This window comes from Algoriphagus sp. oki45 (genome assembly GCF_036245605.1).
Taxonomy (GTDB): domain Bacteria; phylum Bacteroidota; class Bacteroidia; order Cytophagales; family Cyclobacteriaceae; genus Algoriphagus.
Genome location: NZ_BTPC01000004.1, coordinates 1 through 230,686 on the forward strand (window position 1 = coordinate 1; position 230,686 = coordinate 230,686).

Annotated in this window: 194 protein-coding genes, 1 tRNA gene and 2 pseudogenes (1 of these 197 cut by a window edge); 59 read left to right on the forward strand and 138 right to left on the reverse strand. The window is 42.2% G+C overall.

Features of this window, described 5'->3' with window-relative positions:
* Window positions 1-64: 64 nt before the first annotated feature.
* The 5 genes and pseudogenes from AAA942_RS16030 to AAA942_RS16050 all read right to left on the reverse strand — a co-directional run.
* Window positions 65-268 (reverse strand): annotated as a pseudogene (locus tag AAA942_RS16030) (DUF6443 domain-containing protein); the annotation flags it as partial.
* Window positions 269-748: 480 nt separating this feature from the next.
* Window positions 749-1,036 (reverse strand): hypothetical protein, encoded by a 288-nt coding sequence (locus tag AAA942_RS16035; RefSeq protein ID WP_338221308.1) that lies wholly within the window; start codon window positions 1,034-1,036, stop codon window positions 749-751.
* Window positions 1,037-1,113: 77 nt separating this feature from the next.
* On the reverse strand, window positions 1,114-1,791 hold the full coding sequence (locus AAA942_RS16040; protein ID WP_338221309.1) for a hypothetical protein: 678 nt from the start codon (window positions 1,789-1,791) through the stop codon (window positions 1,114-1,116).
* A gap of 617 nt (window positions 1,792-2,408) precedes the next feature.
* Window positions 2,409-2,969, reverse strand: coding sequence for a hypothetical protein (locus tag AAA942_RS16045; RefSeq protein WP_338221310.1), 561 nt, complete (start codon window positions 2,967-2,969; stop codon window positions 2,409-2,411).
* Window positions 2,948-6,187 carry an RHS repeat-associated core domain-containing protein gene (locus AAA942_RS16050; RefSeq protein WP_338221311.1) on the reverse strand — a complete coding sequence of 1,080 codons (3,240 nt, stop codon included), beginning with the start codon at window positions 6,185-6,187 and terminating at the stop codon, window positions 2,948-2,950. The genes AAA942_RS16045 and AAA942_RS16050 overlap by 22 nt, the downstream gene beginning before the upstream one ends.
* Between AAA942_RS16050 and AAA942_RS16055 the strand changes: the two genes are divergently transcribed.
* On the forward strand, window positions 6,175-6,495 hold the full coding sequence (locus tag AAA942_RS16055) for a pentapeptide repeat-containing protein (protein WP_338221312.1): 321 nt from the start codon (window positions 6,175-6,177) through the stop codon (window positions 6,493-6,495). The two genes, AAA942_RS16050 and AAA942_RS16055, sit on opposite strands and share 13 nt — an antisense overlap.
* A gap of 165 nt (window positions 6,496-6,660) precedes the next feature.
* Here AAA942_RS16055 and AAA942_RS16060 read toward each other — a convergent pair.
* From AAA942_RS16060 to AAA942_RS16075, 4 genes are all read right to left on the reverse strand, one after another.
* Window positions 6,661-6,735: transfer RNA gene (locus AAA942_RS16060), tRNA-Pro, on the reverse strand.
* 95 nt (window positions 6,736-6,830) lie between these two features.
* Window positions 6,831-7,079 carry a hypothetical protein gene (locus AAA942_RS16065; RefSeq protein ID WP_338221313.1) on the reverse strand — a complete coding sequence of 83 codons (249 nt, stop codon included), beginning with the start codon at window positions 7,077-7,079 and terminating at the stop codon, window positions 6,831-6,833.
* A gap of 105 nt (window positions 7,080-7,184) precedes the next feature.
* Window positions 7,185-7,556, reverse strand: a complete 372-nt coding sequence (locus AAA942_RS16070) for a DUF4174 domain-containing protein (RefSeq protein ID WP_338221314.1) — start codon at window positions 7,554-7,556, stop codon at window positions 7,185-7,187.
* 122 nt (window positions 7,557-7,678) lie between these two features.
* On the reverse strand, window positions 7,679-7,963 hold the full coding sequence (locus AAA942_RS16075) for a hypothetical protein (protein WP_338221315.1): 285 nt from the start codon (window positions 7,961-7,963) through the stop codon (window positions 7,679-7,681).
* A 155-nt stretch (window positions 7,964-8,118) separates the two neighbouring features.
* Between AAA942_RS16075 and AAA942_RS16080 the strand changes: the two genes are divergently transcribed.
* From AAA942_RS16080 to AAA942_RS16180, 21 genes are all read left to right on the forward strand, one after another.
* A complete protein-coding gene (locus tag AAA942_RS16080) occupies window positions 8,119-8,970 on the forward strand; it encodes an SdiA-regulated domain-containing protein (RefSeq protein WP_338221316.1) in 852 nt (283 codons plus the stop codon).
* A gap of 137 nt (window positions 8,971-9,107) precedes the next feature.
* Entirely contained in the window at window positions 9,108-11,324 is a 2,217-nt protein-coding gene (locus AAA942_RS16085; protein ID WP_338221317.1) for a sodium-translocating pyrophosphatase, read from the forward strand.
* 721 nt (window positions 11,325-12,045) lie between these two features.
* Window positions 12,046-15,132 carry a SusC/RagA family TonB-linked outer membrane protein gene (locus AAA942_RS16090; protein WP_338221318.1) on the forward strand — a complete coding sequence of 1,029 codons (3,087 nt, stop codon included), beginning with the start codon at window positions 12,046-12,048 and terminating at the stop codon, window positions 15,130-15,132.
* A 20-nt stretch (window positions 15,133-15,152) separates the two neighbouring features.
* Window positions 15,153-16,565 carry a SusD/RagB family nutrient-binding outer membrane lipoprotein gene (locus AAA942_RS16095; RefSeq protein WP_338221319.1) on the forward strand — a complete coding sequence of 471 codons (1,413 nt, stop codon included), beginning with the start codon at window positions 15,153-15,155 and terminating at the stop codon, window positions 16,563-16,565.
* A gap of 62 nt (window positions 16,566-16,627) precedes the next feature.
* The gene (locus AAA942_RS16100; RefSeq protein ID WP_338221320.1) at window positions 16,628-17,926 is read left to right on the forward strand and encodes a D-alanyl-D-alanine carboxypeptidase/D-alanyl-D-alanine-endopeptidase; all 1,299 of its coding nucleotides are present in this window, start codon (window positions 16,628-16,630) and stop codon (window positions 17,924-17,926) included.
* Between the two features lies 1 nt (window position 17,927).
* Window positions 17,928-18,956, forward strand: coding sequence for a PDDEXK nuclease domain-containing protein (locus tag AAA942_RS16105; protein ID WP_338221321.1), 1,029 nt, complete (start codon window positions 17,928-17,930; stop codon window positions 18,954-18,956).
* A 3-nt stretch (window positions 18,957-18,959) separates the two neighbouring features.
* Window positions 18,960-21,026, forward strand: a complete 2,067-nt coding sequence (locus AAA942_RS16110) for a S9 family peptidase (RefSeq protein ID WP_338221322.1) — start codon at window positions 18,960-18,962, stop codon at window positions 21,024-21,026.
* 2 nt (window positions 21,027-21,028) lie between these two features.
* Window positions 21,029-21,454: a DUF1801 domain-containing protein gene (locus AAA942_RS16115; RefSeq protein WP_338221323.1), complete on the forward strand. Its 426-nt coding sequence runs from the start codon at window positions 21,029-21,031 to the stop codon at window positions 21,452-21,454.
* Window positions 21,451-22,200 (forward strand): DUF1835 domain-containing protein, encoded by a 750-nt coding sequence (locus AAA942_RS16120; RefSeq protein ID WP_338221324.1) that lies wholly within the window; start codon window positions 21,451-21,453, stop codon window positions 22,198-22,200. Before AAA942_RS16115 ends, AAA942_RS16120 begins: the two co-directional genes overlap by 4 nt.
* A gap of 43 nt (window positions 22,201-22,243) precedes the next feature.
* A complete protein-coding gene (locus AAA942_RS16125) occupies window positions 22,244-23,227 on the forward strand; it encodes a GSCFA domain-containing protein (protein WP_338221325.1) in 984 nt (327 codons plus the stop codon).
* A gap of 89 nt (window positions 23,228-23,316) precedes the next feature.
* The gene (locus AAA942_RS16130) at window positions 23,317-25,344 is read left to right on the forward strand and encodes a thioredoxin domain-containing protein (protein ID WP_338221326.1); all 2,028 of its coding nucleotides are present in this window, start codon (window positions 23,317-23,319) and stop codon (window positions 25,342-25,344) included.
* 4 nt (window positions 25,345-25,348) lie between these two features.
* Window positions 25,349-27,868, forward strand: coding sequence for a replication restart helicase PriA (priA, locus tag AAA942_RS16135; protein ID WP_338221327.1), 2,520 nt, complete (start codon window positions 25,349-25,351; stop codon window positions 27,866-27,868).
* A 71-nt stretch (window positions 27,869-27,939) separates the two neighbouring features.
* Entirely contained in the window at window positions 27,940-28,275 is a 336-nt protein-coding gene (locus AAA942_RS16140; protein WP_338221328.1) for an L-rhamnose mutarotase, read from the forward strand.
* Between the two features lie 76 nt (window positions 28,276-28,351).
* Entirely contained in the window at window positions 28,352-29,269 is a 918-nt protein-coding gene (locus AAA942_RS16145) for an alpha/beta hydrolase (protein ID WP_338221329.1), read from the forward strand.
* 218 nt (window positions 29,270-29,487) lie between these two features.
* Entirely contained in the window at window positions 29,488-30,186 is a 699-nt protein-coding gene (locus tag AAA942_RS16150) for an HAD family hydrolase (protein WP_338221330.1), read from the forward strand.
* A 361-nt stretch (window positions 30,187-30,547) separates the two neighbouring features.
* The gene (locus AAA942_RS16155) at window positions 30,548-31,324 is read left to right on the forward strand and encodes a glucose 1-dehydrogenase (protein ID WP_338221331.1); all 777 of its coding nucleotides are present in this window, start codon (window positions 30,548-30,550) and stop codon (window positions 31,322-31,324) included.
* A 27-nt stretch (window positions 31,325-31,351) separates the two neighbouring features.
* Window positions 31,352-32,155, forward strand: a complete 804-nt coding sequence (locus tag AAA942_RS16160) for an SDR family oxidoreductase (protein WP_338221332.1) — start codon at window positions 31,352-31,354, stop codon at window positions 32,153-32,155.
* A gap of 109 nt (window positions 32,156-32,264) precedes the next feature.
* Window positions 32,265-34,001: a hypothetical protein gene (locus AAA942_RS16165; protein ID WP_338221333.1), complete on the forward strand. Its 1,737-nt coding sequence runs from the start codon at window positions 32,265-32,267 to the stop codon at window positions 33,999-34,001.
* 10 nt (window positions 34,002-34,011) lie between these two features.
* The gene (locus AAA942_RS16170; RefSeq protein ID WP_338221334.1) at window positions 34,012-34,467 is read left to right on the forward strand and encodes a hypothetical protein; all 456 of its coding nucleotides are present in this window, start codon (window positions 34,012-34,014) and stop codon (window positions 34,465-34,467) included.
* Complete coding sequence (locus tag AAA942_RS16175; RefSeq protein WP_338221335.1) at window positions 34,464-35,168, forward strand: outer membrane beta-barrel protein; 705 nt, start codon at window positions 34,464-34,466, stop codon at window positions 35,166-35,168. The genes AAA942_RS16170 and AAA942_RS16175 overlap by 4 nt, the downstream gene beginning before the upstream one ends.
* The gene (locus tag AAA942_RS16180; RefSeq protein WP_338221336.1) at window positions 35,165-36,229 is read left to right on the forward strand and encodes a PCMD domain-containing protein; all 1,065 of its coding nucleotides are present in this window, start codon (window positions 35,165-35,167) and stop codon (window positions 36,227-36,229) included. Before AAA942_RS16175 ends, AAA942_RS16180 begins: the two co-directional genes overlap by 4 nt.
* A 19-nt stretch (window positions 36,230-36,248) precedes the next feature.
* Here the strand turns inward: AAA942_RS16180 and AAA942_RS16185 are convergent, their stop codons facing one another.
* The 14 genes from AAA942_RS16185 to AAA942_RS16245 all read right to left on the reverse strand — a co-directional run bounded on the left by AAA942_RS16185 (window position 36,249) and on the right by AAA942_RS16245 (window position 49,849).
* Window positions 36,249-36,923, reverse strand: coding sequence for a hypothetical protein (locus tag AAA942_RS16185; protein WP_338221337.1), 675 nt, complete (start codon window positions 36,921-36,923; stop codon window positions 36,249-36,251).
* Window positions 36,924-37,231: 308 nt separating this feature from the next.
* Window positions 37,232-38,884: an FAD-dependent oxidoreductase gene (locus AAA942_RS16190; RefSeq protein WP_338221338.1), complete on the reverse strand. Its 1,653-nt coding sequence runs from the start codon at window positions 38,882-38,884 to the stop codon at window positions 37,232-37,234.
* Between the two features lie 262 nt (window positions 38,885-39,146).
* Window positions 39,147-40,148 (reverse strand): PmoA family protein, encoded by a 1,002-nt coding sequence (locus AAA942_RS16195; RefSeq protein ID WP_445083350.1) that lies wholly within the window; start codon window positions 40,146-40,148, stop codon window positions 39,147-39,149.
* Entirely contained in the window at window positions 40,145-40,264 is a 120-nt protein-coding gene (locus AAA942_RS20350) for a KxYKxGKxW signal peptide domain-containing protein (protein WP_445083351.1), read from the reverse strand. The genes AAA942_RS16195 and AAA942_RS20350 overlap by 4 nt, the downstream gene beginning before the upstream one ends.
* Window positions 40,215-41,576, reverse strand: a complete 1,362-nt coding sequence (locus tag AAA942_RS16200; RefSeq protein ID WP_338221633.1) for a Gfo/Idh/MocA family oxidoreductase — start codon at window positions 41,574-41,576, stop codon at window positions 40,215-40,217. Before AAA942_RS16200 ends, AAA942_RS20350 begins: the two co-directional genes overlap by 50 nt.
* A gap of 219 nt (window positions 41,577-41,795) precedes the next feature.
* The gene (locus tag AAA942_RS16205; RefSeq protein WP_338221340.1) at window positions 41,796-42,674 is read right to left on the reverse strand and encodes a sugar phosphate isomerase/epimerase family protein; all 879 of its coding nucleotides are present in this window, start codon (window positions 42,672-42,674) and stop codon (window positions 41,796-41,798) included.
* Between the two features lie 155 nt (window positions 42,675-42,829).
* Window positions 42,830-43,369: a dihydrofolate reductase family protein gene (locus AAA942_RS16210; RefSeq protein ID WP_338221341.1), complete on the reverse strand. Its 540-nt coding sequence runs from the start codon at window positions 43,367-43,369 to the stop codon at window positions 42,830-42,832.
* 66 nt (window positions 43,370-43,435) lie between these two features.
* On the reverse strand, window positions 43,436-43,978 hold the full coding sequence (locus tag AAA942_RS16215) for a hypothetical protein (RefSeq protein WP_338221342.1): 543 nt from the start codon (window positions 43,976-43,978) through the stop codon (window positions 43,436-43,438).
* Window positions 43,979-44,049: 71 nt separating this feature from the next.
* A complete protein-coding gene (locus tag AAA942_RS16220) occupies window positions 44,050-44,844 on the reverse strand; it encodes a cation transporter (RefSeq protein ID WP_338221343.1) in 795 nt (264 codons plus the stop codon).
* A gap of 95 nt (window positions 44,845-44,939) precedes the next feature.
* Window positions 44,940-45,776, reverse strand: coding sequence for a maleylpyruvate isomerase N-terminal domain-containing protein (locus AAA942_RS16225; protein WP_338221344.1), 837 nt, complete (start codon window positions 45,774-45,776; stop codon window positions 44,940-44,942).
* Between the two features lie 76 nt (window positions 45,777-45,852).
* Entirely contained in the window at window positions 45,853-48,012 is a 2,160-nt protein-coding gene (locus AAA942_RS16230) for a S9 family peptidase (RefSeq protein WP_338221345.1), read from the reverse strand.
* Window positions 48,013-48,266: 254 nt separating this feature from the next.
* Window positions 48,267-48,788 carry a helix-turn-helix domain-containing protein gene (locus AAA942_RS16235; protein ID WP_338221346.1) on the reverse strand — a complete coding sequence of 174 codons (522 nt, stop codon included), beginning with the start codon at window positions 48,786-48,788 and terminating at the stop codon, window positions 48,267-48,269.
* Window positions 48,785-49,021, reverse strand: coding sequence for a DUF4160 domain-containing protein (locus AAA942_RS16240; protein ID WP_338221347.1), 237 nt, complete (start codon window positions 49,019-49,021; stop codon window positions 48,785-48,787). Before AAA942_RS16240 ends, AAA942_RS16235 begins: the two co-directional genes overlap by 4 nt.
* Window positions 49,022-49,225: 204 nt before the next feature.
* The gene (locus AAA942_RS16245; protein WP_338221348.1) at window positions 49,226-49,849 is read right to left on the reverse strand and encodes a hypothetical protein; all 624 of its coding nucleotides are present in this window, start codon (window positions 49,847-49,849) and stop codon (window positions 49,226-49,228) included.
* Between the two features lie 233 nt (window positions 49,850-50,082).
* Here AAA942_RS16245 and AAA942_RS16250 point away from each other — a divergent pair, with 233 nt between their 5' ends.
* Window positions 50,083-50,466 (forward strand): single-stranded DNA-binding protein, encoded by a 384-nt coding sequence (locus AAA942_RS16250; RefSeq protein ID WP_338221349.1) that lies wholly within the window; start codon window positions 50,083-50,085, stop codon window positions 50,464-50,466.
* Window positions 50,467-50,525: 59 nt separating this feature from the next.
* Here the strand turns inward: AAA942_RS16250 and AAA942_RS16255 are convergent, their stop codons facing one another.
* From AAA942_RS16255 to AAA942_RS16275, 5 genes are all read right to left on the reverse strand, one after another.
* Window positions 50,526-51,500 carry a metallophosphoesterase family protein gene (locus AAA942_RS16255; RefSeq protein WP_338221350.1) on the reverse strand — a complete coding sequence of 325 codons (975 nt, stop codon included), beginning with the start codon at window positions 51,498-51,500 and terminating at the stop codon, window positions 50,526-50,528.
* Window positions 51,501-51,503: 3 nt separating this feature from the next.
* Window positions 51,504-51,923: a hypothetical protein gene (locus AAA942_RS16260; protein WP_338221351.1), complete on the reverse strand. Its 420-nt coding sequence runs from the start codon at window positions 51,921-51,923 to the stop codon at window positions 51,504-51,506.
* A gap of 3 nt (window positions 51,924-51,926) precedes the next feature.
* A complete protein-coding gene (locus tag AAA942_RS16265; protein WP_338221352.1) occupies window positions 51,927-53,672 on the reverse strand; it encodes an ABC transporter ATP-binding protein in 1,746 nt (581 codons plus the stop codon).
* Window positions 53,673-53,806: 134 nt separating this feature from the next.
* Window positions 53,807-54,205 (reverse strand): DUF1573 domain-containing protein, encoded by a 399-nt coding sequence (locus AAA942_RS16270; protein ID WP_338221353.1) that lies wholly within the window; start codon window positions 54,203-54,205, stop codon window positions 53,807-53,809.
* A 184-nt stretch (window positions 54,206-54,389) separates the two neighbouring features.
* Entirely contained in the window at window positions 54,390-55,832 is a 1,443-nt protein-coding gene (locus AAA942_RS16275; protein ID WP_338221354.1) for an ATP-dependent DNA helicase, read from the reverse strand.
* Between the two features lie 15 nt (window positions 55,833-55,847).
* Between AAA942_RS16275 and AAA942_RS16280 the strand changes: the two genes are divergently transcribed.
* From AAA942_RS16280 to coaD, 4 genes are read left to right on the forward strand one after another with little or no spacing between them, the layout of a single operon-like run.
* Complete coding sequence (locus AAA942_RS16280; RefSeq protein ID WP_338221355.1) at window positions 55,848-56,357, forward strand: NUDIX hydrolase; 510 nt, start codon at window positions 55,848-55,850, stop codon at window positions 56,355-56,357.
* Between the two features lie 50 nt (window positions 56,358-56,407).
* Entirely contained in the window at window positions 56,408-56,992 is a 585-nt protein-coding gene (locus AAA942_RS16285) for a hypothetical protein (RefSeq protein ID WP_338221356.1), read from the forward strand.
* Window positions 56,993-57,003: 11 nt separating this feature from the next.
* Entirely contained in the window at window positions 57,004-57,822 is an 819-nt protein-coding gene (locus AAA942_RS16290; RefSeq protein WP_338221357.1) for a DUF3822 family protein, read from the forward strand.
* Window positions 57,823-57,824: 2 nt separating this feature from the next.
* On the forward strand, window positions 57,825-58,280 hold the full coding sequence (gene coaD / locus AAA942_RS16295; RefSeq protein ID WP_338221358.1) for a pantetheine-phosphate adenylyltransferase: 456 nt from the start codon (window positions 57,825-57,827) through the stop codon (window positions 58,278-58,280).
* On the opposite strand, the gene AAA942_RS16300 is transcribed toward coaD, so the two are convergent.
* A complete protein-coding gene (locus tag AAA942_RS16300; RefSeq protein WP_338221359.1) occupies window positions 58,268-58,954 on the reverse strand; it encodes an NUDIX hydrolase in 687 nt (228 codons plus the stop codon). The genes coaD and AAA942_RS16300 overlap by 13 nt on opposite strands.
* Before the next feature lie 97 nt (window positions 58,955-59,051).
* On the opposite strand from AAA942_RS16300, the gene pyrE reads away from it, so the two are divergent.
* Entirely contained in the window at window positions 59,052-59,696 is a 645-nt protein-coding gene (gene pyrE / locus AAA942_RS16305; RefSeq protein ID WP_338221360.1) for an orotate phosphoribosyltransferase, read from the forward strand.
* A gap of 24 nt (window positions 59,697-59,720) precedes the next feature.
* Here the strand turns inward: pyrE and AAA942_RS16310 are convergent, their stop codons facing one another.
* From AAA942_RS16310 to AAA942_RS16340, 7 genes are all read right to left on the reverse strand, one after another.
* Window positions 59,721-60,920: a hypothetical protein gene (locus tag AAA942_RS16310; RefSeq protein ID WP_338221361.1), complete on the reverse strand. Its 1,200-nt coding sequence runs from the start codon at window positions 60,918-60,920 to the stop codon at window positions 59,721-59,723.
* Between the two features lie 2 nt (window positions 60,921-60,922).
* Window positions 60,923-61,753 (reverse strand): type 1 glutamine amidotransferase, encoded by an 831-nt coding sequence (locus tag AAA942_RS16315; RefSeq protein WP_338221362.1) that lies wholly within the window; start codon window positions 61,751-61,753, stop codon window positions 60,923-60,925.
* Between the two features lie 39 nt (window positions 61,754-61,792).
* Window positions 61,793-62,911 carry a carboxylate-amine ligase gene (locus tag AAA942_RS16320; RefSeq protein WP_338221363.1) on the reverse strand — a complete coding sequence of 373 codons (1,119 nt, stop codon included), beginning with the start codon at window positions 62,909-62,911 and terminating at the stop codon, window positions 61,793-61,795.
* Window positions 62,912-62,923: 12 nt separating this feature from the next.
* A complete protein-coding gene (locus AAA942_RS16325; protein ID WP_338221364.1) occupies window positions 62,924-63,880 on the reverse strand; it encodes an ATP-grasp domain-containing protein in 957 nt (318 codons plus the stop codon).
* Window positions 63,881-63,914: 34 nt separating this feature from the next.
* On the reverse strand, window positions 63,915-64,628 hold the full coding sequence (locus AAA942_RS16330) for an esterase (protein ID WP_338221365.1): 714 nt from the start codon (window positions 64,626-64,628) through the stop codon (window positions 63,915-63,917).
* Window positions 64,629-64,737: 109 nt separating this feature from the next.
* Window positions 64,738-65,094 (reverse strand): hypothetical protein, encoded by a 357-nt coding sequence (locus tag AAA942_RS16335; RefSeq protein WP_338221366.1) that lies wholly within the window; start codon window positions 65,092-65,094, stop codon window positions 64,738-64,740.
* A gap of 353 nt (window positions 65,095-65,447) precedes the next feature.
* A complete protein-coding gene (locus tag AAA942_RS16340) occupies window positions 65,448-65,969 on the reverse strand; it encodes a gamma carbonic anhydrase family protein (protein ID WP_338221367.1) in 522 nt (173 codons plus the stop codon).
* A 118-nt stretch (window positions 65,970-66,087) separates the two neighbouring features.
* Between AAA942_RS16340 and AAA942_RS16345 the strand changes: the two genes are divergently transcribed.
* Together AAA942_RS16345 and dinB are read left to right on the forward strand one after the other, a co-directional pair.
* Window positions 66,088-66,807, forward strand: a complete 720-nt coding sequence (locus AAA942_RS16345) for a YceI family protein (protein WP_338221368.1) — start codon at window positions 66,088-66,090, stop codon at window positions 66,805-66,807.
* 84 nt (window positions 66,808-66,891) lie between these two features.
* Window positions 66,892-67,986 (forward strand): DNA polymerase IV, encoded by a 1,095-nt coding sequence (gene dinB / locus AAA942_RS16350; RefSeq protein ID WP_338221369.1) that lies wholly within the window; start codon window positions 66,892-66,894, stop codon window positions 67,984-67,986.
* Between the two features lie 94 nt (window positions 67,987-68,080).
* On the opposite strand, the gene AAA942_RS16355 is transcribed toward dinB, so the two are convergent.
* Window positions 68,081-68,293 carry a hypothetical protein gene (locus tag AAA942_RS16355; RefSeq protein ID WP_338221370.1) on the reverse strand — a complete coding sequence of 71 codons (213 nt, stop codon included), beginning with the start codon at window positions 68,291-68,293 and terminating at the stop codon, window positions 68,081-68,083.
* Window positions 68,294-68,303: 10 nt separating this feature from the next.
* Entirely contained in the window at window positions 68,304-68,540 is a 237-nt protein-coding gene (locus AAA942_RS16360; protein ID WP_338221371.1) for a hypothetical protein, read from the reverse strand.
* A gap of 209 nt (window positions 68,541-68,749) precedes the next feature.
* Here AAA942_RS16360 and miaB point away from each other — a divergent pair, with 209 nt between their 5' ends.
* The 6 genes from miaB (at window position 68,750) to AAA942_RS16390 (ending at window position 74,285) form a co-directional block, all read left to right on the forward strand.
* Window positions 68,750-70,225: a tRNA (N6-isopentenyl adenosine(37)-C2)-methylthiotransferase MiaB gene (miaB, locus tag AAA942_RS16365; protein ID WP_338221372.1), complete on the forward strand. Its 1,476-nt coding sequence runs from the start codon at window positions 68,750-68,752 to the stop codon at window positions 70,223-70,225.
* Complete coding sequence (locus AAA942_RS16370) at window positions 70,222-71,511, forward strand: sigma-54 interaction domain-containing protein (RefSeq protein ID WP_338221373.1); 1,290 nt, start codon at window positions 70,222-70,224, stop codon at window positions 71,509-71,511. The genes miaB and AAA942_RS16370 overlap by 4 nt, the downstream gene beginning before the upstream one ends.
* Window positions 71,498-72,031: an LptE family protein gene (gene lptE, locus AAA942_RS16375; RefSeq protein ID WP_338221374.1), complete on the forward strand. Its 534-nt coding sequence runs from the start codon at window positions 71,498-71,500 to the stop codon at window positions 72,029-72,031. Before AAA942_RS16370 ends, lptE begins: the two co-directional genes overlap by 14 nt.
* Window positions 72,032-72,060: 29 nt before the next feature.
* Complete coding sequence (locus AAA942_RS16380) at window positions 72,061-72,810, forward strand: hypothetical protein (RefSeq protein WP_338221375.1); 750 nt, start codon at window positions 72,061-72,063, stop codon at window positions 72,808-72,810.
* A 4-nt stretch (window positions 72,811-72,814) separates the two neighbouring features.
* Window positions 72,815-73,168, forward strand: a complete 354-nt coding sequence (secG, locus tag AAA942_RS16385) for a preprotein translocase subunit SecG (RefSeq protein WP_338221376.1) — start codon at window positions 72,815-72,817, stop codon at window positions 73,166-73,168.
* 160 nt (window positions 73,169-73,328) lie between these two features.
* Complete coding sequence (locus AAA942_RS16390; RefSeq protein WP_338221377.1) at window positions 73,329-74,285, forward strand: sterol desaturase family protein; 957 nt, start codon at window positions 73,329-73,331, stop codon at window positions 74,283-74,285.
* A gap of 10 nt (window positions 74,286-74,295) precedes the next feature.
* Here the strand turns inward: AAA942_RS16390 and AAA942_RS16395 are convergent, their stop codons facing one another.
* Window positions 74,296-75,006 (reverse strand): hypothetical protein, encoded by a 711-nt coding sequence (locus tag AAA942_RS16395; RefSeq protein ID WP_338221378.1) that lies wholly within the window; start codon window positions 75,004-75,006, stop codon window positions 74,296-74,298.
* Window positions 75,007-75,232: 226 nt separating this feature from the next.
* Here AAA942_RS16395 and AAA942_RS16400 point away from each other — a divergent pair, with 226 nt between their 5' ends.
* From AAA942_RS16400 to AAA942_RS16415, 4 genes are all read left to right on the forward strand, one after another.
* Window positions 75,233-75,511, forward strand: coding sequence for a co-chaperone GroES (locus AAA942_RS16400; protein ID WP_338221379.1), 279 nt, complete (start codon window positions 75,233-75,235; stop codon window positions 75,509-75,511).
* 34 nt (window positions 75,512-75,545) lie between these two features.
* Window positions 75,546-77,174, forward strand: coding sequence for a chaperonin GroEL (groL, locus tag AAA942_RS16405; RefSeq protein WP_338221380.1), 1,629 nt, complete (start codon window positions 75,546-75,548; stop codon window positions 77,172-77,174).
* A gap of 159 nt (window positions 77,175-77,333) precedes the next feature.
* Window positions 77,334-77,711: a response regulator gene (locus AAA942_RS16410; protein WP_338221381.1), complete on the forward strand. Its 378-nt coding sequence runs from the start codon at window positions 77,334-77,336 to the stop codon at window positions 77,709-77,711.
* Window positions 77,712-77,905: 194 nt separating this feature from the next.
* Entirely contained in the window at window positions 77,906-81,256 is a 3,351-nt protein-coding gene (locus AAA942_RS16415) for a T9SS type A sorting domain-containing protein (RefSeq protein ID WP_338221382.1), read from the forward strand.
* Here AAA942_RS16415 and AAA942_RS16420 read toward each other — a convergent pair whose 3' ends face one another.
* The 8 genes from AAA942_RS16420 to AAA942_RS16455 all read right to left on the reverse strand — a co-directional run bounded on the left by AAA942_RS16420 (window position 81,257) and on the right by AAA942_RS16455 (window position 89,744).
* Window positions 81,257-82,378 (reverse strand): serine hydrolase domain-containing protein, encoded by a 1,122-nt coding sequence (locus AAA942_RS16420; protein WP_338221383.1) that lies wholly within the window; start codon window positions 82,376-82,378, stop codon window positions 81,257-81,259.
* A 2-nt stretch (window positions 82,379-82,380) separates the two neighbouring features.
* Entirely contained in the window at window positions 82,381-83,889 is a 1,509-nt protein-coding gene (locus AAA942_RS16425) for a S10 family peptidase (RefSeq protein ID WP_338221384.1), read from the reverse strand.
* A 338-nt stretch (window positions 83,890-84,227) separates the two neighbouring features.
* Window positions 84,228-84,638 (reverse strand): GNAT family N-acetyltransferase, encoded by a 411-nt coding sequence (locus AAA942_RS16430; RefSeq protein WP_338221385.1) that lies wholly within the window; start codon window positions 84,636-84,638, stop codon window positions 84,228-84,230.
* A 271-nt stretch (window positions 84,639-84,909) separates the two neighbouring features.
* On the reverse strand, window positions 84,910-85,191 hold the full coding sequence (locus tag AAA942_RS16435; RefSeq protein ID WP_338221386.1) for a GNAT family N-acetyltransferase: 282 nt from the start codon (window positions 85,189-85,191) through the stop codon (window positions 84,910-84,912).
* A gap of 56 nt (window positions 85,192-85,247) precedes the next feature.
* Entirely contained in the window at window positions 85,248-85,667 is a 420-nt protein-coding gene (locus AAA942_RS16440; RefSeq protein WP_338221387.1) for a VOC family protein, read from the reverse strand.
* A 4-nt stretch (window positions 85,668-85,671) separates the two neighbouring features.
* Window positions 85,672-86,397, reverse strand: a complete 726-nt coding sequence (kdsB, locus tag AAA942_RS16445; RefSeq protein ID WP_338221388.1) for a 3-deoxy-manno-octulosonate cytidylyltransferase — start codon at window positions 86,395-86,397, stop codon at window positions 85,672-85,674.
* A gap of 53 nt (window positions 86,398-86,450) precedes the next feature.
* Window positions 86,451-88,913, reverse strand: a complete 2,463-nt coding sequence (locus tag AAA942_RS16450; protein WP_338221389.1) for a GumC family protein — start codon at window positions 88,911-88,913, stop codon at window positions 86,451-86,453.
* Window positions 88,914-88,916: 3 nt separating this feature from the next.
* A complete protein-coding gene (locus tag AAA942_RS16455) occupies window positions 88,917-89,744 on the reverse strand; it encodes a polysaccharide biosynthesis/export family protein (RefSeq protein WP_338221390.1) in 828 nt (275 codons plus the stop codon).
* Between the two features lie 243 nt (window positions 89,745-89,987).
* Here AAA942_RS16455 and AAA942_RS16460 point away from each other — a divergent pair, with 243 nt between their 5' ends.
* Together AAA942_RS16460 and AAA942_RS16465 are read left to right on the forward strand one after the other, a co-directional pair.
* On the forward strand, window positions 89,988-90,923 hold the full coding sequence (locus tag AAA942_RS16460) for a GNAT family N-acetyltransferase (RefSeq protein WP_338221391.1): 936 nt from the start codon (window positions 89,988-89,990) through the stop codon (window positions 90,921-90,923).
* Between the two features lie 176 nt (window positions 90,924-91,099).
* A complete protein-coding gene (locus AAA942_RS16465; protein ID WP_338221392.1) occupies window positions 91,100-92,080 on the forward strand; it encodes a polysaccharide deacetylase family protein in 981 nt (326 codons plus the stop codon).
* Window positions 92,081-92,268: 188 nt separating this feature from the next.
* Here AAA942_RS16465 and AAA942_RS16470 read toward each other — a convergent pair whose 3' ends face one another.
* The 4 genes from AAA942_RS16470 to AAA942_RS16485 form a co-directional block, all read right to left on the reverse strand.
* Window positions 92,269-93,438 (reverse strand): glycosyltransferase, encoded by a 1,170-nt coding sequence (locus tag AAA942_RS16470; RefSeq protein WP_338221393.1) that lies wholly within the window; start codon window positions 93,436-93,438, stop codon window positions 92,269-92,271.
* Between the two features lie 439 nt (window positions 93,439-93,877).
* Window positions 93,878-94,846, reverse strand: coding sequence for a PorP/SprF family type IX secretion system membrane protein (locus AAA942_RS16475; protein ID WP_338221394.1), 969 nt, complete (start codon window positions 94,844-94,846; stop codon window positions 93,878-93,880).
* A 66-nt stretch (window positions 94,847-94,912) separates the two neighbouring features.
* Window positions 94,913-105,013: an FG-GAP-like repeat-containing protein gene (locus AAA942_RS16480; protein WP_338221395.1), complete on the reverse strand. Its 10,101-nt coding sequence runs from the start codon at window positions 105,011-105,013 to the stop codon at window positions 94,913-94,915.
* Between the two features lie 1,632 nt (window positions 105,014-106,645).
* The gene (locus AAA942_RS16485; RefSeq protein WP_338221396.1) at window positions 106,646-107,770 is read right to left on the reverse strand and encodes an ATP-binding protein; all 1,125 of its coding nucleotides are present in this window, start codon (window positions 107,768-107,770) and stop codon (window positions 106,646-106,648) included.
* An 896-nt stretch (window positions 107,771-108,666) separates the two neighbouring features.
* Between AAA942_RS16485 and AAA942_RS16490 the strand changes: the two genes are divergently transcribed.
* Entirely contained in the window at window positions 108,667-108,840 is a 174-nt protein-coding gene (locus AAA942_RS16490) for a hypothetical protein (RefSeq protein ID WP_338221397.1), read from the forward strand.
* Between the two features lie 121 nt (window positions 108,841-108,961).
* On the opposite strand, the gene AAA942_RS16495 is transcribed toward AAA942_RS16490, so the two are convergent.
* From AAA942_RS16495 to AAA942_RS16715, 46 genes and pseudogenes are all read right to left on the reverse strand, one after another.
* Entirely contained in the window at window positions 108,962-109,213 is a 252-nt protein-coding gene (locus AAA942_RS16495; protein ID WP_338221398.1) for a hypothetical protein, read from the reverse strand.
* An 8-nt stretch (window positions 109,214-109,221) separates the two neighbouring features.
* On the reverse strand, window positions 109,222-109,473 hold the full coding sequence (locus AAA942_RS16500) for a hypothetical protein (RefSeq protein ID WP_338221399.1): 252 nt from the start codon (window positions 109,471-109,473) through the stop codon (window positions 109,222-109,224).
* The gene (locus AAA942_RS16505) at window positions 109,449-109,877 is read right to left on the reverse strand and encodes a DUF5675 family protein (RefSeq protein WP_338221400.1); all 429 of its coding nucleotides are present in this window, start codon (window positions 109,875-109,877) and stop codon (window positions 109,449-109,451) included. The genes AAA942_RS16500 and AAA942_RS16505 overlap by 25 nt, the downstream gene beginning before the upstream one ends.
* Window positions 109,877-110,626 carry a hypothetical protein gene (locus AAA942_RS16510; protein ID WP_338221401.1) on the reverse strand — a complete coding sequence of 250 codons (750 nt, stop codon included), beginning with the start codon at window positions 110,624-110,626 and terminating at the stop codon, window positions 109,877-109,879. The genes AAA942_RS16505 and AAA942_RS16510 overlap by 1 nt, the downstream gene beginning before the upstream one ends.
* 810 nt (window positions 110,627-111,436) lie before the next feature.
* The gene (locus tag AAA942_RS16515) at window positions 111,437-112,081 is read right to left on the reverse strand and encodes a DUF6266 family protein (protein WP_338221402.1); all 645 of its coding nucleotides are present in this window, start codon (window positions 112,079-112,081) and stop codon (window positions 111,437-111,439) included.
* 234 nt (window positions 112,082-112,315) lie between these two features.
* On the reverse strand, window positions 112,316-112,510 hold the full coding sequence (locus AAA942_RS16520; protein WP_338221403.1) for a hypothetical protein: 195 nt from the start codon (window positions 112,508-112,510) through the stop codon (window positions 112,316-112,318).
* 43 nt (window positions 112,511-112,553) lie between these two features.
* A complete protein-coding gene (locus tag AAA942_RS16525) occupies window positions 112,554-113,207 on the reverse strand; it encodes a Crp/Fnr family transcriptional regulator (protein WP_338221404.1) in 654 nt (217 codons plus the stop codon).
* 893 nt (window positions 113,208-114,100) lie between these two features.
* Window positions 114,101-115,318 carry a hypothetical protein gene (locus AAA942_RS16530; protein ID WP_338221405.1) on the reverse strand — a complete coding sequence of 406 codons (1,218 nt, stop codon included), beginning with the start codon at window positions 115,316-115,318 and terminating at the stop codon, window positions 114,101-114,103.
* A gap of 501 nt (window positions 115,319-115,819) precedes the next feature.
* Entirely contained in the window at window positions 115,820-117,025 is a 1,206-nt protein-coding gene (locus AAA942_RS16535; protein ID WP_338221406.1) for a glycosyltransferase, read from the reverse strand.
* Window positions 117,006-118,109, reverse strand: coding sequence for a glycosyltransferase family 4 protein (locus AAA942_RS16540; RefSeq protein ID WP_338221407.1), 1,104 nt, complete (start codon window positions 118,107-118,109; stop codon window positions 117,006-117,008). The genes AAA942_RS16535 and AAA942_RS16540 overlap by 20 nt, the downstream gene beginning before the upstream one ends.
* Window positions 118,110-118,119: 10 nt before the next feature.
* Window positions 118,120-118,680, reverse strand: a complete 561-nt coding sequence (locus tag AAA942_RS16545) for a hypothetical protein (RefSeq protein WP_338221408.1) — start codon at window positions 118,678-118,680, stop codon at window positions 118,120-118,122.
* A 334-nt stretch (window positions 118,681-119,014) separates the two neighbouring features.
* Window positions 119,015-120,139 (reverse strand): glycosyltransferase, encoded by a 1,125-nt coding sequence (locus tag AAA942_RS16550; RefSeq protein ID WP_338221409.1) that lies wholly within the window; start codon window positions 120,137-120,139, stop codon window positions 119,015-119,017.
* 2 nt (window positions 120,140-120,141) lie between these two features.
* Window positions 120,142-121,026, reverse strand: a complete 885-nt coding sequence (locus AAA942_RS16555; protein ID WP_338221410.1) for a hypothetical protein — start codon at window positions 121,024-121,026, stop codon at window positions 120,142-120,144.
* A 3-nt stretch (window positions 121,027-121,029) separates the two neighbouring features.
* Complete coding sequence (locus AAA942_RS16560; protein ID WP_338221411.1) at window positions 121,030-121,938, reverse strand: glycosyltransferase; 909 nt, start codon at window positions 121,936-121,938, stop codon at window positions 121,030-121,032.
* Window positions 121,908-123,038, reverse strand: coding sequence for a glycosyltransferase (locus tag AAA942_RS16565; RefSeq protein ID WP_338221412.1), 1,131 nt, complete (start codon window positions 123,036-123,038; stop codon window positions 121,908-121,910). The genes AAA942_RS16560 and AAA942_RS16565 overlap by 31 nt, the downstream gene beginning before the upstream one ends.
* Window positions 123,035-124,045, reverse strand: coding sequence for a glycosyltransferase (locus AAA942_RS16570; RefSeq protein ID WP_338221413.1), 1,011 nt, complete (start codon window positions 124,043-124,045; stop codon window positions 123,035-123,037). Before AAA942_RS16570 ends, AAA942_RS16565 begins: the two co-directional genes overlap by 4 nt.
* Complete coding sequence (locus AAA942_RS16575) at window positions 124,045-124,896, reverse strand: glycosyltransferase (protein WP_338221414.1); 852 nt, start codon at window positions 124,894-124,896, stop codon at window positions 124,045-124,047. The genes AAA942_RS16570 and AAA942_RS16575 overlap by 1 nt, the downstream gene beginning before the upstream one ends.
* A complete protein-coding gene (locus AAA942_RS16580; RefSeq protein WP_338221415.1) occupies window positions 124,883-125,746 on the reverse strand; it encodes a glycosyltransferase family 2 protein in 864 nt (287 codons plus the stop codon). The genes AAA942_RS16575 and AAA942_RS16580 overlap by 14 nt, the downstream gene beginning before the upstream one ends.
* The gene (locus tag AAA942_RS16585; RefSeq protein ID WP_338221416.1) at window positions 125,739-126,659 is read right to left on the reverse strand and encodes a glycosyltransferase family 2 protein; all 921 of its coding nucleotides are present in this window, start codon (window positions 126,657-126,659) and stop codon (window positions 125,739-125,741) included. The genes AAA942_RS16580 and AAA942_RS16585 overlap by 8 nt, the downstream gene beginning before the upstream one ends.
* Before the next feature lie 3 nt (window positions 126,660-126,662).
* Entirely contained in the window at window positions 126,663-127,403 is a 741-nt protein-coding gene (locus AAA942_RS16590) for a class I SAM-dependent methyltransferase (RefSeq protein ID WP_338221417.1), read from the reverse strand.
* Window positions 127,391-127,906 (reverse strand): Wzt carbohydrate-binding domain-containing protein, encoded by a 516-nt coding sequence (locus tag AAA942_RS20355; protein WP_445083353.1) that lies wholly within the window; start codon window positions 127,904-127,906, stop codon window positions 127,391-127,393. Before AAA942_RS20355 ends, AAA942_RS16590 begins: the two co-directional genes overlap by 13 nt.
* Window positions 127,906-128,635, reverse strand: a pseudogene (locus AAA942_RS20360) (ABC transporter ATP-binding protein); the annotation flags it as partial. The gene AAA942_RS20355 and the pseudogene AAA942_RS20360, both read right to left, overlap by 1 nt.
* A complete protein-coding gene (locus tag AAA942_RS16600) occupies window positions 128,628-129,428 on the reverse strand; it encodes a glycosyltransferase (RefSeq protein WP_338221419.1) in 801 nt (266 codons plus the stop codon). The gene AAA942_RS16600 and the pseudogene AAA942_RS20360, both read right to left, overlap by 8 nt.
* Window positions 129,421-130,065 carry an FkbM family methyltransferase gene (locus AAA942_RS16605; protein ID WP_338221420.1) on the reverse strand — a complete coding sequence of 215 codons (645 nt, stop codon included), beginning with the start codon at window positions 130,063-130,065 and terminating at the stop codon, window positions 129,421-129,423. Before AAA942_RS16605 ends, AAA942_RS16600 begins: the two co-directional genes overlap by 8 nt.
* 65 nt (window positions 130,066-130,130) lie before the next feature.
* A complete protein-coding gene (locus tag AAA942_RS16610) occupies window positions 130,131-131,072 on the reverse strand; it encodes a glycosyltransferase family 10 domain-containing protein (protein ID WP_338221421.1) in 942 nt (313 codons plus the stop codon).
* Window positions 131,069-131,683 carry an acetyltransferase gene (locus AAA942_RS16615; RefSeq protein ID WP_338221422.1) on the reverse strand — a complete coding sequence of 205 codons (615 nt, stop codon included), beginning with the start codon at window positions 131,681-131,683 and terminating at the stop codon, window positions 131,069-131,071. The genes AAA942_RS16610 and AAA942_RS16615 overlap by 4 nt, the downstream gene beginning before the upstream one ends.
* The gene (locus AAA942_RS16620) at window positions 131,680-132,765 is read right to left on the reverse strand and encodes a DegT/DnrJ/EryC1/StrS family aminotransferase (protein WP_338221423.1); all 1,086 of its coding nucleotides are present in this window, start codon (window positions 132,763-132,765) and stop codon (window positions 131,680-131,682) included. Before AAA942_RS16620 ends, AAA942_RS16615 begins: the two co-directional genes overlap by 4 nt.
* Before the next feature lie 179 nt (window positions 132,766-132,944).
* Window positions 132,945-133,886, reverse strand: coding sequence for a UDP-glucuronic acid decarboxylase family protein (locus AAA942_RS16625; RefSeq protein WP_338221424.1), 942 nt, complete (start codon window positions 133,884-133,886; stop codon window positions 132,945-132,947).
* A 432-nt stretch (window positions 133,887-134,318) separates the two neighbouring features.
* Window positions 134,319-134,654 (reverse strand): HepT-like ribonuclease domain-containing protein, encoded by a 336-nt coding sequence (locus tag AAA942_RS16630; protein ID WP_338221425.1) that lies wholly within the window; start codon window positions 134,652-134,654, stop codon window positions 134,319-134,321.
* Window positions 134,644-134,934 (reverse strand): nucleotidyltransferase family protein, encoded by a 291-nt coding sequence (locus tag AAA942_RS16635; RefSeq protein ID WP_338221426.1) that lies wholly within the window; start codon window positions 134,932-134,934, stop codon window positions 134,644-134,646. The genes AAA942_RS16630 and AAA942_RS16635 overlap by 11 nt, the downstream gene beginning before the upstream one ends.
* Window positions 134,935-135,655: 721 nt before the next feature.
* Window positions 135,656-136,099: a hypothetical protein gene (locus AAA942_RS16640; protein WP_338221427.1), complete on the reverse strand. Its 444-nt coding sequence runs from the start codon at window positions 136,097-136,099 to the stop codon at window positions 135,656-135,658.
* Window positions 136,100-136,883: 784 nt separating this feature from the next.
* A complete protein-coding gene (locus AAA942_RS16645) occupies window positions 136,884-137,240 on the reverse strand; it encodes a HepT-like ribonuclease domain-containing protein (RefSeq protein WP_338221428.1) in 357 nt (118 codons plus the stop codon).
* The gene (locus tag AAA942_RS16650) at window positions 137,230-137,607 is read right to left on the reverse strand and encodes a nucleotidyltransferase family protein (protein ID WP_338221429.1); all 378 of its coding nucleotides are present in this window, start codon (window positions 137,605-137,607) and stop codon (window positions 137,230-137,232) included. The genes AAA942_RS16645 and AAA942_RS16650 overlap by 11 nt, the downstream gene beginning before the upstream one ends.
* A 60-nt stretch (window positions 137,608-137,667) precedes the next feature.
* On the reverse strand, window positions 137,668-137,946 hold the full coding sequence (locus AAA942_RS16655; RefSeq protein WP_338221430.1) for an AAA family ATPase: 279 nt from the start codon (window positions 137,944-137,946) through the stop codon (window positions 137,668-137,670).
* 518 nt (window positions 137,947-138,464) lie between these two features.
* Complete coding sequence (locus AAA942_RS16660; protein WP_338221634.1) at window positions 138,465-139,241, reverse strand: ABC transporter permease; 777 nt, start codon at window positions 139,239-139,241, stop codon at window positions 138,465-138,467.
* A 216-nt stretch (window positions 139,242-139,457) separates the two neighbouring features.
* Window positions 139,458-139,844 (reverse strand): four helix bundle protein, encoded by a 387-nt coding sequence (locus AAA942_RS16665; protein ID WP_338221431.1) that lies wholly within the window; start codon window positions 139,842-139,844, stop codon window positions 139,458-139,460.
* A gap of 785 nt (window positions 139,845-140,629) precedes the next feature.
* Window positions 140,630-141,136: a winged helix-turn-helix domain-containing protein gene (locus AAA942_RS16670; protein ID WP_338221432.1), complete on the reverse strand. Its 507-nt coding sequence runs from the start codon at window positions 141,134-141,136 to the stop codon at window positions 140,630-140,632.
* Window positions 141,137-141,679: 543 nt separating this feature from the next.
* Complete coding sequence (locus tag AAA942_RS16675) at window positions 141,680-142,675, reverse strand: DUF6056 family protein (RefSeq protein ID WP_445083352.1); 996 nt, start codon at window positions 142,673-142,675, stop codon at window positions 141,680-141,682.
* Window positions 142,676-143,704: 1,029 nt separating this feature from the next.
* Complete coding sequence (locus AAA942_RS16680; RefSeq protein WP_338221434.1) at window positions 143,705-144,871, reverse strand: hypothetical protein; 1,167 nt, start codon at window positions 144,869-144,871, stop codon at window positions 143,705-143,707.
* Window positions 144,868-146,439, reverse strand: coding sequence for a hypothetical protein (locus AAA942_RS16685; RefSeq protein WP_338221435.1), 1,572 nt, complete (start codon window positions 146,437-146,439; stop codon window positions 144,868-144,870). The genes AAA942_RS16680 and AAA942_RS16685 overlap by 4 nt, the downstream gene beginning before the upstream one ends.
* Window positions 146,436-147,899 (reverse strand): hypothetical protein, encoded by a 1,464-nt coding sequence (locus AAA942_RS16690; protein ID WP_338221436.1) that lies wholly within the window; start codon window positions 147,897-147,899, stop codon window positions 146,436-146,438. Before AAA942_RS16690 ends, AAA942_RS16685 begins: the two co-directional genes overlap by 4 nt.
* A 304-nt stretch (window positions 147,900-148,203) precedes the next feature.
* Window positions 148,204-149,187 (reverse strand): glycosyltransferase family 2 protein, encoded by a 984-nt coding sequence (locus AAA942_RS16695; protein WP_338221635.1) that lies wholly within the window; start codon window positions 149,185-149,187, stop codon window positions 148,204-148,206.
* 357 nt (window positions 149,188-149,544) lie between these two features.
* On the reverse strand, window positions 149,545-151,992 hold the full coding sequence (locus tag AAA942_RS16700) for a leucine-rich repeat domain-containing protein (protein ID WP_338221437.1): 2,448 nt from the start codon (window positions 151,990-151,992) through the stop codon (window positions 149,545-149,547).
* Window positions 151,979-152,818, reverse strand: coding sequence for a hypothetical protein (locus tag AAA942_RS16705; protein ID WP_338221438.1), 840 nt, complete (start codon window positions 152,816-152,818; stop codon window positions 151,979-151,981). Before AAA942_RS16705 ends, AAA942_RS16700 begins: the two co-directional genes overlap by 14 nt.
* Complete coding sequence (locus AAA942_RS16710) at window positions 152,815-153,390, reverse strand: hypothetical protein (RefSeq protein ID WP_338221439.1); 576 nt, start codon at window positions 153,388-153,390, stop codon at window positions 152,815-152,817. The genes AAA942_RS16705 and AAA942_RS16710 overlap by 4 nt, the downstream gene beginning before the upstream one ends.
* A 23-nt stretch (window positions 153,391-153,413) precedes the next feature.
* On the reverse strand, window positions 153,414-153,884 hold the full coding sequence (locus AAA942_RS16715; protein ID WP_338221440.1) for a nucleoid-structuring protein H-NS: 471 nt from the start codon (window positions 153,882-153,884) through the stop codon (window positions 153,414-153,416).
* Window positions 153,885-154,831: 947 nt separating this feature from the next.
* Between AAA942_RS16715 and AAA942_RS16720 the strand changes: the two genes are divergently transcribed.
* Both AAA942_RS16720 and AAA942_RS16725 read left to right on the forward strand, forming a co-directional pair.
* A complete protein-coding gene (locus AAA942_RS16720; protein WP_338221441.1) occupies window positions 154,832-155,983 on the forward strand; it encodes an MraY family glycosyltransferase in 1,152 nt (383 codons plus the stop codon).
* A gap of 39 nt (window positions 155,984-156,022) precedes the next feature.
* The gene (locus AAA942_RS16725) at window positions 156,023-157,651 is read left to right on the forward strand and encodes a glucosamine inositolphosphorylceramide transferase family protein (protein ID WP_338221442.1); all 1,629 of its coding nucleotides are present in this window, start codon (window positions 156,023-156,025) and stop codon (window positions 157,649-157,651) included.
* A 73-nt stretch (window positions 157,652-157,724) separates the two neighbouring features.
* Here AAA942_RS16725 and AAA942_RS16730 read toward each other — a convergent pair whose 3' ends face one another.
* From AAA942_RS16730 to AAA942_RS16910, 37 genes are all read right to left on the reverse strand, one after another.
* Window positions 157,725-158,942, reverse strand: coding sequence for a glycosyltransferase (locus AAA942_RS16730; protein WP_338221443.1), 1,218 nt, complete (start codon window positions 158,940-158,942; stop codon window positions 157,725-157,727).
* Complete coding sequence (locus AAA942_RS16735; RefSeq protein ID WP_338221444.1) at window positions 158,932-160,119, reverse strand: glycosyltransferase family 4 protein; 1,188 nt, start codon at window positions 160,117-160,119, stop codon at window positions 158,932-158,934. Before AAA942_RS16735 ends, AAA942_RS16730 begins: the two co-directional genes overlap by 11 nt.
* The gene (locus tag AAA942_RS16740) at window positions 160,116-161,480 is read right to left on the reverse strand and encodes an oligosaccharide flippase family protein (RefSeq protein WP_338221445.1); all 1,365 of its coding nucleotides are present in this window, start codon (window positions 161,478-161,480) and stop codon (window positions 160,116-160,118) included. The genes AAA942_RS16735 and AAA942_RS16740 overlap by 4 nt, the downstream gene beginning before the upstream one ends.
* 206 nt (window positions 161,481-161,686) lie before the next feature.
* Window positions 161,687-162,409, reverse strand: coding sequence for a WecB/TagA/CpsF family glycosyltransferase (locus AAA942_RS16745; RefSeq protein WP_338221446.1), 723 nt, complete (start codon window positions 162,407-162,409; stop codon window positions 161,687-161,689).
* Between the two features lie 18 nt (window positions 162,410-162,427).
* A complete protein-coding gene (locus tag AAA942_RS16750) occupies window positions 162,428-163,279 on the reverse strand; it encodes a glycosyltransferase family 4 protein (RefSeq protein WP_338221447.1) in 852 nt (283 codons plus the stop codon).
* 486 nt (window positions 163,280-163,765) lie between these two features.
* Entirely contained in the window at window positions 163,766-164,962 is a 1,197-nt protein-coding gene (locus AAA942_RS16755) for a glycosyltransferase family 4 protein (RefSeq protein WP_338221448.1), read from the reverse strand.
* Between the two features lie 9 nt (window positions 164,963-164,971).
* Complete coding sequence (locus AAA942_RS16760) at window positions 164,972-166,117, reverse strand: glycosyltransferase family 4 protein (RefSeq protein WP_338221449.1); 1,146 nt, start codon at window positions 166,115-166,117, stop codon at window positions 164,972-164,974.
* Complete coding sequence (locus tag AAA942_RS16765) at window positions 166,118-167,053, reverse strand: glycosyltransferase family 2 protein (RefSeq protein ID WP_338221450.1); 936 nt, start codon at window positions 167,051-167,053, stop codon at window positions 166,118-166,120.
* 2 nt (window positions 167,054-167,055) lie between these two features.
* Window positions 167,056-168,279: an O-antigen ligase family protein gene (locus AAA942_RS16770; protein WP_338221451.1), complete on the reverse strand. Its 1,224-nt coding sequence runs from the start codon at window positions 168,277-168,279 to the stop codon at window positions 167,056-167,058.
* Window positions 168,280-168,404: 125 nt separating this feature from the next.
* Window positions 168,405-169,547 (reverse strand): glycosyltransferase family 4 protein, encoded by a 1,143-nt coding sequence (locus tag AAA942_RS16775; RefSeq protein ID WP_338221452.1) that lies wholly within the window; start codon window positions 169,545-169,547, stop codon window positions 168,405-168,407.
* Window positions 169,534-170,772 (reverse strand): glycosyltransferase, encoded by a 1,239-nt coding sequence (locus tag AAA942_RS16780; protein WP_338221453.1) that lies wholly within the window; start codon window positions 170,770-170,772, stop codon window positions 169,534-169,536. The genes AAA942_RS16775 and AAA942_RS16780 overlap by 14 nt, the downstream gene beginning before the upstream one ends.
* 35 nt (window positions 170,773-170,807) lie before the next feature.
* Window positions 170,808-173,243, reverse strand: coding sequence for a GumC family protein (locus AAA942_RS16785; protein WP_338221454.1), 2,436 nt, complete (start codon window positions 173,241-173,243; stop codon window positions 170,808-170,810).
* Between the two features lie 4 nt (window positions 173,244-173,247).
* Window positions 173,248-174,090 (reverse strand): polysaccharide biosynthesis/export family protein, encoded by an 843-nt coding sequence (locus tag AAA942_RS16790; RefSeq protein ID WP_338221455.1) that lies wholly within the window; start codon window positions 174,088-174,090, stop codon window positions 173,248-173,250.
* Between the two features lie 35 nt (window positions 174,091-174,125).
* On the reverse strand, window positions 174,126-182,774 hold the full coding sequence (locus AAA942_RS16795; RefSeq protein ID WP_338221456.1) for a PKD domain-containing protein: 8,649 nt from the start codon (window positions 182,772-182,774) through the stop codon (window positions 174,126-174,128).
* Window positions 182,775-183,214: 440 nt separating this feature from the next.
* Window positions 183,215-185,002, reverse strand: a complete 1,788-nt coding sequence (locus AAA942_RS16800; RefSeq protein WP_338221457.1) for a capsule assembly Wzi family protein — start codon at window positions 185,000-185,002, stop codon at window positions 183,215-183,217.
* A 61-nt stretch (window positions 185,003-185,063) separates the two neighbouring features.
* Window positions 185,064-186,155: a DUF1972 domain-containing protein gene (locus AAA942_RS16805; protein ID WP_338221458.1), complete on the reverse strand. Its 1,092-nt coding sequence runs from the start codon at window positions 186,153-186,155 to the stop codon at window positions 185,064-185,066.
* Entirely contained in the window at window positions 186,148-187,737 is a 1,590-nt protein-coding gene (locus AAA942_RS16810; protein ID WP_338221459.1) for a DUF4091 domain-containing protein, read from the reverse strand. The genes AAA942_RS16805 and AAA942_RS16810 overlap by 8 nt, the downstream gene beginning before the upstream one ends.
* Window positions 187,734-188,807, reverse strand: a complete 1,074-nt coding sequence (locus AAA942_RS16815) for a glycosyltransferase family 4 protein (protein ID WP_338221460.1) — start codon at window positions 188,805-188,807, stop codon at window positions 187,734-187,736. Before AAA942_RS16815 ends, AAA942_RS16810 begins: the two co-directional genes overlap by 4 nt.
* A complete protein-coding gene (locus tag AAA942_RS16820; RefSeq protein ID WP_338221461.1) occupies window positions 188,770-189,933 on the reverse strand; it encodes a hypothetical protein in 1,164 nt (387 codons plus the stop codon). The genes AAA942_RS16815 and AAA942_RS16820 overlap by 38 nt, the downstream gene beginning before the upstream one ends.
* Entirely contained in the window at window positions 189,926-191,209 is a 1,284-nt protein-coding gene (locus tag AAA942_RS16825; RefSeq protein ID WP_338221462.1) for a glycosyltransferase, read from the reverse strand. The genes AAA942_RS16820 and AAA942_RS16825 overlap by 8 nt, the downstream gene beginning before the upstream one ends.
* Window positions 191,210-191,213: 4 nt before the next feature.
* Window positions 191,214-192,452 (reverse strand): glycosyltransferase, encoded by a 1,239-nt coding sequence (locus tag AAA942_RS16830; RefSeq protein ID WP_338221463.1) that lies wholly within the window; start codon window positions 192,450-192,452, stop codon window positions 191,214-191,216.
* Window positions 192,453-192,461: 9 nt separating this feature from the next.
* Window positions 192,462-193,529, reverse strand: a complete 1,068-nt coding sequence (locus AAA942_RS16835) for a glycosyltransferase (RefSeq protein ID WP_338221464.1) — start codon at window positions 193,527-193,529, stop codon at window positions 192,462-192,464.
* A gap of 37 nt (window positions 193,530-193,566) precedes the next feature.
* The gene (locus tag AAA942_RS16840) at window positions 193,567-195,030 is read right to left on the reverse strand and encodes a lipopolysaccharide biosynthesis protein (RefSeq protein ID WP_338221465.1); all 1,464 of its coding nucleotides are present in this window, start codon (window positions 195,028-195,030) and stop codon (window positions 193,567-193,569) included.
* Window positions 195,030-196,175, reverse strand: coding sequence for a TDP-N-acetylfucosamine:lipid II N-acetylfucosaminyltransferase (locus tag AAA942_RS16845; protein ID WP_338221466.1), 1,146 nt, complete (start codon window positions 196,173-196,175; stop codon window positions 195,030-195,032). Before AAA942_RS16845 ends, AAA942_RS16840 begins: the two co-directional genes overlap by 1 nt.
* Window positions 196,162-197,316, reverse strand: coding sequence for a dTDP-4-amino-4,6-dideoxygalactose transaminase (rffA, locus tag AAA942_RS16850; RefSeq protein WP_338221467.1), 1,155 nt, complete (start codon window positions 197,314-197,316; stop codon window positions 196,162-196,164). The genes AAA942_RS16845 and rffA overlap by 14 nt, the downstream gene beginning before the upstream one ends.
* A complete protein-coding gene (locus tag AAA942_RS16855) occupies window positions 197,316-198,104 on the reverse strand; it encodes an acyltransferase (protein WP_338221468.1) in 789 nt (262 codons plus the stop codon). The genes rffA and AAA942_RS16855 overlap by 1 nt, the downstream gene beginning before the upstream one ends.
* Window positions 198,105-198,106: 2 nt before the next feature.
* A complete protein-coding gene (locus AAA942_RS16860; RefSeq protein ID WP_338221469.1) occupies window positions 198,107-199,069 on the reverse strand; it encodes a Gfo/Idh/MocA family protein in 963 nt (320 codons plus the stop codon).
* Window positions 199,070-199,254: 185 nt separating this feature from the next.
* Window positions 199,255-199,830: an acyltransferase gene (locus AAA942_RS16865; protein WP_338221470.1), complete on the reverse strand. Its 576-nt coding sequence runs from the start codon at window positions 199,828-199,830 to the stop codon at window positions 199,255-199,257.
* Window positions 199,831-199,885: 55 nt separating this feature from the next.
* Complete coding sequence (locus AAA942_RS16870) at window positions 199,886-201,010, reverse strand: DegT/DnrJ/EryC1/StrS family aminotransferase (RefSeq protein WP_338221471.1); 1,125 nt, start codon at window positions 201,008-201,010, stop codon at window positions 199,886-199,888.
* A complete protein-coding gene (locus tag AAA942_RS16875) occupies window positions 201,010-202,122 on the reverse strand; it encodes a GNVR domain-containing protein (protein ID WP_338221472.1) in 1,113 nt (370 codons plus the stop codon). Before AAA942_RS16875 ends, AAA942_RS16870 begins: the two co-directional genes overlap by 1 nt.
* A gap of 4 nt (window positions 202,123-202,126) precedes the next feature.
* Window positions 202,127-202,744 (reverse strand): DapH/DapD/GlmU-related protein, encoded by a 618-nt coding sequence (locus tag AAA942_RS16880; protein WP_338221473.1) that lies wholly within the window; start codon window positions 202,742-202,744, stop codon window positions 202,127-202,129.
* Window positions 202,745-202,778: 34 nt separating this feature from the next.
* Complete coding sequence (locus tag AAA942_RS16885; protein WP_338221474.1) at window positions 202,779-204,098, reverse strand: UDP-glucose dehydrogenase family protein; 1,320 nt, start codon at window positions 204,096-204,098, stop codon at window positions 202,779-202,781.
* A 3-nt stretch (window positions 204,099-204,101) separates the two neighbouring features.
* Window positions 204,102-206,714, reverse strand: coding sequence for a polysaccharide biosynthesis/export family protein (locus AAA942_RS16890; RefSeq protein ID WP_338221475.1), 2,613 nt, complete (start codon window positions 206,712-206,714; stop codon window positions 204,102-204,104).
* Window positions 206,715-206,861: 147 nt separating this feature from the next.
* Window positions 206,862-207,380, reverse strand: coding sequence for a DeoR family transcriptional regulator (locus tag AAA942_RS16895; protein ID WP_338221476.1), 519 nt, complete (start codon window positions 207,378-207,380; stop codon window positions 206,862-206,864).
* 138 nt (window positions 207,381-207,518) lie between these two features.
* Complete coding sequence (locus AAA942_RS16900; protein WP_338221477.1) at window positions 207,519-207,881, reverse strand: hypothetical protein; 363 nt, start codon at window positions 207,879-207,881, stop codon at window positions 207,519-207,521.
* Between the two features lie 15 nt (window positions 207,882-207,896).
* Window positions 207,897-210,311 carry a penicillin acylase family protein gene (locus AAA942_RS16905; protein WP_338221478.1) on the reverse strand — a complete coding sequence of 805 codons (2,415 nt, stop codon included), beginning with the start codon at window positions 210,309-210,311 and terminating at the stop codon, window positions 207,897-207,899.
* A gap of 125 nt (window positions 210,312-210,436) precedes the next feature.
* Entirely contained in the window at window positions 210,437-211,003 is a 567-nt protein-coding gene (locus AAA942_RS16910) for a DUF2911 domain-containing protein (RefSeq protein WP_338221479.1), read from the reverse strand.
* 260 nt (window positions 211,004-211,263) lie between these two features.
* On the opposite strand from AAA942_RS16910, the gene AAA942_RS16915 reads away from it, so the two are divergent.
* Entirely contained in the window at window positions 211,264-212,307 is a 1,044-nt protein-coding gene (locus tag AAA942_RS16915; protein WP_338221480.1) for an endonuclease/exonuclease/phosphatase family protein, read from the forward strand.
* Here the strand turns inward: AAA942_RS16915 and AAA942_RS16920 are convergent.
* Complete coding sequence (locus AAA942_RS16920; protein WP_338221481.1) at window positions 212,272-214,560, reverse strand: efflux RND transporter permease subunit; 2,289 nt, start codon at window positions 214,558-214,560, stop codon at window positions 212,272-212,274. The genes AAA942_RS16915 and AAA942_RS16920 overlap by 36 nt on opposite strands.
* 124 nt (window positions 214,561-214,684) lie before the next feature.
* On the opposite strand from AAA942_RS16920, the gene AAA942_RS16925 reads away from it, so the two are divergent.
* Both AAA942_RS16925 and AAA942_RS16930 read left to right on the forward strand, forming a co-directional pair.
* Window positions 214,685-215,479: a thymidylate synthase gene (locus AAA942_RS16925; RefSeq protein WP_338221482.1), complete on the forward strand. Its 795-nt coding sequence runs from the start codon at window positions 214,685-214,687 to the stop codon at window positions 215,477-215,479.
* Window positions 215,480-215,566: 87 nt separating this feature from the next.
* Window positions 215,567-215,950, forward strand: a complete 384-nt coding sequence (locus AAA942_RS16930) for a nuclear transport factor 2 family protein (protein WP_338221483.1) — start codon at window positions 215,567-215,569, stop codon at window positions 215,948-215,950.
* Window positions 215,951-215,987: 37 nt separating this feature from the next.
* Here the strand turns inward: AAA942_RS16930 and AAA942_RS16935 are convergent, their stop codons facing one another.
* The 3 genes from AAA942_RS16935 to AAA942_RS16945 form a co-directional block, all read right to left on the reverse strand.
* A complete protein-coding gene (locus tag AAA942_RS16935; RefSeq protein WP_338221484.1) occupies window positions 215,988-218,798 on the reverse strand; it encodes a S9 family peptidase in 2,811 nt (936 codons plus the stop codon).
* A gap of 9 nt (window positions 218,799-218,807) precedes the next feature.
* A complete protein-coding gene (locus tag AAA942_RS16940) occupies window positions 218,808-220,730 on the reverse strand; it encodes a M14 family metallopeptidase (RefSeq protein WP_338221485.1) in 1,923 nt (640 codons plus the stop codon).
* Between the two features lie 147 nt (window positions 220,731-220,877).
* Complete coding sequence (locus AAA942_RS16945) at window positions 220,878-221,405, reverse strand: hypothetical protein (protein ID WP_338221486.1); 528 nt, start codon at window positions 221,403-221,405, stop codon at window positions 220,878-220,880.
* Window positions 221,406-221,777: 372 nt separating this feature from the next.
* Here AAA942_RS16945 and AAA942_RS16950 point away from each other — a divergent pair, with 372 nt between their 5' ends.
* The 11 genes from AAA942_RS16950 to AAA942_RS17000 all read left to right on the forward strand — a co-directional run.
* Window positions 221,778-222,251 (forward strand): Lrp/AsnC ligand binding domain-containing protein, encoded by a 474-nt coding sequence (locus tag AAA942_RS16950; protein ID WP_338221487.1) that lies wholly within the window; start codon window positions 221,778-221,780, stop codon window positions 222,249-222,251.
* A gap of 241 nt (window positions 222,252-222,492) precedes the next feature.
* Window positions 222,493-223,938 (forward strand): Fe-S cluster assembly protein SufB, encoded by a 1,446-nt coding sequence (sufB, locus tag AAA942_RS16955; protein WP_338221488.1) that lies wholly within the window; start codon window positions 222,493-222,495, stop codon window positions 223,936-223,938.
* A 35-nt stretch (window positions 223,939-223,973) separates the two neighbouring features.
* On the forward strand, window positions 223,974-224,363 hold the full coding sequence (locus AAA942_RS16960; RefSeq protein WP_338221489.1) for a four helix bundle protein: 390 nt from the start codon (window positions 223,974-223,976) through the stop codon (window positions 224,361-224,363).
* A gap of 48 nt (window positions 224,364-224,411) precedes the next feature.
* Complete coding sequence (gene sufC, locus AAA942_RS16965; protein WP_338221490.1) at window positions 224,412-225,176, forward strand: Fe-S cluster assembly ATPase SufC; 765 nt, start codon at window positions 224,412-224,414, stop codon at window positions 225,174-225,176.
* Window positions 225,177-225,194: 18 nt separating this feature from the next.
* Window positions 225,195-226,463: a Fe-S cluster assembly protein SufD gene (gene sufD / locus AAA942_RS16970; RefSeq protein WP_338221491.1), complete on the forward strand. Its 1,269-nt coding sequence runs from the start codon at window positions 225,195-225,197 to the stop codon at window positions 226,461-226,463.
* Between the two features lie 4 nt (window positions 226,464-226,467).
* The gene (locus AAA942_RS16975) at window positions 226,468-227,691 is read left to right on the forward strand and encodes a cysteine desulfurase (RefSeq protein ID WP_338221492.1); all 1,224 of its coding nucleotides are present in this window, start codon (window positions 226,468-226,470) and stop codon (window positions 227,689-227,691) included.
* The gene (locus tag AAA942_RS16980; protein ID WP_338221493.1) at window positions 227,688-228,116 is read left to right on the forward strand and encodes a SufE family protein; all 429 of its coding nucleotides are present in this window, start codon (window positions 227,688-227,690) and stop codon (window positions 228,114-228,116) included. The genes AAA942_RS16975 and AAA942_RS16980 overlap by 4 nt, the downstream gene beginning before the upstream one ends.
* Before the next feature lies 1 nt (window position 228,117).
* A complete protein-coding gene (locus AAA942_RS16985; protein ID WP_338221494.1) occupies window positions 228,118-228,459 on the forward strand; it encodes an iron-sulfur cluster assembly protein in 342 nt (113 codons plus the stop codon).
* Window positions 228,460-228,483: 24 nt separating this feature from the next.
* A complete protein-coding gene (locus tag AAA942_RS16990; RefSeq protein WP_338221495.1) occupies window positions 228,484-228,906 on the forward strand; it encodes a BrxA/BrxB family bacilliredoxin in 423 nt (140 codons plus the stop codon).
* Window positions 228,907-229,156: 250 nt separating this feature from the next.
* Entirely contained in the window at window positions 229,157-230,443 is a 1,287-nt protein-coding gene (locus AAA942_RS16995) for a citrate synthase (RefSeq protein ID WP_338221496.1), read from the forward strand.
* A gap of 107 nt (window positions 230,444-230,550) precedes the next feature.
* Window positions 230,551-230,686: the 5' portion of an acyl-CoA-binding protein gene (locus AAA942_RS17000; RefSeq protein WP_338221497.1), read on the forward strand. Its footprint extends 125 nt past the window's final position; the window shows 136 of its 261 coding nt (coding positions 1-136); the start codon lies at window positions 230,551-230,553; the stop codon falls past the right edge of the window.

Sequence of the window (230,686 nt, forward strand, 5' to 3'; positions counted from 1 at the left end):
AACATCCAGAAAATACACGAACTCCTGCCCAAAAATTATAAACAATCTCTAGCAAAAAATCACACTACATAAAGACGCAGTTGCCCGGGTGGATACTGTGCAATGAAGCGGCATTGGACCGGTAAAGCCCCGGACTACTTGAACTGTTGGCAAAAGGAAGATATTCTCTCGACTCCCGACCATAATGATCATAAGTTTGGAAAGAAATCACATCCTGGCCTCCTGAAGATGCGGCTACAGCCACGGTTTGATTTTCCCTTCCCAGGCTGTCGTAATATTGGGAAAGACGGGGTCTGGGAAAAAGCTGGAACCCAAAGTCCGGCTAAAAGCCAGAAAAGGAAAAAGGATTTGAGGGACATTGGGTAGTTAAATTTTTTTTAAATAATTGAGGATTTTATATTAAGGACTTAAGTCACAATTTTCAAAAAAAGAACATTCAAAAAATCAAATTACTTTCTACTGCTGTATGAGAGTTGTTTATAAATGAAAGTGCAGATGTGAATTACTCCTATGCAACGTCCTTTTTAAAATTCAACCTCAAACTACATTCAGTGAGGGCTGAGAAACCAGAATAAGGACTAGGACTTAAAATTCATAATATTATCTCTTGTTTTTATAAGTGGATATCAACATTCTTCAAGCTCAGATGTAGAAATTAGATATGAAAAATAACACACGATAATTAGCACAATTTCGCTTATTACAATCCTTCAATTAAAACCAAATAGAAAATGAAAATTAAAATGAATTATAGAGAGATCACTTTAATTGCAAAGAAAACTATAACTATACCAGTAATCAAACAAATAAAACAATTAAATAACCAATATTTTTTGAACCAATCCTTAAAACGGAATGGAAGAAAAACACTTATAATAAACAAGCCACAAATAAATGAAACCATAGTATAAGTTTTCAAAGCAAAAGGTACTTGTGCACTAGAATCATAATTACCGCCTATAACTGGAATAAGAAGCCAAAAACCAACACAAATAACTACCCAAAGAAAATATAATTGAAAAGGATTGAATTTCATGCATTTCATAAATTATTGTTTAACAAATTCACCATTTATAAATTTATATGTACCCTCACTTAATGTTGATATTACATCTAAGAAATCTCCAATCCTATGACCTCCTGTAGGGGATCTACTCCTTCCTTCATCAGGTGATCTAGTGCATCCTTACCATAAAAATCAGGAATCCTGGCCTCAGCCGGATTCCAGCCTTCGGATAGCGTACCGCTAAGCGTCTGCTCGATCTTAGGCATCAGCCATTCATTGATCAGGGCCTTCAGATTTTCCTCACTCTGATCCAGTACCCCATCCAAGCCTTCCAGATTGGACACTTGGGCTAGCTTGGCTTTGGAACCTTCCACACTTTCAAGGGTACGATCCACAGCCGCCTTCAACTCTTCTCCGGGAATCTCCTGCTCTTCCAGCATCCCTTGAAGCACCTCTGCTTCCCGATTCAAAACTTCCTGTCCTTTTGCTTTCAACACATTCACCACCGAGTCCTGAGTCGTGCTGTCCTGCGCAGCTTCCTTTAGTTTCTTTACCTCTGATCTCAGGGAATCGTAGGACCTCTTCAAGCCCTGAACTTGCCGCAACTCCTCCAGATAGGGAATCTCCGGCTTAGTAGCCAAAGCCTCCAAACCAGATGTAGGTATCCCTTTATGCAAGCCTCCTCGGATACTAGGTACCTTCGGTCTAGCAGGTAGGGTCTGGGAAAAAGCTGGAACCCAAATGCTGGCTAAAAAACAGAAAAGGAAAAAGGATTTGAAGGGCATTGGGGGATCAAAAATTTTATCTTAAATATTTCAATATTTCTGTTTCTGATATACATTAAACTTTTCAAATAAAATCTCATACCAAAACAAATTACAACTTTGTATATATATAAAGGTGTAGATGTAATCTACAATTAGTCCTAACCACATCTATTCTACATCAAGAGGAGGATCTTAACCTAAGCCAAATTTGGGCAAATAGTTACAATAATAAAGTCCAACTATAATAAACACTGTAAATACAACAATAAAGGCAAGCTCTTTCTTACTTTGAATTAACCAATTTTTTCTATAAATCTCGAAAACAAGAATCATATGAACAAAAACGAAAAACAATTCAAAATAAATCACATAATTCGAGCTTGCGTCACTTGTCCCTATCAACATACCTGCTATAAAAACACTTACTATTTTCAACATAATATGCAAAATTATGTTGAAAATTATTGTGATGTACACCCTGAATTTAGTTGCTAACTTTAACATCAATCTTTTTTAACCCTTGTATCCTAAGCAAATTACAAATTTGTTAGTATAAAAAGGTGTAGATTGCATCTACACCTAGTCCTAACCTCAATTCTACTTCCAGAGGGGATAGCGCCTACACATAATCGGAATCATATTCCTTCTTTACTAAGATGGGTTTTTAAATCTTTTGGGCTTATTTCTAATAAATTTATTGAGATCGAATCTACCTCTAGTACTTTATCATAATCAACATCAGGCATAGGAGGAATCATTATTGAATCAATTTTCTCTAGAACTTTAAAAAATTCTATCACTTGGTAATCTTTTCCAATATACTTGATATTTTTTAATAATCTGTAATCAGTTGACTCGGGATTTCTAAATAGTACAATTCGATTGTTTAGTCTATAAACCTGAAAATCGTACACGTCTTTCCCCTTTTTCAAAAGGACATCATAAGAAGTTAAACTATCCCCGTAAACTCTATTTTTTGTCCAAGAATATAAATCATATTTTAACTCTCCATTACCCATTAAACAATTCATGGTATTAATTAAACTTAAAGTCTCATTAGTTGTTCCACCTAAAGTATCATAAATAATTTCATCACCAACACTATACATATTAACCTCATAAACAACTTGTTGCTTGCACCCTACTGTCACCATTAACAATAATAATACTAATTTCAATGAGTTAACATTTTCCATATTTTTTCATTTGTATATCCTAACAATAATTTGGAATTTATAGCTCTCAAAACGTTATAAGCCATGTAATTCTTTGCATAAGGTGTAGTTTGGATAAAATTACGTGAATGCTCCTGCTCAGAATTATACGGAATCCTCCCCACTACCCCATTGTATTTTCCTTCCTTAAAGTTTTTTTCCTTACTATATCCATGGATAAACACCTCATGAAGTAAGGTTTCAGTTTTATTGATAATAGTATACCCATTATCCTTTAATGAATTTTGAATATTACTATGCTTTGTATCCATGTGATAGGTAATACTTAGTTTTCCTTTATCACTGATTTTAGCTTGAGTTAGCCCTGCCGCTCCTCCCGGTACATCTTTAGTATCCTCATGTTTACTCAAATCTGTAACCTGAAAATTGGCGTCGATTCCACCACTTAATGAACCAGCTTCATCTGAAGAAAAACTTGTCCCTTTATTTACTATTTGAGTTTCAAACGAAAATCCTTTTTGAGCTCTATCCTTTATGAATTGTTTCCCCTCTTTGGTAATTGAAAATAATTCGAACGCAATTATTTGAGCCCTGTACTTAAAATTTCCACCTTCATCCTTTTCATATAAATTACCTAAGTCAACATCCCTTCCATCTGGATCAACAAAAACAATTGGATTATTCAAGGCATAATTATAAGGGCTTGCAGGTAGGTACTTTTCTGCCCTAGGATCCACCACTCCCCATCTCCCGATCACCGGATCATACATCCTAGCCCCATAGTCGTAGTACTGCAGGCCAGCGTCCTCGATCAGTTCCTTGCCGTTGTAGAGGTACTTATTCGCTTTAATACCCCCATACTGAAATCCAATTCCAGTCAGTTCCAAGCCCCAAGGATTCCCGATATCGCTGCGCTCATCGGGACAGGCTCCATGGGTCTCCTGAGCGATCGGTGAGGACATGCTCATCAGCATCATATTGTCAAACCAGACATCCTCGGAGGTCTCGTTGACCACAAAGGTTTCCATATATCCGTCCTGAGAAATATACAGATTCTCCTCCAAAACCTCGTGTTGGTTGGCTGCATTTCTGCTCAGTACTTTTTTGCCCACCTCGTATCGGTTGCTGTCCTGATCATACAGTGCATAAACTAGATAAGCCTCAGGAGCGGATTTTTTTTGCAGATCGCCAGCCAGAATATCCACCAGATTGAAAAGCGCTATCGGATTCCCTCCTCCCGCACGCTGGGTGCTTACCGCCAGCTCATTCAGATCATTGACCAGTTTGTCTTTCGCTCCCTGGGTCGCAAAGCTTCCGGCATTGGCCTTTTTCTCCTTTTCATCCGCATATTTCCCAAATACCTGAAGTCTGACACTGTCTCCTTCGTAGATTTCCTGGCTTCTGCCCGGCCCCACCATTCTTCCTCTATCCGCATTCAGCCAGGCTACCTGATTCCCACCTAGCGTTTTGTTGTGTTCCGGTGCAAGTTGCCTAGAAGCCTGAATCTGGGTAAAGTCCTGCTCTTCCGTTTCGGCGTTTTGAGTCTCCATCGTGGCCATATAGACCTGCGTGGATGGATTCCGAAGTACCTGCCTCACATTTCCCAGATGGTCTTTCAGGTAGTATTCGAAGAAGAGGCCGTTTGCTTCGGACTTTCCCACCCTACAGCCTGGCCCCTCGCTAAAACAGTCCACTGGACTGTTTCTTGACGCTCGGTCCTCCTCTTCATGAATCAGGTAATCCAGAGCACCATTTTGAAACACAAACTCACCTACATAGTCCTGTGTCTTAGTCAGAGCTCCGCTGGTATTGTATACCTTCTGAGTTAACTTGACTCCTTCCGCATCATAGGCAAAGCGGATCTTCGCTCCGGTATTGAAACTGACTTCTACCGGAAGGTTCAAATGGTTGTAAGTGATATTGCTGATCTGCTTATCCAGATTGGACTTCAGATTGCCATTGGCATCGTAAGCGTAGGCAGTTGAGCTTCGCTCGATAAAGCCTTTGGAAGTATAGGATTGTGTCAGATTGGCATCGGCCACCTGAGTCAGCTTGTTGCTGTTTGCTTGATAGGTGTAGGCAAGCTGATCTACCACATCATAGGTACTGGCAGTACGTTGATTTCTTCTGATAAGAGCGGTGATATTGCCATTGGCGTCATAGGTCATACCACTTAGGCTGAACCAATTCGTCTCACTGGTAGCGGTATAAGTGGCTGCTGTAATCCGGTTTACTTTATCGTAGGTGTAATTGTAGGTTCTGGTTTTTCCCGAACCAGTAGAACCGCTCCAGTCAATCCGGGAAATATTTCCGTTCCAGTTGTTGACCGTTCCCCCTGATTCGTAGTAATTGGTTTGCTTGTACCCTACAGCCAACGAACTCCCCAGTGTTTTGAGCCAACCCCGGATATTATAGGTATAGGTTTGATTTCCACTGGTTATTTCCGGAAAGGATTTTGTTGTCAATTGCCCTAGATTGTTGTAGGTATTTTGAGCAACAACCCGTTCAGTCTGCCCCGGTAGCTTATGTTTGACCGACGAAAGCAGGCCGGCTGAATTGTAATAATACCGCCGGTGAACTTCCTGCCCTACAGCACTACTATTGGCTGTCAAGGTTTGGGTCGGTTGATTTTCAAAATTGTATGCCGTAGAGGTACGGACAGTTCCGCCCAGCTGCTGCTGGGTCAGAGTCTGAATGACATTACCCCTGTCATCGTAGTATATCGCAGTGGTATAAAATTCCCCCGTTTCAAGATTTTTTACCTTTTTGCCTGTTTGTCGACCTTTTACCAAACTGCTTGCCGTCGTACTGAAATTAATGTAAGTCGGTGAAGGAGAAACGTAGCTAAACCCAGTCAGAAACTGGTAGCTGTCATAATAATTTACAGTTAAAATTTCCCCCTCATCGGTAGGCCAAGCTCCTGCAGCTCCAGAAGTTGCAGTCCCAATTCGAGCAACAAAACTTTGATTCCCGCTTGCCTTCATTGAAAAACCGGGTTGAAGGGTTATGCCTGATGTGGCTACATATTCCTTGTATCCGTCATATTTTGCAGAAGTGATCGATGTACCTGTTCTGATATTTCCAGTATTACCATTTACTGCGGCATTGTTGGAGGAGGCTCCATCCAATGTGCTTTGAATACTGGCTCTGGTGAGATCTGTAGTAACCAATCCTGTCATAATCACCCGGCCAAAAGAATCATACTTGGTGTACAACCATTTTTTGGGTGCCAGTGCCATATTGGCATCCTGAAAACCCACCAATCTGTCCTGTTTATCATACACCATGGACTCTGGAAGGTGCTAATCTGAAAGGTGCTAATCTTAAAAAAGCGCTTCTCACAGGAGCAAATTTAGTAAAGGCTGATTTATCGGAAGCTGATCTCACTAGTGCAGATCTTTCCTATGCAATTCTTACTGGAGCAAATCTAGAAGGTGCTGATTTTTCTAATGCTATTCTTATTGGAGCCAGACTAGATAGAAGTAATCTACTTGAATCAGGTCTTACTGGTGCGGATCTTGAAGAGGCTGAACTGCCGGTTGATTGATCAATGAATCTTTGTGATGAAAACAATCTGTCAACCAATAAGGGGCTTGAAGGGAAACTTTTGTGCGGAATGATTTTTTGGAGAAATATCTTTCATTATACGCAAATTGTATGCAAACAAAAAAAGAGTCACGATTTTTAATCTCGTAACTCCTTGATTATCAAGTCGGGGTGACAGGATTTGAACCTGCGACCACACGCCCCCCAGACGTGTACGCTAACCGGACTGCGCCACACCCCGTTTCGAATGCGAAATTAATCGATTTCAAGAGGATTGCCAGATTTTATTAAAAAAATGGAAATGCAATTTTCCATGCAGCTAAAAATCAGGGAATTCTATTCTCCGGGTTCGCCCACATTCTTTTTTGAAGAGAAAATAACCGGCCCTTTGGAAGTTGCACAGCAAACGGGACAGCATACCGCTCTTGCATTTACCTGAAGCGCCTTTCTAAGTGCCTCCGAACCATGATTGAATGGACCCAAATAATCCCGATCAATTAAATCAGGAATATGAGGACACTCCTTTTCATGGATTTCGAAATTACCTTCCGTATTCTTTAGAGAAGAGAGATAAAAGAATTTCATGGAAATCATTAAGATAAATCAGCTTCAAAAATACCGACTCAAAAAATCCCAAAACATACCCTATATAGGGTATTTTTCGGCCCTTTTTTTACCAAGATAGGTCTCTTAGATTCCGTCGCCCTTTCTTTTGATCTCAGATTGTCGCATGGGCATGGCATCGATTATCCTAAAAATCTCATCGGGGTTTGGCGAGCTATGACCTTCATTTTTCTTTCCGCCGTCCAAGCCAATCAATGCCCAGGAAGTAAGTTTACCCTTGTTTGGATTAAGTAGCCTGAGGAAGGAATCCGGGTTGATTTCTTTATCAAAATTGGATTGAACCAAGTCCTTTCCGGAAAACACGAAAACCAAAAGTCTTCTCTCTGTTAAATCTTTGGTCAAATCATCCGAAAACCAATCGACTTCATTTGGACCAGAATCAGAGATAACCAAAATCCGCTTTTCCCATACCAAATCCCTAGGTTCAACCGGCTTCATATTTAATGCAACAAGGCTTAACAACAGAAAAATCAATCCTTTCATATACTTTCAACTGCAAGAAAATGAACATGTTCAATAAAAAATCTCCAGATCCTGATGAACTCAGAAATTGAAGTCCTTTATTCTAAACCCAAATGAATCCTGACCAAGGATTCCCATTCCTCTTCCAGACTTTGATTGGGACGGGATTGGCCTGATCGTCTATACCAGTAATCTGCATTCCATAAGTCACCTTCCTTCCTGTGCAGGTAAGCGTGAACTCTTGCCGCGCTTTTGCCGGGCAGCTGATCCACTACCTCATGCGCCTGATTCCAATCCCCTTGAAAATCCCACCACAAGGCACGAAGCTCCGGGGTAAAGTTGGATTCAGGCTTGCTGAGATTTTTGAATTGTTCTAATGTCAAGGTTTAATCAATTTGTGTAGCATTAAAATTAATCCAATTGGCTCAAAATCCAGAATTTAATCCAACGATCGGTGAATAGGTCAAATAACAAGGCCTCAAGCCCAACAGATTAAAACCCTTAACTTTAGCGAAGAAATCTATCTGCCAGCTTGCCCATGAAGTTTCATTTCCCATATTTCTTTTCGCTGTTTCTTTTGTTGATTTTTTCCTGCCAGCCCTTTTCTGATCAAGAATTCCGCTTGCCAAAAGGATATGATCTCGAGACTCGAACCCAAATTGATTTGCCAAAAAAACTCAGGGAAATATCGGGGATTGCCTGGTACAAAGATGAAATATTGGCCATAGAGGATGAGAACGGGGTTATTTATCAATTGGATCCCAAATCAGGGGAAATTCTCAACGAACTGAAGTTTGGAAAACCGGGTGATTATGAGGACATCCTGATTCACGAGGATGAAGCATGGATTCTCCGAAGTGACGGAGCTATTTTTCAAGTGAAAAACCCTCTGGAAAATGCGGTTGAGATAAATCAATTCAATTTTGAACGGAAAGGGCAAAGAGACTTTGAAACCCTTTTGGCTCTTCCCAATCAAGGGAAACTCCTGTTGATTTGCAAAGACTGTTCTTGGGATAAAAGGCAGGAGGCTTCGATCTTCGAACTTGATTTGGAAACTGGCAGATTTTCGGATGATTTCTTAGGTAAGATCAGTACAAAAAAAGAAGATCTGCCCAAGGGGAACGGGATAAAAAGAACCTTGGGATCACAACCTTCAGCCGTCGCTGTGCACCCGCTTACAGCTGAGGTTTTTCTGATTTCCTCCGCAGGAAAATGGTTGATGATCCTGGATCAGAACCTAATCCCCAAGGAGATCTATGAGCTGAATCCCCAACTTTTTAATCAGCCAGAAGGAATCACCTTTGATCCAAGGGGTAATCTGTATATCTCCAATGAAGGAGGAAGAGGAAAACCCAATTTGCTTTTTTTACCCTATAAATTGGACAACTAATCCAAGGACATCCATTGACCAGGTCTTTTGACCAGTTTGGAACTGATTCCCAACCTTTTCAAATGAGTCTTGGCGGGTATGGGATAAGTTCTATCTTTGCCGAATTATTTACAAAAACCCAAATCGAATAATTATATATGGAACAAGCGCTGATTTATGTAGTCCCTGCGCTGGGACTGGTAGGTTTGCTGGTCATGGCGGTAAAGTCCGCTTGGGTAAGCAAGCAGGCAACCGGAGACGCCAACATGGTGGAACTATCCGGCCACATTGCCAAAGGAGCCATGGCCTTTTTGAAGGCTGAATGGAAAATCCTCTTCTATTTCGTAGTCATTGCAGGCATTTTGCTGGCTTGGTCAGGCACCTTAGTCGAAACCTCAAGCCCGATTATTGCCATTTCCTTTGTAATAGGAGCTGTTTTTTCAGCATTTGCGGGTTACATCGGAATGAACATCGCCACTAAAGCGAATGTGAGAACCACACAGGCAGCTAGAACCAGCTTGAAGCAAGCTTTGAAAGTATCATTCACCGGAGGATCTGTGATGGGTCTGGGTGTAGCTGGACTTGCGGTTCTTGGATTGGGAGCTTTGTTCATTGTCTTCTACCAAGTCTATGTAGTATCCATCGGCGCTGATGTAAACGGCATCGAGATGGAGAAAGCGCTGGAAGTATTGGCCGGTTTCTCTTTGGGTGCAGAATCAATTGCACTTTTTGCTCGTGTTGGTGGTGGTATTTATACCAAAGCAGCCGACGTTGGAGCTGACCTTGTCGGTAAAGTTGAGGCAGGTATTCCTGAAGACGACGTGAGAAACCCCGCTACCATTGCTGATAACGTAGGGGACAACGTAGGTGACGTAGCCGGTATGGGTGCTGACCTTTTCGGTTCTTATGTCGCGACTATTTTGGCTACCATGGTTTTGGGTCGAGAGATCGTATCTCTTGACAATTTTGGCGGTATCGCCCCTATCCTACTCCCAATGGTATTGGCTGGATTGGGCATTATTTTCTCCATCATGGGAATGGCTTTTGTTACGATCAAGGATGAAAAAGGAGATGTTCAAAAAGCCTTAAATATGGGCAACTGGTCTTCGATCGTATTCACAGGTATCGCTTCTTTCTTCATTGTGAAATACATGCTTCCTGAGACTTTGTCTATCCGAGGCTATGAGTTTACCAATATGGATGTGTTTTATGCCATCATCCTTGGCTTGGTAGTCGGTACTTTGATGTCTATCATCACTGAATATTACACCGCCATGGGCAAAAGACCCGTGCTCTCTATCATTAAGCAATCTGCAACAGGACATGCCACCAATATCATCGGAGGGCTTTCTGTAGGAATGGAATCCACCGTACTTCCAATTCTTGTTTTGGCAGGTGGTATTTATGGCGCTTATGAATTTGCAGGCCTTTATGGGGTAGCAATCGCTGCTGCCGGAATGATGGCAACCACTGCGATGCAGTTGGCCATCGACGCATTCGGACCAATTGCTGACAACGCAGGAGGTATCGCTGAAATGAGCCAGCTTCCAGAGGAAGTTCGTGGCAGAACAGACATTCTCGATGCGGTGGGTAATACTACAGCAGCTACAGGAAAAGGATTTGCGATTGCTTCAGCGGCTTTGACTTCTTTGGCTCTATTTGCAGCATTCGTAGGAATCGCGGGGATCGATGCGATCGATATATACAAAGCAGACGTATTAGCAGGTCTTTTTGTCGGAGGAATGATTCCTTTCATCTTCTCTTCCTTGGCTATTGCCGCTGTCGGACGTGCTGCTATGGATATGGTGAATGAAGTAAGAAGACAATTCAGAGAGATTCCGGGCATCATGGAGTACAAGGCTAAGCCCGAGTATGAGAAGTGTGTGGAAATCTCCACCAAAGCTTCAATCCGGGAAATGATTCTTCCAGGAGCTATAGCATTGATTTCTCCTTTGATCGTGGGTTTTGCCTTTGGACCTGAAGTACTTGGCGGTATGCTTGCAGGTGTGACTGTATCCGGTGTATTGATGGGCATGTTCCAGTCCAACGCAGGCGGTGCTTGGGATAATGCCAAAAAGTCCTTCGAAAAAGGAGTAGAAATTAACGGAGAGATGTACTACAAAAAATCCGAACCTCACAAAGCTTCTGTTACAGGTGATACAGTAGGAGATCCATTCAAAGATACCTCAGGTCCATCTATGAACATCCTGATCAAACTGATGTCTATCGTGGCTTTGGTGATTGCTCCTCATATTTCTGAAAAAGGGCACCATACCATGGCTGATGCAGAAATCATCAAGAAGGAAGTGAAAAAAGAAATCAAAATCGTAGACGGTAAAAAAACAGAAACCGTCACGGAGACCATAATCAAATAAGGATTCAAATATCCTTTCCAAAAGGCTGTCAGCAGGAGTTGACAGCCTTTTTTGCATTTTAGAAAAAGTGTATGCATAAAATGAACCCGAATGAATGTCAATATATTTGGGACAAATATGCCCATCTATTCATTTTTCCATCCCGTATTGATACTCAGATTTCCCCCTTCTTTTCAATGGTGGGGACTTGGTACAAAAAAGAATTGATTTTCAACCGAATATCATTCTTTTGTGAAATTTTATTGATTTTTTTAATCGAAAAGTAGCGGACTTTCATAAATTCATGAATAGGAAATATCTTTTGTATTTCTCTAATGTGTAGATGGTGCACTATTTAGCTAAAACTCAGGCTCTATACAATTGTAAAAAGCTCACCATCACGTTCTTTTATTTCTTTTTTGTCATCAACCATCTTAAGTGATTAGGATAAAACAATAGTAGAGGTGGTTTTCACCTTTCTACTTTGCTCAGGACCTATTCACCCAAACACAGACTAACCCTTAGTCTGCTTTTCCACCAACAATCAACCCTTACACCTTCCCATCCGGGCCAGTAAATCCGGATAAACTCAAACCAAAAAAACCTAAGCTTTTGAAGTAATTTTCGAAATATATTTAATTAAAAATATATTATTAAAATTTTAATTTTAAACTAAAACTTAAAACACCTAAACACAACTATTAAAATCCATTATTAATTCAAACCCCAAAAATCTATGCACATGAAAAAAACTTACCAGTTCATGCTGCTTTTCCTGTTTAGCTTTTCGGCTTGGAGTTTTGCCCAAGCACAGCAAAGTGTCTCTGGAAAAGTGACTACTCAGGAAGACGGACTGCCTCTTCCTGGTGTTAGCATCGTGGTGGACGGCACCACCAATGGTACCGTCACGGATATTGACGGAAACTACACGATTTCCGTACCTAATTCCCAAGCTGTATTGGTGTTTTCCTTTATTGGATTTCAAACGCAAAGGATGCCTGTCGGAAACTCCTCCACACTTAACGTAAGTATGCGGGTAGAGGCATCCCAATTAGACGAAGTCATCGTTACAGCTTTTGGAATTTCGCAGGATAAAAAGGCATTGGGCTACGCTGCACAAAGCATTGATGCTGATGCCATTACCCAAACCCGGCAGCCCAATGTGGTCAATGCCCTTCAGGGCCAAGTGGCTGGGGTCCAGGTGACCAATTCCGGTGGTGCTCCCGGTCAGTCAGCTCGGATCATCATCCGAGGCATCAACTCATTGGACCCTTCTGCAGACAATCAACCTCTTTTCGTAGTGGATGGGGTACCCGTAGATAACTCTACCATAGAATCCGGAGGCACTCCCCGAGGTATGTCCAACCGGATTGCTGATATCAATCCAAATGACATTGAGTCCATGTCTGTTCTGAAAGGTGCTGCAGCTACGGCTCTCTACGGAGTGCGTGCAGCAAACGGCGCGGTCATTATCACTACCAAAAAAGGAAAAGAGGGTCAAGTCCGGGTAGACTTTAGTTCGTCCTTGGGCTTTGATCAATTGGTAAAAAAACCAAAGCTACAAGATGAATATGGGCAAGGCTTCAGTGGCTTAAGGCAGGAAACCAGCTTCTGGCCGGCATGGGGTGCCAATATTGCCGAGGAAAATGACCCTGATTATGCCTATCAGAATAACTGGGACCGGGCTTTTGATACAGGTATCCAATTTGACAACTCAATCAGTGTGTCTGGAGGAAATGAAAAGGCCACTTTCTACGGCTCATTAGGTCGCTTAGACCAAAATGGAATTATTCCTTTTTCTACTTGGGACAGAACGAGTGCCAAGCTTTCAGGAAACATCAAGGTGAGCGAGAAATTTAACTTTTCCGGCTCGATGAATTACATCAACTCCGGAGGAAATCGTGTGCCTCATGACCGATTCTTGGAGCGGATGATGTATTGGGCGGAAACACAAGATGTCCGTGACTACATCAATCCCGATGGGACTATGAAAACCTATGGCAACACCAATCCGATCTACGACGCCCGGTTTGCCACCTTCGAAGATAATGTCAACCGAATCATCGGAAATATCAATTTAAACTATAGTCCTACCGAATGGCTGACCTTCTCCTACCGTTTAGGAATGGATAACTATTCCGATTCACGAACAGAAATCACCCCGGGTCCAAAAGGCATCGACGGGGAAGTGGCCTTGAGCTCGACAGGATTCATTGAAGAAAACAGAATCAACAGCCGCGATCTCACCTCCAACTTCTACATCACACTCAAAAAGCAATGGAACAGCGACTGGAATACCACGCTGAGATTGGGTAATGATGTTTTCGAAAGAAGATTTGACCGGGTGACTGCAAGAGGGGAAAACTTTGTGATTCCTGAATTTTACAATCTGAACAACACTACCCAGATCTTCGCCTCTCAGGGTCAAAGCATCCGTAGATTGGTCGGCTTCTATGGAGACTTGATGGTCGATTACAAAAACTTTCTCTTCCTGAACATTACCGGAAGAAATGACATCTCCTCCACCCTGCCTGTCAACAACAACTCCTTCTTCTATCCGTCGGTCAACCTGGGCTATGTGTTCAGCGAAAACTTTGACCTTCCATCCTGGGTGACTTTTGGAAAGCTGAGAGCTTCTTGGGCACAGGTAGGTAAGGATACCAATCCGCATATCCTCGGGGCAACGTTTGTTTCTCCAGCAGTCTTCCCACTGAATGGTCAAGTTGGATTTTCAAGAAACTCCGTTTTCGGAGACCCCAATCTTCGCCCTGAGTTGACTACCTCCATTGAATTTGGTGCCCAATTGGCCTTTTTTAACAATCGGGCAAACTTGGATGTAACGTACTACAAGACCAACTCCGAGGACCAGATCATTCCTGTACCGATATCAGACGCCACCGGATTTTCATCTTATATCACCAATGCCGGAGAGATAGAAAACCGAGGCTGGGAGTTTGTAATTGGAGCCACTCCTATCGAGAGAGGAGATTTCCGATGGAATGTTTCTGCCAATTTGACCACCAACACCAACGAAATTGTCTCTATCCGTGAAGGGATCGACCAGATTGTGGTGGGTTCTCAGTTTGGTTATGTGGGAAGTACAGTGACCATGATCCTGAAAGAAGGTCAGGCCTATGGCAATATCTACGGAAGTAGCTATGTCCGTCCCGGAGCTCCTGAAGGGACCGAAACCTTGGACAGAAGTCTTCCCCAGCTGATCGGCGCCAACGGATTCCCGGTGAGAAATGGATCCCAATTGATTCTGGGTAATGCAGTTCCAAAATTCTTTGGAGGACTCAGAAATGATTTCAGCTACAAAGGACTGGAGCTCTCCTTCCTGATCGATTTCCGATCCGGTCTGGAGCAGTACAACCAATTTGCCAATTTCCTTTCCGCCTTCGGAAAGCAGGAAGATTCTGAGCGAAGAAATGATTTTACGGTATTCCCAGGAGTATTGGCAGATGGATCTCAGAATGCAAAAGAAGTATGGCTGGGCCAGGGTGTAGGCCCTGATGGGGTTAACTACGGCGCAGGCTATTGGAGAAATCACTATCGAGGTGTATCTGAAAACTTTGTAGGCGACGCCAGCTTTATCAAACTTCGGAATATCACCTTGGCTTACAATCTTCAGCCCAATGTGTTGGAAAGGACCCCTTTCCGTACGGCAAGAATTTCCCTTGCAGCAAACAATATCATCCTATCTACGCCATGGGATGGATTTGATCCGGAATCCTTCTCTGCAGGAGCCGGAGGAAATGCCGTGGGCTTTACTGGCCTAGGCTTCCCTGGAGTACAGAGTTACTTCGTGACGTTGAATTTGGGATTGTAAACTTTTAAACTTCAAGACAGATGAACTTAAAAAACAAATTATATATCGTTTTGGGGGCAGTAGTTCTACTTTCCTCCTCAGCCTGTGAGTCCTTTTTGGATGTCAATGAAAATCCAAATAACCCTGAGGACGCACCGATTTCAGGTCTTTTGACCAACAGTACTTATGAAACCTCGCTCAATGTACAGCGGATCGCGAGCACGAGCAGTTTCTATGTGCAGTACCTTGCTTCGCCCAACCCGGCTAGTGGAGCGGACGTGATGGACCCATTGGATTTTAGCGGCACTTGGTTTAGCTTGTACAATGTCATGACGGATATCAATGAAATTATCCGCAAAGCTGAGGAGTCGGGCGCAAATCATTACTTAGGTGCAGGTCAGATCCTGATGGCACTCAATCTGGGCATGACCGTGGACATCTTTGGGGATGTACCTTTCTCCCAAAGCTTCAACTTCGAGACAGTCACTCCTGCCTACGATGACGATCAAGAACTCTATCAGCGGATTCTTCAGCTTTTGGATGAGGGAATTGCCAATCTTCAGGGGGAAACTTCCATCTCCATGGGTGGAGATGACTTCATCTTTGGAGGAAATGTGGCCAACTGGATCAAATTTGGTCACACGCTCAAAGCGCGATTCCTGATGCATACCAAAGGAACGCCTACCTACAACGCAAATGAAGTATTGACCGCGGTAGCTAATGGCTTTCAGTCCAATGAAGACGATGCCGCAGTGGTTTTCTTTGAGCAGCGCTTCAACCCTTGGGCCCAAGTGGCTATCAATAATGAAAACCTGCTTTTGGGCGGTTGGATTTCGGAGCAATTTGTACAGGCATTGGATGGAACGAGCTATCCTACTGTGGACCCCAGGCTTCCTTTGATGATTGGTACCACCGATGATGGGGAGTTTGTAGGAACAGTGAATGGAGAAGGACGAGGAGATGCCCCTGAGCAAGGTGCCAGATCTACCTTAATTCCTGGACAGTTTTATACCTCTACCACCTCCCCGCTTTTGATTGCAACCTATGCCGAGTTGAAGTTTATCGAGGCGGAAGCTGCATTACCTACCGATCCAGCAAGAGCCTATGCAGCCTATCTCGCCGGAATCGAAGCACACATGGATATGCTCGGAGTATCGGATGAGGCCAAAACTGCCTACTTGGCTGACGAAAGTGTAAGTATCGGTGCGGGAGCCATGACCCTGGATATAATCATGAAGGAAAAATGGGTGGCTATGTTCCTACATCCGGAGACTTGGAATGATGCCCGAAGATTTGACTATGGATACAAGGACATGACTTTGCCTGAAAACCTAAATCCGAATCTTAATGGAAACTACATCCGTAGACTTGCCTATCCGGACAGTGAAGTCAGTAGAAATGGCAACAATGTGCCTTCGGTGACTTTACTTGACCGAATTTGGTGGAATCAATAAGTAATCTTACCATTCATGAAGTCTCCTGTCTAAAAGCAGGAGACTTTTTTTATTTTAAACCTATGAAAAGAATTCTACTAGCACTACTTGTCCTTGCGAGCTCCTGCACTGTCCAAAAAATCAACAAGTCACTCACTAAATCACCTGTTTTCCAGAAAGGCCATTTGGGCTTTATGCTGGTGGATCCGGCAAAAGACAAGCCTTTAGTCGCCATCAATGAGGATAAGTATTTCATCCCTGCTTCCAATACCAAGCTTTTCACCTTTTATGCTTCCTATTCTATCCTGGGTGATGGCAGGATCAATGGCCTGAATTATTTGGAAAAAGGAGATTCCTTGATCTTTTGGGGTACAGGTGACCCTAGCCTACTCCATCCGGATTTCAGGGACAGTACCGTCATTGATTTTTTGAGGAAATCAGACAAGCAGCTCTTTTTGGTGGACAATTTCGACGAGGTGGATGCCTTTGGACCGGGTTGGTCCTGGGATTGGTACAATGCCTACTATGCCACCGAGCGATCCGCTTTTCCGATTTACGGCAATGTGGTGCGCTTTTCAAAGGATTCAACTCAGTCGGGTTTCGATACTTTTCCAGTCTACTTTGAGCAAAAACTAAGTCCTGCACCAGGGCCACCCTCCTCCCTTACTTTTCAAAGAGATCGGTTCAAAAATGACTACAGCTATTTCACTCCCGCTTCCAGCAAAAACTTCGAGCGGGACATCCCATTCATTACTTCAGCAGAATTTGCCGCAGAGCTATTGACAGAAAAAACAGGCAAAAAAGTCAATCTGATATTCGGGGAAAAATACCTTTCCCAAGATCCCAAAAAGCTCCAAGCCTCACCTGCAGACAGCATCTATGCCCAAATGATGAAAATCAGCGACAACTTCCTCGCAGAGCAACTGATGCTTTTGGTTTCTGATCAGCTCAATAATCGCCTGAGTACCCGGGAGGCCATTGATTATGCGAAAGAAAACCTGCTCAGTGACCTTCCTGATGAGCCCATGTGGTACGATGGCTCTGGTCTTTCCTCAAGGAATATGTTCACTCCAAGGTCAATTATCGCCCTTCTGAGCAAAATCAGGGCGGAAGTCCCGCTGGAAAAAATCAAAGCTTACTTCCCTGCTGGCGGGGCATCCGGAACGATCCGAAGCTGGTATCCTGCCGACGAGGGACAGCCTCCTTACATTTACGCTAAAACGGGCACGCTCAGCATGTCCAATGCTCTCAGTGGCTATCTGATCACCAAGAGTGGGAAAATTCTTCATTTTTCCTGCCTGATGAACAATTATCAGATCTCGGGAAATGACCTGAAAACCGAATTGCAAAAGGTGCTGTATTTTATCCACGATCGATATTGATATGGGATATCCTGACAACCATTCCAAATATTCAAATCTGAAAAGTGAAATCAGCCAGCTTTTAAAAGCTGGGAGGGAACAGGCCGGCCGGGCAGTCAATAGCATTTTGGTACAAACCTACTGGCATATCGGAAGGCACATCGTGGAATTTGAACAGGGTGGAGAAGCAAAATCGGAGTATGGTGCCAACCTTCTGGATCGGCTTTCACTGGACTTGACAATGGAATTTGGGAAAGGTTTTAGCAGGTCCAATCTTTTCCAAATCCGGACCTTCTACTCCAAATTCCAAAAAGTCCAGACACTGTCTGGACAATTGAGCTGGAGTCATTATTGCGAACTTATCAAAGCTGAAAATGAGTTGGAAATCAGTTTCTACACCAAACAATGTGAAAAAGAAAACTGGTCTGTACGGGAACTCAAGCGTCAGATGAAGAGTATGCTTTTGATGAAGAGTATGCTTTTTCATAGACTCGCATTAAGTAAGGCCAAGGAAGATATTCTTCATTTATCCCAAAAGGGAGCTGAACTACAGCAGGCAAAAGACCTGATAAAAGATCCTTACGTTTTTGAATTTTTAGGTTTAAAAAACCAAACCAACTACACAGAAGGCGAGCTCGAAACCGAATTGATTAAGAATCTTCAGAGCTTTCTACTTGAATTGGGAAAAGGTTTTGCCTTTATTGGTCAACAGTACCGGATCAGCTTGGCCAATCGCCATTTCTATGTGGATCTTGTTTTCTACCACCGAATCTTAAAGTGCTTCGTTCTCATTGATTTAAAAAGTGGGGAAATTGACCATCAGGATATTGGTCAAATGAACCTTTACCTAAATTACTTCAGAAAAGAAGAAAATGTGGAAGGTGATAATCCTCCAATTGGGATTGTCTTAGGCGCTTTTAAAGACCATATTCTAGTAGAATATGCCACCGAAAATATCAGCAACCAACTCTTTGTAAGCAAATACCAACTCTATCTTCCTGAAAAAGAAGAACTCGCCCACGAACTCGAAAGACTCCTCACCAAAGACTAAATCATGAAAATCCGCCTCTTACTCCTTCTTTTCCTTTCTTCTTACACTTTAGCCCTATCCCAATCCTTCACCATGGAGCAGGTTGGGAAATTCACCTTTCCCACCGAACTCACTGCTGACCAATCCGGAACCCAACTCGCCTGGGCCATGTATGAACAAGGGAAACGCAATGTATACTATGCCAAAGTTCCGGACTTCACCCCTGTCAGACTAACCGCCTTTGACAAAGATGATGGACAGGAAATCAGCAGCCTGACATTCACCCAAGACGGAAAACACCTCGTTTTTGTCCGAGGAGGCGATCATGGGGGCGGAAATGCTTCCTCCACCGTCAATGCAGAAAATCTCCCTCAATTACCGAAAGTGGAAATCTGGATAATCGATATCCAAAGCCAAAAGGCGAATCCGATCGTTGAGGGAGATGACTTCAAGCTAAGCCCAACAGGTGAAATCCACTTCCTCAAAGGTGGCCAAGTCTGGAAAATCTCCCTCTCTGAGGAAGCAAAACCCAGCCAAGTCTTCCAAATCAAAGGAAATGTGAATTCTATGGAGTTTTCTCCCGACGGAAAAAGCCTGGCCTTCACCGTCAATCGGGGAGGCCATCAATTGCTGGGAATCTATCGGAATGCGGAAACTCCGATTCAGTTCATTGCTCCCTCCTTCCACCGCTATTCCCAACCCAAATGGTCTCCGGATGGAAGCAAGATTGCATTTATCAAAACACTCGGAGGTGAGGGAGCGGCCTTTCCCCTTTTGGAGCCCAGACATAGCCCATGGGAAATCTTGCATGCGGATGTAGCTACTGGAGAAGCTGAAATGCTTTGGAAAGCTCCCGAGACACTCAGAGGCTCTTACCGCTACTTCTTTTTTTCTTATCCCAATGAAAAAGAGCTGGTTTTTGAATCTTACCATGACGGTTGGCAGCATTTGTATTCCTTGGATCTGCAAAGCAAAAAAGAGACGCTCCTGACCCCCGGCGACTACATGGTGGAGCAGATCAAACTCAGTCCCGATGGACAACGCATATTATTTTCCGGAAACTATGGCTCTGATGAAGCAGACAAGGACCGCAGACATATCGGATCAGTGGACTTAGCCAGTAAAAAACTGACTTGGGAAACCCAAGGAGAAGGAATCGAAGCCTATCCCGTGGCTTTAACAGATGGAAATCTTGCCTATTTCTCCGCAACTACTCAGCGGCCTCATTTGGTGACAGTAAAAACGGCAGAACAAGCCCAATTGCTTCAGGAGGATTTAATTCCTTCTGATTTTCCTTTAGCAAAACTCGTCACTCCCAAACAAGTCAAATTCACTGCACCTGATGGTACAATTGTTTATGGACAACTTTTCGAAAAAGAAGGCGGCCCCAACCAAAAACCCGGAGTTGTCTTTGTCCACGGAGGACCTCAGCGTCAGATGCTTTTGGGCTGGAGCTACATGGATTATTACAGCAATACCTATGCATTGAATCAGTATTTGGCCGAAATGGGATTTGTGGTATTGTCAGTGAATTTTAGGCTTGGGATCGGCTATGGCTATGAATTTCACCGACCGGCTTATGGGTACTATCAAGGAGCCGTAGAATACCAAGACATCAAAGCCGGAGGAGAGTTTTTGGCCGATTTACCCCAAGTGGATAGGGAAAAAATCGGAATTTATGGAGGGAGCTATGGAGGTTATTTGACTGCTTTGGCTTTGGCTAGAGACTCGGATTTGTTTAAAGTCGGAGTGGATATCCACGGCGTACACGATTTGGATGGGCGATACGATTTGCCGGAAGGATACGAAGTTGCGCCTGATTATGAAAAAGCTTTGGAAACAGCCTGGACCTCCTCCCCGATTGCAGATTTGGATACTTGGAAAAGTCCAGTCCTCTTTATCCACTCGGACGATGACCGGAATGTCAATATCAGCCAAACCACCGATCTGATCCGTCGATTTGAGGAGTTGAAAAAGCCCTATGAATCCATCTTCATTCCCGGGGATACGCACCATTGGATGAAGTGGGAAAATATGATCCGAGTCTCGAAAGAAACGGCTACCTTCCTTCAAAAGCACTTAATGAACTAACCATGGCAGAAAACAAAACCCAGCCGACCAATGCTTCTGTGGATGATTTTATCAATCAGGTAGAATCTCCCAAAAAAAGAGAGGATGCCTTCCGCATCAAAAAAATCATGGAAGAAGTCACCGGAGAAAAGGCCGTATTGTGGGGGCCTTCCATCATCGGTTTTGGAAGCTATCACTACAAGTATGAAAGTGGACGGGAAGGAGATTTTTTGATTGTGGGTTTTTCTCCCAGAAAGGCGTCTATTTCCTTGTATGTGATGGGATGCATGCACGAGGATTTTGATTTTTCTCTGGATAGCTTGGGAAAAGTCAAAACAGGCGCTTCCTGTATTTACATCAATAAGCTCGAGGACATCAAGGAGGATGCCTTGAGAGAATTGATCGCGAAAGGATACCGCTACATGAAATCCAAATACCCAACCCTATGATCTACCACATTCTGAATGGTGACTCGCTTTTGTCCAAATTCCCGAAAGAAATACCCGGAGAGCGGATTTCATTTCGGGAAGCCTTGGTAGATGGCCCTGTGAAATCAGATTCTCTGGAAGCTTTTTGGAAAGTAAGGGAAAAGTTTATCCAAGAAGCCTATCCGGATGCTTGGGAGGTGGATTACTCAAGCTATTCCCAATCCGAGTTGGGGAAAATTCCGGCCATTCCTGATGAATCTACAGTTTACTGCTGGTTTGAGGAGGATCTCTTTTGTCAGGTCAATCTCTGGTTTGTATTAAATCAATTGGATGGAAAAGACTTGGAGCTATACCTCACGCTACCCTATCCCGACTCTCCCTACAATTTTATCCGATTGAATGAAGCTGAGCTGATCGATACCTATGAAAACAAAGCTCATTTTTTGAACCCAAAAGAGCGTACCATCCTCTCCGATCTATGGATTCACTACCAAAACGAGGATGTATTTGAAGCCCAAAAAATCGCGGATTCTTTTCAGGAACGATTTCCTTTTTTGAAAGCGGCAGTAGAAGCTTGGCGGGATATGATTCCTATCGGAGATTACCCAGGCAAACCCAAGGCTATGTTAAAGGAAATCCAAAATGAATTAGATACCAAGGACTTTGGGAAGGTATTCCAAGAATTCCAAAAACGACTTCCGATTTATGGATTTGGGGATTTGCAAGTCCTTCGGTACTGGAACCAACTTCAAAAAGAGGAAAGGTAATCTTTCTGTAATTTAGGACTTGATTCATCTTTAACTTCAAGGCATGCGTTGGTCACTTGATTTTCCGATCCCAGCTTCTCCTTTTCCCATCACCAATCAGAGCAAAATCCTCAGTTTGGGTTCCTGCTTTGCCCAGGTAATCGGCACAAAAATGAAGAAGAGCAAAATGGATGTACTTATCAATCCTTTTGGGACCATTTTCCATCCCAAAATCCTTTCCCAACTGCTGGACCATGCCTTGTTTCAGGATCCTATTGACGAATCTGGCATTTTGGAACGGGAAGGTCTATTTTTCCATTATTCAGCCCATTCGGATTTGGTGGGAAAAAGCAAAGCAGAACTCTCCCAGCTTTGGAAGGAAAAAATCCAAAAAACTCACCAATATTTAACTTCAGGAACTCATTTGATATTGACTTTTGGTACGGCTTGGAATTATGAGCACCATGAATTCGGTGCGGTGGCTAATTGCCACAAACAGCCTCAAAAGTTGTTCGAGAAAAGACTCTCCAAGCTAGAGTCCATGCTATTCGACTTGGATACAACCTTGGGCAATTTTTCCAGGGTTTTTCCTGAGCTGAAAATCATCCTGACCGTCAGTCCAGTACGCCATATCAAAGACGGGATTACTGAAAATCAGCTCAGCAAGAGTTTGCTCCGAGTCCTCTGCCACGAATTGGAAAAGAGATTTCCCAGTGTCCACTATTTTCCTGCCTACGAGATCATGATGGACGAATTGAGGGATTACCGATTTTACAAATCTGATCTCATTCATCCTTCCGAAGAAGCCGAAAACTACATCTGGGGAAAGTTTTCCAACAGTTTTTTCTCTAAAGAAACCCGAGAAAAAATCAATGAAATCCAGAAGATTCAGTGGGAATTAGCTCATCGACCCTTGAACCCCGAAAGTGAATCTCACCGGAAATTTCTTCAAAACTTAAAGGCCAAACTGGAACGAATGAATGTAGAATTCGATTTTTCAAAAGAAATAGAGTTTACAAATCGAAGTCTCAAAGGGCATAACTCTTAGAATCACTTACCTTATTCTATCAATCCTCCAAGAGATTGACACCCATCGGATTCAACCTTGCAACTTTACCACCTTTCAACTTTCCAACTATGCCAAACCGCCTCGCATCTTCCCAAAGCCCTTACCTACTTCAACACGCCCACAATCCGGTAGATTGGTTTCCTTGGGGCCCGGAAGCGCTCAGAAAAGCAGAAGTAGAAAACAAACCGATTTTGGTTTCCATCGGCTATTCTGCATGCCATTGGTGCCATGTGATGGAGCGGGAGAGTTTTGAAGATCAGATCACTGCGGATTTGATGAACGAACACTTCGTCTGCATCAAAATCGACCGGGAGGAGCGCCCCGATATCGACAACATTTACATGGATGCAGTGCAGGCGATGGGACTGCAGGGCGGTTGGCCACTGAATGTGTTCCTCATGCCCAATCAGAAACCATTCTACGGAGGCACCTATTTTCCCAACCTGAAATGGAAGCAATTGCTGGCCAATATTGCAGATGCCTTTGCGAAGCATGAAGATCAGTTGGCCGAAAGCGCAGAAGGTTTTGGCCGCAGCCTGAGTAGAAAAGAGACCGAAAAATATGGGATAGAGGCGGGAGAAAGTATGCTTGAGGCAGACGAAATGGTGGAGATCGCCACCAAGCTCTCCTCCCAGTTCGACCCAGAATGGGGAGGTATGAACCGAATCCCAAAATTCCCTATGCCCGCCATCTGGAATTTCGCACTGGACTTTGCAGACCTATCCAAAAATGATTCCTGGAAGGAAAAGGTCTTTTTCACGCTGAAGAAAATCGGCATGGGAGGAATCTACGACCATTTAAGAGGAGGATTTGCGAGGTACTCTGTGGATGGAGAGTGGTTTGCTCCCCATTTTGAAAAGATGGGGTACGACAACGGACAATTGCTGGAGCTGTATGCCAAGGCCTATCAGGCCAGTCAGGATTCCTTTTTTCTGGAAAAAGTAAAGGAGACTATCCAGTGGGTAAAGGCAGAGATGCTCCAGGAAGAGGGTGGATTCTACGCTGCCCAGGATGCAGACAGCGAGGGAGTGGAAGGAAAATTCTACACCTGGACCTATGCCGAGCTCCAAAGCCTTATCGGAGACGAAATGCCTTGGTTTGCCAAGCTATACAACCTGAAGCCTCAGGGAAACTGGGAAGAAGGAGTAAATATTCTCTTTCAAACCAAGGAATATGCCCAGCTTGCCGCTGAATTCGGGATGAATGAACAAGAGCTGATTTCAAAATTGGACGTACTTAAAAACCGGCTCTTGGAGGTCAGAAACCATAGGATTTTTCCTGGAAAAGACGACAAAGTGCTGGTGGGTTGGAATGCCATGCTTGATGCAGGATTGATTCAGGCCTATTTTGCTACCGGAGATCCCGAAATGCTTGACCTGGCTTTGGATAACTTGGAGTTTATCCGAAAAAAGCTGATTACAGATGGAGTTTTGAAACGATCCTACAAAAATGGAGAGGCCTACACCCCTGCCTTTTTGGAAGATTATGCAGCACTAATCCGTGCTTTGCTTTTTGCCTTTGAGGCAAGCGGAAAATCTTCCTATTTGGATTTGGCCACCAAGCTTACCGAGACTTGCCTGAGTGATTTTTTTGATGAAAGTGATGGCTTTTTCTATTTCAATAATCCCCATTCTGAAAAACTGATAGCCAACAAAAAAGAACTATTCGACAATGTAATTCCAGCCTCCAATTCGGTCATGGCCCGAAACCTCCACCGGCTCAGCCTACTCACCTATGAGGAAAAATACGGAGAAATCGCCCGCAAAATGCTGGGAGGAATGAAAGATTTAATCGCCAAAGAACCCGGATTTCTCTGCAATTGGGCCAATTTGTACCTGGAAATGCTCGTTCCGACTGCCGAAATCGCCATTGTGGGAAAGGGAGCACAGACCCTTTCCATGGAGTTAAGAAACACCCTTTTTTCTAATTCAGTCTTGGCTTGGTCTGAAGCTGCGACAAAAACTGTCCCGATTTTATCCGGAAAAACTGCCGATTCGGAGGGAAATGCCTTAATTTATGTGTGCTTTGACCGGGCATGTCGCAAACCGGTAAGCACAGTGACAGAAGCCCTATCCCAATTACCTTATTTAGCCTAGTTTGGTGGAAAGCCTTTTTGGAGATCAAGATTTTTTGGATAAAAACAGCGGAAACAACTTCGCCGATATCATCCTGCCTGTTCCCATCCCGAGGATGTTTACCTACCGGATTCCCTCTGCCCTCAAGTCAGAGATTCAGATTGGGCTTCGGGTAATTGTTCAGTTTGGGAAGAAAAAGGTCCTCACCGGGATCATCGGCAAGGTTCACAATAAGCCTCCTCAGGCCTATGATGCCAAGCCGATCTTGGATATTCTCGACAGCGAGCCGAGTGTGAATCCCCTGCAAATCCGTTTTTGGGTGTGGATGGCGGAATACTACTTCTGCCATATCGGAGAGGTGATGTTTGCGGCCCTTCCTTCCGGCTTGCGACTTTCTTCAGAAAGCAAAATCCAGGTCAATCCCAACTTTGACCCCGACACCAGCAAGTATCCTTTGGATATCCGGGAGGAGAAAATCCTGGAGGCTTTGGAAAATCAAGCAGAGCTGAGTTACGAAGACTGCGAAAAAATTCTGGGAATCAAGACGATTCATCCCATTATCAAAAGCCTGGTGGCCAAAGAAGCCATTTTGATTTTTGAAAAGGTACAGGATAAATACACTCCAAAAGTAGAAACCCGAATCCGCTTGGTTCCTGAAATAGCCAAGGACAAAAATGCCCTTCAGGCTGTATTCGAGGCTGTTCAGGGCAAGCCTAAGCAGGAATCGATTTTGCTCAAATTCCTGAGAGACATTCCGGTTTTTCAGCGTCCCGAACTCAATGAAAAAGGACTGGATAAAGCTACTCTTCTCGAAGAAGGGGATTCGGAAAGTTCGCTGAAAACGCTGATCAAAAACGGCGTCTTCGAGTCCTTCAAACAAATAGTCAATCGAATCGAAGAGGTGGAAGCCGAGCGAAAAGCCTATGCCCTATCCTCTTCCCAGCAAGCGGCCTTTGATGAAATAAAAGGGCATTTTGAAACCAAGCAAACCGTCCTCCTGCATGGAGTGACTGGATCGGGAAAAACAGAAATCTACATTCAGCTGATCGAGGAAGTCATCGACAGCGGTTCTCAGGTGCTGCTTTTGCTTCCAGAGATTGCCTTGACCACGCAGATTGTAGGCCGGCTCAAGCAGGTTTTTGGATCCAAAATGGGTGTATTTCATTCCAAATATTCGGACAATGAGCGGGTCGAAGTATGGAATGGAGTTCTCAGCGGACGCTTTCCTTTTGTGGTTGGGGTAAGGTCATCGATTTTTCTGCCTTTTGACAGTCTGGGGCTGGTTATCATCGACGAGGAGCACGAACCGAGCAACAAGCAGTTTGACCCGGCACCCCGGTTTCATGCCCGAGATGCGGCCATTATGCTGGCTTATTTTCATCAAGCCAAAACCCTGTTGGGCTCAGCAACGCCATCTTTTGAAAGCTACTCCAACGCCAGCCAAGGCAAATATGGATACGTTTCCTTGGACCACCGATTTGGAGATGCCACTCTCCCGGAGTTCCACTTGGCCAATCTTTCGGCAGACCGAAAGAAAAATCTGCTCAAGCTGGATTCCACCCGTCTGCTTCGCGAAAAAATCCAGCAGGCCCTAGATCAACAGCAGCAAGTGCTCATTTTCCAAAACCGACGGGGCTACTCTCCCTATGTGCAGTGTGAGGATTGTGGCTGGACCGGGCAATGCGTGCAATGCGATGTCAGCCTAACCTATCATCAGTTTGCAGAGGAGCTTCGATGCCACTATTGCGGGTACAAGGAAAAGATCCCTCAGTCCTGCCCTGCTTGTGGTAGTACACAGCTTTCTCTCGAGGGGATGGGGACTGAGCGCATCGAGGAATCTCTGAGTTTGCTTTTTCCGGAAGCCCGACTGGGAAGGATGGACCTGGATACCACCAGAAATAAACACGGTTACCAGCGGATTTTAGATGAATTTGCAGCAGGTCAGATTGATATTTTGGTTGGGACACAGATGATTACCAAAGGCTTGGATTTTGGAAATGTAAGTGTAGTGGGAATCTGGGATGGGGATCGGATTTTGAATTTTCCAGACTTCCGCTCCGGAGAAAGAGCCTTTCAGCAGATCACTCAGGTGGCAGGTCGGGCAGGAAGAAGAGAAGTCAAGGGACAGGTCATCATCCAAAGTAGGAAACCGGAAAATGAGGTTTTTGAAAATATCATCCGGGGTGATTACCTGGAATATTTCCGTCAGGAAATGATGGACCGAAAAAAGTATTACTACCCTCCTTATGTCAAACTGATCAAAATAACCACCCGCCATACCGACTTCAAAACTGCAGAAAAGGCTGCCCATGCCCTTCATCATCAGATGGCCAAAATTCCGATTAAGAAGATTGTGCTTGGACCGGAAAAGGGGGTGATCGCCAGAATCAAAAACCAATACCAGCTGGAAAGCCTGATCAAACTCGAGAAATCCGGAGTTACTCAGAGTGTGTTTAAAGAGAACCTGACGCGGATTATCGAAGAGCTTCAGGCGGTCCCTGATTTCCGTTCGGTAAGATGGGTGGTGGATGTGGATCCTTCCTGATTGAGTTTTTTGAATTCAGGATGGGAAAAGAAGAATTTTTCAGTTTCTTGAGAATTGAAAATCCAAAGCCCATGCAAAGATTTCTTCTGATCTGCGACCTAAAAGACGAACCGGAAGCTATACAAGCTTATGTCGAATGCCACCAAGCCGTTGCTCCGGAAATTCTCGAAAGTATTCGAGTGGCAGGAATAAGCAGCATGAGTATTTATCGCTGGAGAAACAGGCTAAGCATGATTCTGGAGACTGAGGATGATTTCAGCTTCGAAAAGAAAGCCGCTTTGGACTATGCCAATCACAAAGTTCAGGAATGGGAAGCTTTTTTGGGCCAATTTCAGACCAACTTGCCCGGAACACCTCCAAACTGGAGATGGGCGCTTTGTGAGCCGATATTTGAGTTTAAAGGATAAAGTCGGATGCCGGATTTCAGATTTGGGATTTGGGATTTACCTATAAAATTATAGAATCTTGAACATTTCTTATGCTATGAAAAAACCCTTCCTAACCCTAGCCTTGATCTTACTGAGTATGCTGACTTTTGCGCAAAATCACACCCTTCCACTCTGGGAAGGCACCCCTCCCCTACAGAACCCTTCCGATTTGCAGGAAGAATCCACTCAGCAGGGAATCCTCAGAATCGCCAATGTCCAAACACCCACCATCGAAGTTTATTTGCCAACCAAGCAGATTGCAACCGGGGAGGCTGTGGTAATTTTCCCGGGAGGAGGCTATGGAATTTTGGCCTACGATTGGGAGGGCACTGACTTTGCCAAATGGCTCAATGCGCAGGGAATCGCCGGAATCGTAGTCAAATACCGCCTGCCAATTTCCAAGTCGCTAACTGACCCGAAGGAAGTACCCCTGATGGATGCACAGCGAGCCATTCGCCTAGTCAGGCAAAATGCCGAGGCTTGGAATATCAATCCTGCCAAAGTCGGGATAATGGGCTTCTCTGCAGGGGGACACTTGGCCTCCACCCTCAGTACACAATACACACACGAAGTCAATCGACCCAAAGATGCTATCGATGCCCTTTCTGCACGGCCAGATTTCTCCATTCTGGTTTATCCGGTCATTTCCTTTCGGGATGCCGCGGTTCATTCGGGTTCCAGAAAAAATCTGATCGGAGAAAATGCTTCTCAGGAATTGATGGATCGCTTTTCCGGGGAATTGAATGTAACAGCTGAAACTCCCCCGACCTTTTTGGTACATGCTCAGGATGACAAAGGAGTGCCTATTGAAAACTCGCTCTTGTATTATCAGGCCTTGCATAAGCATGGAGTGAAAGCTTCCCTTCACATCTATCCCAGCGGAGGTCATGGCTTTGCTTTTGGCTTGGGAAAAGGAGCAGTAGAAGGCTGGAGAGACGTACTGCTCGCCTGGATGAAAGAAACTGTTCAGTAGTCGTCACTGCGAGGAGGAACGACGAAGCAGTCTTACGGTGAAATAGATTGCTTCGTGACAGAAAATTTTCATAAAAAGTTCCGGGATAGTAATTGTCACTCGCAATGACGCCAAGTGAATGAATAAATTTAAAGCAATTGACTGTCGCAGATGGTGGTTTTGAAAAAGTCCCGCATCAAAATCCTTCTCGATAAACCATTAACAATTAACTTCCTGACATGCCCATCAAAGTAATAGCCTTCGACGCAGACGACACCCTTTGGGTCAATGAACCCTTTTTCCGGGAAGCGGAAGAGAAATTTGCAGGCTTGTTGGAGGACTTCATGCCTCAGCATGCGATCATGAAAGAGCTCTATCGCACAGAAATTGAAAATCTGCGAATGTATGGCTATGGCATCAAAGGGTTTATGCTTTCTATGATCGAGACGGCTTTGAGGATTTCTGATCATAAAGTCCCGATTACTCTTATCGATAAAATCATCCGTATCGGTCAGGAGATGCTTGAAAAACCAGTGGAGCTATTACCTGGAGTAGAAGAGGTTTTGAAAGCCTTAAATGGGGACTTTCGGATGGTCATGGCTACCAAGGGAGACCTGGTAGATCAGGAGAGAAAACTGAGAAAATCCGGTTTGGAGAAACACTTCCACCATATCGAAATCATGAGTGAGAAGCGGGTCAGTGATTACGAAAAGCTAATTCGTCACCTGGATATCCACCCTTCCGAATTTCTGATGCTGGGCAACAGCCTGAAATCAGACATTTTACCCGTTTTGGAATTGGGAGGATATGGAATCCATATCCCCTTCCATATCACTTGGGTACATGAGCAAGTGGATCATGAAGTGAAGCATGAGCGGTTTTTTAAGGTGGAAAACATCGGAGAAGCGACAGAATTGATCAAAAAGCTTCAGAAATAATTATCCTGCCAATGGATTTGATTATTTCCTATATGATTATCCGCAATTATGCCAGTAGATCAAAAGTGGCCTCGACTTCGCTCGACCTCCGGATTCGGGATTAATGGTGGTAGGGGAGGAAAATGCGGCTGCGCCGCATTTTCCTCCCCTACCCAACTTAAAACATCGAACGGTCACCGAGCGACGGTTGGTGAGCTAGTCGAACCAAGTCGAGGTGAGCATTTATAAAATTTGGTTACTGGTAAGAAAGCGGATATACATTATTTTCTATTTCGAACTCTCATTTTTCTTTTAAAGCACTAACAAAATTTAAAAGCCGTAGTTATTTTTAAAAAAAAAATTTTTTTAAAACAAAAACAACATGTCTATCTCTAAACTTTACAATCTAAAATCCAAAGTGGCCATCGTAACCGGTGGTGGAAATGGCATTGGTAAAGCCAGTGCATTGATGCTAGCAGAAGCAGGTGCAGCAGTCGCTGTCAGTGATCTCAAACTCGCTGATGCAGAAGCTGTCGCAGAAGAAATCAACAAAAAAGGCGGTAAAGCCATAGCTGTGGAATGTAATGTCACAGAGGATGCCCATTTGGTAAATCTCGTAGATCAGACTGTACGGGAGCTTGGAGGAGTTCATATTTTGGTCAACAATGCCGGGGGAGGTGGAGGAGGAAGAGAAAATCCTTCTAAAATTTCTGTGGAGGACTTTGCCTGGAGATTTCAACTCAATGTGTATTCAGCCTGGAGGCTTTCCCAACTTTGCGCTCCTCACATGAAAGAGGGCAAATATGGGTCGATCATCAATATCACCTCTATGGCAAGTATCAACAAAAGCCCGAATATGAGTGCCTATGCCTCTTCCAAGGCGGCAATGAATCACATGACTGCCAACCTAGCCATGGACTACGGGGTAGATGGAATTCGAGTCAATGCCGTGGGGCCCGGAGCAACCAAGACTGCCGCTTTGGAATCAGTCCTTACTCCTGAAATCGAGGCAAAAATGCTTGCCCACACTCCCATCAAGAGATTGGGAGAAGTAGACGATATCGCAGGAGCTGTATTGTATTTTGCCAGCCCCATTTCTGAGTGGGTTTCAGGCCAAGTCATTTTTGTAAACGGAGGAGGAGTCCAGACTCTAGACTGATATTTTCTTAACTAACACCAATCAACTATGTCTACAATTGAAAAACTATTTTCCTTCGAAGGAAAAGTAATTATCATTACTGGAGCTGCTGGCGCAATAGGAAGCGCGGCAGGCCATCTTTTTGCCAGCCTCGGAGCTAACGTAGTCATCTCTGATCTTAATGAAGAAGGAGCGATTCAAGTCGCTAAAGAAATTGAAAAGGAAAGCGGAAAAACAACTTTGGGGATCAAAACAGATGCAACTTCTGAAGCAGATTTGGAGCATTTGGTTACCTCCACACTCAAAAAATTCGGCAAAATCAGTGGATTGATCAACAATGTAGGTTGGGGAGCCAATACTCCAATTTGGGGCTCTGATTCAGATAAAATGGTCAAATCCTATTTGCTCAATACAGTAGGGTCTTACAATTTGACCAAATTATGCATGCCTCACCTTGAAAAAGAGCCCAATGCTTCCGTGGTATTTTCCGGTTCACTTGTAGGTGTAAGTCCATCTCCGGAGTTTATTGAATACAGTACCGCCAAAGCCGGTTTGATGAACATGGTCAGAAGCATGGCAGTCGTATCCGGACCGAAAGTCCGCTTCAACACTGTATTGATAGGCAGTGTGGATAATGGAGATAGCACTTTAGCAGCTGGATATACTCCTGAGATGCTGAAAGCCTTGTCTGATATGTTTGTCATGAAACGCCGAGGTGCTCCAATGGAAATTGCCTATGGAATGATGTTTTTAATGAGTGATGCTGCTCAATGGATCACAGGCATCGATCTGCGGATTGATGGAGGAGGTACTTATCGAAGTAAAATGCCCAAAAAAAGAAGACTAAACTAAGAGGACTGACTAGGAGAAATCTTCAAGAAGAACGACCCAAGTGATTTTTAAAACTCACCTCTAAATCGATCATCTGACTTCTTTTAGACAGTCCTTTACCTCCAATGACATGGGGATAATCAGACGAGTATTTTCATTAGGATTTTTCTTGTTTTGGCTATCTGGACTTTATCCACTACTAGCCCAGCAAAACATAGCATTTGGAATAGAAACTATCCCATCCAATGCGGAAGGTAGCCCTATTCGTTCGGTGCTTATCCTGTTGGAAAAGGATGGAAAAACCTACTTAGCAGATTCGACAGAACTTGCAAAGTTCACTGATTCCTTTGAGATCAGACCCGGAGGGAGCTTTAGGCAGTTTACTGCTGATTTGGCCTTGGAAGTTGTAAGAAAACAACCGGAAATAAAATCAGCATCCTATAGACTCTACAATACCGAACTGGGAGGTCCAGTCACTTTTGTACTTACTGCTGAATTTCTAGAGGAAGGGGATTCTAAAGAACCAATTTTAGAAGAAAAGGCAAGATTCCCTTTGATTTCCCAAACCGAAAAATCAAAACTCACCTGGCTTCTAAACGGAGGAGGAGGATTTTATCATGAACAAAACGGTCTTTTTGCACAGGGTGAACAATTCACTCAGGGAAATCCGGTAGCTACTGACCCTGCAGGATTAGGACCAAGGTTTTGGGGGGAATTTTATATTGAACCCGGTTTGGCGGGTATTACCCAATTGGGTAAATCAAAGATTTTCCCTTATGCTTCAGTTTCCTTCCTTCTTTCCGGAAGAAACAGCAGCGATATTTATTCGGCAGGAGCAACTGCTTTTGGAGCAGTAGAGCGTCTTTATGGAGGGATTCTATTACCCAGATTAGGAAAAAATGAAAAACTCAGTTTTGACCTTTCTGCAGGACGACAGTTTTTCCAACTGAATGACGGATTCCTTTTTGCCAAATTCTCAGGCTCTGCTAATGCTGGAGAGAGAGGTTCTGTGTATTTGAATTCCAGGACAACCTTTCAAATGACTGGTTTGGCAAAAATCCGCTATGGAAAATTTCACCTGGATGGTTTTTTCCTGGAACCTCAGGAGCTCTTCAAAGATCGACAAACAGATACCCGATACTTAGGCAGCTCATTGCAATTCCAAGACAATAAGCATTGGGATTTGGGTCTAAGCTACATTTCGATTATCAATTCATTATCCCAATACAGCACTACCGGGAATCCTATTCCCTGGGAGGGCTTGCGAGTCATCAACCCTAAGCTATGGATCAACAACTTGGGACAAAAGGGCATTTTCCTAAAATCAGAGTTTGCCTACCAAACGCATGCAGATGCAGATATGAAAGCGCTAGGTTGGTACATTGGAGGAGGACTTCTTAAAAAAGCATGGAAAGGAAGTCCATCTTTCTACTACAGATTTGCCTACATGCAGGGAGATGATCCTGCTACTCCTACCTATGAACGATATGATGCACTCCTCACAGGAGGACTGGGAAATTGGGTTCAGGGATTAAACTTCAGAAAAATATCAGGAGACGGAAACTTCGTCACTCACAGGGTAGAAGTAAAGGGGTATTTGAAAAAAAATATGGAGCTCTCTCTGGATTACTTTCATTTTCGCGCGGATCAATTAAATAATCAGGGAGGCCTACCTCCTATCAATTCTTTCAGTTCCAAATCCATTGGGCAGGAAGTGACTGCTTCTTTCAGATACTTCTTTGCAAAGAATTACCTCTTCTTGGGGATATTCACCTGGGGAGATCCGGGGAAGGCCATAACTGAAAATTTTGAAACTCAAACCCCAGATTGGTTATCCTTTCAGGGAACGGTATTTCTTTTCTTTTAAAAATTAATTTATGTCAACATCTACTTACACCCCTGCTTCCATTTGGAAAGGTGCCCTCGTTGGAGGTTTGATAAATACTTTCATCAATGGGGTGATCAATTGGTTCCAAGTAAAAGATCTCGATTCTGTTTTAGTCACTGACAATTTGATTTCAACAGAAGCACACACCTTATTTTCTGGTGCCGTCCCCTTAGCCGTCAGTTTAGCATTTATTTTATCCGGTGTAGCCTATGCCTCCACCAAAGTCCCCGATAAGCCTGCTTACTTTCCGAGATATTTTTTAAAATCCCTTCAGTATGCCTTTTCTGCTTTTGGAATGGTAGTGACGCTTGGAGTGCTTTGGCAGCGATGGATGGGATCTGTGGAAATTTCCCCGATAACAGCCGCAATCTGGGCAGGAATTATTGCAGGAATTGTTTCTGTGATTGTTAATTTAATGGTAGTAACTGACTTGGTAAAGAAATGAAACATAAGCTCACCTTTCTTTTTTTCTGTTTGACTCTCAGTTTTGGTATGGCTCAAAATAAAAAAGACTATTCCAATGGCGTCCCTATCACCAAAGGAACTTGGTTTAGCAGCTTGAGTCTATCGGCAAACTCACGGACAGGAGAAAATGACCGGCAACTATTCGCAACCTATATCGAACAGCAAAGAAACGGCTTCAACCTTCGGATCGATCCAGGATATGTCATCAAAGACAATCTAGGTATTGGAATTGGTTTGCTGTACGGTAGTCGAAAAGATGAAAGTATTCAGCAATCCTCTGATGGAGTGATCTCAAATGTAAACTCTGCAGAAAGGAAGTTTGAAATCAGACCCTATGTCAAGAATTTCATACCTTTGGGAGAAAGTAACCGCTTTTACATTGTCATCCCCACTGAATTACAAATTGGATTCGGAAATGGAATCCAAGAGACCACCACAGATGGGGTATTGACAAGAGAGTTTACAGATGGAATTTATTACGGTCTGGGGATGAGACCGGGAATGCTGGTTTTTATCCATGAAAATTTCGGGTTTGAAGTCAATGTCGGTGCTCTTGGAATCAGTCGGACTATCATCACCAGCGAAGCAACCGGTCTTCCGGACTCCAAGGTGAATTCCGGCGATCTTAGCCTGAAAATCAACTTGTTGGAACTGTCACTTGGATTCTCCATTTACCTATGAAAAAGATAAGCATTAGAATTTCCCTCCTATTTCTGGCATTTTCAATACTCACTTTTTCCTGTATTGATGAAAACTTTTTTGGTAAATCTTCCCTGAAGCAAATCCGCTATTTCACAGTATCTGGGCAATTGGGAAATTCTCAGATCATTGAAGACAGCCTTTTGATTCGACTTTCTGTCGGTTCAAAAGTAGATATTACCCAACTGGCTGCAGATTCTATCGGCCTCAGTTCTTACGCTAAGGTCACTCCTGCACAAGGTGAGGCTCAGGATTTTTCCTCCCCCGTCACCTATCAAGTTCAAGCTGAGGATGGTTCCCTAGCCAGCTATCAGGTCATTGTCACCAAGCAATCTGAAAACCAGCAATTGGAAAACTCAGAGTTTGAGGATTGGTACACGCCTTCCGGCAAAAACTATGAGGAGCCTGGAAAAGATGCCAATTCGATATGGGCCTCGGGAAATGCCGGGGTAGTGACCTTGGGTGATGCAAACGTAGAGAAATTTGAGATAGCCCCAGATGATTTTGCAGCGAGGTTGATCACACGTGATCTCGGTCCTTTGGCCCAATTGGTGGGCCAGAGAATGGCTGCCGGTTCCATGTTTACCGGGAAATTCGTTTTGGACATTTCCAATCCTCTTAATTCTACCCAATTCGGAATCGCATTCACCGGCAAGCCAAAAAGCTTCACCATTAACTATTCCTATTCTCCAGGAGAAGTTTACCGAAATGGTAAAGGCCAGGTTTTGGAAAAAGAAGACCAAGCTGACATTTATCTCTTACTCGAAAACAGATCCGGTTCTGAAATTAAGCGGATTGGAACTGCTTGGTTAAGAAGCGGAGAGTCAATCGCAGAATTGAAGGATGTTACTGTGCCGGTCATATATGGCCCAATTCCTCCTGATTCCCCTTCATTTTGGTTTCCGGCCAACGGGCAATTTGGCTCCGCAAACGAAGAAGTGACCCACCTGACTTTGGTCTTTGCATCCAGTGCCGAAGGAGCCAATTTTGAGGGTGGAGTAAATAGTACCTTAATTATTAATTCCGTCAAATTGAACTATTGAAGAGCCAAGAATTTGGCTATCACCCATTCTGATAATCTGATTTAAGGGTCTTCATTACCTCCAGGTATTGTTCTTTGCCTTTGATGGTGAGAAATGGACTAAAGACATTCAAAATTCCGGCAAGATAAATCGGCTTGACTTCTTCAAACAACTTATCGTTGTCGTAAAGAGAATAGGATGAAATCCATGTGGTCATCGTATTGATAAATTGGAAGCGGAAGATATGCTTTGGAAACTCTTCCAGTATCTCATCAGTAAGAAGCCCATGATCTACAAGGGATCGAACCATTGCGAAAGGCTTATCTTTCCTATTGTTCCAGGTTGTCGTGATTTGATCAAAAAGCGTCTTCTGGGATTGACTGGCCAGAGAGATAAATCGAATAGTCGAACGATTTTCAAACTGTATGTCCATGATTTTGGAAACAAAATCCAGGAATGTAAAAAAAGAAGGGGCTTGGGCAACAGAGTCGCTGATAGAAATCTCAGCTACCTCCTTTTCATAAATCTCAGCTAATCCTACAAACAAATGATCCTTGGTCGGGAAATAATTGGTGATCCCCCCAATGGTGATTCCTATGATTTTGGATAATTCCCTAAGAGTCAAAAAAACTCCTTCTTCATTTAAAATCCTCCTAGATTCAAAAAGAATGTTTTCCTGAGTTTTTTTTCCTTTGGTTTTCTTTTCTATAGTCATAATGGGCCTAAATGTCGAGTAGAACTTGCCTCCTATCCAACTTCAATCTGATCAAAAACTAAACTAGAGAAATTGCTTCTATTCTTTAAGTCACTCATGTAAAAACCAAACTTTATTAAAAATAGGATTAAAAAAAGACTCATTAGAGTATTCCAAAGTTTTTTTAAGAAGGGTGATTCTGGATAAAATTTTAACGAGGTAAAAAAACCAGACCTTCTTTGGTCCACCATCCCAATCTCCCATCATGATCAATTTTTAGCCAGCTCTATCCACCATCTGAATGCGGAATTGAAAAAAAGACAAAAAAATCAATTTTCAATCAGTTCATTTTCCAACACCTGTTTCTCCTCAATCAAGACCTTTCTCAGCTTTTCATATCCTAATTCCTGTACCGATACCTTTTCATCAATTGACAAGGATGCCGCAGCTGCCGCACTTTGGCCCAAAATCATAAAAACAGGTTCCATCCGGATGGATCCAAAAGCGGTGTGCGAACTGGACACACATACGGAGACGAGAAGATTTTTACATTCCTCTTCTCTAGGAACCAAGGTGCCGTAGGAAATGGAATAAGGCTGCTTTGGGTGCACACCGATATCCCCCTCGTTTTGGACAAAACCTCCTGGAGTCACAAAGCGCTGAGTATTGTGTGAATCCAGTGAATACGAACCCATGCCCACAGATTGGGGAACCACCTTGGCCCCAAGCACATCGTGTTCGGTCATGACGTAAGATCCTATCATTCTTCTGGCTTCCCGTACATAGATCTGATGCGGCCAATTGCCATTGTCGGTGAATTCATCTTTGGCCAATCCGTAATTGCCTATCTCATTTCTCACATTTTCAGGAACCCGGCTATCATTTGCCAGAAAATACATCAAGCCTTTCTGGTAATCTTCGTGCTCCCGAATGATTTCCTTCCTCCGCTCATAGCTTGCTTCCGGATAATCGTAATTTTTTCCGATGTAGTCCGTGCTGAAGGGACCATGATTGTTCGTGTCTGTCTTCAGATTCGGAATCGGGTCAAATTTCCAAAAGGTCTCATTCCAGCCAGCGGCATAAACCCGGGCCAGCAGTTCATAGCGATTGGAATCGTAATTGGCCGGTTTGGGAAAAGGAACTCGATTATCAGGAAATCTGCTCAGTGCCATTCGAAAATTGTAGGCCTGAAGCCGTTGATCTCCTTCCCCGTTTTTGCCCGGAGCCTTGGAGGAAATCTCCGGTAAAAGGCCGCTGCTTGGATCACCCGGTATCCTATAAGCCGAGATAGAATCCATAAAATAATGTCGGTGCTGATAGACCCCGACTTGAACTCCATTCCAGGTTTCCCCATAAACCGAATTAGCTTCCCGGCCCACATGGTAGCTTACCCCTGCAGCAGCCATCAAATCTCCCTCATAGGTAGCATCGATAAACACTTTACCCTGATACTTTTTGCCGGAAAGGGTTTGAATCGAAACAATCTTTCCATTTTCCTTAACCACTCCTTTCTCCCGATCTAGCCACTCGTCTCGGAGGACTTCAAGTTGGTTTTCTCGGACAAAATCCTCAAAAATCCGCTCGGCTACATGAGGCTCAAAAATCCACATGGTCCGGTTTTCCCCGTCAATGGCCGGAGTTCCTTGACCTTTGTTGCCATACTCCTCCCGCTTTTGCCATTTCCAAGCCGAATCTTGGGCATAGTGTAGATAAACCCGATGGTAAAATTCCCTAGCCAATCCCCCGATGACCGCCTTGTTCCCCGTATCAGTAAACCCCAAACCACCTGAAGACAATCCCCCCAAATGGATATCCGGAGAAACCACAATGACGGACTTCCCCATCTTCTTTGCCTGCACGGCAGCTGTAATCGCGGAAGAAGTACCTCCATAGATGATGATATCGGCTTCATTGATCTCTTCCTTCGTCGTCGAACAGGCTACCAGAAAAGAAAAGAATATACAAGCGAATAGGGCTCTCATAGGGGAGGGGTTGAGGGTTAAGGGTTAATAGTTAAGGGTTAAGGGTTAAGGGTTAAGGGTTAATAGTTAAGGATTTATTGTTGATTGTTTTTGGAAATTGAGAATTGAGAATTGGTAATTCCTCCTTGATTATTGGCAAATGATCATTGCTCATTGGTTATTGTTCATTGTTCATTGGTTAGTAATTAATAGCGTTTGGAAATTGAGAATTTGTAATTGATTATTGCTCATTGGTCATTGGTCATTGGCCATTTCTCATTGTTTATTGCTCTTTTCCAAAGCTACCTGCCTCCGAATTCAAGACCTCATCGCCTGGGATTTCCCCAGAATAGACCATTATACGATACCGAAATGTGACCGACTCCCCAGCTTTCAAACCAAAATTAAGCACATCTTTTCCTCCACTAAGTTCCTTTTGCCCCAAAGGATTGGCTGAAAACAGTCCATACCCTCGGGCATGCCAATAGGTCGGATAGCCGGGATTGGAGGGATGGTCCAGAATGACGACAGATATTTTTTCCTTTTCTATCTCTCCGTTGAGCGTCACCCATTCCCCACGGGTACCCCATACATCATCTCCCTCTTTTCCTTCACTGCTCCGATATTTGCCACTGACCCCTTCATTATTCAGACTAGCTACTGTAGTAGGGATCCCATTGGCATCGGTAAAAATCTCCGGTTTATTCGAAGGATGCTCCAATTCTCTGGCGACACGGATGGCAAAAACTCCCTCCTTGTTATCCTTCATGGATACAGGTTGGTCTTGCGCGGTCAGGGTAGTAATTCGGTCTATGGTTCGTTTTTTCCCTTCTGAAGAAAAAACAAAATGCGTCTTTTCTTTTAGCAAAACATTCCCATCCGGAGCCAACCAGTCCATAGTTACCTCCAACTCAGCGGAATTCCCGTTTTCGTTCAACGCTGTGATTCCGGTATGCCTGATAGTTCCGTATTTATCCTTTTTGTCGGCAGGAATGGCATCGGAATTATTCCAAAAGTCCAGTCCATTGACATCGCCATAATTCATCCAATGCCCAATATGATGGGGATGGTCCACCCGCTCTCCCGGTCTGGGTGCCAAAGGAAATCCTCGGGTGATTTCATGGCCACCGGAGGTAATAATGGGGTAAAGAACTGGCTTGGCAATCGTCTCAGGATAGAGATATGCTGAAAAAAGCTCCTCTCCGATCCGTACCTCCACCTTCTTTTCGGCATCCTTACGGATCAATTTCACTTGATCTTTTTGAGCATGAAGGGGCGCATTCATTCCGAAAAAGAAGGACAGCAGTACACCTGCTGTCCCCCATTGGATTTTGTTTCTCGATCGCATAGCTCAATACTGGAAAGGCTTTCCACCAGCCAAGACTTCTTGCTTTTCCTCATCAAAGGTCACAAACTGACCTGTTCTCAGTGCAGCTGTGGTCATGATATTGGCGATGGAGTGGTTGTAGCCTGCCATCACGTCTGCGTTGGGCTTCTTACGGGACCGAACGCATTCCATCCAGTTGCGCATATGGGCGGAAGTCATGTCATCTGCTCCGGTATTGGCTCCGGTTTCCACTTTCACCGCTTCTCCCAAAGCCATTTCCTGAAGCAGATTTTCCTGCATTCCCATGGCTCGGGCTTGATTTGCTCTAAGGCCTCCGTTTGGAGAGATCTTATTGGTATCCAAATTCAGCTCTCCTGCATTGGAATAGTAAATCTCCTTGGTGCCTCCGGCTGAATTGGTGAAGCGCGAAGAATAGATCACTTGGAAACCTTTTGAGGAGTCATTAAAAGGACCATAATCAAAAACAGCGGTCATCGTATCAAAATTTTGGCGACCGTCCTTCCAAAGGTAAATTCCCCCGTTGGCAGCTACACTTCTTGGGTGGGGCAAGTCAGTAAACCAGTGTACCGTGTCGATCTGATGCGCCATCCACTGTCCGGGAATACCGGAAGAATAAGGCCAAAATAGACGGAACTCCAGGTATTTTCTCGGGTCCCAGTCGGTTTTTGGGCGATTCATCTGGTATCGATCCCAGTCGGTATCCTCTTTTCTGATCTGACCCACCAAATCCGGTCTTCTCCAGCGTCCGGGTTGATTGACATTCCAAGTCATTTCTACGGCTACAATATCTCCAAACTTGCCCGCTTTGATAAAATCATGGGCCTGATGATAATTGATCCCACTTCTACGCTGGGAGCCTACCTGCACGATTTTTCCGGTTCGAAGAACCGCTTCTTTTGCCGCCCGATTATCTGCCATTGTTTCTGCAAAAGGCTTTTCCACATAAGCATCTCTGCCTGCCTCTACTGCCTCTTTGCAATGAAGCGCATGCTGAAAATCTGCCGTACTGATGATCACTGCATCCACGTCCTTACGATCGTAGAGTTCATCATTGTTTCTGCAGGCAGCGATGTCTAAACCCGCTTTTTCCTTCACAAAAGCTTGGGCTTCCTCTCTCCTTCGGCTCCAGATATCCGAGACAGCAGTAAACTGAAAATTCATCTCCTTGGCGTGAATTTGCATGGCAGGCACCAAAGCGCCCCGACAGCGGTCAGAGAATCCTACAATACCCACATTCACTCGATCGTTTGCTCCGAGGATGCGGCTGTAACTTTTAGGTGAAAAGGCCATAGCACCCAGACTGAGTCCAGCTGTGCCTAAGGCTGTTTTTTTGAGAAAATCCCTTCTCGAATTATCGTTGTTCATGGCATTTTGGGTTAGTATGTTCAAGGTTTTGAGTTATTGGTTATTTGTTAATTGGTTATTAGTTAATTGTTAAGGGTTAATTCGTGGTATTTCTTGATCATTAGAAAATTTTCAACTCTCCAAAGCCAACTCAAGTACTGCTCCCTATTGCAATTGGAACTGCCTCCTGTTTACTGCCCACTGCAAACTGTCCACTGCTTACTACCTACTGTTTACTGCTTACTGAGCTACCAGTTCCTGAAACAGCCCCAACTGCTCTTTCAAGGCAATTACCCGGTCAGCGGGCTTGGTTCGGGCTTCCAGCAGGATCCATCCCTCGTAATTCATCCCATTGAAAAGCCTGAATAATTCAGGATAAGGATAGTTGCCGACATTAAACTCACGCACGTGGACGGTATCGCCAAACCATTTTTTCACTGAATGGAAATTAGCTTCCAAGCCGGGAGGAAGTAAGTCCTCCTCGTTGCAGTTCCAGCAGATTTTTACATTGGGCTCGGTGACCTGGTCAAAGATGGCCTTCATCACCGGCAGTTCCTGAGTATGCTGACCATGCACTTCCACTCGGATGAGCTGATCATAATCCCGCGCATATTTTCCCACTTCATTGAAGGAGGACGCAATCTGAGCGATGGTTTTTTCCTTGGGCACCTCAGGCGGCAGGAAGTTGGGTTTGACTTTGATCCCAGTCGCCCCAATATCATGGCAAAGCTGGATATAGGCTTTGGTCCCTTCGATATTCTGCTTCAGCTTTTCCGGGTCGGGGCTGTGGTATTCGTAATTGCTCCCGTAACCCAGGCAGGTGACTGGACTGTCGGCAAAGCGCTTTTTGACCTCCTCCCGCTGGGCTTTGGTCAAGCTGGTCTCCACCCCATGGGCATGCTGAGTTCTGAGTTCCACGCCTAAGACTCCGGTTTTTTCACAATTGGAGATCAAGGTGGGTAGATCCCAATCTTTCGCCCACTCGTAGGTGACGAGGCCAAACCGCATTTTGGATTCCCTTTGGGCGGCATTTAGGGATAATCCAGGCAAGACGGCAAGTCCTGCTCCGCTTAGAAGAGTGCTCTTTATAAATCGCCTTCGGCTTAAATCCTTATCCATCATGCATTTAAAATAAGAAATTAAGTATCCAGAACCCTGTGTGGGAAAGTTAAAATCTGCGGAAACGATTGAGTAAACTCCGGGGATTTTTCAGAAAAATAGAAGGCATCCTTTGAAAAGGAAGAAAAGAAAGGCATATCAAAGATGAAACAGGCTTACCGCATTCGGATATATCGATTTTGGGCCACCTTGTCCAAGTATAGTTTGGACTCGACACAGGCAAAGTCCAGTCTTCGGGGAAGTTCGGAGAAAAGCGGAATTCCTCCACCGAGGAGTACCGGAATGGTGGTAAGGGTTAATTCATCAATCAAATCCTCTTTCAAAAAACTCTGTATTGTTTTGCCACCATCAATGTAAAGTTGAAAATATCCTTTGGCATGAATCTCGGACAGGATTTCCTGAAGACTTCCTCGGACCAATTCGGCCTTTCCTGAGTACGAGTCAGGAATTGAGGACAGGCTGTTGCTCAGGACAAAGACCGGTTGAGTATAAGGCCAGGGAATATCAAAGCCACAAACGGTTTCAAAAGTAGTTCGCCCCATCACCAAGGCATCTATCCCGGAAATAAATGCACTGTATCCCATGTCATTGTGCTCGGGGTTGGGAATGGAATGCAGCCAATCTATTCCTCCTTCTCTGTCGGCGATAAACCCATCCAAACTGGTAGCGATAAAAACCTTGTTTTTCTTTATCATATCCGATCACCAAATGATTAAAACCAAAAGTTTTTGACCCGAAAAGGAGTTTGCGGTCAAAGGAAGCTATTTCAACCCACCGATTATCTCGAGCTTGGGATTTGCTCTTTTCAGTTCGGCAATGTCTGCTGAATCTACATTATTCCCAAAAACCACCAAATACTTCAGGTTTTCAAGCTTTTTCAGTTTATCCAACTCGTCGGAGATGTTGAGTTTATTCATCATCAGGTTTAAGGTATCCAAGTGTTGAAGTCGGTCAAAATCAGTCGGAAGCTTAGCCAAATCTAATCCCACCAGTCCCAGGTTTTGGAGTTGCGTCAGTTCTGTCAACTCCTCCGGAATGTACCGAAAAGGTGGATCATCGGTCATTTCCTGAATTGTACTTTCGGGGGGATACACTTCCCACTGACCTGTGCTGTCTTTGGTGATATACAGGGATTTTGCTTTTTTCAATTGACCGATATCCGATGGAATACTGTCCAAATTATAGCTGCTCAGGTAGATTTCGACGCTCTCTTTTTCAGTCAGGTGGCCGAAAAGTCCTTCCCTCTCATCCTTCGGGGAGCAAGCAAACAAAATAGCAGTCAGAATGGGCAGAAGTATTCTCATGTTTACTGGTTAATGGTTAAATGTCAAAAAAAGCAGGAAGTAGATATAATGGAAATTTAAGCCGATGTTTTTCACTTTCCGAGTTTCAGGATTCTAAAAGCTCCTTGAATCACCAAACCGAAGACGATGGTTCCGATTATCAAATCAGGCTTATTCGAGTCAAGCCAAAGGACCAAAATCCCTGCTGTAATCACACCCAAGTTGATAATTACATCATTCGAAGTGAAAATCATACTTGCTTTCATATGAGCTTCTTCCCTACTCTTTGATTTTTGGAGCAGATAGAGACAAATACCGTTTGCCAAAAGGGCAAAAATCGAAACTACGATCATGGTGGAAAAGTCAGGTACTTTTTCTGCCCCGAAAAACCTTCTCAATACTTCCACAAATCCAATCAATGCCAGCGTGATTTGGAAATATCCGGCAAGTTTGGCTATTTGCTTTTTTCTACTCAGAGAACCGCCAACGGCAAAAAGGCTGATTCCATAAACAAAACTGTCTGCCAACATATCTAAACTGTCCGCCACCAATCCCATTGATTTGGAAATCAGGCCGGTTGTCATTTCGATCAGGAAAAATGAAAAATTGATTCCGAGTACGGTCCAAAGTAATTTTTTCTGGTTTGTATTCTCTTGAAAGTCGGTTTGTTCGGTTTTTTCGCAGGAGATTTTCTTTCCTCCCAAGTTCAGTTCGTGGAGTGACTTTTCGATTGGATCAATTTCTCCGGTGTGGAAAACGGTCAATTTTCTATTGGGGATATCAAAGTCCAAATTCGCAATACCTGAAATTCCATTCAGCTTCATCCGGATTAGATTTTCCTCCGAAGGACAGTCCATCTTGGTGATTTCAAATTGTGTTTTGTGCATCCGCAGTCACTGTTTTTAATTGAAAAAACGATAATTAAATGATTACTATAGTCACCAATGGAGCGTTTCCTCTAATTCAATGTGTCATTATTTTTTTATGCCATTACAGCAATCATATCAAATATTTTTTCACCAAGAATTTTATCGCCAACAATTTCTGAATTGCCAATTGCTTCTTCTCTCGTCAATCCTTTTGTGAATATTTTCCAAGCAATTTCATTTTTGATAAAAACTTCACTCTTGGGTTTATCATCAACAGATGTAAATAGCTCCCAACCGTCTTTATAGTACAAAAACCAACATTTTTCTGGATTCCCCAAAAAAGTAAATTTGACTAAGTCTCCATTTTTCCCTTCTATATTCCGATAATGATGGGGAAGCGCTCTAAGAGATGTTTCCAAATAGGGTAAATACCATTTTTCTTCAAGTAACTTTTGTTCGTAACCAACTGCAAGTCTAATCTGTTGTTGATGATGCCATTTTTCGGTGTATTCCCTTGCTATGTGAAACCAATTTTTCGATTCATTCTCACCCGCCCAAGCGACTGAAAATTCGGCTGTATCGTTGGGGTCTAAAGTGGCCAAGAAATCGCAGTATTCTTTACCTGAAGAACTTAATAAATCAATAATAACTCTTGTACTTAGCCTTTTAGTTGCTTTAACCCAATCAGTATTCAATCTATTTAAGTAATCTATTAAATCTTGGTAAGAGTTAATTCTTTCAGGTTTCACTCCGTGATATTTATCGCGCAACACTGAAAGGGTTCTCAAATTTCCGTCCAATAAGTGGACTGCCACATCTTTCACCTTCCATTTAGGTGCTATTGTTTGTTTATCCCAATCTTCGTCTGATAATCCTTCCAACAAGCTGATGAGCAACTTATCAAGTTCTGGCATTAGGGCAATGACATCAATTTGCTCTGGTCTTTTCATTTCTTTAAAATAAAAAACGATTTAAAAATGGCTTGTGGCGTTCCTTAACACTTTGCGACCCTACACCTGTAAAGGTTTATTCAATCGGCTCGCTCAGATGTCGGTCAAAGTATTCGATTAGCTTGCCAAACAGGTAGCGATCGTAATTCTGCTCACGGCTCCATCCATGTGTTGCACCCGGTGCAAAGGCAAAGTCAAAGTCTTTGCCCTGTTTAATCAACTCTTCTGCAAGCACCGCCACGGTCTTGAAGGGTACCACATGGTCCTGCATGCCGTGGATAAACAGGAGTTTATCCTGCAGATTTGCAGCGTACTTGAGTGCTTTTCTTTCGAAAATCTCCGGGTGTGTCTGGGGGGTACGAACAATCGCCACGTCGTCCGTGCCGAAGAACAGCGGGTCAACTGCTGCAGCAGCAGCAACACCCACCTGGAATAAGCCCGGCTTCATCAACAGCGAATAAACGGAGAGTGTGCCTCCGTAACTGCTGCCCCAGATGCCAATGCGATCGGGATCGACATAATCCTGTGACTCCAGGTAAGCCACAGCACTGGCATAATCCTCAATGTCTTGGTCGGCAAAGCCCAGCAGGAACTCTTCACGGAATGCCCGTCCATAACCGGTACTGCCACGTGAATCCACCTGCACGATGATGTATCCCTTTTTGACCAAGAGATGCTGCACCAAGCTGTAGTTGCCGGCCCAGCGATTCCTAGCGGTATTCGAATATACGGGCCCAAAGAGTACTGGATACTTCTTACCGGGCTGCATGTTGGCAGGTTTCAGAATCCGGGCATGCAGCGTATAGTCATCTACCAAACTGGGGAAACTGACATATTCCGCTGCAGTCCAGCTTCGATTTGTAAAGGCAGGCAAAGGGGAATAGGTTAAGCGCGTAGCATCGCCTCCCTCGCTGCTAACCACGTAAAGCTCTGCCGGAGAAGTATCGTTGCTGTGCATGAACACCAAGTGCTGCCCATCCGGTGAAGGATAACCAATATTCTGACCGGGAAGGTGGGTCACCTGCTTGGGATCGCCACCGGACAGATTCAAGCGATACACGTGTTGTTCGTAAGGATTAACTCCGTTGCCAGCATAAAAAAGTGCCTCCCCAGCAATACTTGGAGCGGACAGCACATCATAGGATGGATCTGTCAGGAGCTGAGGAAGATCCTTAGATGGCGAGTCATCGATTGTATAAAGACCGTAGCGATCACCCATATCGCTTAAGAAAACAACCTGTTGCCCATCCGGATGCCAGGTAGATCCAAAGGTGGTGTACATGCGAGTCTCTCGAACACCTCGCCAAATCTCACTAAGTTGGTTTTCTCCGGGTGAAACAACGAATAACTTCCGTTCAACCGCCGTGTCAGATGCAATATCAATCAGCAGCGCACCGCTCGGTGACCAGTTGAAATCAATGACCTGATTGGCCTGAGGGTCCGGCAAATCAAGGTAGGTGATATTTCCACTTTCTACGTCGAGCAGGCCAACCTTGCGATTCTCGTTTGGATCACCAGGATAACTTCGGCGTACTTCATTGGGATTGGTTTCGGCAGCGAGGTAATCCGGGAACGACACCTTTCGCATCTCCCGTCGGTCCACCACGTGAATTGCGATGGTCTTTCCATCCGGGGACCACTTGTAGGTTGGTCCACTCCAGATGCCCGGACCGATTTCACGTTCCGGTCGACTGTAGCGCCCCTTCTGTAAGCTCGAGAGACTGGGTATGCCGATATTGGTGAGTTGTCGATTCTGTTTGGAAGAGAGGTCAGCAAGCCACAGGTCACCGTTCTGTATATACGCCGCTTGCTTGCCACTTGGAGATATCGAAAGATTACTCGCACCTACCTCAACGGGCATCAACTGAAGGTCGGCACTTTGGCTTAGCGATGTCTGCCATAGGTAGTCACCTCGTAGGCTGATAATCGTGTTCTCGTCGGTCCAGACTATATCGCGTACTGAGCCGGAAGCCGTATTGGAAATGAGGCGAACTTCCTCCCCATCGCCTGTTGATACCCAAAGGCCACGCCCGGGGTTTCCCGGTTCACTCCAGGAAAAAGCGAAGTGCTTGCTGTCCGGTGCCCATACAGGTTGAGAGGGGCTTGTTCCCGTCAGTTTTGGAGTTGCGAAGAGATCATCCAGTGTGAGTTCAGCTTCCTGCGCTTGGAGGGTAGTGGACATCGCCATCACTAAGCCCGCCAGGAGCCATTTTTGCCAAAAGGAAGTTTGTTGCATGTGTTTGCTTTTTTAATGTCAATTAAAATAATCATCTATTGATCAAAAGGGCTCTTCTCATTTGATCCCAAACTTTCTAAAGTACTTGATAGTCCGATTTTTTGATTTTTGAACAATTCTTAGCCTTGGCTATGGCAAGTGTGGGTTTTCGAAGTGATTCACGTTCCACCAGTGCCAAAAATAAGCTTGGAAAACTAAGCCTTACCAAAGCAGAGAACCCCGCATTAAATATGACAGCTGTTAGGGCCAGTCTATTATTTTATCTTGATTTCTAATTGTCGTCCGAGTCCGATTTCAATTATTTTTTTCAATGTCGCTAATTCAACGTCGGATCTTTCGTTTTCGATTCTCGAAATATATGTTCTCGATGTTCCACTCATAATTGCAAGTTCTTGTTGAGTCAAACCTGCTTTTTGTCTTGCGTCGCGAATAAGTCTTCCGAGTTTCATCATTATTTCAGACTTTTCGGGAACACTGTATTTCAATAAAACATCAGCGCCAATTTCAAACGGAACACGTTCTTTTTGTCCGTTTCTCAGTGTTATAAACTGTTCAACATTGTCGAACGAAAGTGTATGGTTTCTTAGTTCAGCTTTTTTCAACTCGTCTTCATTGTAAAGAATAAAAGCTGGTGACATTTCATCTACTACGATGCTTTTCAAAACTTTTCTAAAGTCAATAATTCTTGACTCTCCATTGTTGAAGGTGACGTTTATCGAATGGTTTTCAATCTTGTTGATTTTCAGAATTCTCGGAATTTTTATCGTCTTTCTCATCTCAAGTTCGGATTAAGTTCATAAAACACTTCTAAAGCCCAGTCGGCATTTCCTGCAAGCCAGTCCATTGCTTTCTTCATTTGTCTTGAAGGAAGATCTCCAGCATAAACTTCAAAAGTTTCAATGGTCAACAAAGCTTCAAATTCATTGTACAAAACATGAATGTGCGGTGGTCTGTGGTCACCGTTGTAAACATTAATTTTGATTCCATCGAATCTGTCGATTGTTGGCATTCAACAAAAATAGAAAAGTATCTAATTAGGTACAAATGTCGTTTGTAATTTGTATTCCTTGGATTGGCCCTATCGGTTTGCATATAGCTTGTGGCGGTTTCGAAGCACTTTCCTGTCCACCGAAACCAAAGCTGGCTACGGAGCAAAAAACTTGAATTTAGCGTTGTACCCGCCATGAGCTATATGCGTTGTTGGTACACGTTTTTATTTTTTTCTTAATCGTTTTCTAAAAAAGTTAAGTATGATAAAGTAGATAAAAGGCATTAAAAGCAATTGAAATCCGATTGTCACAAAAAGTGGTAGTGAAAAAATAAATATTTCATTTTCCACATATCCGAGATAGGCCAAAATCACTGTCAAAGCCGTTCCACCAAATCCGAAAATCAAGATAGACTTTAAATATAGGAATGGGTAGCAGGAATAAGTTGAGTCATCTTTAACTCTGCAAATCATCACTGGTGCCAATTCGCTTCTGAAAGCTTCAATTCTTATTTGAAAGTAATCTTGATTGAGTCTTCTTACTTGTAATTCGTTTCCGTTTTTAAGACCATATTTTCCTGTTTTTTTGATTGGAATTTGTCGGATTCGTCTTATTAATCGCTGGTCTTGTTCTTTTAGGTCTTCTGTTGTCTTTTGCTGGGCTTTTACAAGGTTCTCATATTCCTTCTCTACTTGGTTAATTATATCCGAATCGTAATTTCGGTCTTTAAGCAAAGTGATAGCTGCATAGCGTGCATCAAAAACAAATGACTTTGAATCCATAGCAACTCTCTCCAATTCTCTGTCAGATTTGGATTTAAATTTTTCAATGAAGTGATTATCTGTCATTTTTTTAATGTGCTACAACTCATTTATAAACACAACTAAACCTAACCATTTCTTTTCATTTAAAAAACCCATTTCCTGCCTCTAAAGCCCATTTATCCGACAACAAACGACTACAATCGAATACAAACGACTAACTACCGACTCTTTTTTGACCACTCCCCCAACTTTGGTCCATCAGTTCTCCTCTAGCGGAAATTGTTAAACCAAATCTTTCACACTTAACTTCTTTAATTATGAACGCGCTAAGAAACAAAGTTCAACTCATCGGACACCTCGGTTCCAAAGTCGAGATCAAAACCCTCGAATCCGGTAAAATCATGGGGCGGGTAAACATCGCCACCAATGAAGTCTATCGCAATGCCAAAGGCGAAAAAGTCACCGAAACGACCTGGACCAACCTGGTCATCTGGGGCAAAAACGCAGAGATCCTGGAGAAATACACGGACAAAGGCTCGGAAATCGCCGTGGAAGGAAAACTCTCCAACCGCTCCTACACCGACAAAAACGGAGAGAAAAAATACATCACTGAGGTCGTAGTCAATGAAATACTACTCCTCGGTGGCCCGAAAGCAGAGAAAGCCAATCAGGAAGTCGCCGAATCAGATTTGCCATTTTAATCGATTCGCTCAGGAATTCAATTTAAAGCAGGCGTCCCGTCCGGATGCCTGTTTTTGTATTATTGAATCCTACGGGTCTTAATCTCCGGAATCAGATTCTCCCGCATTTGAGCTTCCGTAAGGTAAGAAATGCCCAGTTCCTGTGGAGAAGGACCCAACCATTCGGCCTTTTTGCCTTCCAAAGAAATCAAGCCCTTCTCCAGATCGATGGTCAACAGGGCAAAGAGACTTTCCGAATAGGGACAGGTTTTATCCAATTGGGGAAATTGGGCATGAACTTCTTCCGGATAGCTGAAATGAGCCAAATTTTCTCCTACCCAATAGTAAGAGGCAGAGTTGATATGTACAAAATGAATTCCCCTAACTTCCAAATGCTGATCCACATGGGCATGTCCATTGAGGACAAGAAGGATTCGGTCAGCATAGTGTCTCAAAAGGTCTTGCATCTCTTTGGCATTGTCCAGGGGATAAATCCCTGCCAAAGGTTGATGGCATAATATCATCACAGGAACTTTGGCCTCTTCCAACTCCTTCCTGAGCCAAGCCTGCTGTTCGGCACCAATATAGGCTGGATAGCCTTGAGTCGGATTGGGTGAACCTTCCTCATTCCCATCCAGTACGATTACCTTAATTCCTTCCAGATTTCGGGAATAGTAGGGGGAAGAAATTTGGTAAGCTTTCACACATTGATCAAAACTGTACCCATAGTCCACATCGTGATTGCCCAAAACATGAAAAACATTTTTGTGGGCTTGATTGAATCGCTCGATTAAACCCTGATTTTCCGGTGAGGGAACTGCAAAATCACCCAACTGAACTATTGCATCCACTTTTTCTTTTTGCATCTTATTCAAAAAAGCCTCAAGCCGCTTTTCCCCATCAGGAATAATATCCTGATGTAGGTCAGAAATCAAACCGATTTTGATTTTCTTTTTGAATGGGGTTTGGCAAAAAGTCAAGCCCGGTACACTCAGGGCCAAGGAACTCCAAGTCAGTCTTTGCAGAAAATTTCTTCTGGAATCCGGTTTGTTCATGGTTTACACTTTGCTTGGAAATCTTTTTTCAAATTCTTCTGCCAACTCCTTCCCGAAATGGGCCGAAGCCAGCCGGTTGGCTCGAATCTCTGTCCAAAATAGGCGGTGATCTCCTCTAAACCAAGGCAGATGCTTTAGCCCTGGAGTCAAATTAAACAGGCTGGGCAAACCGATCTTGAGGTAAAAACCAAGAATCTTTGATCCCAAAAATCGCTTTTGATCTCCCTCAAATCCACACAAATAATCCAGATAATGCCCGTATTCATGCTGGACAATCGCTTTTTCGGCAGACTGGGGAATGGTCTTCGAAAGAAAAATCCCCAAGCCCGGAAGGCAAATAGCTGACCCTTTTGCCAACAAAGAACTGCGGAATACCCTGATTCCAACAACCAAAGGTGGATTGGGAATTGGTTGGAAAACCATGAATTAGATTCTTGCCTGATAGGTGTAGAGCTGATAGTATCGACCCTCCAAGGCAATCAACTCCTCATGCTTGCCTCGCTCCACGATTTTGCCCTGCTCGATCACCAGAATCTGGTCAGCCTGACGGATTGTACTCAATCGGTGAGCGATGACGAAGGTGGTCCGCCCTTTCATCAGTTCTTTCAAACTGGCCTGAATCAAGGTTTCCGATTCCGTATCCAAATTGGAAGTAGCCTCATCCAAAATCAAAATCTTCGGGTCCGCCAAAATAGCACGGGCAATGGCAATCCGCTGCCGTTGACCTCCCGAAAGCTTCACTCCCCGCTCCCCGATCAGCGTATCCAGTCCATCCTCAAATCGATCCGAAAATTCCTGAACATGGGCAGCTTTGACGGCCTTTTGGACTTCCTCCTCAGTAGCATCAGGTCTTGGGAAAAGGATGTTTTCCCGAATGGTCCCCTCAAAAAGAAAATCATCCTGTAGCACCACGCCCAGATGTGAACGGAAAGATTGCAACGTAACTTCCTGCAAGTCCTTCCCATCCAATGAAATCTGACCTGAATCGGGATTGAGAAAAGTAGCAGCAAGCCCGGCAATAGTCGTCTTTCCCGAACCGGAAGTTCCCACCAAAGCAGTCACCGAGCCGGCTGGTGCTTTGAAACTGATTCCTTTGACTACCTCCTTATCCGACTCATAGGCAAAAGAAACCTCCCGAAACTCCATATCTCCCCGGATTTCATTCAATTGGACAGTCCGCTTGCGGTCATCCGATTCCAAAGGCGTATTCATGATTTCCTCGGTTCGGTCAAGTCCTGCAAAAGCCTCGGTCAACTGACTTCCGATATTGGACATCTGCACAATCGGCGCGATCATAAAGCCCAAATACAGGGTAAATGCCAAAAAGTCTCCAAAGGTCATTTTCCCTTCCATAATCATCCACCCCCCGATTCCCATAATCCCAGCCGAAGCCAGGCCGAGCAGCAAAGTCCCTGCAGACGTCACAAAACTCGTGGCAGTCAAGCTGGATTTCACATTTTGGAAAAGCAACTCCACCCCTCCTTCAAAGGTCTTGATCTCCTGAGCTTCGGCATTGAATCCTTTGATTACCCGGATTCCTCCCAGAGTTTCTGTCAGCCTTCCGGTGACTTGCGCATTGATTTTCCCTCTCTCCCGGAAGATGGGGCGGATTTTACCGAAGGCTTTCAAAGACACCAAACCAAAAATGGCGACAGGCACCAAGACATACAAGGTCATCAGAGGACTGATGCTGATCAGCAAGACGAGCGAAATTACCGCTGTCAGGATTCCTCCGATCATCTGGGCAAAGCCCGTCCCGACAAGATTTCTCACTCCCTCCACATCAGTCATAATGCGACTGACCAACTCTCCTGTTTTGGCATTGTCAAAAAAACGAATGGGAAGCTGGATAATGTGCTTTTGAACCTGAGCCCGAAGTTTGGCAATCAAATGCTGGGCTTCCACACTCAATATCTGCGTTAGAGAATAAGAGGTGACGGACTGTACCACTATGGCTGCCACCACAGCCAAAATCAGCCACTTCAGAAGAACCAAATCATTACTGGGAATCACGTCATCCACTAAATACTTACTGGCTCCCGGCAATACCAAACCGGAAAGTCTACTGATTATTATGAGAAACAAACCTAAAAAGAGGTGTTTTCTTCTGGGCCAGATGATGGTCTGAAAGACCTGTCTCATGGTCACTTTTCGTTCTTGTTGTTTTGCCATGATTGATTTTGGTGGAAAGGGAAAGGTATCCGGGATTTATCTGGAAGACTTCTTTGAGAAATGAGATCGGATCTCGATTAGTTCAATAAAAAAAGCCCGCCTGGAAGGACGGGCTGAGATAAGATAATAACCGACTATTCGGTCTTTGGAAGTACATTGGAGATAAGGGAAACCTTCTCGATAGGCTCGGTGGCGTTGGAATAGATTCTTACCACAGAGTTTTGCTTACCCATTTTACCGGTAGAGTTAAAGGATACTTTGATCTCTGCTGAGTTTCCCGGAGCGATGGGCTCCTTTGGCCAACTTGGTACAGTACATCCACAAGTGGCAGCTACATTGGAAATGATCAATGGCTCTGTTCCTGAATTGGTCAGGGTGAAGGTATGCTCCACTTTTTGACCTTGTACGATATCGCCAAAGTCCACAGACTTTTCTTTGAAGCTGATGACAGCACCTGAACCGGCCTGTTGAGCCTGAGCGGTGAAGACAAGGGCGAAAGCAAAGAGGCTGAATAAAATTCCTAGCTTTTTCATGATTATTTAGAAGTTAAGGATTCAAATTTTGGATCGAATTTACTTTTCCTGAGTTTTCGATACCTACAAAAGTGAAAATTTCTTGCCAAAGTTCAGTTTTCACCATATTAAATATTGTTATAAGGCAGTCTTGGATCGGGGATTCCCAATCTTTTTAACTCTGATCCCCCTATTTGCGCCCGAGTCAAATCTCCTTTTTCACCGAAGAGAAAAATCCCGGTGCGAAATTAACCAAATACAATTCCTCAGTCGCCCGGGTCATGGCGGTGTACAGCCACCGGACAAAATCTCGGTCTACCTTTTCCTCCTGCAAATAGCCCTGATCTACAAATACTGCACTCCACTGACCGCCTTGGGCTTTGTGGCAGGTGAGCGCATAGGCAAACTTGATCTGAAGCGCATTTAAGTAGGGGTCTTTTCGGATTAGCTCCATGCGCTCGGATTTATTGGCCACATCTGCATAGTCCTCCGAAACTTGATCGTAAAGTTTACGGTATTCTTCCCTGCTGAGGGAAGGAGTGGAAGAATAAAGCGTATCCAAAATCACCTTGGCCTCGAAAAAAGGCTCCGATGGATAATCCAAAAGCCGAAGCTCCAAAGTGGCGAACCGAAATCCATACATTTCCTCAAACTTTCGGATTTTCATCACCTCCACCATATCTCCATTGGCCAGAAAATTAACCTTATCAGATTCGGCCATGTAGGTATAGTTGTTTTTCACAATCATCAGCAGGTCTCCAGTACTGATTTCCTCCTCGTAAAAGTGAATCACTCGTCGGATATATTGATTGTACTGAACGGCTGCCTTGTTGGAGCGGGTGACTATGGTGGTATTTTCGGCACCAAACTTGTCGTAGGCATACCTTAGCCCATCTTCCAAGCGCTCAGAGGTCATTTTGAAAATGTCACGAAAGCCAGCCGTGTAGATTTGTATTTGGAATTTTTCTCCTGAAAGCTCCTGTCTGAGATGTGTGGCATTGAAAAGGATGCCCGATTCCAAGCGTTGACGCATGACCTCGGTGAGTTCGGTTTGTCCAGCCTGAAGCCGGAAATGCCGCAAAAGGTATCCCGAATCCAAAGCTGGACTGTATTCACTCCCTACAGGGGGAAGCTGAGCGGTGTCTCCCACCAGTAAAAGTCGATTGTCCGACCCGGAAAACACGAATTGAATCAAATCCCAAAGCAAATTGCCGGACATGCCCCCATCATCAGAAAGCATGGAGGATTCATCTACAATAAAGAGCGTATCCTTGTAATAGTTTTTCTGAAGGATAAACCCACCTCCCATAGTACCTGGATCGCCTTTGGGTTTGTAGATGATCTTATGGACTGTGTAGGCTCCCCTTCCGGAATAGTTGCTCATCACTTTGGCAGCACGACCGGTAGGAGCCAATAGCAGGGAGCGCATATTCATCCGAGGCAAGACTTTCACCAAAGCTGAAATCAGAGAGGTTTTCCCCGTACCTGCATATCCCCTGAGCACAAAAGTGGGCTTCTCTGAAGCATCCGATTTCAGAAACTCATCCATTTTCCGAAAAAAGGTCATTTGACCCGCCGTTGGAGAAAAAGGGAAATATTTGATCAGCAAGTCGGAGGGCTTAAAATCCCCCTGATTATCTTTACCCATAGAAAGCGAATGTAAATGTCCTCCGATCAAATCAGCAAGGAAATCGAATCAAAATTTGGCAACCGCCTGAGAAGCCGGGTCAACGGGATTCTTTGGGAAGGCGACAAAATCCTCATGGTGAAGCACCAAATGAGCGAGGACAGGGTCTTTTGGTCTGTCCCTGGAGGAGGGATGAAATACGGTACTTCAGCTCCTGAAAATCTCAAACGAGAGTTTTTGGAGGAAACCGGATTGGAAATTTCCGTGGAGCGATACCTTTTCGTTCACGAATACCTTTCTCCCCCGCTCCATGCGATGGAGCACTTTTTCGAAGTGAAAAAGGTAAATGGAACACCAACTTTGGGGATAGATCCTGAGCTTTCCGGGCAAAAACAAATCCTGCTAGATCTGGCATGGATGGGCTTGGAAGACATTCAAGCTCTTCCCAATCATTCCCTCCATCAGGTATTTTGGGGAATTAAATCCATTCAGGACCTAGGATTGTGGAAAGGATATTTTAATTTTGGAAATATTTCTCTAAAATAGCACGTTTTAAAAACCTTCAACCTTAACCAGATTTCTAAATCTTACTTACAATGAATCTTACTAGAATTCTCTCCTTAGTTTTCTTCGCAGTAGCGGTCGTGTTGGGATACCTCCTTTGGAAAGGTGTCAACGACGTAGTAGAAGAAGAGAAAAGAATTGCCTTGCTAGAGGCTGCCACCATCCAGAAACTGGAAATGCTACGTGACGCTCAATTGGCTTACCAGGCATCCAATGGAAAGTACGCCAGCACTTGGGATTCGTTGAAGATGTTTATCGAAGACGGGGAAATCTATTTGGTTCAGCGTACTGAGACCACCCGCTTGTTGGATTATGGAGCAGAAGAGACGACTGTTACTTTCGATACTCTTGGATCTGTGGGAGTGATGGATTCCCTTTTCAATGAAAGAAAATTTCCTGACTTCAACTTGGATCTCTTACCAGTAGTACCTGGAACGGGTGGAAAGCAGTTTGAATTCTTTGCTGACAAAGTAGAAAAAACAGGTGGCTATCTGGTAAACGTTTTCGAAATCAGAGACCCGGCTCCTGTAAATCCAAAAAGAAGATTGAATAACAACGAAAAAGCTTTGAGAGTCGGATCCAGAACTGACGCTTCTACGGAAGGTAACTGGAAATAAACCCCAACCTTTTGAAACCTGATTTTAAAGTTTATAAAAGTGATAGGTTTGATGTGGAGGACACAGCGAGCCTATCACTTTTTTTGTATCCCTCCTCTACTTTCATTTTTGCGAAAGACAAAAATGGAGCAAATATCGCCATCCATCAATATCCAAATTTGGGTTGGGCAGAATTGGAAAAAATAATTCCAAGCGATCTTTTGCTCAAACAGGATGTTCCTGCAAAGGCTTATGTCCATTCCAATATCTTTTCCTTGGTTCCTGGATTGCTGTTTCAAAATGGTAAGGAAGAGCATTACCTCAACTTTGTAGGAGACATCAAAGGAGAACAGCACTATTTTTCCTGCGCTTTGGACAGCAATAATCTTCAGCTAGTCTCCTGCCTACCTCAAAGCATTAAAAAATCATTAGAAGCAAGATTCTCAGAAGTTTCTTTCTTTCATGGAGCTTGTTCCTTTTTGTCTTACCTTTTCAAGGAGAGATTTAACCTGATAGGCCAAGAGATTTTGATCAATTTTATTGACAATTATTTCTACTTGGCTGCTTTTAAAGATCAGGAACTGAGTCTCTTCAATAGGTTTGAGGTAGAAGAAAAAGAGGAGCTACTCAAGTATATCTTCATCGCCATGGAGCAGTTGAAATTTGACAAGAATCACGCAAGAATCAGTTTCTTCAGCCTACAAGAAGAAGAGGGCATGAGTAAAGAATGGCTGGAGGAATATTTCCACCACGTCAGAGTTATTAAGCCTCATGCCAACCAGAATTATGGAAATGGCTTTAAAAACCTCAAAGCTGAGCATCTGTTTGAAGCCAGCTGGCAAATGGACTGATCATGAAGAAAATAGCCATTTTTCCCGGGTCATTTGATCCATTTACCCGAGGTCATCACGACATTGTGATGCGCAGCCTGAAGCTTTTTGATGAAGTGGTAATCGGAATTGGGTACAATTCCACCAAGAAAAACAGGTATTTCGATATTGACCTTATGGTTTCAAAAATCGAGGAGGTTTATGTGAATACTCCTGAAGTCAAAGTGGTAGTATACAATGAATTGACCTCCACCTTAGCCAAAAAGATAGGGGCAAAGTTTCTGGTAAGAGGATTAAGGAACACCACGGACTTTGAATACGAAAACACGATCAGTCAAATGAACCGCTACCTCAACGAGGAGTTGGAAACGGTATTTTTGATTACCTCTCCGGAATTTGCCGCTATCAGCTCCACAGTGATTCGGGAAGTCCACCGATATGGGGGCAATGTGACTGATTATTTGCCTTACGCTTTGTGAGGCTTGAGTTGCATTTTCAGGTAATGCTTAAATAAATACCTCATCGATGGATAGGAGTTGATCAAAGCTGTCTTGGCGTCTGCCTCTGACATCCATTGGATATCTTCTATCCCCTCTTCGATCTGAGGCTTCATTGTGGCATCATTGAGTGAGTCCATCGAGTACCAGTAGGTCTTTTTGAGAATACTTTTCCTGTTTTGCGTGTAGGTATGCCAGGTCTTTAGGATTGGGGTCCGTAGCTTGACCATGATATTACATTCCTCCTCCACTTCCCGCTTGGCACATTGCTCGGGAGTCTCCCCTCGGTCCATTTTTCCTTTAGGAAAATCCCACTTGCCCAAGCGATAGATCATCAGAATTTTATCTTTCTTAGAAACCAAACCGCCAGCTGCCTTAACTATCAAAAATCGGCTTTTGACAAATGCCTTCAAGGCTTTTTTGTCCTCGCTGACCAGAGTGACCGAATCTAGATTCTTCATTTTACGGGTCCGCAATAGGTAAAGCAGCCGGATGATCAAATCATGGGAAGGCTCATGAAAAATCACATCCTCCTCCCACTCTACATCCGAGGGGATTTCGTCCGTTTGTCGGTAGATGTGCTCATAAGTCTTTTCCGAATCCAGTTCTTCATAACTGATCAGCTCGAGGGGCTTGTCATTTACAAAAATTCTCATGCAAAAAGCTAAGGTTGGCTAGGTGTCGAAATCAAAAATGCACAAAAAATTCAGGTGTCACAATCTTATCGGTTCGTATTCTGTTATTTTTGACCATATGGAAATTTTAGACCAAGCCACCGCCGCCGAAGTAGCCGACCGACTGCTGGAAATTCAAGCTATTCGGCTTCAACCTGAAAAGCCTTTCACCTGGGCATCAGGCTGGAAATCACCCATTTACTGTGATAATAGACTCTCCCTTTCCTTCCCGGAAGTACGATGCCTGATTCGGGATCAATTGGTAAAAAGTGTCAGTCATTTTTTTCCCATGGCTGAAGCCATCGCAGGGGTAGCCACTGCAGGAATCCCTCAAGGGGCTTTGATTGCCAATGAGCTTGACTTGCCTTTTATCTATGTCCGTTCAAAACCCAAAGGTCATGGCATGGAAAACATGATCGAAGGCAAGGTAGTCCCCGGCCAAAAAGTAGTGGTCGTGGAGGATTTGGTATCTACGGGTGGTAGCTCTCTAAAGGCCGTCCATGACCTGAGAAATGCAGGCTTTGAGGTTTTGGGCATGGTCGCCATCTTCAGCTATGGTTTTGAAGTGGCCGACAAAAACTTTGAGGAGGCCGGGGTAAAACTGATTTGCCTAAGCCATTATGACGCACTACTACCTAGGGCTGTTCATAGGAAATACATCGATGAAAATGTCCTCCAATCCCTGGGTGAATGGAGGAAAAATCCGGGAGCCTGGATGCAATAAAATCAAAAAGCTGAGACCTAAATCTCAGCTTTTTGCTTTTTCAAATAAGCCAATCGAGCCCCCTACCCAATCTTTGTCCTTATTGAATTTGACTCCGATCATCTCTCCCCTACTCAATCGGACCAAGTTGCCAACCCAAGTGGGATTTTCGTCTTTTTCTGGCCAAAGGAAAAGCAAACGAACCTCTACTTTGACTTTGCCATCCGGGGATTGAATGACTGGAAGGTAGTGGACTTTCTTCTGTAAGATGTACAGATCCTTTTCCTTTACAGCCTCCACATCTTCTTTTTTAACATGAAAAACGACCCCCGAGCCTGAGAAGGAAAAAAGTGGCTTTAGCACATAATTTTCCAGGTCCTCAGGAATAGACTCCAGTTCACTGAGCAGCTTGGTTTCGATAAAGTAAGGTCCATGCAAATAGGGCAAAATGAACTTGGAAATCCGGGTATACCAGTTGGGATGTCCGGCCCATTCCACCTCCAAATCTTCTGTAAAGTCAAAGTCTAATCGCAGGTCTTTCCTCATCTCCAACTCATCGAAGATGACCCGATTGTAGATTCTTTTAATGCGGATCTTTTCCCCTTGAGCTGAGTGGTAATAAAGTCTTTTTCCTTCCTTGAGCACCTCTGTCACACAGACCACAGGAATTCCCAGGTCCCTTTTTGCATAGTAAAAGTCAATCTTGGTGTTTTGCTTTTCAGGTTCTATTTCGAGCAAAACGACCTCCTTTGGAAGGTGATCCCCTAAAACGACTTCTTTTAATTTTTGCAGGTATTTCTCTTCATCCATCCCATCCGGATAGGGAGAGTATTCACCTAGAAAGGGGTAGTACTTTTGGACCTTACGGAAAAGATTGAACTGAAAATTGAAAATGGACGGAAAGCCCTGTACTTCGATAAGTTTGGGAATTAGGTGCCCCTCTTCCTCACAAATCCCAAAGTCTACTGCTAAAAATTGGGTATGGGCATCCTCATTGGGCACAGCGGTATTCAGCTCAATGGATCGCTGAGTCAATTCCTTAAAATCAGGCCTTTGGATAAAATCGATGACCTGATCGCAAGCCTCCTTAAGTTGATCTCTGAGAGAATTGGGGATAAAAAAAGGAGTCTCAGCAATCCGAAAAGTAGGCATATAGTCAAAATCCCCTGCTATATCTTGGAGAAAAGCCTGATATTTTTCAGAGGAAAATTCCTTATTAAACTTTTTTCGGATAGGTGGTTCCATTCTCAGGTCAAAGAGGGTGTTTTGGAGAGTTTGATCTTTTGGAGCGCCTGTTCCAGAAAATTGGGGATAAGCGTTTCGTTGGTTTTATAGATTTTATTCTCATCCACCAAATCTTCAAGCATGGTTCGGAATTTGGCCTTGCCCTTTAGCTCAATGATTTTTTCACGCACGATGGGTTTTTTCAGATGCTCCATAAAGCTCAGGGCATCCGCCTCAGGATGGAATTGAGTACCCACGATCTCGTCTGTAAATCGAATAGACATAATCGCCCGCTCGTATTCCACATGATTTCGGATTTTTTCCAGTGCGATGATTTTAGCCCCAAGAGTTTTGAATTTCTTGGCATCAGGCTGCACTACCTGATAATCTCTGGAATCGACCGCCCAAAAAGGGTTGGCGAGATTCTGGAAAATGGGATCTTTCATGCCCTCTTGGGTCTTGTGGACAGTCATGACGCCAAAGGAGGTGGATTTTCTTTTGGTGATTTCCCCCAAGCCAAAATGCTTGCAAGCCATCTGAAAAGAATGACAGATAAGCAAAAGATGCTTCTTTCGGGAATGATTCTGATTCCAAATCCAGATTTGATCCAGAAAATCATAATATTTCAAATCCCAATCTCCATTTCCCTCCAAGGGATTTCCGGGACCTCCTGTGGAAATAAACAAGTCAAAATCCTGAATATCTGGAAGTTGAGCTTTTCCTCTTACATCAAATTCTCTCCAGGAAATCTGCTCCGAAAACCTTGACAAGATATCATGGATACAGCGCATGCCCTGATTGGGCTCTCCGTCATACATATCCAGAATTGCCAGCTGTACTTTTCTCTTTCCCACGTTGATTGGATTAGTTTCGACCCAAAGCTACGGAATCCCTTAAATCCCCTCCGTAAACTTGGAGGTAATAAAATCGACTACCGCTTCAAGACTTCCTGTTTTCTCGAAAACAGCCAATTGCTGATCGGCACCCGTTCCTCTTTCGAGAATTTTGTGAACATAGTTGACTTCTTCCCTGCTGCCCAGTTCATCCACCACATCATCGATAAAATCCAGCAATTCCATAATCAGCTCTCGTGTAGGCACTTCTGTCTTTTTCCCAAAGTCTATCAGAAGGCCTTCGATGCCATTTCGGGCAGCCCGGAATTTATTCTCTCTAATGAGAGCAATGCGGTAAATATTGAAAGAGGTATTGCTCATCAGTAGCTTATACAATTTGGCTACCACGGCCTGAATGATCGCAACGACACAGATGGTCTCATCCACGGTCAGACACATATCGCAGATTCTAAACTCAATCGTACTGAAGAAAGGATGCATGCGAAGATCCCACCATATCTTTTTGGGATTGTCTATGCAATTGGTCTTGACCAGAATCTCCAGGAAATTGTCATAGGCCTGAACCGAATCGAAATATTCAGGTAAGCCAGTTCGGGGAAATTTGGCAAAAACCTTGGCTCTAAAGGCTTTGAAACCGGTATTTCTGCCTTCCCAAAAAGGAGAATTGGTCGTAAGTGCATAGATATGAGGCAGGAAATAACAAGCCTGATTCATCAACTGCAAGGCAATGTCGCGGCTTTCTATCCCTACATGCACATGAAGTCCAAAAATCAGATTGGAACGTGCAATGTCCTTGAGCTCATTGACTATATTATGATATCTCGGGTCGTCGGTGATCTCCTGATCCTGCCATTTGGCAAAGGGATGGGTACTCGAAGCACCCACCACCAATCCCTGCGCAGTAGCAAGTTCGGAGATCTTATTTCGGAGAAAAGCGACCTCTTTCCGTGCTTCCTGCACATTCTGGCAAATGTTGGTTCCCACTTCCACCACAGACTGGTGCATCTCGGCCTTTACCTGCTCTCTTAGGGTGATTTTGCCTCCATCTACGATTTTGGACATATGAGAGCGAAGATCCCGGGTTTTGGGATCCAAAATCATGTATTCTTCTTCGACTCCCAAAGTAAACTTGGGAAGCTTTTTTATTGAAGTTGCCATAAGCAGCGGGAGTTAAAATCTCTTGGCTGATTCCACCGAATTTTTCATAAAAGTGCCCCAAGTCAGATTCATCTTACCTGGCTTTTGAGCCTTGGCATAAGCAATGGCCATTTTTGCAGCCTCTTCTACCACCCAGTCAAAATTGGCTTGGCCCACCGAGTTGACATCTGCATCGGGTGCAGGATTGCCAAAATCAATGGCATAAGGAATACCGTCCCTCACGGCAAATTCCACCGTATTGAAGTCATAGCCCAAACCCTGGCAAAGTCGGATGGTATAATCCTTCACTGTACTCAATAGTTTTTTCGAAGCCGGAGCTTTGTCGACTACATAGCGAAGGTGGTGTGGGTTTCGAGGCTCATATTCCATGATTCGGACTGCTTTGCCTCCAAGACAGTAAACCCGGAAGTACTCATCAAAAACGATCTCTTCCTGCAGGAGCATCACCAATTGTCCGGTTTCAGGATGTTTCTGAAAAAACTCCTCCTTGTTTTCCAGTCGGTAGACATTTTTCCAACCTCCTCCGGCATAGGGCTTCATATAGGCAGGGAAACCGATATAGCTGAAAATCCCCTCCCAGTCCAAAGGCGCTGCAAGGTTTCGGAATGACTTGCTTGTGGTATCCGTAGGATGCTCGGCTGAGGGCAAAATCACGGTCTTTGGAAGAGGAACTCCCAATTGGTCTGCCAGACAGTTGTTAAAAAATTTGTCATCTGCACTCCACCAAAAAGGGTTGTTGATTACGGCTGTCCCGGTAAGAGCGGCATTTTTCAGATATGCCCTGTAGAAAGGAACATCCTGAGAGATCCGGTCAATGATTACTGCATATTCTGTCAGTTCATTTTGAATGACTTTGTCGATTCGAACCGGTTCGGCTATGATCCCTTTTTCCGCTTTTTCATTGACTCGCTGAACAAATGCCTGGGGAAAGGTATCTTCCATTCCGAAAAGTATCCCGATTTTCTTCATGTTTTCGCTTAGTTAGTAGTGGTAAAGAATTAAGTTAATCAAATTTGATAGTGGATAAGTAGTGAGGAAACATTTCCTTCCAAACTGGCCAATCATGCTGCTTGTCTTGTCTCACATCCAGCCAGTGATTGACATTTTTTTGCTTCAAGGCCTCATGAAGCTTCAGATTGGCATCAAAACAAATGTCCCAATTGGAAGTGCCCAAGATGATCCCCATGTTCCATAGCTCATAATCCTGAAGTCCAGGAAGATATTCCAGCGGGCTATTGTAGAAAATGTCGTCATGATTGTATCTATCCATAAAGTTTCGGATATCAAATGCCCCGCTCATGCTGAACATGTGACTGACGTAGCCTGGATGCCTGAAGGCGAAATTGGCAGCATGATATCCGCCAAAACTGCACCCTGCCACTGCAACTTTTGCCATGGAGGTATTAAGGCGAACTCTTTCCACGATGTCATGACAAATCATTTTGTCATAGCCCACATGATTTTGGATTCGCTGATGAGGATGAACTCCCTTGTTGTAGAAGCTTTGTTTGTCATTGCTATCCGGACAAAAGATCTGAACCAAACCCTGCTCTATAAACCAATGAGCAGACCCAATGAGGCCCATATCCCGGTTTTCATGAAACGAACCCATGGATGTGGGAAATAGAATCACAGGATAGCCTGCATGCCCAAAAACCAGCATCTCAACGTCACGGTTGACATAGGGAGAGTACCATTTAAAATATTCTTCTTTCATACAATTTTTGAAACTAATCGATCTGGCCTGTCCCTTAACCGATTCGAAATACTAATCAAAAATTGGGATAAACAAAAGAGATTGCCATGAAGCTTGGGCTGATTTGAAATTAAATTTTGGCTTTGATCGTTGATCCAAGATCATTTTTCTTTGCTAACAGCACTTTAAAAAATCCCAGGAAGACCAAAATCAAAAGAACAATTACCAAAATCCATTTAGCAGTGCTTGAAATAGACGCTAGGATAGCTGTCAATTTACCTTCCTCTGGAAAAATGCTAAGAAGGTGAAGAATCGCAGAGTTTTCAAAAAAATCGAAAAGGGCTACCAAAAAAGGGATTGCTAAATTTCTCTGATTTGTCTTTAAGCGGAATAAAAGGCCTGAAAAAAAACAAGCATAGGCCATCAAATAGGGCATATCAAAAAAGAGAATTGCCCATCCATATTGGACTCTATCTTTTTCTTCCAAATTAGAAATAGAGTCATAAGCTTCCGTGGGGCTATAGGCAAACTTCAAGTCCAAAGCATGCTCCTTGGGCATAAATTGAGCTAGCAAAATATTGAAGCCTACCAAAAGAGCACCCAAAAGAACAAGATACCTTGTTTGGGAACAGGTTTGTATTAAGGATTTCATTTGCTGGGGATTAAGCGAAATAAAATAAGAGAAATCCAACTTAAGAACCAAGAAATTAATATTAATTTTTTCTTAGTCATTCACCAAGCAAAAAAGAAATCATTACCTACAAAAAAAAGAATTTGAAAACCCTGATTCCAAACCCAAACGTGGCCGAAATGACTGTCTAATAAAGAAGATTGCCTCAATTATTTATTTCCTTCCTCAAACCATTTCGAGTACATGGGATAGTTTTTGGCAGTCCTGAGAATTACCTCCCTCATATTATCTCCGATTTCTTTTACTTTTTTGGCAGGAGTACCGGCATAAATGGACCCAGACTCCACTACCGTGCCAGCTAGGACCACAGCACCTGCAGCAATCACTGAATCTGAATGAATTACAGCTCCATCCATCACAATCGCTCCCATTCCGATAAGAACACGATCGTGAATTGTACATCCATGAACGATGGCATTATGGGCGATAGATACCTGATCTCCTATATAAGTTGGTGCTTTTTGATAGGTGCAATGGATGACTGCTCCATCTTGGATATTAGTATCATTTCCTATCCGGATTTCATGGACATCACCCCGAATGACCGCGTTAAACCAAACCGTACACCTGTCTCCAATGACTACATCCCCAACTAGTGTGGCATTGGGTGCCAGCCAGCATTCCTTTCCCATTTCCGGCTTTTTGCCGCGCACTTCCATGATCAAAGCCATTGTTTTTTCATTTTTTCCCGAAGGAAATAAAAAAATAAAATCAACCTGAACTTTTTTTTTGATTTTGAGTTTCGTGTATATACATATAAATTTGCAACTCCATTTATAAAAATCAACTATGAAAATCACAAAGCAAATCGGTCTTTTCCTTGCCGCAGCAATGATCACCTTCGCCTGCAGCAAACCATCTGAAACAGTAGAAACCTCTGAAGCTCAGGAAGTAGCAGAAGCAACGGGTACTACGCTTACCTTGGCTCCAACCTCTACAATCTCTTGGAGAGGTTACAAGCCTGCCGGACAGCATTTTGGCAAAATTCCTGCTACTTCAGGTACCCTTACCGTGAGCGGAGATCAAATCACCGGAGGTTCTTTCACTTTTGACATTACAGGTTTGAAAATCGAAGACTTGGAAGAAGGTTCTGAAAACTACGGTAAACTTTGGGGACATCTTCAGTCTGCTGACTTCTTTGACGCAGCAAACCACCCTACTGCAACATTTGAAATCACAGGAGCTGAGCCCTTCACAGCAGGTGACGTGATTGCAGATACTGAGCAATTTGCTACTGACAACACCCCAAAGGCAGAATCAGAGCTATCTCCTGCAAACCCAACTCATTGGATCAGCGGTAACCTGACCATGAGAGGTACCACCAAAAACATCAAATTCCCTGCTTCAGTGACTATCGAAAACGGTACTGTGACTGCAGTTGCCGGTTTCAATATCGACAGAACGGCTTGGGGATTGTCCTACGGCGACGAAGCTTCTGCTGTGGACAAAGCAAAAGATCAATTCATCTACAACACAGTTTCTTTGGAACTGAATGTGACCGCAAATTAATTTTAACTACCTCAATGATTCGAAAAGAGGGATTCTTCGGAATTCCTCTTTTTTTTGTCTATTCCCCAAACTGCTCATCAAGGAATGTCTGAATCCGAAAAACTTCCGGTACGAAAAATCATCCATGTGGACATGGATGCTTTCTATGCCTCAGTGGAGCAGCTCGACCATCCCGAATGGAGAGGGAAACCTTTGGTAGTAGGCGGAAACGAAGCACGAGGAGTGGTAGCTGCAGCAAGCTACGAGGCCAGAAAATACGGAATACATTCCGCCATGTCCTCTGCCCTAGCGGCTAAAAAGTGCCCTCATCTTATTTTTGCACCCCATCGTTTTGACCGCTATAGGGAGATTTCCCATCAGATTCGGGAGATCTTTTTTGAATACACGGATTTGGTGGAGCCACTTTCCTTGGATGAAGCTTTTCTGGATGTGACCGAAAATAAAAAAGGGCTCAAATCTGCTATCCTTATTGCCAGACAAATCCGCGAGAAGATCAAAGAAAAAACCGGCCTAAATGCTTCAGCAGGTGTTTCTTACAACAAATTCCTAGCAAAAACCGCCTCTGACCTCAACAAACCCAACGGTCAGGCAGTCATCCTGCCAGAGGAGGCAGAGGATTTTCTGGAAAAGCTTCCCATCGGAAAATTCTTTGGAATCGGAAAAGTCACCGCAGAGAAAATGCAAAAACTGGGAATCCATACCGGAAAAGATCTCAAGGAGTATTCCCTACAGTTTTTGACCAAAAAATTCGGAAAATCCGGATTGCATTACTTCAATAACGTCCGCGGTATTCACCTTTCGGAAGTACAGCCACATCGGGTGAGGAAAAGTCTGAGTGCCGAAAATACCTTCGAAAAAGATCTGATTACTCTGGCAGAAATGGAAGAAAACCTCCGGCCTATTTTTGAAGAGGTCATCCGAAGAATAGAAAAAAGCGGAATCAAAGGCCGTACAGTCACCCTCAAGCTCAAATACTCAGATTTCACCCTCCAGACCAGAAGCAAAACCCTGGAACAATACCCGGAAAAAGAAATGATTTGGCAGATAGGATTGGAACTGCTGCGACAGGAGGATATCCCCAAACCCGTCCGTCTGCTCGGCTTGGGAATTTCCAATCTCAATATCACCGAGGAACAGGTTCACTTTGGGGAGCAGCTGAGGATACCTTTCGACTTATAAATCAATCTTCCCATTTAATGTCTTTTTGATTTCTACTCATATGAAAAATATCCAATATTAAAATTTCCTGATCTCTCAGCTCAAAAATTATCTTTTAACTCCAAACCAATTTAAATCTAAAATCCCCATTGAGCTCTTTCAAATTAGGTTCTTTGGGGAGTTTTTGAGGAAAATGTACAATATCCTTTACCTCCTTTAATATTTTGGTTTTTACTTTAATTGCCACAGCAATTGAAGCGGTATTTTTATAAAAATCATAAATCGTCTTTAGAGAATCTGCGGCCTTGGTATCCCGTTTGATTTTCATTTTTTAGACACTACCAATTTTCTGATTCTTTTTCTAATTCCTTCATGGAGATGAATTCCCCCTTGTCTACCCTTGCCTTTGCCAACATAATTCTTTGAATTAACTGAGAGGATGAAAAAGGCTCGCCTGGAAAAATGATCTCTTGCTTATCAAAATCTTTTACAACTTCATAAAGCAATTCCAAAAGCCGTTCATCTCCGTTTTCAATGACTTGATGAAGCTTTTCCTTTAAAACTGAATTTTCCATAGCACTCACTTTTTTCTTAAAATAACGATTTCTAATTGAGATGGAGTTTCAACTGACTCCTAATTTCGGCAAAAGTATTTTTGAAAGTACAAATAATTAACATTTGTAAAGCCTGCCATTTTGTCCGCATTTTCGTAATTTCGCAACCTGATTAAACCCAAATCGGTTGGAATCACTTCTGACCGAGCTCAAAAAGCGAAAACTATCCCATGAATCTGATCAAAGATATTGATATCCTTACCGGCGAAGAGGCTCAGGCGGTGGACTACAAAACCACCACTGACGAAAATACCGGCAAAACCAAAAAACTCTACATCGAAAGCTACGGTTGCCAGATGAACTTCTCCGATTCGGAGATCGTCGCTTCGATCATGAAGGAAAACGGCTTCGACACCACATCTGACTTCAATCAGGCCGATGTGGTCTTTTTGAATACCTGCTCTATCCGTGAAAAAGCCGAACAAACCGTCCGAAACCGACTCAACCACTTCAATTCCGTCAAAAAACACAAACCCGAGATGACCATCGGAGTCTTGGGGTGCATGGCGGAGCGATTGAAAGAAAAATTGCTGGAAGAGGAGAAAATCGTGGACGTGGTCGTAGGACCTGATGCTTACAGAGACCTTCCCAACTTGGTCAATGCAGCAGAAGACGGAAGAAAAGGTGTCAATACCTTCCTTTCCAGAGAAGAAACCTATGCAGACATCGCTCCTGTTCGCTTAAATTCCAACGGAGTCACTGCATTTATCTCCATCATGCGGGGCTGCGACAATATGTGCTCCTTCTGCGTGGTGCCATTTACCCGAGGTCGGGAAAGAAGCCGTGACCCGCACTCCATCGTGGCAGAGGCTCGGGATTTGTTTTCCAAGGGATACCGGGAGGTCACCCTTTTGGGTCAAAATGTAGACTCTTATAAATGGTCTCCAGAGGAAAACAACAAGGCCAGACTCAACAAGAAGGAAGGTGAAGTCACTCAGGTGGTCAATTTTGCCCATCTCCTGGAAATGGTAGCTCAAGTCAGTCCTTTGCTCAGAGTCCGATTTTCCACTTCCCATCCAAAAGACATCACAGATGAGGTACTTCACACCATGAAGAAGTACGACAACATCTGCAAGTATATTCATCTCCCCGTACAGTCCGGCAATTCCCGGGTTTTGGAATTGATGAACCGAACCTATGACAGGGAATGGTACCTGGACCGAGTGAAAGCTATCCGGGAAATTTTGGGTGAAGAATGCGGCATTTCCTCCGATATGATTGCCGGATTCTGCACCGAGACTGAAGAGGAACATCAGGATACCCTCAGCTTGATGGATATTGTGAAATACGACTTTTCTTACATGTTTTTCTATTCCGAACGTCCGGGAACTCTGGCTGCCAAAAAGTTTGAAGACGACATTCCTTTGGAAGTGAAAAAGCGCAGATTGGCGGAGATTATAGAAAAGCAAAATCAACTTTCCCTAGAAAGAAATCAATTGGATCTGGGCAAAGAGCAGCTCATCCTGATCGAAGGTACTTCCAAAAAATCCTCCGAAGAATTGAAGGGACGAAACTCTGCAAATAAAGTAGTAATCGTCCCATCCGCTGGCTTGAAACTTGGGGATTACGTCAAAGTGAAAATTAAGGATTGCTCGGCTGCTACCCTCTTTGGAGAAGTGTTGGAAATTAATCCTGCATTGGCATGATCACTCCACAGGAAATCCACAGTGTCAAGCAGCGCTTTGGCATCATCGGAAACAGCCCCCTTCTGAACCATGCCATTCAGGTAGCAATGCAGGCTGCCCCTACCGATATGACTGTGCTGATCACGGGTGAAAGTGGATCCGGAAAGGAGAGTTTTTCCAAAATCATCCATTCCCTTTCCCTCAGAAAGCACGGTAAATTCATTGCAATCAACTGCGGAGCAATCCCAGAAGGCACGATCGATTCTGAGCTTTTCGGACATGAAAAAGGCTCCTTTACAGGAGCTCATGAAGCCAGAAAGGGCTACTTTGAAGTAACGGATGGAGGAACCATTTTCTTGGATGAAATCGGTGAAATGCCTCTGGGCACGCAGGCCCGCCTGTTGCGGGTTTTGGAAAATGGGGAATTTATCCGTGTGGGTTCTTCCAAAGTACAGAAGACCAATGTCCGGGTAATCACCGCTACCAATGTCAACTTGCTCAAGGCAGTGGAAAAAGGAAAGTTCCGGGAAGATCTCTATTATCGATTGAACACAGTTCCGATTTTTGTCCCACCCTTGAGAGAAAGAGGAGAAGATGTGGTCCTGCTTTTCAGAAAGTTTACTTCAGATTTCTCAGAAAAATACCGTGTAAAGCCCATTTCCCTAGATCCTGCCGCTCAGCAGGTGCTGATGCGCTATCCTTTCCCTGGAAATATCCGTCAGCTGAAAAATATTGCCGAGCAAATCTCCCTTTTAGAACAGGAAAGGGAAGTGGATGCCCAAACTCTCTCACGTTACCTTCCCCAGGAGGGAAGTCGATTGCCAATGACCTTGCCCGGTCCTGGAGGAGGTTCGGAGAGCAGTGATTTTTCTGAAAGAGATATATTGTATAAGGTACTTTTTGATATGAAAAAGGACATGAACGAGCTCAAAAAGCTGGTTCTGGATTCTTTCCAAAGCGGGGGCCTAAATTCCTCCATCATGCAAAAGCATCAGGGTCTTTTCGAGGATTTGGAAAGTGGCATAAGCAAAGCTGAAACTGTAGAAAGTCCATCCCCTTATTCTGTTCCTCTGGTGTTGGAGACTCAAAAAAATTCCTCTTTGGACAACGTAGAATATGAGGATGACGTAATAGAGGACATTCTTCACGAAGAGGACGACAATTCTCTTTCTTTGGAGAAAAAGGAAAAAGAAATGATCATCAAGGCCTTGCAAAAGCATAACAATAAAAGAAAGTATGCTGCGCAAGATTTGGGGATCTCTGAACGGACTCTTTACCGTAAAATCAAACAGTATGAAATTGAATAAAAGTCTTGTCTGGATTGCATGGATATTCCTACTGTTTTCCTCCTGCTCGGTCAAATACAGCTTCACCGGAACCAATATCAACTACGAGTTGGTCAAGACTTTTTCGGTAGACAACTTTTTCAATGATTCCGGAGGGGGCCCTGCCAATATGGAGCAGCGTTTTACTGAAGCACTGAAGGAATATTATCAGAGAAACACCCAACTTGAACTGATACGCTCCAATGGAGATCTGCAGTTTTCAGGTGCCATCAGCAGATATACCCTGACTCCTCAAAACGCTGTATCCAGCGGTGACCCCAATCTTCCCGATCGTGCAGGACAAATGCGATTGACCATCAATGTGGATGTGGAATACATCAACGTGACCAATGAGGAAGAAAATCTGAAAAGAACCTTCACTTTTTTCCAAGATTATGACCCGAGAAGCGTTACCTTGTTGGACGTAGAAAATCAGTTGGTAGAAGAAATATTCGACATCATCATTCAGGATATATTTACAGCCACCGTCGCCAACTGGTAATTTGTAAACATTAAAAAAGCGATAAATCTGTGAATGCCAGTCAGTTTCTTGACCTTATCCAAAAATCAGATCGTCTGGAAAAGTCCGATTATCTCCAATTGAGAAAAATTCAGGATAATTTCCCCTACTTCCAAATCAGCCATGTACTCGCCTGCAGGTATGAGTTGGGGAAAAACCCTGAACTCACTCCATCCCATTTAGGCCATGCAGCATTGACCAGTCCCGATAGGGTTTGGCTGAAGGCATTGTTGGAAAAGCCTTCCCAGAAATCGGATGTAAAGACTCCAGCAATCAAAGAGGATTTGCTACCGGAAGAGCCAAAAGCCGGCAGCAGTGATCCTATTCAAAGAACAGAATCCCTCAAAAAACTGGGAGACCAGCTCAAAGGAAATCCAGCACCTCCCCTGGATAAGCCTAAAGTTAAAAAGAGAAAACCTCCTAAAGACGAGTTGATCGAAACCATCAAGAGAAAAGAGAAAAAGGAAATCGTAGCCGATAAGACCAAGGAACAGATCGATCTGATCAAGGCTTTCAGCAAAAAATCCATCAAACTGGCTACAATCAAGGAAATTGAAGCCAATCAAAACACGGAGAATTTGGCTGAAGCCAGTACCAAACTGGATGAAAGCTTGATTACAGAATCCTTTGCCAAACTCTTGATCAGACAAGGTAAAAAAGATAAAGCCGTAGAAATTTATGAAAAATTGAGTTTGAAGTTTCCGGAGAAAAGGGCTTACTTTGCGGACTTGATTGAAAACCTGAAAGAAAAATTAGACTGAAAATATGTTCACTTTATTAATTAGCATCATCATTATACTTGCCGTTTTGTTGATTTTGGTCATTTTGGGTCAGAACTCCAAAGGTGGTGCAGGTGCAGCATTCGGTGGAAGTGCTTCTCAAATCATGGGCGTGACCCGTACGGGAAATGTCCTTGAAAAATCCACTTGGGTATTGGCTATTGCCATTTTGGTTCTTTCCTTAGCTTCTTCTGCCTTCTATACCAGCAGCCAGCCAAACCAATTTTCTTCTCCAAATATTGAGAATGCGAAACAGCAAGTTGTTGCTCCTGCATTTGGAGAAACTGAAAGTGTACTTCCTGCTCCTACTACTGAAGAGGATACCACCTCAGGGAACTGAAATACACCATTTGAATAAAATTCTAAGGTCTGCCCCGAAAAGGCAGACTTTTTTTGTACCTTAAAAATTCAGAATAATACAGAGTTCCGGTTTTTTATTGGAAAGAGGCGGAGTTAGTGTTATTTTTCAAATAGTCACCAAATACAAAATCACACATTATATGCTAGAGAAACCTATCCGGCTGGAAGATTTACAGCTGGAAAATTGGCCCAATGTCATTTTATGGGCCGCCCCGATTATGTTTTTGTTGGTCTTCATCGAATGGGGAATTAGTCTTTATCAGAAACGGGACGCTTACAATACCAAAGATTTTCTTGCCGCTTCCAGCATTGGCTTGGTCAATGTGGGAATCAGTGCAGCTATCAAAATGCTCACTTTTGGGGTAGCAATTTTTTGCTACAACATCTCTCCTTTTCAGATTCCACCCACTTGGTGGTCCTATTTACTATGTTTTATAGGAATTGACTTTGCCCGGTATTGGGCACACCGCATTGCCCATGAGCAGCGCTTTTGGTGGGCCACCCATATTACCCATCACAATTCCAGCAAATACAATTTATCCGTTTCTTTCCGGTTGGGCTGGACTCAGCATATCAAGATCGTATTCTTTATTCCGGTGATGCTGATGGGATTTGACCCTTTTGTGTTCTTTATCTGTCATCAGATTGCGGTTCTTTATCAATTTTGGATCCATACCGAGTACATTACCAAACTTCACCCGGCCATTGAATACATTTTCACCACTCCTTCTCACCATCGAGTTCACCATGCGAGTGATGCCCACTATCTGGACAAAAACTACGGCTCTACCCTGATTATTTGGGACCGGATGTTTGGCACCTTTATGCCTGAAGCGGAGAGACCCACTTATGGCATCACCAAGCCGGTGACTTCCTACAATCCCATCTATTTGGTATTTCATGAATGGAGAGACATTTTTTCTGATCTCAGCAAATCAAAAAGTCTCAAAGAAGCTTGGCAAATTCTTTTTGGAAAACCCGGGGATGAAATCATCAAAAACAGGGAGATGAAAGAAAGAGCCGAACTGCAGGAAATGGAGCAAAAAAATGTCCTTTCCGCCAAAGAAAAGGACCGGGAGTTGATCATGGAGAAATAATCAATTTTGGCTACTCGGATACACTTCTAAGCAAAAGCCGCTTGCCGACCGGAAGAAGGGTCTCCTCCAGCGGAAGACAGTTTTGACTATGGAATCTCCAAGTGGCAGGATTAGGTAACTCCTTGATTTCACGGATGAGCTCCAGTTTCATCTTTTCCAGAGTATTGACCAGAGATTTCTGAAATACTCCCACCAGCCAAAGGGTAATGCTTCTAAACTTCTCCCCTGCCAACTGTAGAAAGTTGGACTTGTAGCGAAAAGCATGGACCTCATTTTGTCGTTCTTGAGTGAGTAAAATATATCCCTCACGGGTATAAATGGGTAGAATACCCACCGGTTCAAACTCGACTTGCTCCTCCACGAAGTCATAAATTGCCTTTCCCTCTTCTATTTGGTTTTTGAGTTTAGGCAGAGCAAACTCAGTGATCTGAGCAATTTCCTCTATGACTTTGCCATCATTGATTTTCTTTTCGTATTGCAACTGTGCTTTTTGAAAATCAATCCCACTCAGGGCTTTGGGGAATAGATTGCTCAATTCGGTTTTTCCGGATTGGATTTCTGTGAGTGTGCGGTGATGATCAATCAAATCTCCCAATGCAGGATAGATTTTGACTGCCTGAAACTCTTTTTCATTGGCCTGCAAATAGGCCAGCAATTGGTACTTTTTGTACTCAAAATCGATCAGTCCTTCGGTGATCCAATTCTTTGGTAAGGTCTTCATGGTTTGGAATAGGTAGTAATGGTATGACATAAAATACGGATTTCTGACATTTTTTTCATGGCTGAGAGAAAATTTGGCAGAAAAGAAGTCTGCCTTTCCAGTAGGGAACTGAGGTACAATCCTAAGTTTGCGGTCGATTTGTCAGCATTTATTCCAAAAAATCCCTTGGCACAGGAAGTGCATATAGGGGAATAGCATTTTAATCTAACCTTAAACAATACATACTATGTCAAAAGTGAACATCAAACCTCTTGCAGACCGAGTTCTAGTGCAGCCGGCTGCAGCTGAAGAGAAGACCGCATCCGGACTTTATATCCCGGACACTGCGAAAGAAAAGCCTCAGAAAGGTACCGTGGTGGCTGTAGGAAACGGTAAAAAAGATGAGCCCTTGACTGTAAAAGTTGGAGACACTGTTTTGTACGGAAAGTATTCCGGTACTGAACTCAACGTGGAAGGTCAGGATTTCCTCATCATGAGAGAATCTGACATTTTCGCAATCCTTTAATTTATTTCACCATTAACTGAAAAAATCAAGAATCATGGCTAAACAACTGTTTTTCGATACTAACGCCCGCGATCAATTGAAAAAAGGCGTAGACGCATTGGCAGATGCAGTAAAAGTAACTTTGGGTCCTAAAGGCCGAAATGTCATCATCGACAAAAAATTCGGTGCTCCTACCATCACAAAAGACGGGGTATCCGTAGCTAAAGAAATCGAATTGGCCGAACCAATCGAAAACATGGGTGCTCAGCTCGTGAAAGAAGTAGCTTCCAAAACTGCCGACAATGCAGGTGACGGTACTACTACTGCTACTGTTTTGGCTCAGTCCATCTTCAATGTAGGAATCAAAAACGTAGCTGCAGGTGCCAACCCAATGGACCTAAAGAGAGGAATCGATAAGGCTGTAGCTGCTGTAGTGGCTCAGTTGAAAGAAAACTCAAAAGCTATCTCTACTTCCAAGGAAATCGCTCAAGTAGCTACCGTCTCAGCAAATAATGATGAGGAAATCGGTAAAATGATTGCTGATGCAATGGACAAAGTCGGAAAAGACGGTGTCATCACTGTAGAAGAGGCAAAAGGTACCGAAACTGAAGTGAAAACTGTAGAAGGTATGCAGTTTGACAGAGGATATCTTTCTCCTTACTTCGTGACCAATACCGAGAAAATGGAAGCTGAATTGGATCATCCTTTCATCTTGATCTACGACAAGAAGATCTCTTCCATGAAGGAATTGCTTCCTGTATTGGAGCCGGTAGCTCAGTCTGGGAAGCCTTTGTTGATCATCGCTGAAGATGTAGACGGAGAAGCTTTGGCTACCTTGGTAGTGAACAAAATCAGAGGTGCCTTGAAGGTAGCTGCAGTAAAAGCTCCTGGATTTGGCGACAGAAGAAAGGCAATGTTAGAAGACATCGCTATCCTGACCGGTGGTACTGTAATCTCTGAAGAAAGAGGTTTCAAACTGGAAAATGCTACTCCAGATATGCTTGGCAGAGCTGAGAAAATCAATATCGACAAGGACAACACCACCATCGTAAACGGTGCAGGTGATGCAGCTGCGATCAAGGGTAGAATTGCTGAGATCAAAGCTCAAATCGAAAAGACTACCTCTGACTATGACAGAGAAAAGCTGCAGGAAAGACTGGCTAAGCTTTCCGGTGGTGTAGCTATCCTTTACATCGGTGCAGCTACCGAAGTAGAGATGAAAGAAAAGAAAGACCGAGTGGATGATGCTTTGCATGCGACCCGTGCAGCAGTACAGGAAGGTGTAGTTGTAGGTGGTGGAGTTGCTTTGGTAAGAGCAGCTTCTGCACTTGACAGCCTGAAAGGCAGCAACGAAGATCAGGATACCGGTATCAATATCGTGAGAACTGCCATCGAGTCCCCATTAAGAACTATCGTGGCAAATGCCGGCGGGGAGCCTTCAGTGGTGATCAATAAGATCAGAGAAAACAAAGGAAACTTTGGTTATAATGCCAGAACAGATCAGTACGAAGATCTTTTCGAAGCAGGCGTAATTGACCCAACCAAGGTGACCCGATTGGCTTTGGAAAATGCAGCTTCTATTGCAGCGCTTCTCCTCACTACCGAGTGTGTAGTAGCTGATGTGAAAGAAGACGCTCCAGCCATGCCACCAATGGGAGGCGGAGGAATGGGCGGAATGATGTAATCTATTCCTATCCTAATAGTACCAATGAGGCACCTTTCGGTGCCTCATTTTTTTTTGTTGATACAAAAAATGACAAAAAACAGGCATTGCCATTGTCCAAGACACAGGAATAATTGTAATTTGAACCGACTTACACACCAATCGCCTGAATTAATTTGAATGCCCCTTTTTGACTCTGTCTTTTTAGTGGATGACGACCCTATTAACAACCTGATCAACAGGCGTTTATTAGGAAAAGTTGGGATTTCCGATCGAATCGTTGAATTTTTGAGCGGAGATGATGCTTTGGAAATGCTTTCTGCTGAACCCCTCGAAAACAAGGTTCTGGTACTTTTGGACATCAATATGCCTGTGATGAATGGTTGGGAATTTTTGGACAAATACATGTCCATCCTCCCTCACAGAAAAGATAAAATCTTGATTCTTTCCAGTTCAATTGACTTTCAGGACAGACAAAAAGCCAAAGAATACAGTATTGTGGAAGGTTTTATGGAAAAACCTCTAAATCTGGAAGTTTTGATTGATTTTTTTAAATAAGGCATAAAAACATATAAAAAAAAAACAATTTTTTACAGGAATGGTTATCTTTAGAGGTCAACACACCCTGATCTATTAAAACTTATTTAACCCTTTTAATCCTCTTTCTTTGGATAGGTACATCCAAAGGACAGACTTGGACAGGTATTACCAGCTCTAATTGGAATACTGCGTCCAATTGGAGCTCCGGTGTAGTGCCTGGCGCTGGTTCTGATGTTACCATTTCCAACCCTGCGGCACCGAACCAACCGATTCTTCCAGGAAATGTCACGGTAAGGGATTTTACCATCTCAGGAGGCAGCATCGATTTGGCAGGCTTTCAACTTAGGGTTAACAGAAATTACCGTTCAACAGGTGGATCCCTTTCAAGTGGGACAATATCTGTGAATGATTTTGTTCAATTGCAGAATACAGTTTTTAACGGAACCATTACTCTGATAAAAACTGGATCCAACAATGATTTTGCCGAAGGAGGAAACACTTTTAATGGACCGACGACCATCAGAAATAACGACAACAGCATATTAAGACTGGCAAATACCAATGGAGACACTTTCAATTCTACTGTAAGTTTTATAAAAGGCTCAACCGGTAATTTACAGATTGCATACAACGGGAATAATCAATTCAATGGATCTATCACATTAGAAAGTCTAAACAACAACAACACACTTAGTTTTGGATTGGGAGGAGGAACTTCGGTTTTAAATTCCGGTGGCCTTTTAAATGGTTCTTTTTCAATTGGGAGCTTGGATATCAGAAATTTCACCCAAGTCCAGAATGTAGCCAATGGTTCCTTTGGAGTAGATGACTTCTCCGTCACCAATGTTGTCTTTCTCGGAAACTTCTCTGTCACCTCGGCTGATGATCTGATTTTTAATGGAAATAACACATTCAACGGTACCAATTCTTTTATCTCCGGAGGGAATCTCGATGCAGACGGAAACAACCAATTCAGTGTTCCCGCAGGTAGCAGTACCACTTTTGTGAAAAATGGAAATGGAAATGACGATTGGCAGGGAGGCAATACCTTTGGAACAGTCAGTTTCACCAACAACTCCAACAACAGATTTAGATTGGCTAATGCCACAGGAGACACCTTTCTGAGGACATCCTCTTTTACGAATAACGGCACCAATTTTCTTGGTATAGCTTTCAACGGCACAAACACTTTTGCACAGCAAATTGAGATAAATAATACCAATCCAGCAGGTGAGGTAAGATTTGGAGAAGGGGGTGGGACCTCCACCTTGAGTACAGGAGGAGTAGTCACCAGCTCGTTTGCTACGGGGAACCTTTTGGAATTCAATAATTTTACCCAGGTCCAGAATGTCCCAAACGGAAACTTTTCCGTCACAACTTTTACCTCAGTCAACTCATCCTTTCAGGGTGATTTTGGAGTGACAGCCACCACGATCAACTTTAACGGGGCAAACACCTATGCCCGAAACGGAAACTTTACTTCCGGCAGCATTCAAATGACCAATGCAGGAAACAATTTTGCCACAAGTGGTGGAGTGGCAAGGTTTACCAAAAGTCCCTCAGGAACAAATAATGACTGGAATGGAGGAAACACTTTTGGAAATCTTGAAGTAATCAATAATTCCAATAGCAGACTTCGATTGGGACAAAATCAAGGGGATACTTTCAATTCCACCTCTTCATTTACCAATAATGGAAATAATATTTTGGGAATTGCCTTCCGCGGCACGAATACCTTTGCTCAACAGATCACCATCAATAATACCAACGCAGGTGGAACTGTACGCTTTGGAGAGGGAGGCGGTACTTCTACTTTGACTACCGGGGGAATAGTGACGACCTCATTTACCACCGGAAACTTATTGGAGTTCAACAACTTTACTCAAATTCAGAATGCTCCCAACGGGAATTTTGGAGTAGGCACATTTAATTCCATCAACTCTTCCTTTCAGGGTGATTTTGGGGTGACCACCACAGGAAACATAAGTTTTCAGGGATCAAATACTTTCGCAAGGAATGGGAATTTTACCGGACTGAATATAGCAGCCAATGGACCCAACAACTTCGCAACCTCCGGAGGTGTAGCCAATTTTACTAAAACAGGCGGAGGAAGTAATGATTGGGCTGGAGGAAATACCTTTGGAACCGTGAATTTTATTAACAACTCCGGATCCAGATTTAGGTTGGCTGTAAACAACGGAGATACCTTTAATGGCGATGCCAGTTTTGTTTCTAATTCCACAGGATTCATCGAACCTGCATTCAACAATGTGAACACCTTTGCAGGCAACATTTCTACTGTTGGTTCGAGTCTGTCACTGATTTTTGGACTAAACAACGGAACAGTAGAAATCAACGGAAATACAGCCCAGCAATGGCAGGGTGATGCAGTCAATTCTCCGATTGTTGAGCGTTTGAGAATGAACACTTCCGGAACCCTCATATTGGCTGTTCCCCTCCTGGTAGATGTGTCTGCTGATTTTTCCAACGGAATAGTAAACAGCTCAAGTACAAACCTGCTGACCTTCGACAATGGAGCCACTTCCTCCGGCATGTCCAATGCAAGCCATGTGGATGGACCGGTGGAAAAAATCGGAAATCAAGCATTTACTTTTCCTGTAGGAGATGGGGGCTTTTTTGCCCCGTTGAGTATGGCTGCTAGAGGCGGAGGAGGAACGGACATTTACACCGCCCAATATTTCCAAATTGCTCCTGTAGATATTCCTACTGATACCACCTCCCGAGATGCGACAATAGGGCTTATGAACCAAACCGAGCATTGGGATCTTCAAAGGACTTCAGGCTCTGTAGCTAGAGGAATTACCCTGTCCTATGATGTATCCCGCACTTCTCCGATCATCGACCATACCGAATTGGTCAGCATCTTTTGGAATGGAAGCAGTTGGACTGATTTGGGGGGATCGATCAGCGGAAATGCTACGTCCGGAACCATTACTGCTGGAACCACCTCCAATTTGGGGCAATTCTCAATCGGAAGTTCATTCAGGGTTTTACCGGTGGAATTGATTTCATTTAATGCGAAGCAAACAGAAAATCGGGATATTCTCATCGAATGGAAAACAGCCACCGAGAAAAATAATTCTCACTTTATTCTCGAGCGTTCATTTGATGGAAAAAACTGGGAAACCATAGCCTTGATTCCGGGAGCGGGAGATTCTTTGGAGCCTCTATCCTATCGATTTGTGGATACCAACCCTCAATTTGGCAGGAATTTTTATCGCTTGATTCAAGTAGACTTTGACGGATTGTCTACAATACATCAGACTATAGCAGTAAGTCTTCTTGGTGAAAACAGCACCAATATAGAGATCATAGTATTCCCAAATCCCACTCAGGGAAGGATTTACCTGGAAAGCCAAAACTTAAATCTCGACGGAATGAAGGTGGATATTTTGAATCTAAACGGGCAATCCGTTCTTCAATCGGAAGCCATTAGAAATTCAAGAGCAGAATTTGACCTTTTCGGATTACCCAAAGGAATCTATATTATTAAGCTGTATTCAGCCAGAGAAATCATCACCAAAAAGCTAATCCTCCAATAATCAATTGGGTATGATTTGGGATAATTGATCCCACATCTGACGAATAAGAAAGAACGGCACAGGCAAGTCTCCCGGAGCTCCCCCCATTCGAATAATCACCAGATTTTGGGAAGGGATCACCATCAAGAACTGCCCGTTTTTCCCCATAGCCTGATACATATCTGCAGGTCCTGAGGGGATCAGTGAACCTGGAATGACGGTCTGAGTACCAGGAAGCATATGAGAGGCCTTTCCATTGAGCCAAGTAAGGTATCCATAGCTTAAATTCAGGTTTTGGGAGCTCTGGGAAAGCTGATCAAAGTACGAACCGGACCAGATTTGCTCCCCATTCCAATTGCCTTTAGCCAAAAGTAACAAGCCAAAACGGGCAAAAGAGCGGGCATCAGAGTAAAAAACATTATTGTCTCCAGTCTGCTGCCAAAAGCCTTTCATCCCTATTCTTTTCCCCAATTTCTCTTCAAAATAGGACTGATAGCTTTTTCCAGAGGCTTTTTCTACCACCGATTCCAAAAGGGTATAAGTACCATTATGGTAGCTCCAACGAGTACCCGGCTTCGCCAGAAAAGTAAAAGAAGACGGGGAGGTATCATCCAGATTGCTGACTTTATCATTGATACCAGTGGTAAAAGTCAGATGATGCTCAAGCCTGATATCACGCTCCTGAGAGGAAGTCATGGAAGTCCAGCCCTCTCCCAAGTACTTTTGAGTCCGGTCACTGATTTTCAATAGTTTTTCCTGCTGAGCTATGCCTACCAAAGCAGCTGTCAGGGTTTTGCCAGCCGAAGCCCAATACCAAAAGGAGTTTTGATCCATTCCGCCGGTACCGGTCAGTTTACTCCCCCAATATTCCTCCACCACTATTTTCCCATCCTTTAGAATGATCAAAGCCCGGGTTTCCTGAGTGGGTAACCATTCCAAAAATTCATCCAAAGCTCCCCTATCCCATCCTAATTCCTCTGGAGATTGACTTTCCCAAAGAGAAGATTCTGTAGGAGGAAAATACAGATTGGAGGGAGCCTGGTTTCTAGCTTTTTGAGCATCCACACAGGAAGAAGAAAAAAGAGCCCATCCAAAAAGGAGGGCTTTTGAAATATAGATCTTGGAAAAGGATAGACTTCTCATTCTTATTTTCTGAGGGTATTATCAATAAATTTTTTCAAGTCCTCACGGAAAAGCTTGGCAGAGGGCAGATGAGTGTACATCATATGTCCTGCTTCGTAATAGGTCATTACGATCCTGTCTAAAGCAGATTGTGGCAATTCCATACGGGAAATGGAATGCTCCACTCCATGAAAGACCGTGGCAAGATCGTAGTATCCATTCATGATCAAAACCTGAACATAGGGATCCTTACTCAGCGCTTCGGCCATATCAGGCAGTGTGGTCACAGCTGCATCGGCTCCCCAGAAATTATTCCCCTGATGCTTCCAATCCCATCGGAAGCCTTCCTTAGAATAAGCGGAAGTGGCATAGAGCAAATCTTTACTTACTCCCAAGCTACCATGGTAATAATCCAAAAAGCCCATGGTATAGGCCGGAGAAATAGCATCACTCTGAGGATCAGTGAATGCAGACATGGCCATAGGGTCGATATTGATACCCTTGTAGCGGGAGTCCAAACGGCCTACGGTCTGACCATCTTTCCGAAGTAACTCCTGATAGTATTCATCAGCAGTGATCTTGAGGTTGGCTCTTTCCCATACCTCAGCGCTGATTCCTGTTAGCCCTTGTAGTTTGGCAGCCATGGCTGACTTCTCTGAAGCCGATATCCTGTTCCCTTTGAATAAAGCCGGGGCGTATTCATTTTCGGTAAACTCCCTTACTTTTTGAACAAAAGATGGCAAGTCAGTTCCCTTTTCGGCCACTTTATTATGATACCAGCTGGTAGCAGCCATGGTTGGTAGATATACGATGTAGGGAAGGTCTTCGTTAGGTGCAAAAAATAGGGTTCTGAGATCGAACACGGCCGAAACCATGATCACCCCATTCAGCGCGTAGCCTTTTCCTAAAAGGTCATTCATCACTCCCGCATTTCGGAAAGTACCATAGCTTTCACCAAGGATATATTTTGGGGAGTTGAGCCGATCATGGGACTTCAAAAACTGCATGATAAACAGACTGATGGACCGGATATCCTGATCTACCCCCCAAAAGTCCTTTCCGGTAGCTTTCCCGATCGGAACACTCAATCCTGTGCCCACTGGATCCATCATCACCACATCCGCAATATCCAAAATGGAAAATTCATTATTTACCAAAGAGTAAGGTGCACCCTGATTGTAATTGGGATCATCTACCACGATCCGCTTAGGCCCCATGATGCCCATATGCAACCAATAGGATGAAGATCCAGGTCCACCGTTGTACGCAAAAACGATGGGTCTATCCTTGCCTCCATTTTCTTTGAAATAAGCAGTAAATCCAAAAAGAGCGATCGGTTCATTGTTTTCATCCCTAAGCTCCATTGTCCCGGCTTTGGCATTGAGATTGACCACTTTACCATCTATTGTCACTGATTGCTTGGATTCAAACACCTGAGCTTTTGGCATTTCTACAGGTTTTTCAGTAGATCCTTCCTGAGCATAGGTGCCAAAAGAGATAAATAGAAAAAGCGCTAGTAATCGTATTTTCATGGCTGTTAGATTTATTTTCTGTTTCAAAGTTTAAGTCAAGTTAATTCAGTTTCGGTAACAATCCCAAAACAAGATATTAGACTTAAGACACAAGACTCTGGATACAAGACATTAGATTTCTAAACTTCCAATCACTTTCGCCAGACTTTAATCAAGATAGCTTTGTCGTTTCCAGATAATCGTGAAGAATTACTATCCAAATAGCTCCTCCCGACACGGCGGACAGGCGCTATGACGGGAATTACCGGATTTTTTTTCGTTTTTAGGTATTGGATATTTTCAGGGGTCACCTCCATTTTTGTAGCTTAACTTTTCCACTTTTCAACTTTACCACCTTCTTACTTATAAAACTCCTCCCCTGCCTTCAACTGATAGCATCGCTCATGAAGATGAAATCCGAGTTTTTCATAAAAGGGGACGGCATCCTCTGCAGAAAATAAAATCAAGCGAGCCTCTGGAGCTAAATCTCTGGTAAAAACCAATAGCTTTTTCCCTAGGCCTTGCCTTTGGTAGGCTTTGGCTACAGCCAAATCAGCGATAAAACAACGATAGCAATGGTCTGTAAGTCCACGTAAAAATCCAACCAATTCTCCATTTTTTCTTGCTGTTACAATCAAATTGGAGCCCGATATCATTTTCTGAAGTAGGCCAGGATCATCCATTGGCCTTCTTTTACCCAAACCGGAATCTTTAAGAATCCATTGGTATTCTTCAAGAGAAATTAGGGGTTCGGTTTGAATTTTTATCATGAAAAATTATTAGTTTAGAATATGACAGGAGGAATAGGATTTAGCCGACAAGGCCGGCAGTCTTTTGAAGACAACCATAAATTGGGAAAAATCAGGTCCAAATCCAGCAGGCCAAGGGTATTTTTAGAAAGAAAAGACGGTGAAGAATCGGCTTTAACAGAGTCTATTTCCTACCTCCAATCCCTAAGGGAAAAAAGAAGAAAAGTTCAGCTTTGGGTGGGCTCTATTGTAACCCTAATTGCAATTCTTCTTTTACTTTTTCTGACTTTCCTTAATTGAGCACATCACGGAGCTCTACATGTCGGGCAAAAGTAGCCTTGGCAAAGGGGCAAAGCGGAATTACCTTGATTTCCTCTTCTCTGACCCAATCCACCAGTTTCTTCAGCAACTGAAGGCCCACTCCCTTACCTTTAAGGTCCTCATCCACTTCGGTATGCTCAATGATCATTTTTTTAGGCCCCGCCATGACATAGACCATTTCGGCCTTTTTCGATCCCTCCACTTCCAGATAAAAGCTTCCTCTTCTGCCGTCTGATTGATGTTTTATTTCCATTATGATGTGAGTTAAAAGTTAAAAATGAGTAATTCAGAACCAAACAACACGCAATATCAGGTTTGGGTTCTTCCCTCGACCAATCCATCGTAGGCATCGTCAATGGGTTCCCAGAGTTCTATGGCATGTCCATCCGGATCGAGGATATGGACAAATTTCCCGTATTCAAAAGTCTCTATTTCGTCTAAAACCTGTACCCCAGCCGCTTTAAGCTCAACTACCAATTCTTCCAGATTTTCCACACGGTAATTGATCATAAAATCCTTTTCTGACGGCTTAAAATACTGGGTATCGGAATTCATAGGAGACCATTGCGTAAAACCTTTCTGTTGCGGATTAGCCGAAGATCTCCATTCAAAAGCAGTCCCATACCGATCGGTATTCAATCCCAAATGCTGTTGGTACCAAGCTTTGGTGGCGTCGGGGTCCTTCACTTTAAAAAATATGCCTCCAATTCCTGTTACCTTCTTTTTCATGGGGTTAAAAAATACTTTTTATGAAATTTCTCGCACGGTTCAGGTCTTCTTGAGTGTCGATGGAAATGGACTGATGATTGGTCTCGACCATTTTAATTTTGACCCCTCTCTCCACCAATCTGAGTTGCTCCAGCATTTCTATCTGCTCAAGTCTTCCTTTTGGCCAGGAAGTAAATTCCAATAACAGCTCTCTGGTGTAGGCATACACCCCGATATGCTTCCAATAGACTATATCTTCTTTCTTCTCTCTATTAAAAGGGATCGGTGAGCGGGAAAAGTAAATAGCATTGCTTTTTTCATCCACTACCACTTTGACGGTGTTTGGATTGTAAGACTCGTCCTCAGAAATCCGGCACATCAGGCTCGCCATTTTCACTTTGGGGCGTTCGAAAGCTTTGACAAGATTTTTCAGTGACTCTCCATCCTGGAAAGGCTCATCCCCCTGAACGTTCACTATCAAGTCGGCATCGACCACTTCGAGCGCTTCAGCAATCCGGTCCGAACCACTTTCATGCTTTTTGAAGCTGAAATAGACTTTTCCTCCCAGTTCCATAATCTGATCGCGAATCTGCTCGTGGTCAGTGACCACCCAGACTTCATCACAAACACCAGTGGCCAAAGTGCTGAGGTAGGTTCGCTGAATCACAGAAATGCCGCCTAAATCCTGAACCAATTTGGCAGGAAGTCGGGTTGAGGAGTATCTGGCAGGGATAAGAACGGCGGTTTTCAATTTTTTTTAAGGTTTACGCAACATCCAATAGCTTTGGATTTCGGATTCGATTTCTACTTGATCCTGAAGGCATTTTTGATTGCCTTCCAAGGTTCAAATTTCTTTGCCTTTTTGATTTTCTTCCGTTTGGTTTCCAAGTCATCCCCATAGTAATTGTACATATACTTATTGTTTTGGGAATAGAGGTAGGTATTTCCATATCCATAGTTGTAGCCTTCATAATGGTATCCTGAATTGAGGATGCCATTGAAGACCCCATATACACTAGTGACTTGTTTATTATTGAAGAGGTCATTAATCATAACCAGGTGATCTTTTATGGTGTAGTTTTGCCTTACTACATAAAGATTGATATCAAATAAGCGCATCAAATCGATCGTCTCAGAAACCAATCCCATGGGTGGCGTATCAAATACCACAATATCAAAGCGCTCCTCAAGGAAATTTAAAAACTCCTTCAGCTTGGGCGTCTGAAGCAATTCGGCAGGATTGGGCGGAATCACACCGGAAGGGACAAAGTAGAGATTCTGATGCTGAGACGGGAAAATAATATCCTCTGCTGCCACTTTTCCGATCAGGAAAGTAGAAAGCCCAACTTTTTCTGTGTGATTGAAATAGGATGCCAATTTTGGTCTTCTCAAGTCAGCCCCGACTACCACCGTCTTCTTTGAACCTAAGGCCATAGCTGAAGCCAAATTAAGCGAGGTAAAGGTCTTTCCCTCCCCTGACACTGAAGAAGTCACCAAAATCTTCTTTGTATTTTTCCCTGAAGCCAAATAGGTAATCGCAGATCTAAGCGATCGGAATGATTCTGCAACTGCGGACTTGGGATGCTCCAGCACTACCTTGTTGGTTTCTTTGGTGCTGTAGCCAATGACCCCTAATTGAGGAATCATGAAATGCTTTTTCAGGTCACGCTGATCCTTGATGCTGTCATCAAACATCTCCCGCAACACGATAAATCCAAAAGGAAGAAGAAATCCCAAAGCCACAGCGAGACCATAGTTTTGAGTTTTCTTGGGAAAAACTAAGGTGCCTTGCTTTGCCAAATCCAAAATGGCATTGTCTGATACGTTGGCAGCTCGGGCAATGCCAGCTTCCACTCTTTTCTCCAGGAGATAAGTAAAAATATTCTCTCTCAACTGATACTCTCGGAAAATATCCGTGTATTCAGACTCCGATTCCGGTAAAGTGGCAAACTGAGAATCATAAGTCCTGATCTCAGCCATGAGGGAATTCCTCTGTTTTTTGGTGTTTTCAATGAGATTGACCACGTTTTCGAAGAGAGCATCCTGAACCTTCTCCATCTGCACATCGATTTTGAGCACTTCGGGATGGTTTTCGTTTACAGTCGCCAGCAGTTTTCTTCTGTCCTGAGAAAGCGTCACCAAACTCTGAATCAATCCATTAAGAAGGGGATCTGGAACCCCGATTACTGAAGGGGCAATTACATCGGAGTAGTCTTTGCTTTTTTGCTCCATGTAGTCACGGATCTCCTCAAAATACCTCAACTGATAATCAAGCTGTGCACTTCGTTCATCGAGATCGTTGATTTTTCCCAGAATGCTGGAAAACTCTGCAGAAACGTCCAACAACTTATTGTCTACCTTAAATCGAAGCAATTCCCGCTGTTTGGATTTCATGGAATCTTCCAAATATCCCAGTTGCTCATCAATGAAGTCTATGGAGTTTTCTTGGATCTTATTTTTCTCGTTAAGGTCGTATTCGATATACGCCTGCATCAGCGCATTGATGTAATCTCTGCCTTTCTCAACCACTTTGGTCGTGGTGCTAATACGCAAAACCGAGGAATATTCATTTACGGTATTGACTTGGATAGATTTAGCCAACTGGTCCTCGAGGGCCGATGGATTTACCAACCGGAAAATCACCTGATCTCCAATTCTACCCGGGTTAACCAAAAGGACCCTAAACTTAGATCGGGCAGTCTCTATGGTCTCTCCAAATGTGTATGTTTTGTCAAAAACGGATTCGTCTCCTGCGGCCTGGACTCGATTGAAGTCCATAAATCCCCCAACGACCTGCCTGAGTCTGAAAGTCTCATTCGAAAGAATCTCCAACTCCACAGGCGCATCAGTCACCTGAAGATGATCCCAATCTACCTCTACTCGGATGGGAGAGCGGTCGTAGAGCTCGATGTCTTTGATATTGGTTTTGGCAAAATACTCCACGTCAAAGTGAAGTTTTTTCAGGGCTTCCTTGGCCAGATTTTTTGATCTGAGTCGGAGAATGTCATTTTCCAGATTGATCCCGGAATTGAAAATATTGGATCGATCGAGAATTCGGGCTTCAGGGGTACTGTTGTTTTTGATGACCAAGGAGCCGGTGACCTCAAATTCATCTACTGTATATCGGTGAAAAATATAAGTACCTGTTACAAACAGGATGATAAAAAGGACATACCAAGGCCAAAAACGGATGTATTTGGCGACCACATACCGGATCTCCAGCGCTTTCTCCTCATTATCCAACTGACTCAGATCGAGCTTTTCCATCGTTTAGAGATTCCCTGTTACCAAGTTTAAAATTAATAGGACAGAGGCTAAAATCCCTCCAAATAGAGCCAAAGATGCAGTCAGATTGTCCGCAGTTCCGATCTGCCTGATTTTCATAGGCTCCAGATAGAGGATATCATTGGGCTGAATGAAATACCAAGGACTACCTAGCAAGGCTCTGTCATTCAGGTTGATCTGATGGATTTTGGTACCTCCATCATACTGCCTGATCAAAAAGAGCTTGTTTTTCTTTCCTAAAAGGGTGGTTTCACCCGCATTGGCCAGGGCATCGAATAGCGTCGCTCTGTTTTTGAAGATAATCTGAACCCCAACACTGTTGAATTCACCTAAAGTGGTATACCGAATCCCGGCGATTCGTAGCCGAACATAGACGTCATCCTTGAAATAAGCATTGATCGCCTCCTGTACCACATTCTTTGCCTCTTCCTCGGTCATTCCTGCAATCTTGATCTTTCCTAATCTAGGAATATCCACCATGCCTTCCTTGTCAATGGAGTACCCTGTCATATACAAGGGATCGCTTCCCTGACCTCCTCCGCCGCCGCCGGCCATTCGCATTCCTCCCATATTATTTCCATTGTTTTGAAAAGAAAACCCCTCCACCAAGGTGGGGTCAGAACTGGCAAAATCTATCTGTACAATATCAAAAGGCTGAAGAATGTATTCATAGTCCACCTCAGCAAACGGAATGAACTCATCCAAATCAATGGCTGTACTGTCTGAGAGGTTTTGTAAGTAGGTGATTCGTTTGTTACTAATACAGGAACTCACCAAGGCGGCGAGGAGAATCAAAAATGAAAGATGCTTCATGCAATACGACTGATCAATCTATCAAAGATATGTAAATCTGATAATCCGCAAGGGTAAGCAAGTGCAATTTATGTGAAGCTCGGCTCATTTCTTTCTGAACACATCTTTATTACTGAAAATCAGGATTTTCATTTCATTTCTTTAAAATTATAGCGCCATTTCCTGTAGAGGATCGATTCAATATTTCCAGCTCTACATGGTATAATCAACCAAAAAATAAACCATTAAAGGTATATTCGTTTCATGCAAATCCGAAAAGGCACTCCTGAAGATCTTCCCGGAATCATCGACTTACTCAGGATCAGTTTGGGAGAAAGCCTCATACCCAAATCAGCCGAACTATGGCAATGGAAGCACGAAAACAATCCCTTTGGGGCCTCCCCAATACTTTTGGCAGAGGAAGGGGGACAATTGGTGGGGATTCGCGCATTTTTAAAGTGGGAATATCAATACAAGAGTAAAACGATTTCAGCCTGCAGAGCAGTAGACACTGCTGTACATCCTGATTTTCAAGGGAAAGGCATTTTCACTACCCTCACTCTTCAACTAATTGAAGAAATTAAAAAAGAGGGGGTCGATTTGATTTTCAATACTCCAAATAAAAAAAGTACACCCGGTTACCTCAAAATGGGCTGGGAAAAGTGGAACCGACTACCCCTACAAATCGGACTGAATTGGAATTCTTTTTTTTTAAAAGCGAATGAATTGATTTTTTCTGATTGGGACAGTTTGGGGTCTATCATTGAAAAACTGGAAAGTCAATCTCCGGAAATCAATCTGGTTCATACCCGACTCCGCCCGGGATATATTTTTTGGAGATACAGATATTGCCCTCTTTTCCCTTATCACTTCGTCTCAGATGGAGAAAATTACCTGCTGATCTACAGATTAAAGAAAAATTCCTGGGGGAAGGAGTTTCGGATTTGTGACTTCTTCATAGTGGATCGCAATCGAAAAAGCCTGCTCAGCCAGGTGCAAAAGGAATTGAAATCGATAGCGAGAAGCAGCGGGGCAAGATGGATAAGCGTATCTGGCCAAAAAAGCGATGAGAGTTGGAGGCTGATTTCTTCACCCACCCTTCCTATTGGTCCTTTAATCACACTTCGGGATTTGGGAAAGGGTATCAACCCTCTTTCCCTGCCTTGGGCCTGGAGTCTCGGGGATTTAGAGTTGTTTTAGGCTTCATTGACCATAGTCCATGGTCGGAAGTTGGATAAGGCAAAATAAAATAGACTTGCTCCAGTTGTTAAGTACTAGTCAGGATACCTGTCCCTCTTCCTATCAGATTTGCGACTGGCCTTTGGTTTGAACAAATAGGATTCTTTATTTACCTTTTCAAAACCTTTAATACCTGAATGACCGGAACTTTTACCATAAGCCTTGATTTTGAACTCCTATGGGGGATTTTTGACAAAGTGGGCACTCAATACAAACCCGAATACTTTGCCAATACAAGAAGAGTAATTCCCGAGATGCTTGACCTTTTCGGCAAAATGGGAATATCGGTCACATGGGCAACGGTAGGAATGCTTTTCGCAGAAAACGAAGAAGAATGGAAGCATTACTCTCCTGAATTTCTCCCCTCCTATCGGGACAAAAAACTCTCCGCCTACGAGTGGGCCAAAAGTCATGGACTAAGGCCTGAAGTTCATTTTGCTCCCGAATTGATCCAACAAATCATTCAAACCCCACATCAGGAATTGGGCTCCCATTCCTATGCACATTACTACACCCTGATGAGGGGACAAAGCCCGGAACAGTTTCGGCAGGATCTTCAGGCAAGCCAAAGAATCTCCAAAGAAAAATTCGGAATAAGCCTCAAGTCCCTAGTTTTCCCGAGAAACCACATCAATGAGCTCTATCTAGGAATATGTTTGGAAGAAGGTTTCGAGTATGTGCGAGGCAATCCCAAAAACTGGTTTTGGCAGGAAACCCAACATGAAAGCTTCAGCAAAAAGCTGTTTCGCTCAGCGGATTGTTTTTTTCCGATTGGCTCCAAATCCTCTTACAACGAAGAAGAAATCCTTCGATTTGATGGTGAACCAGTCATCCTCCCAGCCTCCAGAATACTACGGCCTTTGGCAAAAAACAATCCTGCATTCAATTCGGTAAGGCTAAATCGAATTCTGAATGAAATGGACCTTGCCGCAAAAAATGGAGAAGTCTATCACCTTTGGTGGCATCCCCATAATTTTGGGAATGACCCCAAACAAAGCATGCTGGAACTGAACAAGCTCGTCATTCATTTTTTGAAGCTTAAGGAAAAATATGGAATGGTATCCCGAAGCATGCAGGAAATGGGAGAAAAGGTAAAAAAACCTGCAACTTTTGCTTAAGGTCTAAGAATAAGGAATATGAATACCCGCTTTTTTACCAGTAAGCCTTACACTTTGAATAAAATTCCGCTTGAAGTTCAGTTTTAGTAAGCTTCGATCTTCGGACCTCAAAACCAATTTTGGATTGTGGTGCCATTGCGGATAATCATATTAAGGAATAACTCAGTGTTTAAATTCAAGCGAGTACTTCACTTAATCTTGGCATTTTCCAATACTTGGGAATAAATCTCCTCCAGTTGGGAAACCATCCTCTTCATGCTGAAATTTTCAATGACCTGTTTTCTGGCCTCAAAAGCCATTTCTGCATGCAATTCCTTTTCCCGAATCAATCGAATTACGTATCCTTCCAATTTTTCCCACTCATCGACCTCTGTCAAAAACCCCTGCTTTCCATGCTGGATGACCTCCCCGATTCCTCCGGCACGGGTAGCCACGACAGGTACTTCACAGGCCATTGCCTCAAGCATTGCTATAGGCAAACCTTCAAATTCTGAAGTACTCAGATAAATGTCCATCAGATTCAGGTAGGGAATTACTTCTTTTTTTACCCCGACCAAATGAAAATTGGCTTGAAAACCTGACTTAGCGATCTGTTCCTCTATCCTATTCCTCCATTCCCCGTCTCCGACCAGTAAAAAATGAGTCTCAGGATGTTCTTTTACAATTCTGACCGCCAAATCTACCCAAAGCCAAAGTCTTTTCTGTGATCTGAAAACAGCCACTTTTCCAATAACAGGAGAATCTTTTGAAATACCCAATTCCTCCCTAAGTCTTGCAATTTCCCTCTGCTTTGATATACTGCCTAATGCCACCTGCTCATCTCTTTTCCAAAACCGAATAAAAGTCTCCGTATTTACCCCATTTTGAACCACCCGAACCTTTAGCCTCCCACCTCTTTTGTAAGGATCCCATATGGAATTCAATTGCATCGAAAGCGCAACTTCATTGGAAACAGCTACCGCAACATCCTGATTTTTGAAAGTCAGACGATTTCCCCAAAACGAGACTTTATTGTATCTGTCCCAGGTATTGTGTTCAGTGTAAACAATGGGAATGGATAACTTCCTTCCCACGAAGCGAGCCAAAATTCCTGCCCAGGGTAGGTGGGCGTGGATGAGATCAAACTTTTGATCCTGAATAAACTTCCGCACTTTTTGAACCTGGAAGAACAAACCCAAATTTCCGGATGGGATAAGATGAACCTGTATCCCTGCAGATTCCAGCTCATCGACGATGTTTTGCTCCTGATGAAAAAAGTAAAGACAATGAAACTCAAACCGACTTTGATCATGAACCAGGGCAGTTTCCGGTATAAGTTTCTCCGCCCCGCCTCTCCCTAAGGATTTGATCAGATGCAATATTTTTATTTTGGGCGACAAGTCTTGGTCGATTGGGCTTACAAACCTAATAAAAGGGGTGGAATGGACAATTCTCATCCCGATTTATCGGCACAAATCCATTGAGTAAGGATCAAGGGTTCGGAATTGAATCCCGATAACCATCGGTTCCCGAACTCCTGAGCAGAGAGTAATCGAAGTAGTCAGAAAGACCCTGTAAGGGTCAAACCATTAATAACCCCGGGTGCAACCCGGGGAAAAAGGCCTTCTCAAGCACCCAGCGCTGGCCGATGATCTCCATTTGGAAACGAACATTCAGTGCCAGCGCAATGGAAAGGGATCAATGAGAAAAGATCAAGGGTTTGGAATTGCATCTCAAAGCATCGGGACCCGAGCTGCGGGGACTTTCACACATAAGATCCTCCGGATCTAAATGCTTACGATTCAAGGATGAAAAGTCCTACCACATTATCACCTCATCACTCCTTCTCCTTTCAAAGTTCCTGAACAGATTCAAGGTCACCATAAACTCATGGACTCCACCGGGCAGCAGATAGCTCGTAGCCACCGGAAACTCATACACATAGCCCAACCGTAATTTCCCAGCCAAAAAGCCCACCTGTGCATTGGTCGCATAGTCAAACCTGTGGCCCACTCCTACCCAAAGCCTGTCCATCATCAAAACTTTGAGATTCAGCTCCATCACATCCGGTAGATCCTTTCTCGACCGGAAAAAACCATTCGCTATCACGGCCAGATTACTGGAAATGGCCTCCCGAAACCCTGCCTGAATCATCTGCTCCGCAGGATATCCGTCAATAAACTCATCCCCGTTTTGGATATTCCCTCCATTCACCCGGTGAATCCCGTAGGAGACGTAGTAGTTGGCATGGGTCAGGGCCATACCGATATTGATGTCGATCACATTGGTATTGCTGAACGTGCCGATATACTGACTGATCGTCGGATCGTTCAGCTCCTCGGTAGTCAATGCATTCCCGTCCAGCCGGATACTCTGATAGCTCACCCCCGTTCCCAATCGCAGGTTGTGGTTCTCCGTCAGGCGAACCCTGGCTGCATAGTTGACCGTGACTTCGTTTTCCCTGAATGCCCCATAGTTGTCCTGCAGCAGATTCACCGACAAGGCATTCTTGCCCAGCAATGCCGGATCCTCCTCGCCCGCAAGTTCTCCAAAGTCCAGTTCGGCAGACAGAAAATAGGTCTTCGGTGCTCCTTCTATCCCGCCCCACTGATTGCGGACAAACCCTCTTACCATGCTCCCCTCATAGCCGGTCAGCGCCGGATTGAAGTAGCCCTGAAAATGGGAAAACTGACTGACAAATTTCCGGGATTGGGCCTGAACCGAAGCCGAATTGATTACCAGGATCAGAAAAAGTCCGATTGAGATGTTGTGTATGTAGCGATTCATATTCGATGTCTTTATTTGATGGAAAAATCAGGAAACCCAAAAAGATTTGGATCTCCTTTATCATGGCTATTGTCTTAACAGGTTGAGTACTCCGCGTCGCAGCTCTCCGGTTTCCTCTACTTCAATGACCCAGAAGTAGGTACCTACGCCCACTTCTTTTCCATTGAAGGTACCATCCCATTTCTGGTCCGGATCTTCGGTGTAGAACATCCGCTGTCCGCCCCGGTCAAATACCTGAACCCGTGCTCCTCTGAAGTAACGCAGATCAGGAACTCCCCAGGTGTCATTGACCCCATCCCCGTTAGGAGTGAAGGTATTGGGCACCTCGATCTGTTCCAGGGATCTGCGGGTTCGGGTGATCACAAAATCCCTGATGATCACATTTCCGGCCCGGTCCATGGCTTCCACCCGGACGGTGAATGCGGTCTGTCCGGCAGCTTCTTCTGCACTGCTCCAGAACAGGATTCCATCAATGATTTCAAAGAATCCATTGTCTGCCGCTCCCGGTACCAGACTGATCTCGTGCACATCGTCACTCGGATCAATCACCGTGAAGGACCCAACCTCAATGAAGAACTCCGTAGGGCTTCCGGCAAACCGATCATTGCTCAGCGTGATATCCAAAGGTGCCGGCTTAGGCAATACCACAATGCTGAACAGCGGAACCTGACCAAAGACATTGTTCAGTCCTGAAGGAAGTTGCGAAACAGTACCCGACAGAAGGTAGGTGGCTGATTGGAAAGGATTGTAGTTGTCCGTGATCCAGGTGACCTCCACGTTGACCAAAGCGCCTGTTCCCGTGATGGCCACCACTTCTGCAGGAAGTGCTATCGAGGCTATCGGTGTTCCCCAGGCCACTTCTGTACTTTGATCAATAAAGCTCACAATCGCTCGTTCAGCTACGTAATCCGGTACTCCGTCTCCATTGCTGTCCGGGAAGTCGGCAGGATCATTTGGATCCGTTCCTTCCTGGCTTTCCACAAAGTCAGGTACTCCGTCGCCATCCCCGTCTTGCTGATCATCCGGATCGTTGGGATCCGTTCCTTGCTCATTTTCCACATAATCCGGAACTCCATCCCCATCGCTGTCCAGGAAGTCATTCTTATCGGCAGGGTTGGTCCCTTCTTCCTGTTCGATGTCATCCGGCACTCCGTCGCCGTCCCGGTCCACCCGGACGATTTCAAAGTCTGCCGGAGTGAAATTGATCGTGTAGTTTGCTCCTGCACTGAGGCTGCCTAGGGTAATCGGATAGATGCCTACCCCCTGACCCGGTGCCCTGTTCAGGGTTCCTGTGAGTATACTCTCATCATCTCCCTGTCCAAAGTTGGAAGCTGTAAAGGTCAATACCGGATCCAAATCCCCGAAGTCCTTGCTCTGTCCTGAATCTGCAATCACCTCGAGGGTTCTCGGAGTCACTGTAAGATCTGCAGTCAGAACCAGTGTGGTATAATTGCTGCCCGTGATCGTGGCCGTCACTTCCTGGGTGCCCACATTAGTTCGGCTGTTGTCGGCATAAGCTACACTTGTTCCTGCCGGAAGGGTACCCGAGATTGCCAGTGACTTGGCCATGCCGTCGAAGACAAAGGTTCCATCCGCAAAGGTGATTCCCGTGATCGGGGCCGGGGTGATCGTCAGATCAGCAGTCAAAACCAGAGGCGTGTAATTGCTGCCCGTAATCGTGGCCGTCACTTCCTGGGTGCCCACATCGGTTCGGCTGTTGTCGGTATAAGCTACACTTGTTCCTGCAGGAAGGGTTCCCGTGATCGCCAAGGACTTGGCCGTGCCGTCGAAGACAAAGGTTCCATCCATAAAGGTAATTCCCGTGATCGCGGCCGGGGTGATCGTCAGATCGGCAGTCAAGACCAGTGTGGTATAATTGCTGCCCGTGATCGTAGCCGTTACTTCCTGGGTGCCCACATCGGTTCGGCTGTTGTCGGTATAAGCTACACTTGTTCCTGCAGGAAGGGTTCCCGTGATCGCCAAGGACTTGGCCGTGCCGTCGAAGACAAAGGTTCCATCCATAAAGGTAATTCCCGTGATCGTAGCCGGGGTGATCGTCAGATCGGCAGTCAAGACCAGTGTGGTATAATTGCTGCCCGTGATCGTGGCCGTCACTTCCTGGGTGCCCACATTGGTTCGGCTGTTATTCGTATATGCCACCGAAGTGCCTGCCGGAAGGGTACCCGAGATAGCCAGTGACTTGGCCGTGCCGTCGAAGACAAAGGTTCCGTCTGCAAAGGTGATTCCTGCAAATTCTGCCGGAATAACTACTAAATCTCCATTTATAAATTTAATCTCGTAATTATCAGAAGTCAATCCACTGGGCTCGATCTCATCTACATAAGTACCCACAGCTGCTGTGGTATTGGCAGAAATTCCAGAAACTGAGCGTAGAATCAAGCTACCTCCAAGTACTGACTCATCCTCAGCATTTACAAAGCCAGAATAACTCACTCGGTCAGTGTCCAAATTCAACACAGATCCAAAGGCTTTGGATTGATTCAATGCAGTTACCGATAGCGAAGCTTTATTGATGGTCAAAACAATATCCTTTGTAGATGCTCCAAAAGATCCATCAGCTGCCTGAGAAGCTCGGATATTCACCGTTCCTGCATTCCCGAGAGTGACTGTTTGGTTATTGGCTCCTGAAAGGGTGGCTGTTCCAGTTCCTCCAGGTAAGACGGAGTAGGTAATCGCACCTGTTGAAGTCGAAGTGGCATTTAGATCAAAATCTGCATCTCCATAGGTCTTGACTATATCATTGAAGGTGATCGTCGTCTCAAGGAGAATATCCGCAGAAAGAATAGGACTGATTAGATTGTAATTGGATAAGATAAAACCATTCGAGCCAAAAGGTGCAAAAGTTGAATTGATCAGAATATCGATTCCAGGACCTGAATTCTCGAAAGTATAGGTACCATTCAGGACGTCGATCTGCTCGCCATTCGGAAGATTGGCCGTACCCGTCTCAACATCTGTAAGGGTAAAGCTAAATTCATCTTCGACTTCAGCATCGGTAGTTCCGTCAAATATCTTGTCCTTAGCCACTAAGCCTCCGATGGTTACATCCCTCCTACTAATCTGTAAATCTCCAGGAGAAAAAATAATTTCATAATTATCAGAAGTCAATCCACTGGGCTCGATCTCATCTACATAAGTACCCACAGCTGCTGTGGTACTAGCAGCAATTCCAGAAGCTGAGCGAAGAATCAAGCTACCTCCAAGTACTGACTCATCCTCAGCATTTACAAAGCCAGAGTAACTCACTCGGTCGGTGTCCAAAGTCAACACTGATCCAAAGGGTTTGGATTGAGACAAAGCAGTTACCGATAGTGAAGCTTTATTGATGGTCAAAACAATATCCTTTGTAGATGCTCCAAAAGATCCATCAGCTGCCTGAGAAGCTCTGATATTCACCGTTCCTGCATTCCCGAGAGTGACTGTTTGGTTATTGGCTCCTGAAAGGGTGGCTGTTCCAGTTCCTCCCGGCAGGATGGAGTAAGTAATCGCACCTGTTGAAGTCGAAGTGGCATTTAGATCAAAGTCTGCATCTCCATAGGTCTTGACTATATCGTCAAATATGAGTGGTGAGGTATTCACACCCAAAAAGATACTTACCAAATTGGTATCTGCGTTTGCCACCACAAGGTCCTGCTTCCTATCTCCATTAAAATCACCTACCGATATAGAGAATGGTAATTGTCCAGTCCCAAAATCAGTTTTGGCTCCGAAACCACCCGCTCCGTCGCCTAAAAGGATGCTTACAGTATTGGAAAAAAAGTTAGCTACCGCAATGTCCTGATTCCCATCTCCATTGAAATCCCCTACCGATATGGAATATGGATTTGAACCAGTTTCGAAATCGGTTTTGGCTCCGAAACCTCCTGCTCCATTGCCCAAAAGGATACTTACCGAATTGGAGTTAGTGTTAACCACCACCATGTCCTGCTTGCCATCTTCATTGAAATCTCCTACCAATACAGAGAAGGGAACTGAACCTGTTTCGAAATCGGTTTTGGCTCCGAAACCACCCAGTCCGTCGCCTAAAAGGATGCTGACTGTATTTGAACCACTGTTTGCAACTGCAAGGTCTTGATTACCATCTCCATTGAAATCACCTACCGATACATATTGTGGACCTGAACCAGTCTCGAAATCGGTTTTTGCTCCGAAGCCACCCAATCCGTCGCCAAGAAGAATGCTTACCGTATTGGAATTTTGGTTAGCCACCACAAGGTCCAGCTTCCCATCTTCATTGAAATCTCCTACAGAAACGAATACCGGTAATAAACCAGTGCCGAAATCGGTATTGGCTCCAAAACCACCCAATCCGTCGCCCAAAAAGATACTTACAGTAGCAGAGATTAATTTATTCACTGCAAGGTCCTGATTGCCATCTCCATTGAAATCACCTACCGATACGGAAACTGGAGAAAAGCCAGTTACCAAATCAGTTTTGGCTCCAAAACCACCTCCTCCGTCACCTTGAAGGATGCTGACTGTATTTGAAGCAAAATTAGCCACTGCAAGGTCCTGAATCCCATCTCCATTGAAATCACCTACAGATGGGGATACTGGACTTGGACCAGTTTCGAAATCGGTTTTGGCTCCGAAGAACCCTGCGCTTAATACGGGATCGGTAATTGTCAGATCAAAGGTGGCCTTAGCCTTAAGGCCATTCCTATTCGTGGCCTGGACAGTGACAGTATACGTACCGGCCTGTTTGGCATTAGTCACAGAAACTACACCTGTGGCTGGATCCACGGTAAGCGTACCGGAAAAATTGGTGGCATTCGCACCACTGGTATAGGCGGTGATAGAGGTTGCATTAGTTGGTGCTGCTGAGGGTGTCAGGGTTTTGTTTTCCCCAGTGACCATACTAAGCGGGGCATAGGTTCCTAAAGTCGGCGGCACATTCTCACCCAATAGGATGCTGATAACGTTTGAATTTCTATTAGATACTGCAAGATCCTGAATCCCATCTCCATTGAAATCTCCTACCGATACGAAGCCTGGATTTGTCCCAGCTCCAAAATCAGTTTTGGTCCCGAAACCACCCACTCCGTCGCCCAAAAGGATGCTGACTGAAGCAGAACCAAGACTAGCCAGAGCAAGATCCTGATTTCCATCTCCATTGAAATCGCCTACCGATATAGAGTTAGGCCTTGAACCGGTTACAAAATCAGTTTTGGCACCAAAACCTCCTGCTCCGTCGCCTAATAGGATGCCTACGCTATCGAAGAATATGTTGGCCACCACAAGATCTTGCTTCCCATCTCCATTGAAATCACCTACCGAAACGAAGTTTGGATTTGTCCCAGCTCCGAAATCGGTTTTGGCTCCGAAACTTCCTGTTCCGTCCCCCAAAAGGATACTTACGTTATCGGAGTCAAAATTTGCCACCACAAGGTCCTGATTCCCATCGCCATTGAAATCACCTACTAATACGGATCGTGGCAATAAGCCTGTCCCGAAATCGGTTTTGGCTCCGAAACCACCCACTCCGTCGCCTAATAGGATGCTAAGACTATCAGATACTTGATTTATCACTGCAAGGTCCTGATTCCCATCTCCATTGAAATCGCCTACCGATAAGGAAAATGGACTAAAACCAGTTAAAAAATCCGTTTTGGCTCCGAAACCACCCGCTCCATCGCCTAAAAGGATGCTTACAGTATTTGATAAAGAATTTGTTACCGCAAGGTCTTGATTTCCATCTCCATTGAAATCACCTATCGATACGGAGATTGGTCTTAAACCAGTACCAAAATCGGTCTTGGCTCCGAAACCACCCGCTCCATTTCCTAAAAGTATGCTGACCGTATTGGAGGATTCGTTCACAATCGCAAGGTCCTGATTCCCATCTCCATTGAAATCACCTACCGATACTGAGACTGGTAATGAGCCAGTCTCGAAATCAGTTTTGGATACGAAGGCCCCTACACTACTAATTGGGTCCGAAATTGTGAGCGCGAAGGTAGAAGTAGCGAAAGTTATTCCACTGTTTGTGGCCTGGACTGTGACGGTATAGGTACCAGCCTGTTTGGCATTAGTCACTGAAACTATACCGGTGGCAGGATCCACCGTAAGCGTACCGGAAAAATTGGTGGCATTCGGACCGCTGGTATATGCGGTAATGGATGTTGCATTAGTCGGTGCTGCTGATGGGTTCAGCGTTATATTTTCCCCGGTGACCATATTGAGGGGGCCGTAGGTTCCTAAAGTGGGAGTATCTATACCCAATAGAATGCTTACCGTATTGGAGTTTTGGTTAGCCACCGCAAGGTCCAGCTTCCCATCTTCATTGAAATCTCCTACTGATAGGTCAGAAGGATTTGTTCCGGTTCCGAAATCAGTTTTAGTTCCAAAACCACCAGCTCCATCGCCTAAAAGAATACTTGCCGAATTAGATCTAAAGTTCGTAACCGAAAGATCCTGATTCCCGTCTCCATTGAAGTCACCTACCGATATAGAGTTAGGTCTTAAACCAGTTTCGAAATCGGTTTTGACTCCAAAGCCACCTAATCCATCTCCTAAAAAGATGCTAACATTATTGGAAACCTGATTTACCACCGCAAGGTCTTGATTCCCATCTCCATTGAAATCACCTATCGATACAGATCGTGGACCTTGACCAGTCACAAAATCAGTTTTTACTCCGAAGCTACCTGCCCCGTTGCCTAAAAAGATGCTTAATGAATTCATCCCCTCATTCGCTACCGCAAGGTCCTGATTCCCATCTCCGTTGAAATCCCCTTGAGAAACGGATACAGGTGCTAGGCCAGCGCCAAAATCCGTTTTTGAACCGAAACTACCAGCTCCATCTCCTAAAAGGATGCTTACAGTATTAGAAGCAAGGTTAGCTACAGCAAGGTCCTGATCGCCATCTCCATTGAAATCACCTACCGATACAGAGTAAGGGTTTCTACCAGTTGCAAAATCGGTTTTGGCTCCGAAGCTACCTGCCCCGTCGCCTAAAAGAATGCTTATAGTATTAGAGTTAACGTTAGGTATTACAAGGTCTTGATTCCCATCTCCATTGAAATCACCGACTGAGACGGATAATGGGAATAGGCCAGTCCCGAAATCGGTTTTGGCCCCGAAACCCCCTATTCCATCGCCTAAAAGAATGCTTACTGTATGGGCGGTACCGTTTGTCACTACAAGATCCTGGTTCCCATCTCTATTAAAATCGCCTAATGAAACGGAGGAAGGAATAAAACCAGTCCCAAAATCGGTTTTGCTCCTGAAAAACCCTGCGCTAATGACGGGATCAGTAATGGTCAGATCAAAGGTGGTGGTAGCTTTAACGCCATCCCTGTTTGTAGCCTGGACTGTGATGATATAGGTGCCAGCCTGTTTGGCATTGGTCACCGAAACTACTCCGGTGGCAGGATCCACAGTAAGCGTACCGGAAAAATTGGTGGCATTCGGACCGCTGGTATAGGCGGTGATGGATGTTGCGTTAGTCGGTGCTTCCGATGGGGTAAGGGTTTTGTTTTCCCCGGTGACCAAACTAAGTGGTGCATAAATTCCTAAGTTCGGGGGCTCAGCCGGACCCAATAGAATGCTTACCGCATTGGGATCAAAATTAACCACCGCTAGGTCCAGCTTCCCGTCTTCATTGAAATCTCCTACAGATACGGATCTTGGTGCAAAGCCAGTTTCGAAATCGGTTTTGGCTCCGAAAAGACCATTTCCATCGCCTAAAAAGATGCTTACATTATTGGAACCCTCATTTGCCACCGCAAGGTCCTGATTCCCATCTCCATTGAAATCGCCTACTGATACTGATCGTGGATCTGATCCAGTTCCAAAATCCGTTTTGGCTCCGAAACCACCCCCTCCGTCGCCTAAAAAGATGCTTAATGAATTGACACCCAGATTAGCCACTGCAAGGTCCTGGTTCCCATCTCCATTGAAATCACCTACCGATAGGAAAAATGGATTGGTTCCAGTTCCGAAATCAGATTTAGCCCCGAAACCACCCACTCCGTTGCCAAGAAGAATGCTTACAGTATTGGAATCAAAGTTTGCCACCACAAGGTCCTGATTTCCATCTCCGTTGAAATCCCCAATCGCTAAAGATTGTGGTCTTAGGCCAGTATCGAAATCGGCTTTGGCTCCGAAACCACCCGCTCCGTCCCCCAAAAGAATACTTACTGTACTGGGGGATGAATTAGCCACCGCTAGGTCCTGATTCCCATCTTTATTGAAATCACCTACCGAGACGAATTGTGGTGTTAATCCAGTCCCATAATCCATTTTTACTCCAAAATCACCATTTCCGATTCCTAAAAGGATGCTTACATTATTAGAGAATAAGTTGGCCGCCGCAAGGTCCTGTTTCCCATCTCCATTGAAATCGCCTACCGATACGGAGACTGGCGTTCCCCCAGTTTCGAAATCCATCTTTGCTCCAAAACCACCCTCTCCGTTGCCTAAAAGGATGCTTAAGTTATTTGATCCACTGTTAGCCACCGCCAGGTCCTGATTCCCATCTCCATTGAAATCACCTATTGATACAGAGTTTGGAATTGAACCAGTTCCGAAATCGGTTTTCGCTCCGAAGGTACCTGAATTTAGGATGGGATTAGTAATGGTCAGATCAAAGATGGTGGTCGCCGTAAGGCCATCCCTGTTCGTAGCTTGGATTGTTACAGTATACGTGCCAGCTTGCTTGGCATTAATCACTGACACTACTCCGGTATTGGGATCCACGGTAAGCGTACCCGAAAAATTGGTGGCATTTGGACCGCTGGTATAGGCGGTGATAGATATTACGTTAGTCGGTGCTGCTGAAGGAGTCAGGGTTTTGTTTTCCCCGGTGACCATACTTAGGGGAGCATAGTTCCCAAAAGTCGGAAGCGCGGATGGACCCAAGAAAATGCTTACCGAATTGGAAGATACATTAGCCACAGCAAGGTTCTGTTTCCCATCTCCATTGAAATCACCCACCGAAACAGCTAGTGGAAATTCGCCAGTCCCATAATCGGTTTTGACTCCGAAACCACCCACTCCATCACCTAAATGAATGCTCACAGTATTAGACAAACTATTAGCCACTGTAAGGTCCTGATTTCCATCTCCATTGAAATCACCTACTGATACCGATCGTGGACCTTGACCAGTCACAAAATCAGTTTTTACTCCGAAGCTACCTGCCCCATTGCCTAAAAAGATGCTTAATGAATTCACACCCTCATTAGCCACCGCAAGGTCCTGATTCCCATCTCCATTAAAATCACCTACTGCTAAAGACAGTGGTCTTAAGCCAGTACCGAAATCGGTTTTGGCTCCAAAGCTTCCTGACCCGTTGCCTAAAAGGATGCTGACTGTGTCAGAAGTACCATTTGACACCGCAAGATCTTGATTCCCATCCCCATTAAAATCACCTACCAATACAGAGTAAGGGTTTGTCCCAGTTGCAAAATCGGTTTTGGCTCCGAAGCCACCTGCTCCGTTGCCTAAAAGAATGCTAACAGTATTGGAACCAAAGTTAGCGACCACAAGGTCCTGATTCCCATCTCCATTAAAATCACCTAACGATAGGGAGATTGGTCTTAAGCCAGTACCGAAATCGGTATTGGCTCCGAAACCCCCATTTCCATCGCCTAAAAAGACACTTACAGTATTTGGACCCTCGTTAGACACCACAAGATCCTGATTCCCATCTCCATTGAAATCACCTACCGAGACGGAGCCTGGAAATTGGCCAGTCCCGAAATCGGTTTTGGCTCCGAAACCACCCACTCCATCGCCTAAAAGGATGCTTACTGTACTGGCGGCACCGTTTGTCACCACAAGATCCTGGTTCCCATCTCTATTAAAATCACCTAATGAAATAGAGGAAGGACTTGAACCAGTCCCGAAATCGAATTTTGCCCCGAAGGCCCCTGAATTTATGACGGGATCAGTAATAGTCAATTCAAAGGTGGTAGTCGCGGTAGCTCCCCCACTGGAAGTTGCCTGGACTGTGACCGTATAGGAACCTGCCTGCTTGGCATTGGTCAGAGAGATTACACCTGTGACAGGGTCTGCAGAGAGTAAGCCCGTAAAATTGGTGTCGGTATATGCAACAAGTCGTGTTGTATTAGTGGGTGCAACCGAAGGGGTAATGCTGATATTGGCACCTGAAGTGACCGTTGTGGGGCTATATGTCCCCAAGGTTTGACTAAAAATACCGGTATGTGAAACTACAAAAAAGAAAAAAGCTAGCAGTGAGGAAATAAAATGGCTTTGACGCATAAACTATTGGCTAATAAATTGGTCGATGGGAAAACTCTTGAATGCATTTAGAGGAAATTTAAATCTGATTTAATTACGCCTTTTGATTTTCTTGACGCTGATGAAAATGATTTTCATTTCTTACTAATGAAAAATAAAAATTATTGAACCAGGAAATTAGGCGATTTATTTCGTAAAAGAACAAAACAACTAGAAACTACTAAAAATAAACAATCAGTTTAGTTACCAAAAACCGATTTTTTCTTAATGGCAATGTCATGAGCATCTTTCCAAAAATTAGAAAAATTTGATCCTTCACTCCTGAAAATCAATTACTAATGATATGCATTTTTTTTATATGAAAGAATTAAAATTGAAAGATTTTATTTGGAGAATGGGTGATTATCCGCAATTATGTCATGAAATGAAATTATCTGAGTAATTGTGGCTGATAATTGACCACAATCGAAGGATCAAGTTTGGGATTTCGAATTCTAGACAGCAATTTTTTACCCTCCCTACCCCTCCGCCGTGGCGGAGAGGAGTTGGACACGGTAGATCCTCGGGATGGGTGGTGTTTGGTTTAGGAAAAGGAGGCACAAGCCTGCCTGGTGCACACAGGTAGGTCAGGAGACCTGTCAGTCCGATAGGCGGACTTGCGCCAATAAAGGCTGCAAGGGGAATGCCCCTGTAATGCTTGTCCGCCGTGGCGGAGGTCAAATATTTGTAGCCCGGGGTTTCAACCCCGGGTAAAAAAGTCAATCATTTTCCCCAGCGCTGGCGTAGGATCATAATTTGGAAAAGAAAAGTATGTGCCAGCGCAAGAGACACAGGTGAATGAGCATGCATCAAGGATTGGGATTGCATCCCGAAGCATTGGGATTTTGGATAGGAGTTCGGGATTGCATCCCGAAGCATCGGGACCTTATGATATTGGTTCGGGATTGCAAATCCCGAACAGCGGGATAACTAGGGCAATGACCCTGAAGTGCTTGTCCGCCGTGGCGGAGGTCAAATATCAATAGCCCGGGGTTTCAACCCCGGGTAATTAAGTCAACCATTCCCCCCAGCGCTGGCGCAGAATCTCAATTTGGAAACAAAAAATTGATACCAGCGCAAGGGACCCGAACAATGACCAAATTCAATGAACAAGGATTAAAAAGTTGTGAATTGGTCAACAGACAACTGACCACTGACCACAGCGAGAAGGTACCCGAACAGCGGAAATTTTTTTACCCCCCCTTGCCCTCCGCCGCGGCGGAGAGGAGTTAGACACGGAAGATCCTCTGGATCGCAGATAATTGATTATTCGTCATCAGTCCACAGACCACGGACGACAGATTGGTGCGAACCCAAACAATAGAAAAAAAGACCCTATCGGGGTCCAACATCTCAATAGCCCGGAGTAGGTTGGTGAGCTTGCCGAACCACAACCCCGGGAAAAAAAGTCAATCATTTTCCCCAGCGATGGCGCAGGATCATAATTTGGAAAAGAAAAGCATGTGCCAGCGCAAAGGACACGGCTCAATGACCATCTCAAAGCATCAAGGACCGAACAGCGTACCTGAACAATTAATATAGAAACCCGAAGAGCCAAATCGGAATTTTATTCCCAATTCCATACTCAATATCATCAGAAACCACAAAAGCATTTGGCAAGCTCTCAATTTGCTTCTTGCCTTTCCTCTTGCCTCCTACTTCCAAGGTATATTTTCGGTCAATAATAAAATCGCCCTGATCCCCGTATTCTACCAAATGTTTATAGCTTAACTGATTGACTATAAATGACTCACGAATAGCACCAACTTCAGTGGACTTAGGTGCCAAAGCAAAATTGAAATTTGTGTTTTCCAAAAATATCTTATCCGGTTTTTGCAACTGGGTAATCCCTTTCGAGTCCTTATATAGGTTTTTGGTAAGATGTGCTTCCTGTAGGAAATACAGGTAAGTCACAAAAGTATTCCTGTTGATTCCAATCCGCTCAGAAAGCTTAGATACATTAGGCACAAAGGGAACCGATTCAGATAAAATCTGCATCAATTGCTTCAATTTTGTCACGTAGGAAACATCAATTTTTCGAAGTAGAGGAAGCTCAATTTCCAAAGTCATATTGATGACCTCCTCTATCCGTTGATGATACAAAGTCCGACCTTCTTTGTAAAAAGGAAAATAACCGCTCTGGAGATAATCCATAAAATACTTCAAAGGTTGCAACTTCCCATTGATTTGATGTGCCAGGACAAGGTGATTGGTGATAATTTCCTCAAGTTCAAATTGCGGAAAAACCTGCCCAGTCTCCATCTCAATATACTCTCTGTAGGATAGTCCTTGCATGAAATAGACTATAGCCCTCCTGCTCAAATCTGCACGTGCATTCAAAATTTCGAGTAGGGAAGAACCCGTAAAAACTACTTTTACCTCGGGAAAGTCATCATATATATTTTTTAGTTCCTGAGACCAATTGGGATATTTATGCACCTCATCCAAAAAGAGATTCCTACCTCCCCTCTTTGCAAAAGAATCTACCAAATCAATCAATCTATTCTCCGCAAACCAGACATTATCCAAACTCACATAGAGGGTGGATCCGTCTAAGGGTAGATTTTGCTTGATGTATTGCAAAAGCAAGGTTGTCTTGCCTACTCCCCTTGCCCCTTTTATCCCAATCAATCGACTATTCCAATCAATTTCGCTCATCAAGCTTCTCTTAAAATCAAGTGAGACCAACTCGATTTTCTTGAAGAATTTTTCAAATAAAATTTCCATTATTGCTTAACATAGTAAGCAAATTTAATATTTTTTTGTTTATTTAATTAAGCATTATTAGCATTTAATGGAATAATGATTTGGAAAATGTCGAATATTGGGTCTTTCGGCAACGGAAGTGACGGAAAAAGTCGTCTGAGATATCCGCGTAAGGGAATTGGGATTGCATCCCGAAGCATGGGGACCTGAACAGCGGGGATTCAATGGGCAAAGATCAAGGTGTTGGGATTGAATTGGTCAACAGTCCACGGACCACTGTCCACAGCGAGAAGGTACCCGAACAGCGGAAAATTTTTTTACCCCCCCTTGCCCTCCGCCGCGGCGGAGAGGAGTTGGACACGGAAGATCCTCGGGATCGCAGATTCTCGATTAAGAAAAGGAGGCCTAGCCAATAGGGGAATGACCCCGAAGGGGTCAAATGTCAATAGCCCCGGGTGCAACCCGGGGTAAAATGATTGAAGGGGAGCACAGCGCTGGCGCAGGATCTCAATTTGGAAACAAAAAATTGATGCCAGCGCAAGGGACACGAACAATGACCAAATTCAATGAACAAGGATTAAAAAGTTGTGAATTGATCAACAGACCACTGACCACAGAGAGAAGGTACCCGAACAGCGGAAATTTTTTTTTACCCCCCTTGCCCTCCGCCGCGGCGGAGAGGAGTTGGACACGGAAGATCCTCGGGATGAAGATTCTCGATTATGGAAAGGAAGCCAAGTCATAAGGGGAATGACCCTGTAGGGGTCAAATGTCAATAGCCCCGGGTGCAACCCGGGGTAAAATGATTGAAGGGGAGCACAGCGCTGGCGCAGGATCATAATTTGGAAATGAAAAGTGAGTGCCAGCGCAAGGGACACGAGGCTACAAGCAAGGATCAAGGATTGGGATTGCATCCCGAAGGATCGGGACCCTGTGATATTGGTTCGGGATTGCATCCCGAGGCATCAGGACCCGAACAGCAGGCAGGTCAGGCGACCTGTCCGTCCGCCAGACGGGCTTGAACTAATATGGGTTCCGGATGGATTCCCAATAACCATGGAAAACGGAACACTTGAATAGAGGGGGAAAAAATGTAAAACCGGGCAAGGAAGCCCTACCCGGTTTAAGACACTTTAAAATTGATTACTGCATGGATTGAAGCAGGCGCTCTTCCAGCTTCTGCTCATCCACGGTCAGCTGACAGATACTGACCAAAATGGTTCCTGCTGTAATGGCATAACCCGCATATTCCTGAAGCAATTCAGGAATGGTACCCGGAGCCGTCAAAATGGCCAAACCCACCGCAGCTATCCCCAAGCCCACTCTTCTCAGCAATTGGAAAAAAGGAGGCGTGGGTGCCATAGCTCTTTCTTTGATTTCGCTCAATAGATTCATCGTTTTACTTATTTATGATTTGATTTTCGTTGGATAATTTGACTTGTACTTCTGAACAACTGCTTCTTAACCAAAAGCAGTACCTCGGAAATTCTTTCGATCTCCGCACTCAGATTTTCCTGTCGGATCTTGAGATCGAGAAAATCCACTTGCAACTTTCTGAAATCCTGAATAAGGAACTTCAGAAAAAAGGCGATCACCGAAAGCAGAAGCGATAGTATCGCCCCTGTGACCATCAGGAGAAGCTGGGAATCCGACATGCTTTAGTCGGGTATGGGATTCCAATACCTACTACCTGCAACTCCACGATCTCCCCTCTATCCCAGAGCTCACCCAATTCCCCGAGCAATTTCTGAAAGGCCAAGCGGGTAAAGGTGGGTTGTCCTTTCCCATCAAAATCAGTGACAGGTCCCATTTCCGAATGATCCGGCAATTGATCCGGACCAATAGGTCGGATATAGCCCGTTTCTCCTATCCGGATTTCCCATCCTTTTTCCTCTGTGTGCATGGGCTCGAGCTCATATACTCCCTCTTCTATGCAATGCTTACTTGGAGAATAGCAGGATTTGGGGGCTTCGCGAATGCCACAGAGCAATCGACTTCCCAGGTAAAGCCTCCCCAGCGTATGCCGGGGAGTATACCTGCGTTTGAGCAGGAGACGCATTAGCTTGTTTTGCTGGTATCCAGGATTTTGGCGGCATTGTGAGCGCCATTGTTGATGGCATACTCCACCCCGTTGACAATCTGGATAAATTCCACAGTCAGCAAATACACAAAATGCGATCCGCTCAGCGGAGCCTTATCTACTGATAGAGATTGAGGCACAGCTGCATCCAAAACGGAAAGAGCTCCAGTACTGGCTGCAGAAACCGAACGGATTCCAGAATCAAAGTCAACCGCCACTCCGGTCGCTGAGAGCCGGTAATGGGTAGCCCCATTGGGAATGGCAATCATATCTCCCGGAAAGAATGCAGGGGTTTGAACCTGCCAGGCACTGGGAGAATCGGCCGTTTGGATATCAAAGAAGAGGGTACTGCTGAGGGATGAGCCTGCATTCAGTTCCATATCTTTCAAAAGATCCCAATTCCCCATTTTGACTCTTCGGTCTCCTCTTACGCTGGATTCATCCGACTTCAGCACCTGCATCATCAACTGGGTAATGCGGAGATTGAGCCGTCTATCTCCGATTTTGGAGATTACCGGTCTCAGGGCATCTCTGAGCAACTTGGACGAGTTGGCATTGTCGGTAAACTCCCGGATATTTTCCCGGGTCCGGGCAAATCGGGGATCATTCATGATCCTGGATTTCTCCACCCCACCTTTTTCTCGGGCGAGGTAGCCGTCTTTGGTTTTATAAAAGGACAATCTCCCGACCGGTCCTTTCAGTGTGATTACTCCTGTTTGTTTTGCCATATGTTTATGGGTTTTGGTGAAACATGGAGCCAAGTTGAATCACAAAGAACTGACTATCAATTGAATGTGCGATCTGTGCGGTTTTTGCCAATTAGTGTGAAATTGGACTTATTTTCAAGAAAATTCAGATTTTGAAGTTCTTTGCAGAATATGCTGATTAGCGCAGGAAATTCAGTCAGGTATACAATTGTAAATCAAAACCCATTTATTTGAATATGTGTATCCGAAACAATGCAGGTAGGTCTTGAATAGCGAATTTTCCTTTATAAAAAATCCTCCCGTCATTCGTCGGGATAGACTCCTAGCCCCCTTGGTAAGGGGGAATTTGCCTACTTGGAACCTCAAAACCAAATTTAAATCGGTAATGTGCAAACATGCGGATACACAGATATATAAATTTGATTATCCGCAAATGCACCAGCACTAAAGTGAAAGCAGAATAAGAATTATGAGGTAGAAATTTTCACAGAATTTTAAAAGCCCTCATAAGTAGCTCCGAACGAGCCAAACCATTCATGGCCTTGTACTAAGTGAAGGGCAGCACTTGAATATTTCCTTTCGTTGAGCCCCAAAGGGGTGAAACTTCAAAGTGTCACCCCTTTGGGGCTCATTTTCCACTATTGGACTTTTCCCCCGGCTACACCGGGGGTTATCAATTGTTACGATCCTTTGGATCTTAGGCTTCCAAACATTGATCTTCACACCTAATAAATAAATTTGCCAATAGGCATCATTTCGGATAATCACAAAAAAGAAAAACTTGTCAGCAAAGCAATCGCACAGACAGGCTTAAACAATTGATGGGAATAGTCAGACCTTACCCAAACAGACCGAATCTGAAAATTCTACCCCTTTTTTCCTCTTTGAGTAAAAGGATATAAAATGATAAAATCGGCCTTCCAAAGGACCTGCCCAAGGGAATTCAATGGTCATCCTCCCGGCTTTACGGTAGGCACCTTCTCTCACTGACCACTTTTGCTGCTCAATAGGGTCATAGGCTAAGTAAAAAATCTGATCCGCATCTTTCCCATTTCCCTCAAATGAATTGGGTCTCCATGTCAGTAGAATAGTGTTGGCATTTTGCCAAACCAAATTGCCCTCTACTGGGGCGGCAATATCTCCCATGGAAGTTTGAATTCTATCAGGATGAAGGATTGGTTCTCCATTATCAGAAAGTGTGGCCTTCTTTACTGCCAGGGATTGAGCCTTCCCCAAACGTTTTGACTTGTCACCGGGAATTCCTGAAAATCCAAATTCAAGCTCTTCGCGAATTGGGGCTAGAAAGCGGGAAGCTTGGGCAAAGGCTTTCCTTTGATAAATTTGGCTATCTGAAGGGGGAATCTTCGTTTTTTTGGGTTTGGAACGAAAGCAGATTTTTCCGTTTCGCTGATAGATGATCAGGTTGCCTAGCTTCCCTGATGCTTTTCCCATGAAATTATCATATGAAATTGCCATACGTCTTGGGTTAAGATATAGTGATGGTATTGAACAGTATCTTTAGCTTGGCTTTTCTCCGACTCAACTCTTTACCTAAAGTCAAGCATGAGTCGAAGATGATCCAAGAATGAGTCGAAGATCATACTTACTTGATATGCTTTAAGTGTCTTGTATTCTATTCGTATCCATGGGGTTGAATAGGATAAAAGCCGGAAAAAACAAATCCTTGATTCAGTATTTGGGTCGGACTGCTTAGTAGATATATTTAGAGACTTGCTCTACAGGTATCCCCGAGAAATCGGAAAACTCCTCTTGGGTGATAAATTGATGCTCTTCCTTTCCATAGTATTTTTTGATCTTTTTGATCAGGGAATGGCAGTAGCGTTCACTCCTTCCGGTAATGACCTGTATGTCTTTTGGATAGATGACAATTCGTTTCCTGAGCATAATCATCAGCTGTTTAGACGGAAAGAAAACCTGAAGATCCAAATCAGAGTCTTGGAGAGGCCATGGAGGTCCCATTTCCTCTTTGACCTCTTCCTCCCCTCTTGGAAGAAGGATATTTTGCTTTTGGCTTTTGAGATAATACTCTCCCCACAGTTCTTGTGCTTGTGGAGAAAAGAGATGCCCAATCCGAATAATTCAAATACCCTTGAATCCCTGGGAAACAATGGCAAAAAGCAGAGTAACCATAGATGAATTCTTTTCTGATCAATTCCAGAAAATGATAGGTTGCAACCTGAATTCTATGATTCAAAACCAGAATTAAATTAAAAGTCTCAGGATGTCTGAGGATAAGGAATCTAAGGTCTGAAAGAGAAAACTCCAGATAAACAGTATCTGTAATGGCTTTGACTAGGATTTGGGAATCCGGTTCGGAGGAATATTTTATCCAGTCATGAACGAGATTATTTTCCTTAAAGACCAAAATGAGGAATTCTTTTCCATGTTGAAGCTTATAGACTCCCACGTATCCCTGACAGATATAGAGAGAACATTTCCTTTTTTGATCAGGTGAACTGATTATTTCTCTTCTTTTCCTTTTTTTTAGAAATAGATACCGATTAAGTGCGGTATAGAACTCATCCGATAGGGGGATGTGGCGATTCAAATCCTCCCTGATTTTTTTGATAAAATTCTCCATAGTTACAGCGAAAAATTAATGGTGAATCAATTCCTACTTTCCAAAGAGCCTTAAAAAATAGGAACTCGATGAAAAGTTTATAAGGAAATTTAATAATTGATAACTAAATATCATTTATCTCAATATTTAGAATTAAAATTTTTTAGTCAAATGTTGCCATTTGGCAGGAAATCAGAGTTTTTTTTAGTAAGGAGTTAGTTGGAAAACAGAAATTACCCAAGTCAGAGTTGATGGAGAGTATTTAGAAAAGAGTTTATGCCTTATAGGATTTAAACAAAAAAGACCCCTTGGGGCCTGTCATTTCTAAAAAGAGTTTATCCTTTTTAGTAGATGGAAAAGAGAAAATACCTATCTCGATTTATGGGTGCTAAATCAATGGGCAAGGATCAAAGAGTTGTGAATTGGTCAACAGCCCACAAACCACTGACCATAGCGAGAAGGTACCCGAACAGAGGAAAAATCCCCCCTACCCCCTTGTCAAGGGGGAGTTGGACACGGCAGATCCTTGGGATGCAGATTTTCGATTAAGAAAAGTAGGCCAAGTCAATAGGGGAAGATGACCCTGTAAGGGTCAAATATTTGTAGCCCGGGGTTTCAACCCCGGGTAAAAAAGTCAATCATTTTCCCCAAGCGCTGGCCGATAATCTCCCTATGGAGACGAAAAGTCTGTGCCAGCAAGAGGAAAAAAATTTCTCGCTATTACGTAAAGAAACCTAAGTTCTGCTTCCGGATAAGCAGGACAACAAGTAGAGGGATTACATCCCGAAGGATCGGAACTTTGGAAAGAAGTTCGGGATTGCATCCCGAAGCATCGGGACCCGAACAGCGGGGGTCCTGAAAAGTGGTCAGCTGTAGAAGCAAAACCTTTGAGTCCGCCGCGGCGGACTCAAAGGTTAGGTAGCGGCTTCGGCGAGCTCGCGGTTTCGGCGTTCTTCTTCAACGATGCGATTATAGATGGCTGCCCGCTTCTTGATTCGGTTGGTCTTTTCCCAGTCCATAAAAGCCACAATCACAAACAGCATAAAGTACATAATCTGGGACTTCTGTCGGATGATAATGCCCAGATTGGACATCACAAAGGTCATGGAGATGGAGATGGAGATAAATACCACCCCCGCCATCTTCACCATCGCCGGGGCTATGCGGATATATTCAATAAAGCTCTTCTTCAGTATCCGGCTAAACATGTAGATATACAGCGCATTTTCACAGGAAACAATCAAGCCAATCGCATTCGGAGAATCCACAAACAGGGGCCGAAACCAAAAGGTAAATAACTTCATAGGCAGACTGTAGCTCGTCATATCCACAGCCGAACCCGCTGCCTGCAGTCGCTGTGCATTTAAGGCAGTTTCTTCCTCAAAACTCTGTAATACGTTATTCGGATCGTAACCTAGAAATACCAATAAGTCTTCATACACATAAATACTCATGCCTATCGCAAAAACGACTACCGCATACTTCTGGTAGAGCGGGACTTTTTCCCTGCCCAATACAAACCCTACTCCCATTCCAATCAATACTGCAAATAGGATATGGGGACGAATCATATAGCAGATAAAGCTTCCCAAAACGATATGAAAAATCCGCTTTTGAGGCCAGGAAAGTCCATAGGTCAGGAAAGCCAAGCCTGCAAAGATATAAGCTCCTTTTCCCAAGGAAGCAGTCCAGAAATGCATATTGGGTAAAAACATAAAAATGGTGATGGCATCCCAACCTTCGAATTTGGGGTTAAAACGCAAATTCTCCTTCATCAAGCAGTAGAAATAGACAAAGCCCCAAAACCCCACCCAGGTGGAGAAGAACATCATCATATCGTAATTGAAGCCCAACCATACCGCAAAAGGGTAATTGATCCACTCGATAAATAAGGTTCCAGGAACAAAGGCATCAAACCAGTTTTTATAATGCCGATAGCTAAAAAAATACATTATTGAATCCGAGCGATTAAACTGGGCATAAGTCCAATAGACTAAACCAAAGAACATATGATACCAGTATAACTGATTCAATAGCCCTGCCTTCAGCCATTTGTGTTCTTTCTGTAGGTTGTTCAAAATGGGCTGAGAGGCGAAGAAGAGGAAAAGGACTAGGAGGACTGCGCCGAGCAAGGAAACATTGAGTTAGTGATTATCAAATATAAAAAGAGGAACGTTAAGTGTTAAAGGTTAAGCGTTAAAGAGTTCGTAGTTCTACGTTTTGGGTTAAGGAGTTGGGGGACTGTGGAATTGATGAAATGTCGAATTGATGAATTGATTAACTGTTGAATGAGGTATTGGGTAATGGGTTAAATTTTAAGAGTTATTTCGTGCTTTTTGGGGTAACGTCATCGCGAGGAGCCTAGCAAAAACAAGCAATTTAAAAGGAAATTAAGGCGACGAAGCGATCTCTGATGGAGTAAAACGTAAAAATTAAAGGAGACCTTCAAATCCAAAAAGGAGCAAGGGTGATTGATAGGGGATATCCTATTACCAGTCTTGAAGATTACCCCTCTAGCCCCTCCCGAATCCCGATAAATCAGGGAGGGACAGGCTTTGAGGGGGGAAACGATAAACAGGGACGGGACAGGCTTTTGAGGTTTCCTCTTACCTCCCTTGAGGGGGGAATGATAATTATTTGGAGGAATTAGGATGGATTAAGGATGAAAAAAAATTCAAATACTGATTGGCTACTTGGTCCATTTTAAAATTTTTAGAGATAAAAGTCTTCGCCTTTGCCCCCATGGTTTTTCGAAGACCCTGGTGATCCAACAAATAATCAATTTTCTCACAAAAGTCTTCAATTGATTTACTAGGTACCAAAAATCCAGTTTCTCCATCAATCAGACACTCTTTAATGCCTCCAACTTCAGTAGAAACAGTGGGAACTCCAAAATAAGCTGCTTCCAATACGACCCCTGGTAAGCCCTCAGTATCGGAAGTAAGGATAAGTAAATCTGAGGCAGCAAGGTACGGCGCAACGTCTTGTTGATAGCCTTTGAAAGAGACATAAGAAGCTAGATTCAAGACAATAGACTCCTTAGAGTTAGACTCCTTTTCTTGCTTCTTGTCTCTTGATTCTTGATTCTTTATAGCTACTTGATTCTCTAGGTTCTCCCTCAGCGGTCCGTCTCCCACGATTAGAGCTTTCAAGTTGGGTCGGGTTTTGATCAGCTTGGAAACAATATCCATAAACCGATCAGGGCGTTTTTGGTGAGTCAGGTTTCCAAGAAAAAGTAAAATCTCCTCTTTTTCCTCCAAACCAAGTTGGTTTCTTGCAGCTAACCTATTGGGAGCATGGCGAAACTTACTTGAATCAAAAGCCCGATGAATTACCCGAGCTGGCTTAGTAAACTGGTAATGATCTTGTACGGATTGAAGTGAGGCCTGACTGACTCCAATCAACCCATCAAATTTGCCAATCCAAAAAGAATAGACCTGTTTCTTCAGCCCTCCAGGATTCCAAAATTCCGCATCATCTATAAACCTTCCCACTAGTTTGGCTTGGCGCGCTAGATTCAAAATCCGAAGCCAAGCTCCATATTTTAGAGTTTTTGACCCATTACACAAAATCACCTCAGGCTGAAATTCAGCAATCTCTCTTCTTAAGTCCAACAGTAAACTGGGCTGAATCGAAGGGATCTTTTCCAGCCAAGATTCTTCTCTAAATGGCAAAACTCTATCCTGAACCGATAGGGGTAAATTCTCATGATGGCTGAACTGAAACAAATAAACCCTGGAAACTTCATTTCCCAGGGTTTTAAGATGAGTTGCCAATTCAAAAGCAAACACCTGTGCTCCCCTACGAATCGGTGAAGTATCAATTATCAGAATTCGCATGGGAAGAATTTAATAGTGAAATGTAGAAATCTGCAAATTTTTCCCCTACCGCATCGAGAGCGTACTGTTTTTTTACCAAATCCACAGCATTATTCAAAAGCCTTGTTTGATCAAAATCCAGGTTCAAAACTTCCTCCACCACAATTCGGGAAAATGTCTCTTCCTCTCCTTTCGGAATCAAAAAGCCAGTTTTTCTATCTTGAATCACTTCTGAAATCCCTCCTACATTGTAGGCAACCACCGGAATCTTTGTCGCCATTGCTTCCAAAATCACAGCAGGCAGACCTTCGATTAGGCTGGGTAGTATCAAAGCCTTTGCATGGGGTAGAATGGCATGTATATCATTCCTTGGACCCAAAGAATAAACATTCGGCGGTAGCTGATTTTCTATTTTACTCCGTAGGGGACCATCGCCAAATAGAAGCAGTTTGATATCTTGCCTCTTGCTTCTAATCCTTTCAAAGATTCTGAGGAGACCTTCATGATTTTTTTCCGAAACAAAACTTCCTATATGAATCAAAAAGGGTTGAGAATCTAAAATTTCAGCGATATCTCTTGGTAAGTTTGAAACTCCTTTTGGCACACAAACTCCTATCGGTAATTCTGCAATCGGCTTTGTCCATTTAAAAAGTGAGACAAAATCTTCTCGGCAGATTTTAGAAACAGACGCTACCCCATCCACTTGAGAAAGTAGTAGCTGATTATATTTTTTCTTTGGAGTTGAATCGATAAAATCAGAAATTAAGTTGGCGTTTCGATAGATCAATTTGCCTTTCCAGCCAAACAAAAGCCGGGAAAGACTGGCGTATTTGAGCGTATCTCCTGCGTTAGCTTGGACGATATCGGGTTGGAAATCCTGAATGATTTTAGCTAAGCGCCGCCAAGCCACAAAATCCAACATTCGATGGTTGGGGTTGGCATGAAGATGAATTTTCAAACCTTTGTAGGGAAGCAAGTCCTGTCCAGAGAATAAAAAAAGCAAGGCTACCTGATGTCCATTTTCTGAAAGTCTATGGGCAAGTTGAGCTGCAAATATTTCTGCACCTCGAAGTTGGGGTTTTTGAAGGATTTGGAGGATTTTCAAAAAAAGAAAATTAAAGCATCAAATCAGGAAAATCAGCATAAGTATCAATAAACATCCGCTTTATAGCATTGACCTTATCTTCAATACCACTAGATGACCTTCTATTCAGCAATAGATATCCAGAAGCTTCGGGAAATTTAAAGTGAGCAAAGGTAACATTACCTATTTTCTTTTTAACCACATCAGACCAAATCGTGAACCTTTGTGTTTGAGAAACAGGTTCGATCAAATTCCCTGCAATATCATAGGATCTTGCACCTATAAAACCAAATGACGCTGTCGGATACTCTTGAAGAAGTATAGGAATCACTTTTAAACAAGAAATGACAATATTCCCAAGATCTCCTCTATTGACAATTTTGGAATATTTATAGTCACTTCTTCTATCTTTTTTACAATAAAATTTAACTGCAAAAACATCTTCTTGATGGTATTCTGCCCTTATGATATAATGATACTTGGTTTTGGGAGAGAAAAATTTAAAAATATGCGTATGAAGATGCGCGGACTTATCTTTGCACCTGTCTTTTTGAATAAACTTTATGGAATAACCTGGATAATTAAATTCCACCTGTCGGTTAAGGAATCAAAAAAAACTGAGATTGAAGCTTCCCTTCACTTTTCTTCATATTCTTTACTGGGGAAACATGAGCTTTCACCTCCACAACGACATTCAGTCTTTGCTCCCAATCCAACCTTTCGGTCTTCAAGGTACTCCAACCTTTCCTTTGACCTTTGGTTTTTCTAAGATTATGAGGATTTTTCTTGTTCATGATCTTCAATTAAATGATAAATTTTTGCAATGCAAATTTAAAACAAAATTCTTTGAAGATAATTCCGTAAAAACATCAAATACAATTAGACATAAAGAAAGCTCTTAAAAAAAATCGAGGCATTTAAAAACCTCAAAGCTTGAGCAGCTTTTGATACACCTCCTCATACTGCTGGGCAATCTTCTCGATATCAAAATGCTTGGCGGCATAATCGTAGGCTCGCTGGGTACGAGCTTCCCAATCGGTCAAGGAAATGGCCTTTTCCATTTGTGCCAATAAATCACTCGAATCCCCCACCCGTTGAAACAAGGCCATATACTCATCCACACATTCTTTGTTTTCGGGAATATCCGAACAGATGATGGGGATTTTCGCCAGCATCGCTTCGATCAATGCCCCGGGAAGACCTTCAAAATAACTAGGAAAAACAAAAAAATCCGCATTACTCAAAAGTTCAGGAACATTCTTTACCGTGCCTAGCAATTCAACTGAATCAGTTATTCCTAAATCTTGAATAAGTTTTTCTAAAACGAATCCAAAGTCCCCATCACCAGCAATCAATAATTTATCTTGAGGTCGTGAGTGTAGAAGTTGAGCAAATGCCTTGAGCAAGTCTTTGTGTCCTTTTCGCTCAATTAATCGCCCTACGCTAATCCAAGTGGCTGTATTTTCAGAATTATTCTTCCAAATTTGATTAGTTTCCATTTTGGGCGAAGGCCTTCCTCTATGGATAACAACCGCCTTTTCTGAATCAAGGCCTATTGTTTTGCGGTGAGAGTCCACTAAAACTTGGGAATTAGCAATAATTAAATCCACCTTGGAAAGGGTGAGTCTATCCAATAGCTGAACCCCAAATAAAGCCAGCTTCCCCTTTAATTTCAATCCATCGTAGCGACGCTTTCGGTAACTATTATTTACCAAGCTATTTACAATCTTTATCGGAGCCTTCAATTTTCTAGAAACCATATCGGATCGAAAAATGGTAGAATGAACGATGACTGCATTTTCCTGGACTATTATTTCATCTACCAACTTGGCAATTGTTGAAAAACGATTGGACACTTGCAAACCCAGGCGGATCACTTTTAAACCCGCAACTTCGTATTCAAATAATAAATCATGCTTCCCATCAAAAAGGGTTACAAATACAGGTCGGAAATTTTGAAACCTACAAGTGATCTCTAAAAGGCTTTTTTCAGCACCTCCGGTTTGGAGGGTATCAAGTAGATAGAGAATTGAAGGTTTACCTGAAGCCAATTTTAAAACTTAACCCTTTTGAAATACTTAGGATTTCCATTTCCGATGGGACTTCTTTTTGATTTGAAATTCAAATAGGTTTTTCGGAGATTTAATAATTTTAAAATCAAAAAATCAGGTATAAATATCTTTAAACCTGATTTTTTCTTTTTCTTCTTTTCTTTTTGATCTTCACCATCTTCCCAAAGAATATTTTCATAATCCGACTGCTGGGGGATTTTTTCAAATATTCGCTTTACGCTTTGTCTTTCAGCTATATAGAATAAAAAGGTCTCCTCTGAGTTTTTGAATTTCACTCTATCCTGAACCTGCGCAGGATCACTAACCTCATAAACAGGACTCTCGTGGTAAGGAAAGAAAAGCCACATTTTTTTTATCTGAAAACCATTCTCAGGCGAAAAAACCCTATAAATTAATTCCGGGCTAAATTGATAAAAACCATGACCAAGAAAGTTATTCGAAGGAGTAACTCCTATCATATGTCCACCTAGTTCTACCATTTCCATACAATTTTGGATCGCCTGAGGAAAATTAAAAATATGCTCTAGGGATCCGCTATCAATCACAACAGAGTGCGATTGATATAAGGAAGTGTCGATGGGAAGATTCATATCATGGATAATGGTAGCCGATTCATAGGAAGAAGCATCGATTGAATCGATTCTATCCGCGCCCAACCACCTCAAAAAACCTTCGGAATATCGATTTTCTCGAGTAAGTATTTTATAAAACTCATCCGCACGGAGGCCTATTTTTTTAAAAAACTCCTCAAACTGAATAAATGAACCATTCATTTGTTGACGACCAATGGTGACCACTTTCGAGAAGTCAATTCCCAGCTTTTTACTTTGAATGAGTAATTCTGTTGTCTTTATATTGAATCCCATCGGCTACAAATCAATAGTTTTGCCACTAATCCCTTTAAAATAATGAACAAAAGCAAGCATAATCAATTTGAAATTCCTTGCTCCATATCCTAATCCGTACCGAAAACCATAAAGTGATTTTCCCAACCATTTTTTGATTAATTGATTTCGCATAGATGTCAAAGTCAGGGAATCAGAAATCATCAATAGATTTCTTAGACTGTAGTATTCCCGATTCAGATTTTCTTTTTTCTGATAGATCGGTCGCTCAAATTCCAACTTACCATGCTTTTTCCTAGCCTCTAAAAACAGTCCTGAATCAACCACAATGGCATAGCCCTTTCTGGAAACACTCAGACAGAAATCCAACTCTTCAAAACCAAAAAACAAGTCTGGATTGGGTACGATTCCAAGTCTGGCCACATCGCCACTGACCAACATACACATCCCACCTGCCACAAAGTCTACTTCTATCCAATCTTTTTTTTCTAAAAGACGGGTTTGAACACGTTTAATTACTCCCTTCTTCCGATCGAAAAACTGCCCCACCGTACCTAAAATCCCACAGAATGGATTAACATCCCGAATTGCTAGCAGTCGCTCAAAACAATCCGAACGAAAAGGAGGATCATTGTCATCCCCCCAAAAGATCCAATCTGCTCCTTCTTGGGCACAAAGTTCCAATCCCTTAGCTGCAGCTCCAGCCGGACCTGCATTATAACCCATTCGATGGTATCGAATTCGGGAATCCAAAAGGCCAGCTATCGCATGGTCTGTTTCCAAATTTTCTGAATTATCGATCACCCATAAAAAATCAGGAGAGTAAGTCTGAGCGAAAACAGCCTGAATGGTGGCTAAAAGAGTATCCGGGCGATTATAGGTGATAATAAATGCTCCTAAAATCATTGCACCAAAATTGATTTTAATATCCATTCAGCTCTTCTTTCCCACGTAAATTTTTTTACATCCTCAAATGCGTTTTGAGAAATACTATTTGCTAAATCAGGATTGAAAAGAAGAGAATCAATTGCATAAATCCAATCGTCAATTTCATTTGAATCAACCAAGAAAGAATTTTCTCGATGATTTAATATTTCTTTCAAAACAGATTTATTTGAAGCCAGAATTGGTCTCTTAGATGCCATATATTCAAACATTTTTAAGGGACTTGTATATTTACCAATCTCCTCGGCATTTTTTCCAACACCATAAACCTTGTCCTCAAGGGGTAGAAGTAAAATATCAGCAGATCTTTGATAACATATTACCTCTTCAAAATTGTCAGGTCGAACCAACAAAACATTAGACGTAACAACGGAATCTATTCCATCAGGAAAATTTCCAACCAAGATGAAAATAAACTCAAGTCTTTGTTTAGCTATTTCTAAAATTAAATCAGTCCCTTTACCTACATTAAAACTACCGGTGTATACAAGCCAAGTTTTGTTTGACAGCTCAGAATTTAATTTTATTTTAAAATTAAACGCATCAATATTAGAATTTAGGTACTTAGATGAAACTCCATCAGGAAAAACTACAATTGGACATTTAAGGGTAAACATTCTTAGAATATCCTCCTTTAGAGAATTGGTAATTGAAATTAAAAGTTTAGCGTATAATGATTTATGAAAAAGATTAAAAAAAACTTTAACTTTAAAATTAGAAGGTGGTAAGTTATGGAGCTCCAAAATAGTTGGAATTTTAAATAAAAAAGAACACCCGAACGCCACAGCAATATTTCTAGTGTGAACTAAGTCAACTTTTTTCATTTTCACAATGTAAGGAACTTGAAAAATTAACTTGATAGACCGAAATCTATTTAGAAATGGTAAAGAAAAAATTTTTAAGTCATCTGAAACATCAAACAGTTTAGAATAGTGTTTATTAATTTGATTACATTCAGTAAGACCATCAATATATAAATAACATTCATGTCCTAAATTTTGATAGGCCTCACTCATTTTAAATACATGAATGGAGTTAGCAGAATTTGAAAAACTAGAAGAATATGGAGCCACATATGCTATTTTCATATATCAACAGAATAAAATAATCTCAACAATTCAATAGCATTAATTTCTCTGTCACAATTCAATCTGATAAAATCAAATGCATTTTGAGCAATATATTGTCTTTTTTTTGGGTCATTTATCAAACGCTCTATCTCCCTTTCCCATTCATGATTATTCCGTATGAGGACACCTGAAGCATCATGATCTATCAATTCCTTGGCAACTCCAACATCCGAAGCTACAACTGGTATCATGTTAGCCATGTATTGAATGCATTTATAACCACACCGTCCTCTAGTTCTTAAATTGTCCTTCAAAGGCATTAAGCCTATTCCACATGTCTCAAAAAAAAGAGTTTCGTTTTTTTCACTCCAAGGAATAAATTTGACCCATTTGTTTAAATCTTCTGGAATTTTATCAGTGCATATAACAAGCTCGACGGACCCTTTTTGAACAATTCTTTTCAGACAATTAGAAATATCTTGAATTTCATGAAGGTTGGTTGAGTGTCCTATCCAACCAATGTTGACTTTTTTCTTTTCGAAAATATGTTTACTTAAATTAATCTGAATAGAAGGTCTTAAAACCTTAACATTTGAATTCAAGTCATTCTCATAGATTTCATCTTTTAAATATTCAGACCCTACAATCACTAATGAAGCCTTTTTAATAATCTTTTTAAGCCTTAAACCATATGAACTATATAAAGAATTGAAATGGTTCTTGTGCTTAGCATCTATCCAAATAGCATCATCAAAATCTACGATATATTTACATTTAAAAAATATAAGTAAATTGAAAATCCAAAACGGCAAAATTGGCTTTTGGATAAAAGTAAGATCAGATCGAAAACAAGAGAATAAAAACTTAAGCCAATAAAAGAAATTTGAAAAGAAATTGGATAGTGAATTTCTAGAATAGCACTTAACTTCTATCCCTTCAGATTCAAATAAAGGAAAAAATTGAATAGCACGAATTCTAGAGCTTCCAACCTCTTTGGTACCTTTTAATAAAAAGGTTATTCTCATTAAACAAATAAGATTATTCTAGAGATAAAGGCAGGAATTTTTCCATAATGTTTTAAAAAGTACCTTGGAATCCATTCTCTTCTCATTCTTTGCTTAATTGAATTAGAAAAATTAGAAACACTCGAACTGCCTTGATGCCAAATTGAAATGTTATAATCGACAAAATTAATATAACCTAAATCTAATACTCTTTTTGACAAATCCACATCATTTCCATAAATAGGAAATTCTTTATCAAATAAATAACCTAATTCCAAAACTAACTCCTTCCTAAAAACTAATACGGCTGCAGCTGGTTGTTCAACTATTACTTGCCCAATGAATTCAATATTTTCATATTTATATTTCCGCCGAAAATAAAATCTAAATAAAAATCTATCTAATAAATACCCTAATCTAGAATATCTAAAAAATGATAAAACTAAATTAGGAAGCCGTCTATGAATAGTTTGGGTTAGCACATTTTCATTAAACAACTTACACGACACTAAACCAGTTTTTGGATTCAGTCTTACATTTTTAACTAATTCAATTATTCCTTGGTCAATTAATTTAGTGTCTGGATTAAGTAAAACTATATTATCAAATCTTGCTAGTTTAAACGCTTGATTATTTCCTTCGGCAAAGCCTTTATTAAGGGAATTACAAACTAGATAAAAATTATTGAAATTCGCATATCTTTGAGATAGTGCTTCTACGCTACCATCTAAAGAATTATTATCCACGACAATCACTTCAAACTCAGTCCCAATAAAATTTTCGTATATAGAAAATAGACATTGCAAAAGTAAGTCCTTGGTATTCCAAGAAACGATTAAGATGGAGAAAGAAAAACTACTACAACCAACCAAGAAGTCTCTGAATTAAATTTTTTTTAGACCTAAACACATTCTGAGATTTATTAGCAACCAACAAGTAGCCTATTGACATTAAACCTGAATCAAGATCCCTTCTGAAATATTTATTTCTAATTATATCATCGAAGACCTGATGTTCCTTCTTTAAAGAATGAATACTGTTAGAAGAAAAAATCGAGTTATTAAAGTGATGGTGCCAAAATGACAAAACTTCACTAATAACACCTATATCATATTTCTCAATAAAACGTAAATTAAAATCCCAATCTCCTTTTACAATTAGCTCCTCATCAAATTTTCCAATTTCATCAAAAATAGATTTTTCAAAAACAAATGAGTTATTAGTAAATATATTACCCTTGCAAAGTTGATTTATTCCAATCGAAATAAGATCTGGATTAAATACATATCTACTTTTTTCATAAAATCTATTATTTTTTTCTACCTCTTCAATGATACTAGTCTGACAAACTACTCCCTTGTATTGATTATTTTTTTGTAAAAAACTTATACTTTTTTCAAGAAATTTTGAATCCCAAGTATCGTCATCGTCTAAAAATGTAATGTATTTGCATTTGGAATAAGAAACACCAATATTGGACGCAGCCTCCATACCTCTAGGAGAATGGTTTTCAACTATTTGAGTTTCAAGTCTTGAGTTTTTGATTTGGCTCAATAATATTTTAGTGTCAGGATCAGCCAAACCATCAACAACAATTATCCATTCAAATTTTACAAATATTTGAGAAGAAATAGAATCGAAGCATCTCCTTAAGTATTTGGATCTGTTCTTGGTTCTTGTAATTACTGATACAAGGGGCTTTTCGGAAGCAAAATTATCCATATACCAATTTTAGTCTTTGAAAAATATTTAGGTTAACAAACTTTAAATAAATAAATCTATTTAAACCAGTGAGTCTTAATTGATCGCGATTAAATCTTATCAAAAAGTCAAGAAAAGAATTAACTTCAGAATTCTTTAAAAGTATCTCATCAAATAGCTTGATAATTATTCTAGGAGAATCAATTGGCCTCGAAATAGCAATAGATTCATTTTTATCTAAAGGCCTACCTAAAAAATATTCCCATATACTTAATCTTATGCTTAAACTTTTTCTCTTTTGAGAATCAAAGTATTGATAGGAAACTTGAGCTTCATGTTTTCTATATTTTACCAAAGTCTTTGGTATAAAAGCGGGTCTAGAATGTTTACAGATTTCAAACCATAACTTGTAATCCTCTGCATATTCAAGCTTTTCATCATAAATCAAATTATTATCAATTAAAATTTTGCTTCTAAACATTACAGAAGAATGTACGAAAGGATTTCTACTTAAAAATTCCAAATAAATTTCTTCAGAAGATAAAGGCGCATTAATTATTGGTCTATTTTGAAAATCAGTCACAAAAGAACCTACGATACCACAATCAGGATTCTCTTTTAAAAATTTCACTTGTTCCTCTAACCTTGTTGGAAATGAATAATCATCAGCATCCATTCTAGCAATAAATTCTCCTCTTGCCATTTGTATTCCTTCATTCAATCCCGAAACATATCCCTTATTTGTCTTTCTGGTTATCAAATTAATTCGTGGATCTTTAAAGGATTGTAATATTCTAGGCGTGGAATCTGATGATCCATCATCAATAAGAATGACTTCAAAGTCCTTAAATGTTTGATTCAGAATACTCTCAATTGATTCCTTTGCATATGATTCACAATTGTAAACTGGAATAATTATTGAGACTAGTGGCATTATTTATTGAAATAAGCTTTTTATCAACCCTTTTAAATAAAACCTAAAACTTACATTACCAGATTTAATTTTTCCAAGTTGCCTTTCAAGTTGACCAATCTTTTTTACTTGAATTTGATAAAGTTTAGGATGCACTAAATAGAGAAAGGTAGGCTGATTGAGCCCTAAAGACTTTTTAGAAAAAACAAAAATATTCTGTCTATACCAAAAATCTACTGAGTCATTATTCCAAACAAGTGGTCTAATTGGATCAAATACATTATATCCCCTTTTGGCAAATTTCTCAATCCAATATTGAGGTTCTTGTTCATTAATATGATTTTGCCCTCCTTGACCTGGGATTGCAGCAGAAAAAAGTATCATATCAGAGTGGCAAACAAGGGTATCAATCAAAGTTTCGCCCGAATTCTCAGGTAAATGCTCCGCCACTTCAAGACACAAACAAAGATCAAATTTTCTTCCTAACTCCAAAGGCCTAGTCAAATCGTGAGAAATAAAGTCCTCCTCGGAAAAGTACTTCCTTAAAAGAATTCGATCGACATAATCTGCATCCACACCTTTCACATCAAGTACACCTAATTTCTTTGCCACCGAGAGCCATGTGCCGATGCCACATCCAACATCTAAAAGGCTTATGGGATTAAAGAATTGAAACAAAAGTGGTAAAACGATTTCAGCAGCTTTTTGATTGTGAGTTTCGAGTGTATGAACATATCTACTCATATTAGACTTTAGATACTCCATGAAATAATAGGATCAAAAGAGCCAATTATTAAAGGATTAGGTTTTTGAGTATAGGAATTAGGTGATAAATATTCAAAAGCAAGTACATCTTCATGATATTCAAAATCATTTAGCCCATCTCCAAACCAAACGGACAGTTTATAAATACCTGAATGTAAGGACAAAGCTTTCAAATATGCTTTAATTACCCCATTTTTACCCTTTTTGGGTTGATATTGATCTTTGTGAAATCTAGGATTAGAACCAAAAACTGGGGTTCCAAACTGATTATAAATCACAAAACCTACTACAGGGTAATCAATATCATGAGGAGAATCAAAACCAACCTCCAAAAGGAATTCTCCATTTTCTATTCCCTTTGGATCTATTGCTATCCATTTTAAATATGAATTAGGTGAATCGTAAAATTCCTTTTTCAATGAAAATTGGTATGCTCCAAGATATGTCGAGATAACTGAATTGGTTTCCCCATATTCAACAACATGACCATCCTTTAGTAACAAACACTTGGAACAAAGATTTCGAATAGCATCCATTTGATGGGATACAAAAATTATGGTCCTTCCCTGATTCTTACTCACATCCTCCATCTTCCCCAGACACTTTTTTTGGAATTCATAATCCCCTACGGCCAAGACTTCATCAATAATCAAAATCTCAGGGTCTAGGTGCGCTGCAACCGAAAATCCCAAACGAACTTTCATCCCTGAAGAATAAAATTTCACTGGAGTATCAATAAACTTTTCCACTCCTGAAAAATCTATAATTTCATCCAGTTTGGAATCAATTTCTCGTCGAGTCATTCCCAAGATGGTACCATTCATGTAGATATTTTCACGACCAGAAAGTTCAGGATGAAAACCTGTACCCACTTCCAGAAGGGAAGCTACTCGTCCATGGATTTCGATCTTACCCGAGGTGGGTTCGGTGATTTGAGAAAGAATTTTAAGGAGGGTAGATTTCCCAGCTCCATTTTTTCCGATAATTCCCAATACCTCACCCTCTTTTACTTCAAAGGAAACATCTTTTAAGGCCCAGAATACAGAATCATCCCTGCCTACCGATAGGGATGGTTCTTTTCCAAATCGATTTAAATCGCGAAGGCGTTTCAAATTTTCATAAGGCGAACTGATAATCTGAGAAATTTGTCCCAGCAAGGTATCGGCTTGCTTTTCTTTTAAGCCAAGGCGATAGCGTTTGGAGAGGTTTTGGACTTTAATTACACTACTCATTTAAAATCTTTGATTTAAGGAAACGCCATAAAACAGAGAAATACCATCGAAAAAGTATAACTTTTCTGATTCCTTTAATATTAGTAAACCAAAGACTAATGTCATTAAGCCTATTTGAAAAGGTATTAATTCTTTGAGAAATTCCATTTTCATGAATTCTATAAACACCCCAGATAGAATCATGGAAATAAAAATCTCCTATTTCACTCAAGATCAAATGAATAGAAAAGTCTCCAATGGATGATTTTGACAACCAATTTGGAATTTTAAAATTCCTAAAAACAAGAGAACAAGAAGGAATAAACCATTTATACTTTTCCAAATCTTTAATAGAAAAAACCTTAGAACCCCTGTTTAAGAAAGTATATTTATCAGAAAAAGTTTTTTCTTTAATTCCATTGTACAAATAATATGCATCGTGAAAAGAAAATGAAAAATTTGGATTATTTATTAGAAAAAAGACCTGATTAAATAATTTATTTGAATCAATCCAATAATCATCCCCCTCACAGAAGGCTATATATTTTCCTTGACAACTTTCTAAAGCCCAAATAAAATTGGGCATCATGCCCAAGTTTTTTTTATGCCGGGTGTATTTTATCCAATGGCCTTTGGGATGAGAATCAATAAAAGTCTTTACAATTTCGCCGGTTCGATCGGTAGAGCAATCATCAGCAATAATCAATTCAACTTCAAAATCAACCTCCTGCATCAAAACTCCATATATGGCTTCAGCAATAAACTTTTCATGATTATAGGTAATCATGCAGACAGAAACCAAGGGGTTAGTCAATTCTTTTGTAGATTAAATTACAACCATTCTTGAAAATCAAACTATATTTTTTGGAAGTCAAATATTCATTGATTTCAACTAGTCTATTTCCAAATTCAATTATAATTACATTCGGTCTATAAATAGACCAATTATTGCTTTCTAATACTTCCATTTCAAATCCTTCGGTATCGATAGAAAAGAAATCAATATTGAAGTCATGAGGTAAATTCTCATTTAAAATAGAGTCCAACCGTCTAACAGGAACTTGCTTTACTTCCTTTATATTTGCTTTAAATTTATTACAATTCTCAAAAGCAATTTTCTTATTAAATGAAGATAAGGATGAAATATCCAATTCAAAAAACTCCATGTAACCATCCAAAGGCCCTATGCCTATATTTAAATTAATATCTCTTTCCCTTTGGGTATTGAATTCGGAAATCTTAAAAGATTGGGGCTCAATGTTAATACCATTCCAGCCTTTATCATAAAACCGTTTCGTGTTGCTAAGATGAACAGGATCATTAGCACCTATGTCAACATAAAATCCATTTTCTTTGTTTAAAATGGAATCAATTATTAAATCTTCATGATATTGGCTATATGAATTTACAAGAAATGGATCAACAATGATTTTTTTCGGATTGTTACCCAATATCTTCCTTCTAAGTTTACTTATTAGAATGAAAAAAATCGGAGGTATAAATAACTTGAAATACTTCACCTAAATAATTTATTGAATTTAATTAAAGCGTTCTTTCCTCTCATAGAAAAAAGTTCAAATATCCTTCTATTTCTTCCAAGAAAACTAGAAGAAATAGAAGGTGATTGATGCATATTAGAAACCACAAACTCAAAAAAATCAGTTAATTGAACTTCAAAACCATTTAGAATCTTTTCAAAATTACTTGAATCAGGTAAAAACTCCATGGATTTATTACGGTCCATATCAATTTCAATTACTCTTTCCACTACCTCCTCAAAAGACTGAAAATTATGTACATTAATAAATAAATTTTCATCAAAATCTTCGGCAATCATTGGGTTTCCCCAGTAAATTGGAATACTACCCACTAGAAGAGGATGAATGATCTTTTCCGTTGTATAACCGGGGTAGGACTCATTTTCAAAAGCAATTGTAAACTTATAGTTAGACAAAAACTCCAATTTGGATTTATAGTCGTATCTAATTCCAGAAAATGAAGTAGGCATATTATTCAAAACCTTGCCCGGCGAATCAATTTTTTTGTATTTACTTAAGATCTTAAAAAATTCTATTCGCTCTTTCGCTTTTTCATTGGAATACACAAAATTACAAAATTTATTTTTCGGCCTTACTCCAAGATTTTTTTCCTTTACAAAAGAGTTAAAATCCTTAAGATGAATACAGTATAATGGTAATCTAAAATTCCTTTTATCATCTAGATAATCAAAAGTTAATGAAAAGTCACAGAATCGATAATCTGGTCTAATATTTTCGGCTGAATAAAATATTTTATAGCAACTATATTTTAAATTATCCACTCCGTAATTACTATAAAAAATCAAATCTGGATTATTTGAAACTTCAACATCACAAACCTCTCTGAGTATATTAATAAAGAAATTATTTTCCTTATTTAACTCTTTGTAAAAATCAACAAAGTCTACTCTTAATTTCACTTTATTCTTACCCCTGGTACGCCTACAACTGTTACCTCATCTTCCACATCCTGAGTCACAACGGACCCTGCCCCTACGGTAACCTTATTTCCGATTTTCACTTTTGGTAGTATGGTCGCATTCGCTCCGATGGAACAGAACTTACCGACCTCTACTTTCCCAAGTAACACAGCCCCTGGATTTACTTCGGTGAAGTCTCCTATTTTTACTTCATGATGGATTTGGGCTCCGGTATTGATGAGGCAGCCCTTTCCGATTTGGGTATTTGCTCCGATAAAACAGAGATTGAAAATATCCGCTTCCTCTGCACCTGAAGAGAAATTGCTAAAAGCGACCCCTTTACCCTGCACAGAAATCAATCTCCCGCCTAATCCGGTAAATCGCAGATAAAACTGATGACGAAGTTGGGGGTTCCCTGTCCCTAGGATAAAGAAGGGATCCTTTTGGAAATGGGCTTTTACTTCTTCTGCAGAATGGATAATCGGGAAGCGATCCTGAAAGACCTCCCTAATATTGATCTCATCGAAGAAGACTAGGTTTTCGGTTTTCCCTCCTGAAATCAAAATATCCAATAGTTCCATTGCATGGCCTCCTGCACCCGCCACTATCATATAATCGAATTATTTTGAACCCTGAGTAACAACCTTGCAATCATCTTCTGTTCTTCTTTTGATAGAGAATGATAGAGAGGAAGACAGAGAATTCTTGAAGAGACTAGATCTGAAACAAGGCAATCTCCAGAAGTATAATCAAGATTATTCAATCCTGGATAAAAATATCGCCTAGACCCAACGCCATGATTTTCTAAGATCTCCATGCTTTTGAGTAATTGAGCTTCTGCCTGAAAAAGAATAGGGAAATAGCTGTAATTGTAATTTTCTATTCCAAGTGTATTTGGAAAACTTACTTTTAGACCTTTCAACATTTGCCTGTAATACTCGAATTGCTCTGTTCTTTTTTGAATTATCTCCTTCAAATAAGGTAAGACAGAGAGTCCCATAGCCGCATGGAATTCGGAATTTTTCCCATTGATTCCTATCCCATTGAATTTCTCAAAACCATCATGTCCGAAATTGCGGAGATATGCCAAGCGCTTGAGAAGCTCGGGGTCTTTGGTAAACACTCCCCCCCCTTCTATGGAATGGAAAAGCTTGGTTGCATGAAAGCTGCAGGTCGAGATATCTCCATATTCAAAGAGAGACTTTCCTTTTACTTTCACCCCGAAAGCATGGGCCCCGTCGTAGATTACTTTGAGTTTATACTTATCAGCGATGCGTTGGATTTCCTCCACCTCGCAGGGAATACCATATACGTGGGTGGCAAGAATTGCCGAGGTATTTGGAGTAATCGCAGCTTCAATTTTTGAGGGGTCCAGTGTAAACTTATCCTCCAAGATATCTACAAATACCGGTTTGCAGCCCTCCCAGACAATACTGGAAGTAGTGGCTACATAGGAAAAAGGCGTGGTAATAATTTCACCTTTGAGATCCAAGGCTTTAATTGCCATCTGAAGAGCAATGGTCCCATTTACTACAAACAAAAGATGATTAACTCCGAGATATTCCTTCAGTTGAAGTTCAAGCTCATTGACCAAAGGACCATTGTTGGTCAGCCAATTTCTCTCCCAAATCCCATCGATATATCGTTGGTATTCAGTTTTGGGGGGAAGAAAAGGTTTGGTGACGGGGATCAAGTTTTGGAGGTTAAATGTTTTGAGTTAATTGTCGAACTGATGAATTGTCGAATTGAGGAAGGTGGAGATTAAGGGTTAATGGTTATTGGTTAATGCGTTTTACCTTCGGCAGGGACGTTAGGTCAATCAACGCAGAACCTTGAACGTTGAACTTTTGGCCCTAATCTGTTTACCTCAAATCAGCCTTGATCCATCACCTTCTCAAAATACGCTATTGTCTTCTCCAGTCCGGCTTTTAGATCCACTTGAGCATTCCAGTTGAGGAGTTCGGCTGCTTGACGGATATCGGGATTGCGCTGTTTGGGATCGTCCTGGGGGAGGTTTTTGAAGACCAGTTGGCTTTTGCTGCCGGTGAGGTCCAAGATAAGTTGGGCAAGTTCAAGCATGGTGGTCTCTGTGGGATTGCCCACATTGATCGGCCCGGTGATTTCCTTTGAGGTTTGCATCAGCCCATACATCCCCTCGATCAAGTCGGATACATAGCAGAAGCTGCGGGTTTGGCTTCCATCCCCATATATGGTAATGGGTTCATTTCGCAAGGCCTGCAGGATAAAGTTGCTGATCACCCGCCCATCGTTGGGCTGCATATTGGGTCCGTAGGTATTGAAGATTCGAATAACCTTAATCTCTACCCCATGCTGTCTATGGTAGTCGAAGAATAGCGTCTCCGCACAGCGCTTGCCCTCATCATAGCAGGCCCTAGGCCCGATGGGATTTACATTGCCCCAGTAGGATTCGGGTTGGGGATGGACACTAGGGTCTCCATAGACCTCTGAAGTGCTGGCTTGCAGGATCTTTATCTTCAGTCGCTTGGCTAATCCCAGCATATTGATAGCGCCCATGACGGAGGTCTTGGTCGTCTGCACCGGGTCAAACTGATAATGCACCGGGCTGGCAGGACAGGCCAAGTTGTAGATCTCATCCACCTCCACAAAGAGCGGAAAGGTGATGTCATGCCTGAGCATCTCGAAGTTGGGATGATCGAGCATGGAGTGGATATTTTGCCTTCTTCCGGTAAAAAAATTGTCCACACAGAGGACTTCATGTCCCTCTTGGAGGAGTCTTTGACAAAGATGAGAGCCTAAAAATCCGGCTCCGCCGGTGACGAGGATGCGTTTCAAGGATGTTGGTTAATTGAGGAAGTTGGAAGTTAAGGGTTAAGGGTTCGAAGTTCGGGGTTCAGAGTTCGAAGTTCAGGGTTCGGCGTTTTGTCGAACTGATGAATTGAAGAACTGAAGAAGGTAGAGGTTAAGGGTTAAGGGTTAAAGGTTAATTGTTAAGGGTTAATGGTTCGACAAGCTTACCACGAGTGGTTAAGGGTTCGAAGTTCGGGGTTCAGAGTTCGGGGTTCATTGTCGAATTGACGAACTGATGAACTGTTGAATTGATGAATTGTCGAACTGTTTAACTGACGAACTGAGAAAGCTACGAGTTAAGGGTTAATTGTTAAGGGTTAATTCGTTTCTGCCGTTGGCATGGACGTGACGTTGATTAACGTTGAACGTTGAACGTTGAACGTTTTGGGATTAAGATTGAATTTCTGATCAATTTCATTATTCCTCAAGGAGCTTTTTGGCCTGTTCTTTTAGGATGGGCAAGTCTTTGTTTAGAATTCCCCAAATAATTATCGGATCTACTGAATCGTAAGCATGGATGACCCAATTCCGTAAATTCACAATTCTTCTTGCCTCCGAAATGGTAAAATCAGGATCTATTTTCAGAATTCGATTAGTAGCTTCTCCAATAATCTCCAATTCTCTTTCTACAGCCCTTCGAAGCATTTTCTTTTTTTGAAATGTAAGGAAGTCTCTTTTTTTTCCTAAGTAGGTATCTATCGACTCTATGGATGTCGTTATATCAAGGAGTAATTTCTTTAATTCAAGCTGCATAAAGTAGAAGCCTTGAAGAGAGAATTTTTTCCTTGAAGAATTTATTTCCCAAAGAATTTTCTGTCAATAAGTCGATCTTTCTGCCCAATAAACGCTCTAGATCTTCATGAAGCTCAAAATAGTGGTCGGTATATTGATCGAATGGAATATTTTTGAATCTGATTAAAAAATCAAAATCACTGTTTTCAGAAAACGTATTGCCCAAAGCAGAACCAAAGACATAAAGCTTTTCGATCTGATGCTTATGGCATAAATCAAGCAGTTCGGTTCTTTTTTCCAAGAGTAATTTAAACCCTTCATTCGTTGAGTAATACGAACTAAGGGGTTCTGAAACTTGATCGAACACTGCGTTTTCTTTCATTAGCTATCTTATTAATGAATTTAAAAAAAATTGAGGGTTCAAGCTTGAATTGACCGGCCTATTTTCCCAACAGGTGAATTGAGAAAGATGAGGTTAAGGGTTAAGGGTTAAGGGTTCGAAGTTCGGGGTTCGGGGTTCCTTGTCGAATTGAGGAACTGATGAATTGTTGAATTGATGAATTATCGAACTGTTTAACTGACGAACTGAGAAAGCTGCGAGTTAAGGGTTAAGGGTTCGGAGTTCGGGGTTCAGAGTTCGGCGTTTTGTCGAACTGATGAATTGACGAACTGAAGAAGGTAGAGGTTAAGGGTTAAAGGTTAATTGTTAAGGGTTAATTCGTTGCTGCCGTTGGCATGGATGTGACGTTGGACGTTCTACGTTTTGGGTTCTACGTTGAAGTGGTTCTGCCTTCGGCAGGAACGTAACGTTAATGAACGTTGAACGATGAACTTTGAACGTTGGACGTTCTACGTTTTGAGACTTCGACTTCGGGACTCTCGTCCCTCAGGTGCTCAGCCTGACAAAATTGAACGTTCTTGGTTTTGGGTTCAGCGTTGAATAGATACAGCCTTGGTCAGAGATGTGAAGTTGATTAACGTGGAACGTTGAACGGATTTTGTTAATCAAAACATAAACTCCACTAAGCAACGAGTCTTGCAACATCAGGAATCAATGATTCAAGGAATTTTGGAAATTGCTTTTTATATAAGAGCTTCCCATGTGAAATAGAAAAACAAAACTGAGGCTCTTTTTTATAGGTAGAGCAATCAAATACGTCAACCGAATCGAAGTAGGCAAAATACATATTGAGGTTAGAAAAGCCTTCAAAATATCTTTTTTCTATTTCAGAAGACGGGACGAAATGTCCTCCATTGGCTACTCGAATAGCAACTCTTCTTTTGGCTTCTTCCAATGAATCTAACACAAAATAGATAAGGTGAATCTTATAGCCTACTTTTTTGAATTTCTCTGGCCAGAAAAGTGGAGTGGAATTAAAATTTGTTTCATAAGCGAAATCCTTACGATCGTTTACGGCTATTTCTATTTGTCTTTTCAACTCCTCGAAGGCTAGATTATGAGCCATTCGATCCTGAATATCAGACAGCTAAAGATTATGATAATAATCAAGAAAGTATTTATCGTAATCGAAGGGAATCAATTGATAATCAAAAAGTGACTTAGAAAATGAAGACTTGCCAGCCCCATTGCATCCAGCTACTACCCAAAGTCGTGGATTAGCCAAGATTGAATTGAGGTGAAGTATTAGGTTGATTTTTCAGCACACCTTTTCTAAGCGCCTTTTCGTATGTTTCAATTTCCTTTTTTATACGTGGCATTTCAGCCTTCATCCTAGTTTGAAAGCTTTGAATCTCAATTTTTTTTGTTTTCTGATTCATGATGTATATCTACTTAAGCCTATCCAAACTATAAACGAGCTGATTGATAGTTTGGGTTTAGTATTTAATATGTAATGTTCTACGTTTTGGGTTCTAGGTTGTAGCGTTGTGCCATCGGAGCGTTGTGCCTTTGGCGGGAACGGGACGTTGAACGTTCTACGTTTTGGGTTCAACGTTGGAGCGTTGTGCCTTTGGCAGGAACGTAACGTTAATGAACGTTGAACGATGAACTTTGAACGTTGAACGTGCTACGTTTTGGGTTCTACGTTGGAGCGTTGTGCCTTTGGCAGGGACGTAACGTTAAATAACGTTGAACGTTGAACGTTGAACGTTGAACGTGCTACGTTTTGGGTTTTTAGTTCGACAGGCTCACTACAGGTGGTTCAGCGTTGTGCATTCTACATTTAAACGTTTTTGCCTTGGCCAGGCAAGTGAGGTTCTGTTTGGCAGGTTGAACCAAAAATAGCGATTTCACTTTGACCTATTTTCAAGAAGATTTTTTACTTCCTCCCTAAGCTTGGGTAGATGCTTAATCAAAATTGACCAAATATTCTCGTCAGAGATACTATCGTAGGCATGAATCACATGGTTTCTAAGTGCTATGATTGACCTTGCGTGTTCAATTTTTAATAAGGTTTGTTCATCATTTTGTTTGATCCTATTGACCGCCTCACCAATAATCTCCAGGTTTCTTTCGACAGCTCTTTTCAGCATTTTATTTTGCTGGTAGTTAGGGAACGAACGAATTTGATTCTTTTGGACAAAATCATCTATCTCCTGAATAGCTTCTAGTATATCTATTAGCCATTTAGCTGTCTTACATTCCATAGATCTTCAGATGATTTTCATCTATAGATTGAACCAGGTAAGGATTTTGAAGTGTCTGCTTTTCTAAAAGGTCGACTTTTCTTCCTAAGAGCTTTTCTAATTCTATTTTAAAATTGATATAATTTTCAAAATAGTCTTCTAAAGGTATAGACCTGAATTTTACTAAAAAATCAATATCTGATTCGCTGGTAAATGGACCTTTTAGTGCTGAACCAAACAAGACTAAAGTATCTACATAATATTTTTGGCAAAAAGTCCTGATTTTCGGTAAAGCTGAATTGATTAAACCTAATCCATTGATTAGTCTATAAGATTCCAATTCAGGCTCGTTCACTTGATTATCAATATTTTTCTTTTTTTTACTCACTTAGTAAAGGTAAATCTAAATAGATAAATACTGGTTTGCATTAACCCAATTTTTCACTTTTTAGCATTCATCAAATAAAAGGTAGTGCTTTTCAGTTCCGATTATTTTCCGTTTTATCTCCTCATAAAGCGTATGGGCTTGGGTAAGATGAGCATTGGCAAAACTTTCAAAATTCAGGTAGATAATCTGATGTTCCTTCACCCCTATTTGAGTCAATTCATTCATCAATAGCCTCAAGACGGTAGATTTCCCGGATTTTCGGATACCGGTAATAATTTTGATCTGAGGTTTTCCGATAAACTTTTTGAGTTTATCGATATAGAGGTTTCTCTTAATCATTATTTAGGGGTATAACCATAAAAACATTTGAATCTAAAAAGATTTTTATGGTCATAAGCTAAAAAAATTCAAAACTGAGTAATAAGATTGAAGGTTTTGGAGGTTCTATATTGTCAGTTAATTGTTGCTGCCGTTGGCAGGGATGTGATGTTGGACGTTCTACGTTTTGGGTTCTACGTTGAAGTGGTTCTGCCTTCGGCAGGAACGTAACGTTAATTAACGTTGAACGTGGAACTTTGAACGATTTGGGTTTTGGGTTTTACGTTGGAGCGTTATGCCGTTGGCATGGACGTGACGTTGATCAACGTTGAACTTTGAACGTAGAACGATGAACCTTGAACGTCTAGGCTACATCAGCGAACGTACGCTCCATCTTTCTATCCCGATTGATTTTAAAGTCAAAGGTTAATCGGGACCGCCTCATGGGCTAATTAAGCGACATCGGCAAAGATCCTTTCCATTCTTCGTCCCGATTGCCTTGTAATTTAATATCTAATCGGGATCTCAGAATGGGCTGGCTATGCGACATCAGCGAATATTCTTTCCATTCTTCGAAAGTAAAACATCCCAAAAACAAACACGACCACTGCTACGATACTTCCGGGCCAGATCCATTCCCAGGGCATGGGGCGATTGAGGAAGGCGGCGCGGAAGCCTTCGATGACCCCGACCATCGGGTTGAGGATGTAGAATTTTTGATATTCGGCAGGTACTGCGGAAGTGCTGTACACCACCGGAGCGGCATAGAGCAGGAGCTGGACCAGGAAAGTCAGGGCATGCTTTACATCCCTGTATTTCACTGCCAAGGCAGAGAGAAACATCCCTATTCCCAGGCTGCACATCAGGAGTTGGAGAATCAAAAGCGGGGTAAAGAGTACTCCCCAACCGGGAAGCTGCTTGAAGTAGATCAGCATAATCACCACCACCACAAAGGCGATGGTAAAGTCCAGCATCTTAGACAGGATGGCCGATAGGGGCAAAACCATTCTTGGAAAATAGACCTTGGTGATCATATTGGCATTCTGAATGAGAGAATTCGCCGATTCAGTCAGAGTGCCCGAGAAGTAGTTCCAGGGCCAAAGAGCCAGGTAGGAAAAGAGGATATAAGGCATCCCATCAGAGTCCACCTTGGCCAAGCCTCCGAAAACCAAAGTAAAGACCACTGTAGTGAACAGGGGCTGGATAATCGCCCAAGACACCCCGAGAATGGACTGCGCATAGCGGGCTTTTATACCCCGGAGAGTCAGGAAATAAAGCAAATCCTTGTATCTCCAAAGCTCCTTGAAGTCCACCATCTTCCAGCCGGAGGAGGGTACGATTACTTTGTAATGTTCTGTGTTCAAGGTTTTGGGTTCAGCGTTGAAACGTTTCTGCCTATGGCAGGGAAGTGAGGTTGATTAACGATGAACATTGAACGTTGAACGTTTTGGGTTTTGGGTTCAGCGTTGAAACGTTTCTGCCTATGACAGGGAAGTGATGTTGATTAACGTTGAACTTTGAACGTTGAACATTCAAGTGTATTTGTTTCCTTTACGATCTGAATTTTTCAGGTAGAGCATCAGCGAATTGATTTTTGCTTTAAGCTTTTCTGTTTGAATTAGGATTTTATTTAATTCAGCTTCATCAATATACCTATAATCAAATGCTCTATAGGCTTGTGATCTTGTCTCTGAATTTGATCCCTTTGCAATAGATAGAAACTGAAAAAACTCCTTATTTCCATCTCTGTCAAATCCCTCAGCAATGTTGTCCATAGTAGATCCGGAGGAGCTTGTGATTTGAGATACGAATTTGTAGTCTTTTGAAAATTCACTTTTCCGAGTTAACTCCTTAATTAGCAAGGCTAATTCTCTCGCTTCTTTCCAAATTTCCAAATCTTCAAAACGTTGAACTTTCATATGAAGTGTTTTAGGCTGGACGTTTTGGGTTCAGCATAGGAGCGTTGCTGCCTTTGGAAGGGATGTATCGTTGATTAACGTTGAACTTTGAACGTTGAACGTTTTGGGTTTTGGGTTCAGCGTTGGAGTGTTACTGCCTATGGCAGGGGCGTGACGTTGATTAACGTTGAACTTTGAACGTTGAACGTTTTGGGTTTTGGGTTCAGCGTTGAAACGTTTCTGCCTATGACAGGGAAGTGATGTTGATTAACGTTGAACTTTGAACGTTGAACTTTTTACACAGCTTCGCCCTTTCGCTCCCATTTGGGAAGCTACCGGCTTACGTCACTGCGAGGCAATACTTCTTTTTCAAAGACTTACGCTTACTTTAGAAGCCGAAGCAGTCTCTTTGATAAGATTGCTTCGCTTCACTCGCATTGACGGTCCACCTTTTGATATTATTTCTCCCGATTCTCGGGATCACGATGACGGTCCTTTGTTTAAGATTGCTTCGTCGGTCATACTGACCTCCTCGCAATGACGACTGAGTAATAAATTTACTCGGTGCTTTGGAATTAACAAGAGTTGAGGAGAAGAAAAGTTGATCGTTAATGGGTTAATTGTCGAATTGTCGAATCGTTTAATTGTTGAACCGGGGACGGAGGAGGGTTAATGGTTAAGGGTTAAGGGTTAAGGGTTAAGACGTTGCTGCCTTGGCAGGGATGTGACGTTGATGAACGTTGAACGTAGAACCTTGAACTTTGAACCTCGAACATTGAACCTCGAACCTCGAACTCTGAACCTCTTTATTTCCCATAAATCAGGATTCCCAAAATATCTCCCGGATCCTCTTCCAGAATTTCTACCTCTACTTTTCTGTTCACTTTTTCGTAGGTTTTGTTCCGAATAAAATCCAGGTATTCGGTATCCAGATCTTTGCCTACCAGAATCATTTGGACTGTACCTGAATCAATGCCTTGGGCGTAATCCCCGACAATGTAGGCCTTTTCCACCTCTCCCATTCTCTTGACAATCCTTTCCATCAGGTCATCCAGTCCCAAGAATTTGGAGACCATATTCTTGATTTCATGAAAGAAAGGGTGCCCTTCGTTGGCCTTGTACATTTTGGTTTTTCCCTCCTCCTCAGCCAGCAAAAGACCGGCATCTGCCAGACGGTTGAGTTCCACCCGTACCGAATTGGTGGATTCATCGAATTCCTTGGCCAAAGAGCGAAGGTATCCTGAGTTGGCATGAGAAAAGAACTTCAGAAGAAGCTTGATTCGGGTTTTGGATGTGACTAGGGAGTCCAGCAAAGGGAGGGAAGGGGGAGGGGTTAAGGGTTAAGGGTTAAGGGTTAATTGTTAAGGGTTAAGGGTTAAGGGTTAAGGGTTAAAGGGTTGCTGCCATTGGCAGGCATGTAACGTCAATTAACGTTGAACCTTGAACATTGAACATTGAACATTGAACGTAAAACGTTTTGGGACTTCGAATACGCTCAGTGTAGGCAAGCTCACCACGAGTGGTTAAGGGTTAATCGTCGAATTGTTTAACTGATGAATTGATGAACTGAGGAAGGAAGAGGTTAAGGGTTAATTGTTAAGGGTTAATCGTCGAATTGTTTAACTGATGAATTGACGAACTGAGAAAGGAAGAGGTTAAGGGTTAAGGGTTCGAGGTTCAGAGTTCGGCGTTTTGTCGAACTGATGAATTGACGAACTGAGGAAGGAAGAGGTTAAGGGTTAAGGGTTAAGGGTTAAGGGTTAAAGGGTTGCTGAGGTTGGCTGGAAACTGATAGGGCTTAATGATGAATATTGAATGTTTCTTGCTTGAATTTTTTTAGATGAATCCAGATCTATTTAAGGAACTACGATTTTGCTGACGCCAAAATACTTGGCAGTGGAAAGATTTGCATGAAATTCAGGGTCTTCCGTCAGTTCATACATTCTATTGATATAAGTACTCAAATCAAATTCTACTGGTTTCAGAGTAATCAGTTCAGAAGAGCCTCTTTTGGATTCCAGAAATTCATATCGTGCAAGCAATTGCTTTTTGATATCCATACCAAGAATGATTTGCCTGCTAATTACATAATTAAAATACCCGAATATCACTAAGGCTAAAAAGAGGCATGCCTCTTTGGATAGCCTAATATCGAAATGGTCAATCAGATAAGATGATAAAAAGTAAATTCCCAGCCAATGCATAGTTTGAAAAGTCATTGAAGTTCTGGCACTTGCAGCGTTTTCCAGAGCAGAGAAAGGGAGAATATAAATGAGAGATAAGCCAAAAAACAGGATAGCATATTTAATCGGATTGGCTGTAGTGGGTTTTACAAGAAATGCAAAAACCAAGGGTAGAAGAATTATCCACCTGGATAGAGAATTGAAAACCACCCAAATAGACAGGTAATTAGAAAGGATGGAATATGGACTAAAATCAAACTCACCTTGTGCTCTTTCGAAATTTCCCGGTGCAATGATTACGACCCCAAGTGCTACAGAAGAAACAAGCAAATAGATCCAAAAATTTCTCCATGAAATCTTACTGATGCCAAGCTTTAGGTTGATCAACAGAAACGAAATACCTATCAGAGCCAAGTTCACTCCGGAAAGACCTAGTACCAGTAAAAGAATGGAGTTTAAAGCGAGTGAATTTGGCCTTTTGATCAAGAAATAAAGAGATAGAATACAAACCAAATTGGCATAAGTATAGAAGGATCCCGTAGCCCAATAAATACTGGTACTTATATGATATACAAAGCCCATCCATAAGCCAAAAAGAAGGAGGCAGGTTATTAAAAACTTCTCGGTTTTATTAAACTCTGAGGAATACCCTCCCAGCAAACTTACCATGGCACAAGCTGTTGCCGCTAATGCCCCTAGAGCTATAATAGAGGCTAAATATGCCTTTTGATAGGGTATTGTCCAAAGGATTAAGTTTCTAAAAGTAAAAATCGGAGATAATGCTCGGCCATCCCATTTGAGATAAAAAAATCGTACAGTTCCCCAGATACCCTTATCCTCTATTTCATTGAATTTCCAAAAATCATCCCACCAATAAACAGAAACCAAGGAGGAGGAGAAAAATAAGAACACTCCTGAGACGCAGAGGATGAGAGAAAGATTTTTTACTAATGTCGAATGAAATTTTTTCAGGTAGTTTGGACTAGGTTGAGGGTTGAGGGTTAAGTGTTCGAGGTTCGAGGTTCAGAGTTCAGCGTTTTGTGGAACTGAGGACTGAAGAGGTTAAGGGTTAATTGTTAAGGGTTAAGGGTTCGAGGTTCAGAGTTCGGCGTTTTGTCGAACTGATGAATTGACGAAATGAAGAAGGAAGAGGTTAAGGGTTAGAGAGTTGCTGCCATTGGCAGGCATGTAACGTCAATTAACGTTGAACCTTGAACGTAGAACGTTTTGGGGTTTTGGGGCTTCGACTAAGCTCAGTGAAGGTAAGCTCACCAGGAGTGGTTAGGTGTTCGGGGTTCGAGGTTCAGAGTTCAGCGTTTTGTGGAACTGAGGACTGAAGAGGTTAAGGGTTAATTGTTAAGGGTTAATTGTCGAATTGTTTAACTGATGAATTGACGAACTGAGGAACTGAGGACGGTGGAGGTTGAGGGTTAATTGTTAAGGGTTAATTCTTAACTGCTTTTGACAGGAATCTTAGCTTGGTCAACTTTTAACTATTAACCTTTAACTTTTTATACAGCTTCGCCCTTTAAGTCCCAGGATAGAGCTTAGCAGAAATGAGTAAAAATTTTACTCGGTTAAAGTAAAGGGTTTTCGGGTTTTTGGCAAATGTTTTTTGCTTTTGGGGAGTATGGGATAGCAAGTTCTACGTTTTTGTTTTTTGACTTTGGGATTACGAAAGCAAAAAAGCGGGAAAGACTAAAGAGTGGTACCTGTTTCAAGCATCCGAAGTAGGTAAGCCAGACCTGAAAGTACATGAAGAAAAAATAGAGAACCCAAAATCTTGATTTTTGACAAAACAGTTGGGTTCATTTGCTTTGCTTGGAAAAAGCTACCAAGAAGAATCCTAACTATAACCAAGTGTAGGAGAAATAGAGAAATCGGAATTTGCCAGTAGAAATTGCCATCGAGATAGCCGGGACCACTTTCGGCAAACAATAAAAAAACCAACAGCCCAAAGCAAAAGGTCATCAGGGCCAAGCGGAAATCGGAATCTCTCCAAAGGCTCTTTCCAAAGAAAATCAGGGAAGAAATCAATAGTGGGAAACTACCCAAAAAGTCCCAAACCGGGTTTTCGGAGAGTTTTAGCCAAACTCCGAAAGGGTCTATAATCACATCTCCTCGGGCATTGAAATTGTAAAACAGACTGTCTTCGGCCGTTTCCGAAAAAATCACCCACCTGCTCGCAAACAAAAAGACCAAGACAAATACCGAGTAAATCCCCATAGCAAATAGTGATTTTTGGGAAGCCTTTGATATAAAGACCATGGCTATCAAACCGGGAATCAATCCAAATAGGTAGCTGGGCTTGATCAATAGGATCAGAAGGGTCCAAATAATCAGAAGGAGAAAATTAGGTTGGCTGCCTCTACCCCATCTTCCTACCTCCAAAAAAAGAAGCATACAAAAAGGAAAAACGAAAATGGTACTTCCATTATGCCATAGGTTGGGTGTCATTTTTCCCAAAAACCAATATTCTCCTTCCCATCCCATCAGGACAAGCGGAAACATCAACAGCAAACCCAAGGGGACCCAAAAGAGCCATGGGTTCTCTCGGATTTCATTTTCCAGGAAATGATAAGTGAGGACAAATTTACCCAACCAACTTAAGCCCATCAGAAGAAGAAGGGCGATTTTCAGACTTTGGTAACCCGGAATTATAGTACTGATTCCAAAAAAAGTAAGGTAGTAGAGCGGAGGAAAGGGAATTTTTCCGTGCTCCTGATAGAATTTCCAAATGTCGATATGCGCTAGAAAGTCCGAAAAGATATTTCCAGTCAGCATTTCATAAGTTATCCAAGAATACCCCAAAGTGATCAGTAGGGCCGAAATCCAAAACAGGATAGACTTTGGGAAGCTCTTCATGGCAAATCAGAATCGGGCTTGGGTTTCCAATAATGAAGCCTGACTAAACTTGGGCCTTTTTGCTCAGATTGGAGCCGAAATCCGGGGGAAATCCGATTCATGTAATCAGGAAAAACCAAGGGTTCGGGAAATTGAAATGCGAAGAGGTAAAACTCTTCCATTTGGTTTTGACTCGAAAATCCTCTCAATGAATAGGCTTTTTCCTGCATAGGACTTCGGGAAATCCATCCATAGCTGAGAAAGGGAACCGGATGATTTGAATTGAATTCCTCTGTGAAGAGGTATTCCATCACCCCCTCCAGAAAAAGGGGGGATTCGGGATTTTTCTCCGCAAGCAATCGATCAAACTCCCTTTGAAAAGCCAACCTGCCCTGGGATTCATTGTAGAAATTGGATCCGTGGATACCCAAGAAAAGGACAAGGAGCATGATCAGACCGGCAGTAAGTTTTCGGGGGAGATTAGGAGCTGGAAACTGAAAAATAGAAAAAAGAAGAACCAGAAAAAACAGCAGATTGACCCGTCCCAAAAGCAGGTTGAAATGATTAAATATCAGGTAAAACCCTATCCAAATGCCCAAAAAGAGGGTTTTTTTCCTCATCCTGGCTCCAATAGCAAAATAGGCCAAGAGTAGAAAACCGATCAGCATGGATTTAAACAACTCCGTGCGCTGAATCCGAACAAGCCGGGTAAGTCCCTCTCCCAGAGCTTTCCATTGGAAAAGGTTCTGATCCAGTTCCTGTTTTTTGGCAAGAAACTCCTCACTGCCCAAAGGCAAATCCTCAAACATCCAGCGACTGACATAAAACCAATCAGATGATTCTGGAATCTTTTCTTCTTGGGATTCTTGTACAAAAACCGGGTGATCCAAGACTTTGGCACGGGCAGAATTGAAGTTGAGATATCCTTCGGGGACGAAGGTCTTTTCGTAACCCCATTTTCCAAGCCATAGGAAAAATAAAAGAAAGACCAAGCCTAGCATTTTGGGCAGAGGAGAGGCACCCCTAACCTGAGGAAAGATAAATGCTGTCCAAATCCAACCCAAGCTGATCAGTACAGCAGATTCCCAGCGAATTGAGAAACCCAAAAAGAAAGCCAGATAAGCAAGAGCCAGCTTCCTCCTTGAAGTACTGCCAAAAACCTGCATTAAGCCCGCCAAAGCGGCAAAACCGGCGATCAGCGTGAATTGCGGAAAAAAGGCAAAGTGGACAGAAATCAGTCCAGTAAAAAGGCTCAATAAGTGCTTTTGAATGGCTGGAAAAGTGGTAGTCCAGATTTTCTTTAACAACAGAAAGGCCGAAAGGAAATTCACTCCGTACCAAGTCAGACCATACCAATTGAACTCCGGAGACCCGGAGTACAGCTTGGAAAAAGTCCAACTCAACCAGGGATGGATAAAGACCGCATAGGGTTCTGGTTCTCCGGTATAGGCACCAGAAACCAGCCACATCATCATCACGTCGTCGTTGGTTTGAAAGCGCCATGGGAAAAACCAAATAATCCCCAAGCCGAGGAAGATTCCCCCTGCCCACACAGTGGAAAGGTCTGATTTACGGAGGATACTTATCATTCGAAGGACATAATCCGGACCAAGTCCTGATTGAAGGATTCAGGAAGAGAGTCTACCGGATTAAAAATAAGGATTCCTTCATACCCTTCGGGAAAAAAGCCCTCCAATTGATCCTGATCCCAAAATCCTGGGCTTTTGGGAAGGGTTTTTCCAAGGAGAAAGGGAATACCGGAAATCCTATAGGCAGCAAGAACCTCCTTCTCCCCTCTTACTTGAGTTTGCAGCTTTTCCAAGGCGGAAAGCTGATATGGAGTCAGGAGAATGGTTTTTCCGGTAAGGTATTCCCATGATTCTGTATTTTCCCAAAGCTCCTTTTGCTCAAAGGGATGCCACCAAAGTCCATTGAATACCAATAGCAAAGCTGAAAAAGAGATACCTATACTTACCCATTGGAGTGATTTCTCTGCAAGAATCAACCACGCTAGAACCCAAAATACCAAATAATGGATCCCTATTCTCATCCAATAAACATTGCTGCCAAAATGCAGGACAAAAGGCAAAAGCAGAAGGAGTATAATCCAGATTTTATCTCTTTCGTAGAGTTGGAAGAAATGGTATTTGCTGAAAAACCAAGCCCAAACACCTGCTCCTAAAAGAAGGAAAATATGGTTCCATTCATCCGTAATTCGAGTGATTGAAAAGACGAAAAGAAATGGAGGAAGAATAAGCAAAGCCTGGATAATTGTTTTTTTGATCCATCTAAAGACGATAAACGAACACCCAAAAACCAGCAAGCACCAAAATACCCCTACCCCGGTATGCTTGATTAAGGTCCACCATTGGTAATCGGCTCGGGCAGTTTGGACAGACAAGCCCTCAATGAGTCGAAGGAGGACATTTTCACCCAAATCCCAGTAAAAAATCAATTCCAGGGAAATAAATGGTAGGAGCAGGCTCAGAAGTGAAACCCAATTCAGCTTTTTCTCCAAAAACAAAAACAGCAAAGTCATTCCTGCCAAAAGAATTGCCACTGTCACTTTCACATAAACCAAAAAGGCAATCATAAAGCCTATCCCAAGCCTTCTAATCCATCTGTCATCCTGAAAAGAGATCAAAGCAAGCCAGCAGGCAGCGATTACCACGGAGAGATGATTGTAGGACAAGCTAGCCGGAAGAAAACCATAACCCGCAAAAAGACCCAATAAGGAAATCAGGAAGATGGTTGGGGAAAGCTGAGTTTCTGATTTTACATTTTTATAGAAAACGGCAAGGGCAAAAGCTCCCAATCCATAAATCAGCAGACGAAGTACCCGTAATCCTACGATGCCAAAGTGGACGCCTGTGTACTGGTAGAAAAGCCTAAAAAAGAAATCATAATTGAATATTCCTCCCTGATTTTCCTGAAAGGGATGTGCCAGCAATACATACAAGCCCTCATCGGATACGTCAAAGCCACGGTGTACCCCTGCCAAAATGATGGCTACTACTAAAATTGAAGCTCCGAGGAGAGGTTTGGGCATTGGGAATGATTGGAAGATTGGAAAATTTAAAGATTGGAAAATTTAGGAGTTTAAAGTTGCAAGGTTGCAAAGTGGCAAAGTTTGGATCAGGGAATTGAGGAACTGTCTAATTGAGAGTTGGAAGGGGTAAGGGTTAATTGTTAAGGGTTAAGGGTTAAGAGTTAAGGGTTAATGGTTAAGGTCGAATTGTGGAATTGAGGAACTGTTTAATTGAGAGTTGGAAGGGTTAAGGGTTAAGAGTTAATGGTTAAGGGTTAATGGTTAATCGAAGTGGTATTGTGTCTTAAATCTTATGTCTTGCGTCTTATGTCTCAAACCTTGTGTCTTTTTCCGGATTCTCGATTGTCTGATCGATCAGGTACAAAGGCCGGCCTTTGACACCTTCGAAAATTTTCCCGACATACAAACCAACGATTCCTATCATCATCATCAGGATGCCTGAGAAAAAGGAAATGGAAAGGATCAAACTGGTATAGCCAGAAACAGTAATAGCTCCGGAGAGGTAACGAATCAGGGTGATGCAGGAAAAAACAAAACTTAAAAAGGCAATCCCAAGACCGAATTTGACCATGAGACGGATAGGTTTGTCGGAATAGGCCAGGATGATATCCAAGGCCAGATTGGATTTCTTTCTAAAGGTATAATTGCTTTTCCCCTGAGTTCTAGCCTGATGCTCCACCTCCAAAACCGAGGTCTTAAAGCCCATCCAATTGACCATGACTGAGAAAACACGGACTGGTTCGCGCATGCTTTGAAAGGCCTTCACCACCTTTTGGTGGTAGATTCCAAAATTCCCTACCCGGGAATCAAAGCTACTGCCTGATAGATAGGATAATACTCCAAAAAACAGGCGGGAGGACCAGGCTGAAACAATGCCATCCTTTCTTTTGCTTCTTTTGGCCAAGACGACATCAAATCCTTTTTGTACCTCATGAAAAAGATTGGGAATCTCCTCCGGTCTATCCTGCAGATCACAGTCCATGACCACTACCCACTCCCCTACCGCATGGTCCAGACCGGCTGTGATGGCATAGTGCTGACCAAAGTTTCTGGAAAGCTTAATTCCCCTAATCTCCGGGATGGTTTGAGACAAATCCACAATAGTTGCCCAGGAATCCTCAGGACATCCATCATCTACCAAAATCAATTCATAGTCAAGCTGCAAAGATCGAAGACTGTTTTGCAGACGATCCACCAATTCAGGAAGAGTTTGCTGACCCTTATAAACCGGAATTACGACTGATATGTGAGGAGAAGCCTTGATAGGACGTTTTTTGAGGCAATATATTCAAAAACCAGAGAAGTGAGCCTGAGCTTTTCTGCTAAGAAAACCCTGAAAATATACCAAAACCAAAAAAAGATGATTTAGGGAGAAATCACTTAATAAAAGACAACTAAAGCAAGGAATAGTACTAAAATGTGGATAAATATGTGGCTGAAAATAAAAAAATACCCACTAGTGGGTATTTTTTTCTCTGGGCTACTTGGTACTTTTGATCAGGGTGATTAAGCAACTTTTCTCATTATTTTTTCTAGAAAATCATTAAGGGATTTTTCTACTACTTTTTACCCCTTTCCCTTTATCCTTCCAAAACAAAAGCAGGGTACTCTCCTGGAATTCACTTTTTTTCCTGAAAACCGACTATCAGTAGAACCTTACTTCGCAGTTAGGATTGGCTCCTTTGAAATTATCTACAGCTCTGGAAGTCAATCGGGTATTGAAGCAGGAGAGCTTTTTCAGCATGAGGCCTTCCACAGGCTTTAGAGACCTGAGATTGGTACTGGCTACATCCAACTCTTCCAAGGAGTATAGGCTTTCCAAGCCTTTCAATGCCTTCAGGTTGGTACCGGAAAGATTGAGTTTTTTGAGATTTTTAAGATTGGCAATAGATCCAAGGTCTTCGATACCAGTATTTGAGATATCCAATTCTTCCAAATCCACCAAATTGGAGATAGGAAGAAAATCAGTCACAGGCATTTGGGAAAGGGTCAGCTTTTTCAGCAAAATCATACCACTGACTGGAGCGATCCTGCTTAATGGAGCATCAAAAATCACCAAGGACCTGAGATTGACGAATGCGGTAAGTGGAATCAAATTATCGACGGAAACCCGCTGAAAGCTCAATTCAGCTTTGGCGGTAAGGGAATGCAATTGTCCTGTGGTAGGATCAGCAGGAAGGGAAAATTCTTTTCTGAAAAGATCTTTCCAATTTCCATCCAACTCATTCCACCACTGAGTCAATTCTTCCGAACGGTAAATCACATTCACATCCGGCCTTTTGTTGAGAAATCCAGGGATTTCCTCCTGATTCAATTCACTCTGATCCACATTCAGGTAGCGAAGTTGAGGTAAATCTACCACCGCAGTTATGCTTTTGATTGGACTGCCTTCAAGATCAATGGACTCCAATTCCTCATTGGATTGCAATACTGAGAGTTCGCTCACTCCTGTATTTTTTCCCTGAATCTTTTTCAAAGTCTTTACTTCAGAAAGGGGAAGCATATCCTCGATTGGATTGTCTGAGAAATTCAGCTCAGTCAGATTGATAAAGCGAATAATAGGATTGAGGGTATTGATTTCCAGCCCACTGATATCCAGATCCTGAACGGTTACCGTCTGGGTCAATACTTCAATTCCAGGGCTTTCTCCACTAATAGCAGGATTTGCCCGTTTGAGCCCTTCCTTCCAACCGGGAGTAAGAGTGGCCCACCAGGATTCCAGATCTTTTACATGGTGAATCAGCAAAACCTCAGGATTCTTTCTCACAAAATCATCAGCTGCAAAAGTGCTCAGTTGGGTTTCATCAGCCAATACCTTCTTCAGAGCAGGGAGATCATTCAGAGGGGTGATATCGGATACCGGGGTTCGGGTGATATCCAAAGTCTCCAAATCCCCAAATTCCTTTAAGGGATTAAGGTCCTGAATATTGGTTTCTGCCAGTACGAGAATCTGTAAGGAAGTCAGGGAGGCCAAAGAGGAATAATTGACCATGTAATTCTGGCTGAGATCGAGAATTTTCAGCTCGGTGAGATTTTTAATGTTTTCCGGATTGTTGAACCCGCTGTTTTTCAGGTACAGGTTTTCCAGATTCTTGAATTCATTCAGCACAGCGAAGCTACTGATGGGCGCTCCCTCTGCCTTCAGGGTTTTTAGATTTTTCAGATTCAAAAGCTCTCCGATGCTGTCGACTTGGGTATTGGAGATATTGAGGGCGCTCAAGCGATCAGAATATTTGATAAACTGAATGTCTTGGGTAGGAGTATTGGAGATATCCAGATTTTCCAGAAAGGTGACATTGGAAATCGGGCTGAGATCCTGAATTTGGGTTTGGCTGATGTTGACTACTTTCAAATCCCTTAGCTCGGAAAGAGGCTTGAGGTGTTGGATGTCCCTCCTTCCGGAGATATCCAAAGAATCTATGCTCACAAAACGATACAGCAAGTCCAGCCCAATGGAATCCTGGGGAGATACATCAAACCGATCGGTGAAATAGCCCATCCAGGCTGTATCCAGGGAATTCCACCAAGCAGTCAATTCCTCATCCCTGCTGACTTTGGTAGTGTAGATACTGACGATTTTCAGCTCCTGAGACTTGTCGCTTAGATTGACTTCAATAAATCTGGGCTTGGTATTAGTAATTTTTTCTCCTGCTTTTCCGGTAGCAGTAATGGTTCTGTCCATAGAGGCTAAAAAGAATACCTCCCCATTTTCTTTTTGCCCCGGTTTGACTTCCCGGATTTTAAATTTGAATTCTACATTATTGAAAAAGAACTCGATGTCTTTCAGGTAAGCGGTTACATCCTTATTGGTTACTACTTTCCTGTCAGCAAGTAGGTCGTCTTCTACTTGCACTTTTTCATCCCGGAAAATCTTCAGATAGCTTTCCCGGATGATCACATCTTTGTCCCTGGCACTGGTTTCTGATTTGCCCAAGGTATTGAGCAAAAACTCCAGAAAGCGTACTTGATCTTCTACTTTGGTAGTCAATTCCTCCACCTGATCTTTGGAATAGCCTTTTAGCGTCTGAGCCTGGGTGGTCAAAGAGAGGGTAAGGAGTGAAAATAGAATCAGGAAAATTCTAATCCTGGTCATAGATGTATTTGAGAATAGTTTCTTTATCTCCGGGTCCCAATTGGACCAAGTTTGAAATCAGCCAGCCTGTATTAAAGCCCGGTCTGTTGAATTGATTTACTTCAAAATACCAGCCATTTATCTGGAAGAAGTGGAATTTCACTCCAGTAACGGTATCAAACCGGAGGTTATTCTGCTTCATTTCGTAAAGGAATACGGATAAATAATCCGGCTTATAGGAATTGGGAGTGAAAGACTCCGGCAATTTGGAATCCTGAAAAGCCCTGCGGAGGTTCATGAATCCAAGTTCATGACTCAGTGGATGAAGAAAGTCTTTGGATTCTCCTACAGGCTTGTTGAAAAGATTTTTAAAAGGCTCGAAAATCACCTGATCTATCACCCATTCAAAACCCAGTCTTTCGGCTTGGATTTTCATGATGAGTGTGACTTTCTCCCGCTTGCCTTTGAAGATAAATTCAGTATCCACTTCGGCATACCATCCTTCTCTGTGAAAATTGAGGTAATGGGGATAGACGTCTGAAAGGACAAACTGAGTGAACTTCTGCTTGACTTCCGGGGTAATACTTGAGGTTTGATTATCAAAAAGGATGGATAAGAATCCTTTTCTGAGAGCAGGGGTTTGGTAGAGTGAGTCTCCGGGGTAAAATCTGGTGTTTCCATCGACCGACTCTTCTCCATTGAATCTCCTGAAAAATTGATTCAACTGTTTGGTAGAAGCTGCAAATCTGCCGTCATCCTTGATTGTCCCGGGACCGCCTAGGCCCTGTCCCGGGACAGAAGAGATGATTGCGATAAAAAACGCAAAAATCAGAAAGGTTTTTCTCATGCTGAGGTTTCTGTCACTCGAACATCACCGAGCATTACGTCCCAAAATTCGATCGTACGACCTGCAATCTGGGTTTGCTTTTTCTCCACGTAGATGGTGATATCTTTCTTGGTGGTATCTCTGTAGTTCATGCCTGTTTCAATAGAGGTACCTTCAAATCGCTGGTAGATGGTAATCACACCTACATAACGTCCGTCAGGCTGTCTTTCCAAATCAGAGATGTATTGGATATCGTACCAAGTGATGTTTACCCGATCATAGTTCAAGGCCATCAATCGCTCGAAGTAGTTTCTTACTTTGTAATAGGCGATTTCGTTGGTATTGATGGAGGAAACGCCCATTTCAGCTCCTGGAGCGAAGAGTTCTTCGGCACGGTCCATTACACGGTTGGCCTCAGAGAATTGAGTTTCCTTGCTTCCGATGATAGCAATGTACTTGGAAAGGTCCTTTACTTTTTCCAAAGCCAAGGAGTCGATGGCCTGCTTACGAGCAGGGCTGATATTATCCTGGGCAAAAGCTGCTAAAGAGACAGACAGGAACAAGCCAAGGAAAAGGATGAGTTTATTTTTCATTTTAGATAGAGTTCTAGCAGTGATTATTTTCTTCTCAATTCAAGTTCGGAGACCTTTCCATTTGCATCCAGACGGATGTCTGAGATGTAGTTTAGGTTTTTCTTGGTGTCCTTCAGGTACTCAAGATACTTTTTGATTGTGGTAGGCTCATCGTAGTCTTTGATGCCATTTTCTTCATGAATAACAATCAATACCGGTGTTTCCTGATTGGAAAACATGGAAAGAGTCTGCTGAATTGATTGGTCAGCAGCATTAAGACTAGCAGCAGTAGCTACGGCATTGAAGCTGTTTTCCAGCTTTTCAGCAGCGATTTCCTCTGCTGATCGTGCAGGAGGAGGAGGAGGTGCTTGTTCTACCACTTGCTCTACTGGTGCAGGTGCAGGAGCGGGCTGTACAGCCTTCTTCTTACTCTTACATGCTCCCATGGCCAAAGTGAGTACAATACCCATAAAAAGGATTCTTTTTACGGATAGGGTGGATACAGATTGTTTCATTTGGATAAATTGGATTGTTTGGATAGTAGATTGTTTTTGCTTGAGTTCAGGTGGCCTTTGCAGGGCACAAAGTAAAGGATTTCATAGTAATTTTGTGCAAAGGTCGGGCCTATTCCCATATTTGAGACTTGGGTACGGGAAAAAGAATTGAAATGTTAAGTTAAAAAATGTAAAAAGCCTCTCCAAGGCTTTTAAACGAATATTTTCAACACACTAACATCATATTATGGGCAAAATATACCCTATATAGGGTATTTTCCGAGCCAAAAATTTATGTGAATTTTGAGTGTGTTAAGTTTTAATTCAGGCAATAGCCTTTGCGAAAAGCCCTTTGGAATTCCGAAGGGTTTTTTTTGCCTTAATTGATTTACCAACCTAAGGTTTCCTCAAAGCTTACAGGTATATCCTCAAATAGGAAAGTGGATTAGAATTGGCCTAATTAATTGTGAAAGTACGTCTAATGAAAATCGTCAATGGTTTAACGTAAAAGTCCTTAATGGCTAATTTTTTTGGGGAAAATCCGGGTAATTAAAAAGTGGATTTTAAAAATCATTGAGCAGAAGAAAGCCAAAATTGGAAATGCTGAGGTTAGTCATTCTCAAAACCAAAATCTCATAATCCAAAAAGTAAGCGTGCTACGTATTTCAATTATTCCAAAATCAATTGGAAATGAAGGATGGTTTGAACAATAATTTCGATAAAAATTACAGAAATGAAATCAAATCTCTTGAATAGTTATATTTGCAAAACGATTTAAGGGGAAAAATCCACGAAATGGATTTATTACTCTTGAGATTCGATTTAATTATGGCCTTAATCCAAAAAATAATTTGGAATATTCAAGTTTCGAAAGAGGAGATTTTGCATTTCTCTTGGTTTTGGGTTTATTTTGATGCTTGGAAAAAGTTTTAAATTTTAGTTATTGAACCAATTTTACTACTATTTAAATGAATCAATTTTTAGCTTTTGTCTCCTCCTTAGGTTTAGGGGTATTGATTTTACCTATCCTAATTATCATTCTAAACAAGGCTAACATCGGGGATATTCCCGGGGGCCGAAAAATTCACAGCAAGGTCACTCCATCCATGGGGGGAGTTGCCATCATCTTCGCTTGCCTGGTCTCATTTGGCATATGGGGTTGGTACTTGGCTCCAGGCACCATGAGATTCGTAGTTCTAGCGATTTCGGTGATGTTTTTTATCGGTCTGAGGGATGATCTATCTCCCTTAAGTCCCATGCAAAAAATCATGATGCAGTTGGGCGCCTTGGTTTTGATTTACTATTTCGCAGATATAAGAATCACCAATTTTTACGGTTTCTTGGGAATCTATGAACTCCACGAATTAGCCAGTCTTCTAGTCACCTTTTTTGTTCTTTTCGCCATTACCAATGCATACAACCTAATTGACGGGATTGATGGACTTGCGGGAACTATCGCTTTCCTTCCTTTTTCTATTTTAGGCTTTTGGTTTGCATCGGTTGGGTATTTGGGCTATTCTGTGTTTTGCTTTGCTATGCTTGGAGCCATAGTAGCCTTTCTCACATTCAACTGGCATCCGGCAAAAATTTTCATGGGAGACACCGGATCTTTGCCGATAGGATTTGCCATGGCAATTATGGTCGTTGCTTTCATGAATATCAACGCGGCCCTTCCGATAAGTGATGAATTCAAATTCAAACCAAACTTCAGCTTCTCATTCGCCATGGTTTTAATACCGGCTCTTGATATGGCTCGGGTTTTTACAAAAAGGGTCTCCAAAGGGCAACATCCGATGAAAGCTGATAAAAACCATTTGCATCACCTCTTGATGAGATTTGGCATGAAGCAGCCCAAAGTGGTATCTATTTTAGTGCTTTTACAGATTGTGATTATTTTGTCAGTTCTTATCCTCCGGGATTTCACTGATAATTTGGTTTTACCATTTGTGTTTTTGGCGATAATTTTGTTTGCCATCACCTTAGAATTGGTCACTCCCCGCTTCCTGAAGAAAAAAATCATGAAGGCGGAACCAAGATTTAAGGAAACCAAATTACCTGAGGAAAAACAAAAGGCTGTAAATCCTAAAGATTTTGAGAGGTGGCCAATCAATATGAATTAAATTCCATCCATACCCCTCTCTTTTCAAACCTACTATTCTTTGAAAAAAAAGCTTAAAATCGGGATTCTCACAAAATCCCTTTCCAATTTGGATCCTTGGGAACTTTCCCTGTTTGATCAACTCCTTGATTTAGATTTTTTAGAAGTATCCCTGCTGATTTTTGATGGTCGCGGTCCTGTCATAGACTCTAATCCAAAGACTGGGCTCAGAAAACTATGGCCGGGTAATTTTTTATGGAAATGGCAGAAATCTTTGGAGAAAAAACTATTCAAAGCCATTGATCCGGATCCTACCCGGGTGAAAGAGCTATTTGAAAAGACTCCGAATATCTTAATGAATCCGGTGAGAAAGGGGTTTGTAGATTATTTTGAGGAAAAAGAGTGTGAACAGCTACATGCTTATGATCTGGATTTGATTCTGAGGCATGAGTTTAATATCATCAAAGGTGCTATTCTTCAGGTACCAAAGTATGGGATATGGAGTCTTCACCATGGAGACAATGATGTCAATAGAGGTGGACCGGCCGGATTTTGGGAAATCGTAGAAAGCCATGAAGTAGTTGGCGTCACTCTTCAAAAATTGACACCTGAATTGGATGGGGGGAAAATCATCGAAAAAGCCTTCTATAATATCAATTGGTCATTTACCAAGAATCAACAATTTGTCCAGTTCTCCTCCATACAACTTGTCCTTAAAAATCTCCGAAAAGTCTACCACGGAAAATTCAGTGTAGAGGACTCTTTGACTTACAGCCTCCCACTCTACCGTTCTCCCGGGCTCAAGCCTACACTTAAGTATTTGTGGAAATTTTACCGGGAGTTTACCTCTACCTTGTTTTACCGGATGTTTCATTCGAAAGGAGAAAACCTTTGGAAAGTGTACGTAGGAAAGGGAGATTTTATCCATGCCCCCCTATTCAGGACCAAAGAGATCCCACAACCTGAAGGGGAATTTTGGGCTGATCCCTTTGTATTTGAAAAAGACGGTGTAAAATATCTCTTCTTTGAGAGATTTTTTTACGACAAAAAGAAAGCCTGTATCAGTGTAGGAATTTTGGAAAAAGGGAAAGTAAGCAGTGTGACCGATATTATAGATGATGGTACTCATCGGTCTTACCCGAATGTTTTCGAGGATGGAGGGGAGATTTATATGATCCCGGAATCCTGCGCCAACAAAAAATTGGAGGTGTATAAGGCAAAAAACTTCCCCTATCAATGGGAACTTTATTCCACCGCATTCGAAGGAGAAGAATTGGCGGATGTCAACTTTCTAAGAGACCAAGATGGAATTGCTTGGATTTTCTTCAGTAAAGGATTTTGGTTTGATCTCAACTCAGATCTTTACATCTATCAAATTGACTCACTTAAGATGAATGATTTAAAACCCCATCTCCAAAACCCGGTGATCATTGATTCTCGGAGTGCAAGAAATGGAGGTAAGATTTATCAGAGAAACGGGGAATATTTTAGACCGAGTCAGCGAAATGTAAAAGGTAAGTATGGATTTGGGATCAATATCAATAAAATCATAGAGCTCAATCTGGACAACTATCGGGAAGAAAAAATAGTGTCTGCCACTCCTTCATTTTTTCCCAATCTAACCGGCTTTCATCATGTAGATAATCACGGAGATTACTATGTAATTGATGCGGCTACCAGAAAAAAATAAAGAGGGATAAACCCTCCTCAAATTGGAAAAATCTGGACATTGATCCTCCAGGATCATATCGTAGCAGAATTAGCTAGTCAAGACTCTCAAACAATTTTTCGTATCGGTCTGCAATAGCTTCCGGATTGACGGCATTCCAAAGTCTGTTATTTGGATTTGGTGAATCAATTTCCGGAAATTTTCGGATAAGGGTCTCGATCCCTCTTTCAATTTCCTCTTGATTGGTATTATCCATCAAATAAAAACCGGGTTCATCTTTCAAATAAGATGCGGTCACTCCGGTATTAGGTGCTATGGCAATGATAGGCTTTCCTAAAGAAGCATAGTCGGATAATTTGCTGAGCATAAGAATCCCCTTTGGGTATTGGGCTTCCAAAAGCAGGAGGTAGTCATAATCAACCAACTTTTTGACCATTTCGGAATACCCCAAGGGAGTTTGGATAATTATTTTCTCCTTCAACCCCAAGTGGTCAAGCTTTTCTCTAAGTTGATCATGAACCACCCCAAAAACATGAAACTCGAAATCATGTCCTTTTTGGGCAATGTTGTGAAAAGCTGCAAGTAGCAAGTCCAAATTGATATTGGACAGCATATTCCCGGCATGGGCAATTTTTACCACCTTACCCTTGGCATGGTCTAGGGCAAACTGAGGTTTGAAACCGATATGGGGAATAATTTCCACCCTACTCTGAAGACCTTTAAGATTGGTGAGGAGAAAATGCTCCATCAACTCCTGAGATGGAAAGGTGTTGACATTGGCAGATTGAAATACTTTTCGGGAAATACGCTTCATCAACCAAGCCTGAAACCTGGAAACCTGATGACCTAGTGGTCGGATATCATCGGTTGGGTCATTCCAATTTGAAATAAGAGGGATTTCCCAAGCAGACGCCAACTTTTCACCCAGCAAATGAGGAAAGAGAGAGGGCATACGGGACATAATCAGGTCAAAGGGTTTTTCCTGATGAAGATTTAAGGCCAATTTCTCAGCTTGAAGACCCCATCGAATCCCTTCTACCGGATAGCCATAGCTAAGCAATCCTTGAATGGTCTGTTGCAATAGACTACTCTTGCTTGCTTCAGTTTGGGCTGGGTAATGGGTTTGACTTTGGATTGGGAGCCAGGATTCTGACCAGGAATGAGCATAGGCAATGGTAGCCGACCTGGAAATCACCTGTACATCATGCCCTCGGGCTTTCAATGCCAATACCAACTTGGCATTGACTATCCCTTCTGAAAATTCGAATGGGGGAAAGGCAGTAGTTAAAAATAAGATTCTCTTACTTGTCATGGTATAGGCCCAAAACTCTCAAGGACTTTCTCAATGGTCTTATCAGGATTACGGGTAATGAAGGGAACTCCTCCAGGATTTCGGGTTCCAGTCGATTTGACCTTGTCGGATTTGGAGATTTCAGACTCTCTTCAATGATTGCTGTGTACTCTTTCATCATTGCTTCAAGGGAATAATTTTCGAGGATTGTTTGACGGGCATTAGAGCTTATTACCTGTTGATTTTCAATGTTTTCAATAACCGACCCTATTTGCTCAACCATTTGAGAGATATTTGAAATTTGGGCGAGAAAGCCGTTTTCTCCATTCACAATAATATTATCAGTCTGCCCTTCCAACCTGTATGCAAATGGAATAAGACCATTTAACATTGCTTCCCTTAGGACAAGTGGGCTTCCTTCAAATCCTTTTGAAGGAAAAAGTAAATACTTGTATTGAGATAGCGTAGAATTAACCAAATCCGGTGATAGTTGACCCTTTAGAAAAATATTTGTTTCCAGGTTGTATTCAATAATTTTATTTCTGAGATCAGCCTCATCGGTTCCCTGTCCATAAATATCAAGATGAATATTTGGCCACCTTTGCTTAAGTAACCTTATAATTTCCGGCAAATCCAAAACTCCTTTTTCAAAATCATTCAGTCTTCCCAAAAAGATAAACTTGTCGCTTTTTTTGGAGAAGTCAAGAACTTCAATGTTAGTATCCAAGCAATTCGGGATAACATTGATCATATTTGGATCAACACCATATTCCTTTCTTAACCTATCAGCCAAAGCTGGACTTACACAAATGATTTTATTTAATTGTTCCCTATTAAAAGATGCGTTGTGAAGCATTGACTCCAAATTTCCGTGGACTATAGGGAATACCTTTGTGTTTGGAGGTAAGAGTCCCAAAATACTATGGACATATTGGACATCATTGAGGAAAATCAGCGGGAAAGGTTTGATTTGAGATAAAATCCTGAATGCATGTTGTTTTTTACTTTCCCAAGGCCTTGGTAAAACCTGAAGTACTTTTAGACCCATGGATCTGAATTTATCACTCCACTGGCCTTTAGCCATAATTTCAAATACCACAGGCTCGTAGCCTTGATTTTCAAAGCCTTTATAAAGATTCAAAATTACCCGCTCTACCCCGCCAATGTTCAGGGCATAAGTAAGAATAGCTATTTTCAACTTCTTTGAAATTTTAAGATGGATTTTTGGTAATAGGTCTTATAAATAAGAAAGGTAAGAACCAAATAGAGCATAAATGCAATCAGTCGGGCCAATACCAAGCCCATGGAAGAATAAGAAAGCAGGAGAAAGGTGAACCCAATAAAAGTAATACTCCATACCAAAAAGACTAAAAAGCTTGTCCAAAGTCTACCTGTAGCAACCAAGACATTATTCAGTACGATAGCCAAAGACTGAGGGATTAATGTAAAGACCGAAACGAAAATCAATATCCCTACTCCGGCGTACTCAGCTCCGTAAATTTTGGCAATCCCCTCTCCAAAAATGAGGAATATGAAACTTATAGGGATAAATATGCCCAAGATGGTCCAGGAGGCATTTTTTACGATTTTATTCACTTTTCTGATCTCTCCCCTAGCCCAGAGATCTGAGAATATCGGCAAAAAGCTACTAACTAAAATGTAGGTGATAAATATGAGCACGTTGAACCATTGATTGGCTACGTTAAAATCAGCCAAATCATCATATCCACCTTGCTTATTGGTAGCCAAAAGTGACATGGTGTACCAGTTGGTAGGGAATATCAACAGGCCAGTAAGAAGAGAAGGAAGGCTATAGTTAAAAAGGATTTTGGACTCTTCGAGAGCTCCCTTGAAAATGACCTGAAGCTTGGATCGGTTCAAGAGCTTACGCACCAGATAGAATGTGGCCAAATAAGTGATTAAGGGCTCCACAGTCATTCCAATAACAGCCCCATCGAATCCGTAGCTATAGGTCAATCCAATTTTTACCAATGTCATAGAAATACCCAGGAAAATTCCCAAGAAGGAATTTTCCTTGAAGGCTTCAAGCCCATTGATGACCCCATACTGGGCCCCATTCAAGGAACCGAACAGCATGCCCGTAGCCATTAATCTGAGGCTGCCTTCCAGATGTGGTGCCTCCAGTGAGGTAGTTGCCAGATATCCTGCTGATGCCTGGAGCACCAAGAAAATCACAAATCCAAGAGCCGCAGAAAAAAGAAAGGAAAGCCCGATAATCCTTCCTGCCCTAGGTTTGTTTTGAGCTCTATATTCGGCGATGTGCTTGGTGGCTGTTTGGGAAATACTGAATGTAGTAAACATCCCAAACATGGCAATGGTACTATTGAGCATGCCGAATTCGCCATAGGCTTCCTTTCCGATAAGACGGATGATAATAACGGTACCAATAAAGGAAACCCCTTTACTGAAAAAATTGAGAATTGCATTCCAAAAAGACCCCCTTAGGATCCTTCTAAAGATATCAGAAGAAGATGCTTTGGTCAGTAAAGCATAAATCTTTGGATACCTCTGAAACTTATTGATCCATTTATCAATCATCTACTTCAATCTAGGGATAAAACTGGGAGGGTGAGGAAAAGTACAAGCAAGATATTTTGTGTCTAGGTATAATTTTGAGAAATCTTCAGGAATTCCTTGGTGAATTGAAGCCGGAAGAGGATAAAGTAAATTTTTTATGGTTCCGAAAGTAAATCGAAACTCTCCAAAAAGTGAAGATTTGAGGAATGCTTTGAAATTAAATCTGACTAGGAAGAAGCTGAGAATTTTGAAACCAGCAAATGCATTAGAAATTTGGGGCTTGAAACAAATGTTCTCTTCCAAAGTCTACGGGGCTCCTGTATCAATCGGGGAAACCATTCCAATCCAAGATCAATCCAAAATTTACCGGGCCTTTTGATATTTCCAGAATAAAAGTCGAATACTGCACCAATGGAGCAGATTACCTCTACATCCAAGAAATCCTTATTCTGATGCACCCATTTTTCTTGCTTTGGAGCAGTCATTCCTACAAAAAGAATATTGGGCTTGACTTCATTGATCAACTTTCGAATCTCAAGATTATCCTCTTTGTCTAATACCTCCTTGAAAGGCGGGCTGTAAGAATGAAATTCAATGTTGGGGTATTCCTTCTGAAGGCGATTTTGAATTTTTGTCAGAGTATTACTCGTGGAGCCTAAATAAAATACCTTTCCTTTTTCCTTATTAAGGATATTCAAAAAGTGCATATGAAGATCATATCCAGATATTTTATGGATTTTGGTTCCATACATAAATCTAGTGGCCAAGACGATTCCCACTCCATCCGGGATGAGAATGTCTGATGAAGCCAGAGCTTTTTTAAATTCTTGGTCTTCTTCAGCTATGCAATAGGAATGGGGATTGATAGTATTGATAATATACTTTCGTCCTCCTTCGATTGAAGAGGGCAATTTCGTGTGAATAATGTAATCCTTAAACTTAATCTCCATTACGTGGGTTTACTGCGGTTAGGAGGTGATGCTTTTCATGACTTTAAGAAACTCTCCTTCAAACTTTGCGAGTGTAAATTTAGATGTAAAATCCGTTTTAGCGGATTTTCCTAGCAAAGATCTCATTTCTTGATTATTAAGCAATTTTTGTATTGCAAAGGACAATTTTTTTGGGTTTTTAGCCTCAACCAAGAGTCCATTTCTTTCATTTTCAATCAGTGAGGGTATACCACCTTCTGTGGTGGTAATTATAGGCAATCCAAATGACATTGCTTCTAGAATTACCAGGGGGAGACACTCCTTTTGATAGTATGTGGGAAATACGAAAATATCTGAAGATTGGATGATTCGAAGTTTTTCCTCCCCGTATTTTTTCCCCAGATATTGGACAAATTCAGAAATACCAAGATCGAAAATTTTTCGGCTGAGAGCCTCCTCCGAAATATCTCCTTCCCCACCAACAATGCAACAAGTAAAAATCAAGTTCTTGTCTTTCAGTATTTTAATTGCTTCAAGTAAATCATAAACTCCCTTTTCCTCCAACAGGTTTGAGAGAAACAGGAGCTGGGCGGGTTCCTGATGGATTTTAAGTGAAGGATCAAGGGGCGGGCTTGGGATACCATTTGGGCAATAGTAGACATCCTCCTCCTTTACATATTTACTTATGTCCTGATAAAGTTCTTTGGCCAATAATATCACCTTTGTCCTTCTGAAAAACAGCTTGTAAAGCCAATTATCCAGCACTCTATCCTGAAATGCAGAGACACCTTTGTTGTGATAATGGGCAATGAACTTACCGGAAAACAGCTTGCAAATCATTGCCAATGGCCAATCTTTGTAAAATCCAACTCCTGATGCAGTAGGAGTCATATACGTAAATTGAGGCCGGGTTTTGATCAAGACTTTTAAAACCCTACTAAACAAGGCCAGTACTTTTCCAATCTTCTGCAGGCCATTTTTTCCGATTTCATCTACTGTAGTAGAGGTATTAAGATTGATGTAGGTAATGGTATAGGAATCATTGATTAATTGACTCTCTTTAATGTATTGACCCATCATCGAGGCACCATGAACAGGAGGTGGGATTGATAATAAAAAAAGTGCTTTTTGCATTGATTTTCCGTTCCGGGTGGCAAAGGTAGATCAATATGACTGCTTCACCTAATCCCGTCAAATGATTAATCCCTTAATAGGGCCCTACTAAAATTCTGGAGCCCACTAATTTTGAGGAATTTGAATTCTTTCTGAGTAATAAGTCTGGCAATTGATTTCTGAAAGCAGATTTTGGTTTTGGACTCATATTCTCCTATCTAATTTCAGGAGAATTGTGGTGTTAGAATAATTGAAGAATCTGCTTCAGTTTCTATAGATCTTAGTGACTTCTTGGTAGTAAGCGAGAAATTCAGGAACGATCTTTTTATCAGAAAAGCTATTCACTACCTGATCAACCGCATTTTTTGAAATTTGAAGCTTTGTTTCAATAGGTAGCTTCAAGACCTCTTCAATTCGGTCAGCAAGTGCCAATGGATCTTTGGGTTTGACTAGAAAACCTGATTTTCCCTCTTCGATAATCTCACTCATTCCCCCTTCCCTACTTCCGATTACCAAGGCGCCGGAGTACATCGCTTCAAGTGCAACCAAACCCATCGCCTCCCAGTGGGATGGAAAAACTGCCAAACTGTGGGATTCATAGACATTGGCCAGTTCTTTCTTCCCGATATGCCCTAAAAACTCACACCAAGTTTCTCCTTCCAGTTCTTTTTGTAGCCGCAACCCGTAATTCCCAAGCTTTCCGGCGATAGTCAGCGTAAGGTTAAATCCTTTCTTCAACAAAACCCTACAAGCCTCAATCAAGTCTCCAACTCCCTTTTCATAGGAAACTGTACCGACATAAAGAATCTTATGGGTATTCAGTGATTCTTCGGTTCGGTCAAAATGCCAATTATTTAGATTTATGGGATTATAAAGAACTTGGATTTTGGATTCTGGTATTTCAAAATACTTGGATGTCCATTCTTTAAGGCTCATGGAGCAAGAGGTAATAAACTCGGCATGGGCTAAAGACCTCTTTTCAAAATATCCGGTAAAAAAATTGGGAATTAACCCTGGCTTAAACTTAAATACTCCTCCAGTACTCCGATCAAGTAGACTGGAAGTATGAAGCCTATATACTACAGGGAAATTGAATTTTCTAAAGAAGGCAGATTCAGCACCGAATTCGGATACCTCCAAAATATCCACGTTTTTCAGTTTCAACACCTCTTTTAAAATCTTAAGTCGGTAGGAAAAAAATCTGAAGAAGATTCTGAATTTTTTAATTGTCACAAAACCGGATTCTACTTGTGGAATTACAAAATCACCTCCGGATAAATTGATCTTGGTAAAATTACCTTTCTTCTCCACGGACTCCTCTCTGGTGTCGTCAGATGCTGTAATTAAGGTAACTTGATGACCTTCTTCCAGGATAAGCGTGATCAAATCATATAGGTAGGTGGCAATGCCACCTCCTCGTTTTGAATCATGATATTCTCTTGAAACAAATACTATATGCATACCTTAATTTCAGTCAGTTGACAGTTTTGCCTTCGCTAAAATTCCACCAGCAATTCTTGCTGCAACCTTTTGGGGGGAAAATTCAGATTCAATTATCTTGGAAGCAGCTCCCATTTTATCCAAATCCTGCTCGTGGAAATAAGCGAGCATTTCTAAGGTGGAACTCTTATCCAAAGAGTCAAACACCTTACCATTCACCTTGTCTTGGACTAATTCCGGATAGCATCCATTGTAAATGGTCGTGGCTACCGGCAACCCGCAAGCCATAGCTTCAGGAACTACCAAGCTCCAATTATCCTCCAGTGTAGGCATCACAAAAACATCTGCTGAAGCATAATAAAGGTGAATTTGATCGTAATCAACCAAGCCTTGAATTTGGATCGAAGTAATATTGAAATAGTGACTTTTGACCAAGTCCATCAACTCTCCGTCCCCGATCAAAGTGAGGGTATCCTCCTGGAATACCTGAGTATGTGCCACCCAAGCCTCACATAGTTCAAGCAGTCCCTTCCTATGAATAAACTGACCAACAAATAGAAAATTTAAGCCTGGCTTTCTTTCCTTTTGATCTTCTTTGGCCACTTGATTTACTCTGGAAGATAGGGTAGCACTATCGGCGGACATGCAACCTTCAATAATGGGTCTGTTACCGGCATTGATTTCATCTTTCAAATAAGAGGAAGTCAAACTACCGTTAGCCAAATAACCTGTAACATAATTGTTAATCAGGATCCTGTATTTTTTTCTCCAAAATGGGCAATTCCTTTCTGTATGATGGGTCCGTTCATAGGCAATCCAAAACGGAATTTTATACAATCTGGAGTAGAGGGTGGCAGTAGGAGTCCATTGAAAAAAGCCTTCCGCGATAATAATATCCGGCTTGATTCTCTTCATAGCCCTGAAAAGCCCTTTCTGGTAGGGTATCTGCAAACCCTCATTTGAAAACTCACCTTGCTTACCGAGCCTAAGGTACTTCTCCCCTTCCAATCCATGCGCATTGGGACCCAATGCCTTTTCCACCTTACTGATCACTCGGTCGGGAATTCGATTTTTAGAAAATAAAACATGAAAATTTCCATCTAATCTAGAATTCAATTCCTGATACAGGGGAACTCTATAATCTAAAAAAGAAGGATTGACCCAAAGAATTTTCATTTAAGCGGGTTGATAGATTTTAGAAATAATTTTTTTTGAAAAAGCGACAGGCAAAACTGAAATACCCAAAAGAATAATCAATTTGAACCTCTCCCCGGAGTAAGGATAGGCTTGAAGAAATTTCTTTCTCGCATTGGAGTTTTTGCCAACCTCCAATAAGAGAATGCCCTTACTTTTTAGCCACCTTCCCAAGTATCGACTATAGCCTACTTTGCCTACTCGCTGTGCCAAAGGCAGTAATTCCAACATCTCCTTACCTACCGGGTCATGATCAGTCTCGCGAATGGAAGTAACACCCTGATTGGCTATGTGAAATATATATTTACCCAAAGGTCTGGTGGAATAGGCTAATTGGTGGCGAAGCATCAGCCGGGTCCAGGTAATCAAATCCTCTCCCGATTTGATGCCCACAGGAAATCCTCCTACTTCTCTTAAAGCCTGCTTTTGGATGGCAATTGCGGAGGAATTGATAGGAGGATGAGATGCAGCAGCAACCTCAAAATAGTTATCCACCACTCCTTGAGTATCCTTAAACCGGATGTGATTGAGTATGGCTAACTCAGTCCTTCCGGAAGGATAATAGAATTTGTAAGAAGTAGCCAAAACTTTTTCATTCGGAAAAAGTCGGTTAAGAACTCTTATCTCTTTTAAAAATTCCTCATCCCATTGGTCATCCGCATCTAGAAAGGTGACCCATTCAAAAGAAGCTTCTTCCACCCCTCTATTTCGGGCTGCTGATACGCCAAGATTAGGTTGGGAAATCAGTTTCACCAAAGGGTGATTCAGTGCTAACACCAATTCTTTGGAGGAATCGCTGCTTCCATCATCCACTACAATGATTTCATCGGGACGTTCCAACTGATTGAATACCGACTCCAAGGTATGTATGATGGTACTTTCCTTGTTGAAAAGTGGTATTATCAAAGAAATCTTCATCGTCATAAATATGCTAAACCCCTTCGACTAATTGAATATGTAATCCCTACCATGGCGAAAAAGTAATTAGGGAAGAAGATGGTATATTTCAGAATATTGTCTGAATACATGAAGAATAGGAATCCCACAAACAAGGTCAAAGTTGAACCTATCATGATGGAAAAGAGTGGAATATTATCTTGAAGGTAGACCTTCAATAGTTGAAAAAAGGTAGTCGCAAATCCCCCTAAAAGACATAAAAGCCCTAACCAACCGTAATTGTAACGTACAGATAGGTAATCATTATGAGCCTCAGCGTTGTCTTCTCCCGCCAATTCACTTAAAACAGCATTATCGGATCTTGGACCGTTTCCAAAGATTGGGTTTTTCTGCAAACCCGGCTCCAATCCAACTTGCCATGCGGTACGACCATTGGTATTCAGTCCGCTATTGCTTTCATAATAATTGATAGAAAGGTCACTTAACTCTCCTTTCCCATCATAAAATGTCTTCTTTTGGAAAGATTCGGAGGTAAATACAATCGCGAAAAGCACCGCACCCAATAATGCATAGGGGATTTTGGAAGAAATACTCCGATTGGAAAAATGGATAACAAATGAGGTAACAAAGACCAGTATGGCCATTCGAGTCACTGACAAAAAAGGCATCAAAAAGAGAATCAGGAAAATGATCAAATATTTCTTTTCCTGAAGAACGTAGTATGCTCCCAAAGACAAGGTCGCCATTACATAAAGCAACATCGGGGTGGAAGCCATATGAGGAGAATACCCCGTAAAAGCTTTATACACTGCAAAAACCAAGAATATCACGATGATCAATCGGGCAAATTGCTGGAACGCCCAAAAAAGCTTTGGCCAAGAATAGGTAAAAGATGAAGCCACTATCCCCACCATAATGGGCAACACATACTGGATCGTAAGCTGTAATCCTATGACTGAAAAGTCAACTGAGAGGGCCAGAATCAAGTAAATAACCCAAAATATCCAATTGACCAAAGGAAATAATGGCCGGTCGGTCATGTTGAAAATCAGATAAGTCATGACCATAAGACAGATTATCCAGGCAATACCTGTCCAGTTGAACCCAAAGAATAATCCCGGAAGTATAGGAATGATTGAATTCAGGTAAGGCAGGAAAGAGCAAAAGAAAAGCGTATTAAAAAAGAGTTTGAAATTCTTTTCGGGAATTTCTGTTCGAATACTAAAGAACGTGATAATCTGCTCCATTACTGATTAAAAACTAACCCATCTAATTTTTGAGATAAGTGTCTTTTAAAACTTCTTTGATTTTGAAATAGCAAAGAAGGTGATTTCATTATTTTTCCGCAAGGTACTAGAATTTGATGACACCCTTAGAGTAAGCGATAGAGGTTGGCGATATTTTGTTGAAAAGAACCAAACCCAAACTTTTCTTTGATTGAAATCCTTCCCTTTTGGCCCAGAGAAATTCTTAAATCGGGATTATCGATTAAATGGGTGATAGACTCTGCCAATTTTCCGGCATCTTCAACAGGAAATAAATACCCTGTTTCTCCGTGGGAAATAACCTCCAAAAGCCCAAAAGATTCTGATGCAACGACTGGCTTACCGATATACATAGCTTCTGCCGCAAATAGCCCAAAGGCCTCAAACCTTGAAGGGACTACTACCAAATCAAGTAAGGCGGTTTCATGAATTACCTCTGAAGGATTTAATTTCCCTTTGAATAAAACCTGTTTTTCAAGACCCAAATCAGAAACCATTTGTTTCAGTCTGGCCTCATCATCTCCCTCTCCATAAATGACCAATTCGACCTGACCCACTTTCTCCTGATTCACTTGATGAAAGGCTTGGATTAGGATATCGATGCCTTTCACATAGTTGAGTCTGGAAACAGTACCAATTCTAAATGGATGATTGACACTAGTTGAATCTTTCAAATCAGAAAGTTGCTCATCAATCCAATCAGTATCCAGGGTATTGTAAATAGTACAATGAGCTGGGACTTTCTGAGTGTGGATTTTTGGATCAAACAATTGCGCAGAGCCGAACCAGGATTTTTCGGTATTCTTGGACACAGACAAAAAAGAATCACAAGCAAGGGCGGCAGTTCTAAGAAGAATCCCTGCAAATCGTCCATGAGACCTTGTCTTGGGCTGATGTACAGTGGCAAGAACTTTTTTGATTTTGGCCAATTTGGCTGCAAGTATTGGGAGCAATCCAGGAGCTACATATTGAACATGGAAATAATCAAATTTGTATTTCCTCAATTCTTGGCTAAGTGATCGAATAAATCGAATAGGGGAAATGGAGCGATTCCACTTCAGCAAAACCACTTCCGCACCAAGATCTTCCAGCTTACTTACTATCCAAGGGTCGTACTCAAAGTAACAAACCACTTTTATTCCATAGCCTTCTTGAGCAAGTGCCTTCACCAGATGGACAGTCTGGATCTCAGTACCGCCTATCAAAAGGCAAGGAATCCCGATACCTACTTTTTTTCTAATTTTTGACAAGGTCTTGTAAAAGGTCAGCTAGAATTTGAGTCTGATTTTGACGGGTAAAAAATTCTGGTTGGGTAGAAATATGCACAGGCCATTTCCCTGCTTGGAAAGCCTGAACACTTTCATAAATATAATTTTTCAAGGCATGTACTGAGTCCAATGTAATTCCCAAATTCTGAGACTCTATCATCTCCTGAAGCTCAGAACCATCACCAGGAATACATAGAACAGGTTTTTTTACACCCACGTATTCAAAGAACTTGGTCGTCATCACACCATATCTTCCCTTATTGGTAATAAGCAAAAGCACCTGACTATCATTCATTATCCTTGGGACTTCCAAGGAAGTAACTCTAGGAAAAAAGGATACATACTTTGAGTTTTGCTCCGTAAGGTAGTGGTCCAGTTTATTCTTATCCGCTCCGTAAAAATTAATCTGAAATTCATCAGGACCTATCTTGGACTCCTTCCCTATCTCATTCAAAGCCTGAAAGAGAACTTGGGGATTATGATACCACTCACTCAAAATCCTTCCTAAGTAAGAAATCCTGAAGCAGGAATCCTTTGGAGGCAGATTCATCGGGATAAACACCTCATGATCATAGCCATTATAAATTACTGCTGTTTTAATTCCGAATTTTTTTTGAAGGACATTTTGGTGAAACCGAGAAACCGTCGTGATAAGGTCTGCCTTATTTGCAGTCATATTCCGCTTTCGCAGCATTCTTCTTCGATGAATATTTTCTTGGAAAGACCTTTTTTCAAAAATTTCCTGTTCGAAAATATCTCTAAAATCCACCACAAAGCGACAATTCAGGGAATTAGCTAATTTTTCTCCCAAGGTAATCCCCCACTGGTCAGGGGCAGAGGATAATATGATATCGAATTTTTCTTTTTGAATCAGTTCCAAACCTACTGGAATGGCCTTATCCAAAAAACCTGGTGGTGAGGAGTATTCAGGAGAAAAGAGGTCCCTAATCTTTGTCTTAAAATTTCTATTGGCTAGATATTCCTGTCCATTTGGGCTTTGAATCCGGATAATTTTCTTTTCAAGGGCATCTGGAAGATTAACCAAAAACCCTGAATTTATTACCTCACTTTCTGTAGGAATAATCCGAGTCAGTACCCACACGTCCCAACCCAACAAAGTCAGGTATTTAGCAAACAAGGTTGAACGAATACCTCCCACAAAAGCTTGGGGGCCAAAAGAAGGAGTAATAATTAATACTTTAGCCAAAACTTTCTTTAGCGTCAGACAGCTATTGAGTTACCTTATTTTTTCTTTAAAAGTCTGCTGATTGTACCTCCTTTATCTTCCTGATAATATCCATAGTCTTTGCCATAGCCATAGCCGTAGCCATAACCATATCCATAACCGTATCGGTGATCAACCTGGAAATCATTCAGGATGGTATAGATCTTCTTGAGCTCTTCTTTTTCTCTCAAGCTTTCTACCACTTTAATATTCGACTTGTCTGAATACTTATGTCTGAAAACGAAGATATTGATATCTGAATATTTGAACAGTTCTTTAGTCTCAGATACCAAACCTACAGGAGGACAGTCCATGATGACAATATCATAGGCTTCTTTGATCTCAGACATCATTTTGGAGAAGGAATCTTGAAGTATCAATTCGGCTGGATTTGGAGGAATTGCACCTGAGAGGAGAATATCCAAATTCTCATACCCACTGCTTTTCACCGCTTCTCTCCAGTCCAGCTCCTTACTCAAAATAGTACTGATACCCACATTGTTCTCCAGTCCAAAATCCTGAGCGATTTTTGGTTTCCTCAAATCCAGACCTAACAGGATTACTTTCTTACCGGAAAGAGCATAAACTGAAGCCATATTGATCGCGCAGAAGGTTTTACCCTCTCCGGAAATAGAAGATGTAAACAGAATCACGACCTTATTCTTCTCGGGTACCAAATAGGACATATCCGAACGAAGAGATCTGAAAGATTCAGTAACACCGGATTTAGGATTTTCCAATACTACTCTTGCATGGTCCAAACTAGCTTTCCCGATAATCCCCAAGAAAGGAATATCCTGATGCTTTTCCAGAAATCTTGGATCATCAACTCTGTTGTTAAAATAGTTTTTGGTCGTAATTACCAAGAATGGAACAGCCAGACCAATAAATAATCCGATGATTAAATTGAGCGATTTTTTCGGAAATACAGGACTTAAGCTAGATCTCGCTCCATTCAATATGGAATTCTTTGGGAAGTTTGAAGCTTTTGTAATTTGAGCCTCATACAATTTCTCCTGAAGGTAAACATAGATGGACTCGTTGATCTCAAATTGACGCTGAATCCCCAGCAACCTTCTTTCAGTTTCTGGTAATTGATTGATTTCTTTATCGACAGCGTTGATTCGGTCTGTCAGCTGAGCAATGTTAGCTCTGATATTAGCGATTGCAGAATTTACGTTTTCAGAAAGTACTTTTCTGGTATTATCAATTCTCCGGTTAATCTCTTGAACTGCAGGATTTTCATCCTTAAAGTTTGCTGTAAGTCTGGTTTTGTCTGCTTGAAGCTCTATCAAGTTTCCAACCAGCGTGGTCAGAAGGTTATTGTCCAAGTCTGCGATTGCTGGCGCCATCAAGGCGTCAAAATCTTCTCTGTCCAAATAGTCTCTTAGCTGATTGTAATACCTCAAAGAGATTTCCGCCTTCGCTCGATCGTTTTCCAATACAAGCAAATTGTCATAGACCCTTGACCCTTCCTCGCTCAGATTGAAAATTTTATTGTCGGTCCGATACTGCTGAAGTCTATTCTCAAAGAATGTCAGAGAGTCGGTAATCCCGCTCAACTGATTTTGGATGAATGCAATAGTAGCGTCTGATGCCCTGTTTTTCTCAGCCAGTTCCCTTTCCAAATAGGCATCCATCAGGTTATTCAAATAGTTTTCGCCTTTCTTTCTGATGGTGGTTTGTAGGGAAAGAGAAAGGATAGAAGATTTTTCGTCAACCAGCTGAACTGAGAGGTCATTTGCCAATTGAAGCGCCAATGTGGGAGTATCAGTGACTGAGAAAAAAATCTCTTCGCCCGGTAGTGCTCCGGCATTTTTGATCGTTATTTTACTGAAGTCGTTGACAATCAATGAGTCAAAAGAATACTCCCCATCAAATATGGATTGATCGGAAAGCGTCGAATTGTAAAAGGGATCAGAGGGGTTGAATACGGAAAGCCCTTCCTCCTCCATTTCCAGTCGGAATTTGTTTTGTTCCAAGACTGTCACTTTGAACATACCTCCCACTATTTGGGCGTGATTCCAGTCTAACTCGACCAAAACTGGGGTATTTCCATAAATCTGATTTTTTTGAAAAGTACCATCCCGGAAATAGGTGATGTTGAAATTGAGGTTTTTCAACGCCTCTTCAGCCAGGAAAAAGGATTTTAATATCCAGATTTCATTCTGAATATTCACCTTGTTATTAACCAATCCTGCCGAACTGAATAAATCAGCGGTGATGTCGGGCTTTTCTTCATTGAGAACAACCGTTCCATTCACTACATAGACGGGAACAGTATATTTATTGAACAGAAAAGCAATAACGACACAAACAGCAACACTGATGACAAACCACTTCCAGTATTTCAGGTAAGTGAGAATGATAGCTCTCAGGTCAAATTCTTCCTTTGATTTGGAAACTGAAAAAACTGGATAGTTGAATGGAATATTGTTTTGACCAGTTGACATTAGATTAATTGTTGTTGGTAAGATTTAGCATCAAAGCTGCAAAAGTAAACAGAGAGATTAAAAGAGTAAGGGTTTGAGCTGCATTTTCTCCAGCTCCTAATTCTCTTACTTTCAAGGGCTCTACATAGAGCTGATCATTTGGTCGGATAAAATAAAATTCACTGTTCAAAAGTGCCCGGTCATTCAGATTGACTTCGTAGACTTGGCTTCCATCAGGATACTGACGAATTAGCAATAGTTTATCTCTTCTCGCGATGGTGGTCAAATCACCGGCATTGGCTATAGCTTCAAAAATGGTCATTCTATCCTGAAGGACTACGTACTTGCCAGGACTTTTAAATTCCCCGATCGCGCTGTATCTGATCCCACCGAGCTTTACTCGAACATAAAAATCAGATTTTATATAATCCCTAAGTCTATTTCTGATTTCCTCTTTGGCTTCGTCGAGAGTCAGATTTCCTACATTGACTTTTCCCAATAAAGGAAGTTCGATCATTCCATCTTCATCTACGGTGTAACCGGTCATGTAGTACACATCTCCACCACCCTGTCCTTGCTGCATTCCAAGATTTGGAGTGCCTTCAGTTTTGGTGATATTGAACCCATTTCTGATTATCTCTTCATTAGTAATCACTTGAACATCAACAATATCATTAAATTGAAGAGCATATTTTACAGTCTGATAAGGGATCTTATTTCCTGGCTCTAAGCTGGGATTATTAGCCTCATTTTGAAGATAAATAACCTTTCGGTTAGGAATGCAGGAAGCGAAAAAGACTGAAAAAAGGATCAGGAAAAGTAAAGAATGGGTGGTTTTTCTGTAGGTGAAACGGGTAGAGCTATTCATATTTTTTTCAAAGTAAGTCAAATTGGCGCGTAAAATTATCGAATTAGAACAAAAACACCAGCAGTTTCTCCTACGAAACCTCCTCTACTTGTATATTTTGCTCTGTAAACGTAATTGCCATTGATTGCTGGCTGACCTCTAAATGTACCATCCCAGCCCTGAGCCTCTAAAGAACTTGATTCATAGATCAATTCACCCCAGGTAGTGAAGACATAAAACTCAAGGGAAGACAGTCCTCGATGCTTAGGGAAGAACAGATTATTTTTTCCATCTGCCCGATCTGGGGTAAATGCATTAGGGAAAATTATGTCAAAGTTGTCCGTGATTACCAGCTCAATGATGGCCGTACTTTCACATCCCAAATCATCCCAAGTCTTTAGCATAACCAAGAAAGTACCTATTTCTTCATAGATATGTGTTGGTGATGCTTCGGTCGAAGTATTGCCGTCTCCAAAATCCCACTCCCATCTAATTGGATTTCCTTGTGTGAGATCATTGAAAATAATCTGATCTCCAATACCCACCTCTGCATAAGGGGAAAGTTGTCCAGGTACAATTTCAACCTGGTAATCAAAATTGGCAACCAATTCTACTTCAGCAATTCTTACCAGAATTCTTTCTGTAGGAGTATAGCAATTTGAGCCTTTTTCCTTCATTCTTACCCGATAGATTCCCGTTTTTGAGATGGCCCTGATTTCATCCAATCTCAATGCGTTCCCATTACCGTCAAGTACTTCATAATCGTAACGGTTAGGATCGAAGCCATCTATATATAGAGACAAATCCACAGTCTGAGTAGGATCACATACGATGGATGGATTACTTGTCCGGAGATTAGGAATTGGATTGACGGTTACAAGTGCTCTCTCCAATTCTCTTCCACAGGCTGCATTGATATCCAGCTCCACATAATATGGAATAGGAGAATCTGAGTTTTTCAAACCAGTGATGGTTAATATTCCCCTGTTAGACAAGTCATAAGTGATATTTCCATCTGTACTTATTCCTACAGGAATTTCATCAAGTCCATTAGCATCTTTGAACCAAGAATAAGTAAGGCCTCCACCCTGCCCTCCGGAAACTCTTGGAGTCAAAACAGCAACTTCACCTTCACAGATGGTCACATCATCTGTAGCTACTTTGAGCGGCTCATTGGATACAGTAAGGCCAGTTTCTGAAACTTCACAAAGATTAGCATCTGTCAAAGTCACGGTATAGGCTCCAAGTGAAAGGTTATCTACCACAAAGTTGTTTCCATTCCATTGGATAAATGAAGGATCTATAGGTCCTGAATCACTGGTAACCTGCACTTGATATGGGGAGGTCCCACCCGCAACTGTTCCAAAAATCTGTCCATTAGGACTCAGACAGGTAGCACCAATGGCTGTAAGGTCTTGGAATTCCAAAGGTCCACTTGGTCCGGAGATAACATAATTCCCAATTTGAATTACACATCCACTTGGATTTCGCGCAGACAAGGAATAAGTACCCTGAGGCAAATCATCTATCACTGAAGTCGGATAGGCTTGGTAAGGACCTCCGTTTAAGCTGAATTCGATATTTTGGTTGGTAGGAATATTCAAAATCAAACTACCTCCATCTCCAAAACATTGCTCCGGTACTGGGGTCACTTGGACTTCAGGATTACCAAATACCTCAATAGTGACCTGTTTTTGATCTCCAACGCAGATATTTGGTCCATCGACGGTAACCCACAAGTCAAAAGGAGCATTAGTGACGGAAATACCATTAATTGTCAAGTTGCCTCTTGGATTAAGATTGAAAGTCAATCCATTTTGTTGGAATCCATTGTTTATTTTATTCCCAGGGGATATAGAACCTAAATACCAAGTGAAAATCGGATTTGGATTTGATGGATTGATCTCTGGAGCTATTGTCACGGGGATACCATCACAAGTAGAATATACCCGATCCACGATAATTTCAGATGGACCATTATTGATTGCAATCGGACTTGACAAATTGAAATTACATCCATTGGCATCTACAATCTCAAGTGTGTAATCCCCCTGACCCAAACCATCAAACGTGTAAGTAAGGTCACTAGTCTGGTGAGTAAAGGTATCTCCACTGGCAGAAGTCAAAGTCAAGTTATATGGGGCTTTTCCTCCTTCCCATTCAAATGATAAATACCCGTCTTTTAATCCACAAGCCGCATCTTTTGAATCAATCAATGCAGCTTTAATCTCTGTGGCTGCAAGGATACTTACTTGGAATATCTGGGAACAAACAGCACCTTGAACCTCAATGGCGTAATCCCCAGGTGCAAAGGTCTCATTTGCCAATTCTGCAGCAGTGTAAGTAACAGAACCTACTTGGAAAGTCATTCCAGGTTCTAAATCTCCGGTTACAACGATCTTTCCATCATTAGCTTGATAGCAGCTCTCGTCTACCCCAGCGATGGTCATTGCAGGGAATTCGAAGATCTCAAAAGTCACAGGAATTTCCACTCCTGTACACTCCACATAGAGATAGTAAGTGTATGTCCCGGTTGGCAATCCATCGATTAAAAGTGTGGAATTGACAAAATTATTTGGGTCTACTACTATAGTGTAGACAATATCGGAATTGCTAGGATCAGGCCCATCGGAGATCAATCCAGATTGATTTGGATTTTTGTACCAGGCAATTTCAGTTCGGGCGACGGGATCATTGGGATCCCCAGCCTTATGGATAGCTTCCAAAGCAACCTGTTCTCCAAAGCACTTATCCCCGGGAGGAATAAGGATATACTCCGGATCAGGAGCAGTTCCAATTTCGAATTCAAAAACTTCTGAACAACCTCCAGAATCTGTAACAGTCAGATAGTACAGGCCAGGAGCTAAGTTTTCAACTTTTTCCAGGGTCCCAGTGATAGGCGTTCCTGTAGGTGAACCTGCTGTCCACTGATGGGTGTAATTACCCCAACCTCCGGAAATTTCAATGTTGAAAATTTCCCCATTATCAAGACCACAGCTTGCTACAAACTGATTGAAGTCGTCCAATACTATTGGACCTGCCGGACCAAGAATTTCAAAAGATTCTGTAAAGTAGCAGGTAGATTCCCCGTTGAGATCTCTCATATCCAATTGGTAGGTTCCTGCCAGTAAATTTTCGAAAAGCGGTTCTGTCTGCCATGTATTTCCATCAATACTGAACTCATAAGAACCACTACCCCCAGTTGGATTTTCGACCAAAACAGATCCATTAGAATCTCCAAAACAGATGATTGGAGTGACTGCTAAGGAAGCGCCAAGTGGAGGAAGGATTTCAACGGAGGATTGGAAATCTATAGTACAGATGCCGGCGCCTTGTAACCTACCATAATAGGTATAATCACCCGTAATCAACCCACTCACCTCAAGGGTATTGTCAGTCAAAATCTCATAGGAAACAGCCCCATCCGTATCTCCGGAAGAGATGGCTTGGGTGTAGGAAGCATCTTTAAACCAGCGGATTACAAATACTGCACCTACCGGAGCCTGAATATCAGGTAGAATCTCAGCAGTTGCTCCTTCACATAGTACTAGGTCTTGAGGGGTAACAACCACTGTAAGGCCCTCATCATTGACAAGGGTAACTGTAGGAAGTGCTTTGAGGCAATCATTTGCATCCAATACCTGAACATCATAGGTCCCCGGTGCCAACGATCTGATTTCGTAGGTATTTCCTGTTTGGACGAAATCAAAATCTGCTATTGCCTGTCCATTAATGGTAAGGGAATAATCCGGTACACCTCCATTAACTTCAAAAGTAAATGTCCCATTTGAAGCTCCACAAGTCGGATTTTCCTGATTAATCTGAGTAATAATCAGTTCAGGAGTAGGATCAATCGTCACATCGATCAGCTGAATACATCCGGTGACGGTATTAGTCACTTCAACCTGATAGTTTCCTGAAGGAAGTCCTTCAAAAGCACCGCTTCCGCTATCAAATACAGTTGGATTACCCACCAAAGCATAGGAATAGTACGAAGAGGCTCCTGCACTCAAGACCAACATACCGTTGGCTTCTCCAAAGCAAAGCGGAGAAACCGGAGTAAAGTCAGCCGTCGGAAGCGGATTTACAGTCAAAGTCACCGGAACGGGATCCAATAGACAACCGTTTAAGATATCCGGTCTCAGGTAGAAGGTAAATGTTCCAGCACCAGCAAAATCGCTGATATCCAAGCGTCCATTGCCTTGATCCACAATAAAAGTCACTCCCAAAGCAGCATCTACACCGGACAGGATTTCATCCGTTGCTCCTGCATCCCGGTACCATCTATAAACCGGATTAGCATCAGGGGATCCTGGATTTACCACGGTTGGCAAAATGCTTGCGAACTCATTTTCGCAAACTTCCAAATCCTCCAAAGTGTATTCCGGCAAGACCTGAGGAATCAAATCCAAAAATACTTGTCTTTCACAACCATTTTGATCTATTACACTAATCTCAAATGTCCCCCCGGGAAGATTTTCTATGAGATAGACATTCGTTGATGTTTCCGTAGGGCTATAGCTGCTCAGTGAGGTTCCATTGATTTCAACAGTATAATCACCTGTACTGAGCGGGGTTCCTCCCAGTATTTCAAAAGTAAATTGGCCATTATCCAGCTCACAGGTAGGATCTTGTTGTGAAACCAAGTTGATCAATAGTTCTGGAGTAGGATCAATCGTCACGTCGATCAGCTGAATACATCCTGTAACAGAGTTAGTTACTTCAATCTGATAATTTCCTGATGGAAGGCCTTCAAAGGCACCAGTTCCGCTATCAAACGGAATTGGATTACCTACTAAAGCATAGGTGTAATCAGTTGATCCTCCAGCGCTCAAAACCAACCTGCCGGTGGATTCCCCAAAACACAGCGGGGAAACAGGAGTAAAATCAGCCGTCGGTAGAGGATTGACGTTCAGAGTCACCGGAATGGGATTCAATTGACATCCATTTAGGATATCCGGTTTTAAGTAGAAAGTAAATGCTCCCGGTCCAGCAAAATTGCTAATGTCCAATCGTCCGTTGACCTGATTTACAGTAAAAGTCATCCCTAAACCAGCATCCACACCGGAAATAATCTCATCTGTCGCAGCTGCGTCTCTGTACCATCTGAATAATGGATTGGCATCAGGACTACCCGGGTTAACGATTGTAGGTAAAATTGAAGCGAATTCGTTCTCGCACACCTCAAGGTCTGCTAAGGTATACTCAGGCAAAATCTGAGGAACCAAATCTACTATAGCCGTAGCGGGACATGCATTTTGATCCTGAACTAAAATATTGTAAGTCCCTCCAGGTAAATTATCTACCCGGAATACATTGGGAGATAATTCCGTAAAGGTAAATGTACTAAGAGCTGCTCCGTTGATTTGAATAGAATAAGTTCCAGAAGGCGAAGGAGTTCCTCCCACAATAGAAAAAGTCAGTGAACCGTTATCCAAATCACAAGAAGGATCCACCTCTTGAGTGACAGTCAGGATAAGTTGAGAAGGATCTTGGATAGAAACCTGAATTACATCCTCGCAGAAAGTGTTTCTGTTCCTTACTCTTACACTATAATTTCCAGCTGTAATTCCCGAATTAAACACTGGACTCGATTGATAAGGAGTGAGTCCATCCAGCATAAATTCAAAATCCGTGACAGATCCGTTGGACACATTGACCTCTATGATTCCATCGTTCCCTCCAAAACAAGAAGCTGATTGTGCTCTGACTATTTCAATTGCAGGTAATGGATTTACTGTTATAGTTGCTGACAAAATCGGAAGATCGCAGACCACAGGATTACTTGGGTCATAAGGATCTAGGATAGGCTTAATGTAAACTTCAAACGTCTGCAACGAAGGTGAGGCAGGGAAATTTGAAGCAGTCAAAGTACCTGAAGTTGAATTCACTGAAAAATCAATCCCCCAAGGATTGGGATTTCCACCGCCGATTTCTTGAGTTGCAGAGGCATCTGCATACCACTTAAATTGAGTATTCAGACTTGGGAAGCCAGCATTGAGAGTGCTTACATTGATCGTAGCCGTTTGACCCCAACAGACCGTGGCATCATTAACATCAAATACAGGAAGAATTTGAGGTGTAATTACCTGACTGCTTGAGATCTGACAGCCTTGAGTGTCTTGAACAGTTAAAGTAAGGGTATAAGAGGGGGCAGAGATAAGATCTTTAACCTCAAATATATCGGCACCTACTTGATTGACAACCGGAGGAGATGCTCCGGGATATCCGGTTATTGATACAAAACTGTAGGTTCCATTGCCTTCAGAGGCTTGCCATGTGATGGAACCATTGTCAAGTTCACAACTTGGATTTACGAAGTTGATTACATCCAGTTCAAGTGTATTATCCGGACCAAGAATTTCAAAATCATAGGACAATTCACAATCCGGATTACTTGCTAATCCTGTCACCGTGTATCTTCCTTTACTCAATCCTGGGAAAAATCCAGTGGATTGAACAGGTCTTATTTCGTTTCCACTTTCATCGAGTAAAACGTATTGAGACAATACTTCATTTCCCCGTCTAAAGACAATATCAATACTTCCTGAATTGCCTAAACACCAATCGTTCTCTATCACCGGAGGATCAAAACTTACTGCCGGGAATACGGTGACAGTCGCAGCGATCTCCAAGTCACCCAGGATGGAACAAAGATTCTGAGAGCCTGTTCTATCCTCTTCTAATTCTACATAATAATTATAGACAAAAGGATTACCTCCCTGAGATACAAGCCCATTTACGATCAAATGCCCCTGAGCATTGATTTCATAGGTAAATCCGTCAGGTGCAGGCGTAGATGGATTGGAGGTAATAGGTTGCGTCTTTGCAGCATCCTTATACCATTTAAAGGTAGGCGTCCTGCCATTTAAATATACCGGATCTACTTCCGGAACGATTGTCACCGTCTCTCCTTCACAGATTTCAAAGGTATCTTGATCCACAGTGACAGGAGTTCCCAATTCATCTTCAATAATCGGAACGATCAGCCTGTCTTCACAATATCCATCCGCTCCATCGTCCAGAGGATTTCGGATGACAAGAACATATTGACCTACATTTACACCTTCCAGTTCAAAGATGGCTGATTCTCCATCACTGACCACATTACCAATGACATTGCCCTCACCAAGGTTGGTTTCTACTCCTGCGGTATTGGTATACAACCAAAAATGCTCAAATCCGGGGATTAGATTTCCCACTTCAGCGGTGATTTTGCCATCATTTTGCCCATCACAGGTAGGAAGCTCAATCACTGGAGGAGCTAAAAACTCAGGTATAGGGTTGATAATTACCACCAACTCCTTTGGCTTTGAGGTCAAACCAAAATTATCAGTAATCGTGTAGTAGATTTTTGACCTACCCGTTGCACCGGGGTTGGGGGTAAACACAATTTGAACCCGGTCTCTTAGATCCTCAAAATTACTGTCATCCAAGTCCTCGATAGTTGCAGTGAACGTACCTAATGGAGTAGGTTTCTCAGATAAATCACTGGTACAGGAAATACAAATTGGAGTTAGACCACACTGAGTGTGGTCAATATCTGAGGAGAACGTATTCCAAGGAGCTAAAGGATTATTAATATCCAGACCATCCTCATAAAGCTGAATACACTGAATGAAAGCTTTGTCCGAACTCCTTAGATCTACATCAATAAAAATCTCCAACTCCTCATCAACACAAGTTCTGTAAAACTCATCAGAAGCTTCCGGTCTTTGAGCCTCCTCCACTTTGGAGACGTCAACCGCCAAATTTCGGATTTCATGGTAATTGGTATTTTCCCCTGTGGCAGCAGAAAAACCCAATTTAATGGTCTCAGGAGCAGCAAAATTATAGTGTGTAGGACCAATAACTCGGTAAACATTGGCTCCTACTCGTATATCTACAGTCAAATCATATCCTACATCCGTCCTTGGAGAAAGATTCACATAGACTTTTCTATACTCAGGATCTGAGCAGGTAAGTCCTGGAAATGGGGTATCTATTGTGAATTGATCTGCAATTGGTCTAGGGGCAATGTTAACTTCTTCGTAATCAAAAACCTCATAATTATTTGACTCAGGACCTCTGATTCCCACAGTATGAGGATATCTCATGAATCCAGGGATTTTTGGGTTTGGACCTAGCCCATTTGGTTTATTTGGTGGAGTTGATTCCAAGCTGATAAAATTGCCCCACTCATCTAAAGCAACACCAATGTATGCACCAGAAAGCCCAGGTAAATTTCCTGTTGTACTATTATTTCTCGGAGCGTAACCTAATGATCCCCCAAAGCCCCCAATGTTAAATGGAAGAGAAGGTGGCAAATCCCCATAGGCTCCATCAAACATAAAAAATACAATTCCATCTGCTCCTGTACCTCCATAGCTCAAATACTCAAAAGAAACCTGAATCCCATACTCGGGCGAGAAAGGTAAATCCAGATATACATACCCATCTTTGTATTGTTGATTGGCTGTCAGCCGGATAGATTGACCGGTGAGTGCTCCAGCAAGACTTCCCGGTCCACTCCCATCCCCAAAAAGTGTAACATCCGGTCTCCTGATATCATCAATGCCACCAATAAAAGGCTCACAATACGGATACCCTTCTCTGGAAATTGAAACTTGGGAATTTCCCCGATTTGGCAAGAGCAAAAAAATGACGAAAAATATCCCTAGGTAAGAATAATGCCATTTTAAATTTGCCTTGTAGTTGAATTGCATCATTTTAAAAGCAACACACCGGGTGGTTTTTCAAAGATAAAGATATCCTGCTGTCAGAAACGTTTTGAATCATTTTACTCGGTCAAATCTTATCGCCTTCTGTACAAATAAGCCAAATATTTCTCTTGTTTATGGTTGAACTATGAGTAAATCGCCTTGAAAGTGTCTTAAGCAAAAGATTTACCTTCAAAACATTTGCCAAAGCTTAATAACTGCTAATTTCTTTTACAGAATAGTTTCATTTTAATCTCAATTTGCCGGAATATTCCCGACTCCGGAAAAAGAGGAATGGCAATAGTAAGGTTCGGATATGAAGATTTTACTTGGCACAGGGATCTTTTCTTTTTAAACTAACCTTGGTTTTGATGTGTATCAAGGGAGACGAAGATCATCTATTTAAAGGTAGGGATAAGTTTTCTCCCAAATCAATCCATGGGCTATCAGTTTTTAAACAAATAAATCAGGTGAACCTGACCGAAAAATGAAACAGGATTATATCCGGAATGAAAGTCCTTAGTGGAAATCCCCTTATCCTGCCACTGGTAATTTCTGGCTTGGATCAGTTCTACCTGTCCACTAAGAATCAATTGATCCCATTGGTGATCCCAAAGCAGTCCGAGACTATAATCAATCCAAGGCTTCTTGGGAAAGGAATTGGCCAATGCGCCATAAAAGAAATCTTGGTGATTCTCTATTCGTTTCAATACCACTCCAACTTTGGAAACATCCTTGACAGAGGAAATTTCCATGATCTGGGCATTGGCACCCACTCCTATACCCCCACCAAGTGACTGCCCATAATTGGTGAAACCTCTGACTTGGTAGTGAGTTTGCCAACTCGTGTTAATCACCCCCAAGATGGGATATCGAATGTACCTATTGACAGATTCCTGTTGATGAAAGATCTCTCCTTTGATTTGGAGCATCCTTTCGGAAGAAGGCATTGGAATCAGCTTTTGAAACCCTAAAAGAAAAGCGCGGGCATGTTCTGGATTCAGAATAAATTCTCTCCAGTTGAAATTGTGGTCATGCTTTCCAAACTCCGAGTAAACTTCAAATCTTCCTTTGGAATCATGAAATCTAAAAAAGACGGATACTAATTGATCTTGGGCCTGTTGATCATAAAAAACGGAATTCCCGTTTTCAAACAGCTTTTCCTTCTGGAAAACCTCAAACACAGGCAGCCTCCCGCGAAAGCTTTTTTCTACATCATCATTGTATTGCTGAAAAACCCGGTTAAATCCTAAAGTCAGCCCTTTTAGAAACTTGGGTTGAAATGAAATGGACATCCCATTGATATACTTCCAATCTCCATTGAATGGTCTGAAGTATTGTTCATTCAGAGCGACGTTCTGAGAAGGACTCAGGCCTGAGTCCTCAGCTCTTCCAAATATCATCTGAGCTTCCAACAGACCTATACCAATATTTGCTGGTGATTTAGTCTTTAAGAAAAGATGGTTTATTCCTCTGGAATTATTGCTGAAAAGCAGGGATGAAAATTGCCCCGGTCCCCACCAAATGTTCTGACTTCCAAAGCCTAATTCAGCTTTGCCTAAGGATAATGAGATAAAGGATTGTCCCCAGGAAAAAACCTGATTAAAATCTCCCTGAAAGCGCTCAGGATGATCTCCAAAATTCCAGTATCTGAATCTGGCAAAGTTGACATTGTCGGAGAAAGTACTGGGATAGCCATCAAAAGCCTTATTCTGAGAAAAGGCGATTTCAGGTCTCAATTGAACCTCCAGAAAATGAAATTTCAAAAAAGCTCCGGGAGAAAATAAGTTTTGGACTCCTGTTCCATTTTGGAGGCTATAATTGCCCCAACCAAAGGGTCGATTCGAATTAACCACTGTGGTATTCAAGATAGGCAGGAGCTTGAAGACAGATTTTGGTTCTTTCTTTTCTGATTCATTTTCTTTTCTCCCAACTGAATCATTAAACAAGGAATCCGAAAAGTCATCATCCCATCGGACAGGCCTGGCGGAGAAGGAGTAATCCAGATAGTTTTTTCCCAAAAGCTGGCTTCTTCGGGCCTGTTCTTCCAAAACAGGAAAACCGGCAGGAATAGTCTGGCCCATCAAGAGAAAAGGGAAAAGCACCATAGTTGAGCCGATGACCAAACTCCACTCTGTTACCTTTCTGCTCCTCGTCTCTAAACTGAATGAACACAGAGAAAAAGCATTTGTAATCCATTTGCCCAACATCACATTTACTCCTTCAATACGCATCTTAAGCCTGCCTCATCTCAATCGGTTAACCCGATTTTCTCCCTGTCTATGTTGGTCCGTTTTATCCAAAGGAATTAAACATTTTGATATACTTCTTGGTGATGGCCTTCCAGGAATAGTTCTTTTTGGCCAACTTATAAAGATCATTCTTCATCGCTTCACGATCCAGTTCCTTAATGTTCAGAAGTAATCCTTTAAGCTCTTCAAAATCGGAAAAATAATGGGCGCGTCCGAAGGTAGTCTCCCTGTTATAGTTTACTCCATAGGCGATCACAGGAAGGCCCAAGTACATCGCTTCCACCAAAGAAGGATTGGTTCCTCCTGCGCTATGTCCATGGAGGTAAAAGAAACAATTCGATCGGAGTACATTTAATTCGTCAGTCTCATAAATCGGATTGTACAAAATAATATTCTCTACCGTGGAATAGTCGTGGTAAAGCTTAAGCCCATAATCGTTGGCGTTCCAATTGCCTACGACCACATAGGGCATTCCTATATCACACTCTTTGAAGGCTCGCAATTGCATTTCCACATTGTTTTCCGGTTCTATTCGGCAAACAGTGAAAATATAAGGAGCCCCTAAAAAGGAGAACTTCTTCAAATAAGGCTCGGAATCGACAAAATTCACATGATTTGCTCCGTAGGCTATCAAGAAAGAAGATTTGCCATACTCCTCTTCCACATAGTCTTGGATGTGCTTATTGTCCGAAATGACTCCATGGGAAAACGTGACCGCAAGACGTTCAGACAGCTTCAGAAATTTCTTTGCAAACCAGCCCCATTTGTCCCGCTTCCACTCCAATCCATCGATATGCGTGACAATTTTAGCGGAGGTGAAAGGTCTTATAAAGGGAAGTAAAATAGCCCCCGATACTCCCAGCAAAAGAATGTAATCATGACTTCTGTAAGACTTTAATAAACACAGACTATCATAAATAATGCTCTGTGCCCCATTGGCCTTTTTATTTATATAGATAAGATTGGCCCCTTTGTAGGATTCTAGTTTTTCGGGATACGCATCACTTTCGCAAAAAACGGTGACGTCAAAGAATTTGGGTAAAAGATCCAGAAGGTTGTCAACTAGCGTCTCAAACCCACCATAATTCGCAGGAACACCTACGATACCAAGAATAGCAAGTTTTTTCTTAATCATTCAAATATGCTTTCATAGCCTCCAATGCAAGAAATCTATCTTTCTCAACATTGATTAAAAAGTAACGACCCAAAGATTGACGGATTGTACTTGGGTTTTTTACCTTAGAAATCAATCGGAATTTACCTATCTCTTCAATTGCATCCTGAAATACCAAATATCGCACCGAAAGCTCTCCGTCCGGATAAACAAAGTGGGCATCACCGGAAGGCACATCCGAATATATGGCTGAAGTCTTAATCTGCTTGGACCACAAATTATACGCCCAATGAAGAATCCCCTGATACCCTCGGATATCCGCTAAATGAGCCAAAAAATAAATATCACGCAGATCTGAGGTCAGCAAAGAATTGGGCTGGTTAGACTGCTCAAAACAGGAAGTATACATTAAGGTGCGCCCGTTGATTTGCACCCGTGAAGAAAACTTCTCTTCGTCCAGACTCACATTGACTGGCATAGCGTATTCTTCCATCTGCTTGGCGAGGGCAGGACTCAATCTTCCGGCAAATGAAAATTTGAATCCCGGAGCAATTTCATTGATCCAGTTTTTCAGGAGAATGGTCTGTGTGGGATCCCGTTCATCAATGACCCAATAGGTTTTGTATTTCCAATTCCTCTGTTCCAGAAAGTCAGCGGTCGCTTGGATGAGGGGTTTGAAAAAGGCCTGATAGGGCTCTGAATTCGGAGCGGCATTGATGGCTTTTACCTGATTGCTCTTTTCGTCAAAAAAGTAAAAGTTCTGATTCCAGGGAAAGAGATTATGAATCGAAATCTGCTTATCCACTCCTACTTCCTGAGCTTTTAGGATATAGGCTTCTAGATTTGAAAAATCATAAGAATAGGTATTGTCCTGCTTGCGAGTCACCTGAATCATCATTTCATCCAAGGGACGGATTTTGGTATTGTAAAGATCCCAGAAAATGGAAATAGTCAAAGACTCTTGGTTGATCCCTTTTAGCGAATAGAGCATTTCCTCCAGCTTTTCCCAGTGTTGAGACGACCAAGGCTTGACTCCATAATAATCTGCCACGCTTATAGGAAATTGCCAAAAATCAGCCCCAAATGAAACCTCCTCAACCAATGGAGCTACTCTATCCAGCACATTCACCTTTCCTTTCAGCTGATGATCTTTTCCATTTTGGGTAAAACTTAGAATCAAATCATAATTTCCAGCTTTTGCCCAATGAGGAATATGCAATTTTAACAAGCCCCATTTCATGGTCGAGTCTGCCTCCAATCTAGGTTGGACAAGCGGTCTGGCTCGATCAGGAATCAAGGCTTCCTTGAATTTTCCGTTTGCTTTTGCCTGTCCACAATTCCCGGCAGAAAAATCTCCCCAAACCGAGTGGATTTCAAACCATTCCTTCTTCGATTCCAATCCGGGTGTAGAAACTTGGATAGATACTGGGGAAGTAGCACTGGACTCATATTTGAAAGGAATAAGCAAACTTTCCTGACGCCATGCAGAATAGGCCCCCGAAAAAGAAGCAGGTTCATACAGCTTCTCCAACTTAACAAATTCAGCTTTTTGCCCCTTTGCTGAAAGTGCTATCAGTAAAAATGAAAAAAACAACCATCTCATGAGTTTAAAATTTCAATCACCTTTCGTTCAAATTCCGGTAAGCTATACTTTTTGGAAGCCTCAAATGCCCCATAGCTCAATCTTTCCCAAAGTTCAGGGTTTTTTGCCAGATCCTGAATTTTACCTTCGATCAAATTGGCATCGATGTAATCAATTTTATATCCATTGACATCATTTTCAACCAACTCGGCCACTCCTCCTTTTGTAGGCACAATCGCAGGAAGCCCAAAACAAAAACCTTCCAAAACGGTCATCCCAAAGGTCTCCAGCCAATGCTCTGGATGAGCAAGATTTAAAAGCAAATGTGATTTTTGATAAAAAGGAATCACGTCCTCCTGTACAGGGAAAATCTCAATATTTGACCCGAGAATCAAGTCGTTTTTCCATTTCACCACCTCTTCCTCAAGATCACTCAATACCAAAATAAACCGGATTTGGGGAAGTTGATTGCTCAGCTTTACAAAATCATTGATTCCTTTGTAAGGCCTCAAAGAGGCTAACATGAGGACAGTGAACGTATCTGAGGTCCATGAGACCGGAGCTGCCTTTTCAGAAATCCTCGCATTGACCACATTGGGTAAAAGATGAATTTCCCTATTGCCCAACTTGGGATTGGATTTTAGAAAATCCGAAACCACGATTTTTTTTGTACTGAAATGCCTAACCCACCAAAATAAAAATCTGTCCAGAATCTTTGGATTTACTTCATTTTCATGGACATGAGTAATGACCGTCTTTCCCATCAACCTACCTGCCATTATCGCCGAAAAAGGCAATATGGTGTTGGTATAGAATGCGGATTTCTCCCCCAAATGCCTCAAAAGAACTCCCAGCAAGAGTAATTGACTAGAAAAAAAAGTAAAGAGGGTAATCCATCGGTTGGGATATCTTTTATAATAATTGCGTCTGTATTTTATTCCGGAAATACCTGATAAAAAGCCTTGGGCCGAGCTCGTGTAAAGCTCAATTTGATAGCCTGCTTTCACTGCAGTTTCGATCACACTTCTCAGGACCTGAGGGCTCCCTGTGAAATTATTCAGCAGGTGAAAAAAGATGAGCTTTTTTTTCAACTTTCGGATAGCTCTGGAAAATCAGAAGGAATACTGCCAATAGTATATAAATGGTAGTGGAGTAAAACTCATGGGTAAACTGTTGGGCCACGATGAAAATGTAAAAAAGCATGGCCGCATAGAATATTTTTCCCTTAGCCCAAAAGAGAAATGAAAAAGTAAATACAGAAATCAGGTAAAAAAAATAGCCAACAAACCCATAGGTAAATAACAAAACGGAGGTGCCATTTTCGATATAGCCTGTGCGGTAAAAGGTGCCACGGGCTATACTGTCGTCCACCATATTATTTCCATGCCCAATCAGGTATTGGATCCAATTGGTTTGCTGGAAGAAGGCAATTCGAAATGCCTCCAAAAGGTCAGATCTTGAGCTCAGGGTATTCAGGTTGAAAATCAATTTGTTGATAAAATCAAAGAAGTATATCACGAATGCTATACCCAAAGCCACACTAAACCAAAAAATCCGCTTATGCTTAAAAAACAGGATGATGTAATAAATCAGCAGACTGTTTCTATTGAAAGTCAAAACCAATCCCAAAAGAACCACCAAATAGGCTACTTGATCCAGGTAGTTCACTTTTCCTTGATCCTTTTTCCAATAGTAAATCAAAAACCATCCAATAATCAAAGTACCATAGGCTTGAACAGTGGTCGTCAGTCCTTTTGCAGCATGAAGAAAAGGCAATCCCTTGTCATACATGGGATGCACGTAGGAGTTAAGTCCAAAAATATAACTGGCTATCACGAAAAAAATTCCGGCACTAATATGCAGGAATAAGGCCCACTGAATAAGCGTAAGAAAATCCTCCTCCTCCCCCATCAAAATAACGAAAGCCAATCCAATTACAGGAAAGAAAATAATCAGCGAAGACTCCGGAAGATTAATCAGATAGGATAGTAGGGACAAACCAAGACTGAGAATAAGGACTAATAAGGACTGTGCAGGAACCCTTTTTCCTTGGACTAAGGAGTGAAAAAGCAATACACCCACTGCCAAGGTCATCAATGCCTTGTCTAGCTGGAAACTGACAAGCTGGGTGCAAGAGGTCAAAAACAACACCAAAATCCAGCCTATCCGGACAATTCCCGAAACAAACCCAAGAGCTATGGTAGAGCTGTTATCCAAGGTATTCTGACAATTTCTTAAGCTGATAAAATCTGGAATACTTTAAATCTGCTTTTCTTGAGGCAGCCTTAAGTGAGGATATTTCCTTTCTATCCAGGTACATATCCTGAAGCTTGAGGATAACTTCTGCTCCTTGCTTTGAATTTTGGGCAAAAAAGCCCAATCCAGAATCCGTTAAAATTTCCTCCATCAAATCCTGGTCTGTTGGGCAAAGGAAAACAGGTTTGCCTAAGGCAAGGTATTCATAAAGCTTGGAGGAAGGGATTCCTTTCATCTTTCCATAAGCTATTCCCAGAAACACATGGGACTTTTGCAGCATTTTCAGCGCTTTGGACCTAGGAAATCGTTCCGTGACTTGGACCCAAGGCTTAAGCTGGTCTGGAACCAAGGATTCGATCCGCTTTTTTTCCTTCAAATCAAATCCTGCACCCATAAAAATCAAGCGAAAAGGCCGATTCATCGCATAGCATTGGCTGAGAACCTCCAAAATCAGACTGATATCCTGGGAAGGATAAAGCACCCCACTGTAAATAACCGTAAACTGGTCAAAGGGCTCTGTTTCCGGCATTGTCAAAAGACCTTCCTCGTAGCCATTTTGGATAGTGATACCTCTTTTATTCAAAAATTTTGATATCCTCTCTGTGTATGGATTGGAAACGGAAATGATTGATTCGGCTGTACCTACCCATTTTTTTTCATATCTGGACTCCAGCTTCGCCACCCACTTGCGGACCACACTTCCACTTTTCTCCATCTGAAGCTCATTGGTACTCCAATCATCCCTGTAATCGGCTATCCAATTTATCCCAAATCTTTTTTGAAGTGAATATCCAATTCTAAACAGGTAAAAAGGCTCAGCAGAAATAATAAGCGTCCGAAAATGGTCTTTGCTGATTAAGTCCTTCAGATAAGGCAAATAGCTTGCAAAGGAGGTAAAGCGAAGAGAAAACTGTACTAAAGCCACATCGAGTAGTCTAACCAACAAAAAAAGAGGCCTCAGCCAAGTCTCGCCAAAATGTAAATAAGACCAATCCAGCATACCCGGTCGAAAAGGCAAATAGTGGACCTCATGTGTGGTAAATTTTTCGATTCTCACTTCATCTCCTAGGGGCAATTTGGTATCGTGATGGGTTCTGATTTCCGGATTCCATGCTCGGGTGACCACTACGGGGTAAAACCCAAGACGATGGAAATTTTCCGCCCAATAACTTATCCGTTGTGCAGGAGTGAGGGTACAGGGTTGGAAATAATGAGAAAGTAATAAGATCTTTTGCAAAAGCTTAGGATAAAGCTTCCTCCGGAGCAGCAGTAATTCTTTGCATGAAGCCGGAAAGGTTGGTTTCCGCTCTAAAATTCAATTCCCAAAACCTTCTGACTCCTTTCCGAAATTCAGGGTCTCGAGATTTCCCTGACTTGATCCAATCTTCGAATTGTCTTACCAAGTCATCTACATTTTGCCCTTCCTCAACAAGGCAACCCGTGGAATCCACTACCAATTCCCCAATACCTCCTACCCGATTGGCAAAAACGGGAATCCCAAAAGAAATCGCCTCCATCATGGAAACAGGAATTCCTTCGGACTCACTCAAGTTGACCAGAGAGTCCACAAATTGAGTAGAATAGAAGTGCATAAGGGCTTCGTTACTAACTTTCCCTTTGAAGGAAATTTCCAAGTTTTGCGGTCTTTCTCCCAATTTGCCAATGATTCGGTCAAACTCCTTATTTCCCCCTCCAAAGTGAGTCCAGCGAATTGGTAAAACCGAATTGAATAGGACTTGGGCAATCAATTCTACCCGCTTGAGTGGAATCAGGGAAGAACAGGTAACGATATGATATCGGCCCTCAGAAGGGGAAATAGGCCCCATACCGAAATCCTCCACTCCCAAACGCGACAATTTTACTTTTTCCTTATGCTCTGAAAAATTATCCAGAATGTAATTCATCCCATGGGAAGAAATCGGCCAAATAGCTGTTGTCTCTTGGTAGATCGTGTTACGGAATGCAATCCTTCCTGAAGGACTTCTTTCATTATACAGGTCCCCTCCATGAGTTCTTACTACAAATTTGACATTGGGATACTTCCTCTTTAACAAGGAAATCGCGAAGGCATTTGTATCTACCCAATAGGAATAGAAAAGAGGGTTTTCTTCTTGATTCAATAATTTTTCCAGCTCATTTCTAATCTTGAGCGCAAATGGGATATGATAGACCCAATATTTTAGCTGATAGAAATTCAAGCCATCCCATGAAATCTGCCCCTTCAATAAGGTTAGAAATTGAGGGAAGTTTTGGACTAAAGCGGAGGCGACCTGAAAAGGAGTCTCCGGATTTCTGATGGGTTGGATTAGAACATTTTCAGGAACCTTTCTCTGAAAAGAATAATCCCTCACCGAAGTGGGAATTAGGATAATCTGCTCAAACTCATTTGCTAAGCGTTTTAGCTCCGGCACCAAAAACTCTTCCCCTGATTCAAAGGGGAATTTTTGGGTCAAAAGGCAAAGAGTTTGTGGGTTTTTCATCTTTTAGCTTCAGTCCAAGATCTGTCGGACTTTTACAGAAAAATCAAGATGCTTTTCGGCATACTTTCTAATCTCAACAGGGCTGAAATCAATCAGGTCTGGATTGAAGTTTTGAAAAAACTTTACCAAATCATCAATCGGCTCGTGATTAGCCAGCTGAATTCTAAATTTTGCCTCTTTTCCAAAATCGGGATCATTCCCAACGACAATAAAGGGCAAACCCGCAGCACAGTACTCTCTGGATTTCAATTCGGAAGCTGTAGAAAGATTTTTCCGATACAAAGCAAGTGACCCAACAGCAAGATGTGCCGTTTCATAATGAGTATAGAGTTCCTCCCCTTTCAAAAAACCAAGAAAGTTCACATAGCTATCCAAACCCAATTTTTTTACCCTTTCCTTCAACTGGCAAAAGACAGCGCCTTCACCGATTACCTTCAGAAAGATCTTGAGCTTGGATTCTTTGGAATTAACCTGGGCCATGGCATCTATTAATCGATCAATTCCATGCCAATAATTAAGAGAAGCTACACAGACCAAGTCCAGTCGGTCTCCCGTCCATTTAGGAACTGAATTGCGGATTGGTATCGAGTTGACCTCTATTCCATTCCCCAAAAGCTGGGTTCTCGACCTATTCCCTAAGAGAAACCAGGAACTCTCATTAGCATATTGCAAAATCCGACTGACAAACCAGTAAGGAATTGGGCCTGAAACAATGAGATAAGCTAAATCTTTAATCTTTCTGATAAGGGAGCTAGATGATTTGGCAAGTTCCTTGATGGCGGTGCCATTTGGGGTAGGTACGTCCATTACCAATTTTATGCCTCTCTTTTTAGCCCGAATAAATGCTGGAATCAGGTAAAAATTGTATTGACAAATACTCCGAAAAAGAATTACTTCTGCCTGAGCTTGGTCTAAAGCTTGACTTAACTTGCAAAGAAATCCTGGCTCGGGAACTATATTGATCCAAGAAGTCGAATAGCCTATCCGACTTGCAGCTTCCAAAGTACCTTGGATTTTGTTAACTACTCCAGGGCTTTTTTCAGGATAGAAGGAAGAAATGTAAATCAGTTTCCTCATTCAGATACAGAAAACATCATTTGTCTCTGGCTTGAAATTAACCTTTAAAACGCTTTAGTATCAGATTTCTAGCCAAAAGAAATTCTCTGTTAAATAGGCCTATGGCCAATGCAGCAAAGACTATAAAGGCCAGAGCTTTCACACCTATTGAAAGGAATACTGAAAGAGGCTCTGAAAAATAAAATCCTAAATACCCCATGAGGAAAATCAGTACCACGAATACTCCTGCACGGATAAAGTCATAAGGAATAGGATATACTTTTTGAGAAAAATAAAAGGCAAAAACCGGAGAAACCAGCTGAGAGAAGCAAACAGCAACGGCTGCTCCTATTACCCCAAATTCTGGAATTAAAAGGATATTCAATCCTATCAAAAGGAAGGCCGAGAAGGAATAAACCATTCCCAAAGGAGCTGTTTTTTTACTGATAGCAGACCCTAGGTCAGCAATATTGGTCAGCCCGGCAAACATCCCGCTAAAAACCAGAATACTCGCAATCTTGGCTGCGCCGTAGTAAGAGGGAGTAGCGATGATCATCAAAGCTTCCAAAGAAAATAGCGAAATCAATAAGGTAAGAGATCCGACAACCATAAGGTAGACCAAAAGGATTTTCCCATAGGTCTCTTTTGCATTTTCCTGGTGAATTATTGAAAAAGCAAATGGCGACCATGCCTGTTGAAATGAATTGACAATCAAACCCCCAAAAGAGGCAAGGGTAAATGCAACCTGAAACAAACCCAAGTCATTGTCGGAAACCTTTCCATTTAGAAAAAAAATGGCGGAGAGGTTGATCATCCAGATGGAAATACTAGCTGGAATAAAGGGTAGGCTGTAACGGATCATTTTGGCCAATAAAGTCCAATCCAAAAGATTGAACCTTCCTATCCATCGTTTGATATAGGAAATTGAAAGAGGAACCATAATCAGCCCAGCCACCAACTTGGCATAAAATGCTCCGGTCAGTCCCCAATCCAAAACCAATACGAAAAGTACATTAAACAAGATCAGACTCAGGGCCTGAAGAAAAGTCAGGACGACTGTGCTTTTTGGCCTTTTTTCAAATCGAAGCACTTTGGTAGCCACCACAGTAGCCACTGATACAGGAAGTGAGACTGCCAAGATCTTGATGTACTGCCCCGCCAGTTCGGGCTGATAGGAAACAAACTGCGACCAATAATTTGAGCTAAAAAAGAAAAATGCCCCTACCAGGGCAGACAGTATCAAATAAAACCAAAACCAAGTACTGATTATTCTTTTTCGCTTTTCATGCTCTTCAGAATCATAAAACCACCTGGCTGTAGAATTATCCAAAGACAAAATCATCAATAAGGCAATAAGTGAATAGGCATTATTTACTACGCCAAAAACCCCGTAGTCTTCCGGCGTATAAACCCGAGTATAAAGCGGAGTCAATAATACGCCCATTAAACGGGTGGCTATTCCTGCTACTCCGTAAATGAGACTGTCTGATGCAAGGTTTTTGATGTTTTGAAGAACCGTCATCAAGACAGAAAAATATCTTTATAGAAGCTCCGGATTTTCTCTTCGTTGAAAATTTGCTGCATCAATTCCCTATTCCGTGAAATAGTCTCCTTAGAAAGAGGAGAATCAAGATCTTCTTTCGTCATTTGGGAATAGTCAAATACCTGAATTCCCGCTTGGACTAATTCGATGTAAACAGGATTTTCAGGATTCAAAAACACCTTGGTTCCCATAAAAATCAGTCCAAGGATATTGCCAAAGGCCTGTTGGATTTTATGGTTAAATATCGCAACTGACACCTCAGACAGCTTATTATAGTAGGTTTCTCGTGGAATGAATTTTTCCAGAGATTCGAAATTTTTCCCAAACCATTCCTTTCCTTTTGCTTTGACAAAATCCAAGTATTTGGGATTGCCATAGGAAAGTGGAGAGAGCACAACTCGGTCATTTTGAGGAATTAATTCTCGAAGTCTTTCAAAAACGTCGAGATGATTGTTTTCAGGAGAACCGGAATGCCCTACCATTATTTTATTCCCAAGAATTGGATTTCTGAGAAGATCTTTTTCTGCAAAAAGCTCCTCAAGAGAAAGGAAAGCAAAACGAATCCATTTTGCATTGACTCCCAATACCTCCTTGGCTTCGATGGTGTCCTTTTCAAAAAAAGAGCCGACCATGTCAAAGCGTGAAAAGGATTTTTCGAAGGTGTATTGGTTGGGTTTACCGAGTATTTGGAGCATCCGGTGATGAATTCCCTGGCGAATATTTTTAAATCTTCCCTTGGGAGGAAGGATAGTTAAAGTCAAGGGAGTGTAGGCACGTTTCAAAAACTTCCCGTGCTTGTACAAATCCCCGCTCCAAATGATCCAAATGACCTTGGTTTGGCCAAATTTATCTTTATTACATTCTAGAAAATGACCAATAAACGGAGTATGGTAGTTAACAATGATTCTTTTAAAGGGCTTCTGGAGATGAAGTTTCTCCAAAGACTCCAGTTGATTGTTTTTTAAAATCAACAAATCAGGATAACGAAGACGGGTAGGCTGTCCTAGCTCATCTACCAATAAAACATACTGATTCAGATGAGGGAATAATTCTTCGCATCGCTTGATTATCCATTCAGAATAAGGTGAATCGGGAAGGAAAACAAGGTTTTCATGCGAATGCATATCTCTCCAGAATTTCGGTCAGTTTGGACGATATTCTATCCACTTCATCAAGAGTCAATTCATAAAAAAATGGTAATCGAATCAATCGCTCAGAATAAAGGTCGGAATTTTTCAACTCCCTTCCGTCATGCTTGGAAGCAAAATACTCGCTACTATGCAAACTCAAATAATGAAAAACGGCCAAGGCCCCTTCACTTTTCATTTCTTTTAGCAAAAAGTCCCTTTGATCCCCATCCTCTGCAATCAAGTAATACATGTGACCGTTATTGGTCGCAAAATCAGGAATTTCAGGAAGTCTTATCCCGAAATTTTCCACATGACCACGTAAGTTTTGATCGTATCTTTCCCAGATTTCAATCCTTCTTTGCTGGATTTGGGACATATTTTCCAATTGAGCCCAAAGAAAAGCTGCTGTCACCTCTGAGGGTAAAAAGGAGGATCCCAACTCTACCCATCCATATTTATTGATTTCCCCTCTGAAAAAGGAGGCCCTGTTGGTTCCTTTTTCCCAAATGATCTCTGCCCGATGCACATATTTTTCATCATTGATCGCGAGAAGACCGCCTTCCCCTGAAGAAATGTTTTTGGTCTCATGAAAGGAAAAAGTAGCCAAATGACCTATGGAGCCTAGAGGCATTCTTTCTCCCGTAGGAGTGACATAGTAAGAATCGATGGCATGTGCAGCATCTTCGACCACAGCCAAATCGTGTTTCGCAGCCAAATCCATAATTTTTACCATATCACAGGCTACTCCTGCATAATGCACAACTACAATGGCTTTGGTTTTAGGGGTAATCAATTCTTCTATGGAATCCTCGTCCAAACCGGGATGGTCTGCTCTGCTATCTGCGAAAACTACCTTTGCCCCTCTCAGCATAAATGCATTGGCCGTGGAAACGAAGGTATAGCTTGGGATTATCACTTCATCTCCGGGAGAAATATTGAGCAACAACGCACACATTTCCAAAGCATCGGTACAGGAAGTAGTTAAAAGAGCTTTTCGGATTCCGAATTTTTCCTCAAATAACTGCTGAGCAAGTCTAGTATATTTTCCATTGCCCGAAATCTTTCCTGTCCCTACTGCATCAGCAATATAGTCCAATTCTTTACCGGTGATATAAGGCTTATTAAAGGGGATCATCAGAAAGTGTAAGGTGTAAATTTAGCTTTCTCAGGAAGTAGAAATTTCATAAAACTGATCTCCGGCTCGGAAAGTCGTTTGGTATATTTTCGGTCAGCAACGTTGAAATACGAAACCTCAAGATTTTCAAGTTCGGCTTCCTCCCAATCCGTGATGATTTGGACAGCATTTATATCTCCTCCCCAAGTCTTCAAATATTCCCTCATTGTGGCTACTTTTTTCTCCACGGAAACAGGTATAAACTGATTGCCAATTTTATCAGATATATTCTTTGCTGGAGAGCCAGCATAGATACAATTTTCCTCCATATCCTTGGTAATTACGGAACCGACTAATGCCATGGACTTATCCTTGGCTTCAATGGGAGACACAATACAGTGCCCGACAAACCATACATCGTTCCCAATCTTCATTGGCGATTCGGATAAAAACCGACAGCCCTCCAGAGTATCTCCGTATTTGATATGGCTCCACAATTGACTGTGAGCTCCTATCCCACAATTGTCCCCTATGGTCATTCCTCCAATCGAGTCGATTACAGTAAACTGACCAATCCAGGCATTATGACCGATTTTGCAAGGCTTGTATCCATGGACAGTCATATTATTCTGTAGCTTGGAATAATCTCCCAATTCAAAATCATCACAGATAATCTGAACATTTGCACCTATGAAGCAATTGTCTCCTATAATAATTCTTTTTGCCTTCCCATTGATCCCTCGGATTTTTGCCGTAGGATCAATATAGGTATTAGCCCCAACAGAAATAAATTCTGACTCGATCTGCATATTTATTGGAAAGGATGTTTGGATAAAGGGAATTTACATAAAGGATGGAATTCTCCTTCCAAACCAATTGGTGATAAATGCCGAATATCATGAACCAGTTCAATGCTGTTTTTAGCCTCGTCCAGTCCAAAACCCTTGCCATCCAAAATATGCTGGTAGCTATGAGTATGCAGCTCAGTGAATCCATCGGAAAATTCAATCTCCTCTCCTTCCATTGAAAGTGAACGGAAGGTTCTTCCGCCTCTTGCTTTCACAGCTTCTGGCAAAGTATCTGCATTGATACTCAAAAACCATCTCACCCGGGCTTTCTCCAATTCAAGAAAGCCTGCAGCCCTATCGTGAGTATGGATATGGACTTGGTTTGTCTTTACCGGACCGAATACCCAAGTCAACATATCAAAAAAGTGAACCCCAATATTGGTAGCAATCCCTCCGGATTTGCTTACATCTCCTTTCCATGAGGTATAATACCAATGTCCTCTAGAGGTGATGTAGGCTAAGTCAATATCGTAAACCTTGTCTTTTGGACCAGAGGCAATTTTTTCTTTTAGGGCAATAATGGAGGGATGTAGCCTTAATTGTAGAATATTGTAAACTCTACCCCCATGCTCTTTTTCTACTTCCTTCAAGGCATCTATATTCCATGGATTTAAAACCAATGGCTTTTCACAGATTACATTTGCTCCGACCCGAAGTCCAAACCGGATATGAGAATCATGCAAGTAATTTGGTGAGCAAATACTTACGTAATCGATCTTGTTTTCTGCCCGCTTGAGCTTTTCTACGTGACGGTCAAAGCGTTCAAATTCTGTAAAAAAGTCTGCATCAGGAAAGTAGCTGTCCATTACACCCACACTATCAAACTTATCATAGGCGGCCAAAAGTCTGTTTCCTGTATCCTTGATCGCTTTCAAATGCCGGGGTGCTATGTATCCTGCAGCACCAATCAATGCAAAATTTTTCATTTTTTAGTTGAATTTTGCTCCTTTTCAATCAGGAGCTTAGTTTTAATTTTTCCGAGTAAAATTCCCAATCGCTCTTTTTTAAGACAATTTCAGAACCCCTTATTTCCTTATACCTGATCCGAGATAAATTTTAATTCTCAGTATAGATTCTTGAATAGATCACGTACTAATTCAATATTCCCCGATTAGGAGACTTTGGAAACTTTACCTCCTACCAGCTGATATTGCTCACCTGATTCGGGACAAGTCGCCATTCCATTTTCATCAAAGGCTAATTTATGTCCAAACTCACTCATCCATCCTACTTGACGGGAAGGATTTCCGACAACTAGGGCATAGGGTGGAACAGTTTTAGTCACTACTGCACCTGCCCCGATAAAGGCAAACTCACCAATATCGTGCCCACATACGATAGTAGCATTTGCGCCTATAGAAGCCCCCTTGCCTACGTGTGTTTTGGCATATTGTCCGCGACGATTGACTGCACTTCTTGGATTGATCACGTTGGTAAACACCATGGAGGGGCCTAAAAACACATCATCTTCACAGGTTACTCCGGTGTAAATAGAGACGTTGTTTTGAACTTTTACATTTTTCCCCAAAACCACCTCAGGAGAAATCACCACATTTTGTCCTATGTTGCAGTTTTCTCCGATTGTACAGTTAGGCATGATGTGGGAAAAATGCCATATTTTGGTCCCCTCCCCGATTGTACACCCATCGTCGATAATTGCAGTTTCGTGTGCGTAGTAAGCTTTCATTAATTATTGATTATGTAGGGATAATGATTTCAGAAACAGATCCTAGATACCTTCATCAAAAATAATTCAGGATAGAATCAATGATGAAGTCCTGCTGAGCAGGGTCCATTTCTGTATGAATAGGAAAGGAAAGAACCTTTTCGCAAAGAGATTCCGAAACAGGAAAATCTCCAGTTTGATATCCGTACCTGAGGTAAGCCTGTTGCTTAGGTACAGGAATTGGATAATAGATCATAGTCGGTATCCCTTTTTCCTGAAGATAACTTTTGAGCGCATCCCTATCGGCACCTTCAATCTGTACTGTATATTGATGAAACACATGAGTGGAATTACTCGCCCGCTTTGGAATTTTTATAGAAGTATGATTTTTAAAAGCTTGATCATACCGATCGGCCACTTGATTTCTGGCTGCACAATATCGATCCAACTCTTTCAATTTCACACGTAAAATAGCTGCCTGAAGGGTGTCAAGTCTGGAATTAATCCCGATTGACTCATGGTGATATTTTTTCTTTTGTCCATGATTGGCAATCCTATTCAGGCGCTCAGCCAAATCGGGATCATTGGTAAACATTGCTCCACCATCCCCATAACAGCCCAAGTTTTTGGAAGGGAAAAAGGAAGTAGTCCCCACGTGGCCCATGGTGCCGGCTTGGGCTTTTTTGCCATTGGAAAAAGAATAAACCGCACCAATAGCCTGGGCGGTATCTTCTATCACCTTTAAATTATTTCGATTAGCTACATCCAGTATAAACTCCATATTGGAGCATTGCCCATACAAATGAACTGGGATAATACCGACCACATTGGGACCTATAGCCTTTTCCAATTCGGAAGGGTTCATTTCAAAAGTATCCGGCGTCACGTCTACGAATTTAGGCTTCAATCCTAATAACGAGATCATTTCTACCGCTGCTACATAAGTGAAGGCTGGAACGATTACTTCCTGACCCGGCTGAAAATCCAGAGCCATCATTGCGATCTGTAAGGCATCGGTACCGTTTCCACACGGGATGACGAAGCCAGCTCCAGTATACTCAGCCAGTTCTTTTGCAAAAGCCTTGACTTCAGGCCCGTTTATGAAGGCTGTATTTTCGATTACCCCTTGGATAGCCAAATCAATTTCAGGTTTGATCCGCTCATATTGAGTCCTCAGATCAACCATTTGGATGGAATTCATTAAATCGTATGCTTTAAATTTTCGACTAAAATCTGGTATAGATTAAAAATTGCACCTACAAAAAACCCAAGAAATACGGAAAAAATAAGGATTAAAGGTCTATTAGGTTTAGACGGTCCTAGGGGAACTGCTGCTTTTTCCAACACAGTAAACACCGGGGTTTCCTTTTTTAGTTGGATTTCAGCTTGCTCCATTTCCTGTTTGAGGGAATTGTAGATATTAAAAGCTATGTTGAATTCGAATTGTAACTTTTCCTCTCTGGTTCTGGCTTTTTGGGAAATCAGCCCTTGATTGGCATCCCTGAATGAGGCCAAGTCCAATTGCGACTGATTAAATTTCTCTTGAGCTTCCAGAACTCTTTTTTGGATAAACTCCATGTTAATCCGCTGCTTTTTAAGCTTGTATTCAGTCACATAAGCAATCAACTTTTCCATTACTAAGGCATTTACCCTTGCCGAAATCAATGGCTCTGGCATAGTGACTGTGAGCCGAATGGTTTTCCCTTTTTGATCAATAAGGATTCTTTTTTTAAGCTGATTGATGGCATACAACTCTTTACTGGAAAATCGAAGGTAATCCTCGATGTCCACTTCTTGATCATTGATTTCGGCAGTAGGAACTGATTCTGAGCTTGAAAACCAAGCTATAATGGAGCTTGGTATTCCAAGTAAAAAATTAAAAGTCTTGCTGACTACATTCCCTGGCTTCTCTTCGTAGTAGTAATCTTCCAGGCTTTGAGAAACATCCCCTTTGGTTTCAAAAACGAATTTTTCTTTCCCGATGGAATTAAGGAAATCTCTGCTTTGGATGACATCTGGGAAAATATCCGATGTGAGCGCAATCTGACCCGATTGAAACTGTGAAGCATTTATTCCTGCCAATCCCGCCAAAGCCCCAAATTGTCCCATTGGGTTGGTGTTAGCTTCGGATTCTACTAAAAAAAAGGACGTGGATTGAAATTCTTTTGGGGTGGTGAACGCGATTAACAGCCCTATGAATAGTGCAATCCCAACCGCAATTTTGAGGTTCTTTTTTCTTGCAAAAACACCCTTAATCAAGGCTAAATAATCCATGTTTTTCGAAGAATCACTCACTTTTTCCTGATCTGACATAGTTTTAAGAATTCTCCAAGTTGCGGGCAGGAACACCGATAACTTTATTTTTTGAACCTACATTTTTTGTGACAACAGCCCCAGCACCGACTGTTACTTCATCTCCTAGGCTAATTCCAGGAAGAAGAATGGCTCCTGCGCCTATCCTACACTTTTTCCCGATTTTCACTTCTCCCAACAGCATGGCACCTGGACCTATTTCACAAAAATCACCCACCACAACTTGATGATGAATATGTGCTCTGGAATTGATCAAAGTTCCTTTACCGATTTGAGTATTTGGTCCTATAAAACAAAAGGATAAGGCATCAAAAACTCCTGTGGCAGTTGGGCTGACTTGAGATGATTTGGAATGTATAGGATGATATATTCCTCCCATACTTTCGAATAAATTCATAAATCGCTCACGAATTTCGGGGTTACCCAATCCTAAAGCAAATTCAGGAGACTGATTTAAATGAAGATTTAAATCTGCTATTTCGAGAATTAAAGGAAAATCACTCAGTGGGGAATCAGGTTTATGTCCAGCTTCATCAAAAAAAATAAACTTGAAAGAAGGGTTTATCCTTTCAAGCTCTTCTTTAACCTCTAAGGCATGTCCTCCTGCTCCTGCTATCAGCATATGATTAGCTAGATTTTATTTTATTTTAACCTGCTCACTTAGTCCCAATTCCATAATGGGTAAAACCAAGCGAGGAGAGATATTTCTTGTCATAAATATTTCTACCATCAAAGACCACCTTGTTTTTCAAAAGCTTCCCAATTGCTTCCCAGCTAGGAATCCTGAATTCAGACCATTCCGTCACCAATAAGAGGGCGTCTGCATCCACACAGGCATCATAGGCATCGCTGCAATAGGTGACTTTGTCGAAAATATAGTGAGCTTTGGCCTCTTCCATGGCTTTGGGATCATAAGCGCGAACTTCTGCTCCTGCGGCTCGCAACTCATCAATAATTACAGCCGCCGGCGATTCTCGCATATCATCGGTATTGGGCTTGAAGCTCAATCCCCACATGGCGAAGGTCAAACCGCTTAGGTCTTCTCCAAAATGAGCCTTCACCTTAGCTGCCAAAATATGCTTTTGATCATTATTTACCTCTTCCACCGATCGAAGGACCCGTAGATCATAGCCATATTCCTTGGCTGTATTGATGATCGCTTTTACATCCTTTGGAAAGCAGGAACCTCCATACCCAACTCCCGGATAAATGAATTTTTTTCCTATCCTGGGATCAGAACCGATTCCTCTTCGGACCATGTTGACATCTGCTCCTACCCGTTCACAAAGGTTGGCGATATCATTCATGAATGAAATTTTGGTAGCCAGCATGGCGTTAGCTGCATACTTGGTCATCTCTGCCGAGGGAATATCCATGTAAATAATTCGCTCTCCACTGAGTTGGAATGGCTTGTACAGGCGCTGCATGATTTTCTCAGCCCGCTCATCGTCAACTCCAATGACAATTCGATCTGGTCTTAAAAAATCTTCCACAGCTGCCCCTTCTTTCAAAAACTCAGGATTGGAGGCGACTGCAAAAGGAAGGTTTACCTTTCTTTTTTCCAAAGCCGCCTTGATCGTGGCCCGGACTTTTTCTCCTGTATTTACGGGAACCGTACTTTTGGTTGCCACCACTAGGTAATCTGTCATTTTTTGACCTATCTCATCTGCAACCGCAAGAACATATTTTAGGTCCGCTGATCCATCCTCACCAGGAGGAGTTCCTACTGCAATGAACGCCACTTCTGCTCCCTGTATTGCTTGACCAAGATCAGTACTGAAGTTGAGGCGGCCACTTTTGTAATTTCTTTCAACAATTTCTTCCAGACCCGGTTCATAAATGGGCATGATCCCATTTTTAAGTTGATCTATTTTCCCTTGGTCAATATCCACGCAGGTAACCTCAATACCCACATTTGCCAAACAAGCCCCAGAGACCAAGCCTACATAGCCGGTACCCACTACTGCAATTTTCATGAATTATGGATTGTTGGAGTTGTTAACGATAGTCTGGACCAATATGGCCACTGTAGCTAAGCTTGAGGCTAAACCTATCCACCCCGCGGTACTGATTCTTTCTCGATTAGGTTTTTCCGGTACCACTATCTCTGCACCGGGCTCCACGGAAGGATAGAATTTCAGTCCCAGAAAAGAGTGGGTTCTCCTTGCATCACCATTTGCATAAATGATGTAGGTTTTACTCCTTCGGGCATTTTCTGAAAAACCACCGGCTTTGGAAATATACCCTCTAAGCCCTTGGCTCTTTTCATATCGGGTGGTTGTAGGCAACAATACTTCTCCTACCATTCTTACAGTCTGAAGCTGCTTGGGAATCTGAATAATATCCCCTTCCTGCAAAATCAAATCCTCAGGTCCTCCAGGATTAGCCAAAATCGCTTCCAAATCAATACCCACCAGATCCTGTTCTTTCAGTCGTACTGCATTAAGTGCAGAGTCCAACCGAAGACTGTCCATCACGTAAAACTGTTCCAATCTCCTTTCGGCTGCTTTTTTAGCTTGCTCCATTTGGATCTCTTCCAGCTCACCCAACTTAGTGGTCAATCTTTCAAACAGGATATTTTCCGCCTCATTCAATTCTCTGTTTTTTTCAGGATCAAGTTTGGTTCGAATCTCTTTCATTAGCATTTCCTTGATTTCTTCTTCGGTCATGCCTTTGTAATAAACTGTTCTCCTGATCAAATTTGCCCCTTTGGGATAAGCAAATTGATTCAAACCACCAGCTCTTTTGATCACATCAGAAATCCGCTCATCTGCGCCTGAGATGGCGAAATCCCCGGGGTAAATTACTTCTCCAGTTACTCTCACCAACTGCTCTCTTTCAAAACCGGGGCTTCTTCTTATGAAAACATGATCAAATGGTTGTAGAGTAAGGTTTTTCTCTTCTTGAGAAAAGCTTAAATCCGAGTTGATAGAAAGAGTAAGAATCTCTGCAATCTTTCCTGAACTGGCATCTCTAACTCTCCTTGCTATTTCTATGGAGGAATTGGTGGCTGACTGCAAAAGCCCACCTGATCTCAAAATCAAATCTCCGACAGTCATTTCTGAGGCATAAGGATAGGTGCCCGGTAAATTGATTTCGCCGGAAATTTTCACATAAAACTCTTCCTGAATCTTATAGCGGCTGGGAATAAAAAGTAAATCCTCATTTCTCAACATGACGTCCTCTGTGGTTCCCTCCAGAATCCCTTTCAAATCAATGCTTTCCGCCCCAAGAGTCAGGTCGGAGTTGGTTCTGTACAAGGTAGCCCTTGTCACAAATGCTTCAGGCTTTAAACCTTCCGCCCTATTGATAAGCTCAGATACTGTCAAGTTTTTCTCCTCAAGAGAATATTCCCCCGGCTGGAAAACAGCCCCTGATATTTGAACCCGGTTGGTGTATCGGTTCATGGACTCACTGATGAGAATTTCATCTCCGTCCTTGGGAGGAAAGCTTCCAAAATCCGCCTGAACCACATCCAAAACCTTCCTCTGATTATTTTCAAATCTCCTTATTGTGACTCGCTCTTTATAGGCCGTAGGTAAAAACCCTCCAGTATAGATATATAAATCCTGAAGAGATTCATTGGGTTTTACTTCAAAAAAACCTTCTCTACGGACTGGCCCCATGATCTCCACCCGAGCTTGAACAGGAGGCACAATCACGACATCATTGTCTTGTAGGGTGATATTGGAAGATTGCTCACCTTTGGCCAAAAATTCATAAATATCCACTGTAGCTACTAATCGGCTATCCCGATAAACTTGAATATTTCTAAATGCACCGTTTTCATTTGGACCTCCCGCTGCAAAAAGGCCATTAAATACTGTAGCAAAAGATGGCAGAGTGTAGGTCCCGGGTTTAGTCAACTCCCCGACCATGGAAACCTTTATTGAACGGATATTTCCGAGTCTGATTTCCAAAAAGGTATTTGGATTACCACCTGCCAAACCGGAATAAATTCTGGAAAGAGAGTTTTTCAACCTAGAGGTAGCTGCCTCTATGGTACTGCCTCCTACTTGTACTGGGCCGATATTAGGGACCAAAACCCTACCTTCTGGGCTGACTGTCAGATCAAATGACTGCTGGGAAGCACCATAAACATCCACAAGCAACTGGTCTCCTGCCCCGATTACATAACCTTGAGGTGTTGGTAAGTTGAGACTTGGATTGAAATCCAAGTTTCTGTTATGGAAAAGCTTATACCCAAAAATTTTCTTTTGGAACGGGGTTAGGTCAAAATAGGGGTCCGCCCTCCTGATGGAATCGAATGGGTCATTGTTCATTAAATTTCCCGGCATATTTCTACTACCGAAGGAAGCTGAACTTTGATTTGGAGACTGAGCCCGTCTTTGCAAATTGTTAATTCGTTCTCTTAGCTTGGCTGCCTCAATAGGAGATAGCCCTTGCTCTCTAGCCATAGCTTCCAATTGAGTTGGAGTAAGTCCGCTTGACTCTGCCCTTTTAATCAACTGTTCGATTTGAGCATCGGAGAGGTTATCCACTCTAAGTGTGCTGAGATTGCTTAGACTCTGAGCAAAACCCGCCCAAGTCAAACCTAAAAACAGCAAAAGAAGTCCAATAATTTTTTTCAAATTCTTGCGGAGTTGAAAGTATGTCCTAGTACTAAATTTCAAAACAAGGCTAAAATTGCATAAAATCCCTTAGAAAACTACCAAATAGGTACAGCTTCGCCCTTTCAGTCCCAAGCGGACCTAGCAGCAAATCAGAAATCCCAAAAATCAGATTCCTGCTTCCCTGTCAAAAAGCACAAGACCTCCCACCGATGTACGACCCATTGAGAGCGTAAAGATTACTTTACGGTCAATCAATTCTTCAATTCTTTTGGTGAGATGGTTGATGTATTCATCATTTAGATTTTCCCCGGTAATCAGTACATCGATGGTACCGGTGTCGTTACCCCTTGCGATATCTCCTGTCAAAACCACCTGCTCCACTTCCCCCATTCTTTCCAGGATATTTTCCAGTAGCATATCCAATCCCAAATACTTCCTAATGATATCTCGGATATTGGTATAAAAGGGATGTTTGACGTTGGCCTGATACTCAATTTTGTTTTTGTCCGAATGACGAATCAAAATTCCAGCTTGAGTCAGATTGTTGAGTTCTTTCCGGATGGCATTGGTGGATTCTCCAAACTCATCAGCCAATCCGCGTAAATGACTGTGGTTTTGTGAATTCACAAAAAATTTGATCAGAAGCTTAAGCCTGGTTTTGGATGTGATGAGTGATTCGAGCATAAAAAATCCAAATGAGTAACAAAGGTACTCATTCTTGACTTTCCTAAAAACAATAGGAGTTAAATTACCTTAGGAATTGAGAATCCGACTGAATTGGTTGAGAATCCGATAAAAGCTAAGTTTTTGTCTATGTAAATTTTACCCCCGGTAAATATTTTTTTCTGTAGGCCTAAGCATTTTTCGAAATAAAACTCCTGTTAAACCACTGAATCCACCCAGCAAAAACCCTAAAACTCCCACCAAGGCTACCAAAGTCATCCCAGACCCTAAGCCCATCAATTCGCCCATTTGATCCGGAAGAGCACTCGCTGAGGTAAGCCCCAAATAGGTACTGATTCCTACCCAACCCAAACCCATTCCTAACGCTCCGCCTAGAAAGGCTCCAATTCCTTTGGGATCAATCAAAAAACTAAGTAGACCTATGCCTATCATCAATCCCCAAAAGGGAACAAAAGGTCCCAAAAAAACAACGAGCAAAATGCTCACCAAGGTTAGTAACATAAATTTCATCTTACTTTACTTTAGAGTGGTTTCGAATAGCACGCCATCCTTTTGATCTTTGGTGCGAAGATTAAAATTCAAATATTCCCCATTTGCCCATCTGGAAATAAAGTTGGAATAATACTTACTTCCAGGATTGCCGGATTGCCCACCCGGATAAATCCCAAAGGCGGTAATCTCCTCTCCCAGCTCCACAACCATTCTCCAACTTGCTCCATGTCGGCTGCCAGTAGCATTTAAAATCCCACTTCCTCCACCTGTATAAACATTGGAAACAGAAAAAGACTTGAAATTCGGAACTAAATGCTGAATGGTCGTTCGCTTGTAATTAGCCCAGGAATAATCTCCCTCTTCCATTTCCCATTTTTTCATTGCTACCAGTAGAGTGTCAAAGCCCGCTTTGACATGGTAGGCTGCTGTTTCTATCGCCGGTGTAGAGGAAACATCAAAAACCGTATCGGTAGGGCTTAAGGTCATCAACTCGATCGTTTGATAGGAATTAGGCCTCACCACAGGAGCAGGCTGACTGACCAAATCTCTCCAGATACTTTCCATGGTTTCGGAAGACCAGATGGCATAAAGCGAAGGGGCCTTTTGATTAGGGTCTGCATAAAAATCCCAGGATTTGAGTTCAGAAAGGTACTTTTGAGCTTCCTGATTATCGGTTTGATAGTCACCCAAAAGTTGAATCATTACCGGGAGGGCTTCCGCAGCCTGGAGGTGGTAATCATCAAACTGCAACGCCTTCATATCTTCAACCGTAATTCCTTCCAATTCCCGAAGTCTTCTGTTCAGCCTTCGGTTTCGATAATGCTCATAAGAATTATCAAAAACATAGTAAGGATAGGATGGATCGACTGGGTGCTGATTGGCAGAAGAGACAAATCCACGCTCCGGATTTAAAGTATTTGGATTCTGGTCAAATGGAATATATCCTTGCCATTCCATGCTAGGGTCAGCACCATCCATAAAAAACTTCCCCTGGCCTTCCCATTTTAGGGGAAATTTTCCCTGAATCCGCATGGCAATATCCCCTGTGCGAGAAGCGAAAACAAAATTCTGTGCCGGTGCGGTATAATGGTCTAGAGCGGCATTGTAGTCTGCATGGTCTTTGGCCTTATTCATCATGATAAAGGTCCTCTGCTCATTGGAACCTTCATGCACGGTCCACTTCAATGCAAAATTGACATCTTGCCGATCGGATCGGAAATTATTATCATACACCACCGGACCATAATGGGTATATTCGACCGTATCCAAGAATACCTCCTCACCTTTTACCTTAATTTCCTCGATCCTAAAATCAGCCTGCCTCCATTCGTTTCCATATTTGTAGGCTTTTCTGGATTCATCCTGAAAAGTGATTTTATACCAATCCCTTGCATCTTTGGTGGCGTTAGTTACGCCCCATGCTATGTTTTGATTGAAACCTGAGATGACTCCCAGAGCGCCTGGAAGAGTAGCCCCTTTTACGGAATGATCCGGCGTGGTTAGCTGCATGCTATACCATAGGGAAGGAAGATTCAGACTGAGATGAGGATCATTTGCGAGGATGGGATTGCCATTTTTGGTTTTTTTGCCCGCTACAGCCCAGTTGTTGGAGCCTGTACCTTCAGTCGGCTGAGGAAGTGGAGTCATCACCAAAGCCTGATCCGGATATCCGGTGGAATCAGGCTTATTGATAGCTATCGGCGAAAAATCCCACACTCGTTCCGCTTCGATTACGGGATCGTTTTCTTTTGGGAATTCCGGAAAAAGCTTAGATAGACCAGCTTCTCCGAGGATGGCCCTGAGATTGGTATATTCCAGATCTCGATCTCCTACGAGCATATCTGACATGTACTTGAGGAGCAAAATGGATTTATACGGGGTCCAAGGCTCTGGTCGATAATCCAAAATTTTATATTCAACAGGAAGCCGTGCTGGGCTTAAACTTTCGATGTATTGATTGACCCCATCAGAATACGCTTCTATAAGCTCATAGATTTCTGGGTCATTCTCCTGCAGGTATTTTAACCCTAGATCCGCCCCAAAAGCCAAGCCTTTTCGGCGGGTCATTCTATCCAATTCCAAAGCAACTGGCCCAACTATTTCGGAAATTCTACCGGCTGCTGCTCGGGTTTGAAATTCCATCTGCCAAAGCCGATGCTGTGCGGTGACATACCCCTGTGCCCGGAAGAGATCGGACTCATTTTCAGCGAAAATGTGAGGAATCAGGTTTTCATCATATACAACCTTAACCGGAGCAGATAAATTCTCCAACTCCAATTCCTCTTCAGCAAGGGCATCTTCACTTAGAGTATTTTGCCAAAAGCCATGATTAGGATCCAGCAAGGGCGCTAATGGCGGTATTGGACCTAAGGGGACAGACACAGCAACAGCCAAAGCCACTGCAATAGCCAATACAAAGAAGAAGGAGAAATATTTCATAAATCTTTGAATTTGAATTGATAAGCCCGGAGAAAATCTAATTCAGGGTGATAAGGAAACCGAAACTAAGAAATTTAAAGGAATCCAAATAAAAATCCCCGGACTCGGCCGGGGATTTTTTTCATTTATTGGATGATAATGGGCAGTTTTAACTTTTCCCAGCGGAGTACTAGACCCGGGGATTCGATATCGATAGAAAGTCTCTCGGAGCTTGATTCCTCCCAAACAGGACTCACCTCCACTCTCAAAACATCGTTTTTTTCATCATATTGAAAATGACCGTGTTCCAAATCCCAATCCGAATTGAGAATTACAGTCCACTTGCCGGACTCCTTGGGAATGGTAAACAGGGAATATTTACCTGCGGGGACTGCCTTTCCCTCAACGGTCATTGGCTCTGCAAAATCAAGATAGGTGGCCTCATTTGCTCCAGTTCTCCAAACCACATTGTAGGGAACCAAATCTCCCCAGATTGTTCTGCCTTTTACTGCAGGAGAGCCATAATGCACCTTTACGGCTTTGTTTCCGATCGTTCCGTCTTTGACCTCAGTAGGGCTTGGTCTTTGATCTTCACCAGAAGTCTCAGCGGAAGTACTTTCCACAGTCTCTTCGACAGATTCTGTCTTTTGAGGCTGGCAACTGATCAAATTTACAGCAATAAGGGCTGATGCTGCTAAAATCAATTTTTTCATAGGGGTATAAATAGTTTAATAAGTACTTATGACCAGATCCTGCCAACATAGATGTAATTGCTTTTTCAGTCTGGATTTGTTCTACTTTTGAATTATCTTGTCATAGTACGAAAAGTCTGCCAAATAGATTCAGGATAATTAACTACTATGCTTCTCCTTATCCTCCCAAATTTGGTTAAAGAAAAATAAAACTCAGTGAAAAATACTTTTTTTGGGCCTAAAATTGTTTACTGTTTTTAATCACTCACGTTAAGTCTTTCATGAAGTATATTCTTTGGGTCATTTTTATCCTTTCCTTGTTACTTTATTCCAGCGTTTATGTTTCCCCTGCCTATTTTCCATATGCGGGTCTACTGCCTTTTCTGATTCCATTTTTCTTGATTATCAATCTGTTTTTGGCAGTAATTCTTATCCTTTCAGGAAAAAAAATGGCCTTTATTCCGATCCTTGCTTTAGGGATTGGTTATCGCTTCTTTCTGATTACGCTTCAGTTAAATCCCGGAGAAGAAAGTACTCCGGGACTCCGAGTTCTTACTTATAATGTACACCTGTTCGACTACAAAAGGAGACTGACGGGAGAGTTTGATCCCAATGTCTACACTTGGCTGGCCGAACACCCTGCTGATATTAAAGTATTTCAAGAATTTTATCAAGACAACACCACACCGAGTAGAGATGCTCTGAAAATCATTGGGAGAAACGGTGAATTTTATCAGAGCTATCATCCGGTAGACGGCAACAAAAACAGAAGATCTATGGGAATGGCTATTTTTTCCAAATATCCCATTGTCAATGATGGAGTTGTGTTTGACACCAGGCATACCAATGGAGCAATATTCGCAGATATTCAGGTAGGAAGAGACACGATCCGGATTTACAGTACCCACCTTGAATCTATGGCAATTCAGGCCGAATCCTTGGACAATTACGAACAAGCCAAGCAGGTATACCGCCAAACTCTGGGTAAACTTCACCGCGGAAGCCTGGCTAGGGCAGAACAGCTGGACCTCCTCTATGAACACCTTTCAAACAGTCCCCATCCAGTGATTCTCTTGGGTGACTTGAATGAAATCCCTTATTCTTTTGCTTACTTCAAACTCAGCCAGCTTCTGAAAAATGCCTTTGAAGTTGCTGGTAGAGGTTTTGGATTTACATACAACCGAGTTCTTTTCTTCTTGAGAATTGACCACATTTTTGCATCGGAAAAGCTGAGTCCGGTTTTTTTCAAGACCCACCGCGAAGTCGATTATTCAGACCACTACCCTGTATCAGCGACTTTCACCTGGGAGGGAATAGAGCTTTGATTGCTTTTTTGAGAGTTTGGACTCCCAGACTTTTTTCAGAGGAAAAAGAAGCACGGGAAGCAAAAACATATCCCCTAACCAAGCAAAAACCAAAGAAAAGCTGATCAATAATCCTGTGAAATGGGTCACTCCAAACCTGCTGAAAATCAGTAAAGCAAAGCCAGAAACCAAAATCAATGTGGTTAGGAAAATTGCCCGACCCGCTTCCATAAAAGTTCTTTTGATCGCATAAAGCATACTTTTCCCCTTTTCCAATTCCAGCTTAAGCTTGGTCATGAAATGGATCGTATCATCTACTGCAATACCAAAGGCTACAGTAAATAAAATAGCCGTGGTCAACTTAAAATCAATACCCAAAAGATACATCATGCCCAGCATCCATATCAAAGGAATCGTATTGGGAATCAAAAGAATAAAAGAAATACGCCAAGACCTAAATAAAACCCCTCCGATCACGCCAACAATGAGAAAAGCAACTCCCAGACCTTTTGCCATCTGCCAGGTGACGGAAGCATGTCCCCGGTCAATCAGATAGCCTGTTCCTGTCCATCTCACTCTCACTAGTTTGGAGTCGATTTTTTGTCTTACAAAATCTAGAATTTCAGCCCGCTTTTTTCCCATTTCCCAACTGCCCAAGTCAGCAGTTCTAGAGCTGATTCTTCCTCTTTTTTCATCTTCAGAAAGAACCTGCCTCCCTCCCCACGAGTCCAACTGACTGAAATAGCGGGACATTCGCTGGAACTGCCCCCGAGATGGAAATCGAAAAGCAGAAGGGGAGCCCTGATTTTGGGCCTGATTAAGCGTCTTCACCAAGCTTACCGGAGACACAAACTGACTTCCGGGAAATACTTCTCCCAGCTTTTCTTCAAGCCTGTTTATTTCCAACAAAACCTCGTAATCCAATAGAGACTCTGCACCATCCCCAACCTCAATTGACAATTCCAAAGGATTGGACCCGCCAAATTGCTGATCGAAGAAGGTGAAATCTTGCTGAATAGGGTGGTCAAGGGGTAGATTATCCAATAAAAATCCATTGACTCGCAGCTGAGAACCAGCAATTAGTGCTGCGGCTGTTAAAAGAAAGAAGCTCCAAAAGATGGTTTTCCTAGATTTCAATACTCCAAGAAAAAGCTTAGGAAACCATCCAAAGCCCGTATCCCAAATTTTACTTTGCTTTTTGTCCACAGGAAACAAGAAGATCAACCCGGGAGTGAAAATCAGAATAACAAAAAAGAGGACAATAATCCCCAAACCAGTCCACAGTCCAAAATCCCGCAAAGCTGGAATAGACGTGAAATAAAGCGACAAAAATCCAAGTGAAGTAGTCAGCACAGTCAGTGCCACAGCTGGAGTCAGTTCTCGGAAGGTCTCCTCGATTGCCTTGTCTTTGGACATTGATTTTAGCTTTTTCTCCAATAATGAAAAATAGTGGACCAAAGCACTCATCCCTACGATAAGGAAGAGGGTCGGCTGCATGACAGACATAATATCGAGGGCTTTACCTGATTTGAGGATAAGAGAAAAGGCCCACAAAATCCCCAGACAAAGAACCAAAACGGGGATTAGCACTCCCCACCAAGATCGGAAAACAAGGAGCAAAAGAAGAATTATCAATACCACTGAAGCCCCCAAAAACAAACCAAATTCCCTCTGCATCAAGTTGACAAAATCACCTTGGGTTTGGATTTTACCCGCTACAGCCACAGGGTTTAGAGCATTCTCGTGAATAATTTTCTTGATGTTAGAATAAAGAGTATCCCCTTCTTCTTTGGATATGTCCTCTTGGTTTTGAACCAAAAAGAGAATACTATTTCCGTCTTCAGAAATCAAAGTAGAGCGAAATTGATCAATGAGATCCGAAGAGGCTTGAACCCCATTTGGAGATTCCCAATCCAGAACTTTTTTGGTCCGGATGCCAAAAGGGCTGATGACAGGGACTTTCAAGTCCAAAATCGAAAGTAGGGTGTCTACCCTTTCGAGATCTTGAATTTGCTTCTGTGCAGAGTAGGCTCTTCCCAGAAAAGATGAATCCAACCAAGTCTCCTGACCATTGGCGAAGGCGAGCAGCAGGTAATCGTTATCCCCTCCAAATAAGGACTTGTGCATGCGGTAATACTCCAAGTCCGGGTCATCCTGGGGGAAAAATTGCTCAAAATCGTAATCAAACCTAGGCTCTGCGCTGAAAATGAGCAGAAAAGCAGTGATCAAAAGACCGAAGGTCAATGAAGTAAATGCTCCTTTCTTTTTAAACATGGAGTGCCTTTTATCACCGGGAGAAAGTGGAAATATACCTTCTTTTAGAAAACCAATAGAGATAGGAATGTTTTAATTTTATTGAATTACTATCTTGCCACTTCAAGATTTTCCAAGACCGATTATGCAGCAGTATCACGATTTGATGAAGAAAATTCTCCAGGATGGAGTAAAAAAGACCGACCGAACAGGCACAGGCACCTTGAGTATTTTTGGCCATCAGATGCGGTTTGATTTATCCGAAGGATTTCCTTTGGTGACGACCAAAAAGCTACACCTTCGATCCATCATTATTGAGCTGCTTTGGTTTTTGAAAGGAGATAGCAATATCACCTGGCTAAAAGAAAACGGGGTATCCATCTGGGATGAATGGGCCGATGAAAACGGGGATTTGGGTCCGGTCTATGGCTATCAATGGAGACATTGGCCGGATGGAAAAGGCGGGGAAATCGATCAGATCAAAAACCTGATCCAGCAAATCAAAACCAAGCCGGATAGCCGTAGACATCTCGTAAGTGCATGGAATGTAGCTGACGTGGACCACATGGCTTTGCCTCCCTGCCATACCATGTTCCAGTTTTATGTAGCTGAGGGCAAGCTCTCCTGCCAGCTTTACCAGCGCAGCGCGGATGTATTTTTGGGAGTTCCATTCAATATTGCTTCCTACGCACTGTTTACGATGATGATCGCCCAGGTATGCGATTTGGAGCCGGGTGAATTCATCCACACGTTTGGGGATGCTCATTTGTATCTGAACCACCTCGAACAGACTGAGTTACAACTTAGTCGGGATATCCGGCCTCTGCCAAAGATGAAAATCAACCCTGAGGTAAAAGATATCTTTGGATTTAAGTTTGAGGATTTTGAATTATTGGATTATCATCCTCACCCACATATCAAGGCTCCGGTCGCTGTCTGATGAGACAGATTAAGAAGGACTAAAGTTTGAAATTGGGCTGAGAAGAGATTTTCAGCCCTTCTTTTTTTATACCTAAACAGATTAACGATGAAAACCGAGGAAAGAGAAAAACTGATTCAGGCCTATCTGGAGGCCTACAACGCCAAGAATGTGAAAGGAATGATGGATACCTTGGAAGACGAGGTGGTTTTTGAAAATTTTTCATCCGGTGAAAAAACTCATTCTCTTTATGGAAAGAAGGCTTTCCAAGCTCAAGCAAATGATGCCTTGGCCTATTTTTCGAGCAGAAAGCAGACGATAAAGTCAATAATCCACAAGAAAGAAAAGACGGAAATAGAAATCGACTATTGGGCCATTGCAGCAATGGATTTTCCAAATGGAATCCAAAAAGGACAGGAGATCAAATTAGTCGGAAAATCTGTTTTTGAGTTTGGGCAAAAAGGCATCACAAAAATTATGGACATAAGCTAAAACGCCCCGGATATCTACATCCGAGGCGCTTTTCTTATCAATCTGCTAATTCGTATTTCAGTGTTCTTCCCTTTTCCACGGCTGGAAGTCCTTCGGTCATCCAAAGTGGCGCAGGAGCCCCCTTGAGGTAATGATCAAAGAATTGACTGAGGCGGATGGAAAGGTCTTTTGCATTTTTTCGCTGAGTCAGGTTGTGATCCTCACCGTTGTATTGAAGTAGCCAGGCAGGCTTATTCAATCGCTTCATGGCCATGAACATTTCTATTCCCTGATACCACGGTACGGCACCGTCTTCGTCATTGTGCATGATCAAAACGGGAGTTTGCACTCGATCCATCATGAATAGAGGGGAGTTTTCCAGATAATACATCGGCTTCTCCCATAGGGTACCTCCGATTCGGGACTGAGTTTGCTCGTATTGGAACATTCGACTCATCCCTGTACCCCAGCGAATCCCTCCGTAGGCTGAGGTCATGTTGACTACGGGTGCACCGGCTCCGGCAGCCTTAAACATATTCGTCTGGGTGATCAGGTAAGCCACTTGGTAGCCTCCCCAGCTTTGTCCCTGAATGGCCATGTTTTCTGTATCCACGCCACCTTTGGCGATCACGGTCTGCACGCCCGGTATGATACAATTGAAAGCACTTGGTCCTGGTAGCCCCAATTCGTATTTGATATCGGGTACAAAGACCAAATAATCATTGCTGACGAAAAACGGAATATTGATCGTGGAGCGGCTTGGTGCTGGAGCACGGTAATTGTGCAGTCCGTCACTATTTCTCTCATAGAAATACACCATCATCGGGTATTTCTTTGAGCGGTCAAAGCCCTCCGGCTTGAACAGGAGACCCTGGAGAGGCGTGCCATCGTTAGCCAAATAGTCCACCAATTCCACAGAACCCCACTTTACTCCGGCCTGCTGGGGATTAAGGTTGGAAACCTTGTTCAGATTTTTGAAAGAAAGATCAGTCAGGTATAAATCAGGATTTTCCTGGTAGGTAGAGCGACGAACCATCACCTGATTGGATTCTTTTGCCTTAGTCAAGCCATAGTATCGATGAGGTGTCATCAGCAGGGATTTTGGCGCAGATTTCCCATCATAAGTCGTGGTATAAAACCCATTATCCTTGGTCTTCTCATGAAAAGCAGAAAGGATCAAAGTCTCTTTGGAATCAATAAACTGCTCATCCGATTTCAACACCTCTCTTCTAAAAGTGATCAGATTGCTTCTACCCTGTCCCTGTGTGAGATTTACTGCTGCAGCAGGGTTTTTGGGGTCAATCTTCCAAATATCATATCGGTCATTGATCAGGATGGCGGCATCTTCTTCCAGCCAGCCTTCTGAACCGTAATTACCAGGCAAAGAAGGAGAGTCATGCAATTCTTCATAAAAAGGCACTGGAATGGAAGATGTCAAGTTGATCTTGGCTTTGGAAGCCATATCAAATGCCACCCAAGCACTATCTCTCCCGTCATACCAGTAGACGTATTTACCTGCTGGGGAAATTCTTGGAAAGCCAGAAGCATTCTTCTCAATCAGGGTTTGGGTTCCTGTTTTGAAGTCTACCCAGTACAAATCCCTTCCGATCTGGATATCCCAGCTGTAATTTCTTCGATAAGGAGAGTCTGTCCAGGCCAAAGCAAAGTCTTTATTGATTTTGCTTTCCAAAATCAAATTATCCACCTCTGGAGTGGCCAATTGGGTGATTTGGCTATTCTGAATATCCAACACAGCTGTGTAGGTTTTCTTCTGCTCATTGGATTTATTCTTCAGCTGCATGGGTTGGATCTCCTCGTCCTGCCAGCCCCAGATATCAAGACTTACGCGCTCTTCATCCAGAATGGTGGTGTCACTTTCATAGGCGTAATCTTTGTAATCTTCTGCAACACCAAAAAAGAGTCTGGATTCATCCTCAGAAAATCGGACACTTCCATCGGGGCTGATTCGGCCGTTAGGCAACTTTACAGCAGACTTATCCACCTCAATCCCAAGTTCTTTTTTCTTCACGTCGTATATATATAAGGTGTGAAGCGGCTTTTTAGCTTTTAGTGAATCATCGGTAGCAATGAAAGAAAGATATCCAGACTGAGGAGAAAAGACCAGATTGCTGTAAGTGGTCATCTTTTCGTGGATTAGATTGGTTTGCCCGGAAGACAAGTCAAGGAGGTAAACAGCGGCATTATCTTCCTTTTCCTCCTCAGCAAGAGTGTATTGAAGAAAATCTCCATTTGGTGCAAAACCAAAAGATTTCACTCTTTCAAATTCCCATGATTTTGTACCATCCAGAGACCTTACGACCAGTTTGGTCCCGTCTGTCTTCTTTGGTTTTTCCTCCTTTGCTGTAGAATCAGCTTCTTCTTTTTTCTTAACTTCTTCTTTTTCAAACTGAATAGCTATCCAACTGCCTTTTTCAGTTGGAATAGAATAGGATTTCACTCTAGCCAGCTTTTCGATCTGTCCGGAAGCTAGATTCATGATGAACAAACTGTCTTTAGGCAAATCGTCCCCTTTCTTTTTCTGCAATTTTAGGACCCTCACGCTATCCTTTTGGGGTAATATTTTACCCACCGCAAAGGCATCGTCAGGTGTAAAACTGAACCCGGAAGCCCGATGAATGACTGTTTTTTTTGCAGGAGACGAGGTAGAGAAAATCTCCAGTCTGCCATCCCCTTCCTGTGGAGAAATCTGATAGCCTGCAAACTTTCCATTTTTGGTGATCTTATCGGAAGACAAACTCTCCCATCCATCGTAGTCAGAATGGTTGAGTGATCTTTTTTGCTGGGCAAATCCGCTTTGCCAAAACAAAAAGAAGATCAAATAAATACTCAATCTTGGTTTTGTAATCATGGTAATCCTTTATTGATTTAGGTTAAATTCTTTTTCAAAATATCCTCCTCGGGTGGAAGAAAGTTGAATTTTGCCTTTCACCGATTCATTTCCTTGGACTTTCACCCGGAAACTTGCTGACTTTTTCTCGCCCACTCCGGTGTAGCCGGCATAAATAGTTTTATCGTATAGCTCTGGACTGATGATTTGGACCTTTGCCTCCTCATAACCTTTGGTCAGCTCCTTATCAAAATTCAAAGACACCCGATCTTCCTTCACAATTTTGACCAATTTGGCTTGCTCAAGGGCTACCGGTAGTTTTCCGGAGTTGGTCCATTCTAAGGTAATTTCAAATTCACCGGGAGCAACTTTCTGCACCCTCATGTCAGTAATGTTTAGTTGGGGCAGTCGCTTGGCCATGGCAAGATTAAATAAGGCCTGCTTTTTGGCCCAGTCTTCCAATTGCCATGGAGGGCCATTTTGCCCAAAAAACTTAGGATGGAACCCTCCAATTTCTACTTCTCCCAAATCCGGATGATTAAATGGAGTCCAAACTTTAAATCCTTTACTTCCATTTGCTTCATCATCCCATATCAACCCGTCATAGTCGTCATAGATGCCGTCACCATCATAATCCTTCATGGCGCCATTGTTCCAAAGCTCATCCCCATACCAAATGCTTCCATAATAGAAATAGCCAAAATCAGGTCCATGACCGAAAAGTGGCTCAGGCTTCAGTGGGTCGCCTGTCATGGAATTGACTTTATATCGAGTGGCATAGGTTTCATACACATCGCCAGCCCAAGGATAGGCAGTATAGGAAAGTCCTAACTCATCCATTTCCTTGTAAATAGCCAAATCTTCAGGATACATCCGCTCTTCACTTTTGGAAGTTGACGGAGGTCTGAGATGCATGGGGACCCGGGTATCCATAGAATTTACCACCGATATGTTTGGATGGCTAAGCACCCAAAGGGCTGTGGAGCGTGTTTCTACCTCACTCAAAGGGTATTCACCAGCCCCAAACTGCGTATAGCCTCTTCCGGTCAAGTCTCCCCCGGTATTTGGACGCCAGTTTTCGGGATAGTTTCTGTGCAAATCAAGACCTCCTACCCCATCTTCATTGAAGCTACCGTCTCCATCGTTATCGATTCCTTCAGTGTATACCAAATATTCGCCTTTCCCAGGGAATGTCCTTTTCATGAGCCTTCCTTTAGGATCTCTGGGGTCAATGATAAAGTTGGCTTTTTCCATTTCTTCGGGAGTTATCGCCTTTTTTCTCATCTGGTAAATAATCCCATCTCCATCCAAATCCTCTTCAGGGTCTTCGTCAACAAGCCCATCCCGATCTGTATCATTTGGTTTGACAGTACTTCGATTTCTCTGTTCGGTGAAAAGGTACATATTGGACCCGTCAGGATTATTTTGAGGCCTTAGATAAATGGCTTTGGTGTCGATCAGTTGCGTGATTTCTGGATCTTTCCCATAATTTTCAATAAGGTGTTGGGTTAGCCATAGAATGGATTCACTGGAAGTAATCTCTCCCGAATGTCTCCCCCCTTCAAAATAGGCGGCAGGCTTGTCGGTATCTTTTCCCGTCTTTTTGTTGGTCAATGTCATCTGATAAATAGGCCTTCCTTCAAAGGAGTGTTCAATGACATACAAATCCACAATATCCGGATACTCCGATGCCCATTTCTCATACCAGTGATACATTACATCTACTGTATGATACTTGTCAAAGGTCAGCTTATCGCCAGGCGTATATTCCACTTCAGGAAATACCTGCTTTTTGAAAAAGGAGGGACCATGGCGCTCCCCTGAAACAGTGTAATACTTGGATTTTTCATTTTTCTCAGGAAAAGGTTTTTCATTTTGAAAGGACCTTACCTGACTAAAGGCAACTCCATTGAGTAGGAGAAGTGTGGCGGTGATAGGTAGAATTAGTCTCATGCTGAATCTAGATGTTCAGCTAAAAATAAGCGTCTTGAATGAAGTGAAGCCAACCGCTCAAAAAAAAGAACGCTGACTAAAAAGTAAAAGACCACCATCCTTTCCTTAAGTCTGGGAAATTTTGGAGGCCCATTAATTAAAAAAGAATCATTTATTGATTGTTAATTCAAAAAGCGCAGGGGCATATTCCTGATAGCCGGGAACAGGCTTGCAGTCAGGCATTTTTCGAATCATATGATCCAGTCTTTCTTTTAGGCCTTTATCTACCTCACTCAGCACTTCGAAGCCGGAAATTCTCCCGCGCGCATCCACTTGAAGCATCACTTTTACCTCCTCCAAGCTTTGAGACTTCTTTGTTCTGAAAAGGAAAGGAGAATAACTATCTATCATATCCAGCGTGTACTCAGGCCAAGCCCAGTGGGAATTTAGATTTTTTGCCATACTCTCCTCGACAGTTGTGAGATCGCTGTAACTCACATCTTCTTTAGAGGAAGGTGTCTCTGTGAAAGAATTTAGCTCTACTCTTTTGATTTCCAAATGATTGTACTTAACAGGAAGCGGATTCACAGCTAAATACTCAACCGTCTGCTGAGCAATCGCAGCTTGGTTTTCAAAGGGGAGGGTGAAAAGTATCAGGAAAAACGGGAAGAAAATAGATCGAAGATTTGATTTCATGATTGGGAGAGTCAGAGGTCAAAAATACAGAAAATAAATTTTTAAATGCAAAAAAATGTATTTCAAAAAATTTACAGCCAATAAAAAAGTCTTGCCAACAGCAAGACCCTTTTCAGAATATAAACCCAAATATAACTTTAGAGATAAAAGTTTTCTTTTTAAAGATGATTTCTTCTGAAGATTGATTGTTTTCGATTCATTTTAAAATAAGAATTGAAAAAAACCAAATTTTTGACTGAAGTAAACCAACAAGTCCAAAGTAAAGGGTTTTTCAATTTAATTACAAATTGAAAAATAAATTTTGCAATATTTTGAACAATCTCTAATTTACAGCGAGATTCATTAAAAATCATCTAAATCCTCCCTCAGAAAATGGATAAAATTTTAGATATCGACAACATCGACCTAAAGATTATTTCTCTTCTTAATGAAGATGCAAAGACACCTTACACAGAAATTGCCAAAAAAGTCTTTGTCTCCTCGGGTACCGTTCACGTACGGATGAAAAAATTGGAGGATATGGGTGTGGTCAAAAGCGCAACGCTGAACATAGATTTTTCAAAGCTAGGCTATGACATTTCTGCGTTTTTGGGTATCTACCTACAGCGAAGTTCTCTATATGATAATGTTATTGAAAATCTGCAAGAGATTCCTGAGGTGGTTCGTGCCTACTACACCACAGGCAATTACTCCATTTTTGCAAAAATAATCTGCAGAGACACCAATCACCTGAGGTTGGTCCTGGATAGCATTCAGAAGGTCGATGGAATTGACCGTACAGAGACTCTTATCGTGCTTGAGGAAAGTATCAATAGACCCATTCAGTTTTTTAGCAAGGAGAAGTAATACTATTTAGATTAAATCCAGATAAATAAAATTGTAAAACTGAACAAGGAATGGTAGAATTACCCTTCCTTATTTTTTTAATTTTCTTTCATAAAAAAACCTTATTTTGAAAAGAATGAGGGCTTTTTGGAAATAAAAACTCTATATCCGATAGATTTTTATGATGACAGTGAACAATATTTTTTGCCGAGATGTTGTACCTTCGCAATCAAAATGTAATTAGTCTAAATAACTCAGCAGCATGAGCAAAGACAATCAGATTTTAGAAGAACTCACCTCCAAAGAATATGAACATGGCTGGTCGGTCAATTTTGAAGCCGATGAAGCCCCTGCAGGACTCAATGAAGATATCATTCGATGGATCTCTGCAAAAAAAGAAGAACCTGAATGGCTTTTGGAATGGAGATTAAAGGCATTTAAGACCTGGCAGTCCATGAAAGAGCCCGAATGGGCCAATGTTCATTATCCTAAGGTAGATTTTCAGGCACTCAAATATTACTCTGCCCCTAAGCAAACCAAAAAGCCCAAATCACTGGATGAAATAGACCCGGAGCTTTTGGCTATTTATGAGCGATTGGGCATTTCTCTGAATGAGCAAAAAAGGCTTCAGGGTATTGCAGTTGATGCGGTATTAGACTCTGTTTCCGTAGCTACCACTTTCAAAGGTACCTTAGCGAAGTTGGGCATTGTTTTTTGTTCTTTCAGCGAGGCGGTAAAAGAACACCCGGAACTCGTGAAAAAGTATCTGGGCTCAGTAGTTCCGATGACGGATAATTACTATGCGGCTTTGAACTCCGCTGTGTTCTCCGATGGATCCTTCTGCTACATCCCAAAAGGTGTAAGATGTCCAATGGAGCTTTCCACCTATTTTCGAATCAATGCTGCCAATACCGGACAGTTTGAAAGAACCTTGATCGTTGCGGAAGACGAGTCCTACGTTTCCTATTTGGAAGGTTGTACTGCCCCACAGCGGGATGAAAACCAACTTCACGCAGCAGTAGTAGAAATCTACGCCGGCGCTCATGCTGAGGTAAAATATTCTACCGTTCAAAACTGGTTCCCAGGAGATAAAGAAGGCAAAGGAGGAATTTACAACTTCGTAACAAAGCGAGGTATCTGCGCAGGAGATCATTCCAAAATCTCCTGGACTCAAGTAGAAACCGGTTCTGCCGTGACTTGGAAATATCCTTCTTGTATCCTGAAAGGGGATTATTCCATCGGGGAGTTTTACTCTGTAGCTGTTACGAACAATTATCAGCAGGCCGATACAGGAACCAAAATGATTCACATTGGTAAAAACACCAAGTCAAGAATCGTCTCCAAAGGTATTTCTGCAGGTAAATCACAAAACTCTTACCGTGGACAAGTCCAGGTAATGAAGCGTGCAGATAATGCCCGAAATTTCTCTCAATGCGATTCTTTGCTCATGGGTGACCAATGCGGCGCTCACACTTTCCCATACATTGATATAAACAACTCTTCTGCTCAGGTAGAGCATGAAGCCACCACCTCCAAAATCGGAGAGGATCAGATCTTCTATTGCAATCAGCGAGGAATCGCAACCGAAGATGCAGTAGCTCTGATCGTCAATGGGTATGCAAAAGAAGTTTTGAATCAACTGCCAATGGAGTTTGCAGTAGAAGCTCAGAAGCTCCTAGCATTGACTCTGGAAGGCTCAGTGGGATAAAATTATTTGAGATTTGAGATTAGAAATTTGAAAGAATGGGAACCTTTAGCCGATTCGAAGATTTAGAAATCTGGAAAAAGGCAAGATTGTTCTCAAAAGAAATTTTCGAATTAACCTTGATAGAAAATTTTGAAAAAGATTTCAGTCTCAAAAATCAAATAAATGCCTCCTCCGGGTCTATCGCAGACAATATAGCCGAGGGATTCGAAAGAGAGGGGAACAAAGAGTTTATCAATTTTCTAAGTATAGCCAAAGGATCTGCAGGAGAGACAAGATCTCAACTTTACAGAGCTTTTGACAGAGGGTATATTCAAGAACCTAAGCTTGAGGAAATGATTTCAAAAAGTTTGGAGATTTCTAAATCTCTGTCTGGATTCATCAAATATCTTAAAGAAAGTGAAATCAAAGGAAACAAGTTTAAATAGTAAAATGGTGCTTCCTGATCTCAAATTTCAAATGTCAAATATCTAATTATGCTAAGTATAAAAAATCTACATGCCTCTGTAGAAGGCACTCCTATTCTCCGAGGAATCAACTTGGAAGTTAAAGCTGGTGAGGTTCATGCCATTATGGGACCCAATGGATCAGGAAAATCCACTTTAGCCTCTGTATTGGCAGGAAGAGAGGAATATGAGGTCACTGAGGGAGAAGTAATTTTCCAGGGTAAAGAATTGCTGGAAATGGCTCCTGAGGATCGTGCTCGCGAAGGGGTGTTTTTGGCATTCCAATATCCGGTGGAAATACCTGGGGTTTCCTCAACTAATTTTCTTAGAACTGCCCTGAATCAAGTGCGAGAATATCGTGGACAGGAACCATTGGATGCGGTGAAATTCCTGACCTTGATGAAGGAGAAGATGAAACTGGTGGAAATCGACCAAAAATTACTTAGCCGTTCCCTAAATGAAGGATTTTCCGGTGGGGAAAAGAAAAGAAATGAGATTTTCCAGATGGCCATGCTAGAGCCTACTCTTTCTATTTTGGATGAGACGGATTCAGGTTTGGATATTGATGCCTTGAGAATCGTCTCCAACGGAGTCAATAAACTGAAGTCGGATAAGACAGCCACTATCGTGGTGACGCATTATCAGAGACTATTGGATTATATCGTCCCAGATTTTGTGCATGTACTTTACAAAGGACGAATCGTAAAATCCGGAACCAAAGAGCTTGCCCTCGAGCTGGAAGAAAAAGGGTACGACTGGATCAAAGAAGAAGTAGATTCCGCTACTGCGGTCTAAACCCAAAAAACTACCATCATGAGTACCTTGACAAAACAAGATACATTTCAATCGCTTTTGGATTCAGCTTCCTCCTCTTTTGCCTCTATCAGAACTCAGGCAAAAGAAACTTACCTGACTCAGGGACTACCTGCTTTGAAGGAAGAGGAATATAAGTTTACTTCCATCGCGAAGAAGCTGGAAAGCAAAATCCAGGGGTTTAAATATGCTCTTCCATTTGCAGTTTCCAAAGAAGACATTCAATCCGCCTTATTTGAAGGATTTAATGGGGACGTTTTGGTTTTCACCAATGGAAAATACCTGCCTGAACTCTCTACTTCCCCCGAAGGAATTACAATTTCCTCCCTTTCTGAAGTAAGAAATACTCCTTTGGGAAGTATTGCTAAACCGGAAAAAGATCCATTCTCCGCTCTGAATCTTGCCTCTTTTTCTGACGGAATCTTCGTAAGTGTTCCAAAAAAGCAAAAAATAGAAAAACCAATTCTTTTGCTATCGTTCAATCAAGCCAATTCAGGGCAGGTGATTCAGCCTAGAGTATGGATTGAGGTGGGAGATTTCTCAGAGGTTACATTTATCGATCATAGCATCAGTACAAGTGAGGATTCTTATTTTGTGAATAAGGTAGTTGAAATCAAAGGAGGGCTTAACTCCCATGTGAACTACTATCGTTTGCAAAATGAAAGCAAAAACGCAATCGAAGTCAGCAATATCCACACAGACATTTTTCAGGATTCCAGATTTACCTCTGTAAACCTTTCCCTTTCTGGAGATATGGTCAGAAACAATCTGACTTTGAATCTTTTGGGAAGCAACTCAGAAGGAAATATGTATGGCGTCTATCTGCTAAATGGGAAAACCCATGTGGATAATCACACCAACGTAGATCATACCATTCCTCATGCAGAGTCCAATGAGCTTTACAAAGGGATCCTTGCAGACCAAAGCCGGGGAGTATTCAATGGAAAAATCTTCGTAAGGCAAGATGCTCAAAAGACAAATGCCTTTCAGCAAAATAACAACATCCTGCTTTCAGAAGACGCTATTGTCAATACCAAGCCGCAATTGGAGATTTGGGCCGATGATGTCAAATGCTCTCACGGATGTACCGTAGGACAGCTTGACGAAGAGGCACTTTTCTACCTCAAAGCCAGAGGTATCGACAAAAATACCGCCACAGGTTTGCTTTTATATGCTTTCGCGGGAGAGGTTTTAGAAAAAATTGAAGAAGAAAGCTTCCGTTCCTATGCCATTTCCCTGATTCAGGAGAGGCTGGGAAGCAAATTCTAATTTCATGAGCCTAAATATTGCATCAATCAGGGGTTTGTTTCCTGTGCTTCATCAAGAAGTGCATGGCAAACCCTTGATTTATTTTGACAATGCGGCAACTACCCAAAAGCCGCAGTCAGTTTTGGATTCCCTGACCAACTATTACGAGCACGACAATTCGAATATCCACCGCGGAGCCCATGCTTTGGCAGATCGGGCTACTAGGTATTATGAAAATACCCGCGAGACAGTCCAGAAATTCATCAATGCAAAGGAATCTGCCGAAATAATTTTCACCAAGGGAACTACAGAAAGTATCAATTTGGTGGCCCTGACTTTTGGGAGAAAATTTATTGGTAAAGGAGATGAAATCCTCATTTCCACACTTGAGCATCACTCGAATATCGTGCCTTGGCAAATGCTTTGCGAGGAAAAAGGGGCAGTTTTGAAGGTAATTCCGATTACCGATTCCGGTGAAGTGATTTGGGAGGAGATTGAAAAGCTTCTTTCCCCAAAAACCAAACTGGTAAGCATCGTTCATGCTTCCAATGCTTTGGGCACAATTAACCCGGTCAAAAAAATAGTCGAAGCTGCTCATGCAGTCGGCGCAAAAGTCCTTCTGGACGGGGCTCAGTCCACTTCTCATTTGGATGTAAATGTCCAAGAACTGGACTGTGACTTTTTGGCTTTCTCAGCTCATAAATTGTACGGACCGACCGGGCTGGGAATTTTGTATGGAAAACGAGAAGTTTTGGAAGCAATGCCACCTTTTTTAGGAGGAGGAGAAATGATCAAAGAGGTCAGTTTCGAAAAAACGACCTACAATGATATTCCTTTCAAATTCGAAGCAGGAACCCCAAACATTGCGGATGTCATTGCATTCAAAACCTCCTTGGATTTTATCCAAAGCCTGAAAAAATCCCGAATCAAGACCCATGAAGATGAACTTTTGGCATATGCCAACGAACTGATGCTACCGATCAAAGGTTTTATCCCTGTTGGAACGGCCGAGGAGAAAGTCTCCGTATTATCTTTCAATATCAAGGGTATGCATCCTTTTGATGTTGGGCAAATGCTAGATGCAAGGGGAATTGCTGTCCGGACTGGGCATCACTGTACTCAGCCTTTGATGAAACGACTGGGATTGGAGGGAACTGTTCGGGCTTCTTTTGCAGTTTACAATACCAAATCGGAGATAGAATCTCTGGCAGAAGGTGTAGAACGAATCGCGAGACTGAAAAACAAATGAGCATTCAAGAAATTCAAGACGAAATCGTATCCGAATTTGAGGTATTGGGCGATGATCGGGAATCGACCATCTTCTACATCATGGAATTAGGAGGATCGCTTGATTCTTTTCCCGAATCCGAAAAAAAAGAAGACAATATCATCAAAGGCTGTCAATCCAAAGTATGGCTGATAGCAGATGAAGTCGATGGCAAGGTTCACTACCAGGCAGACTCGAATACTGATATTACCAAAGGTCTGATTTCTCTCTTGATTCGAGTACTTGATAAGCAGAAGCCTGAGGCGATTATTGCAGCCAATCTGGACTTTATCGATCGGATCGGAATGGGAAATATCATCGGCAGCCAAAGATCCAATGGATTGGCTGCAATGATCAAACAAATGAAATTGTACGCTTTGGCCTTTCAATCCAAGCAAAATGCCTGATATGGAATCAACTAATCCAGCTGAAAGCACTACCCAAGTCGAAAATCTTCGGGACAAAGTAGTCCAGGCGATTAAGCAGGTCTATGATCCTGAAATACCAGTGGACGTATATGAGCTTGGACTCATCTACGAAATCACCGTGTATCCGGTGAACAATGTCTACCTTCAAATGACCCTTACCTCTCCGAATTGTCCCTCTGCTGAATACATTCCTACAGAAGTAAAAGATAAAATACAGCAAATCCAGGGAATCAATAATGTCGAGGTCGAGGTGACTTTTGACCCCCCCTACTCTCAAGACATGATGTCTGAGGCCGCCAAACTTGAATTAGGATTTCTTTAATCGATTATATAAAAAGCAAAACATATGTACCCTGAAGAACTCATTGCCCCCATGCGAGCAGAACTATCCAATGTCGGATTCCAGGAATTCAGAACTGCCGAACAAGTAGCCGAACACTTGGGTCCCAATCATAAAGGCACCACCTTCGTAGTGGTCAATTCAGTATGTGGCTGTGCTGCCGGTGCAGCAAGACCGGGCGTGCGATATGCACTTGAAAATGCCTCAAAAAAACCAAGCAACCTGGCTACCGTATTTGCAGGTAACGATCGAGAAGCTGTTGCCAAAGTAAGAGAATTGGTATTGCCTTATCCTCCTTCTTCACCAGCTATGGCTCTTTTTAAGGATGGAGAATTGGTTCACTTCATTGAAAGACACCATATCGAAGGAAGAAATGCAAAAATGATTGGAGATCATTTGGTAGAGGTGTTTGAGCACTTCTGCGAATAAAAAAATAGCCCTTATGGGCTTTTTTTTTGCTTTAAAAGGAACCTTATGGAATCAATAAGGAGTAGCTATGAAAATGACTGGAATCAATTACTTCATTTCCAAACGCTTAACCCATTTCCAGTTTCCATCGTAATCCTTTGCATAATTATCCTTCTTCTCAAGGAATAAAATCCATAAAAAATCATCGGTTTTATTAACTTAAGGCCGATTTTAAAGTTTTACGCTTAATAAAAATCCAAACTAACGAGATATGTCTGAATCCGCCAAGTTGTCCTACAACGGACAAGATTTTGAGTTTCCGGTAACCATCGGCACTGAAAACGAACCTGCTATTGATATTGCCAAACTTCGTAGTGCCACGGGTCTGATTACCCTCGACCCGGGATACAAAAACACAGGTTCCACCACTAGTGCCATTACTTTTTTGGACGGAGAGCAGGGAATCCTCCGCTATAGAGGATATAGAATTGAAGACTTGGCTGAAAAATCCAGCTTTATTGAAGTCGCGTACCTATTGATCTACGGTGAACTTCCCACGCAGAAGCAATTTGAAAGCTTCACCAAAGAAATCACCTACCATACCTTGGTCCATGAGGATATCAAAAAGATTCTGGATGGTTTCCCTTCCAATGCCCACCCAATGGGCGTCCTTTCCTCCTTGATATGCTCTCTTTCCGCCTTCTATCCTGATTCTCTTAATCCAAACAGAAGTCAAGATGAGGTCAATCTCAGCATCATACGATTGATTGCAAAGATGCCGACTTTTGCCGCTTGGGCTTACAAAAACAAAATGGGACATCCGGTCAACTATCCGGACAATTCATTGGACTACTGCTCCAACTTCCTAAAAATGATGTTTGCCCTTCCTGCTGAAAAGTACGAAGTAGATCCTGTGGTAGCCAAAGCCTTGGATTCCCTTTTGATTCTTCATGCCGACCATGAGCAAAACTGCTCAACATCGACTGTGAGAATTGTAGGTTCTTCCCAAGCTTCCATCTACGCCTCCATCTCAGCGGGCATCAATGCACTTTGGGGACCACTTCATGGAGGAGCTAACCAGTCAGTCATCGAAATGCTCGAAGCCATCAAGGCTGACGGCGGAGATGCTAAAAAGTACTTGGACAAAGCCAAAGACAAAAATGATCCTTTCCGATTGATGGGATTTGGTCACAGAGTTTATAAAAACTTTGATCCGCGTGCCAAAATCATCAAGAAAGCGGCAGACGATGTATTGGAAAAATTGGGAGTCAATGATCCTATTCTAGACATTGCCAAAGAACTGGAAATGGCAGCTTTGAGTGATCCATATTTCGTAGAGAGAAAACTCTATCCAAATGTGGACTTCTACTCAGGAATCATCTATCGTGCCCTGGGTATCCCTACCGATATGTTTACGGTAATGTTTGCTCTGGGACGTCTCCCGGGATGGATTGCTCAGTGGAAAGAAATGAGAGAAAACGGAGAGCCAATCGGTCGTCCGAGACAAGTCTACACTGGAGCTACAGAAAGAGACTATGTCAGTCTGAACAAACGATAAAATCAAGTAAAAAAGCCGGCTTAAGCCGGCTTTTTTTTGTTCATACCCTTTTCTTATTTCAAGAATGGTAGCAAATTTGGAAACTCAAAATCCACTTCTCAGTTTTCATGAAACCAACTACACTCGATGAGGCCATGGCCCTCACACAAAAATTCACTACCCGACCCACCAATGAGGAGCTCCTTAAACTCTACGGGCTATACAAACAGGCCACTGAAGGAGACAACGAAGGCGAAAGACCGG

Excerpts from the sequence above, each read along its gene's own strand:
- AAA942_RS16325 (WP_338221364.1), bottom strand. The coding sequence starts at position 63,880 with ATGAAGAAAATCGGGATACTTTTCGGAATGGAAGATACCTTTCCCCAG.
- AAA942_RS16110 (WP_338221322.1), top strand. The coding sequence starts at position 18,960 with ATGAAAATCCGCCTCTTACTCCTTCTTTTCCTTTCTTCTTACACTTTA.
- AAA942_RS16210 (WP_338221341.1), bottom strand. The coding sequence starts at position 43,369 with ATGATAAAGAAAAACAAGGTTTTTATCGCTACCAGTTTGGATGGGTTT.
- AAA942_RS16255 (WP_338221350.1), bottom strand. The coding sequence starts at position 51,500 with ATGAACAAACCGGATTCCAGAAGAAATTTTCTGCAAAGACTGACTTGG.
- AAA942_RS16590 (WP_338221417.1), bottom strand. The coding sequence starts at position 127,403 with ATGGAGTATCTAAAGTCTAATATGAGTAGATATGTTCATACACTCGAA.
- AAA942_RS16990 (WP_338221495.1), top strand. The coding sequence starts at position 228,484 with ATGTACCCTGAAGAACTCATTGCCCCCATGCGAGCAGAACTATCCAAT.
- AAA942_RS16175 (WP_338221335.1), top strand. The coding sequence starts at position 34,464 with ATGAAACATAAGCTCACCTTTCTTTTTTTCTGTTTGACTCTCAGTTTT.
- AAA942_RS16760 (WP_338221449.1), bottom strand. The coding sequence starts at position 166,117 with ATGAAAATTCTTTGGGTCAATCCTTCTTTTTTAGATTATAGAGTTCCC.
- AAA942_RS16410 (WP_338221381.1), top strand. The coding sequence starts at position 77,334 with ATGCCCCTTTTTGACTCTGTCTTTTTAGTGGATGACGACCCTATTAAC.
- AAA942_RS16270 (WP_338221353.1), bottom strand. The coding sequence starts at position 54,205 with ATGAAAAAGCTAGGAATTTTATTCAGCCTCTTTGCTTTCGCCCTTGTC.
- AAA942_RS16225 (WP_338221344.1), bottom strand. The coding sequence starts at position 45,776 with ATGAAAAGACCAGAGCAAATTGATGTCATTGCCCTAATGCCAGAACTT.
- AAA942_RS16430 (WP_338221385.1), bottom strand. The coding sequence starts at position 84,638 with ATGATAAAAATTCAAACCGAACCCCTAATTTCTCTTGAAGAATACCAA.
- pyrE (WP_338221360.1), top strand. The coding sequence starts at position 59,052 with ATGGAAATTTTAGACCAAGCCACCGCCGCCGAAGTAGCCGACCGACTG.
- AAA942_RS16690 (WP_338221436.1), bottom strand. The coding sequence starts at position 147,899 with ATGCCCAAACCTCTCCTCGGAGCTTCAATTTTAGTAGTAGCCATCATT.
- AAA942_RS16070 (WP_338221314.1), bottom strand. The coding sequence starts at position 7,556 with ATGAAGCCGGTTGAACCTAGGGATTTGGTATGGGAAAAGCGGATTTTG.
- AAA942_RS16885 (WP_338221474.1), bottom strand. The coding sequence starts at position 204,098 with ATGAAAATTGCAGTAGTGGGTACCGGCTATGTAGGCTTGGTCTCTGGG.
- AAA942_RS16525 (WP_338221404.1), bottom strand. The coding sequence starts at position 113,207 with ATGGAGAATTTTATCAAAAAAATCAGGGAGGATTTGAATCGCCACATC.
- AAA942_RS16200 (WP_338221633.1), bottom strand. The coding sequence starts at position 41,576 with ATGAACAACGATAATTCGAGAAGGGATTTTCTCAAAAAAACAGCCTTA.
- AAA942_RS16900 (WP_338221477.1), bottom strand. The coding sequence starts at position 207,881 with ATGTTACTAACCTTGGTGAGCATTTTGCTCGTTGTTTTTTTGGGACCT.
- AAA942_RS16120 (WP_338221324.1), top strand. The coding sequence starts at position 21,451 with ATGATCTACCACATTCTGAATGGTGACTCGCTTTTGTCCAAATTCCCG.
- AAA942_RS16935 (WP_338221484.1), bottom strand. The coding sequence starts at position 218,798 with ATGATTACAAAACCAAGATTGAGTATTTATTTGATCTTCTTTTTGTTT.
- AAA942_RS16755 (WP_338221448.1), bottom strand. The coding sequence starts at position 164,962 with ATGCATATAGTATTTGTTTCAAGAGAATATCATGATTCAAAACGAGGA.
- AAA942_RS16995 (WP_338221496.1), top strand. The coding sequence starts at position 229,157 with ATGTCTGAATCCGCCAAGTTGTCCTACAACGGACAAGATTTTGAGTTT.
- coaD (WP_338221358.1), top strand. The coding sequence starts at position 57,825 with ATGAAGAAAATAGCCATTTTTCCCGGGTCATTTGATCCATTTACCCGA.
- AAA942_RS16985 (WP_338221494.1), top strand. The coding sequence starts at position 228,118 with ATGGAATCAACTAATCCAGCTGAAAGCACTACCCAAGTCGAAAATCTT.
- AAA942_RS16945 (WP_338221486.1), bottom strand. The coding sequence starts at position 221,405 with ATGAAATCAAATCTTCGATCTATTTTCTTCCCGTTTTTCCTGATACTT.
- AAA942_RS16495 (WP_338221398.1), bottom strand. The coding sequence starts at position 109,213 with ATGAATCTATTGAGCGAAATCAAAGAAAGAGCTATGGCACCCACGCCT.
- AAA942_RS16645 (WP_338221428.1), bottom strand. The coding sequence starts at position 137,240 with ATGGAATGTAAGACAGCTAAATGGCTAATAGATATACTAGAAGCTATT.
- AAA942_RS16615 (WP_338221422.1), bottom strand. The coding sequence starts at position 131,683 with ATGATAGTGGCGGGTGCAGGAGGCCATGCAATGGAACTATTGGATATT.
- AAA942_RS16800 (WP_338221457.1), bottom strand. The coding sequence starts at position 185,002 with ATGCGTATTGAAGGAGTAAATGTGATGTTGGGCAAATGGATTACAAAT.
- AAA942_RS16750 (WP_338221447.1), bottom strand. The coding sequence starts at position 163,279 with ATGACTCCTACTGCATCAGGAGTTGGATTTTACAAAGATTGGCCATTG.
- AAA942_RS16535 (WP_338221406.1), bottom strand. The coding sequence starts at position 117,025 with ATGCGAATTCTGATAATTGATACTTCACCGATTCGTAGGGGAGCACAG.
- AAA942_RS16640 (WP_338221427.1), bottom strand. The coding sequence starts at position 136,099 with ATGGCTCATAATCTAGCCTTCGAGGAGTTGAAAAGACAAATAGAAATA.
- AAA942_RS16660 (WP_338221634.1), bottom strand. The coding sequence starts at position 139,241 with ATGGTGGACTTCAAGGAGCTTTGGAGATACAAGGATTTGCTTTATTTC.
- AAA942_RS16845 (WP_338221466.1), bottom strand. The coding sequence starts at position 196,175 with ATGCATTCGCATGAAAACCTTGTTTTCCTTCCCGATTCACCTTATTCT.
- AAA942_RS16190 (WP_338221338.1), bottom strand. The coding sequence starts at position 38,884 with ATGAGAGCCCTATTCGCTTGTATATTCTTTTCTTTTCTGGTAGCCTGT.
- AAA942_RS16170 (WP_338221334.1), top strand. The coding sequence starts at position 34,012 with ATGTCAACATCTACTTACACCCCTGCTTCCATTTGGAAAGGTGCCCTC.
- rffA (WP_338221467.1), bottom strand. The coding sequence starts at position 197,316 with ATGATCCCCTTTAATAAGCCTTATATCACCGGTAAAGAATTGGACTAT.
- AAA942_RS16240 (WP_338221347.1), bottom strand. The coding sequence starts at position 49,021 with ATGCCAACAATCGACAGATTCGATGGAATCAAAATTAATGTTTACAAC.
- AAA942_RS16930 (WP_338221483.1), top strand. The coding sequence starts at position 215,567 with ATGAAAACCGAGGAAAGAGAAAAACTGATTCAGGCCTATCTGGAGGCC.
- AAA942_RS16140 (WP_338221328.1), top strand. The coding sequence starts at position 27,940 with ATGCAAAGATTTCTTCTGATCTGCGACCTAAAAGACGAACCGGAAGCT.
- AAA942_RS16500 (WP_338221399.1), bottom strand. The coding sequence starts at position 109,473 with ATGTCGGATTCCCAGCTTCTCCTGATGGTCACAGGGGCGATACTATCG.
- dinB (WP_338221369.1), top strand. The coding sequence starts at position 66,892 with ATGTCTGAATCCGAAAAACTTCCGGTACGAAAAATCATCCATGTGGAC.
- AAA942_RS16395 (WP_338221378.1), bottom strand. The coding sequence starts at position 75,006 with ATGAAGACCTTACCAAAGAATTGGATCACCGAAGGACTGATCGATTTT.
- AAA942_RS16975 (WP_338221492.1), top strand. The coding sequence starts at position 226,468 with ATGAGCCTAAATATTGCATCAATCAGGGGTTTGTTTCCTGTGCTTCAT.
- AAA942_RS16080 (WP_338221316.1), top strand. The coding sequence starts at position 8,119 with ATGAAGTTTCATTTCCCATATTTCTTTTCGCTGTTTCTTTTGTTGATT.
- AAA942_RS16665 (WP_338221431.1), bottom strand. The coding sequence starts at position 139,844 with ATGAAAGTTCAACGTTTTGAAGATTTGGAAATTTGGAAAGAAGCGAGA.
- AAA942_RS16565 (WP_338221412.1), bottom strand. The coding sequence starts at position 123,038 with ATGAAAATAGCATATGTGGCTCCATATTCTTCTAGTTTTTCAAATTCT.
- AAA942_RS16180 (WP_338221336.1), top strand. The coding sequence starts at position 35,165 with ATGAAAAAGATAAGCATTAGAATTTCCCTCCTATTTCTGGCATTTTCA.
- AAA942_RS16280 (WP_338221355.1), top strand. The coding sequence starts at position 55,848 with ATGTCCTCCGATCAAATCAGCAAGGAAATCGAATCAAAATTTGGCAAC.
- miaB (WP_338221372.1), top strand. The coding sequence starts at position 68,750 with ATGAATCTGATCAAAGATATTGATATCCTTACCGGCGAAGAGGCTCAG.
- AAA942_RS16925 (WP_338221482.1), top strand. The coding sequence starts at position 214,685 with ATGCAGCAGTATCACGATTTGATGAAGAAAATTCTCCAGGATGGAGTA.
- AAA942_RS16785 (WP_338221454.1), bottom strand. The coding sequence starts at position 173,243 with ATGTCAACTGGTCAAAACAATATTCCATTCAACTATCCAGTTTTTTCA.
- AAA942_RS16915 (WP_338221480.1), top strand. The coding sequence starts at position 211,264 with ATGAAGTATATTCTTTGGGTCATTTTTATCCTTTCCTTGTTACTTTAT.
- AAA942_RS16770 (WP_338221451.1), bottom strand. The coding sequence starts at position 168,279 with ATGGAGCAGATTATCACGTTCTTTAGTATTCGAACAGAAATTCCCGAA.
- AAA942_RS16435 (WP_338221386.1), bottom strand. The coding sequence starts at position 85,191 with ATGGAAATAAAACATCAATCAGACGGCAGAAGAGGAAGCTTTTATCTG.
- AAA942_RS16045 (WP_338221310.1), bottom strand. The coding sequence starts at position 2,969 with ATGGAAAATGTTAACTCATTGAAATTAGTATTATTATTGTTAATGGTG.
- secG (WP_338221376.1), top strand. The coding sequence starts at position 72,815 with ATGTTCACTTTATTAATTAGCATCATCATTATACTTGCCGTTTTGTTG.
- AAA942_RS16485 (WP_338221396.1), bottom strand. The coding sequence starts at position 107,770 with ATGAGCGAAATTGATTGGAATAGTCGATTGATTGGGATAAAAGGGGCA.
- AAA942_RS16910 (WP_338221479.1), bottom strand. The coding sequence starts at position 211,003 with ATGAAAAAATTGATTTTAGCAGCATCAGCCCTTATTGCTGTAAATTTG.
- AAA942_RS16745 (WP_338221446.1), bottom strand. The coding sequence starts at position 162,409 with ATGGAGATTAAGTTTAAGGATTACATTATTCACACGAAATTGCCCTCT.
- AAA942_RS16795 (WP_338221456.1), bottom strand. The coding sequence starts at position 182,774 with ATGCAATTCAACTACAAGGCAAATTTAAAATGGCATTATTCTTACCTA.
- AAA942_RS16920 (WP_338221481.1), bottom strand. The coding sequence starts at position 214,560 with ATGTTTAAAAAGAAAGGAGCATTTACTTCATTGACCTTCGGTCTTTTG.
- AAA942_RS16420 (WP_338221383.1), bottom strand. The coding sequence starts at position 82,378 with ATGAGAAGTCTATCCTTTTCCAAGATCTATATTTCAAAAGCCCTCCTT.
- AAA942_RS16555 (WP_338221410.1), bottom strand. The coding sequence starts at position 121,026 with ATGGGATTCAATATAAAGACAACAGAATTACTCATTCAAAGTAAAAAG.
- lptE (WP_338221374.1), top strand. The coding sequence starts at position 71,498 with ATGAAATTGAATAAAAGTCTTGTCTGGATTGCATGGATATTCCTACTG.
- AAA942_RS16195 (WP_445083350.1), bottom strand. The coding sequence starts at position 40,148 with ATGAATGCGCCCCTTCATGCTCAAAAAGATCAAGTGAAATTGATCCGT.
- AAA942_RS16125 (WP_338221325.1), top strand. The coding sequence starts at position 22,244 with ATGCGTTGGTCACTTGATTTTCCGATCCCAGCTTCTCCTTTTCCCATC.
- AAA942_RS16165 (WP_338221333.1), top strand. The coding sequence starts at position 32,265 with ATGGGGATAATCAGACGAGTATTTTCATTAGGATTTTTCTTGTTTTGG.
- AAA942_RS16450 (WP_338221389.1), bottom strand. The coding sequence starts at position 88,913 with ATGGAAAAGCTCGATCTGAGTCAGTTGGATAATGAGGAGAAAGCGCTG.
- AAA942_RS16905 (WP_338221478.1), bottom strand. The coding sequence starts at position 210,311 with ATGAAATATTTCTCCTTCTTCTTTGTATTGGCTATTGCAGTGGCTTTG.
- AAA942_RS16895 (WP_338221476.1), bottom strand. The coding sequence starts at position 207,380 with ATGCTCGAATCACTCATCACATCCAAAACCAGGCTTAAGCTTCTGATC.
- AAA942_RS16130 (WP_338221326.1), top strand. The coding sequence starts at position 23,317 with ATGCCAAACCGCCTCGCATCTTCCCAAAGCCCTTACCTACTTCAACAC.
- AAA942_RS16330 (WP_338221365.1), bottom strand. The coding sequence starts at position 64,628 with ATGAAAGAAGAATATTTTAAATGGTACTCTCCCTATGTCAACCGTGAC.
- AAA942_RS16790 (WP_338221455.1), bottom strand. The coding sequence starts at position 174,090 with ATGAATAGCTCTACCCGTTTCACCTACAGAAAAACCACCCATTCTTTA.
- AAA942_RS16675 (WP_445083352.1), bottom strand. The coding sequence starts at position 142,675 with ATGGTAAGTTTGCTGGGAGGGTATTCCTCAGAGTTTAATAAAACCGAG.
- AAA942_RS16720 (WP_338221441.1), top strand. The coding sequence starts at position 154,832 with ATGAATCAATTTTTAGCTTTTGTCTCCTCCTTAGGTTTAGGGGTATTG.
- AAA942_RS16275 (WP_338221354.1), bottom strand. The coding sequence starts at position 55,832 with ATGGGTAAAGATAATCAGGGGGATTTTAAGCCCTCCGACTTGCTGATC.
- AAA942_RS16370 (WP_338221373.1), top strand. The coding sequence starts at position 70,222 with ATGATCACTCCACAGGAAATCCACAGTGTCAAGCAGCGCTTTGGCATC.
- AAA942_RS16560 (WP_338221411.1), bottom strand. The coding sequence starts at position 121,938 with ATGGATATTAAAATCAATTTTGGTGCAATGATTTTAGGAGCATTTATT.
- AAA942_RS16145 (WP_338221329.1), top strand. The coding sequence starts at position 28,352 with ATGAAAAAACCCTTCCTAACCCTAGCCTTGATCTTACTGAGTATGCTG.
- sufC (WP_338221490.1), top strand. The coding sequence starts at position 224,412 with ATGCTAAGTATAAAAAATCTACATGCCTCTGTAGAAGGCACTCCTATT.
- AAA942_RS16185 (WP_338221337.1), bottom strand. The coding sequence starts at position 36,923 with ATGACTATAGAAAAGAAAACCAAAGGAAAAAAAACTCAGGAAAACATT.
- AAA942_RS16400 (WP_338221379.1), top strand. The coding sequence starts at position 75,233 with ATGTCAAAAGTGAACATCAAACCTCTTGCAGACCGAGTTCTAGTGCAG.
- AAA942_RS16810 (WP_338221459.1), bottom strand. The coding sequence starts at position 187,737 with ATGAGATGGTTGTTTTTTTCATTTTTACTGATAGCACTTTCAGCAAAG.
- AAA942_RS16950 (WP_338221487.1), top strand. The coding sequence starts at position 221,778 with ATGGATAAAATTTTAGATATCGACAACATCGACCTAAAGATTATTTCT.
- AAA942_RS16340 (WP_338221367.1), bottom strand. The coding sequence starts at position 65,969 with ATGGCTTTGATCATGGAAGTGCGCGGCAAAAAGCCGGAAATGGGAAAG.
- AAA942_RS16715 (WP_338221440.1), bottom strand. The coding sequence starts at position 153,884 with ATGAAACAATCTGTATCCACCCTATCCGTAAAAAGAATCCTTTTTATG.
- AAA942_RS16260 (WP_338221351.1), bottom strand. The coding sequence starts at position 51,923 with ATGGTTTTCCAACCAATTCCCAATCCACCTTTGGTTGTTGGAATCAGG.
- AAA942_RS16580 (WP_338221415.1), bottom strand. The coding sequence starts at position 125,746 with ATGGATAATTTTGCTTCCGAAAAGCCCCTTGTATCAGTAATTACAAGA.
- AAA942_RS16465 (WP_338221392.1), top strand. The coding sequence starts at position 91,100 with ATGACCGGAACTTTTACCATAAGCCTTGATTTTGAACTCCTATGGGGG.
- AAA942_RS16710 (WP_338221439.1), bottom strand. The coding sequence starts at position 153,390 with ATGAAAAATAAACTCATCCTTTTCCTTGGCTTGTTCCTGTCTGTCTCT.
- AAA942_RS16220 (WP_338221343.1), bottom strand. The coding sequence starts at position 44,844 with ATGCACAAAACACAATTTGAAATCACCAAGATGGACTGTCCTTCGGAG.
- AAA942_RS16345 (WP_338221368.1), top strand. The coding sequence starts at position 66,088 with ATGAAAATCACAAAGCAAATCGGTCTTTTCCTTGCCGCAGCAATGATC.
- AAA942_RS16250 (WP_338221349.1), top strand. The coding sequence starts at position 50,083 with ATGAACGCGCTAAGAAACAAAGTTCAACTCATCGGACACCTCGGTTCC.
- AAA942_RS16680 (WP_338221434.1), bottom strand. The coding sequence starts at position 144,871 with ATGAAGAGCTTCCCAAAGTCTATCCTGTTTTGGATTTCGGCCCTACTG.
- AAA942_RS16425 (WP_338221384.1), bottom strand. The coding sequence starts at position 83,889 with ATGAAAATACGATTACTAGCGCTTTTTCTATTTATCTCTTTTGGCACC.
- AAA942_RS16515 (WP_338221402.1), bottom strand. The coding sequence starts at position 112,081 with ATGGCAATTTCATATGATAATTTCATGGGAAAAGCATCAGGGAAGCTA.
- AAA942_RS16050 (WP_338221311.1), bottom strand. The coding sequence starts at position 6,187 with ATGGCACTGGCACCCAAAAAATGGTTGTACACCAAGTATGATTCTTTT.
- AAA942_RS16585 (WP_338221416.1), bottom strand. The coding sequence starts at position 126,659 with ATGCCACTAGTCTCAATAATTATTCCAGTTTACAATTGTGAATCATAT.
- AAA942_RS16940 (WP_338221485.1), bottom strand. The coding sequence starts at position 220,730 with ATGAGACTAATTCTACCTATCACCGCCACACTTCTCCTACTCAATGGA.
- AAA942_RS20350 (WP_445083351.1), bottom strand. The coding sequence starts at position 40,264 with ATGAGGAAAAGCAAGAAGTCTTGGCTGGTGGAAAGCCTTTCCAGTATT.
- AAA942_RS16065 (WP_338221313.1), bottom strand. The coding sequence starts at position 7,079 with ATGAAATTCTTTTATCTCTCTTCTCTAAAGAATACGGAAGGTAATTTC.
- AAA942_RS16860 (WP_338221469.1), bottom strand. The coding sequence starts at position 199,069 with ATGAAAAATTTTGCATTGATTGGTGCTGCAGGATACATAGCACCCCGG.
- AAA942_RS16805 (WP_338221458.1), bottom strand. The coding sequence starts at position 186,155 with ATGATTAAGAAAAAACTTGCTATTCTTGGTATCGTAGGTGTTCCTGCG.
- AAA942_RS16630 (WP_338221425.1), bottom strand. The coding sequence starts at position 134,654 with ATGCAGCTTGAATTAAAGAAATTACTCCTTGATATAACGACATCCATA.
- AAA942_RS16440 (WP_338221387.1), bottom strand. The coding sequence starts at position 85,667 with ATGAAAAAGAAGGTAACAGGAATTGGAGGCATATTTTTTAAAGTGAAG.
- AAA942_RS16870 (WP_338221471.1), bottom strand. The coding sequence starts at position 201,010 with ATGAATTCCATCCAAATGGTTGATCTGAGGACTCAATATGAGCGGATC.
- AAA942_RS16460 (WP_338221391.1), top strand. The coding sequence starts at position 89,988 with ATGCAAATCCGAAAAGGCACTCCTGAAGATCTTCCCGGAATCATCGAC.
- AAA942_RS16685 (WP_338221435.1), bottom strand. The coding sequence starts at position 146,439 with ATGATAAGTATCCTCCGTAAATCAGACCTTTCCACTGTGTGGGCAGGG.
- AAA942_RS16700 (WP_338221437.1), bottom strand. The coding sequence starts at position 151,992 with ATGACCAGGATTAGAATTTTCCTGATTCTATTTTCACTCCTTACCCTC.
- AAA942_RS16205 (WP_338221340.1), bottom strand. The coding sequence starts at position 42,674 with ATGGATAAGGATTTAAGCCGAAGGCGATTTATAAAGAGCACTCTTCTA.
- AAA942_RS16215 (WP_338221342.1), bottom strand. The coding sequence starts at position 43,978 with ATGAGAATACTTCTGCCCATTCTGACTGCTATTTTGTTTGCTTGCTCC.
- AAA942_RS16490 (WP_338221397.1), top strand. The coding sequence starts at position 108,667 with ATGAAAAGTGAGTGCCAGCGCAAGGGACACGAGGCTACAAGCAAGGAT.
- AAA942_RS16455 (WP_338221390.1), bottom strand. The coding sequence starts at position 89,744 with ATGAAGCATCTTTCATTTTTGATTCTCCTCGCCGCCTTGGTGAGTTCC.
- AAA942_RS16360 (WP_338221371.1), bottom strand. The coding sequence starts at position 68,540 with ATGGAAAATTCAGTTTTAAAGGAAAAGCTTCATCAAGTCATTGAAAAC.
- AAA942_RS16265 (WP_338221352.1), bottom strand. The coding sequence starts at position 53,672 with ATGGCAAAACAACAAGAACGAAAAGTGACCATGAGACAGGTCTTTCAG.
- AAA942_RS16505 (WP_338221400.1), bottom strand. The coding sequence starts at position 109,877 with ATGCGTCTCCTGCTCAAACGCAGGTATACTCCCCGGCATACGCTGGGG.
- AAA942_RS16840 (WP_338221465.1), bottom strand. The coding sequence starts at position 195,030 with ATGACGGTTCTTCAAAACATCAAAAACCTTGCATCAGACAGTCTCATT.
- AAA942_RS16510 (WP_338221401.1), bottom strand. The coding sequence starts at position 110,626 with ATGGCAAAACAAACAGGAGTAATCACACTGAAAGGACCGGTCGGGAGA.
- AAA942_RS16085 (WP_338221317.1), top strand. The coding sequence starts at position 9,108 with ATGGAACAAGCGCTGATTTATGTAGTCCCTGCGCTGGGACTGGTAGGT.
- AAA942_RS16150 (WP_338221330.1), top strand. The coding sequence starts at position 29,488 with ATGCCCATCAAAGTAATAGCCTTCGACGCAGACGACACCCTTTGGGTC.
- AAA942_RS16105 (WP_338221321.1), top strand. The coding sequence starts at position 17,928 with ATGGGATATCCTGACAACCATTCCAAATATTCAAATCTGAAAAGTGAA.
- AAA942_RS16875 (WP_338221472.1), bottom strand. The coding sequence starts at position 202,122 with ATGTCAGATCAGGAAAAAGTGAGTGATTCTTCGAAAAACATGGATTAT.
- AAA942_RS16300 (WP_338221359.1), bottom strand. The coding sequence starts at position 58,954 with ATGAGAATTTTTGTAAATGACAAGCCCCTCGAGCTGATCAGTTATGAA.
- AAA942_RS16035 (WP_338221308.1), bottom strand. The coding sequence starts at position 1,036 with ATGAAATTCAATCCTTTTCAATTATATTTTCTTTGGGTAGTTATTTGT.
- AAA942_RS16310 (WP_338221361.1), bottom strand. The coding sequence starts at position 60,920 with ATGGAACCACCTATCCGAAAAAAGTTTAATAAGGAATTTTCCTCTGAA.
- sufB (WP_338221488.1), top strand. The coding sequence starts at position 222,493 with ATGAGCAAAGACAATCAGATTTTAGAAGAACTCACCTCCAAAGAATAT.
- AAA942_RS16390 (WP_338221377.1), top strand. The coding sequence starts at position 73,329 with ATGCTAGAGAAACCTATCCGGCTGGAAGATTTACAGCTGGAAAATTGG.
- AAA942_RS16855 (WP_338221468.1), bottom strand. The coding sequence starts at position 198,104 with ATGCAGATCGAGTCAGAATTTATTTCTGTTGGGGCTAATACCTATATT.
- AAA942_RS16520 (WP_338221403.1), bottom strand. The coding sequence starts at position 112,510 with ATGCTCAGGAAACGAATTGTCATCTATCCAAAAGACATACAGGTCATT.
- AAA942_RS16355 (WP_338221370.1), bottom strand. The coding sequence starts at position 68,293 with ATGAAAATCAAACGGGATACCAAGGCCGCAGATTCTCTAAAGACGATT.
- AAA942_RS16320 (WP_338221363.1), bottom strand. The coding sequence starts at position 62,911 with ATGGCAACTTCAATAAAAAAGCTTCCCAAGTTTACTTTGGGAGTCGAA.
- groL (WP_338221380.1), top strand. The coding sequence starts at position 75,546 with ATGGCTAAACAACTGTTTTTCGATACTAACGCCCGCGATCAATTGAAA.
- AAA942_RS16040 (WP_338221309.1), bottom strand. The coding sequence starts at position 1,791 with ATGCCCTTCAAATCCTTTTTCCTTTTCTGTTTTTTAGCCAGCATTTGG.
- AAA942_RS16230 (WP_338221345.1), bottom strand. The coding sequence starts at position 48,012 with ATGCAACAAACTTCCTTTTGGCAAAAATGGCTCCTGGCGGGCTTAGTG.
- AAA942_RS16865 (WP_338221470.1), bottom strand. The coding sequence starts at position 199,830 with ATGAAAGCTTACTACGCACACGAAACTGCAATTATCGACGATGGGTGT.
- AAA942_RS16980 (WP_338221493.1), top strand. The coding sequence starts at position 227,688 with ATGAGCATTCAAGAAATTCAAGACGAAATCGTATCCGAATTTGAGGTA.
- AAA942_RS16740 (WP_338221445.1), bottom strand. The coding sequence starts at position 161,480 with ATGATTGATAAATGGATCAATAAGTTTCAGAGGTATCCAAAGATTTAT.
- AAA942_RS16095 (WP_338221319.1), top strand. The coding sequence starts at position 15,153 with ATGAACTTAAAAAACAAATTATATATCGTTTTGGGGGCAGTAGTTCTA.
- AAA942_RS16090 (WP_338221318.1), top strand. The coding sequence starts at position 12,046 with ATGAAAAAAACTTACCAGTTCATGCTGCTTTTCCTGTTTAGCTTTTCG.
- AAA942_RS16475 (WP_338221394.1), bottom strand. The coding sequence starts at position 94,846 with ATGAATCGCTACATACACAACATCTCAATCGGACTTTTTCTGATCCTG.
- AAA942_RS16285 (WP_338221356.1), top strand. The coding sequence starts at position 56,408 with ATGAATCTTACTAGAATTCTCTCCTTAGTTTTCTTCGCAGTAGCGGTC.
- AAA942_RS16705 (WP_338221438.1), bottom strand. The coding sequence starts at position 152,818 with ATGAGAAAAACCTTTCTGATTTTTGCGTTTTTTATCGCAATCATCTCT.
- AAA942_RS16115 (WP_338221323.1), top strand. The coding sequence starts at position 21,029 with ATGGCAGAAAACAAAACCCAGCCGACCAATGCTTCTGTGGATGATTTT.
- AAA942_RS16960 (WP_338221489.1), top strand. The coding sequence starts at position 223,974 with ATGGGAACCTTTAGCCGATTCGAAGATTTAGAAATCTGGAAAAAGGCA.
- AAA942_RS16880 (WP_338221473.1), bottom strand. The coding sequence starts at position 202,744 with ATGCTGATAGCAGGAGCAGGAGGACATGCCTTAGAGGTTAAAGAAGAG.
- AAA942_RS16245 (WP_338221348.1), bottom strand. The coding sequence starts at position 49,849 with ATGACAGATAATCACTTCATTGAAAAATTTAAATCCAAATCTGACAGA.
- AAA942_RS16765 (WP_338221450.1), bottom strand. The coding sequence starts at position 167,053 with ATGAAGATTTCTTTGATAATACCACTTTTCAACAAGGAAAGTACCATC.
- AAA942_RS16100 (WP_338221320.1), top strand. The coding sequence starts at position 16,628 with ATGAAAAGAATTCTACTAGCACTACTTGTCCTTGCGAGCTCCTGCACT.
- AAA942_RS16235 (WP_338221346.1), bottom strand. The coding sequence starts at position 48,788 with ATGAGAAAGACGATAAAAATTCCGAGAATTCTGAAAATCAACAAGATT.
- AAA942_RS16155 (WP_338221331.1), top strand. The coding sequence starts at position 30,548 with ATGTCTATCTCTAAACTTTACAATCTAAAATCCAAAGTGGCCATCGTA.
- AAA942_RS16730 (WP_338221443.1), bottom strand. The coding sequence starts at position 158,942 with ATGACAAGTAAGAGAATCTTATTTTTAACTACTGCCTTTCCCCCATTC.
- AAA942_RS16570 (WP_338221413.1), bottom strand. The coding sequence starts at position 124,045 with ATGAGAATAACCTTTTTATTAAAAGGTACCAAAGAGGTTGGAAGCTCT.
- AAA942_RS16655 (WP_338221430.1), bottom strand. The coding sequence starts at position 137,946 with ATGATTAAGAGAAACCTCTATATCGATAAACTCAAAAAGTTTATCGGA.
- AAA942_RS16160 (WP_338221332.1), top strand. The coding sequence starts at position 31,352 with ATGTCTACAATTGAAAAACTATTTTCCTTCGAAGGAAAAGTAATTATC.
- sufD (WP_338221491.1), top strand. The coding sequence starts at position 225,195 with ATGAGTACCTTGACAAAACAAGATACATTTCAATCGCTTTTGGATTCA.
- AAA942_RS16830 (WP_338221463.1), bottom strand. The coding sequence starts at position 192,452 with ATGAAAAACCCACAAACTCTTTGCCTTTTGACCCAAAAATTCCCCTTT.
- AAA942_RS16835 (WP_338221464.1), bottom strand. The coding sequence starts at position 193,529 with ATGAGGAAACTGATTTACATTTCTTCCTTCTATCCTGAAAAAAGCCCT.